Source organism: Thermopirellula anaerolimosa, assembly GCF_054657335.1.
On the sequence record NZ_BAAHYX010000007.1, the window covers coordinates 1 to 218,043 of the forward strand.

Below are 218,043 nucleotides of genomic sequence, written 5' to 3' on the forward strand. Positions count from 1 at the left end.
CGTTCCGAGCCCGTTATGGATCAAAGGTCCGCGTGGTGGATTCCCGCAAGCATTGGGCCTTGCCTATGGGGCCGCGCGGCGAAGAAACCCTGCCGGCTGACTGCGTGGGGCCCGGATACTCGGTGTATGACTGGCACGTCTATACCTGCTGCAACTCGCCGGCCATTCCGATGGCCCTGGGGACGCCGATCCACGAGACGCCGCGATGCCGGCTCCAGCCGGGGTTCATCGAAGCGCTGCTGCCCCTGCGACAAAAGATGGACCGGTACTGCCGGGCCTGCATCGGCAACCGGAAGGTGCAACCGTGGCTTGGTTAGTATCCGCCCCCAGGCCCCAAGTCCCATGCCCCAAGCCCCGATGAAGATCGCCTGCTTGTGCGCGACGTTCAACCGGCCGGCCCAGCTGGCCGAGGCGGTCGAGTCGTTCTTGCGTCAGACCTACCCGGCCGAGCTGCGAGAGCTCGTCATCCTCGACGACGCCGGGCAGTACGACCCGGCGGCCTGCGACCATTTGCCCGGGGTGAAGCTCGTCACCACCCGGCACCGCTTCCGCACACTGGGTGAGAAGCGGAACGCCTCAGCGGCTCTGGTGTCACCCGATGTGGACGCCTACGCCGTGTGGGACGATGACGACATTTATCTGCCCTGGCACCTGGAGACGATGGCGCAGGTCTTCGCGGCCGGTATCTCCTGGTCGCGGCCCGCGGAGGTCTGGATCGACCGCCGCACGCACTTGCAGCGTAAGACGACCGGCGGGCTGTTCCACGGTTCGTGGGGCTTCACCCGCGAAGCATTTCTGGCCGTAGGGGGCTATCCCGCCATGCAATCCGGTCAGGACCAGGCCCTTGCCGGGCGACTGAAGAAGGCCGGCTTCAAACCAGTATCACCGAGTGAGCTGGTTACCCCATCCGGACTGACCGAGCTTGCCACCACTCCCAGTGCAAAGCCAGTACAACCACGCTCCCAAGCTTCCTCTTCCCATCAAGCCCCAGTTTCCCCCGTGGCCAGCGATACAGCGCCTTCCCCTGACGGCGGTGACGTTTCTTGCCTTTCCCTTCCTTCCTACATCTACCGCTGGCACACCTACCCCGGCGCCCGGCACATCTCGGCCCTCGGCAAGGACGGCTACGAGCGGCGAGGCGAGGAGACCATCGCCCCCATCTCCTGCGTCACGCCGCGGTGGTCGGCCTGCTGGGACGGACTGGCGCTGAGGGCAACGCCGCCCCAGGCAACGGCGTCGTAAGTACAGCCCTCGAGGCGGCCGCTCGCAGGATTCCCCAGGCGTTCTGCTCGCGTCGGCCGAAGCATCTGGGCCACTGTCGTCCGTCCATCTCCCGCTACCCCGCCGACTCGATCGACTCCAAAGCGTAGGGGGCAATCCGCACAACCCCGTGACAGATGCCCGTCAAAATGTCAGCTCTGGTTGGGTATCATCCCCCACTGCCGACCGGCCGGCACGAGGGATGTGAGCCGGTAGGCGAAAAAATCTTGGAGGGGGTACTTGACAACACACACACACACAGACTTAGACTAGACGGCGCAATCCCGGAATACGGGAATATTCGCTGGCGGTGTTGGCGCCCGCGCTGAACCGTACTGCGGCCACTCGGGTGCCCAGGGCGGAGGAATTTCCGCGCCAGCCATATGGCCAAAAAGTGTGGGGAAGGGGACGATGGGCAGCAGCGTACCCGACCTGACGGCACAACGCAGCCGCCACGGCCCGCACCGGGCCGGGGAAGCGGCCCAGGAGGGAGCGTCTCGCGGTGGAGGGGCACATCAGGAGGGCATATCGAGGGTCCCGACATTGCGGGCAGGGGTAGAGGCCTTCCAGCGGCGCTGGCCCGGGGCGAGAAGTCCGAGCCACCAGTCGCCCATTTTTCTGATGGCTGCGGGGTGGCGTACCGGATCAACTCTTCTGCAGAGGATGCTCTCCGGCGATTGTCTGATCTGGGGTGAGCCCTTCGGTCAAGGAGGTCTTCTGGATTCGGTGCCCGACCTGTTTCGAAGGATCACCGGTTTCTGGCCGGAGGAATCCTTTTTCTTTCGCGGACAAGGGCGAGTCGAGCGGACGTGCGGGCCGATCGAGAACCTATATCCGTCGCCGGAAGACCTGGTGCGGGCTTATGTGGGTTTCTTCGAGAGGCTGTTTGCCCAACCGGCCGCGGAGGCGGGATTTGCCCGCTGGGGGATGAAGACGGTGCGGCTGTCGGCCGATCACGCCTTTTTCTTCCGCTGGCTCTTTCCCCCGGCGAAGTTGGTCTTCCTCACGCGCAACCCCTATCACGCCTTTCGCTCGTATTGGACGATCAGCCAGAGGCGCGGCGTGCGTTGGTTTCACCGCTGGCCGGATCGTCCTGTGACGCCCGAACATTTTGCCCGGAACTGGGCGGAACTCACCGCGGGTTTCCTGGAGCACGCGGAGGAACTTGGGGCGCACTTTGTGCGTTACGAGGATTTGATTGGCGGCGCAGTTGCGCTCGGGGAATTAGAGGAGTACCTGGGGGTCCAACTGTCACGGGATGCCCTGGCCAGCAACCCCGGCGGGTGGCCGATTCCCGATGAAGAACTGGCCGCCCCGTATTACGAGGCGATCGCCCAATGGGTGGAACCATTGGCGGAAAGGTTGGGATACGCCAAGCCAACGGCGGGCAGTCCTCAAGGCTTTCGCCAAGAGGTGCCGAAGGAGGCATCAGCCGACCAAACTGAGCGAGCTTTCCAAGAGGCGCTTGGCGCCCATCAGCGGGGCGATCTGGAGACTGCTGAACGGACCTATCGGCGGATATTGGATCATGAGCCGAATCACGCCGGGGCCTGGCATTTTCTGGGGGTCATCAGTCTTGTGCGGCGAGACTATCCGGCTGCGCGGCAGCAACTGGAACGGTCGCTGACCCTTTGCGACAGCAAGGCGGTTTACTGGAACAACTACGGGGCCTTGCTCAAGGAAGTGGGAGAGTATCGGCAGGCGGAAGCGGCGTTTCATCGGGCCCTGCAAAGGAATCAAGACTATGCCGACGCCTGGGCCAATCTGGGCCATGTGCAGTACCTTCTGCATCTCGCGCCCCAGCTTGTCGAACGCTCCTTGCGAAGCGCCCTGGCTTTGAACCCGCACCATGCGGACGCGACTTTCTGGCTCGGCGACTTCTATCAGGCCTGTGGGCGTGCCGCCGAGGCGGTGGCGCAGTATCGTCGCGGATTGGAGCTTGCCCCGGAGTACCCCGGCGGCCACAAGCGGCTGGCGGAGACGCTGGCGGCAGCCAACCAGTTCGAGGCGGCAAAGGATGCGTTCCAGGAGGCGATTGCCCGCCGGCCCGAGGATGTACAGCTTCATCTGGCCCTAGGCGCGGTCCATGCCAAGCTGGAAGAGGTCGAGGCAGCCAAGGAGACCTACCGCAGGGCCGCCTTGCTGTGTCCGGAGCGGGCGATCTGGAGGTGGAAGTACCTGGGGGTGTGCCCGACGGTCTTTGATTGCGAAGAGGATATCGAGCAGTACTGGCAGGGGCTTCAGGAAGGCTTGCTCGAAGCCCTCGAAGAGAAGGTTTCTTTGGATTGGCGGGTGCTCCCTTTCGATGGTTACACCCCTTCGTTCAACCTGCCGCATCTGGGGCGCTGTTGCCGGGAGATCAAGGAGCTGTTCTCGGCGCGGTTCGAGCCGGCATTCCCTCAGCGGGCTTTGCAGCCGGGCGGGGGGCGTAAGATCCGCGTCGGTTTCCTGGTCACCGCCGGGCACGAAGGGGGTTTCTTGCGCGGCATGTCGAAGATCGTCGCCGGGCTGGACCACCGCTTTGAAGTGGCGATCTTCTGCGCGGAGGGGGCAGTGGGCCGGTTTCGAGCCGCAATCGCCCGCGACGATGTCCGCTACGTGAGTTTTCCCCGGCGGTTCGATCAGGCGGTGGAGGCCGTCCGGGAGACACGGTGTCACATCATTTACCACTGGAAGGTCGGCCCCGATCCCTGGAGCTATTTCCTGCCCATGGCCCGGCTGGCCCCGGTTCAATGCGTCTCCTGCGGTTCTCACGGCACCAGCGGCGTGCGGGCCGTGGATTACTACATCTCTTCCCCTTGGATGGAATGCCCGGAAGAAGCGGTGGATTCGGCCCAGCATTATACCGAGAGGCTGATTCTGCTGGAGACGTTCCCCATGTTCCAGTCGCGGCAACCGATGCCGCAAGACGTCGGCCGGGGCCACTTCGGGTTGCCGGGAGAGGGGGCCTTTTACTTCTGCCCCCACCGGCTGCCGAAATATTGCCCGCAGTTCGATTTCTTTCTCCGCGACATCCTGGAGGCAGACCCGCGGGGGTTTGTCGTGCTGCTGGCAGGCCCCGACGGGCGGCTGGCGGAGAAGCTCCGCCGCCGCATGGAGGGGAACTTGGGGGTCGTGTTTCGGCGGGTTTATTTCCGGTCGGCGATGCCCGTGGCGGAATACTATCGTTTGCTGCGGTTGGCCACTGTGGTGCTCGATACGCCTGTATACGCCAGCTGCCTGACGGCCTACGACGCCTTTTCGATGGGTGTCCCGGTGCTCACGCAGCCGGGGCCGTTGGCCGTGCAGTGCTATGCCGCGGGCCTGTACCGGCGGATGGGAATGGAGGATGAATTGGTGGTATGGGACGGAGACGAGTACGTGGCCAAGGCGGTCAGGATCGGCACCGAGCCGGAGTACCGCGAGCACCTGGTACGGTGGATCGGCCAGCGGGCCGAGGCGGTGTTCGACGACCAGCGGGTGATCGGCCAGTACGAGCGTTTCTTCGAAAGTGCGATGGAGAGAACTCCGGCGGCAGGTGCCGCGATGGCCGCCGCAACGTGACGGCCCGGCGGTGGCCCGTCGGAACGTTAGCTGGGAGCGGATGATCGAGTTGCTTTTTAGGAAGGGCAGAGACTATGCGGACACTTGGAAGCATCCGCACGGTAGCCGGAAGGCGCCGCTGCGTCTCGGGGAGTGCGAAGGGTCGCACGAAGCGGCTCAGTCTGGAGTTGCTGGAAAAGCGAATTCCCGTCAGCTCGTCGGTGTTGGGCGTGGTCGGGCTGGCTCTCTTGGGAGATTTGTTCGACGACACGGGCCGGGCGGCCCTTTACAGCGAAGACACGGATGGGGCGACGAGCGGCCCTCGCAAACGAGCCTCACCGGCTGAGGCGTTCTCCTGGGATTCGCACGAGCGGCGAAGCTTGCTCTCCGTCTTTCGTTCCAAATCGCTGGACACGAGTGCCGACGGGCGGTCCTATTTCGAGGGCCGGCAAGGGAGCGGTCCGGCCAGGGCGGTTGACGATGCGCAAAGTCTCTTTGTCTCGGCTGGCTCTGCCGAAGTGGGCCGTCCCTTGCAATTCGGATTGGGTGAAGGGTTTTCGGTCCAGATGGCGGGCCTGGGCCTTGGTGGCTCTGCGGGGCTAGGCGGGGGTTTTCGTGTCCCGGCGGCCGCCGCCTGGGGCAGCTCTTGGTTTGTGCCATCTCTTCGGGCAGATGGGGTGGGTGGTGGAGAAACCGGGAGCGCATCCAGCACTTCGAGCGGCAGTCCGCTTGCCCGGCATGCCGCGAAGCCGATAGCGCCCTCCGCACGCCCGCTTGTGACCTTGTCCGACGACGGGCCTACCCCGGCAGCTTCCCTGTCGTCGGCAGCGACTCCCGAGCGAGCTTCTTCCCCTGCGGCCGGAGCGTCACCGGCAACCGGCGGCGTACCCGCTGGTCCCCCAGCGATTGCCGCCCCGGGTGCAATAGGGCCGACGATTGGTGATCGAACCGGCGCCGACGTTGCACTACACCGCAGTATCGGTCGACCTCTTGAGGGTATGTCCTCGATTACGCTCTCGGACGAACCCTCCGTTGGCGACGGCCTACTCCTCCAGCCAGGAGGCTTCGTTTTGTCTCCTGACGCTTCGGCCGATTTCCTTCAAACGTCACCTGACCCGGTTCGCACCATTGGCAGTGAGACGGCCGGCGGTATTTCGCCTGCGGGCGGCTGGTTCCCCATGTACCCACACCGGCAATCGGAGCTTCTCGGAAACGCACTCAACGGTGCCCATCACACCGAAGGGAAGCGGCTGGTCGTCTCCTTGGATACCGGCCCGCGGCACGGTTCGTTGACCCTCGAGGAGGACGGGAGTTTCGCTTATCGTCCCGAGAAGGGGTTCCTGGGGTTCGACGAGTTCACGTGCGCGGTGAGCACTCTGGACGGGCGGGCGTCGCAGATCGCCACGGTTGTCATTCCCGTCTTGCCCGAGTTCGATCCCGGGGCAAGTCCGGCAGTAGGCGCACTTGCCCCCACGGGCTCGCGGGCGGCTGTTTTCGATGCGTATTCGGCCGCAAAGACGGTGGACGGGGGAGAAATCCTGCGGGCGTGTCAATGGGAGGTTGATCCAACGTCGATGTTTGTGCCTTCGCTGCAAGGGGACTTCGTGGGATCGTTTTCCTGGGATTTCCCCATCGGCTGCTTGCCTGCGGTGACAGGGGATGCCGGCGAGGGAACCGGTGTGATCACCGTCAGTTGCGAGGTGGCCTCGGCGGAGGACGCGCAAGGCAACTGCTACTACAGCGAATTGGTCTACTGCTCTTATTCGTTCCACTCGCTCGGCAGCCGGTATTTCGGAGAACGAATCACGCGGATCGACGCCTTTGCGGTGGACGGTGTCGTGTCGTACTGTTACACGTCACGCGCACTGGACACAAGCAGCGTGCCGTCCGCGGTTGCCGGCACTGTGGACATCGCCGAAGCCCGCTTCAGTGGTCGCGTGGATACGGTGAGCATCGACTCCACGATCGTCGCTTATCAGGCCGCCGGCTCGGCCGATGCGGCCCGCGCGCTCGAGATTCACAACCAGGTCTTGGAGACGGATTCGGTAGGCAGTAGCCCTCGCAGCGAGACTCAGGACGGTCAGATGCTCCAGGGGGGCGAGGAGACATCCGAACGCTTGGCCACGTTCGTGATCACGCGCTTCGATTATTCCTTCCTGCCGGAGCAGGACGAGTGGATCTGCGAAGGCACGCGGCAGGAGAGCGGCAGTGAGATCCTTACGGCGGACTACCAATTGACGAGTACGCCCTCGCTGCCAGTCGAAGGACCGGTTGTCGAGGCGTCGTCACCCGCCACCGGCCTGACGACGGCGGAGGATGCGACATGGGCTTCATGGCCTGAGGCTGACAAAGTCGTCCGTGAAACCGGTCAGACCACGCAGGTCCACCAGTACACGGCATTTTCGGTACTCCGCGGCGGCGTATGGGATTCCGTCAGGACTGGGACGCGGAGCACGCAGGCCACCACCGAGGAGGCCATCCGTACCGCAGCCGACGGGACCGACTCTTGGGGGACCGACACGGTCTCCCAAACGCAAACCACCGAAACGGAAGCGTATCAAATGGTTTTCTTGTCGGGGGTGTTGGCCGGCGGCGCGATGACGCTGTCGGGCGAAACGACCAGTACCAAGAACAGTAGCCACAGCGGTACCTATACGATCAGCACATTCGAGAGTTCCGGCGGCATTCAGCTGGAGCGGAGCGGCCAGGGAGCATGGAGTGAATCGTCTCAGTACAGCTACCAGGACTCGTACGAATATACGAAGACCTTTGACATCGGCGACCCCGAGGACCCCGAGGACGACGTGTGGGTGCTCAGCAGCGGCTATTCCCAGACGCAGGTCTTGGAGTCCACTGAGTTCGGGGACATTGCCTCCGGCACTTACGTCAAGACGATTCTCAACGGCCCCGGGCCTGAGGACGACGAGGTCATCGAGGGTTGCTGGGATGAGGGGGTGGTGGAGCTGTATTGGTCCCACCGGACCGTGGAGTCCACGGTGGATGCTTCCGGCCAGTGGGTCAATGGCGGCACGGAAGAATTTAGCGAGTCGGGCTACCGCTACGTCAATACGACGACGGATGACATGGAATACTCACGCTCGATCACCGGAGGGACGGTGAGCGGCATCATCGGAATGTACGAGGGCAAGTTCAAACTGTACGACTTTGCCGGTACTCGCACGCTGACCGAAATCGAGGGCCAATCGGTTTGGGTTTTGAGCGCAGGCACGGGCAGGGAAATCGAAGCCGAATCGAGCGGGCGGTCCTATGACGGCGCGGGGACCTACACGATCAGCGGCAGTAGCGGCAGCGGGGCCGACTATCAGAGCTGGAGCATCGACGGCTCGATCGTGGAATTCGGGCGGATCGGGGGCGGCCATGCGGTGATCACCGACTACGAACCCGCAGACCGCATGTGGCAGGTAACCGATGTAACTCCGGTGCTATACAATACGGAATGGATTTACTACAGCGACACGTCTAGCGGCCAGTACACGCAGGGGCCCATGTCGGGCCAGATTACCCAGCGCGACGGCCTCTACTGGTACCGGTGGGACGCTTTTGTCTGGGAGGATCCCAACCAGCCGGGCATCCTGGCAGGCACGGCCATCGAGCGGGCTCTTCTGAGGCTGGATAACGCCAGCAGCGCTTCCGGCCAGATCGAGGATTTCTATGCCGGATTCGGAGATAGTGGCTGCGGTTATGGTCAAGTGACCTTCCAGCGGGAAGACAGCGATCAAAGCAGCTTCCGCCAAGAGACCGGAATATCGTTCACCTTGGTACAGGAGACCACGGGCTGCGGATGTGGCTGCGGGTGCGGCTCCGGTGCCGCCCATTTCTGGCGACACGAATCGGGATGGCTGGACGAGTCCGCCTCAAGGGAGATGACCACGCGCCGCTGGACCGACACTCCCCAACAGGCGTCCTCGGGCTGCGAGCCGGGCGTCACCGAGCGGACCATTGAATTCGACGAGACCGACGGGTGGTCCACTTCGCGCAGGGAGCGATGGGCCATCGTACCAGAGGAGTCGACCCTGGACCATGAGGATTATTACCTGGATCGGGTGGAGGTCTGGCAACTCGCCGACGGCAGCGGCATCGAGCGGTTCTGGAATGACTACTCTGCCCGCGAAACGACCTCCGGAACCGAAAACATCACTTACGACGGTCAGCAGATGGAAGGATCCTCCAATCGGACGCTGGATCGCTCCTTCGCGCGAACACTCACGATCGAGGAAGAATTCGATCGGGTCAACAGCCGCTGGGACTACACCTACAGCGGGACGGGCTGTGAATCGATCGATGACAGCTCCACGGGATGTGGCACCTACACCCCTGAAGCGTCCTGCGGCTGTGGTTGTGGCTGCGGTTGTGGAGGAGGCTCTCCGGCGTACGATGGAACGATCAACTATTCTCGTGCCGAGGAATTTGAAACGAGTCGCAATCTCGTTTACTCCAAACCTGCAAGCCACGAGAGTGTTGCCCCGAGAACGATCTACGACGGTCCCACCAGTTTGTCGAGCGGCTGCGGGTGCGACGGCGGCATTCCCTCTCCGGGCATTTGGGACAGCGCCGGGTGGGCCGTCTCGGGCAGCGGTGCAGGGACGATCCAGGAAACATGGCACGTGGACCATGGAACGTTCGATTGCGTCGGCATCGGCGCAGGTGTGCAGGGACGATCCAGGAAACATGGCACGTGGACCACCAGCGCCAGCGCGATTGGACCGGCGCGCCTATAGGAGGCACCACGCTTTCCGGAACAGAGACCGAAAGCAGTGATGACACGTGGCTCTACAGCTTGACCTTCAGCGAAGCCAAACCGCAGGGTACGTCTTCGACCGCCTGGCAATTCACTAGCGTCTCCGGGGAAGGTGGTGGTCTGTTCTATGCCGATCACACCATCGAAGGATCGGGTAACTACCAGTTCGATGTCAGGCAAGGGCTCGCCACGCTCCAGGGCGTCAAGAATTATGGCGAGTCTCTGATCGAGACCAACCGTTATACGATCGGCTTCCACATCACGCCCAACGGCCGGATCGCCTTCGACCTTTCCGGGCATGCCGCCCAGTGGCTGGTCAAGGATTTCGACTACAATGGCGAGACCGGCGCCACGTCGTACGCCGGCGGCAACGGCACGATGAGCCTCGAAGAGTCGGGTTGTGTCCATGCCGATCAGGTGCGCGCGGTGGATTGGCAGTACGACGGCAGCGACTACGACGCCGATGCGGAAACGACGAAGGCCACCCGCGGCTCGCACGTACACGATTACCAGGATGATTACAGCTACAGCGGGTGTGGCTACTCCTATAGCTCTCATGCCTCGTGGCCTGAGAACAGTTCCTGGCAGAACGTGTTGACCAAGCGGCACTCCTTCTCCGACTCTGCTTGGCCGACCCTTTGGACGGGCCGTTTCACCTCTTACGAACAGTCGGGCTCGGGCTGTGGCGCTGGCTCGAAGGCCACCAGTTACTGGAGTTCCGGCTGCGGTTGCGGCGGTGGCAGCTCGCAAAGCGACCAGTACGACTGGACCGGGTGCTGGTCGGAGTCCTACGACTCGGTCCCCGACGAGTATTCCCTCAGCGGTGGAATCGACAACCATGTAACCGGCACTGCCAGTGGTTGCGGGTGCGGAAGCTCCTACGACCAGTGGGTTGACTATATCGGCTTCCGCTGGCCGACCTACACCTCGCCCTATGCCTTCGATTACGTCTACCCCACGCAGACGGGCAAACTCAACGGTGGCCTGGGAGAAGGTTGCGGGTGCGGCTGCGGCGGCCTGTACGGTTTCGAGACCTACGTTCCCATCGGTCGCACCAGTGATACTTCGGCAAACAGCACCATCGGTCGGCTACCCAGCGGGGGACTCATCTCACCCTCACCGCTGGCTGCCGCCCACGATCTCGGCCCGCAGTTGGCCCCGTTCGCCACGCTCCCGGAGGCTCCCGCCGCGGCGCAAGTGGTGGGGCTGACCAGCTACCGGGAGCCCAACGCCATCCACGGCAACGGGTCCCCCGAGTTGCCCCAGAACGTGGTGTTCGCCGAGTGGGGAGCCTGGCGCGACCGCGATCGGCTAAACCAAGCTCTGGAGGACGCCATCGAGGAACTGGCCAACTTGACGACGCCGCCACCCGGCGGCCCGCGGCCCGACAAGACGGAGATGCCCGGGGTGGTGGTCCTGGATCTGTACGACACGGATCAAAGCGGCGATCAGTCGGTGACGGTGAGTGTGCCAAGCGGGGCCGGCTCGGGCCATACGCTGCGAGCACCGGCGGGGTCCGACGCCCTGGTGGAGGCCTCGCTGGAGGGCGGCAGCCTGACGATCTCCGTCCCGCAGGGCTCCACCTCTGCCGGCCTGACCGCCGTCACGGTCGTGGGCAAGGATGCCGATGGCCTGCCGGTCGCCTGGACGGTGTTGGTCCATGTCGTGGCCGTGGAGGGCTACACGGTCGAGGAGCAGGCCTGGGGCGAAACGACCTGGGACGCCCCGGAAGATTCCGGCGACGATTGGGCCTTGCTGTGGCAGTGTAACGACTACCGCTGGCTGCCGCAAACGACGTTCGACGGGCTCGTGACCGCCGCCGATTGGTCCTTCGCCTCGGTAACAGTTGATTCGAGCCGCGAGCGTTGGGCCTACGGCACGCCCAGCAGCACCGGCGTTGTGCCGATCAGTCCCGTCGTTACCTTCGGCGGCCAGAACATCTACTTCGAAACGCTCAACACGGCCGCTGTCGGCCTCCACCGCCAGACAACGCTCGACGAGGCGGGCAATCCCCAGGTGGTGTACAACGCCGACCAACCTCGAGTGGCGGTCACGTATGTAAGCCTCGTGGAGTGGGATCCGGTTTCCTGGTCGCGGGAAATCGAGGTGACCGACTACGGGACCTCCACGGGCGTGGCCAAGCTCACCACCGGCGAGGACGGTTATCTGGTCTATCCCGACTACGCCCAGCATCCGGTCGTTCCGCAGCCGATCGACCACAACACGGTGCGAGTGAAAGTCGAGCTGGGCGCTCCGGTGCCTGAAGGTATGGTCGGCACGGTCCACCTGGTCTGGTTCGATCCGGATAACACCGTAGCGAACGTTCCGTCTGCTCCACCGGCCAATACCGGTCACGGGATCCGCGACAACGCCGCCTCGCTCGTAGCGGCCGGCGGCGGGCTTCCGGGTTTCAGCCTCGATTTCACCACCGAAGGCCCCTCACCCAACAGCCACTGGATGAAGAAGGCGTACCTGGCCATTGAAGATGCCCGGTATGGCGACAACTTCATCGTGGCCGTGCATCCCCACTCGGGGATTGCCGAGACGTTCGAGTTCCGCGACGACCGGTCGGGCAACCTGGTGCTCATGCACCCGAACAACACGGGCCTGTGGACGCCGCTACCGGACGACAATGATCCCAACGACGACCCGGCCGATGGCGTCCAGGATCACCGCACCTCGGTGCTGACCATCATCCCCTCAGTGGACATCGACACCGACAGCGACAACACCGGCGTCATCGACCGCAGCGACGGGGAAGAGGAGATCGAAAATCAAGCCGATCGTCCTGGTAAATTGCTCGTTGTCAACAGTGACGATGACAACGAAAACGGCATTCAGGACTATGTGGAGAACGCCGACTACAATTATCCGGATGGAAGTGCGTGGGTTCCGTTCACAGATGACGAATTGTTTAAGGTTGTGCTTGATTATGGCTTTGAAGATCTATGTGGGATGGATGGGTTGGTGTTCGAACTAAAAGTGACCGTCGGACGCGGCCTAAACTACTGGGCTGATGCGGAAAAGACGCCTATCACGGCTGATCCCGTCTTTGCTCCGGACGAGGTGATGACAATTGTTGAAGCAGGCCATGAAAAGGTGATTTACCGGTGGTTTGTGACTAACGGTCTGCTGTTTTGTCCAGATACAATATATGTTGAGGGAATCCCGGAAATCCCCTTGGTCGATTCAATGATCTGGACTGTAGCAAAGCCAAATGTTCCACAAGATCCAAACAGCGACCCGGCATACACCGCAATCGACACAGACACTGTGCGGTGCTCCACGTTCGGTATGGTGTTAACACCATATACGCCGAGCACGCGTCACATTGCGCCTATGCCCATCCCGATGCAGAAGTGGAAGGAGAATGGCGTTGGCATCAGGCGCAATGGAGATTATGATAATGGTGGAGGGGCGCGGGACTGGTTCATTAGCGATACGGTCCCTGGAGAAAACGACCTCATCCGCATCGATGTCGACATTTATCCTGCTTCCGGAGTCACCTACTTTGTGAAATGCAATTCCCCTGATGTTAGGTTTTGGAGTTCGCCCACAAAAGGCGGCTCGCCTTTGGACACGACAGGCGACGGCTTGGTGCTTACGAGTGACCAAAGCCTTTGGGTCGAATGGACCAGCTACAGTGACACCGCTGCTACCCTGATCGCTGAGGTTTGGCTCGACGATGCGACCACCGAGGAGTATCGTGCTTTGACCGAGTATCTGACGCTCAGGCCGTTCGAGAGTGTGACTGCCGCTTTCGTCGGAGAGCATGAGACGGCTGGCGACCCGGCAGAGTCACCAGGCCTAAACGACCTGGTAATCAAACTGCTACTGGATGGCTATGACGTTCATGTGTGGGATGACGGCCATGACTGGTGGCAAGCGGACGAGGCCGACGAATGGGGGCGTGGCCCAGCGCATGACGAGATCGTACACGCTGTTAATCACCGTGGGGTAACTCAGGTTGCGTTGTTGGGATACAGTCATGGCGGTGGGACCGTTTACCATGTTGCGTGGCGGCTTGATAACAACTACGGGGCAAGCGACGGAAGTACGATTGTGGAACCTTATGAACTCGTATTCGCGTCGTACCTCGATGCTGTTCGAAACAACCGTTACTCTGATGTGACTCCCGAAACCCGCCGCCCTCCAGGAGCGTCATTCTTTCTGAATCAATATCAGACCAATTCGTGGTTGCGGGGTGGCCCTGTAGAGAACCTGCAGCCGGGCGATTTGGAATACGATCGCAGCGCTCTGGGGGTTGAGCATAGCGGTGACCTTTCAATCGATTTGCATCCCTTGGTAATCCAAACGATCTCGAATGGGTTCGAAGCACGGGTAGCTCGCTAGCGCGGCCGTGTTACGCGGTTACATCTTCCGCAGTCCACAAGCGGAGTATACTATGGGACCTAGCGCGAAGCGCAAAATGCCTACTTGGTTGGCAGTGTGGACAGCTAGTCTGTCCCCTTTCTTTCTGTTAATTGCTACGCAGTGGATGGGACTGGAACTCTGGGGAGTTCACGGGGATGCGACTGATCCATCAGGCCGGAGGTTCGTGGCTGCATTCTGTGCAACCACCGTGATCGGGCTTGTGGGGACCTTGGCAGCCGTCGTTGCAGCAATTCGCATTCGATTCCCATATCGGCTGCTGTTTTGGCTTATCGCCTTGGTAGACCTTTTCGTGAGCGTCTTCCTGCTCGTCACTGTTGGCGTGGAGATTGTACACAGGATGCTTGGTTGACCGTTGCAGCAAGGGCACGGGGCAGACTGTGGCTGGGATTCGGCGCGGTAGTAACGGACAGTTCCGGCATCCGCAAAGTTTTGAGCCGCCGTCAATCGCAGCCTTTGGAATCGCGGCGACCAGCAGCGGAACTTTCCGGCTGGGGCAACCGTCCAAGGTACTGGATACAACCAGTACCAGTGGGCGATTCCGGCCGGGGCAACCAGCGACCCGTTCCCGGGCAGTGTCTACGTTGAGGGGATTGCCACCGGTCGCCAATCGGTCACCTGGGAGTTGCTTAGTCCGGAGGGCCAGGTTCTCGCCAGCGATACTGTGGTCGTTACGGTCATTGATTTTGGTCTGGCCAGTGTGGACCTGGAAGCAACCGATGCAGCCCGCAAGCACGACATTACTCGTGACACCGGCGGCGTATACGATGACGTGGAATGGGTCGATCCGAGTCCGGATGGCACTTTGCAAGGAGCCCCGGACGACCATCGCCTGCCGGTCTGCTACACGCGGAGCGGCCCGCACGGCGATGTGCACGTGCGGGTAGAACAGGTCGACATAAGACTGCTGGGCAACCTGGGAGCAACCAGCGTGATGGTTCGGGCCAACGGTACGATAGGCGCTCAGACAATCACGCTGCCGGAAACTGCGGCCACCATCAGTGGGGATCAGATCGTGGCGATGAACCTCAACTCGCCTGAGGCGATTCCCGACGTGATCCGCAACACGGAGATTGTGCTCAACTGGCAGGTATCGCTGGACGGCGGCCCGTGGCTCGACGTCGGCAGCTCGGTCAACACGGCCTACGTCACCTGGGACGATCCGTTGACTGCCGCCCCGTTTGAGACCTGCCTGTACGTAGGATGCCAAGCAGCAGATGGTGCAGGAGGAACAGTTGGTGTAGATGAGTCCATGGTTCTTGCCGAGATTTGGTCGGACTCGTTTAGTACGCTAGATGTCAAACGTGCTGACGGGCAGTTGTTGACCTACTACGGTTTTCGAGATAACAACGGCAACAGCATGTATGATCCTGGGATTGATGACGACTTCAATGATCCCAGCCGGTGCCCATGGACCGGAACCGCCGATCTACTTGCAAACCGAAATGGCCAATGCCATGCGTGGGCTGAATTCATGCGCGACGTGCTGGACGCTCAGGGGATAGGGGCGATTAACGGGCACTCTACGCAGATCATAGCTGTCAGGATAAAGCAGCAGTTCCATGGCTTCGCCATCAAGAATTGGGCGACGAGTGGCACTAGCTATCCGAAACTTATCATCGATCTGGACGCAGGGGTTGATGGTTCGTCAGCCACAACTCCTGATCCTAATTCCAACCAAGCGGCTGATGCGCCCGGCGTACCTGGTCAAGGCACATCACCTAATCCACCGGCGGGCTTCTCCAACCATTACATTGTCTGGGCAAACGCTAGGTACTACGATCCGAGCTACGGCCTGGGGCCATTCATAGATCTGAAAGACTACGAGGATGCAGCGCTTGCTGGCACTATCATTGTTGTGGGGAATGAGATGCGGCTTACACCACTACCGGTGAGTGACGGCGATCCCAGCACCACGTCCGACTTGGTCTGCACCTACCAATAACCGAGGACACATATTGGCAATATCGGATTCCACACAGACAGGAGCAAGCCCTGCAATGAGCATGCAAGTAGTTGTACTGACTGTGATCTTCACATGTGCTGCCGACGAACACATGCCTCTTGTGAGATTCGCGCAAACAAGAGGAGGATCTCCTACACAAGCAATAACCCCAGAAATGCGAGAGGCTTTGGCGCGTTTCCGGAAGGTACATCCTGGCATGGAAAAGGACACGCTTGATAAGGCCGTTGATGACCTCTTTGCCGAGTTTGCCAAACATGACCCAACAGTATTCGTGCCCCTGGTCGTAAATGACATGATCCGCCTGGCGCCGCGTGACCGGCGTACGGTTTTCGTGCTCCGGCGAAGCCTGCAAGCAGGTTGGATCCCCCCTGCTCTTGGCCATGGGTTGCTGGTACAGGTTGGCGACTCTCCTGAGGAACATGTCAAATGGCTGATTCGCGAGTTGCAGAGTCCCAATACCGCGCGGCGGATCGAAGCCATCAGGGCACTCAGTACTTGCGGTGCTGCGGCAAGAGATGCAGTCCCGTATCTAGAGAAGATCATGCGCGCCAGCCGGGCGCCGCCTGAAGACTATAAGCGTGCGTACAACTGGAGCTTCCCGATGCCAGAACACGTGCACGCCTATTATGCCATTAAGGCAATCACCAACGCGTTAGAATCACAAAAACGGGAGCGCTAGAAGACGACACGCGTTGTAGTCTGTCAGACATAAGAACGCATTTCGGAAATCGGATCTGCGACCCATCGTATGGCACGGAGTTTACAAGTCTCGCTCGTGGGGAAGATCACAGTGTCGACATCCGAACGGACAACTTCAAGCCGGATGGGTACAGCGACAAGCTTCTTGCCGTGCGGAGCCAACTCGATCTTACGTCGCTGGTCACCCAACCGACTTCAAGCAACGGCGCTCCGGACTGGGCCGATGAACCGATGAACAGCCCGGACGACGACCTCCATCCCATCGTGCTGGAGGTCTGTTTGCCCGATGCGAGCAGTATGGCTGGCTTTGAACTGCATCTCGAATGCACAAGCAATCTCAGCCTGTGGCAGGACCAATCGAAGAACCAGCTTCCGCTCAGCGCGAGCGAACTGCGTCTGCGGCACTACAAATGGACGTTCGGGTCCGGCATGCCCAACTACCCATCGCCCGTGTATGTGGAAGGGCTTAACATGGGGCGCGGCCAGGTTTCCTGGGCGCTCAGGGACGCAAGCGGCAACACGGTCTACAGCGACAGCGTCGTGCTCACGGTCACCGGCGCGGATTTGGATGCGGATTCCGACAACAACAATTCTCTCGAGCGTAGCCTGCACGAGGATCAAGTGGAAGACGCACCGGGCGAGCCGGGGAAGATCATTCGAGCTGCCCTCCGTGACGATGCAGACCACGATCGCATTCCGGACTTCGCCGACGGATATGACCGCGACGGCGTGTTGGGCAGCAACGACGACTTCAACTGCGGGGCGCTCGCCAGCCTCGTGCTCGATGTGTTTCCCCAGATCGACCCAGGGTTGGCTAGGTTCAAGTTTGCCTATGGAGCCTCTGATCCGGCTAGTGTTACCCAAAGCGGCGACCTCTACATAGCAGCACCGGGCAATCTTCGTATCTGGAAGAAAGACGCAAGTGTGCAACGCAACAAGCTCGACGCGGCCACCGGAGGAGACTATGTTGCGCCCAATGTCGAGTACACGGCCAGCGACCTGGGCCTCAGCAGTGGCAACCGCGTGGTTCAGTTCTATCTGGAAGGGATCAACCCAGGCGTCACCACGGTGACCCTCCTGACGGATATGGACGGGCCTAGCGGTCCGATGGGCTTTATCCCCATGGATACGGTCAAGGTTATGGTCGTGTACGTCGATCTGGATGTGAACAACAACGGCGCCCTGTTCGACGCGGTGGACGGCGTAGATTACTACTTGCCGGGTTACGAGGGCACGACGGACAAGCTCACCTTCAACAGGACCTTCAACACGATCAGCTATATGGGGCAGCACATGAAGCTCATCGCCGATGGAGTCGGCAGCGGTCAAGGGATCGATGCCGTCTCTTTCCGGATAACGAACACCACGAGTCTCCCAGGCTACGCCGAGAACAAGACCGCGTACATGGTCACGGGGCCGGTCCGGAATGACGATTACTCCTTTGCCCTCACCGCAAACAGCCGCGCGGCCTTCGGCACCATGGCCGCCACCAACACCTTCGCCGATTTCTACTGCAAGGATTACGGCGGCTCGGCAACGGTGGTGGCGAGCCTGATCAAGAATGGCGTAGCGGTCTTCACCTGGACGCTTGATGTGCCTACGGACACGGACCAGGACGGCCTCGCCGACCGCTGGGAGCGCCAGCAGATCGCCGAATGGAACACTCAATATGGTTACAGCCACGACGTATACGATCTGACCTTTGTCCGTCGCGATTACGACTGGGAAATGGCCGATCCAGATGCCAGCAACACGGACGGGGGCACGGATCTTCCGGCCCACAAGACCACGGGGGACAGCTTGACCGAGTTCCAGGAGTATCGGGGCTTCATACTCGATGGCGGCAACAGCCATGCCGGGGGGCACAGGCGGTTGAGCACTTCCCGGAAGGAACTTCTGGTGGAGGTGGACATAATGGAAGGGGTGGAGCACATGCCGACGGAGGCAGGTATTCGAAGCACCATGAACACCGTCTCAGCGGGCTTTGGCGACCTGACGGAAGGCGCCGGGATAGACCTCTACTATGTTATCGACGAGCCCACGGCAAGCCACCGGGACTTCAGCTCCTACGCACAGGCTGAATCCTGGGCCAACGCACACCGCCATCGCACGAATGGCCAGCCGAATATGCTGACAAAGTTTGTCTATCTCGCGTTCGCTGATTCGATGGCGGGAAGTACGGGAGGCTTTGCCGGCAGTTACGGTGCCTTTGTTGTGGTGGACTCGGCGCACGATTTTGCCACGAATCAAGGGTTCAACGTCACGAGCCACCGTGCCTATGTGGCTGCCCACGAACTCACGCACATGATCATCGACACACACAATGCCAACGGATTCAACGGGGGCGAACACCTGCCTGATCCAAACGAGAACGGAGTGCAGGACGACGCAGACGATGGGAGATACCTGATGTATCACCATCAAACGGCCCAGAATACGTCGGGTATCCACTTCAGCAACCCGACGCTGAGGCAAATAGACCTAACCAGTAAGGAATCGGTCGAACGATAGTGTCTAATCCGGACGCCTATAGCATGAACCGCTCGATTACTCGACATACACTGGCCTTATCGGGAATCATCACAGTCGCACTTTGCGCGGCGTCTCCCATTATTGCTGCCGAAACGAGCGAAGCCTCCACGGCGATGGCTTGGGACCGTGTTGATTTGGACATGGTCCCCGTTATTCCAGTAGTGAAAGCGGATCGTATGATCATCGAGGCTGTGCTGAGAAACATGTCGGACAGTCCGTTTCGGTATTTTGACGGCAACCAGGCGGGCCACCCTGTAGGAAATCTGCACATTGTTCTGACCAAGGACGGGAAGGAGGTTCCCTTCACGGTCGAACTCACTCCGCCCGCTGCGGCCCGAGCGAGCGTACGCACATTGGCGCCCGGGCAAGAGCTGAGCTATCGTATCGAGCTTCAATACTACGGCATTGCTGGCAAGGAAGGGGACCTTCCCCCAGGCCGGTATGAGCTTTGGGCACGTTATTCGGTGGGAAAGCACGCATGGTTTGTCGAAGAAATGGGGGTTACGCCCGCGCAAATTGACCAATTGGTGGCCATCATTGACTTGGTTGATGGGCCGAATAGCGCGTCCCTGGGCCTGATCGGTGGCGCGGTGGGGCTGACCATCGGCTTCCTCGTGGCGGCGTTCATCTTCCTGGGCCACCGCCCTTCGGCCCACGGGTTCCTCGGAACTGTACGGCACGCATTACATTTACGGCGCCGGGATCGAGGGGCGGCTTGACTTCACGATAGCAGGAGCCGGTACTCATGCGCCTGGCCAACACCGGCCTGTGGACGCCGCTGCCCGACGATGATGATCCCGGCGACGACCCGGCCGATGGCGTCCACGATCACCGCACCTCGGTGCTGACCATCATCCCCTCAGTGGACATCGACACCGACAGCGACAACACCGGCGTCATCGACCGCAGCGACGGGGAGGAGGAGATTGAAAATAAAGCCGGCTACTCCGGGACCTGGGTTGTTTGGAATAGCGATGATGACAACGAGAATGGGATTGCGGACTATCTGGAAAACGCGGAGTACGCTTATCCTCCCGGCATGAACTGGCAGCCGTTCACCGATGATGATCTGGTTCCAATAGTCCTCGATCGCGGCTTTGAGGACCTGTCGGGGATGGACGGATTCGTGTTTGAACTGAAAGTCACACTCGGTGACGGCCTCAGCTACTGGCTTGATGCGGAGAAAACGCCCATTACGGCCGACGAGTACGAGACGATCACCGAGGCTGGCAAGCAGAAGGGCGTTTATCGATGGTTTGTTTCCGGCGAAGCAGTGAGTTACCCACCGATGATCTACGTCGAAGGCATCGAGCCCGACGTGCAGACCGACACCCTCATGTGGCGTCTGTTTAAGCCGATCCCATCAGATCCGCCGGGTGGTGATCCTACGTATGAAGTAGCTGAGGTAGACGTGGTGAAGATGACAAACCCTGCGGTGGACATCGACATCGATAGTGACAATACCGCCGATTTCGCGGGTCCGGATCGGTCCGCCCAAGAGGAGTATCTTGAGGCGCACCCATACGGACTTGGGAAAGTCATTGTCCCCAACTGGGGCGATGCGGACGGCGACGGGGTGCTCGACTGCTGGGATGGTTACTGGGTCGGGACCAGCTATTTTCAAGACGACGCCAACGCGAGTGCAAATTTCGTTCCCCTCGTAGTCGAAATCCCGGAGTGGATTGACCCGACCACTGCGAAGCTGTCCTTGGATTACAATATGGCAATGACGATCCCATCGGGCGACCCATCACAGCGGCCTGACGGGGATGCCAAGCTCCGCGTGTGGACAAAGGACGGAAATGTTCGCCGTAATGGAAGCACCGTCACTGACGATCCAGTGACCAGTGGCGATTTCGTCATGGCGGGAATGGTGTATAGTGCCCTAGCGCTGGGCTTCAGCGAGAATGTCCACTCGATCACGCTGTATGTGGAGGGAGTGACAGAAAACGTCGATACGAAGACCCTCGAGCATGTTCGGGAAAATGGCAAGCCCATCACCTCGATCGTATTGAACGTGTACCCGACCGGAAACGTGGCAGAAGGTCCGGTCATGTCCGACAGGGCCAATTACCTTGTTGCTAACACCGATTCGTTCTTCCACTACTTGCTTAAGAACGAAGACCTGCGGTTAGCCTTGGCCTCCGAGGGGATTTACGACCGAGATGATTTGCCACAGTATTGTTTGGAGCCCCTGAATCGGGAAGAATTGATTGGCACAGGAATCGGCCAATCGGAGATCGCTTTCAAGGAAGTAAAGATGAAAGTTGATGTGAATGATCTGGTCCGCGACAATCCAGCCACAGGCTTCGCAGCGGGAGTCTACCATGATTACATCTCCGGGAAGAATATCGTTGCGTTCCAAGGTACCGACGCTACGAGCTTTACGGACTGGTATAATAACTTCCGTCAAGCGCTAGGGCACTCGTCGGAACAATATGACACGGCAATGCAAATCGGCCTCGATGTAGGACAACATGCTCGGGTTCGCTCAGGAGAGGAGCTAATCACTCCCACACTTCCCTCTGGGTGGGCGTTCACGGGCCACTCTCTCGGCGGAGGGCTGGCCAGTGCGAGTTGCCTGGTGGCCGACGAGTTTGATAATAACCGACAAGGAACCCCGTTCCTTGCCGCCACATTCAACGCCGCGGGGCTGCACGTCAATACGCTGGGTCGCGTTCCGCTGGACATCCCAGAGTCAGAAATGCACCAGAGGTCGCAGGGCCTGATCACAGCCTACGTTGTGGACTGGGACATTCTCAACAACCTCCAGGATGCCGGGAATATCACGATTGATATTCTGGTTAATGTACCCACTGCGGTAGGCGCTCGGGTGACATTGGACAGCCCGCTGGACCTCGAGATGGCCTTGGGCACGTTCCAGGTTATCTTTGGCGTCGTGACCCTTATTGCGGGAGGCGCGGGAGGCACGACAACCATCGCGGGTGTGTACCAGATTTTGGACACGATGGTCGAGGCCCACGGCATCTACGTCGAGTGCCTGTACGCCCATATCGCCAACCAGTAGAGGAGGATTGAAACGATGAGACGTCATACGGTGGTTGTTCTCTGCGTGGCCTTCGTGGTTTTGTCGCTGGCCTCGTGCCGCAAGGAAGGCGGCGATGGAAAGAAACGGCCTGAACCCCGCGGCCCCATTGGCCAACTGCTCGAGATCCGTCGTATGCTGGCCGACCCGAGTTACCAATTCCGGGGAGTTCCCCCGCATGAGCGGTTGGGCTGGAAGGCCGAAGATTTCTTCACCGATCCGAAGGTGATCGCTCTGTGCAAGGCGATCGAGGCGAAGGATCTGGCCAAGATCGATGAGCTGGTCGCCCAAGGTGCCGACGTGAACGCCAGGGGACGCGCCAATATGACGCCCCTGTTCTGGGCCTTTCCCATGGGTGAAGAGGTCTTCCGACGGCTACTTGAGCAGGGGGCCGATCCGAATGTGCAGCTAAGCGGCGAACTGCCCGGGACACGAGAGACGAAGGATCTGGCTGGCCGATATCCGATCTGCCTTGCGACGCATCCATACGGTGTGAGTACGGTGTTCCCTGAAGTCACTACGGACGATCCGGACGTCCCGCTACGCTACCTCAAGCTACTGCTGGAACATGGTGCGGACCCGAACATTGAGCGAACCGATGGCTGGAAGCAAATTCTCTGTCGCGGGGGGGAGAGTCTCAGGCTACTCATTGCGGCCGGGGCGGATGTCAATTACGTCGATCCTACTTTTGGTCAGACCGCCTTATTGTACCAGATTGGCCTTAGGTATTCCGGGCCTTTGAAGAATACACTAGCGCTTCTTGAAGCCGGCGCCGACTTTCGGATTGTCGATGCTGAGGGGGAAGATTTCGTTCTTAAAAATGTCTTTCATCTCGTGGATCGTGAAAAGTCAGACCATCATGACCAACAGACGGAGGCGTTACGAAAGGCCGTCCGCGAGTTTCTTACGGACCACGGATGCGATCTGGAAGCAGCCTGGAAGGCGAGAACCGTTGAGCAGAGAGTGCTGGAAGAGGCCTTTCCCAAGGCCAAGCCGCTTGATGACTACGAGAAACGGAGCAAGCTGTGGAGTCGGATCAACAGGGCCACGGCGGCTCGGCTGAGGGCGAAGATAAGAGCCGAGCAGGAAAAGTCAGGCGACGAACGGACTCCCGTCCACCTGCGTCCCTGGCTGAGGCCGAAAGGCCGTCCCCATGAGCGCGTCCGCTGGAAAGCCGAGGATTTCTTTACCGATCCCAAGGTGATCGAACTGTGCAAGGCGATCGAGGCCGAGGACCTGGTCGAGATCGATGAACTGGTCCAATCCGGCGTGGATGTGAACGCGCGGGGACGGGCGAATATGACGCCCCTGCTCTGGGCCTTTCCCATGGGTGAAAAGGCCTTCCGACGGCTACTTGAGCATGGGGCCGATCCCAATGTGAAGTTGACGGAAAGGATTTACCCATTTTATGCCGGTGATTCGGTGACGTTTCTCGCAGCCGGTCCCAGCCCGTCTCATGCCTGTATTTTTCACGACGTCTCGATGGACAACTACTTGAAGCTCGTCTTGGAACACGGAGGCGATGCGAACTTGCAGAATGGCCACGGGCGGACGCCGCTTTTCGCGGCGGTGACGGCCTTCGAAGACTCCGAAAGGCGCATTCGATTGTTATTGGAAGCAGGGGCCGATATCGATCATCAGGACCTGTACGGCGACACGCCGGCGATGTTCGCCGAACGCCATCGCCGCTATGATTCGTTGCTGGTGCTTCTCGAGGCCAATGCGAATCTGCGGTTGGTCAACAAGAGCGGCATCGACGTGGTGTTCATGGTCGGCCGACGGCTCAATTGGAGCACGGGCCGAGCGGAAAACGAGACTCCTGTGGTCAACTGGTTGAAGCAACGGGGCTACGATCTGGAAGCGGCCCGGCAAGCATGCGAGAGCTACTTGCCTTTGCGAGGCGTACCCATCGACCAGCGACCCTGGATGAATCGCGACCTGGCTGGTGATTCCCCAGCCGGAAAGGAGTAACCCATGGACACCGACGAATCGCAACCGAGAAAACGGGGCGGCTGCCTGACCGCCTGGTTGGTGTTCCTGATACTTGCCAACCTCTGGGTCGCACTTCAGAATCTGGTTGCTGGCGCGATCGCGAGACAAGCGATTCCAGACCTTCCCGCGTGGGTGATGCCGCTAACGGGGTTGTGGGCCCTGGCAGATTGCGTATTCGCCATTGGCATCTGGAAGTGGAAAAGATGGGGCTTGTACGGTTTCATTGGGTCGTCTCTCGCTGCTTTCGTGGTCAACCTGATGACCACTGGATTTGTGTTGGCACTGCTGGGCCTTGTGGGTGTCGGGATTCTTGCTTTTCTGCTGCGCCCGGTCTGGCGGCACTTGGAATGAACCTCTCGTCGACGTTACCTGAGACAATCGAATCCACATGGCACGCCGACGGGAGCGGGTCACGCCAGACGGACTTCGTGTCCGACTCCGGTGCCGTCTATGTACTACGTGACTGGTGGGTCGGAACGTGTCAACCGGTTTGAGACAACCGCGGTACGGAACTAGGCCCTGTCTGAAAACCGCTCTTGCCAGGTTGGGAACAGGGCTTATCATGATGGACAGTCGAAGAGGTTGTCAATGGGGCCGAGTATGTGCAGGGAGGGGGATAGACGATGTTGCGCCGAGTATTGACGGATGAACGCTGGGATTTGATCAAGGACATGTTCGATCAGCCGGCTGCGACGAGGCGGCCGTGGACTGGGTGATCCGCCAATCGTACGACCACGAGAACCGCCTGGTGCGGCGGCGGATGGACGGCGACGGGGACTACGAACAGAAACGGGTCTTCGCCTACGACGGCAATCAGATCGTGCTGGATTTCCAGCATACGGGCGCCGGCGACGCGGCCGCCTCGGACCTTCGGTGGCGCTACCTGTGGGGCCCGGCGGTGGATCAGATCCTGGCCGAGGAGGCCGTTGACGGCGGCACACCCGACCTTGTACAGTGGACGCTGACGGACCACCTGAACACGGTCCGGGACATTGCCAAGTACAATCCGGGCAGCGACATGACCACCGTGGTCAATCACCTCATCTACGACGCTTTTGGTCGGGTCACGTCGGAAAGTAATCCGACTATCGATAGTCTCTTTGTATTCACGGGTAAACCATTCGATAGTGACACGCAACTTCAAAACAACCTCAACCGCTGGTATGACGGCCGTGTTGGCCGCTGGCTGAGCGAGGACCCGGTAGGCTTTGCTGGCGGCGATGGGAATTTGTATCGGTATGTGGGGAATGGGCCGAGCGGAAGATTCGATCCCGTTGGCCTGCGAGAGCCGGAGGATCCGTTTGACGCCGTGATGTTGGGTATAATAACCCCACAAGAAGCTCAGTACTTCTATAATCGCTCCCGAGAGGAGTTAAGAGAGTACATTAAGTGGCGTTTACGCGAGGGCCGAGACGCGATACAGGTCACCGATCCTCCAGCGTCCACCAAATTCCCGATTGGTCGAAAACCTTTGGGCTGGGTGCTTGCACAGCTTTGGCCGCTACCGGGCGAGCGATGCGCTCGGTGTGGTCCCGAGCAATTGCGCGAGCTTGGAGAGGCGATCGAGCGGGTGGCCAAGAATACGTGGATCTTCGATTTTTGGCCGAACGGATGTGAGCGTTGGGCAATGGCCTTTGAGAGGAACTGGGCCGATGCAAAGGTGTGTAGTCCCTGCCTCGCTGAACACAATATCGGTTTTCGGACCGCATCAGCAATTGGAGGTGGTCACGCATATTATTATTTTCTGTTATGTGACCGGGTAACTACGGTGAGAGTGGATCACTGGATTTATCAGTTCTTTGCCTACGGTGGAACAACTTGCTTCGAGATTGTGCGATAGGAGTAACAAATAATGGAGCATACTTCATTATTTCGGGCCAGGATAAACATAGCCCTATACGCAGTCTTGCTTTGCTACGGCCTTCTAGGCAACTATGCGATTTATTTGCAGCTGGGATGGCCAGGGATCATAACTATCGGCACTGTGGCTGCCGTTGTGGGTGCAGCGACCTGCGTTTATGGCAGTAAGTGGCGTTTTCAGGCGCAGTTCTGGATTCATGTATTAATCGGAATTGTGGCGTTCTTCTCCAGTGGCTTTATAATGTTGACACTCGACCTTTGGGAAGCTGTCCCCCGGCCAAACGGACCGTTCTTTCCCTTCGCATTATTGGGCAGCATAATGGTTTTGCTAGCCGTATGGGGTATGCGCGCGAATTATGCCTTGTCCATGACGTACTTTCAGAATCAAGTTCTGGAGAGGATTCTTGCCCGTAACGTCCTCCTCATCACCGCTATTCCCTTGTTGGGAACTCTCGTGTTAGGCCTTATTGTAGCTGTCACTGATGAGAGCGCGATTGTTTTCGGCGAGAAGATAGCAGACGTTGTCTACGTGGTGTTCTTAGGGAGCGTGGTAGCGGTGCTACTATCTGTTCCCTGGATTGCTTTATATGTCGCTACACGGATTGGGCTGGGGCGTCACGAATCACGCCTGGACTACCGGTAATAACCCTATGTACGAATGGCCCAGAAGTATCATAGCCGCATTCTTTCGGAACTCCCGCACCACTCGGCGTCCATCAGTACGATACGCTCGTGCGTGGGAGCAAGGGGTATAGATAGAATTACGGAACAACCCTCAGGGCGGACGGCGAGCACGACAAAAGCAAATCGTAAGACCAACCGGACGTTGACACCGCCAGGGCGGAATTCGTACAGTGGACCCTGACGGACCACCTGAACACCGTGCGGGACGTTGTCCAATATACACTGCAAACAGGGCCGAGTATAATCAGTGTTGGAAACCGTGACCGGACTCAACGAGGGCAGCGACCGTGGTCAGTAACCTAATCTGTGCAGTTTCCAGCAGGGTGACGGGGGCGACCAATTCGCCCGAAGCTCTCTTTGCAACCACCCCGGCGGTGGATTCTTTGTTCCTGTTTACTGGCAGACCATTTGATCAAGACACCCAACTCCAAAACAACCTCAACCGCTGGTACGACCCCGCCGTGGGAAGGTGGCTGAGCGAGGACCCGGTAGTGCTCTAGGGGGGAGGTTTCTCACGGATAGTTCAAGGGCGGACAACGCGGAGCGAGCGATTTCGATTCCGCTGCACTCTGCGGAGCAAACCCGGTTGAACCGCCAAAGAGGCGGGAGCCAGTCGCCGCTTGTCGGTCGCTCCGGCTCGGGGAATTCCGAAGACCGTTCGGCCCGCTGTGCTGATTCCCTCTCGTTGCGAACCCTGCTCCGCGCGGGTTAGACCTGTCCGAGCCGCGACCGCAAGGAAGCGGCCTCTCACAAATCGCAACGTAACGCCATTTGTGCCAATAGGTTGTAGCGCGGCGGCCCGTCTCGGTTCGTCTCGGTCACCCAGCAGTTCAACACGGCCACGTCGATGGGCCGGCTGGTGCTCAACGTTCTCTTGTCCTTCGCCTCCCCGTTCAAAACGCTCTTTATAACCACTCTCTTCTTGACCGATTTCGGAAGTGCTTATCTGAGAAGAATTTACCGAGTTCGAGACCCGTTCGGTGGGGCAAATCATTCCAAACGGTCTCGAACTATTGGTCGCGGCTGGTGCCTCCAAAGAGGGGATAGAATTGTTAACACGAGATCGCGTTTTTCGAGGGATTGAAAGGTTGAAACGGCGGTTTACAAGCGGCCCGGGGGAAGGTGGCCGGCTCCCAGATGGTCAGGCCTGTGGGGCAACAGTTCACACAAAGTGGCACATTTGGCAGGTGATGTGGCGGTTTGTGCCAGCAAGGCGGCAAGATCGGTGTAGCTATGAAAGGGTAGGGGAACCGAGGAGTGCACGAAATGCAGGCCAGGATGCCCCACAGCTTGCTGTGGGGAGAAATGGCCACTTAGGGCTGTGGGAGAAACCCGCATGCAAGGCCCTTCCATTGAGAAGTCCCGCAGCTTCCTGCGGGGAGTTTCACTTCATCTCGCGCCACACCGGGCGCAATAGAACAAGCAGAATCGCCAACCCAACGAGCCCGGACAGGGAGATGGCAATCTGAAGAGCCCTCACGAGGAAAACCGACGTTGGATGCATGCCGGCTGGAAGAGGCTCGAACACTCCAAAGGCCGCCGTGTTGATCAGGGACATAACAGCAACCGAGGCGGCAAAACCATACACGCCCCACTTCTTCCACTTCCAGATGGCAATGGTGAATACGCAGTTTGCCAGGGCCAACAATCCCGCCACTGAAACGACCCAAGCGGGCAGAGACGAAAACACTTCCCTCACGCGCGCACCGGCAAACAGCTCGTAGCATCCTCCCCATAGATTAGCCAACAGCGCGACTACCAGGAACGCCGTCAGACAGCCACCGCGTTTTCTCGGTTGCGATTCCGGCACGCTCACGCGAAGTCCCCTTTCTCAATGAAGGACATGACCGGCCATTGTTTTGATGCCCATGCTGGTACCAATCGCTCGGCGAAGATACAAAGCCGGTCTTTCCTTTCTTCTGCGCTGGGTCTAATGAGAGTGTGTTACTCGGTGACGTTTCTCGATTCACGCTTGACAGGATTCAACCACGGGCGCCGCTCGACAGGCAGGTCTCGGAGCGGAGGGTATGTGCCTACGATTTGCCGCGCGGCCTCCACGTCGTATCCTTTCCCTTTCAACCAGTCGAACACTGGCTTGTCATGCTGGGCCCGGGCGGTCGGAAACTCCAAGCGCCGGGCGACCATGAACACCACATCAAGGCCGCTTCTGTTGACCAGTCGTAGATCGGCTCCGGCCTCCAAAAGCACAAGCAGGGAATCGTACCGGCGATGGCGTTCGGCGAACATGGCCGGCGTGTCACCGAATCGGTCCTGATGGTTGATATCGGCCCCTGCCTCCAGCAACAGTCGAATCCGCTTTTCGGAGTTCTCGAAGGCCGTCACCGCGGAAAAAAGTGGTGTGCGGCCATACCCGTTTTCAATCTCAGGATCGCCTCCGTGCTCTAACACCAGCTCGAGGTAGTTGTCCATCGCGATGTCGTGAAAAATGCAGGCATGCGAGGGGCTGGGGCCGGCCGCCAGAAAGGTAACCGAATCCCCGGCGTAAAAGGGGTAAATCCTTTCGGTCAGTTTGATATTCGGATCGGCTCCATGTTCGAGTATCCGGCGGAAGACTTCCTCGCCCACAGGAAACGCCCACCAAAGGGGCGTCATGTTACCGCGCCCCGGTGCATTCACATCGGCACCTTGCTCGATCAGTTCGTCGATCTTCACCAGATCCTTCGCCTCAATCGCCTTGCATAGGGCGATCACCTTCGGATCGGAAAAGAACTCTTCGGCTTTCCAGCGTCCACGCTCATGCGGAGAGCCCTTAGGACGGAGCCACGGGCGCAAGTGCGCTGGAGTGCGCAAGTTGCCCAGCTCCTTTTCTTCGGCCTCGATCCTGGCCCGCACTCTCGCCTTGGTGCGCTTGTGCATACTGATCCACAACTTCACCCGCTTCTCGTGGTCGTCGAGCGGCCCGGCCTCGGGAAACAACTCTTCCAGAACTCTTTGGTTGACGGTTTTCGCTCGCCATGCTGCTTCCAAGTCACATCCGTGGTCCAGAAGAAACTGGCAAATCGCCTTTCGTAACGCTTCATTCTCTTCGTGCGCATAAGCGAGTTTCTGATGTCCCAGAAGATATCCAACGTTTTGCCAGACAAAGTCCTCCCCTTTGGGGCCCACAAAGCGAAAATCGGCGCCGGCCCTTAAAAGTGCCAGCGACCGCTTCATAGCACCCCAGGACGAACAGTCTGCCAGCAGCAGCGCGGACTTGCCGGATACTGTAATGGAACCTCTGCACAACAACCGTCCGGCAGCAGTATAATACGACCATAATTGGGAACCAAGATAGAGGCGCATAGACATTAGGGCAAGTGATTATGGCGAGGAAGGACGGTTTATCGCAGCGGACGTTGGCGACGGGCGGCTTCGACGTGATGCGCAAACCCACCCGACGGCATGAGTTCCTCCGAATGATGAACCGAGTCATGCCGTGGCAAGGACTCGTGAAACTCGTCGAGCCGTTCTATCCCAAGAGCGACCAACCCGGCCGACCGGTCAAGCCGCTGATCTGGATGCTGAAGCTCTACTTCCTCCAAATCTGGTACGGCCTCTCCGACCCGCGAACGGAGGAACTGATGCACGATAGTCACGCCGTACAGGAGTTTTTGGGTCTCGACCAGTCCCAACTCACCTCGCTCCGCGAAGAATCGCGAGCGCCAGTGGCGGCCGTGATCGATGAAACGGCCTGCGCGAGGGAGACCGCAGTCAGTGGAGCAGCCTCCGCCGGGGTGGAACGTTGGCGGAAGTCGAACGCTCCTGCAAAGCGACGCAGCGCTATGGGCCAATGGTGGCTGGCAGGTTGCCTGATGCTGGCTGCCTTCTGCCTGTTCCGTGCCGCGCCTAGGGACAATGGTTCTGCCTCCCCACAACCGGCGTCGGTTTCCGTCGCTGCATCGACACGCTTGCTGGAAGAAATCGAGCAAGTTCGCTTGGGGCAAAGGGTGGTCACCGATCTCCCACCTGAACTGGTGATTCAGGCAGTCGGCCCAGTAGAGCATCGCCCTTGGTGGGACGCCGAGGAGGTTGACGCGGTCACCTGGCGCGAGATACGGCTGCGCGCCGCGGTAGACGACGGCATCCTCGACATCGAACTCCTCCGTCCCCGGCGGTGGATCGAGCAGGTGCAGGCCCGAGTGGGCCACCAGATCCACCTCTCGCTTCCAGAGCAGGGCTTTGACGGGCTGGCGGAGGTAGCGTCGATCGGCCCCTGCCCACCGCTGGGCGAAGGTGATGGGCAGGTGGTCACTGGCACGTTCACCCGCGTTCGCAACGGCATCATCGACTTGTACGTCGAAGGCCTGTCGGAGCCCCTCGGCGTCACCCGCAACCACTTGGTCTGGTCGGAAGACCGCCACGATTTCGTGCCAGCCGGCGATCTTCAGCCGGGCGAACAGATGCGCCAGTTGGGCGGACTCAGACGGGTCGTGCGTGTGAGTTCTCGGTCTGCTCCGGAGCGAGTCTTCAACCTAGAAGTTCATGCAGACCACGTTTATCGCGTGACCCAGGCGGGATTACTCGTTCACAACGCCAGCACCAAACAGGTGGATCCGAGCAAGCTGCGTCTCGTGGATTCAACTGAAGAGAACATGCTTCGGGTCACAGAGAAGCTCCGTCGCGACATTGCGAAGTGGGGAACGGAAATGAGCTGCCACATCCCATACTTGGCGAAGTCGACCGCTACGGGATAATTCGGCTGATCGACGGCCAAACACGATGCGCACGAGTGAACCATTTCAATCGGAAGTTCGCCGCAGAGATGGCTCGCGCAGGTATTCCCATGCGGACAGTTTCTGTCGAGCTTAAGTATGTTCCGGATGCTGACTTCCGCTTTCTTCCTTCGATCGGGGACTTGCCGAGTCCCTGACGTTCCAGCACGTCCTAGCCAGTGTTGCGTATGACTCCAGAAACTCACAGCGGCCCTCTGTGAACTCCAGACTCTATGACAAACTCACGACGACAATTGCTGCAAGCCTTCCAGCGGTTGGGATACCACCTTGGAGGAATGCGGTTCTGTCAGCTTTTTTGGTACGTTGCCTCGCAGTCACGTAGCGGGCAGCATTGGTACGAATTGAACGACGCTGACCTACTGGAACTGGCTTCAAGGCCCGAGACTTACTCCCAATCAGCTCCAGACAAAGGCGAGGCACGTGTTCGGGCCGAAGTGTTGGATGTACTTGCCAGTTTCAGCGAGTCATATCCTAGTTGGACGCTCGGGTGGCTGCTGGTGAATCTCAGTTCCTGGGGAGGGGAGACACGGCCGTGGGCAGTTCTTTATCACATTGAAGACAAGGTACTCCTGGCCGGCGCGCGCCGACCACCGCAAGAACGGATCGAAATCGTTCCACCTGGCGAATAATGAGCGCACAGGGTGACATCGTCCCAACATGAATACAAGTCGATGCGCCGGGACATCGCCTTCGCTAACCGGATGGGCGAGTGGGTGTTCAACCGCACGAATGCGCAGAACTTCCACACGGAGTTCCAGCGGGCTTGCTCCGGGGAAGGGGTGTGCTTCGTGGCGGGAACGCCCATCCTGATCGGCGAGGAGACGCTGCTTCCGATGATGTCGCAATCGGACGTCGTCCCTGTTCCGCACGGCGCCTCGTTCTGGAACACTCTCGGACTTACGTGCCTGGTCGCGGGCCTGGCCCCGCTGGTCGTCACTGGCCGACGCAATTCGGACGACGAGCGCCGGCGGACGCGGGACTTCTTGTTCGCGGGGCCGGACGAGTTCGACCCGTTCAGTCCCGACCAGGAACCACGCGATGACGCACTCCCGCGGTTGCCGGACCCGGAGTTCAACGCGCTGTGCGATCGCCTGTTCGGGGGAGAGGAACTCGCTTGGGACGCATCGGGCGGCGAGCGGGCTGGCGCGGGGTGGGACCGGACAGCCGCACGAGAACCGGGGTGCCACGGGCAGCTTGCTGCCCGTGTGGACGCAGCGGCCCCGCATGCCCGCGAAAGGCAAGTCGCGATGTTGAAGAAACCCCGCGCTTGGCCAGTTCGTGCGGGCAGCGCGGCAGCATCGGAGCAACCGGGTGCCCGCGGCGCGATCCGAACTACGCGATCCGCGTCTTCACCCCGGCATGCCACGACGGCTTGGGTACTTTTGTGCGCCCTGTTGGCCGGGTGTTGCTTCTGGCTGGGACTGGGCAAACAGTCGCCGCCGCAGGGAGTGCGCCACGCAAGCGCCGGTGCGCTAGCGCTGCCCGCACCCCAGACTCGGCCCATCGAGGCGGTCCGCGTCGGTCAGCGGGTCCTCGCCCGCAATCCGGAGCTTGGCGAAACGGAGCGTTTTGCCTCCACGGCGGTCGATTCGGCCACGTGGCGGAAGCTGCGGCTGCTGGCCGACAACCGGTGGGAAGACGGCACGGTCGATCCCGTCGAAGTAGAAACCCTCCAGCCGCCGGAGTGGATCACCCGGCACGGGGCCCGCGTCGGCGCCTTGGTGCCCATTCCGCTGGACCTGGTGGAGATGGGCCTACCGGATGGGATGCACGCCCGGGTGGTGGCCAACGACCCCTGCCCTCCTATCGAACCCGGTCCGGGCAAGGTCGTCCTCACCACCGTCACCCACCTCAACCGGGACGTGTGGGAGCTGACGCTCACGGACGACCGAGGCCAAAGGGAGCGAGTCCGCCCCACCGGGCTGCACAAGTTCTACAGCCAGTCGCGTCAGGCGTGGGTCTCGGTCCGCGACCTCCAGCCGGGCGAGCAGCTCGGCGGTATCCACCGCCCGCTGACCGTTGCCGCGGTGCGCCCTATTCCCGGCGTGCACCGGGTGTACAATATGACCGTCGAGGGCGAACACGTGTACCACGTGTCGCCCCTGGCGGTCGTGGCGCACAATAACGAGTGCGCCGCAAACGCAACAAGTGAGAGATGGCCCAGTACGCCACAGGAGATGGACCAGCTACTTGGTGTGCCGGGAACCCGAATACCAGACACAGCGACCACGCCGGGGCGGGGCAAGGTGGTGTGGCAGCCGAACGAGCAAACCAAGATCGTCTTCGAGCAGCATCCCTATCACCCCAATGCACCCGGCTGGCATCGTGGCCCACATTGGCATTTGGACACGCCCGCAGGCAGACATTGGCGATTCGTGCCGGGAGATCCTATTCCAGGAATGTAACGATGACGCCAAGAGAGATCGCCACCATAGTCTTCACCGAAGCCGATAGCGGAAACGACGCCGTCGCAATCGTTCGCCAATGTGGGAAGAGGTTGGCTGTCGCTCTCTCCGTTCAGGATAATGGCGACCTCGAAGTCTTGCTTGATGTAGAAACCGCAACGCGCCTTTTAGAGGCAATCAAGGTTGGGATCGACGTTATCAGCTGTGAAGCAGAGTAACCGGGTGCAATCGTACTGGTGCTCTGGGTGAAGCACTTCGGACGGGTCACGGCAAGTTAACAACCGCGGACAATCACTTGGGAGGTGAGCCAGATGATCGACAGGGAGAAGGGTTACCATTCGGACCGCGATCAGGCAGCGACGAAGAAGCGGTCACGTTTGCTGGGGTTCGTCGGCACAATGTTGGTGCTGGCCGTCGCTCTGCAATTCGTCACGAAACCGCCCAGACCGGAGCATCGGGGGCTGCTGGTCTTCGACCTGGGCCTCATTTTTATCGGTTGCGGGCTGGTCGGCGCCCGTCGTGTTCAAAAACTCTGTCCAACGCAGAACCGACCGGCGACGGCAGTTGCGATGGCTCGAATCGACTCATCCTTGTCCGACTGCGGCTGGCCAAAAGTTGTGAAGAGACCGCATCGTTGGCAGGAAGGCAGAGGACAGGAGGGATTTGCGGCTCACCAGCACCGAGCTTCCAAGATCTGCGCAGCAGCGACCGCTTCCGATCAGCGTGGAAGCACCGGTTGCTCATGCGGCTTTGCGTTCGTAGTGCCGCAGCAGTCCGCCGAGCCGTTCGTGCACAATGATATCCCCCGGTCCAAGACAGCCGACAGGTTCGGGTGGTTGGCTCAAGACCGGCGGCAGATTCCCGAGGCCCAGATGAGGGCGTTGACTGTGATAGTAGGCAAGGAACTCGGTCAGGAGATGCCGTAAGTGCTTCTCGCCCAGCACGATGAACAGGTCGAAGCACTCCGTCTTGATCGTCTGCACGAACCGCTCGGCGTAGGCGTTTTGGTTCGGCGCCCGGACGGCAGTCTGCACAACCTCCACGCCCTCGGATTCGAGGATCGCCCGGAACTGTTCGGTGAACTTCGTGTCCCGGTCACAGACCAGATACTTGGCCCGCTCTGGCTGGTCGTCGAAGAACATGCCAAGGTTGCGGGCCTGCTGCGCCATCCAGGCGCCATCGGGATTTGCCGAGATCCCGGCAATGTGGACCCTTCGCGTTCCGGGCTGGATGAAGAACAGCACGAAGTACTCGACCAGCCCTCCAAGCGTCCAGACCTTCTTCGAGAAATAGTCGCATGCCCACAGGGTCTTGGCGTGCATCTTGATGAACTCGTCCCAGGACCCTTCGCCGCGTGTCGGTCCAAGGTCCAAGGCATTCTCCAGCAGGATGTTCCGGACCGTCCCTTTGCAGATATTCAGGCCCAGCTTCTTCAACTCGCCCATGATCCGTCCCAGCCCCCAGGCATTCTCCTTGGCCATCTTGACGACCAGTTCCCGGACCTCATCGGGCTTGCGTGGCCGCCCGCCTTTCGTCTCGTTTTTTTTGCCGACCGACTTGATCTCCCCACTCGCCCAGCGGGCGAATGTTCGCGGCGAGACGATCGTGATCAGATCCTTGATCTTCGACCCCAGCGACTTGCCCCGTTTCACCAACTGCTCTCGCTCGGCCGCCGTCACCTCCACCCGTTTGGGGAGCTTTGCCCGAAGGATGCGGTTTTCGGTCTTCAGGTAGTCGACCATCTGGGCCATCTCGGCCTGGGTCGCCCGAGCCAGCAGCATGATGAGGGGGTGGAAAATACGGGCCATTCGGGATATGCCTTAAGTGCGTGCGAACGTGGAAGATGACAGGGTTTTTGAACACCGCTGGCAGATGCCAGAATCCCTTGCTATCAGCCACGGGCCTGGATGTCCAGGGCCCATCGTGCTGAACGGGCCAAGAATCGGCATCGACGTTGGCGATGCAGCTCTACAGCCCGCACGGGCGGCGTCGTCGGGCCACCACGTCGGCGTCTTGCGGTCCCAGGTGGTCGAGCCAAATTCGCACGCTCGCGCCCGCTGTTAACCTGCCAGTCGAAGTTTCAAACGCCTGTACAAATCGCGCTTTGGGTTAACAGCCAGAGACCCTTGACTGTTAACTCGTCTCTTGCAGTTGCGCTACGGGTTGCCTTCGTTTTGGGGCCAACCGAAAGGGACTCGAAGTCGGTAAGTCCCTTCGCTGCAAACACTTCCGCCTCTCGCCTCGGCGCGCATTGTTACGAAGAGGGTTGCGAACGGGGAGCCCCGTACCCCAAAACCCCGCCCGAAACTCTCGGACTCTCGGTTTGACGGGCCTGCCTGGGTTAACAGCCACCCGACTCGGTGTCGATTCTTGGCGAGAATTCGACTGTACGTCCGGTAGGTTCAGGTACGGTGTGGTTGGCCATACTTGTCCTCCCAACCCGAGGAGGCCGCCTTGCGACCGCGAGTTGATGCCTGCGGTATCTGGGCGTCGATGACTCTTGCATCGCAACCAGAAATCGCTCGGACAGCGGGGCGTTGGAGACATGATTGCTACTGGCGGCACCGCAGCTTGCGCACACCTCCCAGTCTGTACCAGTCGGCAGCGAAGTTGCCGAGCCGTTTGCGTTGTAAACTTTTTGGCGGGGGAGTGAGTTAAGAGCGCGAGACTGGATAGGTCGGGAAGAGTCGCGGAAGAGGGATCAGGTGAATACGTGGGGCGGGGAGTCTTGAAAAGAGGGGACTCTGGAGCCGGGAAGGCGGCACTCGAAGGAAGAAAAGGCGGCGTTCCAGGGAAGAAAACGCCTCAAAGCGGTCTTTGATCGGCCTTCCGCGCGCACTCCGCGCAGACCGTCATCCTGCGAGACGAGCTCAGCACCGACAAGATTCCCGATTCGTCCGCCGCTCTGGGGTAAAAAACCTAGGTGACCGCTACGGCGGGTTTTCCTGAAGGCTCTTGCTCAGCGGCGGAGCCGGACTCGGGATGTCCCGGGGCGGCAGGCTTGCCGTAGACTCTTTCCCGCAAGGCCTTGGAAATCGGACTGAGCCGCATCTTTCCCAACGTCCCCTCTCGACGCGGGGCCATCGCCAACAGCGTCGCAAACGCGGCGTGCACCACCATCACCGCCCCCACCTCCGCCGTAAACCGCCGGGCCCCGACGATGTTCCCGTCATCCACCCCCCAAAACACCTTCAGCCGGGCATTCACCCGTTCCACCGCCGTCCGCCCGCGGTACAACCGCTCAAACTTCCGCGTCGCCCGGGGTATCGCCGGAAACCGCCGCAAGTCGATCTCCCGCGGCACACGCACCGTCTTCCCGTAGGACTTCCCCGCATTGCAAATCTTGCTCATCAGACACTCCCACCCCTCGTGCTTGGCCGGACACCGATACTTGATCGTCTCCCGCGACGGCTCATACCCGATGTAGGCCATCCGATACCGCACCATCGGTTGGCTCACCCGATCGTAACAGTACACCGTCCCCGCCTCGTCGTAGACGATGTTCGAGGTCCCATCGTGGCCGGGCAACATCCGCTCCGCCTCCTCCTTCCACAAACTCCGATTCTCGATCACCGCCTTGATCCCCTCCCGCGACAACAGCTCATGCACCGGATTCGTGTCGGCCGCCTTGTCATAGGCCAGACTCTTGATCCGACCTTGCGGCAGATTCCGTTTCACCTGCTCCAAAACCGCCGGCAACGTCTCGGCATCCCCGGCCGTACTCTCCGTGACCTTGTACCCCAACACCACTTCGTGCTTCACATCCACCGCCAGGTGCAGCTTGAACCCGAACCACTCCACCACCCGCGTCACGTTCCCGTCCTTGTCCGTGTACTCCTTGCGACCGCCCTTGGGTTGCGGAAGACCTTCCGCCTTCTCCTCCTCCGCCGCCTGTCCCTCCTTCCGCCGCGCCTTCAGCCCCGTGGCGTCCCCGGCCAGGTTCTCTCCCAAGTCCGGCACCACCTCGGCCAACCGTTGCACCATGGTGTTGAACATCTTTTGCAGGAGGCTGCGAAACGGTTCCCGGCCCAGCAGCTCCATAAACCGCGACATGTTCCAGGCGTTGGGAACCTGATCCTCCGATTCGATCCCAATCAGCTTCCGCAGCTCCGCGTTCCGCCTCAGTTCGGCCAGGCACGACTCCACGGTCGGATGCCGCAAGGCGATCTTCAAAAGCCACGTCCCCCAGAGCACACGGACCGGGTAGTCGTTCCGCCCCTTGCCCCGGGATCTCTCCAGAGATGTGAGAAACTCCTCGTCGGGAATGGACGTTAGAAATTCCCGCAGGGTGCGAATGGTGGGACTATCTTCCAGGGTATCCCAGGCGAAGAGAGGTCGGAGGTTGGGGATTTGCATAAAGGTCTTCCTGAGCCGGAGAACAAGGGATTCAGCCAACGCTTTGCGTGCTTTGCAGGGAAAGTTCTTGTTCCGCACCACCCAAGGGGCTTTGGATCAAGCCGATCCTTGTGAACGCATACCTTTACTACGCACCAAATCCCCGCTTGTTCGCAGGCTTGGTCGAAAAATCGTGAAAAATCGCTCCATCGCGGGAAAAACCGCCCGTTTTCCGCACATCCTGCGGGAAGGCCCTTTCCAGGCCCTTCCTAACTTCAATCCATCACGCGAGATGGGAACAACGCAAAGGGCTCCGACGTTCATCAGCGTGGTAGATATCGCCGCAGCGATTCACTATCATAAGCAACGAATCATCCGCCGTTCTGCGTGGCGTCCGTCGCGGCCCGGGGACTTTGTTGAGCGGCATCCCGCCGGGATTCGTTCCGCACGGCATGGCGTGAAGTATTGAGCAATCGTATCGGAGCTAAGCAACATGGTTCGCGTATCATCCTCCACATCCGTTGTTGGCACGGTCGCACTTGCCGCGGGGATCTTGTTTTCCTCGGCCCTTACCGTTGCGGCAGGCGAGTCCGTAAATCAATCGGCACGCCGCATTCCCGTGGCGCAAGAGGTCGACGTTGCGGTAGTCGGAGGCAGCACAGGTGCCGTGGCGGCGGCAGTCCAGGCCGCCCAGGCGGGAGCCAAGGTCTTCTTGGTCGCGCCGCAACCCTACCTTGGGGACGACATGACCGCGACTTTGCGGCTCTGGTTGGAACCGGGCGAGGAGCCTTTGACACCGCTGGCGAAGCGCGTATTCGATGATCCGCTACGTCGCGACTCCCTGATCCACGCGGACCGCTACGATTTTCAGTATTCGGCCGATCAGCCCGCAGACCCTAAGCACGCCGACACCGACCCGCCTCAGCGGCTTTGCGACGGCCTGTGCAGCGACGCGCCGAGCCAAAGTGTGCAGTACAACGGGGACGTGACGATCCTGGCGGAACTGGATGCCGCCCGGGAAATCCACGGCATCCGCGTGATCGCGTTCGGTCGCGTCAGCAGCGATCCGGCTTCCGCTTTCAAGGTGGCCGGCTTTACGTACAGCTTGGAAAAAGAAGACGGCACATGGACTCCGCCGGTATGGGCCGAACCGACCCCGACGACCGTCATCGGCAACGACATGCCGTATGTCATCGATGCCAAGCTGGACGGTAGCAAGGCCCGTCGTATCAAGCTGCACATTAAGAAGGCGGATGACTGCGAGCGGATCCTCCTGGGCGAGATCGAGATCATCGGACCCCCGCGACAGGAAGACGTCGATCGTCTGCATGCGGCCTTTCCCGCTCCCCGGCCGATGCATGTGAAGGAGGTGCTGGACGACGCCTTGCTCGAAGCGGGCGTTTCATTCTTGTACGGGTCGTACCCCACGGACGTCATTCGAGATGCCGACGGTAAGATCGCGGGCGTGGTGATCGCCAACCGCGCCGGACGGCAGGCGGTGATCGCCAAGACGGTGATTGACGCCACGGACCGAGCGGTCGTAGCACGACTGGCGGGGGCCTCGTTTACGCCCTACCCCGGCGGCATCCATCGGTTCCAAAAAGTCGTCATCGGAGGCGCTGTCGTCGAGGCTCCCAACGTCTCGTCACGCGTCATCGATCCGCCGTTTGTGGGCCCCTTCCCCAACCGCGCCAAGACTTCCAGCGGCGTATTTCCCGTCATCGAGTACACCTTCGAGTTGCCGATGGAAGACGACGGTTGGGCGTCTTGGGCGAAGGCCGATCAAACGGCTCGCAGCCTCGTTTATCACCCCGAACAACAATTCGTCTCGGATGTCTTGTTCGAAGTCCCACCCGACTCGGTTCAGGGCGAAGCAACCGGCAGCGGTTCGTGGGATGGCGCGGACACGATTCCCTTGGGCTGTTTCCGCGCCAAAGGCGAAAGCGGCCTCTGGATACTGGGCGGATGCGCCTCCGTTTCCCGTAAACAGGCCGCGGCTATGCTTCGGCCGTGCAATTTGATGGCGATCGGAGAGCGACTGGGCCGGGAAGCGGCGAGAGAAGCCGCCGAGCGTGAAGCCATTCGATCTCCACAGGTAGCTGCCGCCGAAACGGGAAACGAAACCCGGTACGATATCGGCGAATTCCTGTCGGGGGTCCGCCCGTTTCTCAAGTGGCCGACCGTCCCGCAGGAAGAGTCCGGCGTGTCGATCCTTGGGCGATACGATGTCGTCGTGGTGGGAGGCGGAACCGGCGGAGCGGCGGCGGGAATCGGTGCGGCACGGCAGGGCGCTAAAACCCTCGTCATCGAATACTTGGCCACTTTGGGCGGCGTCGGCACGGCAGGTGCCATCTCGTCCTATTATTGGGGCAACCGCGTCGGGTTCACCGCGGAGGTCAATCAGGGCGCCGCGGCTTGGGTGATCGAACAGAAATCGGAGTGGTGGCGCAGCGAGTTGCTGAAGGCCGGCGCCGATATCTGGATGAATTGCTTGGGCAGCGGTGCCGTCGTCGATTCCGGGAGGGTCCGCGGAGTTGTCGTCGTCACGCCCTTCGGACGCGGGGTCGTCCTGGCCGACGTCGTCATCGATTCCACCGGGAATGCCGACATCGCGGCGGCGGCAGGGGCGGAGACGATGTACACCGACGACACCGAACCGGCGGTCCAAGGAACGGGCCTTCCGCCTCGCAATTTGGGCGCCAGTTACACGAACACCGATTTCACCATTACCGATGACACCGATGTTTTGGACATCTGGCATGTCTTCGTCTATGCCAAGAAGAAATACCGCGACGCCTTCGATCAAGGACGCTTGATCGATAGCCGAGAACGCCGCCGTATCGTCGGCGAATATACGATGACGATTCTGGACCAGATGCTGGAACGGACGTATTCCGACACGATCTGCATCGCGTACAGCAATTTCGACACGCACGGCTTCACCGTGGATCCCTACTTGGAATTGGAGCATCCGGAGAAGCGCGGTTTCTACGTCCGCATACCCTATCGGTGCCTCATCCCCAAGGGCTTAGAGGGAATCCTCGTCACCGGTTTGGGAATCAGCGCTCACCGCGACGCCATTCCGTTGATCCGTATGCAGGCGGACATTCAAAACCAGGGGTTTGCGGCGGGAACCGCCGCGGCGTGGTTAGCGCAGAGAGACCTCGATGTGCGTCGCCTGGACGTACGCGAGTTGCAACGGTTTCTCGTCAAGGTTGGAAACTTGCCGGAATCGGTCCTTTCGGAGGACGAAATGCCTCCGGTGCCCGAGAACCGGGTTCGAGAGGCCGTGGAGAATTTGAAGACTGACTACCGTGACGCGGCGGTGATCTTGGCGTGCCCCGAGATTGCGAGACCGTTGCTCCGTAAAGCCTATCAGGAGGCTGATCAACCCGAACACCGTCTCATCTACGCCCATGCACTTGCGGTGTTGGGAGATAACACCGGATTGGAGACGCTGATCGCCGCCGTCAAGGGCTACGACTCGTGGGACCAAGGCTGGAATTATGTCGGAATGGGACAATTCGGCAGCGCGCTCAGCCGATTGGACCAGTTGATCGTGGCCTTGGGCAGAACTCGCGACCGGCGGGCCGTGCCCGTGATCGTCGATAAGTTGCGACTTCTCACGCCGGATTCGGAATTCAGCCACCATCGCGCTATCGCTCTGGCGCTGGAAATGATCGGCGACCCCCAAGCCGCACAGCCTTTGGCGGAATTGCTGACGACGCCGGGCATGACCGGTTACGTCCACCGGACGGTGCAGGATGCGATTCGTTTCGATCAGAGTAGCCCGGGCGGCACCAATCAAGTCAAGGCACGCCGCGATTCGATTGTGGAGTTGTCGCTGGCCAGAGCCTTGTTCCGCTGTGGAGATTACGGCGGCATTGGGGAGCAAATTCTGCGAGCTTACACGCACGACCTCCGCGGGCATTTGGCTAGGCACGCGGCTGCCGTCCTCGCCGCGGCGGGAAAGGCCGTGGAACAAGGCGAACCGTAAGGACCGCCAGGGCTGATCGGGAAAGCAAATTTCCTGATGTTCCATGGCATGTCTGCTCTTGACGCGAATCAAAATGAAGATTAATATTATGATATTAGTAAGGTATCGGATGCGGTAGCCTGAATGGAAAGACGGCACGTTGGAGCGGTCGCCGGACGGACTGTTCATGGACCGGTTTGCTGGGAGAAGATAGGATGACGCCTGTAGCGAATGGTCGCGTTTTCGACGAAATCACCCATTGCATTGGGAACACGCCCCTAATTCGGCTCCGCCGAATCACCGAGGGGGCCGTTGCCAACGTTTTCGGCAAGCTCGAAAACTTCAACCCCTTGTGGAGCGTGAAGGACCGTATTGCCCGGGCGATGATCGATGCGGCTGAGCGGCAGGGCTTGATCAAGGAGGATACCGTCATTATCGAGCCAACCAGCGGCAATACCGGCATCGGCCTTGCTTTCGTCTGCGCGGCCCGCGGTTACAGCTTGATGGTCACGATGCCGGAGAGCATGAGCCTCGAGCGGCGACGCTTGCTCAAGGCATTCGGCGCGGAGTTGGTTCTAACTCCCGCCGCGGAGGGAATGCCGGGCGCCGTGCGGCGGGCCGAAGAATTGGTGAAGGAGAACCCCAATTTCTACATGCCGCAACAGTTCAAGAACCCCGCCAATCCCGAGATTCATCGGCGAACGACGGCGGAGGAGATTTGGCGGGACACGGGCGGAAATGTCGATATCTTCGTGGCCGGCGTCGGCACCGGTGGAACGATCACCGGCGTGGGCGAAGTGCTGAAGTCTCGCAAACCGGACGTCAAGGTCGTTGCCGTCGAACCGGCCAATAGTCCGGTGATTTCACAGAAACTGGCGGGCCAGGAGCTTAAGCCCGGCAAACACCTGATCCAGGGAATCGGCGCGGGATTCATTCCCGACGTCCTCAACCTTTCGATCATCGATCAGGTCATTCAAGTTGAAGACGAAGACGCCCTCGAAACGTCGAGACGGCTTGCCCGGTCCGAGGGATTCATGTGCGGCATCAGTTGCGGAGCCGCAGCGTGGGCGGCCTTGCAATTGGCCAAGCAACCGGAGAACGCGGGCAAGAACATCGTCGTGGTCTTACCCGATCTGGGAGAGCGCTATCTCTCCACGCGACTGTTTCCAGAGTGAGCGGATTACTCCCGCCCGAGGTGTCCCGACTCGTGGGAAGAAGCTCCTCGTTCGGTCGGTTCCTATGCGGAGGCGGCCGATTCGGCGCTGCTTCAAGGCGTGTAGGGACGCCTCACGGCGGGGAATAAGCTCAATCGGAGCCGAACATCTGCGCCCGGTAATTTCGAAGGCACAAAAAGATTCGCCAACGTCGCCAACTTGTCAGCCCCGGGCTTGGAGATGTTGCTTGACGGGAGTCGGGCTGCTACAAACAAAGGCAGTCTCGGCAGAGGATTAGGCGGCGCAAAGGCACAACTCAAGCCCTGCCCCATAGCTCAAATCCGGATTCGCAGACGAGCACCCCCAATCCAGCCTCAGATTAGGGGTTTTAGGGACTTGGGGGCAAAGCGAAGGATCGGATTGCCCGCTGCCGTTCGCCATTGCCACGACGCTGCTGCGTCGGTGGTGCATGAGTTCGCACCGCTGCCGTCATTTGGATATTCGGTTCGTTTCATCTCTCGACCTCGAGCTGCTAGTGGAGTGCACTTCCGTGTCGGACCTGAAATCAATGTACCGTGTGACCGGGTTCTTCCTGGCCATGAACTTCTGTCTACTTTCGGCACGCATCGTAGCCCTGGCCGAGGATCGACGCGACGGAGATGGTCGCGTCACGGTTTCAGGAGAATTGAAGCAGTGGCATAAAGTGACCCTGACGCTGGCCGGTCCTTTCGCCGCCGAGCGCGACGAAGACCCCAACCCCTTTACCGACTACGGTTTTTGGGTGGAGTTTCGGCATGAATCGGGGGAGCCGACGTATCGCGTGCCCGGTTATTTCGCGGCCGACGGCCGGGCGGGAGAGACCTCGGCCGAGGCCGGCAACTGCTGGCGCGCCCATCTGGCCCCGGACAAGACGGGCGAGTGGACGTACCGCATCGTGTTCCTGAAAGGAAAGCATGCGGCGATCGGCGGCGAGGGGACGGAATTGCCTCCTTACCACGGCGTTAGCGGCACATTCACGATCGGCGAATCCGACAAGGCGGGCCGCGACTTCCGCGCGCAAGGCCGTCTTGCCTACGTCGGCAAACACCATCTGCAATTCCTGGGGAGCGGGGCCTATTTCTTGAAGGCCGGTGCCGACGCGCCCGAAACCTTCCTGGCCTATGAGGACTTCGACGGCACCACCGCCGCCAAGAAGAATGTCCCGTTGCACAAGTGGGCGCCGCACGTCCGCGATTGGCGACCGGGCGACCCCACTTGGAAAGGCGGCAAAGGCAAGGGCATGATCGGCGCACTGAACTACCTGGCCTCTCAGGGAGTCAATGCCTTTTCCTTCATCCCGTACAACGCCGGCGGCGACGGCGACAACGTCTGGCCGTTTGTGGAAAGAGACGCCAAGCTGCATTTCGACTGCTCGAAGCTCGATCAATGGGCCGTCGTGTTCGATCACGCGACATCCTTGGGGTTGTACTTGCACTTCAAGCTCCAGGAACAGGAAAACGACGACAACCGACTGGGAAAGCGCACTTCCGTTCCCGAGTCACTCGACGGCGGCGCTCTAGGGCCCGAGCGCAAGCTCTACTGTCGAGAATTGATCGCCCGTTTTTCCCACAACTTGGCACTGAACTGGAACATCGGCGAAGAGAATACGCAGTCGCCCGAAGAACAAAGGGCGATGATCCAATACATTAATGACACCGATCCTTACAAACACCCAATCGTGATCCATACCTTCCCGAACTGGCAAGATCGGGTTTACCCGGAGCTACTGGGGGACAAATCTCGTTTGACGGGCGCCTCGCTGCAAAACGGTTGGAGTGAGGTGCATCAGCGGACGCTGCAATGGGTGCGGGCGTCATCGGAAGCGGGTCGGCCCTGGGTTGTGGCCAACGACGAACAGGGACCGGCGGAGCTAGGTGTTCCTCCCGACCCCGGCTACGAAGGTTTTGAAGGGACGGCGAGATCACAACCCGATGGCAAGGGATATACCCTGCACGACATCCGCAAGCATACGCTTTGGGGCAATTTGATGGCGGGCGGCGCCGGCGTGGAGTATTACTTCGGTTACAAACTGCCTCAAAACGATCTCTTGTGCGAGGATTATCGAAGCCGCGAACAATCTTGGGGCTACTGCCGTGTCGCGCTCGAATTCTTTGCCTTGCATGAGATTCCCTTCTGGCGGATGTCCAACGCCGACGGCCTGGTAGGGAATGCCAAGAGCGATAATTCTCGCTATTGTTTGGCCCTGCCCGGTCAAGTGTACGTCATCTACCTTCCCAGCGGCGGCACGTGCAGTCTCGACCTCTCGGGTGCTCCGGGAGATTTCTCCGTCAAGTGGTACGATCCGCGAAGAGGCGGAGAACTGCAAACCGGTTCGGTGCGACGAGTGGTGGGTGGAGGGTTCGCCTCCCTCGGGCAACCTCCCGCGGACGAACGTGAAGACTGGGTCGTTCTGGTTCGTAAAGATCGCCCATAGAAACCAACCGGCGCGTCCTGCCGCAAGTACCGGAGCGTCGAGCAAAGGTACGGTAATAAGCCGCGCATTCACGAATTGTCGCACGGGCCCGTGACAGTTGTTTTCTCCCATGCGGGCCCCAAGCTCGCCTCTGCGCCCGGCGAACATTCGTCACTTCCCGCAACAGGCGGGAATGCGTCCACCCTCCCCTTCTTCGCACAATCGCATTAGCTTCCTTGGCTATGGCTAGGCGAACCGTTCGCCTCCATCTCCCAACCTAGAGAAAGGGTTGACTTATTATGAGCATATGCTCATAATATTCTTGAGGAAGGTATCTAGGAGTTCTTTGCATGCCGCGTCCCAAACGTTGTCGGCGAGTCGGTGTCGCGCTTGGTAGAACGTTGTTCAAGCCTGCGAGCGTGCCGTCCCGCCATTGCGCGGAGGTCATTTTGACGCTCGATGGATTGGAAGCGTTGCGATTGGCGGATTTCGAGGGACTTTATCACGAGGAAGCCGCCCAACGAATGGGTGTCTCGCGGCAAACGTTCGGTCGCATCCTCGAATCAGCACGAAAGACCGTCGCCCAAGCATTGGTTATGGGGCTCGTTTTACGAATTGAGGGAGGTCCAGTGCAAATGACTGACACAAGAACGTTTACCTGTGCCGACTGCGGGCACTCTTGGCAGGTACCCTTTGGCGGGGGGCGGCCACAGGCCTGTCCCGCGTGTCAAAGCAACAATCTCTACCGGGCCGACGATATGCAAGCAGCATCCGCCGGGGCAGACGGTCGCTGTCGTCGTAAACAACTCGGTGGCCGCCGGAGACGTTGCCAAGGCGGCGGTCGCGGTCGCTCGGAGATCCAATGCAAGGAGACGAATCAATGAAATTGGCGGTCGCGTCCCTGGACGGCGTGCATATCTCCCCGCATTTCGGCCGAAGTCGCTGCTTCCTCGTCTTCGAGTTGGAGGCTGGAAGCATCGTGAGCCGGTCTGTGATGGAAAACATCTTTACCGCGCACACGCGAGGCGAGTGCCAGGGCGACAACGATCATCATCAACACAGACATGGGGACCATGCGGACATCATTTCGGCCTTGCAAGGCTGTCAGGCGGTGATTTGCGGAGGCATGGGGCGGCGTGCAGCAGAGGAACTGAGGCGGAATGGAATCGACGCGATCGTCGTTGCCGCCGAAATGTCGCCGGAAAAAGCCGTCCAAGATTATGTGTCGGGCACGCTGCGTGGCGACAACGGCTTTTGCGCCTGCCACGAAGCTTAGCGGCATCGGTTTCGACGGTCGCCGTCTGCTTGACGGCGACTCCGACGGCCCTCTCTCAATAGGCCGCTTGCCGATCCTCGGTTGGTAGGGAAAGACCGAGGGTTCCGTGAAAAACGCGTCGTCCGGCTTTTCGCGACAGATCGACTGCCCGGGCGATGACGACTTTATCGCCCAAAATGGTCAGGGAAATCGCGATCACAGCGTTGCGGCACTCATCGTCGTATAGTTCAGCCTCACCAAAACTCCCGCGCATGCTACCTTATCTTAGGGACAAAGTGCTCGCGTTATCGGGGCAGGCGACCGTTTTCTTCACGTCCACGACCGCGACGTGAAAGAAATGCCGCAGGAGGCAAACCCATGCGCCGGGAATCATGTCCAAACGAAACTCCGGAGGCCTCAAGCGAAGTCGGCGAATTCTCCCATTTCGCTCTTTTGAGCCGAGTTTCTCACTTGTTGAACCGCAGCGACCAAGATGCCTTGGATGGGATTCTTCAGTTACTGTTAAGCCGATTTCGCAGCGAGTTCGGCATTCTGGGTTACATCGATGGACAAGGGCGTCTGGTGTGCCCCACCCTGACTCGTGACGTCTGGAATCGGTGCGCGATGTCGAACAAGCGCATCGTCTTTGAGATATCGGAACTGGGCGGCGTCTTGGAGGAAGTCTTGCGTGATCGCCGGACCGTGGTCGCCAACTCGCCCCGCCCCGTCCCTAGCGGGCACGTACCCATCCGCAATTTCCTCGGCGTCCCCGTTGTCTCGGAAGACTCCCTGATAGGCTGCATCCTGCTCGCCAATTCTGCGCAAGGCTACAGCGATCAAGACGCCCGGTTTCTGGGCCGAATCGGCGATTATTTAGCTCCGATCATGGAGGCGTGGCGGAAACGATTGGACGAAGAACGGCGGCGAGAGCAGGCTGAACGAGAACTTCGCGAATCCCTCGCCCGACTCCGCCGCTCAATGAGTCGATTTCGAGTGCTGGCGGCGATCAGCGATCTTGTGGACGGCGACACGGACGAAGAATCGGTTGCGCAAGCGGTCGTGGAAATGCTGGCCGACGCAACCGCCGAGTTGCCGAACTCAGCGATACGCCTGATTCTGCACGGGCGAGTCCATCAACCGCGTCATTTCGAGGAAACGCCGAACAAAATATCCGCCGGAATCTTCGTTGATGGCAAATATGTCGGGGCCGTCGAACTCTGCTTCGGTCGGTCCGGATTGGACGACGAGGACATTCGGCAGGAGCAACTCTTCCTCACGCAAGCGGCCGAGAAGTTGGGAACCATGCTTTCCCGACGACGAGCCCAGGAGGAAATAGCCACTGCCAGACGCCATTTGCAGGTACTTCTCGAAACCACCAAGATCGGCTTAAGCGTCATCGACGAAAACGAAATCGTGCGATACATGGATCCGTGGCAGAAGAAAATCTACGGTGATTTCGAGGGAACGTCCGTCCAAAACTATTTTCGTGTCCGGAATGTGCGAGACGACCAATGGGTTCATTCCGTTCTTGAGGCCTTGCGGGAACGCAGGAAAGTCACGTTCCAGCATCCAATTCAGGCCCAAGAAGACGCGATCGCGCAAACCACGGCGATTCCCTTCCAAGACCCTGCAACGGGTTCGTGGCAAATCGCTACCATCACCATCGACTTGACCGAGCAAAAGCGATTGGAATCGGCGTTGGCGCATGCGAGAAGGATGGAAGCGGTTGGGCAACTTGCCGCCGGCATCGCTCACGAAATCAATACACCGATCCAATACATCGGAGACAACCTATCCTTCCTCGGCGAGGCATTCGACCAAGTTTTCCGCTTGATCGAGGCGATGCATCGGGCAGTCGATACTCTGGGAACGACCGCGGTCGAGAGCTACTCGCAACTGCTTCGCTCTTTCGACTGGGATTATCATCGCGAAGAAGTCCCGAAAGCCTTGGAGGAATCGAAGAAGGGCGTGGAACAAGTGTCGCATATCGTCCGCGCCATGAAGGTGTTTTCTCACCCCGGCGGTCGAGATAAGCAAGAAGTCGATCTTCACCGAATGCTGCAAGCCGCAATCGATATTTCCCGCAACGAATGGAAGAACGTCGCGACCCTTAGAACGGAATTTGACCCCGGCGTTGGACCGGTGCCGCTCTTCAGCGCGGAATTCAATATGGCCGTCGTGAATCTGATCGTCAACGCGGCCCAGGCGATTGCCGAGCGTCCCGACCTGTCATCGCGTCCCGGCATGATCATCGTTCGTACGAAAGCCCTCGACGAAAATTGGGTTGAGATTCAAGTGGAAGACAACGGACCGGGAATCCCGAAAGAGATTCAGGATCGAGTTTTCGATGCCTTTTTCACCACCAAAGAGGTCGGAAAAGGGACGGGACAGGGATTGACCACCGCTCATCATGCAATTGTGACGCAACATGGCGGAACACTCGAATTTCGCAGTCGCCCGGGAGAGGGAACACTCTTTCTCATACGCATCCCGAGGAAACGGCCGACCGCAATAGTTCCGCCCAAAAACTCCACGATCACTACCGCGGTACCTGAAGCGGAGAAGGCGGCGCTCTGCGCGGTGAACGTGCCCGGATGACGGACGAGCGGCATTGGGACCTGGTCGCCGCAAATGCAAACCCGCACTTTCAACGTATCCCGACGGACGAAAAAACGATGCATCCTCCCACGGTTCTCCTGATCGACGACGACGTAAACATCCTTCACGGTTTGACCCGCGCATTGCGAAGGCAACCCTATCGCTTCCTTACGGCGCGATCCGCCGAGGAAGCGATGCTGGTCCTGAAGCAATGGCCGATCGATGTCATCGTTTGCGACGAACAACTGCCGGGAATGCGGGGGAGCGACCTGCTGATTTGGGCGGCGGAGCACCTCCCCGACGTGATTCGGATCGTTTTGACCGGGCGACCCGACGTAGAAACGGCCCTGAAAGCCATCAATGAAGGTCGCGTCTTCCGTTTCTTCACCAAACCGTGCAACGAAATCGATCTCGCCATCGCCATCGGGGAAGCCATCGAATTGCGTCGCCGAAACAAAGGTTTTCCAGCGACGAGCACAACGGAAATCCCCGTCCCTTGATTTCGCTCCGCGGGTTTCCCTCTAATCGACCGTCGAGACCACCTCGCACGATTATGCCGGCCTCAACCCACCGCTCGAGGACACAGCTTCAGTGCGCGGTGATTCCGGCCGACCTGGCGGTAAGGTGATTGTCACAGGGCGATTGTCTCACGCTATCGCCGGCTCGATTTGATTCCCCGCTATTGGGGTGTAAGACGCCTTGCCAGCCTGCCAAGCGTCAGCTCTCCCTGCATCCTCGTTCCCTCGCCAGCTTGTAGGAGCCGTTTGCGTTGTAAACTTTTTTGCGGGTGAGCGAGTTAATAGGGCGAAACTGGATGGGCCGGGAAAAGTCGCGGGAGAGGGATCAGGTGAATACGTGGGGCGCGGAATCTTGATCAGGGGCAACTCTGGAGGCGGGAAGGTGGCACTCGAAGGAAGAAAAGGCGGCGTTCGAGGGAAGAAAACCCCTCGGAGCGGTGCTTTGACGGCCTTCCGCGCGCACTCCGCGCAGACCGTCGTCCTGCTAGACGGGCTCAACACCGACAAGATTTCCGAGTAGTCCGCCGCTCTGGGGTAAAAAACCTAGGTGACCGCTACGGCGGGTTTTCCTGAAGGCTCTTGCTCAGCGGCGGAGCCGGACTCGGGATGTCCCGGGGCGGCAGGCTTGCCGTAGACTCTTTCCCGCAAGGCCTTGGAAATCGGACTGAGCCGCATCGGGCTCCGCCGCCTCTCCCTGCTTCCGCCGCGCCTTCAGCCCCGTGGCGTCCCCGGCCAGGTTCTCTCCCAAGTCCGGCACCACCTCGCCTAATCGCCGCACCATCGTGTTGAACATCTCCTGCAGGAGGCTGCGAAACGGTTCCCGGCCCAGCAGCTCGATGAACCGCGACATGTTCCAGGCGTTGGGGACCCGGTCCTCCGATTCGATCCCAATCAGCTTCCGCAGCTCCGCGTTCCGCCGCAGTTCGGCCAGGCACGACTCCACGGTCGGATGCCGCAAGGCGATCGTCAAAAGCCACGTCCCCCAGAGCACACGGACCGGATAGTCGTTCCGCCCCTTGCCCCGGGCTCTCTCCAGAGATGTGAGAAACTCCTCGTCGGGAATGGACGTTAGAAATTCCCGCAGGGTGCGAATGGTGGGACTATCTTCCAGGGTATCCCAGGCGAAGAGAGGTCGGAGGTTGGGGATTTGCATGGAGGTCTTCCTGAGCCGGAGAACAAGGGATTCCGCCAACGGCGTGCTTTGCAGATAAAGTTCTTGTTCCGCACCAACCCAGGGGCTTTGGATCAAGCCGATCCTTGTGAACGCATACATTTACTACGCACGACATCCCCGCTTGCTCGCAGGCTTGGTCGAAAAATCGGGAAAAATCGCTCCATCGCGGGAAAAACCGCCCGTTTTCCGCACATCCTGCGGGGAAGGCCCTTTCCAGGCCCTTCCTAACTTCAATCCATCACGCGAGATGGGAACAACGCAAAGGGCTCCGCAGGTTGCGCAAAGATTTGAAAAGCACGTTTGCCGCAATTACACTTCAAGCCGAAGGCTCGAAATCTCAGCGGTTTTATTCGGGCGAGGCGAATCGCCATGTACCGTCGAGTGGAAGGCCCCATGCTTTCCGTCGCAATCAGTCGTCGTGTCCGCAGGCACACCCACGATGGATGGCATGGTGGAATCAGACTATGACCTCAGGTATATCGGCCGAGAAAGGAGGAACTCGGATTGTAGTCCGTATGGTGTAGAGAAACGCCGGACGGGGTCGGCCGCACGTTTCTCGGGGGCTTCGACACAGGGGGCATCCCATGGGTATTCGCTTCTTTGGGGGACATTGCCGACATTATGGGTTCTTTGGGGGTTTGTTGGTGCTCGGTGCGGGAATGGCCGTGACATTTGCGTCCCGGGTTTCCGCGGAAACGCCGGCATCCAGCGTGGCGGAGGATTTGAATCCGCCGGGTTCCTTGACGATCGAGGCGTTGCCCGATGACCGGCGTACCATCCTGCGGGACGCAGTGGCCCATCAGATATCCATGGGCCGCTCGCCGGAAGTGGCGCTGCGAGAAATCCGTGCACTGGGAAGGTTGCCGGAGGAATGGTCCGATGCTCAATCGGCCGACCTCGTGCGGGCGATGTACGAGAAGTTGACCACTCCGCCGGAGACGCCTTCGCGTCGTCCGCGGGCGCTGGCCCTGATCGGTGACCGTTATCACGATCCGGCCTACATCCGCCCGCCGCTGGAGGCAGCCATGGAGAAGGCGGGGGTGGCCGTGGCATTCTTGTACGACGTGCGGCACCTCACCCCTCAGGTCGTGTTTCAGTACGACGTGCTGATCATCCTCCGCGACGGGATGCTGTGGCCGAACCCTCAACCGGACGGTTCCTTCGGTAAGGCGGTCTTCTGGTTGACCGAGGAACAGGAGATGACCGTGGCGTCATTCGTGTGGGGCGGCGGCGGATTCCTCGCGCTCCACAATGCTACCGCGTTGAAGGCCTTGGACGAAACGGAATCGTTGTACCGCCGCGTGCTGGGGGCGAGTTATGCGGGCCACGGTCCGGAGCAAGAGGGCTATTATGTTCGCATCTTGAACGGTTCCCATCCGGTCACGCAGGGGGTTCAAGATTATTTCGTGGAGGATGAACGTCACTGGCCTCGCCTGCACGTCTCGGACGCGTTGATTTTGCTGGAGTCCGCGTCGGGCGAGCAAACATCCTTGCATGGTTTCGTGCGTGCCTTCGGCCTAGGCAGAGTCTGCTACCTGGCCAACGGACACAACCGACGCGTCTTGGAGAGCGATCCCATGCAACGAATGCTTCACAACGCCGCTCGATGGTGTCTGGAACCGCGTCTCAAAGGCATTCCGCAAGAGGTCGCGAACTCGCGGAACCTCGAACCATAGTCGCAGCATGGAAGCCGCCGAATAATTGCCGTCGCCCGTCTTTGCCTGGGGGTTTGGTGCGCCGTATAATCGTGCCGAAACTCGTGTGCGGGCTTTCCGCCGCTCCGCCGGAAATGCGGCATGTTGGGGTTGACGGCAACAGGGAGAGGCCGCGGGACGCCGTTTTTCGCCGTGCCGTGTTGCGCTTGCTGACGCCCGGCGGATCACCTGAAATGCTTGGGAGAGAATGCGATGCCGTGGCGCCCTGGTTCGTTCGGGAAAAAATGTTTCTCGCTGGTGACGCTAATGGGGGTGGCGATTAGCGTTCTTGGCATTTCGGGCATATCCGCCTCGGCCGAGAACGCGACTGGCAACTCGGGACCTCGCCAAGCCCAACCGGGGGTCTCTCCGAACTACCCGCGAGTCAATCTTTCGACGTGGTATGAGGTGGATCCCGCTTGGCCGAAACGGCATGCCGATCTCGCATGGGGCCAAATGCCGGCGGTCGCCGTGGATGCTCAAGACCGAGTCTGGGTCTATACGCGAGCGATTCCTCCGGTGCAAGTGTACGATGCCGCGACGGGAGACTTGCTTTTCACTTGGGGGAAAGAGGTTTTCGGTGATTATCTCGAAACCATGGTTGCCCACGGTTTGCGTATCGATCGGCAAGGGCATGTGTGGTTGGTCGACCTTGGCAACCACATCGTGCTCGAATTGTCGCCGGATGGCCGGATTCTCAAGATTTTGGGCACTCCCGGTGAACCGGGTTGCGATGAAAAGCACTTCGATAAACCGACCGATCTTGTCGTGACGCCCGAAGGCGAGGTCTTCGTCACCGACGGTTACGGCAACTCCCGGGTCGTGCACTTCGATGCCTCCGGACGCTTTGTCAAAGCCTGGGGAAGCTTGGGCGTTGGACCCGGTGAGTTCAGTGTGGTTCACGCGATTGCCCAGGATTCCAAGGGACGCCTGTACGTGGCCGATCGCAACAACGCTCGAGTTCAAGTGTTCAATACCGAAGGGAAATTGCTGGACGTTTGGCAAGATCTTGTCGTCCCCTGGGGCATGTGCATGCTTCCCGGCGATCAACTCTGGATATGCGGGTGCTCGCCCATGCCCTGGCGAGATACCGATGAAGTGCTGAGTTGTCCGCCGAAGGACCAGCTTTTTGCGCGTTTCGATACCACGGGCAAGATGCGGCAATTGTGGACGGTGCCCAAAGGTGAAGACGGCGCCGAACAACCCGGCCAGTTGAATTGGGTTCACGGGATCGCCGTCGATTCGAAGGGTAACATTTTCGCGAGCGACATTATCGGATCGCGAGTTCAGAAATTCGTGCGACACGCGCCGGCGACGGAAACCATATCCCAGTGAAAAAGTCATCTTCGAGCGGATGGCAGTAAACGCGCCGCGCACGACTGCCGCGCGCGGCGCATTTCTTTTGGAAAACGGCCGTCCTACCGCCCCGCCCTTCGCAAAAACCAAGGAATCCGAACCGACATCGAGCGGAAAGGTTTCATTCCGGCGCGTTGTGCCGTAAATTGAATTCTGCGTCCGGTGCGCTAAAGTGCGGTTTTGGTCGCCGCGGTGAGTTGATGGCTTCAAGATTGGGCGGGCTTTACAGCGCAATCCATGCGCACAACGCAAACTGCGCACACAAACAAAGCGTCTTCGGGACGGCGCGAGCGTATCGCCGAGAGTCCTCGATTACTTTTCGCTAAGCATGGGGGGTTCGTGAAATGGGTATGTTCGCCGGAATTGCGGTCGTAGTGGTTTTGCTGGTGTTGGTCCTGCTGGCCGTCGGGATTTACAACAAACTGGTGACTCTGCGGAATCGTTACCGCAATGCCTTCGCTCAGATCGATGTGCAACTGAAACGCCGCTACGACCTGATTCCGAATTTGGTAGAGACGGCCAAGGGGTACTTGAAGCACGAGCGTGAGACTTTAGAGGCCGTCATTCAAGCCCGAAACCAGGCCGCCGCCGCGGGGCAGAAAGCCGCCTCGCAACCGGGCGACCCCGATGCCATGCGATCACTGGCGGGCGCGGAGGGGCAGCTCTCCGCCGCGTTGGGACGCCTTTTCGTCGTAGTCGAGGCCTATCCCGATCTCAAAGCCAACCAGAATATGCTGGCATTGCAGGAGGAATTGACCGCCACCGAAAACAAAATCGCCTTCGCACGGCAGGCTTTCAATGATTCGGTGACCGCCTACAACATTGCCCGGGAGACGTTCCCCAATGTCGTCTTCGCGGGAATGTTTGGTTTTCAGCCTGCGGACTTGTTCGAGATCGAGGAACCCGGCCAGCGGGAAGCCCCCAAGGTTGCTTTCTGAGGACGAAAAGGGACCGCGACGACGTCGGAGTACGCCCGGTCCGTTTCCGAAATCGATCGGGCGAAATGGACCGCTTCGGCCTCGCCGTCGGCGTGACGCCGGAACCGTGATTCGAGACGGCGTGCAGGATGGTCATTGCGTTCCTTCATCAATGGGGTTCGGGCGCTCATGGCAACCGATTTCTTTCAGCAGCAGGATGCCGCGAGGCGGAGGAGCGTGTGGCTGGTAGCGCTTTTTGGCCTGGCGGTGTGCGCCATTGTAGTGGCAATCTATCTGATCGTCGTCGTGGCGTTGGCGGACTTGCCGAAGGAACGGGGGGCGCCACTTTCAGGCGGCGGCCTGAACCGTCTTTGGAACGCGGAACTATTCGTCCTCGTATCTTTGGGGACCTTGGCGATCATCTCCTTGGGCAGCCTTTACAAAATCGCCGAGCTTTCGTCCGGCGGCGAAAAAGTCGCCTTGATGTTGGGCGGTCGGCGGATCGATCCGAACACACGAGATCTAGCGGAAAGACGCTTGCTCAATGTGGTGGAGGAGATGGCTCTCGCCTCGGGGATGCCCGTCCCGCCGGTCTTCGTCCTTGACGAGGAGCGGAGCATCAACGCCTTCGCGGCGGGGCATACTCCCGGTGATGCAGTGGTCGCCGTTTCGCGGGGGGCTTTGGACTATCTGACGCGAGACGAGTTGCAGGGCGTGATGGGCCACGAATTCAGCCACATCGTTAACGGCGACATGCGGCTGAATCTGCGACTCATCGGACTCTTGCACGGCATCCTACTCTTGGCGATCTTGGGCTACTACCTGATCCGTTTCGCCGCTTACGGCCATTCCTCTCGGCGATCCAAGAACGAGGGCGGCCTCCGCGCGGCTCTCTTGCTTTCCGGGCTGGCTCTCGTGGTGATCGGGTACATCGGGGTCTTCTTCGGCAAGCTGATCAAGGCAGGCGTGTCTCGTCAAAGAGAGTATCTGGCCGACGCGTCCGCCGTTCAATTTACCCGTTATCCCGACGGCATCGCCGGAGCTTTGAAAAAAATCGGTGCCTTAAGCGAGGGTTCTCGAATTCGCGATCCGCACGCCGAGGAATGCAGTCATCTGTTTTTCTGCGATGCCCTTAGCGGGACATTGATGAACCTATTTTCCACGCACCCGCCGCTGGTCCAGCGCATCCGGCGACTCGATCCGCAATTCGACGGGACGTTTCCGCCGATCGTGCCGCCCGCGGCCTCCGAGGGCGAGGCACGCCGCCCGGAACTTGCTCGGCAATCGGCACTCAAACGCACTCCGCGGCTTGTCTCGCGAGCAGCGTCAAAAGAGGGCATCGGATCCTCGCGAACCGGCGCCGGCAGCCAACTGGATGCGGCGAACCTGCCGAGCCTCATCGGAATGGGTTTGGCGCAACTCGACCTAGCTACGGTGATCCTCGATCACGTTCCTCAACCGATCCGCGACGCGGTGCGCGATCCTTTCTCGGCGAGAGCGGTCATTTATGCCCTCCTGCTGAGTTCGGACGAGACGGAGCGGGGCATTCAATGGAACGAGTTGAAATCGCGCACGGAACCGCTCTGTTATCAGCAGACGGCGGATTTGGCACGATCGATCGTTCATTTGCCGATCGAAGTTCGCCTTCCCTTGGCGGATATGGCGCTGCCGGCGTTGAAGCAACTTTCGCCGCGGCAATATGAGCCGTTTCGCGATGCGGTTCAAGCGCTGGCGCGGGCGGATCGCAAGATCGACCTCTTCGAATACATGCTTCAGGCGACCGTGCTGCGGTATCTCGACCTGCATTTCGGTCGATCCAAGCCGCCGGTCATCCGCTACGCATCGCTAAGTGCGCTTGCCAAGCAGTTAAGCGTGGTGTTTTCACTGTTGGCTCGGGTCGGAAGCCGAGATCCGTCCGCGGCGAAAAAGGCGTTCGATCAGGCACGCGACGCGTTGGGGCGTCCGCTCGAAATGCTCGAACCTTCCGCTTGTTCCCTTGCGAGCTTGGACGCCGCTTTGAAGGATTTGGCGCAGGCAACCCCGCCCATCAAAAAACGTATTTTGATCGCTGCCGCCGCATGTGTGATTTTCGACGGGCAAGTGACTCCGGAGGAGTGGGAGTTGCTGCGGAGCATTGCGGCCATGATGGATTGCCCCATGCCGCCCGGTCTCTCCGCGCAGCAGACGGCCATCGCGGCGAACCCAGCCCAAGGCTTGCCAAGCACGTCATGAACCGGTCGCGCCGTTGCGGCGAGTGCCAAGACCCGCGAAACGGCGTCGCATAATCCGCCCGGAAAGGTCACTGCGTGCAATCCTCGGTGGAAGTAGCGGCGCCACAGGGCCTCGCGACCGACGCTGATCCTTGAAGGCGGATGTCCGTTTCCGCTACACTAAGTTGCTTGTGAATTGAGTCGATCGAGCGCCGGCGGTCTCAACTCGACTGCGCCGGACGGGCGGCGGAGAGGCGGGATGGTCGCCCTGACGTTTTACTGGATAGCTTTACCGGATAGCGAAGTTTTTGGGGAAAGAATCTTGGGAAGGAATCGATGGAACGTACGTTAGTGTTGCTCAAGCCGGATTGTGTTCAGCGTCGTCTCATGGGACGCATCATTTCGAGGTTCGAGGATAAGGGCCTCAGCATCATCGGTTTGAAGATGATGCGGGTAACGCCGGAATTGGCTAAGCGGCACTACGCCGAGCATGTCCAAAAAAGCTGGTATCCCGGCCTGGAGGCATTCATCACGTCGGCGCCGATCGTCGCCATGGTGGTCGAAGGCCCGGAGGCCATTCGCGTGGTTCGCGACATGGTGGGAGCTACCAACGGGCTCAAGGCAACCGCTGGAACGATTCGCGGCGACTTCAGTTCCTCGCGGCAAATGAATCTGGTCCACGCGTCCGACGGACCGGAGTCGGCACAGCGTGAATTGGCGATTTTCTTCGCCGCAAACGAACTCTGCGAGTATGACCCTATGATGACGCCCGCCCTCCGCGCGGACGACGAATGAAAAGTCTCCCACGCCACCCCGCCATCTTGAAGGCCATCGCATGATTTTCCTCGGTACACTTTCGTTAGAATTACGCGCGGAACAACTGTCGTGCCTAGTTGTGAGATCTTTGGTTTGCGCTGCGATCTGCTTTGGGACCGAGACTTTTGCCGACGATTGGCCGATGTGGCGAGGCCCGGCGGGAACGGGGGTATGTCGTGAAACGGGGGTTCCTTGGAAGTGGTCGCAGCAGGAAAACATCCTTTGGACGGCGGACATACCCGCATGGGGAAACAGCACGCCGGTCGTGTGGCGGGATCGAATCTTTCTGACTACGCAAGACGAAGCGAATGACTTGCTGCTGATCTGCTTGAGCAAGGCGGACGGTCGATTGCTTTGGTCGAGGAAGGTCGGGAACGACGAAGCGCCCCGGGAGGCGCCGCGAGGACGGCAAAAATTCCATGCGCTCAACAATCTCGCCAGTCCCTCGCCCGTCACGGACGGTCGTTTCGTGGCGGCCCACTTCGGCAACGGTGATTTGGCCGTCTTCGACATGGTGGGGAATCTTCAATGGAAACGCAATCTGCAAGAGGATCACGGTCCGTATAGCATCTGGTGGGGGCACGCCAATACGCCGGTGATCGTCGGCGATCTCCTCATTTCCATCTGCATTCAGGATTCGCTGGCCGACATCCAGGAAACCCCGAGTATCAGCTACGTGACTGCTCACGATCTGAAGACCGGTCGCCCCGTTTGGTTTACACAACGGATGACGGGCGCCGACAAGGAGCACGGCGATGCCTACACCACGCCGCTGGTCCGCGAGGCCGACGGACGCGTGGAGGTGATCGTCATGGGCGCCGAACAACTCGATGCGTACGACGCGGCAACGGGACGACAAATTTGGGCGCTATCGGGCCTGGTCGGAAATCGCGTTATCACCGGGCCGACCCTGCAAGATGACGTCGTCTATGCCACGATCGGCATGCGCGGACCGGTCTTTGCGGCCAAAATCGGCGGCAGCGGCGATCTGCCGCGGGAGCGAATTCTGTGGGAGTACGCAAGCAATACGCCCGACTCGCCTTCCCCGGTCGTGTGCAACGGGTTGCTGTTTATCGCCGCCGATAACGGGATCGCTCAATGTCTGGACTTGGCGAACGGTGAAATGTGCTGGCGGGAGCGAATGGGCCGAGAATTCAAGGCGTCGCCCATCTCCGCGGAAGGCCGAGTCTACTTTCTCGACACGTCGGGACGCTGCACCGTGGTGGAGGCTGCAAGGGAATACCGCCCCTTGGCCGTCAATGAGATCCCGGATCGGATGCTCGCTTCACCTGCCGTTTCGGACGGTAAGCTCTTCCTGCGCGGCCGAGATCGGCTGTACTGTATCGGGAACGATTCCGCTCCGTGACTCTTTTCGGCGAAGATGTCTCTCTGCTTCGGGTACCGGGTTATCTCCGGCGCTCGCATCTTAAACGCCTCCCCTGCGCGGATCTTTCTTCGAATACCCTTGCACGATTGAATCGATTGTAGGGATGATTCGGCCTGGACACGGCGGCGCGGGCGGCCATCAATGGCGAATTGCATGGCCCTGATCGTACTGCGGCGTATCTTTTTCGCGGAGCCGCAGAACCGAGCGAGTCGGACGCTCCCACCCGAAACACGTGTCTGAAGAGAACGCAGACTTTTAGATCGTCCAAGTAGACCCCGCCCTGCTCCGCGATCTGCAATCGCCATGCGGCAGTACGCTCTGACGAGGGAGAAAGCTGCGGCAGGCTCCCGGAGAATCAAACATGCTGGAGCTTATCGACCTAAATCAGCGGATTTCTCGGAAAGATTACGACCTTTGGTACCCTCAACTCGAGATCGATTTGGGAAACTGTCAGCGTGCCGCCCGCGAGGCCGGCCTGCCCATGATTTGGGTCTTTGAAGGATGGCACGCCGCGGGCAAGGGCCTGCTGATCAATCGGATGACACAAGCCTTGGATCCGCGTGGGTTTCGCGTGCACCTGGTGACGGCACCGACCGTCGAAGAGTCGCGACGTCCCTGGTTGTGGCGCTACTGGATGAACCTGCCTTCCTCGGGCGAAATCGCCATTTTCGATCACTCGTGGTATTATCGCGTTTTCGAGGAACGACTTCGCGGCGACATTTCGGAGGAGGAAGCCGCGCGTGCGTGCGGCCAAATCCTGGAGTTCGAGCGTCAATTGACGGCGGGCGGCACGCTCATCCACAAGTTTTGGCTGCATGTGGATGCTAAAGAACAGCAGAAGCGATTTCGCGTCCTCGAAAAGGATCCGGCAACGGCCTGGAAAGTCACCAAAGGCTATTGGCGGCAAAACCGCGACTATGACCGTTGGGTGCTAGTCGTTGAAGAGACCTTGGCCCGCACCAATACGGCGGAAGCTCCCTGGACGATCGTCGAAGCCACCCAGGCCAAATACGCTCGCGTCAAGGTATTTCGGACGCTGACGCAGCGTGTGCGAGACGCGCTCGCCGCCCGAAAGGACACGCCCCCTGAAAAGGGGACGCCCATGCCGGTTCCCGATGCCAACGCCCTGGCTCGTCCCACGGTGTTGGATCGCGTCGATCTGACCCTCTCACTGTCTCGAGAGGAGTACGAAAAAAAGTTGAAGCGTCTGCGTTCCCGTTTGTACGACTTGGAACATCTGGCCTATCTCGCCAAGATTCCCATCGTCATTGCGTATGAGGGCTGGGATGCGGCGGGAAAGGGCGGCAACATCAAGCGTTTGACGCGAGGCCTGGATCCCCGGGGATACCAAGTCGTTCCGATTGGACCACCGACCGACGAGGAGAGACGCCACCATTATTTATGGCGATTTTGGCGACACATTCCCAAAACGGGTCACATCACCATTTTCGATCGCTCTTGGTACGGACGCGTCCTGGTTGAACGTGTGGAGGGCTTTTGTACTGAGAAAGAATGGAAACGCGCGTTCTCGGAGATCAACGAGTTCGAGCATCAGCTTGTCGATTTCGGCACCGTCATCGTGAAGTTCTGGCTCCACATCGACCGGGACGAGCAATTGCGGCGATTCCAAGATCGCGCCAACACGCCTTCGAAGAATTGGAAAATCACGGACGAAGATTGGCGCAACCGAGAGAAATGGGCGCAATACGAGCTCGCCGTCGTCGAGATGCTGGAGCGAACCAGCACGATCTACGCCCCGTGGACGATTCTGGAGGCGAACTGCAAACTCTACGCTCGAATCAAGGCACTCCAAACGGTGGCGGACGCCATTGAGGCCGCAATCCAGTTGCGGCAAGTGCGGGGCAAGGTCCGCACTCACTCGCCTACGAAAGGCAACAGCGCCATGTAGCGTGCGCGCTTGACGGCTTTTGTGACGGCGTGCTGACTAGCGGCCGCGCATCCGGTCTTGCGACGTCCCACGATCTTGCCCTGACGATTCGTCAGCTTCTTCAGCAACTCGATGTCTTTATAATCGACATACAGGGGACGGGGATACTGTCCGTCCACCATCAGAGGATCGCGCTTTCGTCGTTTCGTTCGCACCCGCTTCTTGGCCATACGGCGACACCTATCCCGATTTGGGTTCCAGAAGACACCAACAACTGCGGCCATTGAAGCCGCTAAACTGCTTTGCCACAATGCTTTTAGTTTATCGCCCGTCCCTTTCTACGCAAGGACGGGCGATCGTTTTTCTTTTCTTTCCCCAACGATCGAGAGCGTGCACCGACTGGGCTGTTCGTGAACGACGGTCCCTTCAGCGGGCTTTCCAATCGCCCGGGCACGCATTACGCGGCCTATCGCTGACGTCCCGTCAGTACTCAGCCGCCTCCGCTTCGCGGGGCACACCTTGTCAATGCTTTTTTACCGAAACCGAGACGCCGCTGCCGTCCATGTGCAGGAATACCGTTTCCAATTCCGGATTAGTGGTTATTGCCTCAACGAATCGAGGATCCGCCATATTGGGGGTCATGTTATGGGCGATAACGATTCCGCCGGGGCGCACTAACGGCAGCAGTTTTTGAAGGTAGTCGAGGTAGCCCGACTTATCCGCGTCGAGGAAAAGGACGTCAATCGGATCCTTCAGTTCCTTAACGGTTTCATGGGCATCCCCGAGCACCATGGTCACGATGTCGGCCACTCCCGCCGCTTCGAAATTGGCCTTAGCCATCGCCGATCGCCGCTCGTCGATATCGAACGTCGTCAGCGTGCCGCCCGTTCCTTTTAGCGCCAAGCAGAACCAAAGTCCGGAGTAGCCCACGGATGTGCCGATTTCGACGACTCTCTTGGCCCCAACGGCCTCGGTCCACGCGCGGAGCAATCGCCCGTCCTCCTCCGGCACGATCATGTTTCCGGCACGCTGGTCGCGACCGACCCGTGCAATCACTTCGAGGATTCGCTTTTCCACGTCGTTCTTGGGCAAGGTCTTCACATCGAACACCGCCCGAGGAGAACGGGGACGCTGGGCCCAGGCCATGGTCGAAACCGCTACGACAGTCAACCCGATCACAACGGCAAGTCCGACTCTCATGCTCAACTCCTCAAAAAGGGTGACAAAACTCTCGGCGAAAAACGGCGGACCGTGCAAACAATCACCGCGACCGATGTTCGGGCGCGGATGTCCCACCGGTTGCAATCGCCCTACAAGCCCCGACAATAACGTGAGGGTGTCTCCAAACTCGCTTTGCTATTTTAACCCACCTTTAGCCGAAAAGTACCCCTGAAGTTTGCAACGGAAAATGAGGGTTTTGGGGGACATGGATCGAACCGTTTTCGAGAGTGTTCAGCGATTTGAGAACGAGAGCCTCAGTTACGACCCTATTCATGGGTATATCGAATTTGGTCCGCAGAGGGGAATTCCCGATCATGAGGTCGCGGAGCAAACGGTTATCGACCACCCGTGGGTCCAGCGATTGCGGCAGATTCACCAACTTCAAACGGCTTGGCTGGTTTTTCCGACGGCGGTTCATACTCGCTTCCAGCATGTTCTTGGGGCTATGCATTTGGCGGGTCGATGCGCGCGACAGATGTACGACTCGCTCAAGCGGACCGACCAAGGGACTCCGAGTGCGGCCTATGTGGAAACGTTGATGCGTTTGGCGGGACTCTTGCACGATACGGGCCACGGTCCTTTCGGTCATTTTTTCGACCAGTTTTATCTATCAGGATTCGGCCTCAATCACGAGACGCTGGGGGCTGAGATCATCCGGCGTGAATTGGGACCGCTGCTAAGAAAAGTTCGCCGAAACCCGAACGGAGTCATACCGTCGGACGAGATGATCGATCCCGAACACATCACGTTTCTGATTACCCGACCCCGGGGTAACGACGCCGCGCAAATGCCGACTTGGTTGCGTCTTTTGCGAGGGTTGTTCAGCGGCATTTATACCGTCGATAACATGGACTTCGTCCTGCGGGACGCGTACATGTCCGGGTTCAGTTGGCGGGTATTCGATTTGGACAGGTTGCTGCATTATAGCTTCGTCACGCCGCACGGTCTTACCATTCATGAGCGCGGGCTTCCTTCCCTGGTACGATTCATTTCAGCCCGAGCGGAACTGTTTCGTTCCATCTACTTCCACCGCACGGTCCGCTCCATCGACCTGACGCTGCAAGACTTGTTTGCCGCCAGTCATTCCCGACTGTTTCCCGGCAACCCTTTGGAGCATTTGCACGAGTACCGAAGACTGACGGACTGGTCGTTGCTGGTGGACGTCGGACGTTGGGCCCGGGCGGATGACGCGGAAACCGCCGAATTGGGCGTGAAATGGCAAGACTTTTTGAGTCGCCGAATTCAGTGGAAAATGGTCTGCGAGCGGACGATCTTTTTCCGGCGAGGACAGTCTGAGGAATCGAGCGTTTTCAGCAATGAAAGGCTTTTCGAGGAGGCGGTGCGAAAGCGACTGCCGAAGAATCTGCAAGATATACCGCTTCGATTCGACCCGCCGCGGCATGTCCACCGTCCCGGATCCCGCGCCCCGGCGTCGGGTCAAAACTTCCTCTTCGATCCCGCGACGCGCGAAATCCGCCCGCTCGATGCTCGGGAATTGTACCGAGAGATTCCCCTCAGCTATCGCATCTGCCGCATCTATGCCCTGGACTTGAGCCACGCCAAGGAGATCGCGGCGGCCATGGACGATCTGATCGGCGGTGATCAGGCGGATGACCCGACCAACATGTAACGCGGTGCCGACAATTCCGCGACGGCGATCGCACTTTGTGAGCGGTGTTTTTCTCGGCGTGAACCCCTTGCAGCAGGAATCGATACCGTGAACGCACCCCTTGCCGACAACGCTTACGACAACCCCTTGTTGACCCGGTACGCATCGCAGGCGATGAGCGATATTTTCAGCCCTCGCCGCCGCATCCGCACCTGGCGGCAACTTTGGGTGATTTTGGCGGAATCCCAGCGCGAATTAGGACTGCCCATCACGGAAGACCAAATCGAAGAGATGAAGCGGGGTCTGGACGACATCGATTGGGCGAGGGCGGCGGAGTACGAACGCCGCTTGCGGCATGACGTAATGGCCCACGTGCACGCTTTCGGTGACGTCTGCCCCAGCGCTAAGGGAATCATTCACCTGGGCGCCACAAGCTGTTATGTCACGGACAACGCCGATTTGATGCTGATGCGAGAAGCCCTGCGACTGCTAGGCACGCGGTTGGCGGCAGTCATCGACGGACTGGCGCGCTTCGCCGCCGAGTATCGCGACCTGCCGTGCCTTGGATTCACGCACTTTCAACCCGCCCAACCCACAACCGTCGGAAAACGGGCCTGCCTTTGGGCATACGATTTCGTATTGGATCTACGCGAATTGGAGCACCGCCTGGTTGAACTCAAGGCGCGCGGCGCTCAAGGGACGACCGGGACGCAGGCCGGTTTCCTGGCCCTGTTTCAAGGAGATCACGAGAAGGTTCGCCGCTTGAATGCTCTCGTGTGCCAAAAGATGGGCTTTGACCAATCCTATGCCCTCACCGGCCAGACCTACTCGCGGAAGGTCGATGCGCAAATCTTGGCCGTCTTGGCCCAAATGGCCGCAAGCGCGCACAAGATGGCGACCGACATCCGCCTGTTGGCCCACCGCAAGGAAATCGAAGAGCCGTTCGAAAAGGAGCAGGTCGGTTCGTCGGCCATGGCTTACAAACGCAACCCGATGCGATGCGAACGGATTTGTGCCTTGGCGAGATTCCTGGCGTCCTTGGAGTCGAACGCGGTGACGACGCACGCCGTGCAATGGCTGGAGCGAACTCTGGACGACAGCGCAAATCGCCGGTTGGTATTACCCCAGGCGTTTTTGGCCGCCGACGCGGTATTGATCCTCTGCCAAAACGTCATTTCGGGCCTGGTCGTCTATCCGCGAGTGATCGCGCGGCACTTGAGCGAGGAACTTCCGTTCATGGCGACGGAAAACGTTCTGATGGCGGCGGTCGCGGCGGGCGGAGATCGCCAGGAATTGCACGAGCGTATCCGTCGTCACAGTCACGCGGCGGCGGCGGTGGTGAAACAAGAGGGCAAGCCTAACGACCTCATCGAGCGATTGAAAGCGGACCCGGCCTTTTCCGCCGTGGATTTCTCAGCGGAGCTCGATCCGCGTCGGTTCGTCGGCCGCGCCCCAGAGCAGGTCGATGAATTCATCGCGGAGCACGTGGAACCGATTCGCCGCCAATATCTCCGGGAAGGGCGTCCGGAAGCCGAGGTGAACGTGTGACCGAACGTGTGTTCGATTCGCGGGCTTAGACGCGAGGAACCGCTCGGGCGTTCGCGTCGGGGACGCCTTACGAGTTCAGCCGCTTCCGCAAGAACCGAGCGCGTTCGATATTTCGGTCTGCGCTATCGAGTTCCGCCCCGACGAGTTTTTGAACGTGGGCCGGTTGAGTCAACAAGAAAAGCTCGTTCAGCGTCGGCGTGTCCAGTCCCGCAATCAATCCTAGATGCACTCCCATCCGCACGCTGGAGAGAAGGTGCATCGTCTCTTCGGAGGAAATGGTTTGGGCGGTTTTCAGAATGCCGTATGCGCGGCTGACCCGGTCATGCAGATTCTCCTGACTTTCGTTCATGAGGAATTCCCGCGCCTTACGTTCGTATTCGATAATCCGCGGGATCACGTCGCCGACCTTGGAAATCAGTTCCTGCTCGCTTCTGCCTAGAGATACCTGGTTGCTAACTTGATAGAAATCCCCCATGGCTTGCGATCCTTCGCCGAACAAGCCTCGCACCACCAGTTCCAGCTTTTCCAAACCGCGGAAGATTTGGTCCATTTGCCGCGTAATGACCACCGCGGGCAAGTGCAGCATGACGCTGACGCGCATGCCCGTCCCCACGTTCGTCGGGCACGCCGTGAGATAGCCGAACTGCTCATCGAAGGCGTAGGTCAAGTGCCGTTCCAGGTAGTCGTCCAATTCGTTGATCAGCTTCCAGGCCGGCTCCAAGTCCAAGCCGCTCCGCATCACCTGGATGCGGAGATGATCCTCCTCGTTGACCATGATGCTGAATCGTTCTTGGCGGTCGATGAAGACCACTCGCGCCCCTCGGCCTTCGCCGAATTCGCGGCTGATCAGTTGCCGTTCCACCAAGAAGTGCCGATCCAGTTCGGAGAGGGCATCGACACGCACGGGTAGCAACTCGCCGGAAAATGGGCTGTCCGCCAAGGCCGCCTCTACCCGCTCCGTGATTTGGCGGCGCTCGGTTTCACCGGCCAGCCTCACGAACGGAAAGTCCGCGAGGTTTCGCGCCAGGCGAATTCGGGAAGACATGACGATATCGCATTCCGGCCCCTCGCCGCGCAACCATTCGCCGCGTCGTGCCAGCAAGTCGTCGAGTTTCACAACGCTTCCACCTTCCTGCAACATGGATATTCCGCACCGCTCTTGCAACGACCGATCCGACGGATTGTCGTCCGAACGCCGCTCACCCGGCTTCTTCAATTTCCCGGATCTGGTCCCGAAGTTGCGAGGCCCGCTCGTATTCTTCACACTCCACGGCGTCTTTGATTTCTCGACGCAACCGAATAAGCTCGGTTCTCCGGGAAGCGGCCTCGACTCCCTTGGACGGTCGCTTGCCCTTGTGTTGGGTCTCGCCGTGAATGTTCAAGATCAACGATTCCAGTTGTTCGCGAAATGCTTGGTAATCGTAAGGGCAGCCCAGTCTGCCTTGATGGCGGAAATCGTGAAAGCTGATTCCGCAATAGGGGCAGGTCTGCTGGTCGAGTCGCTTCAACTCCTCCGCGGCCTTGCCGACCACCATGTGCTTGACCAGATGCTCCGCCATCTGTTCCGCGATCTGCGTCATCTGATCCGAGGGCGGCGTTTGGCCGCTCGAAAGGTACTCTCGGGCGTGTTCCTCGCAAAAATGAAGCTCCATCGGAGTTCCGCTTGCCAACTCCGTTATATGATACGTCGCCGGACGCTCGCATTTCTGGCACTTCATGGTTTTCCCACCCACGCGGTGATCTGTAGGACAAGGTCATCTAAACATAATTTAGCGAGGCGATCCTCGGAATGATACGCCTACCTTTTCCCGACCGACAATCTTCCCTGTGTCCGCGATGGTGAACCTGTTTCCCCTGGCTGCTTCAGGTTGTTTCCGCGCCTTCATCCGACTCATCGATCAGGCTCGGTGGACGCTTCCGCAACACCCTGATAAGCTGAGAGCAACATCGCATTGCCCGGACGACGGAGTCGCGTTATTGCGAGAGAATACCGCGGATTCCCGTCCCGATGACGCGGCCCGAAAGATCATCGTTTGACCGACGTAACTTTTGAGTTGGCTATTGATGAGCGAATCCTGTCACCTTCCCGACTTCGAACGTTTCCGCGAACTGGCAAAACAGGCCGACATGGTGCCCGTTTACCGCCGTCTCGTCAGCGATTCCCTGACTCCCGTCTCGGCCTTCCACAAACTCGACGACGGGCGGTGTGCGTTCCTGGGAGAGAGCGTCACCGGCGGCGAGCGGGTCGGGCGCTATAGCTTTCTGGCGACTCATCCTTTTTTGGAGATCGAGGCCTACGAGCACCGCGTGACGATCAATTCCTACTCGGGCGTATCCGCATCAGGGACTCCGCTCCTGGAAACCCGGCAGTACAACGCCGATAACCCTGTAGACGAGTTGCGGAAATTGATCGAAGGCGTGCGTACCGCGTCCCTCCCGGAACTGCCGCCGTTTTGTGCGGGCGCGGTGGGTTACGTGGGTTACGACGTGGTTCGCTATTGCGAGCACCTACCCAATCCCCCGCCGGACGATCGCCACATCCCGGATATGGCCTTCGCCTTTTATGACCGGATGGTGATCTTCGACAACGTGACCAAGGCCATGGTCGTCGTGGCGATGGCCCACCTCAAAGAGAGCCGCTCGCCGGAAGATGCCTACCGCGAGGCGTCGGCACGGGTGGACGAAGTCGTTCAGCGGCTCAGCACCGGCCCGGCCGATTTGAGGCCGTTCGATCTCCCGCCCGACCGCGAACCCCAAATCGCCTACCGATCCAGCTTCACCAAAGAGGGCTTCGAGGAAGCCGTCCGTCGCTGCATTGGGTATATCGAGGCCGGCGACATCTTTCAGGTCGTGATCAGCCAACGCCTGGAATTAGACCTCCAGGCCCATCCCTTCGAGGTCTACCGAGCGCTGCGGGTCATCAATCCCAGCCCCTTCATGTTCTATGTCCGCAGCCCGAGCGTTACCCTCGTGGGCAGTTCGCCGGAAATCCTGGTCCGGGTGGTCAACGGAGAGGTGATTACCCGGCCCTTGGCGGGAACCCGACCGCGCGGAAAGACCGAAGACGAGGATCGCCGCCTCGCCGAGGAATTGTTGGCCGATCCCAAGGAGCGTGCCGAGCACGTCATGCTCGTAGACCTGGGGCGCAACGATTTAGGGCGTGTCTGTCGCTTCGGTTCCATTCAGCTCAGCGACGTCATGACCGTGGAACGCTACAGCCATGTCATGCACATTACTTCCAATGTTTGCGGAATGCTGGCGCCGGACAAAACTCCCTTCGATGCCTTACAATCGTGTTTACCGGCGGGCACGGTGTCCGGGGCGCCCAAGGTCCGAGCCATGCAGATCATCGATGAATTGGAACCCGTCCGGCGCGGGCCGTATGCCGGGGCCGTCGGCTACTTCGACTTCTGCGGCAACATGGACACCTGCATCGCCCTCCGCACGCTCGTTGTGAAAGGCCGAAAGGCCTACATTCAGGCGGGAGCGGGAATCGTGGCGGACAGTATTCCCGAGAACGAATGGCGGGAAACCTTGAACAAGGCTCGGGGGTTGCTCCGCGCCGTCGAGGTGGCTCAACTGGGCCGCCCCGTCGGTTGACAGGCCAACGCAGACGTGTCAACATAGCACGCGTTCTTTGCCCCTCCTTGACGAAATGCGAGGACAAGCGATTTTCTTGCGATCCGAGTGCTCTATTGGGAGAATTCATCCATGAAAAACCCCAGTCGCGTTTCCCGACGAACCGTGCTTCGCTACGGATGCGGCGCTTCGGCCTTGTTGGCGCTGCCGGCATGGATACCCGGGCGTGCTTTGGGATTGCAGGGCGCGGCACCCAGCGAACGAATTCGGTTGGGAGCCATCGGCATCGGCAATCGTGGCACGTACGATTTGACCTGCTTTCTTCAAGAACCGGACGTCCATTGCCTTGCCGTGTGCGACATCAAGGAGGCGCGACGCGCGGCCGCAAAAAACATGGTGGATCAAAGAAACGGCGACACGGCTTGCTACGTCTATCGGGATTTTCGTGAACTGCTGGATCGCAACGACATCGATGCCGTGCTGATCGCGACCGGACCGAATTGGCATGCGACGGCAGCCATCACCGCCGCCAAGGCAGGGAAGGACGTCTATTGCGAAAAGCCGTGCACCAAGAATATCGCGCAAAGCTTGGCCCTCGCGGAGACCTTTCGGCGAACGGGTCGGGTGTTTCAAGCCGGTACGCAACGCCGCAATCTGCCCCATTTCGCGTTTGCGGTAGAACTGGCAAGGCGAGGAAAGCTGGGCAAACTTCAGGCGGTGCATGCCCACCCGGCCGGCTTGGCGACGGGTATGAGCGGTTGGTTGCCGCCGGAGCCTGAACCGCCCAAGGAGCAAATTGATTGGGATATGTACCTCGGCCCCGCCGCTTGGCGACCGTTCAACTCTCGATTGCTCGACGGTTTCAACTTCGAGAAAGGCGGCGGCATGGTGGGCGGCGGCGTCCTGGAATGGGGGTCCCACTGCGTGGATCTCTGCCAATGGGCGAACGACGCCGATCACACCGCGCCCGTCGAGTATCACCCGCCCGAGGGCGAACGCGTGACCGCTCGATACGCCAACGGGGTTCAGCTAATCATTCGGAATGACGGTTGGTTGCCGTTAGGCTCCTGCCCGGTCCGGTTCGAAGGCGACGCCGGTTGGGTCGAGACGGGCGACAGCGGCAAGCTGGCGCTTAGCTCGCCGGCATTGCTCGCCGGTCGACGTGTGGCCGAAATCGGCGGCTACCCGGCGACGTTCCACGTCCGGGACTTTTTGGACTGTGTAAAGACCCGCGGCAAACCCAAGGCCTCGGCCGATGTGGCCTGCTATTCGCACATTACCTGCCACGCCGCGAACATCGCGATTTTCTTGGGTCGAACCGTCAAGTTCGATCCCGTACGGTGTGAATTCATCGACGATGAACAGGCCAACCGACTCCGCTCCGAAGCCCTGCGAGAACCGTGGCGTCTATGATTTCCGTGTGTGCTTGCGATTTCCTGTTCGCCCTATTGCATATCATCAGGAGTAGCTTCCCATGAATTTCTCGGCGAAAACTCTCGCGCGTGGATATTTCTTCGCGACGCTGGGACTTGCGTGCGTCCTTGCCTCGCATTTCGGACAAGCGCGGGCCGAATCGGCCGGCGCTAATCAAGAGGCGGAATTGATCGCGCTTGTGAAATCGGACGCGCCTAAGGCCGATAAAGCGTTGGCCTGCAAGAAGCTGGCGATTTACGGCGGACCTCAGGCCGCAGCGGCCTTGGCACCGCTGCTCGATGATCCTGAATTGAACTCCTGGGCCAGAATCGCCTTGGAAGCCATTCCCGATCCGGCGGCCGATCGGGTGTTACGCGAAGCAGCGGGCCGTTTGCAAGGGCGTATTCTGATCGGCGTTCTGAATTCCATCGGCGTTCGGCGCGATGCCGGAGCGGTGGATGTCTTGGCGAAGCATTTGAACGGAAACGATCCCGTGGCGGCTGCGGCGGCGGCAGCGGCTTTGGGAAGGATCGGCACGCCTTCGGCCGTGACCGCGCTGGAGCCTGCCTTGACGCACTCCGATCCAACCGTTCGCAATGCGGCGGCGGAGGGCATAATCCTGATCGCAGAGCAACGCCGGTTGAGCGGCGCGAAGGACGAAGCCAAAGATCTCTACGCACGCGTTCGCAACGCCGACGTTCCGAGTCCGCGCAGCCTGGAGGCTGTTCGGGGATTGATCCTGATTGGGGACGACGAAGGGTTTCAGTTGTTTCTTTCCTGCTTGAAGTCGGAGGATCGCGAGCTTTTCGGGATGGCGCTCACGACGGCGCGAGAGATCAAAACCCCGCAAGTCGCCGAAGCGATCGCCGCGGAGTTGGCGCAACGCGATTCGATCGCGGCCACGGAAGCCCCGCGATTGACGGTTGTCAAAGCGGTCTATGGAGCAGGCGACCAAATGGTGGACGTAACGGACGCCCTGACCGGGATGATTCGCGGCGGTTCTCTGTTCGTTCAAGCCTCGAACGGATTGGCTGGAGACCCGGCCCCCGGCGTCGTCAAGGAATTACGTTTGACCTACGAGTTGGGCGGAGAGAGGAAAGAGCTTACGCTGCGAGAGGGTGAGGGACTCCAAATCGGCGCCCCGCTGCCGCCGCAGGATATCCGCGCAGCGGCGTTGGTGGAAGCCCTGGGCGATATCGGCGGCTCGGTCGCCGTCAAGGCGATTCGTGAAGCCGCCGCGACGGGGAGTTGGGATGTTCGAGCGGCCGCGGTTCGTATCCTGGGCCAAATCGGTGATGCCTCGGCGGTCCCGACTTTGCTGCGAGCTGCTCAGAGCGGCGGCCTGGGCGAAACGGCACTGGAAAGCATTTCCGCCATCCAAGATAAGAACACCGACTCCGCTCTGATCGAGGCACTCGAAGCCGCGACAGGCTCGGATCGCGTGATCGTTTTGGATGCGATCGGACGACGGACGGTAACGGCGGCGCTGCCCCAAGTGCTGAATGAACTGAAGCAATCCGATGCCAAAGTCCGACTGGCGGCCATCCGCGCTTTGGGGATGATCGTGGATTACGCGAACCTCGATACGCTGTTGGATATTGGGGTGCGGGGCACTTCCCCGGAGGAGGTCGATGCGGCCCTCCAGGCATTGGTCACGGCGTGCAGTCGGATGGAGGCGAGAGACGGCACGGCGGAAAAGCTGATGGCAGCGATTCGACGCGCACCGCCTGCGCTGCGACCCCGTTTGGCCGAACTGCTAAGCACGGTGCCCGGCGCGAAGTCACTCCAAGCCCTTCGGGATCTGGGTTTGACGGGCGACGATTCGGTGCAAGACGCCGTAAGCCGGGTTTTGGGTGAATGGATGTCCGCGGACGCGGCGCCCGTTTTGCTCGATCTTGCAAAAAACGGCGGCGCCCGTTACCGCGTTCGGGCCTTAAGAGGCTACATCCGGATTGCCCGGCAATTGGAGGTTCCGCTTGAACAGAGAATCGCGATGTGCCGTGATGCGCTGAGCGTTGCGACCCGGGCGGACGAAAAGAAGCTCGTTCTCGAAGTGCTCGTCCGATACCCGACCGTGGCAGGGCTGGAACTTGCGACAAGCTTGGTTCGCGACCCGGAGGTGAAGAAGGACGCAGGCACGGCCGCCGTGGCGATTGCGGATAAACTGCCTGCCGATGCTCGAGCCGCGATCACCGCAGCCCTCAATCGAGTCATCGAGAGCAATCTCGGCGAAGACGTGGTGGAACGCGCCAGGCAAGTGCTGGCGAAGTAAGCGTCTCGCCGCCGGATCATTCCGGCCGTCAAGCCTCAGCTTTTCGGAGCCCGCAGAAATCGCCGGGCTCCGAAAGGCAGGAAGGCGCCTAATCCGATGAGACCCACGAGAGCCGGGGGGGCCGGAACAACGTCAACCGTACCATCGGCATCGTGCGAAAAGGGGGCGAATTTGTACTTCACATGATTGGCGCCCTCAACGTGGTTGTACACGTCGAAATGCACTTGCACTCCGTGCGCCGAGTCGCCGTTTGAGAATTGAACAGCGATGTCATAAACATTCACTTGGGCGGCATTTGCCTTCCAGCTTGTCGGAAAAGTCTCCACGAAGTCGCCGAGCGGCGAGTCTCGTAATTGAAAGTCACCCAGCAACCATTCCTGCCATACCGTGTTGGCGCCGAAGATACCGTGGGCCGGCAGTGGCGAACCATCCCCCAACAAGGGGACCGTCCCCGCCGCTCCAAATTGAACGAATGTCGGCGCCGTCGGCAGGGACGGATCCGAAATGAGATTTGCCGTCATGGGCGACAAGGTCACAGTCAGATCCCGATCGGCGGTACGGTGCTCTGCGGCATAGGCCATCGAAAGGCGGACATCATGGATAATCCCCGCCTGATAGGTATTGCCTATCACCCACAAACGGAAAGGCTCACCTGCCGAAGACCCTGGCGGGGCGATGTACCAGCTCTCCGTGGAGCTATCGTACACGCCGCCCTCCAAATATAGTTGGAGCAGCGGTTCGGCTTGAGCGCCGCGCCCTGCCCAGCAAAGCGAGATCACGAGTGACGCGAAAACGACCTGTGACGCGCGGCCAGCGAGAGACATGGCTGATAACTCCGGAAGATGGGTAGATTACACTGCAACCTTGCGAATTGTAGTCTGGCTGTTAACGCATACAATAGCCCGCTTGAGGGGTTTTAGCTAATTTGATCGCACTAAATCGGAAAAACTTTGTCCGCGGCTCAATCCTTCGTTGATTTCGCAAATCCCCTCGAACTGGTGATAGCGTTAGGCAAGAGGCCTGACTATATTCGAAACCGTAATGGGCTTACGGGGCGAGGATCCAGGTGTTTCCTTCAGTCGCCAGACGCAGGGAGGTATAGATCGCAGAGGCAAGGGGCGGAATCCATGAACAATCTTCGCGACGGACGAACCCTCTTAGACAATCGTGATGTCTTCGATCAAACAAAATTCTCGCCATCAATCGCTTGGTTCGACCGGAAAACCAATGCGTTAAGTCTCTCAGGGAAGACATCAGCGGAATCGAATTTGCTACTAGCTCTCGCTCATAAGCACTGGTGGCTCCCTGTAGCGGAAGGTCGGGGCGGCGACCTCGCTCACCGTCATTGGATGGCGATAAGGCACGGGCCCGGCCTGCTGGTTGGACACTTGGCGTCCAGGCCCGTTGCTAGAATGCTTGGAATGCTCGGTCGGTGGCGGAGCAATCCGGTGCCGTACCCCACGGGGACGGAGTGCAGAATTGGGCCGACTTCAGCCGACGGGTAGCCATCACGCCTGGAATTGCACGGTCTGCCCTGCGGAAAGCCGAGTTGGAAATAGTTCAACGGTGGACTAGGAGCGTAATACTGTGAACGAGGTTGCGACGGACTCTCCCGGTATCCCGCGGTTTAATACTCATCGATGGGTTATCCTCGCGGCACTCGTGGTCGTGATCGGCGTCTTCATCGCGCTTTTTTGGGACGCCTGGGGCGTTTTGCTCCAGCGTTGGGCGGGGGATCCCGATTATACGCACGGGTTCCTCGTGCCCGTGGTATCCGGTTACCTGCTTTGGCAGCGCCGAGGGATGTTGCGAGAGGTTCGTTTTTCGCCCACCTGGTCCGCCGTCGCGATGGGAATCGCCTGCCTCATCCTCGCCGGAGTCATACGTGCAGCCTCGTTGATTCTGTTTGCCAGAATCTTAGATCCCGCCGCCATCGTGCCCTGCGTTTTCGGTTTGATTTTGCTCCTGGGAGGCTGGGGGGCCTTTCGCTGGGCCTGGCCAAGCGCCTTGTTCCTGATCTTCATGCTGCCCTTACCGGGGTTTGTATCCACCTTGCTGAGTCATCCGCTCCAACGCGCGGCTACGATCGCTTCGACCTTCCTGCTCCAAACGCTGGGGGTTTCGGCTATGGCGGAAGGTAACGTAATTGCCCTACGTGACGGGCAATTGGAAGTGGTCCAGGCATGCAGCGGCCTGAAAATGATGAGCCTTTTCGTAGCGGTATGCGTTGCGGCAGCCTTCATCATGCGGCGTCCCCTCTTGGATCGCATTTTGGTCGTGGTGAGCGCTCCGCTGAACGCCCTCGCCGCGAACATCATCCGGATCACGGTGACCGGGGTGCTGCACGAACTGAACTTAGTGGGCACAAACATGCAGCACGATTTGGCCGGTTGGCTGATGATGCCCGCCGCCGTGGTCTTGGTATGGATTGAGCTATATCTGCTGGATCGGATTCTGGTGCAGCAGTCGGAGACGGCGCCGGTTGTTGTCCCAATGGAACGTCCCAAGCAACAAGGTGAAAAAAGGAAACCAACGCTGGCCGGCGGATCGGCCTAGGACCGCCTTTCGACTCCGTTTCGAGATCGCGAGTATGTGGAATGCCATTTGCGTAGGTTACATCTCTCGCGATCAATCACTCGCGAATTCTTGGAAAATGCTTGACGGAGTGAGCTTCACGGGCTGAAAATGGACGTTGGCACGACTTCGACGCGGCAACTGGGTTTTTCGAACAGAGAAAAGGCATGAGCGAAAGTAACGTGTCAGCGGGCAGCACGGCGGCCGTACCTGCCGGAACAGGGTCGGTTGCGGTGCTGAACTCGCGTCCCCCGTTCTATATCGACGCCGAATGGCAATCGCCGGAGCAGCAACATGCTCAAGGCGGCGGAATCGGCGCCTATCTGCACGCCTTTCGGCGGAGGTGGCCGGCGGTCATCTTCCTCGGCTTGGTAACCGCGGCAGTCTGCGCTGGCGCGGCCTGGTTTCTCGTGGTTCCCCGGTACAGTGCGACGGCCTTGATCCGAGTGTCCGCGGCGAATCAAGCCGTGCTCTTTCAGTCCTCGGGGGACTCGCGCAACTTCGACATCTACAAGAGCACGCAGCTTGAGTATCTTCGCAGTCGTTTTGTTCTCGTCTCGGCCCTCCGTCGCCCGGAAGTCGCAAGGCTGGCAAGCATCCAGAACGAACCTGACCCCGTGCAGTGGGTCAGTGAACGCCTGTCGGTTCGTTACCCCGGCAACGCCGAACTGATGCAGGTCAGCATAGCCACCGAAAAAGGTGATGAAGCGGCGGCACTGGTGAACGCCATCGTTGACGCCTATATGGAGGAAGTCGTCGAGGTCGAACAAAACGAGCGCCGCAATCGCTTAGGAGAACTCGACCAACTGTACGTCGAAAAAGAGAGCGAGGTTCGCAAACTGCAAAACGACCTCAAGCAACTCAGTGCGCAACTGGAGACCGGCGATTCCCAGGCGTTGACCCTCAAGCAACAGATCACCTTGCAGCAGTTTTCGACTTATCGCAGCGAATTGGTCGGCGTGAGTCTGAAAATCATGCGGACGCAAGGGGAAATCGCGCTGAAGAACGCCATCCGGGACAAGGCCGCGCAAATTCAAATCTCCGAATCGGAAATCGATGCCGCCGGTCGTGTGGATCCCGTCATGGTTCAGTTGCAGATGCGCCAAGCGGAATTGAAGGCCTTGACGGCCCAGATGCGGGAGACCGTTCGGCCGGAATTCGCGAATCGATACGAAGGTCGCTACTCCCGGGAGTTGGCCGAGATCGACGCCAAGATTCAGGCTCGACGGGAAGAACTGAAGCAAGAGTTGGAGAAAAAACGGTTGGCGACGCTGGATGAGGATCTAGAAAGCTTGAAATTCGAGCTAGCGATCCTCGAACAGCAGCAATCGCAGTTGCAGCAAGAGGTCGAGGAGGTGCGAAAGACGGCCGAGACCTTCGGCAAGGGCTCGATCGAAGTGGAGTTTCTGCGTGCCGAGGTCGACCTGGCGCGAAAAACCTTGGCGACCATCGCCGAAGAGCGGAACAAGCTCCGCATCGAACTGCGATCGAAGCCCCGGATCACGCTCGTTCAGCGGGCCGAGGCTCCCCGAATCAGCGATCAAGATCGTCGCCTGCAATTGTCGGTCCTGGGCGGTCTCGGCGGTTTTTGCCTGCCGGGTTTCGCCATCCTCTGGTGGGATACCCGTCGGAAGACCGTGAACACTTCCGCCGAGGTGGCGCAGGACGCCGGCGTGGATGTCCTGGGAACGGTGCCGTTGTTACCCAGACGGGCGACCCGAGCCTTGTCGTCCGATAGCAAGCGACACCGACACTGGCGGGCGGTTTTTTCTGAAGCGGTGCGACAAATTGCCGCGCGGTTGATCCGCAGTCCCGGCGGCGATAAGTCGAGGGTGATCCTGGTAACCAGCGCCGTGGGAGGCGAGGGCAAGACGACGCTTTCTTCCCAGCTTGCGGCAACGCTCGCGGAGATGGGCCAAAACGTCGTACTGGTCGATTTCGATCTGCGACGTCCGTCCCTGGACGCGGTCTTCGGCGTGGACCGAAGTCCGGGCGTCAGCGAGGTGTTGCGTGCCGAGGTCACCCTGGAAGAGACGATCCAGGCGACCCACCTCGAGAACCTTTCACTCATCGCGGCGGGAACATGGTCGCGCTTCGGCATGGCCGTCCTCGCCAACGGCGCCGTCGGCAGCCTGTTCCGTAAGTTGCGGGACAAGTTCGATTTCGTCATCGTGGACGGCAGCCCCCTCCTCCCCGTGGCGGACACGCGATTCATCAGTACCGCCGTGGACGGCGTCATCCTCTCCGTGCTCCGCGACACCAGTCGCCTGCCGAAGGTCACTGCCGCGCGGAAGGTCCTGGACGCCTTTAACGTCCGCCTGCTCGGCGCCGTGGTCACGGGCGCGGCGGAAGACGTTTACTACGACGATCCGCGATACGCCGCGACGGCGGCCGAGGCGGATTCTCAAAACTGATATGCGTTCGTTCGCATCCGTAGCACTTCGGCATCCGAGGACGGTGCACCCATGATACTCTTCTCCGCGGTTAGCGCTGCGCTCGCCTGCCTAATTAGTTGTGCGTTGACGGGCGCCATGGTCCGTTGGGGCGATCGCTGGGGCTTGGTGGACCGCCCCGATCAAACGCGGAAACTCCATGCACGGCCTACGCCCGTCGGCGGCGGGCTGGCGATTTGGGCGGCCTGTGGGCTGGTACTGGGCGGCACGTTCCTTGTCGCCAATCCGTGGGGCTTCCATGTCCGCAAGGACTGGTTCGACTTGCTCGTCGTCTTCGTCGGGAGCACCGGCATCACCGCCCTGGGACTGTACGACGATCGCTTCGGCATGCGGGGGCGATGGAAATTGCTAGGACAAATCGCCGTCGCCGCCCTGATGTACTTCGGCGGCTTTCAGATCTCGCGGATCAGCGTTTTCGGTGATACCTGGGACCTCGCTTATGCCGCATTTCCCATCACTTTGCTTTGGTTTGTCGGTACGATCAACGCAATCAATCTACTAGACGGTCTGGACGGAATGGCCGCCACGATCGGCATCGTGTGCAGTGCTGCCGTGGCAGTTTTGGCCTGTCTGACGGGCCACCTCGGCGTGGCGTTCGTGGCTCTAGTCTTCACCGCGGCTTTGTTGGGCTTTTTGCCCTACAATTTCCCGCCCGCCAAAATCTTCTTGGGGGATGCCGGCAGCATGCTGATCGGCCTGATGCTGGGCGCTATGGTGATGCGAGCCTCGCTGAAGGGGCCTGCGACGCTGCTCATCTCGGCCCCGCTCGCTTTGTGGACGTTGCCCCTTTTCGATACCGCGTTGGCGATTCTCCGTCGCAAGTTGACGGGTCGCAGCATCTATTCCCCGGACCGCAGCCACCTCCACCACCGGTTAATGCAGCGGTTCTCGAACAATGTTTACGTCTTGATTTGCGTGGCTTTGCTCTCCGCCGTGACGTGCCTGGCCGCGTTGGCGAGCGTCGCATTGGGCAACGACGTCATCGCGCTGGTCACTATCGCCGCCGTGCTCGTCGGCCTGGTCGCCGGTGGTTGGTTCGGACGCAGCGAGTTGGGTTTGCTCTGGCGTAAGTGTAAGCGGCTTGCCAAGCGTCTATTACGACCGACTCCCGCCGCTGACCCGAACAACGAGATCGTGGTGTTCCTGCAAGAGGGCGCCAAACCCTGGGGCGACATTTTCCGGCAAATGTGCGGCATGGCGGAACCGGCGGTCATTCGTTCCATCGTGGTCGAGTTTCACCATGTTCGATGCGGTGAGCGATTCCACGCCATGTGGGACGCATCTTCCGAAAACCTGGAGCTTCCGATCGTCGAGCTGACCATCCCCGTGATGGCGGAGCAACGACCCATCGGCCAAACCAAATTCCGTGTCTGGCGGAATGGCAAGCCCATGCAGGATCTGATGCAAGTCGTTTGCGATCAGGTCGGCCACCTCGAACGCCACATAGCGGAGCTAGGGTATTCGGCGACCTCCGACGGCGATGCCCGGCAAGAATCGGCAGGAAGTACCGCTCCGCGCCCGCACTTGCCGGAACGAAAATCGGTGCGACCGCCGAAAAGAGTCCCCGTCCCAAGGTGAAGCCTGCCGCCGTAGTTCGCACTGTCCCTCCAATTGATACCCGTGTGAAGTCCGCCCCGAGTTCGCGTCTCCCGGAGCAACGGACGACTCAAAGTTAGACTTTGACACAGGCCGCCATCGTGAATCGGAAAAACGACGTGACGAAAAAACGAACGCCCGTGAATGCCCCGCAATCCTCGCCGGTTCCCTCAACGAAGGGCGGCGCGCCGACCGCGGGACAGTTTTCAACCCGCGGCTTCGTATTCCGCTGCGTGCTCGCCGTGGTCTTGATGTCGTGCGTGGCCCTCGGAGCACGTTGGGCCGCATCACGCTCCATACCTTCCACCGTCCGCATCCCTGAAAAATCGAAACTTGCCGCATTGCCGGAAGAAATTGGCGCGTGGCGGGGTGTCGATCAGGAGTTGGATCCCGCCATCTTTCAAACGTTGGGGACCACCATTACGCTCGATCGCCTCTACCTCACTTCGGGGGGCGGAAACATCGCCCTCCATATCGCCGTTTTCACCCAGCCCGAGTTCAAGCTGCCACACCCGCCCGAGTTGTGTTATGGGGGAACGGGCTGGCGGGTCCGAAGCACCGTCGATCGGCCGTTGACCCTGAATTCCGGCGAAAAAGGCAGCATTCGCATTCTCAATTTGGAGCGCGAGGACGGCTCGAACCGCGCCACCGTGCTATATTGTTATCAATTGGGCGGTTCTTTCGCCGCCGATCGTGACGTGGTTCGGACCTTCTTCTGGAAGTACCGCGGAGAGTCGTCCCGACCGGCCCTGTTGAAAGTGATGCTGCACTGCCCGGCTTCGGGGACCATGGTCGAAGATCAGGCGCTCGATTTCGCCAAGGAAGTACTGAGCCGCTTGGCGGTGATGGCCCAAGATTGGTGAAATCGGCGTCTGCAAGGAAACACGCGAGCGAATTGTCACCGATGAAACACGTGCCCGATACCGAAACCGAAACGGCCTCGCCGGCGGAAGTGTCCGCCCCAACCGCGGCGGACGCAACCGAGGCCGTTGGCGTCCCGGCGGAGGGCGTCGCCGAAGATATCCTCGACGCGGAGCCTGAGCGCGAGGCGGAGGACGCTCGCCCGACCCCCCCGCCGCCCTTGCCCGACGACGTGCCCATCACTCGCATTATCCCCACCGGTGGGTGGCGATCCCTCGACCTCCGAGAGGTGTGGCGCTACCGCGAGCTGATGTTCACATTCGCCTGGCGCGAGATCAGCATCCGCTATAAGCAAACCATCTTGGGCGCGGCTTGGGCCGTTTTGCAGCCCCTCATGACCACGGGAATTTTCAGCGTGCTTTTTGCCTTGTTGATGGGCAAAGGCAACGAGCCGACGCCCGAAGGCATCCCTTATCCCGTTTCCACCTTCTGCGCCATGCTGCCGTGGACGCTGTTCGCCCAATCGCTCAATCAGTCGGGCAACATCTTGGTGCAGTATCGCGCCATGATCACCAAGATTTATTTTCCGCGATTGATTCTTCCCGCCTCGGCCGTCCTCTCCACGCTCGTCGATTTCAGCGTGTCGCTGGTCGCGCTGCTGGGGCTGATGGCCTATTACGGCATCTATCCCGGTTGGGCCGTCCTCACGCTGCCGCTATTCATGCTCCTGGCCGTGATGGCTTCGCTTGCGGTGGGCTTGTGGCTCTCCGCCTTGAACGCCCTTTACCGCGATTTCAAGTACGTCATTCCCTTCGTGGTCCAGGTCGGGATGTTCGTCAGTCCCGTCGTGTATAGCGTCGAGTCCATCCAGGGGAAGCTTCCCCCCTGGGCGTTTACCTTATATTCGCTGAACCCCATGGCCGGGGTCATCGAGGGCTTTCGCTGGGCCTTGCTCGGCACCTCGCACGGTCCCGGTCCCATGCTTGCGCTTTCCGCGGCCGCCACGGCACTGATCTTGCTGGGAGGCATGTTCTACTTCCGGCGGATGGAACGCCTCGTTGCCGACTTGATTTGATCGCCTTGCTTGGTCGTCCGGCTTACGGCAACGACTCCGAAGGATCGGGCTTCCCGCGGTACCATCGGTGCCCACGGCGCATCCGGAAGCAAGCCGGGGCCGAACCGGCGAAAACGGTCGGGCCGGGCTTTCCCTGTGAACCCCCGGCAAGCTAGGGTAATGGAAATGCCATTCGCTTGATAGCCCGAAAGGGTCGGCCGATCGGGGCCGGACCCCACGGGCCCGAAGGGTGCCTCGGCCGACCGATTGTATTGAATACTCCAGTGGTAAGCCGTCGTCCTCCATCGCCGACAACGCCGGTCTGAACCGCGCCCCACCCGATAAGAACCCATGTCCGACATTGCCATTCGTGCCGAAAACCTCAGCAAGAAGTTCTTTCTCGGCGAACGCATCGGCTTCAAAACCTTTCGCGAAACCCTCCAGGACGCCGTCGTCTCCCCGATTCGGCGTATCATCAGCGGGAAGGCGAACGGTGCCACCGTCGAGGAAAAGGTCGATACCGACCGCCAGATTTGGGCGCTCAAGGATGTCACCTTCGAGGTCAAGCACGGCGAGGTCTTGGGCATTATCGGCCCCAACGGCGCCGGCAAGAGCACGCTCCTCAAAATCCTCAGCCGCATCACCGAACCGACGGGCGGATACGCCGAAATCCGCGGGCGGGTGGGCAGCTTGCTGGAAGTGGGCACCGGCTTTCACCCCGAACTGACCGGTCGCGAAAACGTCTACCTCAACGGGGCGATTTTAGGCATGTCCCGGGCCGAGATCCGCCGCAAATTCGACGACATCGTCTCATTCGCGGGCGTGGAAAAGTTCATCGATACGCCCGTCAAGCGATATTCGAGCGGCATGCAGGTGCGGTTGGCCTTTGCCGTGGCCGCCCACCTCGATCCGGAAATCCTCATCATCGACGAAGTGCTGGCCGTCGGCGACGCCGAGTTTCAGAAGCGGTGCCTGGGCAAGATGAACGAAGTCTCCCGCTCCGGCCGCACCGTCCTCTTTGTCAGCCACAACATGGCGGCCGTGGAAGCGCTGTGTCAAAGGGGAATACTTCTGCGAGGCGGATGTGTGGCGTTTGACGGTTCTACGGATCTAGCGGTTCAGAATCACCTTGATAGCAGCTATCCTTCTCAAGGCGAGTTCGATCTTTCCCACGCGCATCGCCCTAGTCACCTGAAGCCGGTAATCAAGAAGCTGCGTTTCGTGGACGCAAATGATCGCTCTACGGCTGTGCACCGGTTCGGAAACGACTTGCACATTGAGCTAGAACTAGAACCAACAGAAACGATCAATCACGCGCACTTCAGCCTCCGCATTTTGACACTGCTTGGGCAAAGGGTGGTGACCTGGACTACCCTCTACAGTTCGCCCCGAGGTCTGGAAATTAAACCCGGATCAGTCTTACGCCTAACCCTTGAACAACTCCGCCTCGCTCCCGGACATTACAGGTTGTCTGTATACCTCTCCAGCCAAGGAAGGTCACTTGATCAAGTAACGAACGTTCCGCTCGAAGTTGCAGATTCGCCAGAAATGGGACACCTTCATCGTGTAAATTACGAAAAGGCCCTGTACATTCCAAAATCTCGGTGGGAGCTTGCTCAATTCTCCCTGAAGGGCTAAGTGACCTTGTGTCCTCGCCGCCAGCACCAGCACTGCCGATATACATTTGCTGCCAGTTCACAGCTATGTATGATATGAATTCCCGGCCGCTAAAAAATGCTCTGCTCCGTTGTATTTCGCCCTTTGTTTTCAGAAAGACAGAAGCTGTGTTCGTACTTTCCACGGGTCGATGTGGAACTTTAACACTCACAAAACTGCTAGCGGTCGACAGTCGCATAGCGGCGTACCATGAACCGCGGCCCCACCTATACGCTGAGGCACTAGACGCATACACGCATGAATGCGCTCCAATTGCGCGCTTTGCTAGAATACTTTATCGAGCGCGATGGAAACTGGTAAGCAGCGCATGTTTGAAGCGCCGCATTTATGCCGAGACGTCGAACTGGTTAACGTTTTTCGCCCCCGCTATTCGCAGTGCCATTCCGCGCACTAAGTTTATCCACTTAGTTCGCCACCCTGCTGACGTAGTTGCGTCAGGTCTAGCCCGTGGATGGTATCAGGGAGCTAGCCTAGACCGATATCGCATCCGGCCCCGAACATTACTCGTGGACTCACAACGTACCAAATCCGATTCACATTCCAGGCTGGAGATAACCATCGAGCAGTGGTCGCAAATGAGTGCATTCGAAAAAGCATGCTGGCTATGGTCGGAGATAAACTCGTTTGTGCTCCGATTTGCACAGACTATCCCCGAATCCCAATACACTTTGGTTCGTCTCGAGGACCTTATTTCAAATTCCGATGACCAAATCCAGTCACTATGGGCTTTCTTAGGACTAAATTTAGAACCGCACATGCTCGACCGATGTTCAGCCGTCCTTTCCATTAAGCATAACGCGTCCAAATATCCTGGCTCGGCGTTGGATGAGTTAGCTCGCCACCAGCGGTCGCTCCTATGGGACTTGTGTGGCGATACTGCGAAGCGCCTTGGCTATGCGCCTTGATGGATCGATGCAAGAGTATGGTCATCAGGATAAATAGCACGTCGACCTGATGAATGCACTAACGGTTGAACGAATTAGCAGACACTTACACCGCGCTGTCTGTACGCTCATGCGGAGGGGGGTTAGTGTCAGCGTTAGCTTGACCACGCTGAGTTTGGCCACCAGACTGTTAGGCGAATCTGTCATTAATCGCTTTTTTGAGAGGGTGCGCGCGTCGCTGCCGCGCAAAGACGTTTTTTTTGATTCACAAATAAACGCCCTCCTCAACATGGAAAGCCCTTATAGCCTAGCCCGTGAGACATTAGCCCTACTTTGGGAGTTGTGTCGGAAATACAAGCCAAAAACCCTTGTCGAATTCGGATCCGGCCTGAGCACAGTCCTGTTTGCAAATTATGCTCGATCAGCCCAGGCCCCCGTTACCGTTGTAGCCTTCGAACACAGCGAGCAATATGCCGAAGAAACGCGGTCTTTGTTAGAGACGTTTCGATTGCAAAACTACGCAATCATCCTCAAATACCCCACCGATATACCCATATTTTTAGAGTCAATAGGCAAAAGCCGGATAGATATGGTACTGATCGACGGCCCTCCCCGTACGTTTGGGGAAGGCCGCATGCTAACACTTCCCTCGCTGAGCCATGCCCTTCGACGTGGCGGCATCTTTGTTTTGGATGATGCGTTTCGACGCCACGAGAGGCAGTGTGTCTATGACTGGCGCAGGCGAGGATTGATTCGCAGCGCTAGACTGTATTTTGTACCGCATGGTGTGATAATAGGGCGATTAACTGGGCGCTAGAATACGACCGGACTCGTAAAATGCCCTCGTCCCTTGTAACTATCTTGACTGCAGGGTTCAACGCACGCAGGTATCTTGAACGCTATTTACAGGGGCTTGTGCTCCAAGATTACACACGCCTGCAAATTATCTTTGTCGACGATGGGTCCACAGATGCTAGTTTGCAGTTTATTCAGTCCTGGTTGACACGCCTCAACCTCGCGGCGTCTCTCCTTGTAACGCTTCGTCAAGAAAATCAGGGACCTCACGTCGCGATGAACCACGGCTTGCAATTTGCCACGGGTGATCTTATCCTTCCCCTGGATGCCGATGATATGCTGTTGCCAGGGGCAGTGCACGCTTTTGTGAAGGTTTTTGAGGACAATCCCACCGTTGATTTGGTCTACTCTGAGCACAGAAGGTGTGATGAGAACTTCCAACCATTGCCTAGTCCGAAACTCAGTCCCCGGTTAAAGGACCCAAGTAAGCTGCTCCACAACTTGCTCATATGTGGTATGTTCATTCCTGCGGGCGCTTATTGCTATCGACGGCACTGCCTGGATTATCTTCCGAATAAACAATTTACCCCAGAATATCACGCGCAAAACCTTGAATTGCTGCTCCATACCGCTGCACGAGGCAAATGTTTATACTTAGATGCAGAGACAGTTGAGCTAACCGTGCGCCCTAATAGCCGCTCACGTGCAAAAAGTCTTGAGCGACTTAAAAGAAAAGTCTACGGATCTCATCGTCTTCAACGGGAAGTGGGACGACAATACGCTGTCCCGCGCGATGTCCGAACAAGGCTTGAAGCACGCCTGTTACCGCTCGAACTTGACTATTATTTCCTCTCAGGCATGAGGCAAGCTTTTCTTAGGGCGTGGGTGAAGGCGCTCTGTGTGGGTGTGGCTTCGCGAAAGCATGTGGTTCAAGCATTTTCACTTTTGTCTCCGCGCTGGCGTACCAAAGTAATTGAGCGATATTTCTCCGGATATGATCTTGCGACAGTGTCATGAGGATTCTCGGCATATTACGTCGCGCTTTGCCTGGGATCAAGCAAATTTTACTAAAAAGGGCAGAACACCTCCGTCTTTTGGCCAGAGAAAAGCGTGCAACGGCGCATGGCATCACCGCTTATAAAGCGACGATAGGTACTCCCCAGTTTGTTCTCCTCCGTCGCAACACCCACCGGTTGGAAAAAGGCCTCATTATGCGGCCGAGGCGGGATGTGTTTGCTCTGGATTATATTGAGGAAACGGTCGAAGCCTACGAAGCGGCCCTAAAAGCAGCCCAAAACGGTAAAGGCGGCCTTCCCGCGGAGCAATTGCAGTGGACTTACGATGTGCTTGCAGAGTATTTCGCGGTCACTGGCAATCACCCAAAGATCGATTCCCTGCGCGAGCGGTTTCGCCGTCTGCCGCCGCCGCGCCGCGTTTGCGACCGGCCTCTTATTCCGTACCGGCGAGACCTATCCGATCCGCCGCCTGTGTCTTACGAGGCGTTGGCGGCACTCGCCGAGAGACGGCGATCCGTGCGATGGTTTTTGCCCAAGCCGGTGCCGCGGGGACTCATCGACAAGGCCATGGAAATTGCCGCACAATCCCCCAGTGCTTGCAACCGACAACCCTTTGTGTTCCACATTCTTGACGATCCCGAACTGGTTCAGCGAGCGGCATCGATCCCGTACGGCGTCATCGGTTATGAACATCAGATCCCGGTAATTGTGGTCATTGTCGGCCAGTTGAGGAATTTCTTCGACGCTCGCGACCGTCACCTGATCTACATCGACTCCGCCCTGGCGGCCATGAGTTTTATTCTGGCCCTGGAAACGCTCGGTTTAAGTTCGTGTTGTATTAACTGGCCGGATATTCCCGAACGCGAAAAAAAGATGGCTGAGCTTTTAAAACTGGAACCCGACGAGCGTCCCGTGATGCTCATTGCCCTGGGCTGGCCCGACCCTGAAGGTATGGTCCCCAGGTCCGTCAAAAAACCGCTCAAACTCCTCCGGACGTACAACTTCGAGCAGGAATGATCCTCCTCCACGGTACGGGAACGCATAACAAAGGGGCCGAACTGATGGCCGTAGCCGTGCTTCAGCACTTTCGAGCAAAGCCCAACCCACCCGAGTTCGTCGTCCTAGGCCAGTTTGGGCCGTTTCGTGATCGGGCAAAGTACGGCCTGTGGACGCTCCTATCGGAAAAACGCTTCGGTCGATCCAAGCTGGTTGCCTCGCTGGCCCATCGCTCGTTCCGCAAAAAATACGGCCTGGCTGCCGAAGAAGACATCACCGCCGTCATCGATGCCTCCGGTTTTGCCTTCGGCGACCAGCACGGTCCTCGTCCTACCCAGCAGATGGCCCGAAATTGCCGACGATGGAAAAGACAAGGGAAGAAGATCATCCTTCTCCCGCAGGCCTTTGGACCCTTCACAACGCCCGCTATTCGAACGGCCTGCCGGGAGTTGATCGAGAACTGCGATCTGGTTTTTGCCCGGGAAGAAGAGTCGTACCGCCATCTGGTGGATGTCGTGGGGGAGCGGGCCAATATCAAGATGGCCCCCGATTTCACGCCGCTTGTGCAGGGCATTTTGCCAGAAGGATTTCAGCCAAGGAACGGCACGGTGTTTGTCGTGCCCAATATGCGGATGCTCGATAAAACCGATCGCAGCCTGGCCGAACGGTATATTCCATTTCTCGCGGAAGCAATCAAAGGCGTCATCAACCACGACCTCAACGCCAGTCTCCTCATCCATACACCCGAAGACCGGGCGTTGGTCGAACCAATTCGAAACGCCTGCGCCTTCGAAATCGATGTGGTGGAGGAAAGTTGTCCACTGCGACTCAAAGGGATTCTGGGAACGGCCTACGCGGTGATCAGCTCCCGGTTCCACGCCCTGGTGGGGGCTCTGTCTCAAAATGTACCGGCTTTGGCCGTCGGTTGGAGCCACAAGTACGGGCAATTGATGCGTGACTACGGGTGCCCGGACGCCACCGCGGAAGTGGATGACTTGGACGGCGTCCGTTCGTGGATGGAATCCCTGGGTAACGCCGAATCTCGGTGCGCTTTGCAGAACACCTTGAACGAACACAATCAAAAGCTGCGACGGGAAATTCAACGGATGTGGCGAGAGGTGGATGAAGTCCTCGGCGAATCAAGGTGAGACGTTCCACTCCGACGCATAGCGTGTAATATCTCAATGCCGCGTGTTCTCGTCCTGACTCCCGCGCCGACGCCCTACCGCGACCCCTTTTGGGGCCGCGTGGCCCAGCAACCGGGAATCGACCTCTTGGTCTGTTACTTGGCCAAGGACAGTCGCGACCGCCCATGGCGTGTGAATTGGCCCCGGGATTTCTCCTATCGGGAGTTGCCGGGCTACAACTTTTTCGCCTGGCGCGGTCCGACCGAAGTGTGCTACTGGAACCCGGAGGTCGCACGCCTGGTCCGCCCCGCTCAATGCGACGCCGTGATCCTCGGCGGTTACAACCACCCCACGCTGTTGGCGGCGATGTGGCAGGCCCGACGACACGACATCCCCTTCTTCGTGATGAGCGAGTCGCACCTGAAGAACCGACGGTCGGCCTGGAAGGCGGCCCTGAAGCGACCGCTGTTGCGGTGGATGACGCGGCACGCGACCGGGCTGTTCCCCACCGGCGAACTGGCACAGCGCTATTTCGAACACTACGGGGCGAGGCCCGATCAGTGCGTGCCCATCCCCAACGTTCCCGACGTGGTCGCCCTGCGCCGCCGTACGCTGGAACACCTCAGCCGCCGCCAAGAGGTGCGGGAGCGACTGGGCATCAAGGAAGGCAAGGTCATCCTGTTCGTCGGTCGGCTGATACCCAAGAAAGGCGTTCGCACCCTGATCGAGGCCTGCGCCCGCTTGACGCCCGACTTCGATTGGCGGTTGATCCTCCTGGGCGACGGCACGGCCCGACCGCAACTGGAGGACACGGCCCGGCGAACGGGTGCCGCGGAGCGTGTGCGGTTCGCCGGTTTCGTCCAACCGCAGGAATTGCCCGACTGGTACCTGGCCGCCGACGCCTTCGTGCTGCCGTCGTCCGAGACTTGGGGCGTGGTGGCGTTGGAGGCATTGGCGTGCGGTCTGCCCGTCATCGTGAGCGACCAAACCGGTTGCGGACCGGACATCCTTCCGCACGGCGAGCACGCGGACCGCGTGTTCCCCTTCGGTGACGCCGCCGCCCTGGCGGAGCGTTTGGCGGCGGTTTTGAGAACGCCGCTCGACCGGCGAGATCGGATGACGACCTTGCGAGAGCACCTGGAGCGTTTCGAATACGACGTCCTTGCCCGCCGCATGGCCGCCGCCGTGACCCGGTCTGGCAAGCCGGTCCCCGCCCGTGAAACGGAAACCCCGTGTCCGGTTTAGCCCTGTTCGTCCAATTCACGCTCCAACCGTCCGGTTCGCCGATTAGCGGCCTGATGGTGCTGGACGCCCTCCGCGACGCCGGATGGAAGGTGCATACGGTGTATCATCAATCGGGCGACCTGCTTGCCCCGTACGAGGAAAAAAGCGTCGCGGTAACGCAGATCAAACACGGGCAATGGCTGGGCGGAGGTCCCTGGCACCGACGTGCCCGGCGCCTGATTCACGACCTGCGTGCGGCGCGACGATTCGACTCGTTGATCCAAAGGGCGCGGCCGAACTTGGTTTATGTCAATAATCTCACGGGCCTGTCTGCCGCGGTCGCGGCACGGCGGGCACGTATCCCCTGCATCTGGCACATTCGCGAACTGTTCGACGACGTCGGCGGCGAGATGCACCCTCCCTGGCCCGGCGGAAAACGGTTGGTCCGTTACTTCATCCGCCGTTGTGCCGACCGCGTGGTGGTGATTTCTCGCGCGGTTCAGAAAAACGTCCTGGGATCATGCTGCGCGGATCGCACGGAACTGATTCCAAACGCCGCCGACGACCGCTTCTTTGAAGAGTCTCGCTCGCGCGAGGAAGCCCGGCAAGCGTTGGGCTTGCCCCTCGATCGACCGATAGTCGGCGTCCCCGGGACGCTCCGCCCGGTCAAGGGCCACGAGTTTTTCCTCGAGGCGTTATCGGGTGTGGTCCCGCGAATCCCCCAAGTCTTGGCCGCCATTACCGGGGACGGAGAACCGCGATTTCGCGAAAACCTTCGGCGCCGGGTAAACACGCTGGGGCTGGATCACAACGTCGTCTTCATGGGAACGGTCCCCGACATGCCGGCGTTCTACCGAGCCTGTGACTTGATCTGTATTCCGAGTCGCTCCGAGTCGTTCGGCAGAACGGCGATTGAAGCCATGGCGGTGGGCACGCCCATCGTCGCCACCCGCGTGGGCGGCCTGGCGGAAACGATTGACGACGGCAAAACGGGATTGCTGGTGGAGTATGGGGACGTACCGGCCCTGATCGCCGCCATTTGCTCCAGGAGTGGAGTTCTCAGGAGTGAGCACCGCCAATCCAAGACTGTAGACTCTTCCCCTCGTGTCTTCCGTCGCGAGATAGTCAATTTATTACACCTCATCTGAATAACCCTTTAACTACACGCGTTCCCACAACGTAGCCATGACCCTTCGTCGTCGCGCGAAATCCTGGTTAAAGTATCTGCACACGCAAGTGACTGCGCTTTGCCGACGCTCGCCGCAAGTGCCTTTTTTGATAATTGGCGAAGCGCGTACAGGGACGAATCTCTTGGCGGATCTTTTAAGGCACCACCCCGCCATCTCTGTTGCCGGTGAGATATTAAACCCATATGACCCCTCAGGAATACGGCTTACTCTAAGATCACAAGGCACTGTTCTTAGCCATATATGGACTAGTATTAAGGCCTTGCCAGGTCCGTGCCGTGGTGCCCAGACACACATCTACCACTTCGAATTACACCGATTGACTTTCGATGTACTTGTAAACCGATTTCCTTCATTTCGCTATATTATTATTTACCGTACCAACCTAGCAGAGCAATTCGTGTCATGGAAACTAGCTAAGACATCAGGAAAGTGGGTCGGTCGATCTGATTCCACGATTCACAGACACAAGGTCGCGATAAACGTCGCTGAATTCCAAGAGTGGTGCGACAAGACACGGAACCGCTACGAGACCTTGACACAGTGCGTCAAGCTCCGGGAACGAGCAATTGTGATCACGTACGAGGATTTAGCGACCAGTTCACAGAGCATTATGTCCGGCACAGTTTTTCCTTTCCTAGACGTCGATCCACTCGAAGTAACTACGCAGATGCGAAAACAAAACCCTCGCTCTCTGCAAGAGTGTGTTGAAAACTATGACGAGGTCCAATCTCACCTTGCGTCTAACCGATTGGAGCTTAGCCTCGGTCACACCTCATAACGTGGCATTCGCGAAAATTATTATCGTCGCCTATCACTCCGACCGCTGGCTCAACGCTTGCGTACAATCTCTTTGCGCAAGGACGCCGCCCGATTTGGTGGACATATTGATTGCGGACAATGGCGGTAATCATCAGTTAACCGAGGCCATCAACGTTGCCGAGCCAACCATTTCCGTTGTCACCACTCCCGGGCTACTATCGTTCGCCGACGCCAACAACTACGCTCTCGCTAACGGCGGTTTGGACGCGGAATACGTTTGCTTCCTCAATCAAGATACGATTACCCGGGAGGACTGGCTCGGCGCATGCACGCGGCTTTTGGGAATCGATTCGGGGATCGGGGCGGTGATCCCGCTGATCGAGAACTACGACGGCACCGCATGGGACGAGGCCTTTGTGACCTGCGCCAGGCCGGCCCCGGCGTTGTACGAACGGGTTCAAACGGGAGCGACCGCGAGGTTCGACGATCTGCCGGAATTCATCGAAGTGCCTGAAGTTACCGCGGCGGCTATGGTGGTGAGAACCGAGGCGTTACGGAAGGCCGGGCCATTCGATCCGATCTTTGGGAGTTATTACGAAGACTACGATCTTTGTCGGCGGATTGCTCAGGCGGGGTATAAGGTCGGCGTTTGTACACGCGGACGGGTGGGACACTTCGGCGGATCGGTCACCACCGACCGCAAAGCCTATCTCCGTCGTGCCAAATGGATCGCCCGCAACCGCGTCATCTATTCGGCCCGATGGAAATGGAATAATCGCCCGCTGGGCCTTCTGCGCTACATGCTGGTAGAATTCCCGTGGAATCTGGCGCGATCGCTTTTCGGGCGGTCCCGCGTTCCTTTTTCAGCGTTTCTCGCCGCGCATAAGGACCTGATACCCCTACTCCCTCGCCTTGTTTCGGCAACGCGAGATCGCGGCGCATGGCGGCGATATCTAAAAGAACTGGGGTGGCCGGCATTCGCTTCCCGTGAGCGGACCTACGACTTGAACGCCGTCGCGAGCGAAAGCTGAATCGTGCGAATCCTGCACTGGAACGAGCATCTAAGCTGGGCGGGTGGCGTAGAAACCTATCTGCTCCATTTGATTCCGGCTCTTGAGGCTGAGGGGTTGCAGCAATACTTCGTGTATGCGCAGGGAGATGCGAGTCTGCTGCCGCGGGCGATTCCGATGCGAGAGCTTTCGCAATTCGGACGCAAGGCTGAATGCGCAGGTTATACTCGAGCACAAGCGATCTTGCGTGATATTCGGCCGGACGTCATACACGTCCACCGGGTTTACAACGTCGGGGTGTTGCGGGCATGCTTGGAATACGGGCCGGTATTAGTCACCTGCCACGATTATCTCTATCTGTGCCCGGCGGCGAGCTTTTTCCACCGTAGAACGCAATCCATTTGCAACCGACAGGCCGGTCTCGCATGCTTCGCCGTCACCTTGGTCAAGCATTGCCTTACGCCCAGGCCGCGGTTTGCGCTGGGCTACTATCGTCGCGTAAAAGCCTTTTTCCGATGGAAAGAGCGATTTGCCGCCGTACTCTGCCCAAGCGAATCCGTCCGCGAACGCCTTCTAGGGCAAGGGTTCGACGCCGAAAAGGTGATAACGCTTCCCTATTTTTGCCCGGTGAGCCCGCGAGTGGAGCCGCGCCCCCTGCCGGACGTACCCACGATTCTCTTCCTCGGGCGAATTCGACCCATCAAGGGATACGACGTGTTCGTTCGGGCGCTAAGCCTCCTCCCGAATGCCCAAGGTTTAATGGTCGGGGACCTGACGCCGATAACCGAACGCCGCGTCTGCGATTTGGCCCGCACCGTCGGCTGCCAAGACCGCTTGACCTTGCGCGGATGGGCGGAACGAGGGGAGATAGCCGCGTTATTTGAGTCCGCCGGTGTTTTCACATTTCCATCCATCTGCCCCGAAACATTAGGGATCGTGGGTCTCGAAGCGATGGCTTCCGGCGTACCGGTCGTTGCCTCCGACGTAGGCGGCGTGCGTCAGTGGTTGCGACACGGCGAGAACGGCTTCTTGGTTCCGCCGAAGGACCCGGTCGCGTTGGCGGAAGCCGCACGGCGATTACTGGAATCGCCCGACGTCATGCGTCAAATGGGAGAAGCCGCGATCGAGACCGTGAAAAGCGGATTCCTGCCTGAGCAGCACCTTGCGAGAATCATTGCGATCTATCACGAAAAGGCGCGACTTGCGCACGCCGTAGTAACGCGACAATGACAACGGATAAGGCGACTACGATCAGAGTTCTGCACTACTTCGCCTTTCCGGGCGGAGGGATCGGTCGATATGTCCATGAGCTTCTGACTCGAATGGCGGTGGAACCGGGACTCGACATCGAGTTGGCCTGCATCCCCAGCTATCACTATCGTGAAGCGGCGACCTATCCGTTATGGATGGGCCTCAAGGAAATCACGCACCCGGTGCCGATTCGACGCCGAATGCGTTTCGCGGTGAACTTGTTTGTCAATCCGCTTCGAGCGATACGTCGGGCGAAGACGACAGGCGCCGACATTCTCCATCTTTCGACCATCCCGCATGTGACCTTTGCGTGGTGGTCCCGCGCCATCCGAAGATCGGGTATTCGCCTGGTGGCGACCGCCCACGACGTCCGTCGGTCTCAGGGCCTCTTTTGGCATGCATACGAGGTTCAGCAACTCAAGAGGCTGTATCGCGTCTGTGACGCCTTATTCGTTCACAGCGAATATCAGAAGCAAGATCTGATCGATTTTGCGGGCGTTACCTCGGAAAAAATCCATATCGTTCCTCATGGACCGTACGACCACGGCCCGCCGCAAGCGGACAAAATGACTCTCCGTAAGCGATATGGAATCCCTTTGGATAAGCAGGTCGCCCTGTTCTTCGGCGACATTCGCCCCGACAAAAACCTGGACCTGTTCCTTAAGGCCGCGGCCCCGTTTAAGGACCGATTGTTTGTGGTGGTAGCGGGGCGGGGAAGGTCTCGCGATGGCTCGGGTATCGCTAGGTATGTCGCCTATGCAGAACGCCTCGGTTTGTCTAAGAATGTTTTGTGGAGATCGGAGTACATTCCGGATGCTGAGGTGCCCAACTACTTCGAGCTTTGCGACTGGGTGGCAATACCTTATAGCAGTCGGTTCACGTCGCAAAGTGGAGTGCTCAACGTTGCTATGGCGCACAAGCGTCCCGTGTTGGTGACCGCCACTCCTACAATCGCCGAAACTCTGAAAAGCTTCATGGTGGGAGTCATGGTTTTACCGGATGATTGTAACGACCTCTGTCGAGGTATTCAGCAGTATTTGCATACAGATGTGAGTGGTTTTAGAGAGCCCATTGAAGCCTATCTGCGCGTCCACTCCTGGGAAAACAATGCGTCCACCACTACCTGGGTGTACAGATTATGCTTGAAATAAATACGCTCGAACAAGGCGACGATGCCGCCGTCGGTTCGGAAGGTTGCGTCCCTCGAGTTGCGGTCGTCCAAATCGGCTCGCGCCTTAATTATGCAGTACCGATTGCTCTAGCTCGGGCTCATGCACTCGAAACGCTATTTACCGATTGGTACGCCAGTAACCATCGCTTTACCCGCACCCTAAGCTGGATATCTCACAAAGTCGCTTGGAAGGTTCTCGCCAGAGCCGGCACGCGGAGAGTTTCGGAAATCCCTTTGGACAAAGTAGTGTATTTCCCTGACTTCGCACTAACCTACAAATGGAAGAAATATTGCGCGGCACGCCGAGGCGAAACGCCAAGGGCGTATGTGTGGGGGGGGCAGCGGTTTTGCCGCCGAGTCTTGCGATTCGGAATTCCACCCTGTAACGCGATTTATTGCTTCTCCTCAGTAGCTAAAGAAATCTTCGAACACCTAACGGGAAGACCCATCTTGCGTATCCTGGATCAGGGGATCCCACCCCTGGCTTACGACGATCGTCTCGTTCGTGAACAGGAAGCCGCATATCCTGAATGGGGCAGGCCGAGGCCGGCCAACGTAGGTGTGGAAGAATACACGGAGCGTCAGCGACAGGAGTGGCTGAACGCGGATATCATCCTTTGCCCTTCCCGCTTCTGTTGGCAAGCTCTTGCCGCAGAACATGCCCCCTTGGAGAAGGTTAGAATACTACCATTCGGAATAACCGCCGATTTTTTTTCGGCGCACCTACCCCGAGAAAACAGTGATACTTTTACAATTCTTTTTGCAGCCAATTCACCTGTCCGAAAAGGATTACCAGACCTGATCCGTGCGATCGAATTCTTGAACTCTCGTCGGATTCGCGTCATCGTTGCGGGAGATATCTCCAGCCTCAGGCCGGAAGCAGTGTCGCGAACCAGACGGGTGGCAGAACTAGTGGGCTGTGTACCTCGCCAGCAAATGGTGACCCTTTATCACCAGGCGGATTTATTTGTGTTCCCGACTGTTTCTGACACGTTCGGAGCGGTCGTATTGGAGGCGATGGCAGCGGGCATACCCGTGGTCACCACACCCAATTGCGGAGCAAGTGAGCTTGTCAGGGAAGCAGTTGACGGATTCATTGTTCCGATCCGTTCCCCGGAAAAGCTTGCGGAAAAGATAGATTACCTGGCGACGCATCGCAAGATGTGCCTCGATATGGGATGGAACGCCTACAAGCGTGCCACAGAATACGCTATCGATCACTATCGAGCACGATTACTCGCGTTACTGCGTGAGGCAAGTCATCGACATGGGTATTGCGAAGGTTGACGAACCGGCACGATTTTACAGTTCTCTTTTTTCACAATGGATGACTTTCGCTACCGAACACTGACGTACAGGCAAGCCCTCACTTCCGGAGGCAACTCCTTTACATACCGCCGCATTTTCAAAGATCCCCTCGCGATCTGCGTTGCGATTTGCGTCCTAGGGTTGTTCCTCAGTGGAATTAGCGACATCCAATGGTTGTTTGCCCCCCACCGATGGTGGTTCATAGCAGGATTGGCAATGTCGCTGCTGGCTATGATTTTTCGTGTCGCGTGGATCCCCTACCACAGGGAGCACCGCTGGCTTCTTGTTTTTATGTGCGCCAGTGTTCTAAGTTGCTTCGTTTCGCCGATGCCCGAATACAGCCTCGCACGACTGCTGACGTTTATCTTGATGTTCATCACTGTGTTTATCGGACTATGGGTATGGCTTCAGAGGCCCGTAAATGTACACAGTTTTGTCTTTGTGCTCGTTGCGACTGCCACAATTGGGGCTCTCTGGTGCGGCATCTATATCCTACAGCTTTCATCCCTTGTTCCTGAAACCCGATTTACCGGAGCTTTCGGTAAAGCGACCGGCACAGGGAGCTTCTGCGCAGCATCCCTTCCCATTATCCTGTGGAAGGCGAGATATGCAGGCGGAAAGCAAAAGATGTTATTCGGACTTGTATTAGCTATACTGTTTTATACGTTGATCTTCTCGGGATCTAGATCCGCTATTATTGGGGGATTATTTGCCACTATGGTGTGGCTGTGGAAGCACTGGCCAAAGTTTCGCCCCGGCTTGCTTTTCTTCCCTGCCATTGTCGCTGCATTGTTTGCGGCTGAGATTCTCTCGCTGGAGATGCTCCCCGGCTACGTCGTTCGCACTGAATCTCTGTCCACTTTCACAGGTCGCATTCCGCGTTGGAAGGCAGGGCTTTCTTTGTTCGAGCAAAGCCCAGCCATTGGCCATGGATACGGGATGACTCGCTATATTCGACTGTTTGAGGACGGAGACCGATTGAGAGGGACCATCGCCCCGGGCCAGGTCACTTTTTTGGATTTGATCCCGGGAGTCGGCAAGGCTCGTCTCGGCAGGACGACCTTGCACAGCGACCATGTTGAGCGGCTCGTCGAAGGGGGCATTGTAGGATACATTCCCTTTGCCTCTTTTTGGTTTGTGATCATAAGCCGTTTTACTCAGGTCCTTTGGCGCCCTGTCAACGTGAACAACTCGCTGGCGTTGGCGCTGGGGCTGAATGTGTGCTATATCTTTTTGGATTCGTTCATGCATGGAGCCTTATTTGCAATCAATTCTCCCGGCACGATTCTGTCGTGGGTGGCGATTGTCGTCTTTATGGCAGCGAGTGAGCGAACTTTACAAGGTCCCGTGAATACGGGTCATGCGGCGCATCCTCCACGTCATCCATAGTATTGATCCGCGATCCGGCGGGCCGAGCCACGCCCTAAGGGGCTTAGTGCAAGAGCAGGTGCGTCGCGGACATCACGTAACCATCCTTACCACGGACGCGCAGTCCGCCGAACCGTGGGCACCGGAGGGAGAATATCGTGCCCGCATGCAAGCCGATCCCGCGTTTTCCGGCTCAGAAATTTTCATAGCTCACGGTTTCGGCCGAAGTCGCATCTTTGCCCGATACACCTGGACGCCCGAAGGGCGGCGTTGGCTGGCACGACGCTTGAGAGACCAAGCAGTTCAACCGGATGTGCTCCACATTCACGGGGTCTTCAGTCACTTGACCACCCTCACTCCGCGGTTGGCGAGGCGGTTCGGCGTTCCCTACGTAATGAGGCCCGCCGGCACGTTTTCGCCACGCTGCTTGGCCCTCGGCCGGACCTCGCTTAAGCGGTGGTTTACCCGCCTGTTCGTGCACCAAGACCTGAAATCGTCCTCGGCCGTACAGGCCACAACACCGGCGGAGGCGGACGAATTGCGGCGGCAATTTTCGCTCGATAACGTCCGAGTTATTCCGCACGGGGTTGCTCTGCCGTCTTCGGCGTCCGGAGATGTTCGCTCGGCCAGGCATGAATTGGGCGTACCCGGTGATGCGAAGTTAGTCTTATATCTTTCACGGATTACCCCCAAAAAACGAGTCTCGTGGGTCATCGAGGCGGTCGGCCGATTGTCCGAGCAATGGCCCGATCTCGTTGGCATCGTCGCCGGACCCGATGCGGGCGCGGAGAGGGAGTTGCGCGACGCCACTGCGGCAGCACGGCTCAACGGTCGCATCCGACGGTATGGTTTTGCCACCGGAGAATTGAAGGCGCGACTTTTTCAAGCCGCCGACGTCTTGGTCCTTCCTTCGCAATCCGAGAATTTCGGGGTGGTCGTGGTCGAGGCAATGGCCCACGGCGTGCCTGTCGTCGTAACGCCCGGGGTCGCCAGCCACATCTATGTTGACGCATCCGGTTGCGGGATGACCGTTGAAGACAGTATCGACGGCGTAACCGAGGGCATCCGCCGACTCCTCCAAGCCGATAAAAGCGAACTCGGCCGCCGCGGCAGAGAGTATGTCGAAAAGCATCTCACTTGGCCCGCGGTGGCAAAGCAGGTTGACGATTTGTATGAGAGCGTCCTAAGGCCATGTCGCAAGGAAAAGGCGAGAGCAAACAAGCCACTCGGAGCATGCCCGACGTGAAGGACGAGTCGCGAACCCTCCCCATTTCCGTGGTGGTTCCGGTCCTCAACGAGGAGCAAAACATCGCTGACTGCCTTGACGGTCTTGGGTTCGCCGACGAGGTTTTCGTGGTGGATTCGGGCAGCACGGATCGCACGTGCGAGATCGCCGCCGCGTTGGGATCGAAGATCGTTCAATTCACTTTTCGCAAGGGCGGACCGCGTAAGAAAAACTGGGCGCTCGAACATCTACCGTTTCAGAACGATTGGGTCCTATTGCTGGACGCCGATGAGCGAATCACGCCTGAATTGGCGTGGGAAATTCGCGATGAGTTCAGTCGAGGTCCCCGCTACGACGGATACTATTTGAACCGAAAGCTCATCTTCTTGGGCCGATGGCTGCGTCACGGAGGAAACTACCCCAGTTGGAATCTGCGGCTATTCAAACACAAGTTGGGTCGCTACGAAAGATTAGACACCGAAGAGCTTGAGTCCGCCGGCGACGTCGAAGTCCACGAGCATGTGGTCTTGGACGGGCAAGCCGGATTCTTGTACCAGCCGATGCTGCATCTGGATTACAAGGATTTATCTCGCTGGATCGCGCGTCACAACAACTATTCCACGTGGGACGCCAAGGTGCGGTTGCGACTCCGGGAAGGCCGCGGCTTTTCGCAGTCGATCCGTCCGCGACTCCTCGGTTCGCCCGTGGAACGCAAACGTTGGCTGAAAGCGCTTTGGGTACACCTCCCCTGCCGGCCCTTTTTGAGATTTGCCTACATCTACCTCTTGCGACTGGGTTTTCTGGATGGAAGACCGGGCTTTATTTACGCCGTATTGAAGGCGATCCAAGAGTTTCACATCAACGCCAAAATGTGGGAAATGCGAACAACGCGTGACGGATGAACATTCACGTTATGCACATTCTTCGAACCGCTCGCTGGATACCCTTCTTTCTGACGCTTTATCGCTCGTCACGTGAATTCGTGTTCATATCTGGCCCCCCCAGATCGGGCACTACTTTGCTAAAGACATTGCTCGTGTCCCACTCACAATTAGGTGGCACCGATTACGAGTCGACCGGGCTATTTGAATTGCGCACTTTTGACGCATACCGCATATCAGAAATAGACTCGGAGACGTTGCGACGTATGCTCGCAGATTCACGTAGTATCCTTCATTTTTATGAATCGCTAACCGATACCGTTCTCCGGCAGCAAAATAAACAAGTCTTCGTTGACAAGATATGGCCACACTACTGGAGGTTCTGTTATACAACTTCTAAATTCCCGAACGCAAAATGGATTTGGCTATGTCGTGACCCTCGAGATTGTTACTGTTCTGCCCGCAAGCACCCGCATATCCCCCAAGCGCACAGTGGTGCGGCCGTGTACTACGCTTATTGGCGCAAGTGTATTGAGTTGTGTGAGAAGATGCTGCCGCATGGGGCGGCGCTATTGATTCGATACGAGGATCTCGTAACCTCGCCGCACTCTTCGCTCGGCATGGCCATGAGATTCCTTGGCAAGCAGTTTGAACTATCGCAATTAGATGCATCCCTTCGTAAGACTGTCACATCGATGGGAAGTCGCGCGGTTCACTCGCGATTGAGAGAAGCGATCACGCCGCAGACTGTTGGACGATTTCGTCAAGAGTTAACGGAGGATGAGGTCGCCCTTTGCGAATCAATGTTGGGCGATCTACTGATCAGGCTAGGCTACAAATCGGATACATAGCAATCTTCAAGCACGCAATACGTTTAGCGGCGTTTTGCTCAACGAGCAACTTGTAATTACAGGCGCGCGTCGAATGTGCGCAGGAAGCGTTTTGCTGTGCGTTTATGGGGTTCATGCTCAGTTGCGAGAAAATGTGGGCAAACAAGGCTTAATAACTGGTTGCAGGCGGTATGGAAGCCCCGACCGGCGTCATAAGGAACCTCTGCACAACCGCCGTCTGGCAACGGTATAATACGGCCATAAATGGAGACTAAGATAGAGACGCATCGACTTTGGGATGGAGATCATGGCGAGGAAGCACGGTTCATCGCAGCGGACGTTGCGACGGCGGTTTCGTCCGATTCAAAAACGCCCCGAGGTCGCAGGCATGTGCAGACGATGCGCCGCCTTTGCCGCGGTGTGCCGGGAACAATCTGAGTTCGGTTGGGTGAGGACCGCGAAAATTGGGGCTAGCGGCTCTTGACTTTCCGATTCGGCGGAATCAAGCTGGCGGCATCGTGTTGCGGCGAAGTGTATGCGACTTTTGGGTAGGAGGGTCTTATGCAACGGTTCGCGCGAGTGTTGCGGGTGCGGGGGCTGATCGCTGCGGCGACCGGCGGGGTGATTCTGGCGGCATGTTTCCACGCAACGGCGCTGACGCAGGCCCCGGCGGCGGAAAATTCGGGATCCACGGGACAGCCAAACGCAACGACGCAAGCGGCGGGAACGCCCGCCCCGCAAGCCGCTCCCTCGCAAAGCGCGAGTACCGCGCCGTCATCAGGACAAAGCGCGACATCCGCGGCCAAGGCCGATGCCACCGCGGCGTTTCGCCCGCGGCTTCCCATGTATTACGCCAAGGTCGTGGACGACAAGCAGCGGCAAAGCATCTATGATATTCAGCGAAAGTACCATCCCCAAATCGCCGATTTGCAGCGGCAATTGGAAAAATTGATTGCCCAGCGCGACGCGGAGATCGAGGCCGTCTTGACGCCGCAACAAAAGGCTGAGGTGGAAAAGCTCCGTAAAGAGGCCGCCGCCCGTCGCGGAGGCAAAGCTACGGCGGAGGACTCCTCGGACCGGACGCCGTCGCAATAGCAAGGCCTGGGGGCACCCGGCGTCCGAAGCCGAAACGCGGCTTCGTTCCAATTCGGCGGCGGAATCACGCAGCTTATCCCATGAAGCAATTACTGCAAAACGTCCGTGATGGGCGGTTGGTCCTCACGGACGTTCCTCTTCCAGGCACGGGTCCGAATCAGATTTTGGTCCGGACGGAGGCCTCGCTGATTTCGGCGGGGACGGAGCGCATGGTAGCCCAACTGGCCAGAAAAGGCCTCCTCGGCAAGGCCAGAGCGCGGCCCGACTTGGTGAAGAAGGTGCTTGCCAAGTTGCGCCGCGAGGGCTTTTGGGCGACGTTTCGAAGCGTGCAGACGCAATTGGACCGCTGGATGCCGCTGGGTTACAGCGCGGCCGGTCGCATCATCGCGGCGGGCGAGGCCGTACGGCGATTCGGCGTGGGAGGCCGGGTTGCGTGTGCCGGCGCGGGTGCCGCCAATCACGCCGAGTACAACGCGGTTCCCGAGCTTTTGGCCGCCCCTATCCCGCAAGGCGTATCGGCGGAGGCCGCGGCATATGCCACGGTGGGCGCGATTGCCCTTCAAGGCATACGCAATGCCGACGTCCGAATGGGGGAGTGCGCCGCCGTCATCGGGTTGGGGCTTTTGGGTCAATTGGCCGTCCAACTGCTTCGCGCCGCCGGTTGCCGGGTGGTGGGTTTGGATCCGGTCGAGGATCGGCGACGTCTAGCGACGGAACACGGCGCCGAATTGGTGCTGCCACCGAGCGGGGGATCCGCTCAGGCCGTGCTCGATTTCACTCGGGGACTGGGGGTTGACGCCGTGCTAATCACCGCCGCCACGGCAAGCAACGCCCCCGTGGAATTAGCGGCTGAAATGGCTCGCGATCGTGCCCGGGTGGTCATGGTGGGCGTGACGGGAATGAATATCCCGCGAAAACCCTACTATGAAAAAGAGCTGACGTTTATCGTTTCTCGTTCGTACGGCCCCGGGCGATACGATCTCCAATACGAGCAGCACGGTCGCGACTATCCGCCGGGTTATGTTCGTTGGACCGAGGGACGCAACCTCGAGGCTTTTCTCGATTTGGCGGCGTCGGGATCGGTTCGGCCCGAAACATTAACTACGCACCGCTTTCCCATCGATCGCGCCGCGGATGCCTTCGAACTGATTTTGAAGGGGGACGAACCGTATCTCGGCGTATTGCTGACGTATCCGGCGGAAACGCCCGCCGAGCCTGCGGGCCGCATCCACATTCGCACCGCGACCAAAAGCACAACGGGTCGCAAGGAGGGCCTCGGCGTCTCGTTCGTGGGGTCGGGAAGTTTCGCACAAAGCGTCCTTTTGCCCGAGTTGGCGAAATTGTCGGGCGTGCGATTTCGGGGAATCGTCACGGCCTCAGGTGTGACCGCAAAGACCGTGGGAGAAAAGTACGGCTTTGCCTGGTGCGCCGGTCGATTGGATGAGATTCTGGACGACCCGGAAACCGATTTGGTATTCATCGTGACGCGGCACTCGCAACACGCGGGAATGATCTGCGAAGCATTGAAGGCCGGCAAAGCGGTATTCTGCGAAAAGCCGTTGGCCATTGATTACGGAGAACTCGAACGGATTTGCCGCGTTTTGGAAGAGCACGCCGGGCCGTTGATGGTGGGTTTCAATCGGCGGTTTGCCCCCTTGGCGGTCGAGGTGAAGCGGTTTCTGGCGAATCGCGGTCCGCTGCGGATTACCTATCGGGTGAATGCGGGCACGATCCCGGCCGATCACTGGCTCGCCGATCCAGCGGAGGGCGGGCGCGTCATCGGCGAGGCCTGCCACTTCGTAGATCTCATATGCTACTGGACGGGGGCAAAGCCGGTCGCGGTGAGTGCGGAGCCAACCGAGGGCGGTGATCCCCGCAATGAAACTCAGGCGGTCTTTCGATTCAGCGACGGTTCGGTGGGACACTTGATGTATACGGCGCTCGGTCCGGCGGGTTGGAGCAAGGAGCGGATCGAAGCGGTCGCCGGCGGTCGGGCCGCAGTGCTGGAGGACTTTCGCTCTCTGGAATTGATCGACACCGACGGCAGTCGCCGGCGCCGCCGCCCATGGAACGCCGACAAGGGGCACCACGCCATGCTGGAAGCTTGGCTGTCGGCTGTCCGCGAGGGGAGGGCCTTAGTCGCACCCGAGGAATTGGCGTCCGTCACCGCTGCGACGTTCGCCGCGGCAGGGTTGCCGTCGGCGGCGTGCTCATCTCCTTGATAGAGCGCCACCGCCGCAGCAGGCCATGGATGCCCTTCCGCCGAACACGTGCCTTGTTTCTCGCAAGAAACCCTAACGACGGCAACGTGTTTCTATTCACCGGTCTTTGAAATAGAAGAGTGGTATTCCGGAGCTCTGATAAGGAAGTATCCATGCGTTACTTGATCACCGGCGGTGCCGGATTTATCGGCTCGCACTTGGCCGACGCTCTCATTGCCCAAGGGCACAGCGTCCTTGCGATGGACGATTTCTCGACGGGGAGGCACGAAAACATCGCGCACCTGGAGGGCCATCCGCTCTTCAGCATCGTGTGCGCCGACATCGCCGACGAGGCCATCGTACGGGATTGCGTTGCCGGTGCGGACCGCGTGTTTCACCTGGCTTCCGCGGTGGGCGTGCGATTGGTCGTGGAACAACCCGTCCGCACGATCGAGACCATCGTTCACGGCACCTCCGTGGTCCTCAAGGCCTGTTCGCGTTATCGCAAGCCCGTGCTGGTGACGTCGACTTCCGAAGTCTACGGGAAGTCGAGCAAGGTGCCGTTCTCTGAGGATGACGATCTAGTGATCGGCCCGTCGTACCGACGGCGCTGGGGGTACGCCTGCTCCAAGGCCCTGGACGAGTTCCTGGCCATGGCCTACTGGCATCATTCTCACGTGCCGGTGGTAATCGCGCGTCTGTTCAACACGGTCGGCCCCCGCCAGACCGGACAGTACGGCATGGTCCTTCCCCGATTCGTCCAGCAAGCGCTCAAGAATGAGCCTCTGACGGTCTACGGCGACGGCAGCCAAACGCGATGTTTTTGTCACGTAAAAGACGTGGTCGACGGCCTGACGAAGTTGTTGGAACTGCCCGCCGCGAGAGGACAGGTCTTCAATATCGGCAACAGCGAAGAAGTCTCCATCCGCGAGCTGGCCGAACTGGTTATTCGTGTGACCGGCAGTCGGTCTACGATCAAGGCGATCCCCTTCGAAGAGGCTTACGGCCCCGATTTCGAGGATATGCAACGCCGCGTGCCGGACCTCTCCAAGATCGCGAAGGCGGTCGGTTATCGCCCGAAATACTCCTTGGAAAACATCATTGCCGATATCGTCGAATATTTCCTCAGCAAGCAGGACCGCAAGGCTTCGATTCGCTGATTGAGGCGATCGCTCGGCTTGCCCCCATGCGCATTCTATTCCTTACTCACTATTTTCCGCCGGAAGTCAACGCACCGGCAGGCCGCACGTATGAACACGCAGTCCGTTGGGTCAAGGCGGGGCATGATGTCACGGTCGTCACGTGCGTTCCGAATTGTCCGGACGGTGTAGTCTATCCCGGTTATCGCAACCGCATACGTCGGCAAGAGGAACTCATCGACGGCATCCGTGTCGTTCGCGTCTGGACTTTTCTTGCGCCGAATGCGGGCACGGTCCGTCGAATCCTGAACTATCTGTCATACATGATCTCGGCGGTCTGGACGGCGGTACGCTTGCCCAGGCCCGACGTCGTCGTGGCGACCTCGCCTCAATTCTTCTGCGGTTGGGCCGGAGTTTGGGTCCACCGATTGCGCCGCGTGCCGTTCGTCTTGGAAATCCGCGACATCTGGCCGGAATCCATTGAGACGGTCGGCGCCATTCGCGTGCGCCCTCTGCTTCGGTTTTTAGAATGGTTGGAGCGCCGCATGTACCGAGCGGCCGATCATATCGTCGCCGTCGGCGAAGGGTATAAGCGGAAGATACTGGAGAAGGTCGATATTCCCGACCGCATTTCGGTCATAACCAACGGCGTGGACTTAGAGAGGTTTCCCCTTCAGGCACCGGACGACGAACTACGAACGCGCTGGCGCGGCCAAGACAGGTTCGTGTGCGCGTACGTGGGCACAATCGGCATGGCCCACGCTCTGGAAGTCGTGCTGGATGCCGCCGAACTGCTGCGCCGGCGCGGTCGCGACGACGTAGTTTTTTGGCTGGTTGGAGACGGCGCTTGTCGCGAACGCCTCCAAGCGGAGGCCGAACGACGCTGCTTGAAGGATCGCGTCATCTTCACGGGCCGACAGAAAAAGGAAGATATTCCGCGGGTGCTGGCGTCCGCCGACGCATGTCTGGTGCACCTTCGCAAGACGTCGCTTTTCGAGACGGTCATTCCCTCGAAGATTTTCGAGATGATGGCCATGGCCAAGCCGATCATCATGGGCGTGAGCGGCGACGCCCGGGAAATCACGCTGCAAGCAAAGGCCGCTATTGAGATCGAACCGGAGTCGCCGGACTCGCTGGCCGATGCGGTGGTTCGCTTGGCCGATGATCCCGAACTTCGCCGCCGACTGGCATCCTCCGCGAGACGGTTCGTGGCCGAGCATTATGATCGGAATCGCTTGGCCGATCGGTTTCTTGGGGTGCTGCAGACCGTGGCGGGCGAACTTCGAGATGAGGGCGTCCAAGACGCCGCGGCATGCTCCCTCACCGGCGACGAGTCACCGGCAACAGCCGATGCTAAAGCCGAGGTTTCATAGTCGTGGCACACGAGACGCCCCGTTTGATCCCATTTAACAAGCCGTTCGTTGCCGGAAAGGAGCTGTTTTATATTGCCCAGGCCGTAACTATGGGCAATATTGCCGCCGACGGGTACTTCACGAAGGCATGTAGCCGTATTCTCGAGGAGCGATTCGGCATCAAGAAGGTCCTCATGGTGCCATCCGGAACGGCAGCCCTGGAATTGGCGGCGATGCTCTGCGACCTTCAGCCCGGCGACGAAGTCATCATGCCTTCTTACACCTTCGTCTCTACCGCGAGCGCCTTCGTCCGAGTTGGAGCCCGACCGATCTTCGTCGATATTCGCCGCGACACTCTCAACATTGACGAAAGCAAGATCGAAGCCGCCATCACATCGCGCACTCGCGTCATTGTGCCGGTGCACTATGCCGGGGTCGCCTGCGAGATGGACGCCATCATGGACATCGCCCGACGGCACAACCTGCTGGTGGTGGAGGACGCCGCACAAGGAGTCCATGCCTATTACAGAGGTCGGGCGCTCGGCTCGATTGGGCACCTCGGCTGCTACAGTTTTCACGAAACCAAGAACTACATTTGCGGCGAGGGCGGGGCGCTGTGCATCAATGACGAGCGATTCATCGAGCGTGCGGAGATTCTTCGAGACAAAGGAACGAACCGCCAACAATTCTTCCGCGGCGAGGTAGACAAATATACCTGGGTGGACGTCGGATCCTCGTATGTGATGGCCGAGATACTGGCGGCATTTTTACTCGGTCAACTCGAACACATGGATGCAATCACGGCCCGCCGCCACGAGATTTACGATTTCTATCGGGACGGCTTGAAACCTCGCGAACTCGCCGGACATCTGCGCCTACCGCGCATCCCGCCCGAATGCCGCGCGAATTATCACTTGTTTTTTGTTCTTACAAAGAATGGCGAAACCCGTGACGCGCTGCGGCGGCACCTCAATCGAGAGGGAATCCTCGCCGTGTTCCACTATGTTCCCCTGCACACTTCTCCCATCGGGCGGAGGGTTGGACGCTCTGCCGCTGAGTTGCCCGTTACCGAGGACGTCGCCCAGCGTCTCCTAAGGCTCCCGATGTACCACGACATCACGTCTGATGAGCAACGCAGCGTGATTCAAGCGATCGAAGCCTATTTCCGCGGAGCCTCCCAATAGCTATCCCGGGCGCTATGCAGACGGAGAAGCCGGAATCGCCGTGTACGCTCGTCTTTTTGCCCTGGGATTCCCAACACTTCGGATTTGCAATCGGTCGCGTACTTTGGAACGGCGTTGACGGGGAACTGCGCCCGATTCTGGCGCGGGCCTGCAATGAAGGATATCGCCTTCTGTACGTGCAGTCGCCCATAGGCTCGGCCATTGCCAAGGAATCGGCAGGAATCGCGAGTCGTATCTTTGAGACGGCGCGTGTGGAATTTGCGAAACCGCCTTCTTTTTCAATCGAGCAAGCTCACAAGGGACATGGCTCTTGGCCCGACATCCGGCACCTAAACGCGAGTTCTGCGGACGTATCAGTGATCCGCCGCTTCGGGGTCTTGGCCGGGCGGCATTCCCGGTTTTTCCGTGATCACGGAATCACTCGCGATGCCGCACAATCGCTCTTTGAGCAATGGGCTGAAAGGAGCCTTAGCGGCGAACTTGCCGATGCGACTTACGGCGGCTTTTCGAGTAGCGGCGACCTTGTCGCATTTATCGCTTTGCGAACCGAGGCGGACGGCGTCCGAATCACTCTATTAAGCGTGATGCCGCAGTATCAAGGTCGGGGGTTCGGTACGGCGATGGTACGACAGGCCGAATCCTTCGCGACCGACCGCGGAGCCCAAGCCCTGCTCGTGGCGACCTCGGCGGAAAACACGGGGGCTGTCAGCTTCTATCAGCGTATGGGTTTCCGTCGCATAGTCGAGCAGTCGATCACTCACGTGTGGCTGGAATAGCCCATGCAAGTTCCGGCACCGGATTTGTCCGTCATTATCCCGGTTTATGGGGGCAAGCATTCGATCCGTGCGATCGTGAATCGGGTTATGCAATTGTACGCCCGAGACCATCGCCTCGAGATCATTCTCGTCGATGATGCCTCGCCGGACGATGCGTGGCAAGAGTTGGTCCAACTGCATACCGAATTCCCACAATACATCCATATCATTCAACTAATGCGGAATTTCGGCCAGCATAACGCTTTGATGTGCGGTCTACGGCACGCTAGAGGTCGCTACGTCATCACGATAGACGATGACGGACAGCACCCGCCGGAGGAGATTTCCAAGCTACTGGAAGCAATCGAACAAAAGAATGCCGACGTGGTATATGGCGTCCCTGATGCGCGCCGTCATGCACCGTGGCGCAATCTTGGTTCCTGGGTCGTCGTGAGCTTCTACAAACTAGTCTTTCGCACCCGAGTGACTCCCAGTGCCTTTCGGGTTTTGCGACGCGAGGCGGTCGACTCCATTCTGCCTTACGATCTTAACTACACCTATTTGGACGGATTGTTAGCTTGGAATACGGATCGCATAGTGTCGGTGGCGGTAGAGCATCGACCGCGAGCGGAAGGTCGCAGCGGTTACTCGCTCGGCAAGTTGGTTCAACTGGCGCTCAATCTATTTACGAACTTTTCATATCTACCGCTTCAGGTGGTTTCCGTTTTGGGACTGCTTGTGGCTGTATTCGGGCTGGGAATGGGCGGCTATTACGTGTATCGATACATGGCCGGCACCATCACCGTGCCGGGCTACGCGTCGATCATCGTGGCCGTGCTCGTGTTGGGCGGACTGCAAATGTTAGCGCTGGGAATTATCGGCGAATATATCGGACGGGTACATATCAATATCAATCGTAAGCCGCAGTATGTGGTGCGGACGATCATCGAAGCCAAGAAAGATTCGAAGCAGCAGCGCGAAGAAGCGAGCTCGTGACTGGCATTTCTGAGTCGACGCCTCCCCGTTGAACCATCCCGTCCCATTCTCGTTGTGCCCTCCCTCGAAGCCGTAGCCCGCCGCGTTCAGACGCTTCGCTATTACCGAGCGGGGCAGGTGTTGGCCCGCTTGGCCAACATCGCGATGCGACCATTTGCTAGTGCGCGGCTGGCACGGGTTCTTCGCCTGCCGGCCTTGGAACCGCGTGGTGAACGACTCAGTCTCGTCCCACTGCGGTCTCCTTCAGCCCGCTTGGTCTCATCTGCGGACCGTATTGTGCTCCGGGCGCTCGGTCGCAGCGTGGAGCTTTCCCGACCGGTCGATTGGCGAACCCTGGACGCCTTAGCGCCGACGCGGCTTTGGCGGTTTCACCTGCACTATCACGAGTTTTTCGAGGACGCAGCGTTCACGGATTCGGGAATTGATCCTGGAAGCGTCTGGGAGTTCATCGACGCCTGGATTTGCCAATTCACTGGAACGCCTGGCAAGGCTGTCGACGACGCTTGGCACCCCTACGTGGTTTCCCGTCGCATTCCCGTATGGGTCAAGCTTTTTGAGTCCGCCCCTCCGCCTGAACCCATTCGGCGGCGAGTCGTCACTTCGTTGACGGCCCAGTTTCGGTGGTTGGCTGATAACCTGGAGTGGGATGTTCGGGGTAATCACCTGGTACAAAACCTTCGCGGATTGGCCGTAGCGGCGGCATTCTTCCGTGGACCCGAGGCGGATCACCGATTGCAGCAGGGTGGGCGGTATCTGCGCGATCAATTGCCGGAACAGATCCTGCCGCACGGCGAGCACTTCGAGCGCTCACCGGCCTATCACATCGATATGCTGGCGGCGCTGGCGGACATCCGGGCTGCGGGATTGGCCGCGCAAGGAACCTGGGCAAATCAACTCGACGGGCCGATCGAGCGTATGGCTCACTTCCTGCGGCGGATTCTACATCCGGACGGTCAGATTCCACTGTTCGGGGATAGTACGCTGGATCAATATCCGGCACCAAAGGAAGTCTTGGCCGCCCTTGGATTGGAGATTCCGACGGAGGCCAATCGAGCGGCGCGATCGGAATGCGTCGGGGATTATTGGATCTTTCGCTGTGGCGCGGACTCTATGATCTTCGATGCGGGCCCGGCAGGCCCGGACCACCTCCCCGCGCACGCGCATGCGGACTTGCTGACCTTCGAGGCGTCTTGGCAAGGAAAACGACTGTTTGTCGACGGCGGTGTTTCCGATTACGGAGACACACCGGCGCGGGCATTTTGTCGCGGCACTTCCGCCCACAATGTCCTGGAGATCGACGGACTGAATCAGTGCGACGTCTGGTCGCGCTTTCGAATGGGGCGACGAGGTTGGCCGGAGAGGCTTCGATGCGGCCAAGATGGGCCGTTTCATTGGGCGCGATGTGCCCACAACGCGTATCGGTTTGTCGGGGTGCCTCGGGTGGGTCGCCTTATGGTGTGCGTTGGGGATGGGCCTTGGATCATTCTGGATTGGGCCGACGGGCATGGAAAGCACCGTTTCGTCAACCGTCTGCGTTTGGGACCTGATTGGAGCGTGGCGAGGGAAGACGGTGCCCTCCTGACGGTGACGGATGGCCGCGAGTCGCTGGCCGTGCGTACCTTGTCGGGTGCCGAAGTCCGGCGCCAACCAACACAATACTACCCGTTTTTTGGGTGCTCAACGCCGGTGATCGCCCTCGAGCAGGAAGCCGAGACTGCGCCGCCGTATGTTTCGGGCTGGATTATTTCCCGAACGAGCGACGAGGCGCCGATGGCGGAAGTCCGCGGCACGTCCGTCCTCCTACACTGGCGGGATTACCGTGCCGAAATCGGTTTGACCTAGATCGTTTCCGGGTCGCAGTTCAACTTGGCGGCTTGCTTTCACTGCGCAATACTTGGCGTTTCGAGAACGGCTTGTCGGCGTGCGTTTGTGCTCTTAACTCACCTTGACCCAAGGCGGACCGCGGGTTACATTTATTTGATCCGAGGTGAGATTGCCATGAAAATGACGAATCGACTTTTGGGACTGTTGTTATTGCCTCATCCATGAGGCCGGTCTCTCGGTTCGTCGATCTTCAGTGCGACAAAACAGGAACCCAGGGCCGGCAAGCCCTGGGTTTTTTCGTGTCGTTCCGCCCGAAAAGTGTAAACGAAAACGGAAGTCGTAACAGTGCGAAGAAGACGTTTGCGTCCCACGCGTGCTTGGTTGGTATTGCGAAGCCGACCGACCGGTCGGCGTGTCGCACTCGGTTGAGGTCAGGCGAGGCGCGCCACCTTTGCCGAGGTTTCCGTGCTTCGTATGTCGAGGGATAGCCCTCGACCGGATCCAGACGTCAAGTTGCCGTTTTCCCTGCCAGCCAAGCGGACCGAAGCCCATGAATCCTTCCAAACGATCAACTTCAGAAGCCAAACGCAGGATCATCATCTTCGACACGACCTTGCGCGACGGCGAGCAGTCGCCCGGTTGTAGCATGAATCTTCAGGAAAAGCTCGAGGTCGCCCATGCCTTGGCGCAACTCGGCGTGGACGTCATCGAGGCCGGGTTTCCCATCGCCTCGCCGGGTGACTTCGAGTCAGTGAAGACCGTCGCGCAAGAGGTCCGCGGCCCGGTAATCTGCGGCCTTGCGCGCTGTCGGGATGAAGATATCGATTGTGCGTGGGAAGCCTTACGCAACGCCGAATCTCCGAGAATCCACGTCTTCCTGGCGACCAGTGCGATTCATCGGGAACGCAAATTGCGGATGACCAAGGAACAGATTATCGAGCGAGCGGTGGCCGGGGTCCGTCGCGCGGCGGGCTATTGCTCCAACGTAGAGTTCTCTCCGGAGGATGCGGCACGCACGGAGATCGATTTTCTCTGCCGCGTTGTCGAGGCCGCCATCGACGCCGGCGCCACGACCGTCAACATCCCGGACACGGTCGGCTACGCCACGCCGGAGCAGATGCATCGCGTCATAGCCACCCTGCGCGAACGGGTGCCCAATATCGAAAAGGCCGTCATCAGCGTGCATTGCCACGATGATCTGGGGATGGCGGTCGCCAATAGTCTGGCCGCCGTGCAGGCAGGTGCCGGCCAGATTGAATGCACGATCAATGGGATCGGCGAACGTGCCGGCAATTGCGCGCTGGAGGAGGTCGTGATGGCCCTCCGCGTGCGTCATGACGTATTCCATGCTGAAACCGGCGTCGTCACCCGACGACTGGTGCCGACCAGCAGATTGGTATCCGGAATCACCGGCATGGTTGTTCAACGCAACAAGGCGATCGTCGGCCAGAACGCGTTCGCCCACGAAGCAGGCATCCACCAAGACGGCATCTTGAAAGAGCGAGCCACGTACGAGATCATGCAACCGGAGGACGTGGGCTTCTCCCGGAGCGATCTGGTGCTGGGCAAGCACAGCGGACGTGCGGCCTTGGCGGCCCGCGCGCGAGACTTAGGATACGACCTGACTCCGGAGCAACTCACCCGGGTATTCCAAGATTTCAAGGCCCTGGCCGACAAGAAGAAGCAAATCTACGACGCTGACCTCGCGGCGTTGATCGAACAACAGATTCGCGTGGTCGAGGACATGTTCGCCTTGGAGTCGTATGAGGTCCAGGTGGGAACCGGAAAACGTCCCAGCGTATCCCTGGCGCTGCGTCGCTCCGACGGAGAAATCTGCCGCACGCAATTGCAAGCCGGCGACGGTCCCGTCGATGCGGTGTTCTTGGCCATCGAGCAGATCACCGGCTTGTCGGCGGTTTGCCGGGATTTTCGCGTCCACAGTTTGACCGTGGGAAAGGACGCTCAGGGCGAAGTGCAAGTGCAGTTGGAACACGAAGGCAAACTGTACCGCGGACGAGGCGTTTCCACGGACAGCTTGGAGGCCAGCGCCAAGGCGTTCCTAAACGCCATCAACCGAATTCTTGCCGTCAACCACACAGCGTCGGGCGCAGGGCGCGATGGAACTGATTGATCGGATCTTGACTCTAAGCGTTTTGCCGCGGGAACTTGAGAACCGTCGGCAAACAGGATGCCGAAAAGGCATGACATGATAAAAGGCCCGTGCGAAGCTGCATTCCCAGCGAGCTTTGCCGCGGGCGAGGCCGAGTGGCGGAATAGGCAGACGCACAGGACTTAAAATCCTGTGGGGAGTAATCCCCGTGCGGGTTCGAACCCCGCCTCGGCTACTCGAGGTTCCTTGGTCTCGGCGAAGAAAGTGAAGAGATCCCCCATCGAAAGTCTTTCTTGCCTCGCTAGTTTGCGTGCGCCTTACCGCGAGGGGCGGACCGATTTCAGCCGAGGGACGCGTTGCCAAAGTCCTGTTCAATCCGGGGTTGTCCCGTATTGTTGTGATGGTGCGAGGCGGAAGGCCTGTTCGCCAGCATCGCCGTGGCCGCAAGGCCGTAGAAGGTGTATTCCACATCCCTTTGATCATCGAGTTGGATCCCTCGAAATCCGCCCTGGGGATGTTCCAGGCCGTCGACATACCGTTTTGCGGCGTCCGCCGTCGGGCCGTCGAGGGAATCCAAAAGGTCCAAGCTCACGATTGCGGTGAACGTGCTGAGCAGATCCGAACAGGGTGCCCGAGCACTGGCGGCGAAACCGCCGTCGCTTCGCTGCATTCGGCGCAAGAAACCGCAGGCATCTCGAGACGTCAGCTCGTCCAAGGCATCCAGATCGTGCAAGACGGCCAAGGCTGCCGCTGTAGGATTCGTGCCGCTTTCTCTCAGGAACGGCAAATCGACGAATCCACCGTCCGCAGCCCATCGTTGTCGCACCATCGCGGTTACCCGGTGCGGGTCGGGGATGGTGATGTCCGCCAATTCACAACATCCCAGGGCAAGGAAAGTGTGGTAGGTGCTGCTAAGGGCGGAATTCGGCGACTTGGCCCAGCCGCCGTCCGCGCGTTGATAAGGCATCAACAGCCCGGCCACCCACGCTTTCCGCTCTTCCGGTGATCGATCATCGATGCAAACGCCTGCAAACAATTCCGCCGTAAATGCGATCGTGAGATAGGAGGCCAAATCCGCCGCGGCGAGGGGATTGTGCGACTGTCGCCGCAAGAAAGGGACCATTTCAGAGAGGAGGGCCGCGTCCAGGCAATCCAATAGCAGTGCGCAGCGGACGCCGAAGGCCGTGTAGTAAAGATCGGGCAAGTCGCTCCGTCCTCGAAAACCGCCGCCGGGCGCGCGCTGTGCGAGCAGCCATTCCGCGTGTACCGTTTTTCGATCCTGAGGTATCCGCGGGGCGGACGCCATCAAACGTACGGCGAATTCCACGGCAAACGACATTGATGGCGGCTTCCTTTCTTGCATCACTAACGACGACCGGCGAGGGTTTTTCCGTCCCCAGTTTCGCCGCATTGGATATCGCTCAACACTCCTCGCCGTAAACTTTGTTCGTTACGATCGACGTTGATCCCTGCGGGAACCGCGTTACCTCGAACCCGAAACGCTTTAGGCCGCAAAAGGGATCACGGCGAGTCGGACGGCAGCGTTTCCGCTAAGGTGATGGGGTGCGCAAAAAGCGAATCCGTGAGATAGATCAAGAGATGTCTCAGTTCGGCCGGGGAGATCGTTTCCGCTTCCTCCCGGGCACGCGCGATGTTTCGCGTCATTAATCGACGTACCGCCGCGAAGACTCCGGCGTCTTCAAGACGCGATCGCACGCGCTGCACCCACAGAGCCTCCTTGCCCACGCAATCCTCGCCGATCTCCGCGGTGATCCCGGACCAAGAGCGATCCATGACGTGACACGCCACGGCTTGGACAACCGTGGGACGCCCCGCCAGAAAGTCTCCGCCGATGCGTTGCTTGTTTTCCGTTTGCCAAGACCAATCATCCAAATCGTTTTGAATCTGGAATGCGATTCCCAAGTATCGAGCGAAGCGGTGAAGAGGTTCATCTAGGGAATCGTCTCCGCCCGCCAATTTGACGCCGGCCGAAATCGCCACCTCGAAGGCCGGCGCCGTCTTCAGTGCATATACTCGCAAAACGTCGGGGACGGCTATTCGCTCACCGGCGTGCCTCTGAAGCCACAACTCCGCACCCTGCCCCGCACAGAGTCGAAGATGGGCGGCGGAAAACCGCTGCGTCAATTCCGCGGCGATTCGGTCGTCGGTCCCGGATCGCACCTCGGCCAGAAGCCTATATCCCAGCCCTACCAAAAAATCACCTACGTTGAGCGCCAGAGGCACGCCCCATTGGGCTTGGAGTGTGGGCCGTCCGTAGCGATAAGGATCGCCGTCCTCGATGTCGTCATGGATCAGCGAAGCCTTGTGGAAAACTTCCACGGCCAGCGCGGCTTGTTTGACCGGGCGCGGCAGCTTAGCCGCTGCCCGTTGACCGGACCGCGCGGCGGAACCGCCCAGGACCGCGTCGTAACCCGCAAGCGTGAGGAAAGGCCGATAGTATTTTCCACCACCGGCAAGATACTCGTAAGCGATGGCCTCCGTCACTTCGACGGCATTGCTCAACACGAAATCACCATCGTATTCCGGCGAGGGAGAGCCTCCGGGAAAGAGACGCGGAGCCAAGGCATCCAATTCCTCCGCCTCGAACAGAGACGTAGCCGCACGCATCAGGGGAAGATAACTCCGCCCTTCCACGACTCCCGGGAGGTAGGGTGTTTGAATCATTTCCAAGATGCAATCCTCCTCTCCGGTCGTGTCGTGGCAGGAATCCACCAACAGCGGCACGGCCAAGGAAGGAACGCCCGCCATCAGAATCTTTTCCAAAGATCGCTCCAGGGCGTTCAAGCAGGCCACGCCCAAGACGGCCTCGGCGCGACCCGAGAGTATCCACTTCATGACGACGGGCGAGCCTTCGGCGATCATGATCTGATAACCCAGCGACTCCGCCTGCGAACGCAGATAGCCCAAGCGGCACCCGCCGCAATTGACGCAGGTCAGGCCGTCGGGCGTGTACTCGGCGGGACAGGTGTCGGCGGCCCTCATGCAATGCGGCAACAATAAGAGACGCCGTTCGTACGGTATCCGTACCACTTGAGGTCGCCACAAGGCCGACCCGACGGTCACCATCGTCCAGCCCAGGTATTCGTGCCCCAAACCCAAATCCCGCAGCAATTCTCTCGCCAATCGCTCAATCAGAGGCCTGCCGATATGCTTTTCTTTGTCCACATCGACTGCCAGCACTTCGGCTTGCCGCCGAATGCGATCCCTCACGGAACGGTCCCGGGGAATCTGCTTGTAACTTGCATGCACGACGAAACCGGGCAATGGACGGGGCCTGCTGCGCGAGGGAGTTGCATCATCTGAAGTGGAGTTGTTCACGACCAAATTCCTACGGGCAGGGCCGTCTCTTTGAGGACACTTGGGGAGTCGTTTTGTTTGGTTCCGAGGCCGGATCAAGTCATCGAGTCGCCGCAGTAATAGTTTTCCAAACTCGGCGGCGGAAGCCCAACATGCCGAAGTGCTCGCCCCACCGCTTCCAAGGCGAAGACGATTGGATACATACGTTCATAATACCACAGGCGGGCAAAATACAAACCGATCGGAGAAGCCGTCCGATGCCTCCCTTCTCGCAGGGCCGTCGCCAAGGCCGCCAGTCCCCGGGCATATGCACTCGAATCGCACGGCGCGTCTCCAAACTCCGACAGAGCCGATAGCGCCAAAGCCGTCTCCTCGACCCCGGCGCATGGAGGCACATCTCGAGACTCCGCCCGTGTTGGTCGATCGGGGAAGGCATGCCATGCCCCATCCGGACGTTGGCATCGCTTCAACCAATCCACGGCACGCCGTACGCACGGGTCCGTTTTGCGGCCCGCGGCGCAAAAGGCCAAGACCGTCCGCGCCGTACCGTAGATCGGGTTTTCCTCGTTTTCAGCCCATTCGTTTCCGAACCACAACGGCAACCACGAACCGTCGCTCCGCTGGCTTGTCCTCAAGAAAGCCAGTCCTCGCGAAACGGCCCGGTCCACTCTGCCCAGAATTCCCTCTATTCCCACTCCACGGTTTCGATCGACGGAATGAACAGAGGCATCGGCCTGAGCGGCGAGTTTTTTCCACGCAACCAAAGCGCGAACGGCGTGGGCCGTCAGATCGATGCCGCTGCGATCGAACGGGAGGCGTCCCCAACCGCGGCAGAAGGTTGGCCAACCGCCGTCGCTGTTTTGCAGATCCAGAAGCCATTGAAGCCCTTGCTGCGCTGCCTGAGCTATCGCCGCTCGTTGGCCGAGCGAAGCATCGTGCCACATGCCGGCCAGAGCCAACAAGGCACCGGAAGTGTCGTCGGCGTCCGGCACTCCGCCCGGCAGATCGGTCCACGCCCACCCGCCCGGCGCCGCCCCTGTGAAGGGATGCCGCTGCTGATGGCGGCACGCCAACAACCATTCCAAAGATAATAGTCGAGATACTTGGGAGACCCCGGAAACATGCAAGGCGTTGGCGGTCAGGGTGGTTGTCCACACCGCAAGATCTGCGTCCACGGGCCAAGCCCCGTCGGGTCGTTGCCGTCGCCGAAGAAACTCCACGCCGCGAGTCACGACATCGTGTTGCGCCTTGCCCATCCCGCATAGCGACATGACGACAAAGGCGGTGAGCGGCACTGCTTCCAAGAACCCGCCGCTCTCCGGTTGCATCTTGCGCACCACTGCAAGCGTGGCATCTCGCACGGAACGGCGGACCAATCGCCACGGGGCGATACCCGTCGGGACGAAGTGAAAGCGGACCTGCCCGACCGCCACGAGAGCGGGAATTGCGTAACTTACCACCGGTAGACGCAAGAATCGATAAAGCCCCTGGGGAAAGGCCGCCAATTCGAACGGCAACGGGGGAACCTCACGCCAGTCGATCAAACCGGCCAGTGCCAAGTTGGTCGCGATCGGGGCGACAAACGTCCTGTCGGTACCATAGCGGACACGAAGCCCCTCGATGGCGCCATTGTGCCGGATGTAGGCGTCGACTGCCGACAGCGCGCGGTCGATGTCATTCGATTCCGAGATATGCCGCCCGGCCAATACGAGGGCCGCCTGCGCTAAGTAAGCCGTGGCAATGTTGGAACGTGAGCGATCGGTATCCCCCCAACCGCCGTCCGGGTTTTGGCAGGACAAGAGATAGGCCGCCCCGCGAATGATGGATGCGCGGAGTATCTCACAGTCAGGCACGTTGACGGCCTCACCGGTCCCCCGTAGACGGACACACAGCGCGCTGATCGCCGTTGCCGTGGCCAAAGGCGAAGGCGCCAATTCACCGCGCCAATGGCCGCGGGGTCCTCGCAATTCAAATAGCTCGCAAGCCAAACCGGCCCAGAGTTCTTGAAGTTCCTGCGGAGCCAACATATGTGCCGATCCGTCGCTGATGAAGGACATGACATCCGAGTATAATCCAAGAGATCATTCTCGGCGCCTGACCGTGGATGCATCCGGAGGACGGTTCAAAGGCCATCCCGCAAGTGCAGGCTTTCCACCTGATCGAGAAACTGTATGTTGCTGTATTATCCGGCCAGACTGTTGCGGCACGTGTCGCCGCGATTGCTGTGGAAGGCGGCCCAACTTTGGCTGCGCCCGTCGCTGCGTACCATGCGTGCCTATCGCGAGCGTCTGAAAAACGGTGAACTGTTTCCGCCGTTCTTGTTCCTGTCGTTGACGGATGCCTGCAATCTGCGTTGTCGGGGTTGCTGGGTCGATTATCCCGGTTCGCCTCGGACGATGTCCTTCGACACGGTCATGCACATCATCGACGCCGCCAAGCAGCGACGCTGTCGTTTTTTTACGCTCCTGGGCGGCGAACCCCTGCTGTATCCCAACTTGTGGCGCATTCCCGAGGAGCACGCCGACTGTTATTTCCAGGTGATTACGAACGGCGTGTTTCTCGACGACGAAACGGTGCAAAAAATTCGCCGACTAGGCAATGTAACGATTCTCGTGAGCCTTGACGGCGGAGAAACCAACAACGACGCCCGCCGGGGCGAGGGCGTCTATGCCCAAGTGGTGGAAGGAATCCGCCGTCTCAACCGAGCGGGGATACTGTTCGGCGTCGCCACCACCGTCACGGCTCAAAATTACGACGAAGTCCTCGACGACTCTTATGTTCGTTTTCTTTGCCGATTGGGCGCCGCCTATCTGTGGTATTACGGTTATCGGCCGGTCGGCTCCGATTCGGCTCCGGAATTGGCGTTGACCGCCGCCATGTTCGGCCGTTTTCGCAAACGCCTTTTGGAGCTACGTCGTCGCCACCCAATTGTGATCATCGATACGTATTGGGACGCCGACGGTAAGGCCGTCTGCCCCGCCGCGTTGGGACTGGGTTTTCACATCGGTCCGTCTGGCGGCGTCGAACCGTGCCCTCCTTTGTCGTACGCCGCCGATTTCGTCGATTCACGAAGCGACGTCTTCGCAACGATCAACCATAGCCGATTTCTTCGCGGCTTCCAGGATTTCGCAGTGAAGAAGACCCGGGGATGCGTGATCTTGGAGCATCCGGGCGAGTTGGCCGACTTTCTGGAGTCCTCGGAAGGACGTGACACCAGCGGTCGGGATTTCCTTAACGAAATACGGGCATCGCGTCCTTGCCCCAGCCACTCCACTCCGGAAAGCGAGATTCCGGAGGACAGTCGTCTCTATCGATACCTCAAGCGCCGCCTCTTCTTCGGTCTGGCGGCTTACGGTTGACGCATTACCGACACGAGGACGCCACGTTACCAAGTTCCACCGATACGCGCGGCGTGCCGGCGATTCATCGATGATGCACCTTCCGGTTCGAGCCGTTTGTGTTGTAAACTTTTTTGCGGGTGAGCGAGTTAATAGGGCGAAACTGGATGGGCCGGGAAAAGTCGCGGGAGAGGGATCAGGTGAATACGTGGGGCGCGGAATCTTGATCAGGGGCAACTCTGGAGGCGGGAAGGTGGCACTCGAAGGAAGAAAAGCCGGCGTTCGAGGGAAGAAAACGCCTTGGAGCGGTGCTTTGGCGGCCTTCCGCGCGCACTCCGCGCGGACCCTCGTCCTGCCAGACGGGCTCAACACTGGCAAGATTTCAGATGAGTTCACCCAATTAGGGTATAAAACCTAGGTGACCGCTACGGAGGGTTTTCCTGAAGGCTCTTTCCCGGCGGTAGAACTCGTCTCGGGATGTTTGATCCCCGCGGATTAGCCGAAAACCTTTTCCCGCAAGGCCTGGGCGAGCGGGCTGAGCCGTATCTGCCTCCGCCGCCTCTCCCTCCTTCCGCCGCGCCTTCAGCCCCGTGGCGTCTCCGGCCAGGTTCTCTCCCAAGTCCGGCACCACCTCGCCTAATCGCCGCACCATCGTGTTGAACATCTCCTGCAGGAGGCTGCGGAACGGTTCCCGGCCCAGCAGCTCCATGAACCGCGACATGTTCCAGGCGTTGGGGACCCGGTCCTCCGATTCGATCCCAATCAGCTTCCGCAGCTCCGCGTTCCGCCTCAGTTCGGCCAGGCACGACTCCACGGTCGGATGCCGCAAGGCGATCTTCAAAAGCCACGTCCCCCAGAGCACACGGACCGGGTAGTCGTTCCGCCCCTTGCCCCGGGATCTCTCCAGAGATGCGAGAAACTCCTCGTCGGGAATGGACGTTAGAAATTCCCGCAGGGTGCGAATGGTGGGACTATCTTCCAGGGTATCCCAGGCGAAGAGAGGTCGGAGGTTGGGGATTTGCATAAAGGTCTTCCTGAGCCGGAGAACAAGGGATTCCGCCAACGCTTTGCGTGCTTTCGCAGGGAAAGCTCTTGTTTAGCACCACCCAAGGGGCTTTGGATCAAGCCGATCCTTGTGAAAGCACACCCTTACTACGCATGCAATCCCCGCTTGTTCGCAGGCTTGGTCGAAAAATCGTGAAAAATCGCTCCATCGCGGGAAAAACCGCCCGTTTTCCGCACATCCTGCGGGAAGGCCCTTTCCAGGCCCTTCCTAACTTCAATCCATCACGCGAGATGGGAACAACGCAAAGGGCTCCTCTGGTCGCCAGGTATATTGACGCTCCCATCCTGCGGGATACACTGACTGGTGACGGCAGCGGGATCGTCGCGGCCGATCGGGTATTCTACCTTGCGGATGCCAACTACAACGTAACGGGCCTTGTCAAATACGACTCGCAATCGGGGCAGTGGCAAGTGGTCGAGCGATACACGTACACTCCATACGGCGTGGTCACGTACCGTGATGCCGACTGGACCGAAACGGCCGGCTCAGCCAACGGCAACACGGTCCTCTACACCGGCCGCACGTTAAACCCGGCCACATCGCTCTACTACTACCGCGCCCGGTACTACGACCCCGTGCTGGAACGCTTCATCGCCCGGGATCCGATCGAAAGCGAGCCGAACGCGTACCGGTACGTGCTGAACAACCCGGCGCTGCTTGTCGACCCGCACGGGTATTTCGGTTTCGGGCCACCTTGTAGTCCGACGAATGTTGATCCGTTTGCTGGAAGGCCCGACCCAACTGAAGGGATGTCCTCCTATGAGGCAAGCTGCTATCGCAACTGCATCGAGACTTGCAACGAGGAGTTTGGCTGGTGGAACCCGCAGCGGTACATTTGCCGCGGCTACTGCGACAACACATGTACGAACACGCCGGACATTTGGGACCTACTTTATCAAGGAACCGCTGAACAACCTCCGCGACTTCGGCGGTTCGAGTATCTCAGCCTTGTATTCGGCTCTAAAGGCCGGATGAGCGGGGTTTATAAGGTCTATATGTTGTCTATGTCGCCCGGTTTATCGGGCCGTCGCCGCGTGAGCGCGCACTATCAGCGCTCTATCCCGCACCGGGCAAGGTCATACTCCGCAAGATCGCCCAGCGGTGAAGGTAGATATTCACGGCGCTCGCCACTCCCAACGCATACTGAAGATTCTTGAATAGCCCCCGAAACCGCGTCTTCCTCCAGCCGAAGACGTGCTTCATCACCCCGAACACATGCTCCACCCGCGAGCGAATCCGCGACTTCCGCCGATTCTTCTCCTTCTCCCGATCACTTAACGGTCGTCCCCGACTCGCCTTCCGCTCAATATAATCCCTCGCCCGGGGCGACCTCTCCCGAATCACCTCCTTTTGTCCCACATAGGCCTTGTCGCCGTAGACCCGCGTCTCCTTGCCGTGCAGCAGCCCGGGCAACGCCTGACTATCGTGCACGTTCGCCGGCGTCACGGCCACCGAATGAATGACCTTCGTCTCGGCGTCCACGCCCACGTGTACCTTCGCCCCGAAGTGCCACTGGTTCCCCTTCTTCGTGCTCCCCATCTCCGGGTCGCGACCCTTCGCCTCGTTCTTCGTCGAGGTCGGGGCGTGGATCACCGTGGCGTCCACGATCGTCCCCTCCCGCACCTTGATCCCGTGCTCCGCCAGATGCCGATTCACCGTCTCCAGCAGACTCTGCCCCAGGTCGTGCCTCTCGATCAGGTGCCGGAACCGACAGATCGTCGTCTCATCCGGCGGAGCCGTTTGCGTTGTAAACTTTTTGGCGGGGGAGTGAGTTAAGAGCGCGAGGCTGGATAGGTCAGGAAGAGTCGTGGAAGAGCGATCAAGTGAATACGTGGGGGGGGGAATCTTGAAAAGAGGGGACTCCAGAGCCGGGAAGGTGGCACTCGAAGGAAGAAAAGGCGGCGTTCGAGGGAAGAAAACGCCTCGGAGCGGTCTTTGATCGGCCTTCCGCGCGCACTCCGCGCAGACCGTCATCCTGCGAGACGAGCTCAGCACCGACAAGATTCCCGATTCGTCCGCCGCTCTGGGGTAAAAAACCTAGGTGACCGCTACGGCGGGTTTTCCTGAAGGCTCTTGCTCAGCGGCGGAGCCGGACTCGGGATGTCCCGGGGCGCCAGGCTTGCCGTAGACTCTTTCCCGCAAGGCCTTGGAAATCGGACTGAGCCGCATCTTTCCCAACGTCCCCTCCCGCCGCGGGGCCATCGCCAACAGCGTCGCAAACGCGGCGTGCACCACCATCACCGCCCCCACCTCCGCCGTAAACCGCCGGGCCCCGACAATGTTCCCGTCATCCACCCCCCAAAACACCTTCAGCCGGGCATTCACCCGTTCCACCGCCGTCCGCCCGCGGTACAACCGCTCAAACTTCCGCGTCGCCCGCGGAATCGCCGGAAACCGCCGCAAGTCGATCTCCCGCGGCACACGCACCGTCTTCCCATAGGACTTCCCCGCATTGCAAATCTTGCTCATCAGACACTCCCACCCCTCGTGCTTGGCCGGACACCGATACTTGATCGTCTCCCGCGACGGCTCATACCCGATGTAGGCCATCCGATACCGCACCATCGGTTGGCTGACCCGATCGTAACAGTACACCGTCCCCGCCTCGTCGTAGACGATGTTCGAGTTCCCATCGTGGCCGGGCAACATCCGCTCCGCCTCCTCCTTCCACAAACTCCGATTCTCGATCACCGCCTTGATCCCCTCCCGCGACAACAACTCATGCACCGGATTCGTGTCGGCCGCCTTGTCATAGGCCAGACTCTTGATCCGACCTTGCGGCAGATTCCGTTTCACCTGCTCCAAAACCGCCGGCAACGTCTCGGCATCCCCGGCCGTACTCTCCGTGACCTTGTACCCCAACACCACTTCGTGCTTCACATCCACCGCCAGGTGCAGCTTGAACCCGAACCACTCCACCACCCGCGTCACGTTCCCGTCCTTGTCCGTGTACTCCTTGCGACCGCCCTTGGGTTGCGGAAGACCTTCCGCCTTCTCCTCCTCCGCCGCCTCTCCCTCCTTCCGCCGCGCCTTCAGCCCCGTGGCGTCTCCGGCCAGGTTCTCTCCCAAGTCCGGCACCACCTCGGCCAACCGTTGCACCATGGTGTTGAACATCTTTTGCAGGAGGCTGCGAAACGGTTCCCGGCCCAGCAGCTCGATGAACCGCGACATGTTCCAGGCGTTGGGGACCCGGTCCTCCGATTCGATCCCAATCAGCTTCCGCAGCTCCGCGTTCCGCCTCAGTTCGGCCAGGCACGACTCCACGGTCGGATGCCGCAAGGCGATCGTCAAAAGCCACGTCCCCCAGAGCACACGGACCGGGTAGTCGTTCCGCCCCTTGCCCCGGGATCTCTCCAGAGATGCGAGAAACTCCTCGTCGGGAATGGACGTTAGAAATTCCCGTAGGGTGCGAATGGTGGGACTATCTTCCAGGGTATCCCAGGCGAAGAGAGGTCGGAGGTTGGGGATTTGCATGGAGGTCTTCCTGAGCCGGAGAACAAGGGATTGAGCCAACGCTTTGCGTGCTTTGCAGGGAAAGTTCTTGTTCCGCACCACCCAAGGGGCTTTGGATCAAGCCGATCCTTGTGAACGCATACCTTTACTACGCACCCATTCCCCGCTTGTTCGCAGGCTTGGTCGAAAAATCGTGAAAAATCGCTCCAACGCGGGAAAAACCGCCTCTTTTCCGCACATCCTGCGGGGAAGGCCCTTTCCAGGCCCTTCCTAACTTCAATCCATCACGCGAGATGGGAACAACGCAAAGGGCTCCATCCGGCGGGGCGTCCTTGCCCAGGTCGAGACCCAAAAACTCCTGTACGGCGTGACTATCGTGCATCAGCTCCTCCGTCCGCGGGTCGGAGAGGCCGTACCAGATTTGGAGGAAGTAGAGCTTCAGCATCCAGATCAGCGGCTTGACCGGTCGGCCGGGTTGGTCGCTCTTGGGATAGAACGGCTCGACGAGTTTCACGAGTCCTTGCCACGGCATGACTCGGTTCATCATTCGGAGGAACTCATGCCGTCGGGTCGTTTTGCGCATCACGTCGAAGCCGCCCGTCGCCAACGTCCGCTGCGATAAACCGTCCTTCCTCGCCATGATCTCCGTCCTAATGTCGATGCGCCTCTATCTTAGTCCCCGAATATGGCTGTATTATACTGTTGTAAGACGGCGGTTGTGCAGAGGTTCCAATACATTATTCTCCACGTACCGATAGAGGTTAGTGTCTCCCGGATCAAAGCCAATCAGGTCCTCGCTTAGCCAGCGGCCGACGCGGGCATCGTACCATCGGTTGAGGGTGTTGTGCAGTTGAGTATAACTATCACATGGTCTACCCGTGAATAAGAAGAGACTATCGATCGTCGGATTACTCTCCGACGTGACCTTGCCGAAGGCGTCGTAGATGAGGTGGTTGACCACCATCGTCGCCCGCGATCAAAGCTCCTATCCCATCTTAACATTCCGTAGCAGAATCATCAAACGGATTTGGTATCTCGCCGAGAAGGAGCTTGCCAGCAGTAGTCAGGTGTGGGATCACATGTATAAGACACTCGATCAAGAAATCACAGGTTTGCTCGGCGTCCCACGCTTCGGGGTTTCTCACCACGTTACACAGCGTTTCCAAATCCGAAAGCCAGTCAGTCATGTGGAAAACGAAATCAGCTTGTTTTTGCCGAAAGTCTGCATCTTCTCGACCATCTTTGTATATTTCAAACGCGCGAGCCAGGAGAGCTTCTAATTTCTGTTTTCTGCTCATACTTTTGTCTCCGTGCCGATTTTTTCTAGTTGTTCTTTCCAGAGCTTGATTTGAGGCTCCATCTCCTTCGCCGTTTTGTTTCCCACACACGGCAACAGCTTCTCACTTCGTTTTATCCATCCGACGATCTCGCCTTTCCAATGGTTGATAACAGGAGCTCCGGCGCGTTCCTCTGCAATTTTCGCAAAGTGTTCTTCGATCCGTCTCGAAAGCCCCGAAATAGCCTTTAAGGCCTCTTTGCGAGTAACCCCCGCGATGGGGCACACTAAGTCAGAAGGATCGAAAGATTCGAAGCACTTTCGCTGTCCTTCCTCGTCGTATGGCCAGAATAACCAATCCGGCCACCACCCTGGTTTAGGCCGCGGGGGCGGCAATTCAATAGCGATTTGTAACCCATGCCGATCGACTCTGCTCTGTGTCACATTCCCCACATACCGATACAAATTCCCATCGCCGCCGGCGAAGCCGATCGGGTCTTCGCTCAGCCAGCGGCCGACCGAAGCATCGTACCAGCGGTTGAGGTTATTGTGAAGTTGCGTGTCACTATCGAATGGTCTACCCGTGAAAAAAAACGAGACTATCAATCGCCGGATTACTCTCCGACGTCGCCCGGCCAAAAGCATCGTAGATGAGGTGATTGACCACGGTGGTCGCCCCCTTGCCTCCACCAAATCCGGGTTGTCCAGTCTTGCGACCACGCTGAAAACGTCTGCTAATCACACCTGGCAATATCCCGCGCGGTGTTTATATATCGGCCGCGATCCCTGTTATCGAATCTGCGATAATCCGATCTATGTTTATCTGCTTTGCCAAATCGGAGTTTTCATTATTGGTGCCCGGGCAGCCGTCGTTCGCTGTGTTAGCTCTTCCAAATGCGTGGAGAGCGGTAGGTGAGATGGATCGTTAATGATGCACAGGGTTATACAGGGTTAGTAAATGCAGAGCCATTTACCGTAGTCTGTAGCCGAGAAACAACACCTCGTATAATGTGACGGCAATGTAGATACCCATGCACAATAGCGCCTGTATGATAGGGTACGCAAATAGTGCTAAATGCGCTGCTGTGTCTGGATTTGGAGGTCCCCTAAAAATCGGAGCCAGATATCCAAGGGCAAAGATAACTCCCACAACGGATGCGGGTCGAGAGAATCGCATGGAGGACTTGACGCCGTCTTTTTGTCTCAACAATGCCGCTAATCCTGCGCAAGCCAACGGAACGGCCACGGCTTCGCCAGTTAGGAAAAGGCATACCTCCATACACTCCCCCCGCCGAAGACCAGCAGCCCAGGCCAGCAATCCAGCGAGTATGGCGCAGCATACAAGCACCCGTTCGGGCCATGGGATGGATGTCTTTTGGTATTGGACATGACGCTCATCCATTTTGGCCACTCCCAATGATGCCAAGGATGTCGAAGTAAATCACCTTCGAGCCGATATCAACGGGTGAAGCGTAGTCGCTGTAATAGCGGATCCCTCCTCGCAAGTATTCCCTCGCACGTACAAGCCGTAGTCACGACGGGACACAATTGGATAAACATGCCCAAATTCGAATGTGATGCCGAACCACTCCTCTAGATCAAGGGGATCAGCGAACTCATCTTTGATCTCAAACGTTAACTTACACTTGGCGGAATACTCTATCGCCGGCCTATTTTTGTTGGCACAGCATTCGTGTCCGGTTTTCACATTCACTTCGCACAGCACTCGGCGGAAAAAAGTGCTACGCCCGAGTGGATATATCACGAACGGAACCTCTGCACAACCGCCGTCTGACAACAGTATAATACGACCATAATTGGGAACCAAGATAGAGGCGCATCGACATTAGGACGGGTGATCATGGCGAGGAAGGACGGTTCATCGCAGCGGACGTTGGCGACGGGCGGCTTCGACGTGATGCGCAAACCCACCCGACGGCATGAGTTCCTCCGAATGATGAACCGAGTCATGCCGTGGCAAGGACTCGTGAAACTCGTCGAGCCGTTCTATCCCAAGAGCGACCAACCCGGCCGACCGGTCAAGCCGCTGATCTGGATGCTGAAGCTCTACTTCCTCCAAATCTGGTACGGCCTCTCCGACCCGCGGACGGAGGAGCTGATGCACGATAGTCACGCCGTACAGGAGTTTTTGGGTCTCGACCTGGGCAAGGACGCCCCGCCGGATGAGACGACGATCTGTCGGTTCCGGCACCTGATCGAGAGGCACGACCTGGGGCAGAGTCTGCTGGAGACGGTGAATCGGCATCTGGCGGAGCACGGGATCAAGGTGCGGGAGGGGACGATCGTGGACGCCACGGTGATCCACGCCCCGACCTCGACGAAGAACGAGGCGAAGGGTCGCGACCCGGAGATGGGGAGCACGAAGAAGGGGAACCAGTGGCACTTCGGGGCGAAGGTACACGTGGGCGTGGACGCCGAGACGAAGGTCATTCATTCGGTGGCCGTGACGCCGGCGAACGTGCACGATAGTCAGGCGTTGCCCGGGCTGCTGCACGGCAAGGAGACGCGGGTCTACGGCGACAAGGCCTATGTGGGACAAAAGGAGGTGATTCGGGAGAGGTCGCCCCGGGCGAGGGATTATATTGAGCGGAAGGCGAGTCGGGGACGACCGTTAAGTGATCGGGAGAAGGAGAAGAATCGGCGGAAGTCGCGGATTCGCTCGCGGGTGGAGCATGTGTTCGGGGTGATGAAGCACGTCTTCGGCTGGAGGAAGACGCGGTTTCGGGGGCTATTCAAGAATCTTCAGTATGCGTTGGGAGTGGCGAGCGCCGTGAATATCTACCTTCACCGCTGGGCGATCTTGCGGAGTATGACCTTGCCCGGTGCGGGATAGAGCGCTGATAGTGCGCGCTCACGCGGCGACGGCCCGATAAACCGGGCGACATAGACAACATATAGACCTTATAAACCCCGCTCATCCGGCCTTTAGAGCCGAATACAAGGCTGAGATACTCGAACCGCCGAAGTCGCGGAGGTTGTTCAGCGGTTCCGAACGTAGAATCCACTACGTCCGTATCGTGATACCACCACGGAAAGGACGTAACGTCACAGTCCGCGCCCTGCATGACACCGTGTAGCATCGAAACAATTTTCCGAACAAAGTCTTGCTGCGATCGTTGAACATCAGGTGAATTCCAAAACGTGTCATGAAGACCGATCTGTGCCAAACTGACTTCACCGCCACCTAACATATAATGCAACAGGAAGTCATCCCACGTCCAGTGTCCACCATACACATACTGGGACCCACCCGGCAGGAGAATATGGTTAGTTCCAGGTGTGATCAATCCGAGCCAGTCGGCACGGAGTATTACAGCATTCCCCACATACCGATACAAATTCCCATCGCCGGCGGCGAAGCCGATGGGGTCCTCGCTCAGCCAGCGGCCGACGCGAAAGTCATACCAGCGGTTGAGGTTGTTCTGCAATCCGGTGTCGGGGTCGAACGGCCGGGCGGTGAAGAGAAACAGAGAGTCCACCGCCGGGTTGCTCTCGGCCGTCACCCTGCCGAAGGCGTCATAGACCAGGTGGTTGACCACGGTGGTGGTCCCCATCTGCGGGTCGAACTTGGCAATGTCCGCCACCGTGTTCAGGTGGTCCGTCAAGGTCCATTGGACCAAATCCGCCGTGCCGCCGTCAACCGGCCTCCTCGGCCAATATCTGATCCACCGCCGGGCCCCAGAGGTAACGCTCGCGCAAATGCCCGATCTGCATGCCCTGCGAATTGCTCCGCCAGAAATCCATCACCACCTGGTTGCCGTCGTACACGAAAATCCGCCGGCCGTCCAGGTGGCCATCGCCGTCGGCGTCGATCGCCCGCCGCACCCAGCGGTTCTGGTAGTCGTAGAAGTATTCGACCACCTTGTCCACCGCCGCCGCGTAGCTTGCGCGGTGCTCCACTTTGGTGAGCCGGTTGCGGTGGTCCCAGGTGTACTGGGTGATGTCGGTGTCGCCCGCGTCGAGCTGGCCATTGGCGTTGGCGTCGATGAAGCGGTGCGTGCGTTTGCCTACGGCGAAAACACAATACCAGCACCATTCCGAACTAAAGGCGGCTCGCTGCGCACACGTCCGGTGGTCGAGTAACTCAACAATTGTCACTTCCTCGGCTACCGGCTTCTTATTCTACTGACTTGGAGCAACCATACCAAGAAATAGGGAGCGCCCACAGTCAGTCCAGCAATGCCACCCACGGCAAGATGATACAGTAATGCATATGAACGGTCGAGCGGGTGAATGCCTATGAGGCTGAGCCAAAGCACGTACGACAGAGCACCAACAACGGGTCCAGCCAGGGAGGCCCCAAGTGCGATCCTAAGATACGCTCCAGTGTACGCTTTTGTCATAGTGCCATGTGAGGCTGCTTCATTGTCAGCAATGCTTTTACCGTTCAACATACCACTTGGCCGGGCACACAGGACAATAACCCACACACCGCCCCCGCAAACTGCGCCGGAAAACGCTGCGAGAGGACCGGCTTTGACATTCAGTTTGGCTAAGTAACACCCAATAATCGCACTAATGACGCCACATCCAATGCATACTGCCCCAAGTAGTGCTCCTCTGGCACGCAGAACCGACGCCCAGATTGAAGTCACCAGCAGAGAGCAGATCACTGCCAAGCCGATGGCGATTAGTGCCGATGTTCCATACGATTGAACAAGGATGGCCACAACGGCGATCAAGGCCCCAGCCGCCAAAATTGTTGAAAGCGCGCGGGAACTTCCTGGGCTCATCCTGTTGACTCCTATTCGGGTTGTACACCGTCGGGAATGTCTTCGGGGAAGAATATGTGGTCATCACCTCCCCATGCACCGTTATCGGCGTAGATCACAGTCCCATCAGCAAGTTCGATCATGTAGGTGCAGTGCCTCGAAGACAATATGCCGCCTTCTAGCCTAAAGGTTTGCAGCCTCGCGTTCTGGATGCACGGATTCGCCAGCCCAAAGTTATCGAGCCGGCGTTCCAAATCGAAGACCCACCGCTGACAAGTATCGGGCCCCAAAGGATACCCAAAGATATTCAGGAGCCAAACATCGTGAACAGCATTCAGAAATTTAGCCATTGTCTGTTCACAGCATCGAGCAGAACATTCTTTCGCCTTGGCCTGAATAGATGAGCAGATACTGCGGATCTTGGCCTGGTCAGACGAAACGCTGAGCACACGGTATAAACGACCCAATTTAATAGCACACGGATCGCCGCCCCTCCATGTGTCGGGAACGTGTATCCACTTGTCGAGACCAAGTGCTTTGTTGCCACAATGAACGAGCTTGAGTGCGTTTGGATCAGTGGCCTCAGTCGGTGCATTCCCCACGTAGCGGTAGAGGCTTGCGTCGCCGCCGCTAAAGCCAATCGGGTCTTCGCTCAGCCAGCGGCCGACACGAAAATCGTACCAGCGGTTGAGGTTGTTTTGAAGTTGGGTGTCACTATCGAACGGCCTACCGGTGAATAAGAAGAGGCTATCAATAGTCGGATTACTCTCCGACGTCACCCGACCAAAAGCGTCATAGATGAGATGATTGACCACGGTGGTCATGTCGCTGCCCGGATCATACTTCGCGATGTCCCGGACCGTGTTCAGGTGGTCCGTCAGCGTCCACTGTACAAGGTCGGGTGTGCCGCCGTCAACGGCCTCCTCGGCCAGGATCTGATCCACCGCCGGGCCCCAGAGGTAACGCCACTCCAGATCACCTGTTTGAACTAGCCCGGAGCCCGTCCGCCGAAAGTCCATCACCACCTGGTTGCCGTCATAGGCCAAGTTCTGTTTCTGTTCGTAGTCACCGTCTCCGTTGAGGTCGCCCAGCTTGCGGACCAACCGGTTCTGATAGTCGTACCAGTACCGGATCACCCAATCCACGGCCGCCCCATAGCTGGGCCGATGCGAACCTTCGTCAGCCGGTTCCGGTGGTCCCAGGTGTATTGGGTGATGTCCGTGTCGCCTGAGTCGAGCTGGCCGTTCTGATTGGCGTCGATGAAGCGGTGCGTGCGGTTCCCCTCGGCATCGTAGAGGTAGCGGTAGGTGCCGTCGGAGAGAAGCTGGTTGTTCATGCCGGTGGCGTAGCTGCTGCCGTTGGCGGTAACGCGGTTGCCATTGGCGTCGTACTGGTAGCTTTCGTCGCTCTGGTAGTCGTAGTCGGCGGCGGTGAGCTGCCCGGTGGCGTCGCTGGTGTAGTCAGCCGTGCCGTCCACCGAGTTGATGTACTGCGTCATGCGATTGGCGGCGTCGAAGTTCCAGGTGTATTCCACGAAGGTGGTCTGGCCGCGGAAGTGGCTGAGGCCCCGCAGTCGCCCGGCCTGGTCGTAGGTGTACTGGGACTGGGCGACAAGCTGGGTACCGGCCAGGTCGGCGTAACGGGTGAGGTCCGTAAGTTGACTGGCTGTATCGTAGGAGAAGTGGACCCACTTCGTGGCGACCCTCGCCGGGCGGCACTGGCGGCTTGCCTGCCAGTGGGCCGAGGTGACTGTAAGCTCGGCATCACGAGCTATTGGCTGGGCATGGAAAGACCATTCGGCGCACCAACCCGAGCATGTCCACGAATTGACGCTTTGCTGCTGCCCTCGTCGGCCTTCGCTGACCGAGCGTCTCCGGCGAGGCATGGCGACCGTGCGGAGCCTGATGTTCGAATTCGTTGCCGCAAACAGTTCACCGGACCGCGACACCGCCGGACAAGTTGGCAGCGGCACCGATCCGCGGCGATCTGGCGGTAGGTCACCTGGGCGTCCCCCTCTCGTCTGCAGAACAGGCGTCGAGTTTCGAGTCGTCCTCGATCTCTTTTCGGCGTGCCTCATTCGGGTACCACACAGATCCGTCAGAATTGCAAACACCAACAAACCCCGGCGCCGACGGGTTTATGTCAGTGCCCTCCACGAGAGCCATCTTTAACGCCGGCATCGACGCGAGGCTACACAGGCATGCGTTTGTGGCGCGGGTGAACCTGATATCCAGCGCGGCGAGCCTCGGCAATTGCGACAAGTGCCGCAACCCCGCATCCCCCACGTTAGTACCGGCAAGCGACAATCGCCACAGATTCGGAAGTTGTGCGAGCGATTCCACGCCCACGTCACTAATCGCAGCACTGTCTAAGTACAAAATCTGTAACTTTCTCGGACCTGCTAGATACCTCATTCCTCCATCGTCGAATGGGGTCTTCACGATCACGAGATTTTCAAGTTCCCCCAGCTCAGCAAGAGCAGACCACAATTCAGAGTTGATTTTCACAGCAGATAGCTGGAGTGTTGTTAACCGTTTCATGTGGGCGAGAGAAGCGGTTGTCACTTCTGTGAGGTCAGCGTTGCGCAGTTCGAGGTCTTTCAGCTTCGGTAAGGCTGAGAGTGGCTGTAGCCAATCACCCTTCAACCCCGTTGCGTTTAGGGTCAGGCTCTCGAGGTGTCTAAGTCGCGATATCGTCCGCACGTTATCGATAGTTAGCGTGGTGCGCGAGAATGTAAGATATCGCAACCGAGATAGGGTGTCTATAGGAAAACCAGCACATGGCTCAATCCGGCAGTCCGTAAACGTAAGCGATTGCAAATAGCGAAAACGGCGTAATTGCTCCCACATTCCATCGTCGAGGGCGGCCCCATCTATGGCAACCCTGACTACGGGATGGTAGAGACGGCCTCGCCAAAGCTCACGCGGGTCAATCGCGGGTCCTGAGACGAATACATCGGTCTGCGCCGACGCTCCATAATTTTGCTTCAGAATAGCTGCAGCATGCTGTTCCCGCTGTAACCAGCACCACTCCGCGACTACCCAGGATAGAAGATGACAAACGCTCAGCAAGGTGAGCTCGACCGTGCCGAACCGACAGTGAGATCTCCCCTTGCGTGGAATCGGTTTAAGATCGGACGAAACGGAGACTATTTCCATTTGCGATCCTTTTTATTAATGTAGACAGTTAATTGTCTTCGGCCACCGCATAAGCTTGTTAAGCCTTCTAAGCAGCTCCCGAGATTCTGAATTCGGCAAACCGAAAACGCGACTCCCATCGGGCGCGATCCCTTCATTCAGCAATCGCGACACGTAACGGTCGTAGGTCACTGTGATGGTAACGCTATCGCAGCGCTGGTTTTTCGCGCCGCATTCATACCGCTCGGGGGTGCCATCGTCGCAAAACTTTCTGCGGTTTTCGCACAATTGGCTGGCAAGCTTTTCGGCGGCACGCAATACAGCATTCGCGACTTCCATGAACTTCGACGCATGGAGGAGCTCTGGTGGGCCACCGTAGCCCGGAATCTGTTGATCCGCTGAGATATCCGGAACGAACCGGCCGCATCCCACAACTCCGAGGTACTTGGACGGACAAAGAGGATGGTTACCCGGGTCTCGGTTGTTGTTGAGGAAGTTCTGGAGACTGGCTTTACTAAACAATGTGTCTCCCATCCATATCTTGATCTCGCAAGGTCCGGTTATCCCAGAATACAGTCCGAGCGGATCCGTCACCAGCAATACATTATTCTCCACATACCGATACAAATTCCCATCCCCGCCGTTAAAGCCGATCGGATCTTCGCTCAGCCAGCGGCCGACGCGGGCATCATACCAGCGGTTGAGGTTGTTCTGAAGTTGAGTGTCTTGGTCGAATGGCCGGGCCGTGAAGAGGAACAATGAGTCCACCGCCGGATTACTTTCCGACGTCATCCGACCAAAAGCATCATAGATGAGATGGTTGACCACGGTGGTCATCTCGCTGCCCGGATCGTACTTCGCGATGTCCCGGACCGTGTTCAGGTGGTCCGTCAGCGTCCACTGTACAAGGTCGGGTGTGCCGCCGTCAACGGCCTCCTCGGCCAAAATCTGGTCCACGGCCGGGCCCCAGAGGTAGCGCGTAATCCTGATCTTTCCTGCGTTTGCAACGTCGAGGGCACCATACTCGCCCGCTCGCGAGGAACAGACGGCAGCAGCCGACGTTGGAGGCACACATACCTCCAATGGCTAATCCGAACGTGCGTTCTATTTGCCCTTGTGCCTCCACACTCGTACCCCTTGTCGGACACAAATGATCGCCAAAACTGCGGCAATCCCCACCGCCGCCCCGCCAGCGATACTCAAGACCCCGTAAGGCGCATATTTCGGCGCCCCGGCGAAATAGTAGGAAACCTCACCCGCAGCGATCGCCCCTCCCAACGCACTCAGCGCCACGCCGATCGCCGCAGAGCGATGATAACACAATCGCAGGAGCCCAGCACCCACGAAAAAGCTCACTAATATCCCTAAGGCGGCAGCACCCCACGATCCTGTGTGACGTAACAACAAGTAACCGCCCCATACCATGAGCCCGACGAAACCCAACAGCGAACTCGCCAGCAGCCCTACCTCTCGACCCAGTTGAGGAGGAACAATGGCAACCACTGCCCTGTCTCCTATTTACCAAGTAGGAACGATGTGGTCCTCCCCCCCAAGCGCTCCGTTGTCCGCCTCCATTCGGAATTGTCGACACAGCCCCACGACAAAGGTGGCATGAATGTTCGTTGCACCCCAATATGCGGATGCGCTCTGCAGGCAGACTTCGCTGCGACTAACGCATGGGTTGGTCTTTTCCAAGTCGCCGAAGTTTCGGTCACATGTGTTGGCCCAGCGTTTGCAGGTGTTTGGACCTAATGGCCAGCCGAAAATGTTGAGAATCCACGTTTGCCGTACCGCCCGAATGAACGTTTCAACAGCTTCCTTGCATAGGCGCTTCGTGCACCCCGGTTTGCAATTCGAGTAGTCAAGTTTTTCGCAGAATCCGAACAGCGCTTCCTCGTCGGCCGTAAGGGGACCGAGGGGCTCTGACAGGTGTGAAGCTTCACCTGCGCCTGTCTCATTCGGCACCCGTGGCACTACCGGGATATCGTACATCCAGCGCCCATCTCCTACCGCAACGTTTTGCTCAAGCCCCCAGGGGTCGGAAATCCTCAAGCCCGCATTAACTACATAGCGATAAAGATTCCCGTCCCCGCCGTTAAAGCCGATGGGGTCCTCGCTCAGCCAGCGGCCGACGCGAGAATCGTACCAGCGGTTGAGGTTGTTCTGCAATGCGGTGTCGGAGTCGAAGGGCCGGGCGGTGAAGAGAAAGAGCGAGTCCACCGCCGGATTGCTCTCGGACGTCACCCTGCCGAAGGCGTCATAGACCAGACGGTTCACCACGGTGGTGGTCCCCGTCTGCGGGTCGAACCTGGCAATGTTCCGGACCGTGTTCAGGTGGTCCGTCAAGGTCCATTGGACCAGATCGGCCGTGCCGCCGTCAACCGCCTCCTCGGCCAGAATCTGATCCGGGGCCGGGCCCCACAGGTAGCGCTGGCGCAGGTGCCCGATCTGCATGTCCTGCGAATTGGCCCGCCAGAAATCCATCACGATGTGGTCCCGGTCATAGCTCACCACCGATCAATGGCACAGCGTAACGCGTGCACGGCGTAGCATATATGATGCCCACGTCCAAACGCCCATGCCATGCAATGCGGTTGTATGTTCATCCGTCCGGCATTGCGCAAAACCTCCGCTCATCGCGGCTGCATCATCGTCGCAGGAATTGGTACCCTTGCTGATGGGAACCCGAGCCATGGCAGGTATATGGAATCCATACTGAAGAAAAAGGTGATGTCAACTGGCAGATTCTTCAAATTTTCGATCGGCCGTTCTTGCAGTTCCTCCCGCGGTACGTTTATGCGTGTTCGGCTTTCGAAACATCCATTAGCGATGCGCCGCCATGCCGGAAGATGACGGACGTATTCGCCCTCAAAGGGAATTCCCCAATAATCGCATTGCATACGCAAAATACGTAGCCCTCCCTGTTCTGAGTGAGATAGATATCTCAATGCCAGATAGGGCTTCGGATCCGTCCCCCCAAAGAACACCAAGCCTACTGCCTCCGGGTCCCATTTCAACATGGATGAGGCACTGCTCCCTTTCACCGCAAATCGATAGTGCCGTACGGCCCAGGCGGGCCAGTCCGGATCGACGTATTCCCATTCAGGAAGCGAAGCCGGTAAAGCGCGAGTTAACCCCCGTTGTTGCATACGGGCAATAATCAGTTTCATCAAGTCCAGGCTTGTGGTGCAGACGTACACATCCGGCCGTGGGGCAGCTATCCATCGGCGGTCGGCTTCTTGCGGTGCGAGGGCATCCTGGCTCCTTTTGCCAAAAACCATGGAGGCGTTATGGTTCAGACTGACCTCGACTATTTTCATCCCGCCCTCGATCCACCATTTACTTGGCCCGCGCGTTAGGGCCTCCACGAGTGGCACTGCCCTGTGATCGCAAAACTGCACGATATCGCATGTGTCCGGGCTACCCGCCCTGAGCCAGCACACGGCCTTCGTGAATAAAATCGCACTTTTTGCAGCATAGAACGTGCTTATCAACTTGTGTCGAATATCAGGTGGATAAATGCCCTGGTTGTACACCAAAGGCTCGATGCAGTGCATTGCCACTAGGTCTTCATAAGGATATTCGCACTTCGAATAGGCAAACCCTTGAGCCGACGGTAAAAATGGCACGCCGCGCGCCTCTGCGGCGGGCGAGGCATGGCACAATTCTGGAATGGGAACCGCACCTCTTGATACAAGGATGGTTTCGGTCTCCTCCGGCAACCACCAAAGCATTTGGTCTATATCATCTGGCAAGGGAACCGCTGCGAGCCCACGCGCGGAATCGGCGGCGCGCCCAGGGCCATGCGCCTGAGCGAATGCACAAGCACCGAGCCCTGCAGCACACAAGAGGCCAAGGCCGAGACGCAGAGGCAACCATCTGTTTCGTATCGTCATTCGTTCCATACCATCAACCTCGATCCAAGCGCAGCGCGCGGGGTCCTCCGTGCAGTAGGCACGCGATCCGGTCGCCCGGGCATTTTGTCAACGTGGCAAGAAAGGGTGCCCCCATCCGGGTTCGTGCGCGCCCCATCCACTACCTATTTGGATTCCTGCGCCGGTCAAAATCTGCCATGTAACGGAGTTACATGTATTGGCAGCATCGCCCAGCCATTCGCCACCTGGCCCGAAAACGTAATATGGCCTCCCGTTTGCTTGTTGCGCAACGAGTATCGCCTGGACAATGAGCGACTGGACGAGAGCACAGGGGTCCACGTTTCCGGGGCTGATTTCGTGGCGCGTCCCAACGCACGCTCCCTCTCTCATTACTATGGCCCAACCGGCGCCAGGCAGATTGCCGACGGTGGTCGAGATAGGTCCGGTCGCCAGGATTGATCCATTGGGCCCAAGGGCGCCACTGAATGGTCCACGCGTCAGCTCAATTGCATACGTCACGTGAAGAAGAGTTTGGCGATAAACCGGAATAAGCACGGGGAAGAGCCCCCTCTGTCCCGGCTTTTCCCAGAGGCGTCCGAACTCATCGTAGTATCGGGTTGGAGGCACTACTTCCCGCCATTCCAGCACGCATTCATAGTGATCTAGGATATTACGCACTTCGTCCCTTTCCACCTGGATACACGTGTGATTGAACCCCGTTCCAAGCACCGGGGAGGTGTAGACGGCGGCGCTGCAAGCAAGCCCGTTCGGGTCTACGTAAAAGACCGGATTGTTGCGGACGTAGCTGTACAGGTTCAGGTCATCCTCTAACGGGTCTTCACTCATCCAGCGGCCGATGCGAGAGTCGTACCAGCGGTTGAGGTTGTTTTGGAGGCCGGTGTCGGGGTCGAAGGGCCGGGCGGTGAAGAGGAACAGCGAATCCACCGCCGGATTGGTCTCCGACGTGACATTGCCGAAGGCGTCATAAACCAAGTGGTTGACCACGGTCGTCACACCCGTTTGAGAGTTGTACTTCGCAATATCGCGGACGGTGTTCAAGTGGTCCGTCAGCGTCCACTGTACCGTTTCATTAGCCCCGTTGTCAACATTTTCTTCGGCGAGAATCTGATCCACCACCGGACCCCAGAGGTAACGCCAGCGGAGGTCGCCCGCTTGCACATTCCCCGCCCCCGTCCGCTCCAGGTCCAGGACGATCTGATTTCCATCGTACAAAAACACCCGTTTGCCTTCATAATCTCCATCCCCGTTGCTGTCCTCCAGCCGCCGCACCAGACGGTTCTCGGAGTCATAAAAATATCGCACCACCCAGTCCACCGCCGCCGCGTAGCTCGCCTGATGCTGCACCTTATACAGCCGATTGCGATGGTCCCAGTTGTACTTCGTAATGTCAGTATCACCCTGGTCTAATTGACCATTAGCATTATTATCAATAAACCGATACGTGCGGTTCCCCTCGGCATCGTACTGGTACCGGTAGGTGCCGTCAGAAAGAAGCTGGTTGTTCGTGCCGGTGGTGTATGTGCTGCCGTTGGCGGTAACGCGGTTGCCGTTAGAGTCGTACTGGTAGCTTTCGTCGCTCTGGTAGTCGTAGTCGGCGGCGGTGAGCTGGCCGGTGGCGTCGCTGGTATAGTCGGTCGTGCCGTCCACCGAGTTGATGTACTGGGTCATCCGATTGGCAGCATCAAAGTTCCAGGTGTATGCCACGAAGGTGGTTTGGCCCTGGGAGTGGCTGACGTTCCGCAGTCGCCCGGCTTGGTCGTAGGTGTAGTCGGACTGGGCCACAAGCTGGGTACCGGCCAGGTCGGCGTAGCGGGTTAACTCTGTTACTTGCCCGGCCGCGTCATACGAAAAGCTCACCCACTTGGTGGCCACAGGATTCCCACCCGATTGCGACGTCTGGGTAATGTAAGTGACCCGCCCAAGATTGTCGTAAAAGTAACGGTTCTTGAAGTCGCGAGTCCCGTTGAGAGTCGCCGCCAACCGGGTTCGACGCCCCGCTGCGTCATAGACCTGGCTGAAGGTCACAGTGGGGGTCAGCCCAGTGATCGTGTGGGCAATCTGGGTGATTCGCCCCAGATTGTCGTAGGTGTAACTGTACTGAGCCGCCCAATCACTGACCGATACCATCTGTCCGGCCCCATCATAGGTGAAGGAGATTGTGCCCACCCGATTCTGATCGGCGTCGGCGTCAGCAACGTTATTGTACCAGATTTCGGCGGTGTTGCGGCCAAGGTTATCGTACTGGAACTGGCGGACGCGGCCCAGGCGGTCGAGCTGGCGGAGGAGGTATCCAGCCGCGTTGTAGACGAAGTAGCGGGTGTCGCCCAATTCGTTGGTCTCGGCGACCGCCCGGCCGAGGGGGTCGTAGGTCCAGGTGGTGGTGTTGCCGACGGGGTCGGTGAGGGAAAGCCGTCGCCCAGCGGGGTCATAGGTGTAGGTGGTCTCGGCACCGTTGGCGTCAATCTGGCTGATGAGGCGGCCCAGGGCGTCGTACTGGAAGGTGGTGGTGTGGCCAAGGCGGTCGGCCTGGGTGAGAAGCCGCCCCGCCGCATCGTAGGTGAAGACGGTCCACGGGGCCAGTTCTTCGCCCTCGCCGTCGGGGTCGGGTTGCGTAATTTTAGTCTGGCGACCGAGGCCGTCGTACTCATAGGTGGTGACACGACCGAGGGGATCAGTGACCTGGAGGAGTTGTCCGGCTGCATCGTAGGTGTACTGGGTGACGGGGGCCTCCAAGGGGCCGCTACCGTCGGGATCGGGCTGGGTGACGCGGATTTGTCGGCCCCGGGCGTCGTATTCGTATTCGGTGACGTTGCCCAGGGGATCGGTCACCTTCACCACTCGTCCGAGCTTGTCGTACTCATAACGAGTCTCCGGGGAAGTGAGTGGGCCGGAGCCATCGGGATCGGGGAGAATCACCTTGCTGCGGCGGCCGAGGGCGTCGTACTCGTAGGCGGTGACGCGGCCCAGGGGGTCGATGGTCTGGATGAGCTGCCCGCCGATGTTGTACACGTACTGGGTGACGGGGGCCTCCAGGGGGCCTTCACCATCGGGGTCGGGCTGGATGATATGGGTCTGGCGTCCGGCGGCGTCGTACTGGTAGCTGGTGACGTTGCCTAGGGCGTCGATGGTGCTGGTCACGCGGCTGGCGTCATCGTAGACGGTCTGGGAGAGTGGGGAAGCCAGGCGGAGCAAGACGGCATCGGCCACGACGCTGCGGCCGGCGGTGGCCGAGTGGTTGGCCAGTTGGACGATCAGTGTGGGGGTGCTGAGCGTGAAGCTGCCCAGTTTGAAGAAGCTGTGATCGGCGAACCGGCGTCCTGGACCGGCCTCTTGGGGATCGTGGGTCTGGTCCACGGTCAGGGTGGCCAGGGGCTGGCCGGAGGTATCGCCCGCATAGACGGCCAAGGGGGCATCCGCAGCGTTGGCGGGGTCGGCCTGCCAGGTAACGTAGACCTCGTATTCCATGCCCACCAAGAGATGGGAAAAGGTCCAGGTGGCCGTGGCGGTGGGATCGCCGGTGACGGTGCCGTGGATGCGCGCGTGGCCGTCGAAGCCGGCGGGCCAGTCGGCCCAGGTGCCGGAGGGCTCGGCGTAGCCGGCGGTGGCGTCATCGATCACCGAGCCGAGATAGGTGGCGGTTTGGCGATCGGCGTTGTCGTAGGCGTATTCGGTGATCGTGCCGACGGGGTCGATGACGTGGCTAACTCGTCCCGCAGCATCGTAGAACTGCTGGGTGACGGGGCTGGTCAGGGGCCCGGCCGGCCCATCGGGATCGGGTTGGATGGTGCGGACAAGCCGGCCCCGGGCGTCGTATGCATATTCTGTGACGTGGCCCAGGGGATCGGTTTCGGCGACAAGGTTGCCGGCCGCATCGTAGCCATACTCGTACACCGGGCTGGTCAGGGGGCCTTCGCCGTCGGGGTCGGGGAGAATTTTGCGGACCACGCGGCCGAGGGCGTCGTATTGGTACTCGGTGCGGCGCCCGAGTTCGTCGATTTCCGCGGTCCGCCTACCGCCGGAATCGTACTCGTACTGGACGGAGGCTTCCAGGTCGGTTCCTTCCGCGTAGGTGATCCGGGTGACCTGGCCGCGGGCGTTGTACTGGTAGCGGGTCACGGTGCCCAGGGCATCGGTCTCGGTTTCCACCAGGCCGATGAGGGTATTGTCGCTCGCATCGGTGTAGGTGTAGGTGGTCACCACGTCGTCGGTCTGGCCGTTGCTGGGCGAATCGACTTGCCCCACCACCACCCGGGTTTGCAGCACGTAGCCGGTCTGGGGATCGATGGTGTACAGGGTGGTGATCCCGCGTTCGTCGACATGCTTCGTGACCGCGTTCCAGGTGTAGTCGTACTCCCAGCGGCGCACGCCGCCGTCGGGGAGCACCATCTTGATACGGTTGCCCTTGTGGTCATATTCGTAGGAGGTCACGGCAGAGGTGAGGGGGCCTGGGCCGTCGGGGTCGGGCTCGATCACCTGGACGACCTGCCCGGCGGCGTTGCGGACGTAGCGCGTGGCGTGGCCTTCGCCGTCGAGCGCCTGTTGGGGGAATCCCCAGCGGTCGACCTCGGCCGTGGTGGTCACGCCGGCTGTGGTTTGTGTGGCTTCAAGCTGGCCGAACTCCCGCAGGGGAGCGGGGTTCTCTTGGCTCCCCTGGCCGGTGGAAGTATCCACCAGAGCCGCGGCGGGAATCGAGACGTACTCCTCCTGCGTCCCATCGGCGCGCACCACCCGCTTCAGGCGCAGGGCATGGTCATAGAAGAACTCCTCGCGACTGCCATCGGGATAGACCACGGCGGACAAGAGATTATTCGGCCCGCCGTACTCAAAGGTCGTGACCGGGGCCGGCAGGGGGCCTTCGCCGTCGGGGTCGGGCTTGGTGATCTGGGTGATGCGGCCCTGGGCGTCATGCGTGTAGGTGGAGACGACGCCGTCGGGACGGGTGAGCTGGCTGAGCCACCCGGTCACGGGATCGTAAGCGAAGATCGTGTCTCCTTCCGGAGCGTCTACGGCCACCAGACGATTCAGGGCGTCATAGAGGTATGTGGTGGTATTGCCTGCCGGATCGGTCGAACTCGTCAGCAGGCCGCTGGGGGCGAACTGATCGAGGGTCCGATCCTTGGCCCGTAGTTGGAAACCGCTGCCCCAATTGCCGGTCAGGGTGTAGGCACTGGTATCGTCGGAGGTCTGATGGATCCAGCCGCCGGCGCCATCGGGGACGAACCGCTGCATCCCGCCGCGCAAAAGCAGCACATCGGGCCCATCGGGGATGAGCCGCGCGACGCCGAAGGCGAACCACCCGGGGGCCATGTAGCTGGGCAGGGTGTTGATGACGTTCTTGCGGCCGGAGAGAGTGATGGTTTGCGTGCTCTGGTCGGAATAGTGCTGGATGAGCTGGACGGTCCAGGGGTAGGCGCCGGTGGAAAGTTCGGTGACATCGACGGGAAAAGCGAAGGCATAGGATCGATGGGCCGCGGCCTCGGTGCCATCAAACCAGATGGTGGTGTTGGGGGTGGTGTTGCCGAACTGCGTGAGCTTGGCTTCGACCCGTTCCAACGTGGCAAAGCCGTTGGTGGGTTCCAGAGGGCTGGTGGCGATGACCGTCTCGCGGCCCGAGGCCAAGTGGGCGTAATAGGTCAGGGGCGTCCCGGAGTTGGTCAGGCCCAATCCGCCGACGGGAACGGTGACGCCGGAGGAGATGCTGATACAGCTCGCATCGCTGCCGCAGCAACCGACGCAGGGCTTGAGGGTCTCTTCGGGTTCTTCGATCTGGAGGGTGGCCGTGTCGTACTCCTGGTCCACGTTCCAGCCGGTGATCGTACCCACGACGGTCTCATAGGGGTTGTACTCGTTGCGGTAGCCGTCGTACCAGGGGACCAGGGTGACGAAGTAGCTGTTCTGCCCGGCGGGGATGGAAAGCATGGTGGGCTGGGAAATGACGTTGGCGGCTTCGCCTTTGAGAAAGCCGTCGGCATCGGCGATATAGTCTCGCTGGACAGGCTCGTCGTCCCAATGGGCGTCGTCGTCCAGCGCGGCCGTGCCGGCGGCCGAGAAGGCGACGGTGGCCTGCTGAAAGTTCTCGTTGCCGTCCAAAAGCCGGATGCGGAACTTCCCTGGGGAGCCTTGCATATCCGATTCCAGGCCCGAGGTCGGCTCGGGGAGCGGCTTGTCCGGTTCCACCGCGTTGCCCGCCGCCTCGATAACCCAGTCGTTGTCGTGCAGGTCCACGACGTCCGAGCGGTTGCCGAAGGGGTAGCCGGCGGGCATTTCGCCGAGGGCCTGGGCACTAGTGAGCGTCAAGGCGACCTTTTCTTTCACTTCCGCCTGGTGATCATCGATTACGGCCACATCGAAAAGGATCTCCGTCGTATCGCCTTCAAACGTCACATACCCTGTGGAGGAGTACTGGCATCCCTGCCATTCCACGCCCGGCAAGGGCTGATAGTCGTCGCCCTGCCTGGCCGTGCCGCCGATATCGAACCACGCCCGGATAGGATAGGTAGTATCCATGCTCTCGCCCGGGGGGCCGGAGCGGGTGATGCGGAATGCCCCCGGATTGTCGGGCTCGGCCGCGAGATTATCCGTGGCGGCGAGGGAGATCGTCCACTCGTCGTCGTCCTCGATGGTCACGGTGGCCTCGCTCGGGGTACCGAGGGTCACCGGATACGTCCCGCAGCACTGGCTGGTGGTATACCACCCGCCCGTGAGCCGCACCGTCACGTCTTCATTACCCTCGAACCAGGCGTCGTTTCGGATCGTGATCCTGGCCGACTGGCTCCCGTTACCGTAAAACTGGATGTAACCCGAAGTGAGAAATCCCGAGGCCGTGTAGTCGCAGGAATCCGCCGTCCCGGCAACCTGGAAGTTCACCACGCCATAAGCGATGTTGGGTGGGCAGTCGGTGATGGTGATCGTGAAGGTGGAGACCCCCTCCTCGCGATCCACCTGGAGGGCCTGGTCCACGCTGATGCTGGCCACCACCGACAACAGTTCCCGCTTTTCGAGGGGCTCCAGCCGCAGCGTACGGTGACGCAAGCCGTGGCCAAGCCGTTTGCCTCGCACGTGCTCCACCAGGTGATCCCACAGCCTCCGCACGGGCAACTGCAACGATGCCATGGTCCTGCTCCCTTTTGGCGTTGTCGCCGGCATGTCCGAAAACCGGAAAAACCCTCGGCGGACGGATCGACGGCCTCAGGGCATGTTTTCGATCGCCCGCCGGAAAAACTCCTCATACTCGCGCACCACGTGCGGGTCCTCGAAGAGGACGCCGCAACGTTCCAGAATCGCTCGTCTCATCGCCTGGCGGAAATCGCCGTCCCGGCCCAAGCGGACCGCCAGGGCCACGTACTGGTCTTCGTCGCTGGCGACGAGTTGCTCGAAGCCCATCCGACGACACAGCCCCAGGGCGTAGCGCTGCACCATGTGCCGGCCGGGCAGAGTCACCAGCGGCACGCCCAGGGCGAAGGCGTCATACGCGGTCAACGAGGCGCTATAGCAGGGGGTGTCGAGCACCGCGTCGGCCAGACTCAAGAGCCGGTAGTAATCCGCGGGTTGCTGGGCGGGAAGGAGAACGATCCGCCGCATAAGCGATGGGCCCAGCGTACGCAGCCAACGGGCACGGAGCCGGGCCGCTGTGGCGGGCCGCACGCCTTCCATCGCCACCACGTGGCCGGTAGGGTCTGCTTCCAGAATCCGGCACAGCAGCCGGTCGAAATCGGGATGGAACTTGGCCAGCCGCTGGGGGCAGAAGTAGATCGCCCCCTGGCCGGGCAGGCCGAATGCATCCCGCGATGCTGCCGGCGGCCGGTGCGGTCGCGGCTGCCAGGCAGTCGCGCCGGCCAATTGCACCAGCCTTTCGGTATAGTCCTCCTGGGCGTCTTCGCCCCGCTCGAACAACCGCGAAGAGATAAAGTAGTCGATGTTCCCGATCCCCGTGGTCCCATGCTGCCCGAAGCCGATGCACTGCACCGGGGCCAAGGGCAAAAATGGCAGGAAGTAATTCACCACGTCCGTCCCCCCCTGCCAGTGGAGGATGATATCGCAGTCGGCATTGCGGATCGCCTGCAAGGCCAAAGGGACCTCGTGCGGGAAGCCGATCCAGCCGATATCGTTCGCGCGGACCGACCGACGACAGACGTCCAGGGCGGTGGACGAGACCAAACCCACCACTTCGAACGGTGCGCGGTCCAACCGCTCCATGATTCCGCCGAACCCGCGCAAGAAGCCACCCTGGTGTCCCCAGGTGGCCAGGAAGCCCACGCGGATCCTCTTGCGTCGGCGCGGCGCGGGCAGCTCCCTGGGAAAGGCGGGCGCGAACAAGCGCCAGAACTTCTCCCGCAGGCGGCGGTTGCACACGCCGTGATGGTAAAGCTGGAACGACGGCACAAAGCCGTCGCGGAAGGCCTGGCGCCAGTCCAACCCCGGCAAGGCTTCATCGAGCCGACGCTCCAGCTCCGCCCGGTACTCGGCCACCGCGTCCGCCGAGTCGAAGACCACCGGGCAGAGGCTCAACTCGCGGAGCCGCCACATCGGTTTATCCGGCCGCAGTCCGGCGGGCGATCTTGAATTCCTCCCCTGCCGCTTCGAACTCCTCCAAATCGGTATAGACCAGGCCGAGATTCAGATGCGCCTCGGCCCACTGGGGCCTGAGAGCCGCCGCCTGCCGGAATACCTCGCCCGACTCCTCGAACCTCTTGGCGGCACAATAGATCTCGCCCAACTGCATGAGCGTTTCCGCCCGCGTTGGCGCCACCGCCAGAGAGTCGCGGCAGAGCCGGATCGCTTCGGCGACATCCCCTTTGGCCTGGGCTGCCCGGGCCAGGTGTCGGCGGGCATCGGCGTGACGCGGCTGGAGCCGCAAGGCGTATCGCAGGCAGCGTTCCGCCTCGTCCACTTGGCCCTGTTCCAAGTGCACCAACCCCAGTTTGGACCAGGCATCCGCATATTCCGGGCGCAGGGCAACGGCCTTGGCGAAGGCCGACCGCGCCTCGGCCAGCCGTCCCATCTTCTGGAGCGCGGCCCCGTAGTTGTTCCAGTACACCGCCTTGTCGCCGCATCGTCGAAGGGCCCGCTCGATCCACCCCAGGGCTTCCTCATGCTGGCCGCGAGCCAGACAGACCAGGCCCAGGAAATGCCCCGCCCCGGCGTGGTTCGGGTTCGAAGCAAGGATCTCGCGGTAGATCGCTTCGGCCGTCTTTAGATCGTCGGCCCGATGCGCCGCCAAAGCCCGCTGATAAGCCTCGCGCGTGGCTGGAACCGCCCCGGCCGCCGGAGGCGACCCGTCCCGGCTCTGGGGTGCCGTCAGCTCGGGTACGCTGATGCCCATGGCCCAGTCCTCCCGGCAGGCGAGAGTGCCTCGCCTTCATCGCACGCGTCGGAGCCGACGCATCCCAGGCGTCGGGGTTGCCTTCCTCACCAGGCTCGGAGGAAGATCGCGACGCGGCTTGCGGACATTCCTCATCGCGCAGGTTAGTTTAAGTGTGTGTGTGTGTTGTCAAGTACCCCCTCTAGAGAATTTTTTCCTGCGGCCTTGAGAATCCATCTGTCCGCAGGACCCGAATCCTGTTGGGAAAGCGCCGCGAATACTACCAGAGGGGTACGAATCCAGGCAATGAAACCTCGCCGCAATCGCCATCTACCACGATAAGGGGGTGCCGATCCAGGGGCACGAACCGCCCGGAGTCCTGCCGCAGCCGGGACGCACTGGCGGCCGGGCGGGAGAAAAACGGCTCACTGTGGCGGACAGGCTGTGGGTGCCTCCCGAGAAGCGGCGGCGAGCATTACGTGCCAGGTTTCGGAAAGCAGCGTTTGATTGGCTCCGGTAATGGGGACCAGCCCGGCCCCGGGGTAGTACCCACACAAAGGGCAGAAGACTTGGTAGAGCTCGCGCACGGCCGCTTCGGTCAGCTGCTCCAAGCGGGCGAGACAAGCACGGCCGCCGCGGATGCGATCGATCGCCCCGGCCACGGCGCAGCAGTAGAAGCCCGCGAAGTTCATGCTCACCCCACAAGCCCACGAGATGTTGCACCCGCCATAGCGGTGGCCTGCCAGGGCCTTGGGCGCGCGGTCGATCGGGGCAAGGCAGGGGGCGACGAACTCAGGATGCACTGGCCCGGTCTTGCGTGAATTGAGCACGTGCAGAAACGGGAATTCCCGCTGCAACTCCCGTAGCCGCCGCTGCGTGGCGCTGCCGTGGCCATGCGTGGCCAGGCCCACTTGAAATGCCCCCGGCCCTCGCCGATCGCGGTACTGGCCGACGCGACGAACGATGGCCTCCAAATCCGGGTGCGTGGTCGGCTCGCCGCCGACGAGAAACCATTGTCGCCAGGGATAGTTCAATCGCTCCGAATCGGCGATGAGTTGATCCACATGCTCTATGCAAGTATTCTCCCTTGGGCGCCCTGGCACTAGTTGCGTCATGCGGTTGCAGTTAGCGCAGCCCAGGCCGCAGACATAGGTGATGTCGAGTTCCAGCCACGTCAGATTGGGCCGCGTCATGGAAGCGTCTGCCAGTTGGTATCGGCCATGTGGGGCCAGTTTTTGGAGCCGCAGAAGTGCCAGATGAAGGCGTCCATCACAGGCGTCCACCGATCCCAGAGCCGTGCGCCACAGCGGTTGAACTCGCTAGGCAACAGGCACAGGGGCGTTTCGGTCCACCGGCGGGCCAGGCTCAAGGGGCCCTGGTCGCCAATCTCCCACGAGCTGTGATCGCCGGTGAGCGCCCATATCAGCCGGGCGGCTTCGAACACCGCTCGATGCCGGTGCGGGCTGAAAACGAGCACGCCGGAGTTGATATACTCGTGGCTAAAGTCCAGCGGCACACCCAAAAGGTCGCACAGCGGTTGCATCTTGGGCACCACGTGGTGAAGCAAGTTGTGCCCCTCTTGCTCGGAGCTTACCGCGCCGATAGCTTCCGCAGGCACGCATTCAAACAGGTTGGGGCAGTCCGCCCGCACCACGACATCGCGGTCGAAGTACACGACCCGCTCGTAGGCGACGGCGTGTTTGTCGAGGTTCAATTTTTCCCAGTACGGCTCACGCCAACCGAATAGGGGGCGTGTGATTTCGACATACTCCGCGCCCCAGCGCTCAGCGGCTGCCCGCTGGGACTCGCGCAAGTTGTGGGGCATGCCATCGCCATAGAGGTTGAGCGTCACGACAGCCCGGCCGGCCGGCAGCGACGGCGGGTGCAGCCGCCCGACGGATGCCCGGAACACATGCGATAAGAGCCGGTCGGAACTCAGCAGCTCGTGCCGCGTCAAACGCGGTACGTCGTCCTCCGCGGCGGGGTCGCTGAGGCGTTGATTCGATAACATGCACGTCCAGATGTTGGGACGAGCGGCCAGCCACGCGGCGTGCTCATGCTCGGGAGCCCTGGCAGACAACAGGTGCTGATCCCGCCACGAAATCGGGCTCACGTGGTCAAAGGGCAGAATCACGCACCTCTGGCGGCCGATCTCGTGGACGATGCGGGTCATCGGCTGGGAACTCACTTCCAACCAGCCCGGCTTGCGACCAGACCGTGCGATTTGGACTACGTGGTCCCGCAGGCGCACAATCGGCTCTGCGCCCGGGCGCGCGGCAAACAATGCAACGCCGATCGTGCGATCGGTGGACTGATACGCCAGCAGCCCGCAAGGGCTGGTTTCGGCCGCCCGCGCCAAGAGATCGAAGGGCTTCAGCGGGATGCAGTCCGCGTCGCACCAGACGCCGCCATGCTCCGCCAGGAGCCATGCCCGAATGGCGTCCGACCGCTGGCAGACATGCCACGTGCCGATCGCATCGAGCAATTCGGGCGAAAATCCAAGCCCGGGCAAATCATCGGGACCAAGCACCCTGGCGTTCGGGTTGTACGCCTTGAGAAGGTCCAGGCACAGCCGGATGTACGGCGGCATGGGGCCTTCCCAGTAGAGCCAGACGGGGGAATTCATGTCGCACCTACTACAGCCCGTTTCAACTCTTCGATACTCTCCGCCCTGATCTCCACGACCGGCCGCGTGGTGGCGGCCGTCAGCATGGCGGCGTTGAGCTGGGAGTGCCGCGCCACGACTATCAGCCCATCGCGGTCGCCTTCGCGGCACAAAAAGTCGCACCACTTGCGCAATTCCTCGATCCGTCGCTCCTGGGGCACTTCGGCGAAGATGCGCTCCAGCCCCTTATCAATCCCTGTCTGGCGATCCCGCCAATAGCCGGGATGAAAACCGTGCGCGTGGAGTTGCTCGACCATCGCTCGGGGGCATGACAAGAGGATGATCGGGCTCGTGCGGAGCGACGCCCGCCGGCGCATGCGCTCCTGCACCTCGGCCGGCAGGCAACCAAACGCCTCCTCGGCCGATTCTCCGCGCACTTCATACACCGGGCCGGCCCATGCCTGCCGCACTAGTTCGGTCGTCGCCTGCGGATGCCACACGGTGGGCAGCAGGCCGCCCACGGATTCGGCCTGAATCCACCCCAGCCATCGTCTCAGGCCCTCGATGCGGTGTTGTGGGGCCGTCCCGTCGGCCAGACAGCGTTTGAGCGTCACATCGATCCCGTCTGCGTCCCGCTCCATCCCGGGGTGGAACCCAAGCGGCAGCATCGCGTCCAGTACGTCCCGCGTCACCAAGGCGACGGCCACTGGACCCGGCGGCTGGGCTTGAGAGTTCCACCACTCCATGGGCTTTTCGGCGCCCCGAATATCCGACCTGCCGCCCGCTTGGCCAATCAGCCAGGATTCCGGGGCGTAGACGATATGCTGGTGTTGCCAATCGCGCATGAGCCAGTCGATGTGCACCGTGGCATTGGCCCAGCGGCGCTGAAGGGCCTGCATGTAATCGCGCCGGGCCGCGTAGGCATGCGTCCGCTGGCAGTAGCGGACGCGGACCACTCCGGGGATGCCGGTCGGGATGGGCGGGGCGTGATGCTGGCCGCCCAGCATGATGCCTTGCCAGTCGCTGGGCACTTTTTCCAGGAACGCTCGCACCCGCTCCGAAAAACCCTCGGTAATGTCGGCCTCGTCCTCCAGAATGAGCACCGAAGATACGTCATCCATCAGGCAATCTTGAAGGATGCGGAGGTGGCTCATACGGCAGCCGTAGGCCCCGCCGCCCTGCGTGAACTCGGGGGGCACACCCACCTTGTCGCCGTCGATTGCGGCGTAGACTTGTGGGGGCTTAAACGGCCAGCCGTGCCGCTGGAGGCGAGCCAGGCACGTGCGTAGCCTATCGGGCCGGCGTTTCAGATTGATCACGTACACCCGTTCGAAGAAATCATGCAACGCGTCCATCGACAATCTCTCCCCTGGGGAAGCGCGAAATTTTCCCAGCGGGCACGCTTCGGTGGCCATCGCGAGTTTGTTGGCAATGGGTGTTAGCCCGCGTGCAATGCGGCAGCCGCACGCGGCACAGAGTTGCTGCTTGGGATCGTAAGCCTGACAGTGCAGACAATGGGCCGCGAGCAGGTGGGCGATTTCTTGGGCAGACCGGGTGGGTCTGCCAGCGGCAACCCACCGGGCGACCGCGTGGGTGTAACTCCAGATTCGTCGAGCAACGCCAGGCCGCCGCCAGGGGCCGCGTTGCGAACCGGCCTGCGACGATAGGCCTGTTTGCGGTGAAAGAACCATGTCTTACCATGTTGCCACTACGAGCTGGATGTCGGCCACGAGTTCCCGGCGCTGCTGCCGCTGCCGGGCGGCGCGCTGGATGTGGGCCAAGAGGGACTGGCGCTACTACTGCTGCCGGGCCAAGAGCTGGATGTTGGCCAGGAGGCACTGGAGCCGGATTCGGATTGATAACCGGCGGAATAAGAACTACCCGAGTCGGACGGACTCGGTGCTGATCCCGACGGGGCCGACGCTGGCGGGCTTGATCCTGACGCTGCCGACCCTGAAGCGCCTGACCCGGGTGGTGCCGACCCTGAAGAGCCCGACCCAGGTGGCGCGGACCCCGAAGAACCTGACCCGGATGCTGCCGACCCTGAAGCGCCTGACCCGGATGCGCTACTACTGGCGATCCCGCTGTCCGAGATGGAAGCGCTTGCGGCAGAGCTGAGGGAAGCGCTCGCCGCCGAGGCCTCGGACAGGCTTTGCGAAAGGCTTTGGCTAAGGCTCTCCGAAATGCTCTCGCTCGCGGAAGAGCTTCTGGATAGTGAGGAGCTGAAGGCCACTGATTCAGAGAGGCTGAGGGACGCACTTCCAGACAGGCTCTCGCTGCTGGACCCAGACTGGCTGCTGCCACTTGACGAACTGCTGCTACTTGACGAAGACTCGCTGCTGAAGTCAGAACTGCTCTGACTTTCGCTCACCGACGAAGACGACTTGGCCGAGCCCCAATAACTGTCGCTCATCACTCGGGCGGGTATGCGCTATTGATGAAGGCCTCGTTCGCCTCGAACTGCCGCCGCGACCGGTTCGGGAACCGCAGGCCCGCAAAGCTGCGGCGGACACCGGTCACTCGGAGAACGAGTCGGACCTCCTGCCTGTCGTTCTCGACGGCAAACCGCACGCGGACCCAGTTCCCCTCCACGCTTGCTCCGACCACGACTGGCACGTCCGCCACGCACGCGGAAACCACGAGGCTGCCCGGTTCGCACACCTCCACAAAACGCGGGTCGATCTGGAGGGTTGCCGCTTTCTGCGGAATGCGGGCCAAAAGAATGTCCTCAAAGAGGACTTCGGGCGATTCCAGCGTAAACAGCGCGGTATAACCCCCGGGGGCCCAACTGGCCGGGACGATCGCCGTCGACTTGTCCGACCCCCACGATGGTGGCGGGGCACTCTCGGAAGGCCCGCTGGGTGGTGGCGGTGCGCTTTCGGAAGGGGCACTGGAGGGTGGCGGTGCACTCTCCGACGGCGCACTCGGCGGTGCACTCTCCGACGGCGCACTCGACGGGGGACCACTTTCTGAAGGCGCGCTTCCCGATGGGGCACTCTCCGAAGCGGGGCTCTCGGAAGGCATGCTTGACGGCGGTCCGCTTTCAGAGGGAGCGCTTTCCGACGGGGTGCTAGACTGGCTGGACTGCAAACTCCCGGAGGCGCTGGATTTACTGGCGCTGGAGACGCTGGACTGGCTGACGCTGGACTTGCTCAGGCTGGACTCGGAAGAGAACAAGCTTTCCGAGTTGCTGGACCCGCTGGGCGGCGAACTTTCGGAGGCGCTGGATTCGACGGACGAGCTGGACGAACTGCTCGGCGACGATGAGCTGCTGGAGCCACAGCACCCCTCGCCGTAGTAGAGCACCTCCCAGGATCGGCTATCGGCCATCCACTTGGCCCACCCAAAGGCCCCGGCGGGCAAACCTTCCGGGGGGACGAGCCCCAGGGAATCCACGACCTCGATGTCTCGGTCGCTTTGGCACCAGTCGGGGGCACTGCTGCCGCTGCCCTGCGCGCCGCCGCTGATAATCCGTTCCGCCCAGGCGGAGCCGCAGCGGTCGAGGCGCGCGGTCAGACGAAAGCGGCAGATGTCTTCGGGGACGGGGCCCAAATGCACCAGCGCCCAAGTAACGCCCTCGTCCTGGTGCTTCCAGAGAATCAGAGCCCCGCCGGATTCGCAGCTTTCCAGATACTCGCAGGCGTCCGGGGCGATGTCGGCGTACTGATGCCCCGGGTCCAAGATGCGGACCAGGGCCACAGTCACCCCGGCAACACAGGCCCTGTGGGCGATGGCATCGGCCGCGACCGGTTCCAGGAGGATAGCGAACTTGCCCCGATGGGCCCCCGCCTGCGGTACTACGCCGTTGAACGCGAGCTCATTTTGAAAGCTCTCTTGATTCTCGTCGGGACCGATGATCGGCCCATCAAGGCCCAGCACCTCGAATCGCAACCGGTCGCTGCCGCTTCGATTGCGAACCTTGATGATCGTGCTATGGGCAAAGCGAGGGTGGGCGTCCTGTCTCTGGTTGCGCTGCCGGTCCTTGAAATCCAAAGCGGCGTCGATGAACGTATTGAAAGCCTCGGCGGGGATTTGCAGCGGCTGCCCGGGCTGGACTTTTTTGAACGGGTTTCCCATCGCAATCCTTCAGCTTACGGCCCAATGCCCAACTCCCCAAAATCGCCATATGGATAGACCTGCTCCACGTAGGCGGCGACCGGCCTTTTGACCAGGGTGCTCGCTGCCCGGTCTTCGGCGTCCGCGTAGCGGACCCAGAGGTATTCCCAGCCCTTCTTGCTAATGCCTGTGATATCGCCGATCACCAGGCCGGCGACGTTGGGACTTGCTGCAAAGCGGAAAGTAATCTCCCAGTCGTCTTGGCCACGCTTAGAGCCGGACGCACCCAGAAACAGCACCTCGCCGGCGGCGAAACCGCGAAACAGGGCAGCGTTCACCTTCCCAGTCAGAAAAAACAGCGTCGCCTTATAGGCAGGCGTCACCGCACTGTCGGGAAGGTAGTGCGTCTCGGAGAAGTTGTAGACCGGCACGGTGATGTCCACGCCCTCGACGTTGTCGTGGGTAACACCGATGGCCCCTTGGAAATCCGGGGCGGTCTTGCCCGGCGGGGCGTAGCGGCCGACCGTCTGGAGGCTCTGGGTGATGTGCTGGGTGCCGCCGCCGGTGTCGAACTGGTAGGTGGAATCGCCGGTCTCGGGCGGCTGAAGCTCGCCGTAGCGGACCGAACCTTCCCAGATGTCTTCGGCCACACGCTCGATGTGAAGCGACTGGCGTACCAGGCCGTCGTAGAGCACCGGCGAGGCCGCCGCCAACGCCGCCTTGGCCGCCAGGTCGCTATCGGTGCCGCGGACAATATAGACAAGGTCGACCGACGGGCTTTCACCCTCGGTCGACTGGCGGCTCTCCCATTTCTCGTGGACGGCGATCGGCATCCGCGACGCATACTCCGATCATGCGAATGCCAGGTTGCCGTGCTGGGCCTGCTGGACGAGCTTGCGGGTGTTCTTGGCCGTCTCCTCGCCCGCCCGGGCGGCACGCTCCAGGGGTCCACCCGTGCCCAGGCCGCCTGCGGCCAAGGGGTTGAAGGTCCCGGTCACGCTGATCGACCGCTGGGCAAGACCCTCGAAGTCGAAGCCCTCCAGGTCACCGATGCCCTTCACCCGCTCCGGGGCAGCGGTCTCCTTGATTTCCCCCCGTTTACGGGCCGCCTCGTCGAGGGCCTCTTGCCACTGGCGCCTGGCCTCGGCAACCGCATCCTCGGCCGCCTGGAGGTCCGCGTCGTATTGCCGCTTGCGCTCGACGTGCCGTCGCTGGCGATCCTCTTCAAGGGCCTCGAGCGTGCCGCGCTCTTCCTGGTCGATCGCCTGGCGTTTGGCCTGCCGGGCGGTTTCGATGTCGCGGAGTTGCTGCTGGGTAGCTTGATCCCGCTGGCGCTGTTCCCGTGTGAAATCCTCATCGAGAATCCGCATGGCGGCTTCGGCGTCGACCGACGAGTCGAACATCGCCATGAGCTGCACGAACTTCTTGGCGATCCAGTTCTGGGCCGTGCGCCACCCGGTCACCAGGCTACTGGTGAAAACCGTCCATGCCTTCGACAGGAAGGCGACGGTCTCCACCCAAGCCGCCTGGAGGCCGGCCCAAGCCGAGGTGAGAATCTTGGCCGTGCCGTAGACCGCCTCGGTGGCTACGGCCATGAAGGCCTCTTTGAAGTTGATCCACTTCTCGGTGAGCCAGGCGACCCCCTTCTGCCACTCCATCTTCAAGGTGAGCCAGAGGATCTTGGCCGCCAGGCCGATGTCGCCGGCCGCCAGCGCATCGGAGATACCCTGCCAGGCCGCCAGCGCCGTATCGCGCAGGGCGGCGAACTGCTGGCCCAGCCACGACAGGGCCTGCTGGCCCGCGCCGGAGACGTACAGGAGATACCCGCCCAGCGACGCCAGGGCCGCGATCACCAGACCCGCGGGCGAGAGGATCGCACCCAGGACGGTGCCGATCACGCTCAAAGCCGTCCCCACGCCGGTGACGATGCTCGCCAGCGTGCCGAAGGCGAACCCCAGTCCGGAGAGGATGCCACCCAGGATGATCAGCGCTGCCCCGCCGGCAACGAGGGCCGCGGCCATCTTGAAGACCGTGACGACGAGGGTTTTGTTGGCCTTGATCCAATCCGCAACGCTCCTGATCACCCCAAGCGCCCGCTCGACGAGGTCCGCAAGCACCGGCGCCAAGGCCGACCCGATGACGAAAACCCCCATCTTGACAGTCTTCCAGAGGTCGGCCAGCAGATCGCCGAAGACTACAGCCGCTTCTGCGTCCTCGGTGGCCATGACCAGACCAAGCTCTCGGGCCCGGCGGGCCAGCGCCTCTAGACCTGCGGCCCCGTTGGCGATCAACGGCAACAGTTGGGTGCCCGAGCGGCCGAAGAGTTCCATCGCGGCGGCGGCACGCTCGGTGGGATTGGGGATTTTCGCGAGCCGGTCGGCGATGAGCATGAATTGCTGATCGGGAGAGAGACCTGCCAGTTGCTGGATCGACAGGCCGAGAGTGGCCAGGGCCTCTTGGGCCGACTCGGAACCGCCCGCCGCCTCTGCGATCGTCTTCTGCATCCTCCGAACGCCGGCCTCGAGCGCCTCCAGGTCGGCCCCGGACTGCTCGGCCGCGTAGGCCAGTTCCGACAGCCGCTCTACCGCGATGCCGGTCCGCTGGCTGGCCTTGGCCATTGTGTCGCCCATCGAGGCGAAGACGCGGGATGCCCCGAGCATGCCCCCCACGGCAACCATTCCGGCAGAGAGCATCCGCCTGCCGGCCGCCGTGACGCTCTGGCCCCACGCCTTCAGTCGCTTCGAGGCGGCCTTCAAGCCGCGAACCAGCCGGCTATCGTCGGCAAACAGCTCGACGAACGCTTGTCCGGCGCGGATAGCAGAAGGGCTTGCCATAGATCACTCTCTGGGCGGTTTGAGGATTCCCAGTTCGCCAAGGTGCTTGAGCGTGGTGGTTGCGGCGGGCTTCTTCAGAAGCGGATGGAAATCCGCCGGGCCGAGCGGCCTTGCCTTAGAACCGCGGAAGGCGTTGTAGAGCATCGCAAGTACCTGGGCCGTGTGGTTCCACTGGTCCCGCTGCCGGCCGTCGACCATCCAACACAGTTCCCGCAGCGTCAGCGGCCCTGGGTCGACGCCGACGATTCCGGCAAGCTCGTAAACGAGCCGTAAGCGTCCGTCAGGGCCGCCTCGATCTCCTGCGGCAGGTCCGTGCGATCGAGCTTCGCCTTGATTAGTGCCGCGGCCCGCTGGTTCCACTGGCCGTACTTCTCGATCGCCAGCCGGAGCGTCTGGCGCTGGCTCGGCTCGGGGAAAAAATCCACAAGCTCCTCGACCAGGGCCGCCTTCGCCCGGGCGATTGTGTCTCCGGCCATTGCCCGGGCGAAGTCCACGTCCGAGATCTTCTCGGCGTCCGCCTGCGGCTTGCAGACGCAGTAGACCACGTCGCAAAGCAGGATCGGATCGAGCAAGAGCCGCGGCAAAGTGCGCTCGATGTCGAGCAGGTCTTCCTTCAACAGGTCGCGGACCCGCTTGACCGTGTCCACGTTAACGGCGATCGTCCACGTCCGTCCGGCGCTATCCTGGAAGGTTCTCATGCGCTAGTTGCCTCCAAGGTCGGCTTGAGCGTGAAGTCCAGGGTGGCCACGTCTTCCAGCGGCTGGCCCTGCGAAAGGCTGGTGACGGCCCACTTGCCCGTGTAGCTCAAGGTCGGGTCGGATAGCGTTACGGCAAGCGGCGTCCCACCCGTGTACGCCGAAATCAGGGCCTGGACGGCCGCATCATCCGGCGAGTAGACGGCCGTGGCCGAGATGGTGAACTCCTTGAGCGCCACCACGGTGCGCTTCACGCCCTGGCTGTCCCGGGTGGTGACGTCGGCCTCGCTGCCCGCCAGCTCGACGGTCACCTCCTTGGCCAATTTCAACTCATTCGTCCCGACGGTCAGGGTGCACTCGCGGCCCAGTTTCCAATGGGTGGCCATTGCGCTTTTTCTCCTATCGTACCGAGTCCTTCCACATCGCTGGCAACTTGGGTTTTTCCCTCTCCATGGCGGGATGCATATAGGGGCGGGCGGCGATGCTCACCGTGCGGTATCGCGTCGCTCGTTCGGCCAATCTTCGCCGGCTGCGAAGGTCCGCGCGATACCACTGGCCGCCAATCTCGCACTCGAGGATCGTCACCTCGCCCCCATATTCCAGCACCGACGGTACGGTGCCTTTGACCGGCTGCCGATGCCTGTCGAAAAAGACCTGATTCGTTTTTGCGGGGCCGACAATCACGGTATGCCGCTCGGGCTCGAGGGCGAAGAAAATGAACTGCCGCAGGACGCCCGTCTGCGAACTGGGCGGCATGCCCGGCGGTGCCGCACGCCGCCGCTTGCGAATACTGCTCTTTGCCGCCCGACGCACGTAGGCCCCGAACTTCGATAGCACCCGGCGTTCCGCCTTATCCTTCGCGCGCAGCACCCGATCGGCGTCGAAGAAGGACCCTTTCGCCTGGCTTACGGTCATCCCCAACATCGCTCATCCCACCACGCGGAACGAGAGCGTGAGCACGCTGGTGAAGCACCGCAGCTCGTCGAGGTGCTCGACCGCGTAGACCGGCTCGTTCTCCACTTTCACGCACAAAGCGGACGGCATCGCCGCCGGCCGCCGCAACCGGAAATGCCGGGCGATCTCTTCTACAAGCCCTAAAAGTGGGTCGATCTCTTCGGCGGTCCCGCTATCGAGCTTCTGCTGGATGGCCAGGTCGATCTGGTACTGGCGGCTGTCGTCCGCGCGGCTTGCGGCCTCGATGACCAGGCTCCGAGGCACGACGCTCACCTGGAGCGTCTTGAGGTCCGCCGGCTCGAACCTGGGCCGATAGAGCCGCCGGGCGGCGAAAGGGAGGCTCCATCCTTCGCCATTCAGTTCCGAGACGACCGCATCGGCCAGCGCGACGATCGTGGACACGCGGATCACCTCCTTGCACGCGATTTAACGGCCGATGGCCGCGTCCGGCGGCTCTCGACGGCTTGGCTTTGCCCTGTGCCGGCCGTCTTGGCTTGCGTAGGTGGCCCGGGCACGAGGCTTGCCAACAGGCCCAAGAGGTAGACGAGCCAGCCTTTCATCACCAGGACGATCAGGATGAACACCACGCCCGCGGCCAGAAGCCACGAGAGGATCACGCGGAATGGGCGTGCCAAAACATTGATCAGCCGGGACAGCAGGCCATCTGCCGGCCGCCTCTGGTCGCGGTCCTTGTCGGGACGGTAGTTTGGGTCGGGCTTGCGCAATCGCTCGAAGGCTTGTCGAAAGCCTTCCGCTCCGTCGGCATAGTCGTCTTGCCGATGCAGGACATTGCCGTCCGGGGCCTGGACGTAGATCGTCGGCTTGCCGGCCGTGTAGAAACCGACATTGGCCACGGCCCAGTGATCGGGCGGATAGTCCTGGACCAGGCATTGGTTGGCGATATCGCTTAGAGAACCTCTCAAGTCATCGAGCACCCGGCCGCGGTCGGCCTCCGTGCCGATCACGGTCAGTCGCAACTTGCCGCTGTCGTCGGCCAGGCTCCCGGCCTGGAGGATTTGCGTAGCCTCCGCTCGGGTGATCTGGCGGCCGTCCAGGGTGATCCGCTCGGCCGAACCGCCGAGGCCAGCTCGATCGATGCCGAAGTTCTGGACCCCGTCTTGCTCCACCACCGGCAACGGCCCTTCCGGCTTGGACGCTGGCGCAGCGCCCGGGCCACTGGGAGGTGCGGCGCGGCCGGCCGTGGCGGTCGAAGACGTCTGGGGCGACGAGGGAGGCGGTGGCGAAGGCGGTGATGGCTGAACCGGCTTGGTCGAAGCCGGCGGCGACGTTGAAGCAGTCGAGGAGCCGCCTGTTCCCGCGTTGCTCCCCGACGTCGAGGGCGAAGGCTCATCGCGCCGCAGCACCACGCGGACCGTCTGGCCAGGCGAAAAGCTCAGAGTCCACTGGCGATGGGCATCGCCCCAGCGGGCCGTCACGCGATACCGGTAGCGCCGGCCCGGCTCCAAGGGCGGCGTCTGGACGCGGCCTTTTCCGCCCAGAAGCCGTACCGCGTGGCTGTCGAACCAGACTTGGCCGCCTTGCGGAACGACTTCGACATCGAATACGGCCGGCTGCCGATCCGTGCGCTGGCCAACCATCGGTTGCCATTGCGGCCAACCCGACGGGATCGCGCAACCGCCGGGACCGCACTGGCCCAACAGAAGCGGAAACAACAGTGCGTACATGACAAGTCCTTGAGTTCTGAGCCTTCAGATTCCGTTGGTCGGCACCGGTGGGGGCGGTGGCGCCAGGAGGATCACCGCCCACCCGCCCCCCAGGCCCGTCCACGAACGCCGGAACTCCTCGGGCGTCATCCATTCGATCTGGTTTTCCCCGATGTAGTTGTTGTCCAAGACGGCGAAGTAGCGATCGTCGGCATGGACCAGGTTGACCATGTGGGCGATCCGGCCTCCGCCATAGCGGCCGCTGGGGCTGTAGCTGTACGTCACGGCAGGCATCCGGCCTGTGCGGCAGGCGAGTTTTAATAGTTCCAGGTCGCTGCCCTCGTAGTTCAGAAAGCCTGGTGCCTGGCTTGCGCCGCGCTGGCGGGCCATCTCGGGCAGGTATTTTTCCACGGCCCCCGGATACGCCCCGCCGGGGATGCCGTGCTCCTGAATCCACTTCGGGGCCTCTTGATAGGCCGGCACGTTCTGCCACAGGGCCGCATGGTGGATCGAAGTCCACACGCAGCAGCCCTGACCCCGCGAGGTCGTGTTGCGGCGATGCAGCTCGACAGGCAGGTCGCACTGGACTTCGGTCCCATCGGGTGCCCGATTGCCGCCGACCACGGCCCCGAGACCCACCGCCGCCAGCCCCACCAGCACAGCCATTAGAATCGCCGCACACAGTCGCATCATCGTCAGTCACTCCTCGCCGATCTGCTTGGTGTGAATCCGCAGCAGCCTGCGATGCGGGTCGCTCCAGCGCCACTCGGGTTCACTGCCTGGCGCCAGCACCTCGTAGACCAGCGTCTTGCCGCCGGTGGTCTCTCGAATCTGATCTCCCCGCCGGGGCAACGCCTTCTGGCCGGCGAGAATGAGGTCATCGGCCGCAATCAAAAAGTCTCGGTCGGTCCACTCCATGCGCACGCCACCATAGCCGTCGTCGAGCTTCAGGAGCGTCCGCCCGACGATCGCTTGAACAGTCGTCTCGTCGGTCCCGCGTCGGTAGATAACCGGCCGCGAGGCATGGACCTTGAGCCGCTCGGCCAGCCAGGCCAAGCCGTCATCGAGCAGGTCGCCCATGAGCGGATCACTGGCTCAGCCGGACGCGGACCACGGTCGCCCCGGCGCCCGCCGCGCGCACGGCCTTGCCCAGGAGCTTGTTCGCCCCGGCGCCGTCGGTGGTCACCGCCACCTTGTTCGTGGCGTCCCAATAGACCTTGGCCCCGGCCGCGAACTCCGTCGCACTGGCCTTGACCACGTCGAACACCCCGGCCACGGCCAGCGAGCCCGGCGTGCCGGCGGGGATTGCGCTGCGGGCGATCCCGACCAGGTCCTCCTGGACCACCACATCGCCGGCCGCCACATCCGCCGACGGCGTGTAGTCGATCTGCTCCCCCTGCTGTACGAAAACCGCAAGTGCCATCTGGGTTGCTCCTTCCGTGTTCAGCCTTCAGTTGTCGGCAGCGTGCTCACGCCTCACCCTTCATCTTCACGCCGCCACGCGGGTCTTGCAGGGCTACGCCAAAATCATGGTAGCCGCGCATCTGGATGCCGAGCACCGAGAAATCGGCATCCGCCGTCTCGATCGTCGGGCTCTCCTGGCCGTTGAGGAACGCGACCTCGATGACCGGCAGGTCATCCGGCGTGGCCAGCAAGTACCAGGCCTTGCTGGAACTGCCCGCGTACTGGCTGTTGGACAGGTAGCGGCTCACCTCCACCCGAAATTTGCCCTGGTGCGGGTTGGCCACCGGGTAGCTCTTGTTGCTCGTCGTGTCGCGCAGCTCCATCGACTTGTAGAGCTGTGAGCCGATGGCCGAAAGGGCCGTGGGCACCAGGAGAATCGCCGGCATGATCCCGATCGGCTTGCCGTCGCTGTCCACCTGGTCCATGAACGCCACCTCGGCCTTGGTCAGCCCGTCGATCGAAAGCGCCGTATCAGCCCCTTCCAGGTAGTTGCGGTTGCCCGCCGAGAAGAAGCTGGCATTGTCCAGAAAGGTCTTCCAGAAGACGTCGTTGATCTTCAAGCCCGAACCACGGCCCAACTTCCGCGGCACGGTCGTGATCGCTCCCAGATCGTCGTTGATGATGTCCCGGCGGTCGATCGAGAGCACCAACCCGTAGGTGTCGGCCTTGTTGGTGTAGGTCTCGTTGCCCAACGTGCCGTGCTTGAGTTCGCCGCCCGGAGAAACCTGCTCGTACTGGTCGGTGCCGATGAGGCGATAGCTGGTGACGGTCTTGAAGTCCGAGACGTTCCGCACCGCGCAGATGTTTCGCCACGTCCGCTCGACGCTGAAGAACCCATCGAGCAGGAACTTGTTGGCCACGTTCGACAGGATGCCGCCGATGTCGATCGTCGAGAACCCGGCCTCCAGCTCCGGCCGGAAGGCGAAGCGCAATACGGCCCGGCTGTCGCGGAAGTTCCGGCCGGTGTAGCCGTTGGCCCAGGCGGCTTCCAACAGCAGTTCCTGGAGTCCGATCCCGCCGCGGAACCGGCGCGTGGCCGCCTCCAGGGTCGGCTCGTCGAACAGGTCTTCCACGCCCGCAGCCTTGGCCGTGAGCATGCAGGCGGCCTCGAGCAGTCGGCTGCTGACGACCTCCGGGCTGCGGACATGGACGGCCGGGGCCTTGGGACGCTCCGCCCGCAGGACGGCCAGTGCCGTGCGATTGACGTCCCACTTCTCCTGGATCGCCTGGGCTTCGATGTCCGGGTGCTTGCCGCCGCAGACCATGCGCACGGCCAAGACGCGAGCCGCCTCGGCGGCCTGCTCGGCCGCGGTGTCATCGCCCGGCTGCCGGGCGGCAGGCAGCACAGCCTGCTCCGCAGCGGGCTTCGAGGCAGCCGCTACCTGGGTCTCTACCGGCTCACCAGGCTGCACTTGAGGATTGGTGTCGGAAAGGCTCTCCATCGCTTGGTTCTCCTGTTGGCTTGCTGGCAGGCCGGCCGCGGCCAGGCTGGCGCTGGTCGCCCCGTCGGCCCCCAGGTCCACGAAACTGATCTCGCCCAAGGTGGCCTTGCGGACCACGTTGACCGGCCCGGCGAACTGGCGGCCGTTGACCAACACCTTCTGGTTCTCACGGACGAACTCGAACTCCTCGACGGCCGCCGCGATCGAGGCCTGCCAGGGGAAGCCGTTGCGGGCACTGGCCACGATCTCCCGGGCAGCCGCCGTATCACGCGAAACCACACCCGTGGCCACCAGGCGGCCGTCGTCGATGCGAATGGCATCCGTGTGCCCCACGCCGCTTTGCATGTCGTGGCCGAAGCGGATCGGCCGGCTTTGCGAGGGAATTGCCAAACCCGCCAAGTCCACGATGACCGGATAGCGCCAGCCGGCGATCCGCATGGGCCCGCCGGTGTAGGCCACCATCGAGAACCGCGGCAGCTTGGGCATGCCGTCGCCCTGGCCCTCATCGGCGGCCTCGATGGTGATCGAGCCCGGGTCGCAGACCAGGTTCAGGTGCGCCTGCGTGCGCACCTGGCGCTCGCAGATGGCCCGGCGCTGCGCCGCGTCGGGGAACTCCTGGACCATCGTTGGATCGCCCATGCACCGCTCGATGAACTCATCATGGGATTCGCTCGCCTTACGCTGCGGTAGCGGCATGCGTCACTTCCTCCTCCGTGTCCTCCTCGTCCGTGCGTTCGTCCTCTGATGTTGGCGCCGGCACGGCCTGCGTGGGCGAAAGCCCCAGCTCACGCATCAACGCCAGTTCCTTGGCCCGCTGGCGGAGCGCCTCTTCCCAATCGCGCCCCTGCCGGGCGTATTCGTAGGCCAAGGTCGTGGTGTGGCTGGCCAGACGCGTGGCCTGGGCCGTGGCCTCCTTGGCCGGGTCCACGTGCTCTTGCCCGTCCCAGAACCACTGGTGCGGCCATTCAGGCATCGGCCCCAGGTCTTCAGGCCAAAGATCCGGAATCAGGACCGCCTCGTCGAGCCAACCGGCCAGCACGCGATCCAGCACCACGGCCTCAAGATGGGCCTGCTCCACTCGCAGGCTCTTGTAGTAGGTCTGGTGGTCCAGCCGGCCGGAGGCGTAGTTGTAGCCCGAGCTGTTGCCCGCTGCGATGTTAAACGGCATGTTCAGGCAGCGGGCGATCTCATTGAGGATTTCGTGTTTGAACTCGGCGTAGGTCGTGGCGGGCTGCTCGGCCTGCAATTGGCTCATCTTCCAGCCGCCGGGCATGGTCACCAATGCCCGTTGCTCCAGCTCGATGGGCTCGAACGGCTCGGCCGCGTCCGCCTCGCCGCCCGGCGGGGCGTCGGTGTAGAGGATGCCGGCGAAGTCGGCCGCCGTCTCGGCAGCGGCGATCACCGCCAGCGTGAACCGCCGAAGCTGGGCAAAGAGCGGCAGGGCCGGCATGATGTCGGGGATGCCGCGATCCTGGCCTGGGCGGTCCATGCGGAACCAGTGAATCACCGACTCGGCCGGCAGGCGGTCGTACTGGAGGCCCAAAGATAGGGCCGCATCGCCCGGGTGCTCCCGCAGCACGTGGTACTCGACCGGGTTGCCGCTGGAATCGAAGACGATTCCATCGGTGAGATTGTAGGCTGAAGGCTGGAGGTTGGAGGAGCCATTGGCACCCTTCCTACGGCCTTCAGTCTTCAGCCTCCAGTCTAGGTCCGGCGTGGTCACCTGGTCGGCCTCGACCAGCCGCAGGTCGAGCTTGACCTGGGTGGGTAGTCGCGGGTTGCTGGTCAGGATGGCGAAGGCCTCGCCATCCTGGGCGCGGGCCATGCGCATGGTGCGGAGCTTTTCGGCCAGGCCCACCGCCTTGGCCCACCTGGAGAACTCCTGTTCGATCCGCCGGTTGGCCTCGGCATTGGCGGTGAGCATCTGGAGCCGCGGGCCGGTCCCGATCGTGTCGGCTGCCAGCGTGAGGACGATCCCCCGGGCGTAGCTGTTGTTGGCCACCTCGTACCGGGCGCGGTTGCGCAGGATGCGCCGCACCTCGGGGCTGTTGGCCGCCCGGGCCGAAAGCCCATCAGCGTTGGCCCAGTGCCGGCGGTTGTCTTCAGTGGTCGCCGCCGCGTCGTAGCGGCCTCGCAGGGCAATCGCAGGCCGCCACGAACGCGGCTGACGAGTCACCGGGGCGGCCTTCCTTGGCCACCAAGATCGCATCCATGCAAACATTCAACTTATCCCCGGCAGGACGCGATTTCTAAGCAAACCACGCCTTGCCTTGCCGTACCAAGCCCGGGCATGCCCAACCGCGCCAAACCACACCCAACCTTGCCACGCCATCAACGAGACTTAGCCCGTCCCCGGCGGAACGAACTTGCCGAAACGCAGGCCGCGGTGCTTCCGCTGTACCGCCTCCGCGGACTGCAAGTAACGGGCGGCCGCTACCTGGTCGGGTAGCGGATGCTGCTCGACACTGCCCGCGTCGCCGGCGACCTTGGCCGGCCCCTGGGCGTTCTGGCGGATGGTGTCGTCGAGGTTGTCGGCCACCTGCTTCGTCTCCGGCAAACGCGAGCCTGTTTCACGGGAATGCCCAGCCAAGGCTTGAACATCCCCCTATTACTTGACCTACCCGGCGCAAGGCCGAACTGTCGGAGTTTTTCGCCAGGAATTCCAAGATCGTGCTACATATAGCGATCCGGGCCCACCATCCGAGGGACCGCCCGGAATCGCCGCTCCGTCCACTTCGGAAATTCCGAAGTCAGACGCCGGCACGCTGCGGCGACTTATAACCGTTATAAGTCAGCCGTTCGCGGCGCTCACCGCACGCTGCCTGCCTATCTCTTATGTATGCCAATTCCTGGCGATCTGTCCGCCAAATCGCCCGGAAAACCGAAATCGTGCTACATCTAGCGATCCGGGCCTACCAGGCGAGGGGGCAGCTCGTAGGTCACCATCCGTCTGCCGCAGTGGCGGCAGACCTTGCGGCGGCGGATGCGGCCGCTCGGCAAGGGCTCGGTGTGGGTGGTGCGCAAGTGGCAACACCCGCACCGGGGGCAGGCGATGCCACGCTCCGGCTTTGGGGCTTGGGGCGTGCCGCTTGGGACTTGGAATGCATCATCCATGATGGCTTCGCCTCCTCCGCTGAAGCTCCGCAAAGCTGACTCGCCGGCGATCCTTGCCCGGTTCGGCGGCCATTCCCGGCAGCGAAACCCCCTGGATCGACGCGGCCACCGCACAGCCCACCAGGCAGTCCAGCCAGTGGTTGTCGCCGGCCGACACACGCAGCTTCCACTCGTCCACGGTCCGGCCGCGGCCCTCGGTCTTCACGCGATACTCGGCCGTCACGTGCTCGGCGAAAAGCCGGTGCTCCTCCGGCCGATCCCCGAAAAGCGACAGGCAGCCCGCGTCGCCCATCGCCACGGCCAGCCGGGCGTACACGAACGACTTCCAGAAGTTCGTGTCGTAGACACAATAGCGCACGGCCCGGCGGCCTTGGACGTTCGGGATGCGCCAGTTGAGCCCACAGCGATCGCCCGGCTTGCGCTGGTAGTCGTTCAACGGGCGGCTGGACGCCCCGATGAACCGCCCGTGGCTGGGCATCACCACGGCGGCATGGGCCGATTGGCGGCAGAACTGGTAGACCACATCCGTCGATTGGCCCCAGTTGGCGTCGATCAAACACCTCTCGATCCGCAGGCAGGCCCCATCATCCCGTCGGAACTCGCGGCCCAGGTAGTCGCCGGTGAGCTTCTCCAGGCCTGCGTAAATCGCCCCTTCCACGCCGCCGGCCTTGGTCACGGCGGCAAGTGTAGGCTGGGCATCGCGGAGCGTGAAGTACGGCCGATGTTGTTTCGGGTAGGTCCCGTAGTCGATCACGTAGCCCGTAAAATCGTCCTCCCAGGCCGCCACCACGAAGAACAGCGAGTTCTGCTGCACGTCGATGAACATCACCAGGTGATTGCACCCGATGGGCACCTCGCCCCGACGAAGGCGGTTGAGCTTGGCCGCAATCTGTTCGGCCGTCAGGTCTTCGCTCTGGGCCGACTCCTCCGGCAAGGGCTCGTTCTGGTACTCGGCCCAGAAGGCCCGCTCGTCCTGGAGCTTCAGGTTCATGGCGTGCTGCACAGCCGAAAGCTCGTCGTGGTTGTAGCGCTCGGGCCAAGCGACCAACGCCCCTTCGTCCATCTCAGCTCGATGCTCCCTATAAAACTCGGTCGCCTCTTCGCCGTGGCCGCCCCGGCGAAAACTCTCGGCCCGCAGTTCGGCGTAGCGTTGCCAGAGCTTTTCATTGGTGGGGAAGCTGTAGACAAGCTTCGTGCGCTCGCCGTTCCATTCTGGGTGTTTGTCGCGCGAGAGGATGTTGTCGGCCATGTCGCCCGGGCGGATGACCGTACAGGGCATGATGCCGCTGATCTTCTTGCCGGGCCCAGCCAGGCCCAACACCGCCCCGGCCAGGATGCTCTCACGCGTGGCGCACTGCGAAAGACTCCGGGCCGACTCGTCGGTTTGCGGATCATCGAGCACCACCAAGCTGGGCCTTACCGTGTGCCCATCAGCCCGCTTGAACTTCATGCCCCGGATGCGGCCCGTCAGTCCCGCCACCTTGATGATCGCGCCCGCGGCCTTGCTTCCGGGGATCGTCGGCAGGACGATCTCGCGGGCGGTCCAGCCGATGTGAGTGCGCTCGCCCCGGTAGAGCTGCCCCGCACAGCGATTGGCGATGCCATCCAGGCAATGGATAGGGTAGACCACCTCGGGGAAGTCTGCCAACAGCAGCTCGTTGCCGTCCAGTTCCATCTTGATCGACTCGAGCATGTCCATGGCGTGGCCTTCGTCCGAGCCGATCAGACAGACGAACTCCCGATGGCCGTACAAGGCCGCCCAGATGCAAGCTGCCTCACACAGGCTGCTTTTACCAAATCCGCGCGGGGTGGCCATCGCAAATAGTCCGCCAAACAGGACTGCCTGTTCGATTTTCGCCATGACCTTCAGGTGATCCGGCGACCACGGCAGGTGGAACGTCATCGGGAAGTACTGCTCGCAGAAGAAGCGAAAGTCTTGCGCGGCCCGCGCCTTCCGCTCGGGATTCACCACCCCGGGCAGCTCGCCGATGTCCCGGCCGGCAAGCGACAGGGCTTTGTTCCGTGCCGCCGCCCGCTCTTTCAAGAGGCTGTAGGCTGTAGACTGTAGGCTGGAGGATTCGCATTTCCCTTCAGCCTGCCGCCTACAGTCTCTAGTCTCTCGCAGCCACGCCGCGTAGCGGAAGAGGTCCACCGTGCGCCCGTCGCCGATGCGAAAACCCGCCCGGGTGCGGTGGCGGTGCAACTGCCGCTCGTCCAAGACCGTGCCCAGCGGCGTGGAGTTGACCAGCCGGCACAGCTCGCTGGGACGCAATCGCCTGGGGTCAATCGCCACGGCCCATCTCCTTCACCAGCCAGGCCACGTAGTGGACCAGGTTCATCGTGCCCTCGGCGTTCGTCGGGGCCCCGGCGCCGATGTCCGCTTGGAGCATTTCCACGGTGACCGCCTTCGGGCCGGCGGCGGACAAGAGCCGGGCCATGTCCTCCAGCCGTAAGGCCTGTGGGTCAAGCGGGCTACCGTGCCGTCCTTGGGCGTTATTGTGCATCATCGGGTGCTACGCCTCCACCCAGAAGTATTCCGCAGATTCCATCCGATGCGGCGGACAATCCGCTTGATGGGTTGGCAGAAACATGGCTTGTGTGTCCTGACGTGAACCAAGTCCCCGTTTTCCCCTTGTTCCAAGGAGCGATGCGATGAAACGCGACGAAGTGCAGATCGGCAAGGTCTACCTGGCCAAGGTCACCAACCGGCTGGTGTCCGTGCGGATCGACGGCGAGAATCGCCACGGCGGCTGGGACGCCACGAACCTGGCCACGGGCAAGAAGGTCCGCATCAAGTCGGCCCAGCGGCTGCGGGGCGAGGCCCACAGGCCCCAGCGTGGCGGCCGGACGGGCGAGCAAGTCCGCACGCAACCAGCCGCCGAAGGCGTTGTTCCCGACAGCGCCACGCCGGGCGACGCGGCCAAGCCGCGCAGGCGTCCGACCAAGGGCGAGCCCAAGCCGAAGCGCCCAAGCGCCCTGGACGCCGCCGCCCGAGTGCTGGAAGAAACGGGCCAGCCGATGACGGCCAAGGAAATCGTCGCCCAGGCCGAGGCCAAGGGCTACTGGAAGTCGCCCGGCGGCAAGACGCCCGACCGGACGCTCTACGCGGCCATCGCGCGGGAAATCGCCACCAAGGGGGCGGCGGCCCGCTTCCGCAAGGCGGAGCGGGGCAAGTTCGCCCGGGCGTAGCCCGTACCGCGGCCAACCCCCGTCTGGCCCCTGCGTCCCGGCTCCCGCCCGCGACGCCACACCGGCCCGCTGTGGGCCACGGGTGGCCCGCCTGGGGCCGGGACGCGCTGGGGTTGGCCCCCACGTCCAAGCCCCCGCCAGCGACGCAACACGCGGCCACTGTGGGCCCCACGTGGCCAGCACAGCGCCACACCCTCGCCCTGGCCCGGCAACGCCGCCTTCCGTCGCCGGCCCCCATCTTCTTGCAGGCCGGCCGAAAGCGCTAGTCCCAAGCCGGCCACAAGCGTTAGGCGGTGCTACGAAGTCGCCCGAAAGTATTCCGAAAAATCCGGCCCGCAAGGCGGGAGATCCGCTTGATGTTCTCGGCCGTTCATGGCTCCTGTGTGATGAACAAACGAATAGCATCCGCCACCCACCAGGAACCACGCCATGACCGCCAACGAACTGACCTTCGGGATCGAGATCGAAACGATCGCCCCGGATAGCGCCGTGCAGAACGACGGCCTGCGGATCGGCCCCTACCGCCGCGGAATCCAGGTCCCGTACCTCCCGGCCGGCTGGAAGGCCGAAGCGGACGGCTCGATCGACAACGCAGGCGGCGGCCACAAGTGCGAGATCGTAAGCCCCGTGCTCCGCGGCGAAGAAGGCATCCGCCAGGTGGTCGAGGTCCTGCGGACGCTCGAAGCCAAGGGCCACCGGGTCAACGCTTCCTGCGGCGTCCACGTCCACGTCGGATGGAAGCGCGATTGGCCGAGCGAAGCCCTGGCCCGGCTGGTCACCATCGTCGCCTACCTCGAGAAGGGCCTCTATGCCATCACCGGAACCAAATCGCGCGAGCGGGGGCGGTATTGCGGCGGGGTGCGGAAGTACGGAAACGACAAGACGGCCAAGCCCGCCCTGGACAGCGATCGCTACCACGCCTTGAACCTTACGAACCTGGCCCGGGGCACCAAGGACACCGTCGAGTTCCGCGTGTTCAGCGGCTCGCTCAACCCCACCAAGGTCGTCGGGTGGATTCAAGTCTCGTTGGGCCTGGTCGAGCGGGCCTTGGCGGCCAAGCGGATGCCCACCTGGGCGCCGAAGGCCCCCACGGGCGGCTGGAAGAAGTCGGGCCCGGGCCAGAGCGAGACGGAACGCCTTTTGGGCTACCTGGCCTGGGGCGCAGGCTACGCCCGCATCCACGGCGGCAAGCAGTACGGATGGATTTCGGACGCCATCCCGCAAGACGAGGTCAAGACCGAGTTCCGCCGGCTGGCTCGCAAGTACGACGCCATGCCCTGAAGCCGAAACGTCTGCATGGATGCGGGCGTCGCGGCGGGATGGGGGCCCGCCGCCTGACGAGGCAACCCGAACCCAAGCGACGAAGGGACCAGAATCATGACTAAGCATGCAAACTTCCACGAAACCAAACCAGCCGCCACCGTGCAGATTCTCTACAGCCCGGGGCCAGCCCGAAATGCGGCCAAGGACGAGCCGTGGGTGGTGGCGCTGCTTACGGACGAAGGGAAATGGGTCGATTGGCCGGAGAAGTTTTGCCGGCTGAGCGAAGCAGGGGCTCGCGCGGCTGAGCTGGCCGCCCAGCATGGCGTCCCCATCTACATGGTGGCAAAAGACTATTGCGGCGAATTCCGCGCTCGTGTCGAACTCGAAAAGGTTGAACCGACCGCCTGACGAAGCAACGCAAGGAGCCCAGCCATGAACGCATTCGTACTGCGATGGACGGAAGCCGCCCCGCGGGGCGAGCGGCTGATTACACGTGAGAAACGCTTCCGCACCCGCACCGCCCGCGACCACTGGGCCGCGTTGGTGGCGGAGCGTCCGAGTTTCATCCGCTTCGAGGCGTGGCTCGACGCCCCCGAAGAAGCCCCAGACGACGGCGACGCCCAGTAGAGAACGACCATGTGCGGCATCTTCGGATTCCTGAGTACCGACGGACGCGGGCCCGACCTGGACCGCCTGCGGCGGATGGCCGCCGAAACCGAGACCCGCGGCCGCCATGCCTTCGGCCTGGCGTGGATCGACGCCCAAGGGGCTATGCACACCTTCAAGCGCCCGGGCGCGGCCACGGCCGCCCTGGGCGACTTGAACCTCTGCCGCCACGCGGTGGCCGTGGTGGGCCATTGCCGCTGGGCCACCCACGGCGATCCCCAGGACAACCGCAACAACCATCCCCACCCGGCCGGCCGCGGATGGCTCGTCCACAACGGCGTGGTCCGCAACTACCGCGAACTCCTGCGCCGCTACGGCCTGCGGCCCAGGACCGATTGCGATAGCGAAGTGCTGGGACTGTTGATGATGCGCCGGGCCGGGCCGCTTGTGGAGCGGGCCGCCTGGGCCGTGGCTCAAGCGGAAGGCCCCTTGGCCTTGCTCGGCCTGTGGCGAAAGCCCGTGCGGCTGTTGGTCGCCCGTCGCGGCAACCCGCTGTGCTTCTGCGAAAAGCCCGGCGGGTTCTACTTCGCCAGCCTGCCCGCGGGGCTGCCGGGCAAGGTCTTCTCGGTGACCGACGAGTACGCCGGCGTGCTGCGGCTGGAAGGCGGCTCGGTCAGGCATCATCGGCTCTCGATTCTCGCGTAGACGCATCAGAAATCCTTTCCATGGGCCGCTGCGGCCTTCGCTTCGGCCAGTTCCGGCTCGCTCAGGAAGCGGACCGGCTTGCCAGCGGCGCGGGCAATGCCTATCTCCGCTTGCACGCCCCGGCTCTGCTCCCAGCCGTCGAGCTTAAGCACCCACAGTTCGTCGCAGGCGGCCAAGAGCCGCCGGTCCTGTTGCTCCCAGAAATCCCAGTCCCCAGGCAGGCCATGCTGGGCAATCGAGTGGCTATGGGCGATGGGCGACAGCACCACATGGCCCTGCCGGATGAGTTCCGCCGCCGCACGGCAAGCGGCCTCGAAACGCTCTTGGCGCACGGCCGCGTCGGGGTGCGAGTACGGACTGGCGAGATAGATCATCGAGCGGCCTCCGCTTCAGCGGGCTTCCGCTGGGCCTTCTTGCCCGTGAAGTTCTCGAACCTTTGGACGATCACGTCGCAGTACAACGGATCGAGTTCCATCAGGAAGGCACGCCGCCCTGTCTGCTCGGCGGCGATGAGCGTACTGCCTGAGCCGCCGAAGAGATCGAGCACGTTCTCGCCCGCCAGCGACGAGTACTGCATCGCGCGGACGGCGAGTTCCACGGGCTTCTCAGTTAAGTGCCGCATCTTCTGCGGGCTGACCTTCTTGACGTGCCACAGGTCGGGCACGTTGTTGGGGCCGAAGAAGCGGTGGCCGGCCCCCTCCTTCCAGCCGTAGAACGCGAGCTCGAAGCACCCAAGAAAATCTTTTCGGGTCAAAACGGGATGCTCTTTGTCCCAGACGATGCCCTGGGAGAAGTAGAGCTTGTGCTCCCGGAGCACAGGGGGATAGTTGCCAAGGTTCGCGTAGCCGCCCCAGATGTAGAAGGCATGGCCGGGCAAGAGCACCCGGGCCATCTGGCCGAACCAGGCGTGCAGGAGCCGGTTGAACTCCTCGTCCGAGACGAAGTCGTTTTGCAGCGGCCGGTCCTTGGCCCGCAGCTTGCGGTGCGTGGCCTGCGCCTTCTCGGGATGCCGGGCCACGTCCATCGCCTGATGATGAAGCACCCGCTGCCGCCTCCGCCCGCCTTGGAGTTCTTCCGCGCTGGGATAGGAACTCAACCCCGCGGCGATGGCGTTGTTGCTGCGGGGCTCTACGCGCACGTTGTACGGCGGGTCGGTGTTGACAAGGTGCACCGGGTTGCCATCCAGGAGCCGGTCCACGTCCTCCGCCTTGCCCGCGTCGCCGCAGAGCAGCCGGTGCTCGCCCAACAGCCACAGGTCGCCGGGCCGGGTGATCGGCTCGTCGGGCGGCTCGGGCACCTCGTCCGGGTCGGTGAGGCCTTCCTTCACGCCGGGATCGAGCAGCTTGGCCAGCTCCTCGTCCGAGAACCCCAAGAGGCCCAGGTCGTAGTCCATCCCCTGGAGTTCCCCCAGTTCGATGGGCAAGAGTTCGTAGTTCCACTCGGCCAGTTCGGCGGTCTTGTTGTCCGCGATGCGGTATGCCTTGACCTGCTCGGGCGAAAGGTCCTTGGCCACGTGGACGGGCACCTTCTCCAGGCCCAGCTTCTGGGCTGCCTTCCAGCGGGTGTGGCCGCAGATGATCACGCCGTCGGCATCCACGACGATTGGTTGCCGAAACCCCCACTCCCGGATGGACCGGGCCACGGCCTCGACGGCCTGGTCGTTCTGCCGGGGGTTCTTGTCGTAGGGCCGCACACGGCCCAGTTCCCATAGCTCGATCTTCATGGTTGGCCTCCTTGCTCCTTGTGCCGCCCGACGTGCTCGACGACCTCGCGGCAAAGCTGAATGAATTCCTCGTTGGTCAGCGTGCCCTTGGCGCGGTTAACCTGCTTGTGCAGCACCTGAACGTTCTCGATGCGGTGCTGCCCCCCGCAACGAACCGGTACGATGTGGTCTAGGGATGCCGTTTGCGGCTCCAGAGGCCGACCCGTCAGCGCACATCGGTATCGCTGCCATTCCAACAGCCGAAGCACATTGGTGGCGCTCACCGCCCCTTGGGGGCGTTCCGCATGCGTTTCGGGACATACCGCAGGCGTACATTGGGCAGGTGGTCCGCCCAGAACCTCCACGTCAAGGGATCGAGAAGGCGTTCCCGCTTGCGGGCGTATAGAGATGCCTTCATTGCCTGTGCTGCTTCGTGCCATGTCCTTGGTTTCCGTCGGTCTGAGGGAACGTAGTCCAGCCGGCCTTGGCTGGCGATGATTCGCCAGCTCTGAACCATGCTGTGGGCAGCCCGCCCCCAGGGGGCTGCCTGCATCTGGTGGTTGCGATAGTCGACATCCAGGCAGGCTTTCAGCTTGCCCGCCGCTTTGGCCCACGTACTTGCACGCGTGGTTGGCATCTATGTCTCCCGAAATCCGGACCGCTTGGCCCAAACTCTGCTCAACCCCGGCCCCGTTCCCGCACGCCTCTTCCGAGGGGGATCGGCCGGGAAGTACCTAACCGACCGCCGAGCGCCCCCTCGCGCGCGTACGCGCGCAATTACGCGTGCGCGTGGGCGGGTGGGCGGAATAGGCGGTAATTAACAAGAAGAAGACGTAAGTTTATTATTTCTACCATCTTACGACTTTCCTAATTCCCGCCTCGGTCTAGGCGGTAATTAGTCGGTTTCGGCGGTAATTACCCGCAACCGTTGCTAATTCCCGCCTTTCAAGGCGGTAATTAGCGGTCACTCTAGTATCCTGTACCTTTGGCCGATCCGGCCTCTGTCCGGCGTCGAGCCGATCTCGTAGGCGATCCGCCGCTGGCTTACCAGCGCGTTGCGGACCTCCTCGATGTCCTTGTCGCTCCACTTCAGTCGGCGGGACAGCTCCCAGTGCGGCATCCACGCATCCCCGCGCCGCTGCCGCCACAAGGTGAGCACCTCGAGCATTCGCTTGCAGCGGGCGTCGAACTCGCCCTCGGCCACGTGCTGGCCGGCCATGAAGAGCATCCGCCGGGTTTGGTAGTCCACGAATCGCCACGCCCACTGCACGGCCGGCTCGTCGATCCGCATCTGGAGATGGTTCTCGCTTGCGGCGTAGACCAGCGCGAGCTTGCGGGCCTTCTCGTAGGCCCGGGCCCAGATGGCCATGCCCGCCGGGTCGTCCCGGTCCTCGGCCTCGGCGTAGCGGTCGTCGGCCAGCGCGCGGAACTCCTCAAGCGCCGCTTCGGCATCCGGGGTCGCCTCTACGCACACTGGGATGGGATGCCAGTTCTGGAGGTTGCCTTCCCCGGGCCGAAAGTCGGCCCACCAGCGCGCCGTTTGGAGGATGGCCTCTGGGATAGGCCGCGATACCGGCGTCTGGCCCCGGCCCCGCTTGCCTGCCTCCAGGACGATCAGCCGCGCGAAGAAGCCGTTGTTGAGCATGCGGACGCTCAGGGCCTCGTAGTAGTACTTGGGCACGGCCGTGCCGAGCATGCACAGCGACGGCTGGTCGATCACCCCGGGCGATCGTCCGCCGGCCTTGACCCGCATTGGATGGATGGTGCTGCTGGAGGTGTACATCTTCAGCAGCACGTTCATGATGCCCTCGTGCCGTGCGTCGGCAGTTCGGTTGATGGCGTTCATCAGGCCGTCGATCTCGTCGGTCTGGAACAGCACCGATGGCGTGAGGAACAGGCGATCCTCGATGCCTTCCCCGGAGGCGAACGCATCGCCAAGGCAATCCTGAAGGCCTGCCTCGATGCAGATGCGCTGGTTGACTTTGCGGGGCTCGTTCTTGCCCGCGCCGCTGTTGGCCAGAGCGAGGACGTAGAGATTGGTGCGGTTGTCGGCCGCGTCGCGGACCTTGCGTCCGGCCAGGAAGGCTTGGAGGACCATCGCTGCGGCGAAGGCCAGGGCCGGCTGGGGATAGGGCGAGACGGCGAGCGTGTAGTCGGTCACCTGGCGGATGAAGCCGGGCACGTCCAGAAGGTCGTCGGGCATGGGCCCGGGGTCGGGCGTAGTGGGCTCCGCAGGGGGCGGTGGATCGGTTGGACCGGCAATGCCCGACAGGTCCACGGCCTGTAGGCCGCAACCGAACCCTTGTGCCCGCAAGGCGGACGCGGCGGCTGCGTAGTCGCCGCCGTGCTCCAGCAGAGCGTACACGGCAAAGGGCGAGTAGGCCCGCTCGGGCTCGAACGGCGCTGCGCTTGTGGTGAAGCAGTAGAACACTCCGTCCTTGAACGTGGCCGAGGTGCCCGAGGTCTTGCCTGGCCGTCGCCAGTGTTCGTTCCCATCGCCGTTAGCCTTAACGAACGTCCAGCCGTGTCGCTGAAGGACCGCTCGGACATCGCCGCGCTGGTTGAAGTCGTCGCCGGGGCGATTGTCGGTGCCGCCGGCGCGAGTGGGCGTGCCATCTATCGCTGGCGGCCAGTACTCGTTGAGCGACCAGGCCGCCTCCAAGAGCGTCTCCCGCTCGGCCGCCGACAAGACCGGCAGATCGGCCAAGTCGCCTTGCAATAGCTCGTAGCCCGGCGTGGGCGTACACAGGAACAACCCGCCTTCGCCGCGGGTCTCGATCAGCGTCAGCACGACGTGCCAGCGGCCTTGGGCGTCCTGCCGGGGCTTGTAGGTCTTACCGGCGATGGTCACTTCGTCCGGTCTGCCGACATGCTCGATACGCTGGGCAAGCTTCAGGTTGCCGCACACCGCCTCTTGGCAACGATAGACAACGTGCCAACCGCCCGAGGGCGATTGCTCGATGACCAAACGCTCGGGCAGCGTCGCGTCCACTTCGCGCACCTTGGCGTACCAGGCGTCGAACGCTTCGCCGCCCAGGTCGAAGTCGAGCATTTCGAGGTTGCCCGAAACGGCCCCGCAAACCAGACACAAAGCATCGGCGCGGCGGCACCCGGCCGCAAGCTGCGCTTCGCCCGGCAGCGCGTGCTGGAACTGCTTCCAGCGCGGCACGGCCGGGCGCTTCTCAGCCCGGACGGCCGGCAGGACGCACAAGCCCGCTTTCAGGTATCGCAGGGCCGCCTCGATCATCCGCGCTCTTGCTTCCGTGCTGGAATGTCGATCATTTCCGGCAGCGCCTCCTCGAAGTGGCACACGCCCAGGATGTTCCAGGCGGCGTGGGCCAGGTGGTCTTCCGAATCGTCGCCCGCCAGGTACAGGTAGAGGTGCCGGATGGCGTGGTTGAGCATCACGCTGGCGGGGATGCCCTTCTGCCAGTTGTGCTCGCCGTACTTGGCTGCCCCTTCGGCGCAGGTTTCGGCCAAGCGGCGCAGGCCGATGGGCGTGATCAAGTCCCAGCGCTGGCCGTCGGCGTCCGTGCCGCGCACGGCGCCGGTGGCGAAGCGTGCCAGGCCTTCCTGCCGCAACATGACCGGTTCGCCAGGCGCGTCGGTGGTCTCGTTCATCGTTGGGGTTTCCTCTGCAAAGCGGGGTTGGCCATGGCCCATTGGGCCCAGGCTTGGATGTCGTGTCGCAAACGCTGGAGACTCGCCGGTTCCGGCGGCGAGATAACGCCCTGCCAAACCGTGCGGATGCTGATGACGGTCATCTGCTCGGCGTCCCCTTCGACCACGAGCACCACGGCCGGGCACACCCGTGTCAGACGCTCGTACAAAAGGCGCTGGCCCCGCTTGATTTCCGCGTGGTCTTTCCATTCCAACAGCAGCAGGTTGCCGCCGATCTCCGTGATCGCGTCGATGTCCGTGAAGGCGATCCGGCCCGGCAGGCAATCCGCAAACAGCTCGATCTTGGGCCGCTTCTTCTGGTTGAAGCAGCCCTGCGTGGTGCAATCCCAACGCATGGGATTGGCCCCGTTATCGTGCGACATGGCACACTCTCCCCATCTGCGCAAAAGCCTGCCGAAACCCATCCGCCTGAGGGCCGAAGTAGATCACCGCCTGGCCTTGCAGTGGGGCGGCGGTCTTCTCCGGATGCCAGAACTTCACCCGGCCGGCGGGGAAGCAGACGGCGCAGGCGGCGGCCAGAAGCGTTTGGAACCACCTGGTTTCGGTGGCGTTATTTACCAGCACCACCGCTTCCGTAACGTCCCCCTGCTCGACGTGCTGCACCAGCTTGTCGCAGAACTGTTGGACTAGGGGTTGGGCGTATGGGGGGTTCAAGAACACGCGGCCGCGCCACGGCTGCTTCAGGCCATCCTGTTCGGCCGTGAAGTACCGCGCCGCCTGGATGACCTGGTTGGCCACGGGGGTGGAGGCGGGGTCCAGGTCGATGGCGCCCATGACGGCCACAGTGCGCTGGATGAACTCGGGGGGCGTGTACCACTCGCTATCGCCGCTGTTGTAGGTCACGTGGGGCAAGGGGCGCTGGGGTTCGTCCGGCTCGCCAAGGCTGGGCTCCCAGACGGTGTTTCGCTGTGGCGACGCATCCTCTGCGGCTGGCTCTTCCGAATCAGGATCTTCGACAGGTACCGCGCTTGTGGCGAGACGTAGCGCCTTGGCCACGCGCTGGTCCACTTCCGCCACGGTGGGATTGGCCTGCGCGATCCACTGCACGAACTCGGGCCACTGCGAGCGGGGGAGCCTGTGGACGGCAGCCAGGTGTTGGGCTTTATTGTCGAAACTGCGGAGTTGACTCCGCAGTTTATCGACGGACGCTATCACCTCGGCGGCGTTTCGGAGTTGCCTGATGTAGGATTCGTCCTTACCAATCCTCCGTGCGTACTCCCTCAAGCCGCCTGCGTTACCCCGGCCACCCTTCTCCAACGGCACGGCCTTCAGGGCATGCAGGCCGATTTCCAGCGGCGACAGCTCCCCCTGGTTATTCGAGAGCACCAGCTCCATCAGCGCCGCCTCGTCATCCAGCGGCTCCACCCAGGCCCAGATTTCCTCCAGTCCCGCCTTGCGAGCCGCTCGCACCCGCTGATGCCCAGAAAGCACCTGGAACCGCTCGCCTGCGGGCCGCACGTGGATGGCGTGCTTCCGCGGGTATCTGTCGCCGTTCAGATTCGCGGCGATGGCGTCAATCACATCCTGGCGGAACACCAACCGCGGGTTGTCCGGGTGGTCGTCCACGAGTTCCAGGCGCAGGCTTTCCAGGCTTGCACTCATTGCGTTGTCTCACCATCAGAACGGAATTTCGTCCAAGTCGTATTCCGTGTTGCCGACAGGCACGGGCTCCGGCTTCGGCCCCAGCGTGTAGCCGACGATGCGGTCGTACTTCTCGCCGGCTACCGAACGCACGACGATCTTCTCGGTCCACGCCACGCCGCCGGCCTCGGCGATCTCGACGGCCCGCTCGGCAGTGTCGGGCACCGGATCGGGCGAACGGCGCTGCCACCACTTTTCGGCCTTCCACCGGGCGTAGCCGTCGTGCTCGAAACAGACCCATTCCGACACCGAGGTGAACTTGCCTATGTAGTAATCCACGCGCATGGTCTTCGGGGCATCCGGCGGGGCGTCGCGCTTGGTGTGGACGCTGTAGCGGATGTCCAAGACCTCGTACTCGGTGTCCGTCACCTGGCCGGAGAGCACGCCGGCGGTGCCGGCCCGGGCGTCGTGCTTCTGACGCTCAGGCGGCGGGAACTCGTAGCCGCACTCGGGACAGCGGGCGTAGCCGGCGGCGATGACCAATAGGCACTCGGGGCACTCCTTGGCCGGGGCTTCGCCTGTGCCGCGCCCGGGCGCGTCTGGCATTTTCAGTTGGTCTACTGGCCCATGGCGTAGCGCGTTGCCGCCGAAGTCGAGTACGAGGCAGTTCTGCTTGCCGGGATGTAGCCGGAAGCCTCTCCCGACCATCTGGTAGTAGAGCCCTGGCGACATCGTGGGCCGCAGGATCGCCACGCAGTCGATATTCGGGGCGTCGAAGCCCGTGGTCAGTACGTTCACATTTACCAGGTATTTCAGCGGCCGAAGTGGTAAGAGACGGCCAGAACTCTCGCCGCGAAACCGGGCGATCAATTCCGCCCGCTCGGCGGCCGGCGTCTCGCCCGTGACCAGCCCGCACTCGACGCCGTGCCGATCCTGCAAGACGCGCCGGACGTGCTCGGCGTGTCGGACGCCAGCGGCGAAGATGAGCACCGTCTGGCGCTCGGCCGTATAGGCGACGATTTCGCCGCAGGCCGCCTCCACCAGCCGGTCGTCGTCCATCAGGTCCTCCACCTCGTCGGCCACGAACTCGCCGCCTCGGACGTGGAGCCGCTCGAAGTCGGCCTTGTTGATCCCGGCCTTGGTGACCAGCGGGCAGAGATAGCCGTCCCGGATCAACTCCCGCACGCCCACCTCGTAGCAGATGTGGCTCAAGATGCCGTCCGGCGTGCAGATCGGCCCGCTTGCCAGGCGGAACGGCGTGGCCGTCAGCCCGATCACGCGCAGGTGCGGGTTGACGATCTTCGCCTCGGCCAGGAAGGTGCGGTACATCCCAAATCCGTCATCCGAAATCAAATGGCATTCATCGGCAATCACCAAATCGAAGGCATCCAGCTCGCAGGCCCGCTTGTAGACCGATTGGATGCCAGCGACCACGACAGGTTTGTCGGCTTCGCGGCGATTCAGCCCCGCCGAGTAGATGCCGATTGCGACCTCCGGGCACAGCCGGCGAATCTTGTCCGCATTCTGATCCAAGAGTTCCTTGACGTGGGCCAGCACCAGCACCCGGCCGTTCCACCTGAGCACGGCGTCTTGGACTAACTGGGCGATGACGAGGGACTTGCCGGCCGCTGTGGGAAGCACCACCGCGGGATTGTCATCCCGCGTGCGGAGGTGCTCGTAGACGGCCTCGACCGCAGCCTGCTGGTAGGGACGGAGCTGTATCACGTCGGCACCTCCAGCCCGTCGCACAGCACGCACCGCCGCCGGATCGTCACGACGGCTTTGCCCCCTTTCACAACGTCTCGCTTCTCGACCGAGAGCTGTTCAATCAAGCTGTCGTCCGGGTACACGCCTGCATGCTGAAGCGCATCGAGCAGCGCCTTCAGGGCGTTGTCCAAGTCGCGTCGCCGGCGATCGGGCGGATACAGCGAGACTTCCACACGGAGCGGACCGGTCAAGGGCAGTCGGTCTGCCGCATGGTCGATCAGCCGCACGGCGGTCGCCACGTCGCGGCGATACGCCCGTCCTTGGCGGCTGATCAGGGTCCGCGGCCCAACTCGTCGCCAGTAATGATTGACAGACGGCGGGTAGGACAACTCGACCGTGAGCATGACATTCCTCGCTGGTTGTGGAGGCACAAGCATGCGACTCTCTTCAGGGCGGATTAACCGTTGGGCGGCTAAGACTCGTCGACACGGTCGCCGTGATACTGCCACTCTTGGTCCCCGATGGCAGATGCCGCAGAACGCCATATCCGTTCCCGATGGGTGTCATCACGCCAATGCCGCTAACGGACCCAGTGATGGCGATCCCCACAGAGAATGCGGCCGCGATAGAGATACATATCCCCTTCGCGCTCCACGCCACAGCGCGCGCAAGGTCGGCCGGGCTCCGGGCCTATCGGTTTGCGTGCCATGTCAGTCACGGCCTCCGCCACGGCGGTGTGCTCGATTGGGCCTGCTGCGGCCGGCCGGTCGCGGCGTCCCGCTTCTCGTAGCCACGGATGACGTTGGCGATCTCGCCAGTGTCCTTCCGCTTCTTGCAGCCGACCTTGACCACCAGCGGCAGGTTGTGCAGCTCCGCGCTGTCGCGCGGCGTGAGCACGCCCACGGCCCGGCAGATGGCCGACAGTTCGGCCCGGGCGATTTTCACCGCCAGTTCGTTGGGGTTGTCCAGGTTGAGCCGCCCCCAGAGCTGCCGGCCTTTGTACTCGCCTTCCAGAATCGTGAAGACCAGCTCGAGGTAGCTGCCCGTGCCCGCCTTGTTCGGCTTCATCTCCGAGGCCGTGATCATCGCCAGGTATTTTCCGGCGGGGATGGGGTCGAACGTGGTGGTGGGCTCCACTTGGGAAGCGTCGAAATTGCCGAGGTGCGCCATGGGTTTCAGGCTCCTTGGGGCTTGAGGTTCTGGTTGCTGATCGCCGCGACGAAGGCCGGCCAGTCGAGCGGCAGGCTCTCCGACAGCCCGTAGCGGTTCTTGGCCACCAGTTGCGGCGTCTCGTAGAGGATGAGTTCCCGCTCCTGCCCCGTCAGACGGATCGCGCCGACAAAGTCGGACCACTCAATCATCGTGTTGGCCAGGTCGGGGTGAATTTCCGGGGCGGATTTTTCCAGTTCGATCCCGTCGATCGTGGTGATCGAGCGGCGCGCGGCGTGGGCCAAAAGCAGCACCGCCACGCCCGCGTTGACCAGCCGATCGAGCACCGGAAGCAGGTACTGGTAGACGTAGTTCTTCAAGACCTGCCGGCCGTTGCCGTAGCCGCCATGCGAGCGGTTCAAGGTCTGCTTCATGCCGGTGGGCGTGCCGTCCACCCCGGCCACGTGCTCCTCGATCCGCCGCAGGAGCCAGTCGATCGAGTCGATCACGACCGTCTGGTACTCGTGGCCGCCGGCGGCCAGGCCGTCGAGCCAGGGCTCGATCTCAGGCCAACTGGCCAGGTATGGCGTGCGGTGGCACTGCACATGGGCCGCGCCGTTTTCGCAATCGATGATGAGGGGCCGATCGGCGGAGGCGCCATACTACGTCTTACCGGCGCCCGGGGGTCCGTAAACGATGCCCTTCGGGGCGCGGAGATGGGATTGGGTCAGGACGGTATCGGGTAGGGGCATGGCGTCGTTCTCCCAAGCAGTTAGAGGCGGATGGTTCAAGAAGGCCGGTCGCCTTCGGGTGCACGCAGCGATCCTCATCCATGACATGCCTACCCGGCTTCGAAGCCGAGGAAGCTCGGCAGACCCGAGAGGCGACCGGCTCTAGACGTAATCGAACACGCGGCACTCCTCGTAGCCGCTCGGCCACGTGTCGGTGGCCATACACCGGCGCAGTCGCTCGATGGCCGCCTCGTTCTCGCGCCGGGCCTGTGCCAGGGCATCCTCGTGGACCTTCCAGACGCCCGAGCGGTACGGTTCCTTCTTTTCCACAGCGATGAAGTGGACTGGCATGGGCAAAGCGATCACCTTGGAAAGCACGGCCTGGTAGAAGGCGACCTGGTGGACGTATCCGTAGCGCCGGGCGTCGGCCTCGAACCAGTCGAGATCGTCGCAGGTCTTCAGGTCCACGAGCCCGCGGTGGGGGTCGAACCAGTCCATACGGATCTGGCACGGCATTTGGCAGTACTCGGCCCGCACCACGCCCTCGGGCACGCCTTCGCTCAAAAGGTCCCTGGCCAAGCCGTGTCCGCGCACCCCTTCGGCCATTCGCTGGACCAAATCGTGCTGCTGCACCGTGAGCACAGGCTTGCCCTGCTCGGCGGCCCACTCGGCAAACGTCTTGGTATTGGAGCCGTAGAGTTCGCCGGTCTTCGGATTGACTGGCCCGCCGACGGCGTACTGCTCCTCAAAGGCGTCCCTGCCTTCCAACACCAACGTGTGCAGCGCCCGGCCCACCAGAAACGCCGGGCGGTCTTCCTCTCCGATCAAGCCCAGCTTCTTCTTGCGGTACAGCAACGGGCAGCGGCGGAAGTCGGCAAGCTGGTGGCTGGTGAGGTACTCTCGTGCCTTCTCTTGATAGGTCGCGTGCGACTCGCGGAGGATCGGATCGATGATCGGGGTCATGCGATAACTTTCGTTTTGGTCCAAGGGGATGTCGTCGAGCGGAACCACACGGCCTCGCGCGCTGGCCGTTGAGGGCCGCCCGTCAGGCCTGGCACGGGGATGAGCCGGCCAGCCAAAGGTTTCAAGCGGCGCGGCCTCTACTAGTAGACCTACCGGCCGGCCGGCCGAACTGTCGCAAATCACGCCAAATAATCCCGCAAGTCCGCCCGCTCGAAGCGCTCGCGGATGTCCCCAAGCAGCCCGTACAGGGCGGCCCGCGACATGCCCAGCTCCCGGGCGATCGACGCCTTCGACTGGCCGGCCATCAGGCGCCGGCAGATATCCCGCAGGTGGTCGGGCAGCGGCCGGAGCACGGTGGCAACGTCCTGGACCAGCTCGGAGGTCTCTTGGGCGGATCGCGGCCAGTGGCCGGTCCGCTTGCCCTGCTGGGTGTCGGGAAGGGTTTCGCCGAACTCCGTGCGGCTGCCCTCCCCGTCCTGGATGGGACGGTCGAGCGACCCCTCCTCGCGCTCGGGCGAGCGCATCTCGGCCTGCCGACGCTTGAGGATCGTGGCCAGACAGTTCTCGCACACCACGACCACGAAGGCCTCCCAGGTTCCGGAGCGGGGGTCGAAGTGCTTGCGGCGCTCGAGCAGGTCGAGGACGAACTCCTGAATCAGGTCCTGACGGTCCGCCTCGGTGAACCCGGCCCGGCCGATGAGCTGGCGGACCTTGCTGCGAATGAAACGGATGGTGAACTGGTCGAAGCAATCGAGGCTGTGCTTGGTAGCCATTGGCAACTCCTTCTCGGACCGCCGAGAAGGGCGTCGAGGCCGTCGCCAAGCCTTAGGCAGGAAAGCAGCACGAGCGGAAACGTGCGTGGGCGCCATCGGTTGGCGACTCCCACAACGCCTCCGCTCGTGCGGTCGGTCGGTTGTCCGGAATCGAATGTGGTTACGAAGAGAGAACCGTTACACCTGTTCGTGGATTTCCAAGGCCACCGGCAGGCCGTCGTGGACCTTGATCGTCTCGATCACGCCCGTGCCGATGGCCGCCAGCGTCTCGACCAGCGCGATCTGCTCGCGCTTCAAAGGGTATTGGGTGCTGGCGGGTTCGGAGCTCATGGGCCCAATCTGGGCAAGCCGGACCGCGCGGACGACCCGCGGCGGCGGATCGAGGACCGGCTCGCCACCGCGAACCGCCAGGGCCTCGATGCGTCCGAAGTTCACCCGGCGGATGAGTTCCAGCAGGCTGCGGCAGGTCGGGGACAGGTCGTATGTACGGGGCGGGCCGACGCTCTTGCGCGCCCCATCCGGTACAGTGACGGAGGTGGACATAGGGCTTCTCCTTCTGCTCGACAGACGGATCGCCACAGCGGCGATCCTCAACGAGCGAAGTATCCGCCCACGTCGGCCGGAAATCGGTGCGCAAACGGTGTCGAAACGGTTACCGAGTTTCCGCAAGCCGCTCGGCGCGTCTCTGACCCTTGTCCGTCAGCCAGAATCCTCCGCCACGGCCGGTCTTGGACCGGGTCATCCCTTTGGCCCGAAGTTCGGCCAGCACCAGCTTCAGGGCATTCGCGTCCGCCTGCGGCCCCAGGGCCCGTGGGGCGATCTCTTCGACCGAGCGTCGGCGGTCCGAGTCCACGGCATCCAGTTCCAGCATGGCGGCCAGCACGAGCTGGGCCCTTTCCGAAAGCGGCTCGTCCGGACAGTTGGCCGCTGTCTCAAGATGACGCTTGACGGCCACCTGCGCCTCGGCGGCTGCCGTCCACCGCTTGCCCCCATCCGAAACGATCGCCTCGGCCAGCACGACCAGATGGCCCGAAGACTGCCGAATGAGCCGCTCGGCCTCGGGCGTCACACGACGGCGCGTCGGCAGCAAGAGCACGTAAGGCGAGCGCCCCGCCGCGTGCCACGCAATGGCCTGCTCAAGGTCGCCCTCCTCCGTTGGAACCAACAGGCTGAAGTCGATGGGTGTGCCGCCGGTCGCCTTGCCCATGCCGATGCGCCATGCGCATCTTGGCGGCGCAAGTGGCGCGAGTCGAAACTCCAGGGCGAAGGCTTCGGCGAGCCGCCGGCCCAACTTGCGATGGTCGATGCGATGGACCAGAACGTCTTCGCGGCGAAGCGTAAGCGCTGGCCCTCCATCTTCCGGCACGCCCACGAAGTCCCCCGGGCCGTGCTGCACGACGCGATACCAGCGGCAGGGGGCGGCCCAGTCGGACAGCGACTCGACGAACCGATCCGCCGGTGAAAGCATGGGCAGCGCGCTGGGGAGGTCGTCGCCGAGCCGGTATTTCCATTCGGCCCAGGCAGCCGCCCCGGCCGTGTCCTCAAGCGCTCGCCAGAACCTCGGAAAAGGTCTCATGCTCGGCAGCCTCCTCCGCGACGATGTATCCCCGCGACTGGAGCCATCGTTCGACCATCGCCGCGTCCGCGTCGCGCGTGTACTGGGCGACATTCGATGGGCGGATCGTCACCGAGCGCGGAGTCCGCCCGTCGGCGAACTTGACCCGGAAGACCGCCTTCAGCAGGCGACCGCTCTGGGGGAGCGTTCGACCGCGCTGGGCCAGGTCGGCCAGCACGTCGTCGGCCTTGCGGCATTCCCGGGCGTGGTAGGCCCCGCCGAAGAGCACCTCGACTTCCACGAGCCTGATCCACTGGAGTCCCTCGATGTCGAAGCAGGTCAGGCCCTCCGCCCCCACGTGCCGCAGCGGCTCCAGCGTGTACTTCAATCCTCCGGGAAAACACCCCTCGTCCGCGAACAGGTGCTTGCCGAAAAGCCGCGCGTAGAGTCGCTTCTCGCTGGCCAACCGGGCGTTGATCCTCAGCTCGCCCAGCCGCCGGTCGAAGATCACCACATCGTATCGCACCGGGCGATAGCAGATGCCGCGAACGCCCTTCTCCGAGAGGCTCTCCTCGCGCCGGAAGGGCTCGCCGCGGCGAACCAGGAACCGTACCTCGTGCTCGTCCGGAAAGACGAACACTCGCGCGCCCCTCCCGCGCCGTCTCCGCTCCAGCCAATCGTCCAGGTCGTGTTCGAGACGCTCCTTGGCCGACGTGGATAGGCCGCTGAACACCGGCGGCGTCTCCCAGGCGGTCTGGTAGTACTCGAATGTCCGCGGCCGAAGGGTCATCCGTTCGGCATGTTTCCGCTCCAGCAGCTCGGGGCGCCGCAGCCATACCTGCACTGCCACGTCCGCCGGCGTCTGCTCCTGGTCGGCATCCAGGAGCAGATTCTCCTCGAATGCCGCTTCCAGCAGCGCGTCGGCCCCTTCCGGCGTGGCCATCTCGTCGACCAGATACAGGACATCAAGCAGTTCCGCCGGAATCGCCTCGCTTGTAGCCGCCAGCAGTTCGCCAAGACGCTGATAGGGCACAAGCTCTTCCCGCGCGACTGCCGGCAAGGCACATCCGGCAGCGGCCAGGGCCTCGCGATACGGGTCCAGCAGCTCGAGCAGTCGGGACGGGGCGATGCTGCGGAGAGTGTCGGGACGCGAAAAGTACCTCAGACGAAACGTAGCCATCGTCGACCTCCTACCCAAAGAGGGTCAATAATGGGCACCAGTCAGCCGGAGGGCCGCCGACACGCAAGTCGCCCTTCGGCCGACTGCTTGATAGTGAGCAAATGTACACTAACAAGACAGTGGCCGAAATGCAAGAGGCCGGAGGTCAAAATCGCATCTCTCTGCCAGGCAATATGTTAGCGCGTTGCCTGCAAACGCCACCTCCGCCGCTGGCGCTGCCAATCCGGCTCGGCGGCGATCACGAGCAGGTCGCGCAGCACCAGCGGGTCGCGGCCGCGCTCCACGGGGGGCAGAAACAGCAGCTCCTCCTGGATATCCGGGGCCAGGCCCAAGAGGTTCATGATCTGGGTGACCCGGGCCCGAGTGACATGCCCCAGCCGGGCCAACTCGGCCTGGTCCGCCACCTCGCCGCGGCGCACGAGCCCGTCGAAGCGGATCGCCAAGGCCATAAGCCGCGCAACGCGGGGCACGCGGCCGGAAGGTGCCGCCGCGGCCGGGTTCTCGCCCGGGCAGAGTTGCTTGCGACCCCTGGCCCCGCGGCGGAAGTGGACTCTGGCGCGGAACGTGATGCCCTCGCTCATGCGGCGTCTCCCTCTGCTTGCCGGTCCAACAGCGTCTTGATGCCGGTGGGGTGGAACGTGATCGAGATCACTCCTTCGCGCCCGTCGTAGTCGATCCGCTCGATGAGCAGATGCAGCAGCCGGCCTTGCTCGTGCGAAGTGAGCGACTCCCAGAGCGGATCGAACTCGGCCAGCGCCCGGGCGACCTCGGCGGGGTCGATCGTGCCGCGCCGCAGCCGTTCGATCTGGTCGCGGACCTCGACAAGCCGCCGCTGGGCCGCCGCGATCCGCTCCTGAAGGTCGGCCAGCCGCGCCGTGGTCTTCTCGCCGTCCACGTCCGTGCCCGGTTGCATGACGATCCGGTGCAACTGGAGATCGTACTCGCCAATCTCGCGCTGGAGCCGTGCTGCCTCGGCGGGCAACTCCTCCGTCTTTCGCGCCGCCTGGGCTTGGAGCTGCCGGACCGTCGCCGCCACCAGTCCGGGGTCGCCTCCGATGCACTTGATCTGCTCGACGACGAACTGCTCGATCTGGCCCGCGGGGATCGACCCGGTCGGGCAGGTAGCCCGCCCGCGCTTCTGGGCGGCGCCGCAGACGTAATAGCGATACCGCTTGATGCGGTTCCGCGAGGTATGCGTGTGGACCATCGCGCAGCCGCAGGCCGCGCAGTGCAGCAGGCCCTTCAGCAGAGCCCCGAACTTGTTCCGGACCACGGGCCCGCCCATCCGGCCGTTTCGCGCCAAGAGGGATTGGACACGCTGCCACACGTCGGCGTCCACGATGGCCTCGTGCTGGCCGTCGTGGATTTCGTCCTTGTACCGGACCTTGCCGAGGTATGTCACGTTGGTGAGCAGGTGCCACAGGCTGTTTTTCTCGAACTCCCTGCCCCCGCGCTCGACGCCCTTGCGCGTGGTCCAACGCTTGTTGCGCCAGCCGCGGCGACGCAGTTCCTCGATAACGGGCATCAGCCGCTCGTAGTCGAGATACAGTTGGAAGATGGCCCGGACCTGGGCTGCCTCGTGCGGGTTGACCAGCAGCTTCGCCCCCTGGGGGTCCAGGTCGTAGCCGAGGATCGGTCGGCCGCCGCACCACCGGCCCTTGCGGCGCGTGGCGGCGATCTTGTCCCGAGTGCGCTCGGAGATGATCTCCCGCTCGAACTGGGCGAAGGACAAGAGCACGTTGAGCACCAGCCGGCCCATCGACGTGGCCGTGTTGAACTGCTGGGTGACGGAGACGAACGACACGCCCTTGCGCTCGAAGGTTTCCATCATCCGGGCGAAGTCCAAGAGGCTGCGGCTGAGCCGGTCCACCTTGTAGACCACCACGCAATCGACCCGGCCCGCCTCGATGTCGTAAAGCAGGCGCTTGAGGGCCGGCCGGTCCATGTTGCCGCCGGTGAATCCGCCGTCGTCGTAGCGATCCGGAAGCACAATCCAGCCTTCGCCCGCTTGGCTGCGGATGAAGGCCTCGGCCGCCTCGCGCTGGGCATCGAGCGAGTTGAACTCCTGGTCCAGGCCCTCATCAGTGGACTTGCGGGTGTAGATAGCGCAGCGGATGGCCGGCGGGGTGCAGGAGGAGCTATGGTTGCGGTTGCGTGTCATCGGTCACGCCTCTTTCCGCCCAGTCGGAAGAAGAGGTAGCCGTTACAGTGGCTGCCGGTGATCGCCTTGGCCACGGCCGAAAGCGACTTGTGGACCTGGCCTTCGTACTCGAATCCCTGGGGCAGCACCTTGACCTGGAGCGTCTCGCCCTTGTAGGGACGGGTGAGGATAGTGCCCGGCGGCGGGAGCCGCGAGTCGCGGCCCGCCGCGGCTGGGACGGCCTGCGTTTGGGACGCGGCAGGCGTCCGAGGCGGCCGCAGGCGCAAGTTCGCGTCGTTGGCCAGTTCCTCGGCCCGGCGCCGGGCCCGCTCCGACAGGTCGCCCTCGGCCAAGGCCTGCATGCGCCAGAGGATGCGCTTGATGAGCCACTGCTTGTGCCGGCTGCGGGTCGGCTCGCCGAACACCTCGACGTAGCGCACGCGCAGCTCGCCGACTGACATACGCCGCAGTGCGGCCAGCTCTTTCTCGACGTTTAGATTCATGCTTTCGGCTCCTGGTACGGGTCTCGGATACCGTCAACCGACACGCCCACTGAGCCTCGTTCGGCCCGAAAGCTCAAGGCCCTCGGGCGATGTTTTCGGAGGGTTCTCGGAAGATTCCCCGGCGGGCAGGGCGGCCCGTCGGTCGAGCCGCAGTAGCCCAGCGGCGAGAATGGCGGCTATATCGCCCGAACGTTCGTCGGGCGACAGGCGCGCACTCCGGGCGCAGTCGAACATTGGGATGCTCCAGAAGAAGATGAGGCCTGCCCGGCTCCCTGGGGGCGACGCTTGTGGACCGGTGAAGGCGACGGCAAGGGCCGGTCGCGCGGCCCTATGCTGTTAACCTACCGGACGCCGGTTCGAGGTGTCGGTAAAATGTCCCTAGAGGATTGTTTTCGTCCCGCGCGCCTCGTGGACTTGGTTGCCTTTGAGTCAGCGCGCTTGGGGCGGATGGGTCACTACCGTTCATGGCAACTAGGGGTATCCCATGCGTGCAGGCGTGGCCGACCAGCTCCTTCGCCGAATTGAGCAAGAGGTGCTCGACCAGCACCATCGGCAATGTGGGCTCCTTGCTCGACATGAGAATGTTGCAGTCGGCGCTCTCCTCCGGTGCTATGCGCAGATTCTCCGCGATCTTCGGAAGGGCAAGATTCCGAAGCCGAGCGACGACGCCAAGTCTCAGACGGCGAACGAAGGACTCCGCGGGTTGGGGCATTGCCTGCGGTGGATCAGGAAATGCTGCCCTTCGAGAGTTGTCGTTCCTTCGGCTGCGCCAGATGTGCTTGCCTGCGAAGCCCTCGAACTCCTGCGGTGGGGCGTGGCCTACGACCCGATCTGGAACGAGCACTCTGCCTACTCGCGTGGTCTCGCGGTTGCCGAGGCTGACGAACGAAGCAGGGTGATCACGTTCCTGCCCCAGCGGGATGTAAATCCTCGTTTCTTTGTCACGCAGATTGAGGCCAAGAAGGCAGACGACCAACGGCGTGCCTCCGCTCGTCCGGACTCGAAGCTTGCTGAGCTTGGGAGAACTTGGTGTGAGTCTGTCAGGTTGTCCAGTCAAGGACTACGGTTCGATGACGCAACGATCGGTCGGAGCGGAGCGATTGATGTTGCGATGTCATGGATGGAGAAGACGTGCCTGCCGGAACTCAATGCTGCAACCAACCTCAAGGGATGCACGGTAGGCGAGCTGCGCCGGGTACTGGCCACCTTGTACGTCCACTCGCTTTTTGTGACCAAGCTCGAGGATGTCAGCGACGATCAGCCGGTACATGGCGTCGTGCTGCGCCCATGCGTTGTGGCACGGCAGCGAGATCAAGTGATCAACTGGCTCGTTGAGCTTTCGGGAGTGGCGCGGCAAAGCGTCGACGCGATCCTGTCGGTGCTCACGTTCGATCCCACGCATCCTCATGTCACGCTGGCCCAGCAGCCGTTCGTGAATTCCGTCGATGGACAGGTCTTTTTTCTGCCCAGGATGCTTCTGCTGCTCGATTTGCCGCGCATGTACATTGGGGCGCTCAACAAGGACAGGCAAGGCAGGGCAGTCTATGCTGGGACGATCAACCACGTCGAGGCTGCCGGAGTGGAATCGATGGCCAGGGAAATCCGTGCGGCGGTTCCCAACACGTTTCAGATCGCAACGAAGTCCTCTTTTCGTCTGTCGGACGGTCGGGAGTTTACCCCGGATATAGTCCTGGTCTCCGAAGCCCACCAAACGGTCCTCGTCGTCGATGTCAAGTACGCGACACCCCCGTTCGGTCCCGCCGATGTTCATAACGACATGAAGGAGATGGAGAAATGGAAGAGCCGCGTCCTTGATTACGTGAACAGCTTTCAAACGAATCCGAGCGTCCTGGCCCAGAAGTTTCAGTGGGAGCGCCAGGGAATGCCCGCGGTGTTTGGCCTAATTCTCCTGCGATGGCCCCTGCCGATACCCGTCGACTTTGCCGATTCGATGTGCGCCGTAGATTGGCCTTCGCTGGGGGAGTACTTCCGCCAAGGCGGTTTTGCCTCGATCCGCGACTTGATGACTTGGGCGTGCAATCGTCCGGACATCACCGCCCCAAAAGCCCTCACGTGGAAAGCGAAGGAGGTTCGGGTTGCCGAGTGGACGTATCGGTACTTTGTCCTAACGCCGCTTCCCAACGACAAGCTGTTCGACCGAACGCAGAAGTTGGCGTATCGGCTTTGGGAGCAGCGTGGCAAGCCGCTCTGGGACGATTTGCGGGACTGGTATCTCGCCGAGGAGCAGATGACCGCCCGAAGGTGGGTGGCGCTCGATGCAGACGACTGACGGCCGGCCCCCGCCAGCAAGCCGGGCTGTTAACTCGACGAGCCTGTTCACCAGAGAGTCAGAGAGTTCGAGGCCGAAGGTTCGGGCCGCGATGGCAAACCTATGGGGTTGCCTTCGACCCCGGATAGAACTCTCCCGAAATCGAGAGCGCCCAGCCGCCGGGCTAATCGACGCAAATCCTTGCAGAAAAGCGGGTTAAAGCGAAACGCCCGCGACCCCTCAATCCGGGGCACGGGCGTCAACTGGCCGGTCGGCGGTTTGGTAGAAAATGAAGAAGCTCCCCGAGTAGAACGCTCTTCGTAACCACTCGCGCGATAGTCGATGGCGCAACTGCCGTTATGACAAAGGGTTATGGATTTCGCGTCCGGTTCGGCAGGTGCAACACGAATCGGACGGCTGCGAACCAGGCGCTAGCGGGTTACCAACCAGAGAACGCCGAGGCTGTAAACCCGCAAGCGCTTATTTCGGGCCGCCGTGACCCCGACCGGTTGGTTTACTCAAAGCGCGAGCGCAGAGGGTGCCCCCGGCAGCCTGTCACCTTCGCATGGCGATGCGGCAGGTTGCCACCTCACCCTTGGAGCAGCGACTCAATCAAACCGGCGACCCGATCCATCGCCGCAGCCGGCTCACGGGACCGTCCTTTCATGGTTGCACAGCACGGACGCCGCGCCCCGCACCGACGGAATTGCTTCGATCCGAGTGCGCTCACGGCGAAACCGCTCGTCCAGTTGCTGCCACTTGCTTTCGTGCTTCGCTGCGACACGCTTCACCAGATCGGGCGACGCACCCCGGCAGTAGTCTTCCCAGAGCTGTCTAGCGTCGGCTCGCAACTTCGTCAGCTCAGAAATCCGCTCGCCGGCTCGCTGGGCGGTCGCAGGATCGCGAACGCTCGCGAGCTGCTCCAAGTGCATTTCGTCCAGGCGGAGGATGCCTTCGACGATTGCCTCTCCTTCCATCTCCGACGCGGTCGGCCTGCTTCCCTCTTTCCGGTCGGTCGCCTCGCGACCGGCCTTCAACAGGGCCGCTCCGCCGATAGCCAGGCCCACGGCCAGGCCGCAGGCCGCTCCGATCCAGCGGCGCCGCGTCCACGAGGCGCCGATCAGCCCGCAACCGATGAAAATGAGGCCCAGGTCGAAGACCAGCAGCTCCCTATGCTCCGGCTTGGGCGGTTTCGCGACGAATTGCAGACCGACGGCCAGCACCAGCATTGCGCCGACGAACCCCAGCAAACGTGACCGCCTCTTCGTCGCTGCCAGATCCTGGTCCGAATGGGAACTCTTCGCGCTGCCGTTCATCTGGTTTACCTTCAAACTAACCGTCTGCGGGACTGTTGGCTTGCCGTGACCTGACCAAACCTATTCATCCAGACCGCACCAGCGAGCTTGCACCCCCCGCGTCTATCAATGTCTACCGCAAGCCTTCAGCCCCACGTGTCGGTTCCGCGTCGAGCACATCCATGATCTCCCACGCGCGCTCGGCGGTTACCGTTCCAGGCTTGTCTGGTCGGACACGAAATCGGTCGAGGGCCGCCTTGGCATCGCTCCAACTGAGCGGTTTCCGGGACATGCGTTCAACATTGTTGTGAAGGTCGGTTACGACGAGGTAATACTCGTACTCATGATCTATGCGGCCGGTTCTCTGATCGACGACACGGGCAGCCGGACGAATGGCAACCTGCACCATGTCCAGCAAGCGTTGTTTCTGAAGTGTAACAGCTTCGTGACCCTGTGGGCAAATGGCGTCACTTGGGGCTTCAGCGGCGTCCTCCTCGCGAAACAACGTCCATCTATGCCCAAGCTCACATGTATAGAACCAGTACGCCTTCATTGTCTACCTCAGTACCACAGGTGGAAGTCGATCCCGTCGACGTGGACGTTAATATGAGGGCCGGCACCAAACCGTGGATGCCCTAGGAAATCGTCGCGCCACCAAACGCTGCCGTCCTTGGAAGATCGTCCGATCACGCGCATGGAATTCTTCATTTGGGGTGGCACACCCCGGAAGTCCTTTAGATGGATGGGCTCGACGTTTCTTCCCATGTTTCCCGCGATTTCGGACGCGGCTTGCCGTGCGGCTCTCCTACTCGGGAATCGGTAGTGCCCCTTTTCCTCCAATCTTATCCCACCGTGTCGCCGCGCCGCTGCGTCCGCGCGTTCGGCGCAATTCAAATTATGCGCCACGACCGCCAAGGTGGAGACGTGGTAGACATGCTCCCCCTCGACGGTCATATTGTACACGCGGTGGACGCCGGGGATACGCTGAACCCGGGTGACCGTGAGCGGGCGGCGCAGGCCGCTCAGTTGCTCGCATGGCCGGAGGTCGCGGGTCGAAACCCACTCCCCGCGCGATTGGCTGTAGAACTTGTGCAGCCCAGTGGGGCGCACTCGCTCGCTGCGGCCCTGATCGTCGGTGAGCGTCACCTCCCACACGTCCCGGTTGAGGTGGTTGACGGTGGTGAGCACGACCTTGCCCGGACCGGGTTCGATAGAAGGGCAGGGGTCGTTGGCCATCACCCGAGCGTGCAGGCCTTCGGGCAGGCCCATTTCGACCAGGTCCAGCGGGATAGGCACCAGGGCGCCGACGTGGGCCCCGTGCTTTGCGACCCACTCCGGCGGCTGAAGAGTTTCCACCTCGATGGGATCGACCGTACCGTCTTCCCAGCGGTTGTCGGCCACCAGGCGCAGCTTGCGCCACGTGGCCGGATCGACCGCCGTCGCGGTGGACCGCTCCGCTTCGCCAAGCTCCGGATTGCGGGCGATGACCCGCTGGCCGACGCGGACCGCCTCAATGGGGCGCGTCTGGGGTGCGGGCAGCGAGATCGCGCTTGCAGCAGCGCGGTTTACTCGATACGATGGCGGCTCTTTGCCGAGTCCCAGCCAGAAGCAGCACCCGGCCAACAGGGCGCACAAAAGTACCCGTCCCACGTTGCAACGCGGGAACGTCGACGTCGACCTCTTAGCCGCCATACCGTGTGACATAGGAGTACCGCACGGGAGACAGTCAAATCGATGCTACGTCCATGACTTCGATGTCGGCACAAAAGAAGTGTATACGGCTGTTCTCGTAGTCTTGAACCTCGTACTTGACTCGGTCCCAACCGCGATCGGACAGATCGGCAATGTCGAAGCCCGTGATCTGAGTATCCCCGTCGCCGAATTGTTTGATGCTGAGATCGGATACGTCCGCAAAACGCAGGTCAACCTTGAATCGCGGGTTGGTCTCCGAAGGCCAGCCGTGGCGAGCGATGTCCCGGCGCTCCAGGATGCACTCAAGCCGCAATTCGGCACCCTTTCCTAGTCCTTTACCTTCGTACTTAAGCGAACGAATGAACGCCACGTCAGCTGGATCCCAACGTCCGACTATCTTGGCTACTGATTCCACATTCCGCATGTGTATACTCAGCTGGTCAGCATAACACTACTGTGGGAAATTGAACACGCTCTCGCGACCATCGAGATGTCCCTGCGCGGCCAAGGAGTTGCCCAGGTTGTAGAGGGCGTCGGCGTGATCGGGTTGGATTGCCAACGCCTGCCGGCAGCTTGTGACCGCCTCGACGTAAAGGCCCTGCTCGAACTGGGCGTTTCCCAGGTTCGAGTACGCGTCCGCATAGTCCGGCTTCAGCTTCGAGGCCCGGCGGAAATACCTGGCTGCCTCGTCGGTACGACCGGCCCCCAATAGCGCCACGCCCAGGCTATTGGCGTAGGCCGGGTTGGCCGGCTGAAGCTGGAGTGCCTTGCGAAGATGCTCCAACGACTGCGGTAGTTGGCCAGTCTGATAGAGAGCCACGCCGAGTAGGTGCAAGGCATCCGGCTGTTCCGGCCGCACGGCGAGCACCTCCCGATAAAGGGCCATGGCCTCCCGGAGATTGCCGGCTTGATGGAGCCGAAGACCGCTGTGGAGCAGTTCGCCAAGACTGGGCATGGGACCACGTAACCACTGAAACGCCGCGTGGGGAAGACTTCACGCAAGCTGCCGACGCCTTGACCGGTTTGCTGTTCTACTGTACCCGGCTCGCTCTGGCTTTCCCAGGGAGCGGGTCGACCAGTTCCCCGGACCGATAGGCAGCTTGGGTTGGACGGGGAACCCGCGTCTATACCCCCCTTCGTCTTACTGGATACTGGAAGGCGGAATAACGCGCGATTGTCTCCCCAAGTCCTTGGCCCGTAATCAGTTGACCTGGAGATTCGTGGGCCGTGGTTTCTCAAGACTTCCAAGGTGAGGCTGGGCAGCCTCAAGACTGGCCCCCGGTGGGCATCGGCTCCGCTCCGTCCGGGCCGCCGGTCCGGGGCTCCGGTAAGAAACGCAGCTCGCAGCGAAATCCCATCAGGGGGATACTTGACGAAATGCATGCGGTGTGCTAACCATGCGGGCGTCGCGGTGGAAATGCCTGTCCGTGGGCCAACTGCCCTCGGGCGGCGGGCCTGAGCGTGCGTGGACGGTGCGGACGGTTTGGGCCTGGTGTGTTCCTCCTGGCTCTTCGTTGCGCATTTCGCGCTTGCTTCGGCTCCTATCGCACAGCGGTAGCCAGTCTGGGCGATCGGTTGGGTGCCGACCTCCAGGTTGGCGTGCGAAAGGGTTTTGCGCCGAGGCTCAACGGCTGTCGGGAGGTTCGGCCGATGCATCTGCCCATCAGCATGTGGCGCCAGACGCTGGCGAGATTGGGATTCAAGGCCAGGAAGAATTCCAGGCGACCGGGCTATGGCCGAACGCGGCGGCTCGTGTTGGAGCAGCTGGAGACCCGGCAGTTGCTCACCACGGTGACCGTGGCCTTGGGACAGAACGCCGCCGAAGGGAGCCAGGCGGGCTATTTCGTCTTCACGCGGGACAACACCGTCGGCAGCCTGATGGTCAGCTTCTCGATCGACCAGTCGGCGAGCACGGCTGCTTACGGGTCGGACTACAGCTCTCCAGCCACCTTTGGAAGCGTGACCTTCGCCCCCGGTTCATCGACGGTGAATCTCAGCCTCACCCCGATCGACGATAGCTTGGTGGAGGCCACCGAATCCGTGCTGCTCCGGATTCAGTCGGGTTCGGGCTCGGGCGGGTCGTATTCTATAGGCAGCCCGAGTTCCGCAACGTGCCTGATTTACGACAATGACGTGGCTGCGACGATCAACGTTTCGGCCACCCAGGACGCCGCAGAAGGGGGGCCCAGAACGGTGTGTTCACGTTCACCCGGGACATCACCTCAGGCAGCCTGACGGTCTATTACACCATCGACAGCTCCAGCACGGCGAGCCTGAATGCCGACTACACCGGGCCGTCGATGAGCGGCAGCGTGACGTTTTCGGCCGGGGCTTCTTCGGTCACGCTGAACGTTGTGCCCGTGGACGACAGCCTGGTGGAGGGCAACGAAACGGTGGTGCTGCGGATTCAGTCGGGTTCGGGCTCCGGCTCATCGTACCTTCTGGGGTCGGCCAGCAGCGCCAGTGTGCTGATTACAGACAACGACGCCCTGGCCACGGTCAACGTGGCTGCCACGCAGAATGCGGCGGAGCCGAGCCAGTCGGGGTATTTCACGTTCACCCGCGACGTCACCTCCGGCAGCCTGACGGTCTATTACACGATCGACAGCTCCAGCACGGCGAGCCTGAACGCCGACTACACCGGGCCGTCGATGAGCGGCAGCGTCAGTTTTGCCGCCGGCGAAGCCTCGGTGACTTTGGCGGTTACGCCGGTGGACGACACGCTGGTTGAGGGGACCGAAAGCGTGGTGTTGCGGCTCCAGGCAAACTCGCAATCCAGTTCCTCCTACGCCCTGGGAAGTTCCAGTAGCGCCAGCCTCTTGGTAGCGGACGACGATGTGCCGGCCACGGTCAACGTGGCTGCCACGCAGAATGCGGCGGAGCCGAGCCAGTCGGGGTATTTCACGTTCACCCGCGACGTCACCTCCGGCAGCCTGACGGTCTATTACACGATCGACAGCTCCAGCACGGCGAGCCTGAACGCCGACTACACCGGGCCGTCGATGAGCGGCAGCGTCAGTTTTGCCGCCGGCGAAGCCTCGGTGACTTTGGCGGTTACGCCGGTGGACGACACGCTGGTTGAGACGGATGAGACGGTCGTGCTGCGGCTCCAGTCGAGTTCGATGTCCGGCTCGTCGTACACCTTGGGGAGCATGACCAGCGCGACGCTTCTGGTCGTGGACGACGAGCCGCCCGCAGTGACGCTGTTGAAGCTGCTCAACGACACGGGCACGTCGCCCTACGATTTGATTACCACTGACCCGACCCTCACCGGGCAGATTTCCAGCAGGGGCAACAGCACGGACGTAAGCGTCGAGTTCGACTACGATGGGGACGGGACGGTCGATGCCTCGACCGTGGTCGAGGATCGCGAGTTCACCCACACGCCCGCAAGCCTGCCGCTCGGCCCGCTGACGATTCACGCCAGGGCCAAGAGGTGGGACGCGGGGCAGTCAACCTACGTCTACGGCGGCTGGACCTCGCTGGGCTTCACATTGGCGGATGGCGTGAACCATGCCCCGGGGGTGACGGCGCTCGGCTTGGCCAACGGGACGCAGGATGCCGGCGGGGCCTGGAGCACCACGGACCCGACCCTGGTGGGCGACGTGGCCAACGACGGCCCGCTGGCGTTCCTCAAGGTCGAGTTCGACTGGACCGCCGACGGCGAGGCGGACGGCGAGGCGCGGACCGACCAGGCGGGGCATTTCCGGTACAAGCCGCCGGGGCTCCAGCCGGGCGAGATCACGGTGCAGGCACGGGCCGTGGAGTGGGATGCCGACACGTCGATGGAGCTTGTCGGGGTCTGGACTTCATTCACGTTTACCCTGGAGGAGGCGGCTGGCCCGACAGTGGCCAACCTCCAGTTGGTCAACGACACCGGCGAGTCGGCCACCGACCTGGTGACCACCGACCCGCGGATCGCGGGCGACGTGACGGGGGTGGCCAGTTTCTTGGGCCTTACCATCGAGGTCGACACCAATGGCGACGGGACCGCGGAAGGGACCACGCTGACGGACAACCAGGGGCACTTCACCTATACACCGCGGGGTTTGCAGCCGGGTGAGATCACGCTCCAGGTGCGGGCGGTCGTGGCCGGCACCGGCACTGAGCAGGGCACGCAGGGCCCGTGGGCCTCGCTCACCTTCACGCTCGTGGCCGTCACCCCGGCCTTGGTCACCAACCTCCATCTGGAAAACGACACCGGCGAGTCAAGCTCGGACAACATTACCGCGGACCCGGACATCCTGGGCCAGGCGAGCCGGCAGGGCGAGCAGGCCCGTCTGACGGTCCAGTTCGATCACAACGGCGACGACCAGATCGACGGCACGACGCTCACCGACCTGGACGGCAATTTCCGCTACACGCCGATCGGGCTGGCCAACGGCGAGGTGACGTTGCGGGCCCGGGTGGCGGAGTGGGACAGGATCAACGCCACGTACCTGTACGGCCAATGGGCGAGCTTTACGTTCACGCTGGAGGATGCGCCGGAGGCGGGTTCCGGCGGAGGAGGATACTCGTATCCAGGCGGGCCAGGGTCGGACTTCACGTCGGCCGCGGAGGCGTACGAGCGGGCCGTCGCGTCGAGCTTTGCCTCGCTGGACACGATCATCGTGGGCTCAGACCCGACCCCGGGGGTCTTTGACGCGCTGGAGATCGGCACCTTCCTGCCGGTGGCCACGCTGAGCGGGGCCTTTCTGCCCTACCTGACGGACACCACGGCCCCAACCAGCCACAGCTATAGCTCGACCGACACGTTCGACCAGACGGTGACCACCGCCAACGGGCAGTACACGATCCACAACACGGCCACCACCACCTACGACATGGACGTGACCGGCGATGCCACCAGCGGGACGTTTACCATCGACGTGTCGATCAACCAGACGACGCTCTACGATGAGGTGGCGGACGTGACCGGCCTAGTGCTGAGCTACCACTACACGATCAACCAGCCGGGCACGTACATCTACACTTACCATGCCAGCGGGAGTTATTCGCTGACCGGGGGCGTGATCGTTTACAGCGGCACGTTCACGAGCCACGAGGAAGGGACCTCGGACTCGGTGGCGGACTACGACGGGACCTCGGACGGCCTGTGGCTGACGACCACCTGGGACTGGCACAATGAGAGCCACTGGGGCTTCACGCGGGACGAGTCGGGCAGTTTCGGGGCCTCGGGGGTCACGTCCACCTACACGCTCACCGAATGGGGCAACGGCAGCTACACGTCCGACGAGTCGGGGGACTACCTGGATACCTCGACGACCACTTACAGCAGCGTGACGAACGAGTGGGACTACCTGCTTTCCAGCGCCGGCCTCTGGAACTGGAGCTACGTTGAACACGGGAGCGTCACGCCGAACGGCACCACCGGGGATTACTCGTACGACGAGTCGGCCAGCGACACCTACGATTATTTTGAAGAGGGGAGCTACTCGTACGGGTACCTGGACGCCTACACGTCCCAGTCCTCCACCTACGACTACACGAAGTCGGTGGACGAGACCTCGGCAAGCAGCTACTCGGAAGACGGGACGTTCGACGCCTCGGGCTCAACCGGTACCTTCACGTACCACGAACAGTGGGACTATAGCGAAGATTGGATCGCCAACGGCACCGACAGCTACAGTTTTGCTTGGGGCGGGCGTACCTCGGGATGGAGCTACGGCTACACCGAGACCTCGACCTGGGATGGCAGCGACGCGTACGATGAGTGGGGGAACTTCACGCCCACCGTAACCACCGCCGATTGGTCCTGGGACGAGGAGGCCATCGAGACCTACAGCTATAACGGCTCGGGCACCGACGGCTGGACCTGCACCGACGCCAACACCACGCAAACCTACACAGCTACTTTCACCGACACCGAAGGGTGGACCTACGGCTATACCTATGGCGAGGACGGCCACTACGTCGACACCTACGATACGGCCGGGCTTTTGGTCAGTTCGACCGAAAACGGCAGCTACAGCTTCGACGAAAGCGAGAACGGCACCTGGAGTTACGGCAACTCGGCCACCTACACTTTTTCGGTCGACGACGGACACTGGCTCGGCTCGTACACCGGCAATTCCTCCTACACCGAGTCGGGCAATTGGGACTACACCTTCAGCGACGCAGGCACGTTCCTGGACGACGACCAGACCGGCGCGTACCTGTGGGCCGAAAACGAGTCGTGGACCTGGACCTCCGGCGGCACCGGCTCAGCGTACTACACCTACACGGCCGACTATACCACCGGCTGGCACTCGTACAGCGGTACGCAGTCGGGCTCCGGCGGCGGCCAGTACCACTACTTCGAATCGACCGCCTACACGCCCGATAGCACCTTGGGCCTCTACTCGTCGAGCGAATCCTCCAACTCGATCTATCACTACGCCGAGACAGGTTCAAACCACTTCAGCTACGCCAACGCAGGAACCTCCACCGACTGGGGCGGCGGCTGGAGCATCTCGGATGACTACACCTACGATTACGGGTACGACGAGGCCGGATTGGTGACCGAGGACGGGCCGATCGGCGCCTACACGCTTTCGGAGGGCGACCTGGAACTGTACCGCTGGTCGGCCTGGGGCGATTACGACTACGATTACGCGGATGCCACCACCACCGCCTCCAACGATTGGGCATGGAGCGAGTCGTTCGGCTACGACTGGGGCTCCGACTACTTCGAGTGGGGCGTGTTCGGGCCCGGGGGCGAGGTCGGGCTCTACGACTACAGCGAAGAGTATGCCGAGTCGTGGGACTACAATGGCTCGGGCGATTGGTTCTCCGACTACGCGACGACCAACGTCACCAGCCACTCCAGCGGCCACTGGAGCTACGTCGGCTGGGACGACTACGGCTTTGTGGTCAGCGACGTGGGCTCGTTCAGCGAGGACGGGGAGGTGGGCTTCTATAGCTTGCAGGAGGCCTGGGCCGGCTCGTATACCTATGACGCCAACGGCAGCGCAAGCCGCACCGAGACGTATCCCGGCGGGACCTACACGTACCCCGGGGGCTACACCTACGTGGTGCCCGGGACCACCACGAGCGGCTCTTCGAGCTACACGTACCACGGCAACTGGACCTACAGCGGCTCGGCTGAGTATGACAAGGCTTACGACGAGCCGGGCGAGACGTGTGTCTCGTTTTACGACTATGAGCACGTGGCCGATGGCACGACCACGGGCCATGCGGAGGGCAACTCGTCCTACAGCGGGCCGGGGGGCTCCAGTTCCACCAGCTACGTGAGCGACTCGACCGGCAGCACGCACGACGAGTGGCACACGACGACCCTCAGCGCGTGGAGTGTCACGGTTGGGTCCGGCGGTTGGCCGATCTGGACGCTTCTGGGCTCGGTCTCCGACCACTCCGAGGTGCATACCACCAGCAGCAATAGCACGTGGACGCAGACCTCGACGGTCAACGGCACCAGTTCGACCACGAGCGGCAGCTACTCCAGCAGCAGCTCGACGCCGAGTTCGAGCCACACGGAGACGGGCACGCCCCCCAGCGGCCCGCCTACCGCTCCCACCTACAGCGGCCCCGACGATACTGACTTCGACACCCTCCTGACCGCCCTGGCCACCACCGCCGCGGGCGCCTACACCACGCCCAGCACCCTGGGATCGGCCATCCGCTCTGGTGTTACCGCCTTTCTTGTCCTGGACGCCGATGAAAACGCAAGCAACCGCGGCGCCACATTGCGATCCGTGGCCCCGAGCGATCTCGGGCCGCAGACGGTTTACGACTTGAGCGGGCGGCTCACCGCTCTGGTGGACGGCAACTGGGGCGTGACCACGCTCACGTATGACGAGGACGGCAACCTGGCCAGCCTCACGGACCCGGAGGGGAACACGACCGAGTGGGTCTACGACGAAGAGGACCGGCTGATCCAAGAGATCGACCCGCTGGACGAGAGCAGGTACTATACCTACGACACGGCGGGCGACCTGGTGCGGTACGTGGACCGCGACGGCGAGGTCCGGCAGTACGAGTATGACTCCCAGCATCGGGTGGTCACGGAGACCTGGTACGCCAACACCACCGACGCCGACGCCCAGCAAAACGCCCTCAACACGATCGAGTTCGCCTACGACTCGGCGGGCCGGATTGTCTGGGAATCCGATGATTTCTCCTCCGCGAGCTACACCTATGACAGTCAAGGCCGGTTGGTCGGCGTGACCCAGACGAGCGTTTCGGGCCCGACCGTCGTGCTGACCTATACCTACGAGGGCCAGAGTACCCAGCCGGCCAGTATGGCTACTTCGATTGACGGCACAGCCGACTTCCTCAATACTTACGAGTACGATACCGAGGGCCGCCTGGTCCAGATTACCCAGACCGGCCAGACGGCCGGCAATGCCGTGGCCGAGAAGCAAATCGTGCTGACCTACAACTCTAGCGGCCAGGTGGCCACCATCACCCGGTATCTCGACGAGGATTTGGTCGTGCAGGCCGATTACGAGTACGATTCCTCCGGCCGCCTGACCGGCCTGGTGTATCATCAGGGCCAAAGTACGCTGGCCTCGTACAGTTGGACCTACAGCAGTGAAGGCTCCTCTCTCGTCTCCAATCCTGAATCCTTAATCCCTTCTTCCTGGCTGCCCAACGGTGGCTTGCCGGTGATCGGGCCGGTGGGTGTGGGCGAGGGTATGTTGCCCGTGCACGACACCAAGGGCATCCCGGAGGCTCTCGTGGCCGGTACTTACTATTCTGATGTAACCCCCGTGGCCTCCGCCACATCCTCGGACGGTACCGTCACGTACAGCTACGACGCCACAGGGCAGTTGATCGGGGCTGACTATTCGGGGAGCCCGGCTGACGAATCCTACGCGTATGATGCCAATGGAAACCGCACCAATCCCGGCTACGTGATCGGTGCGGGCAACCGCCTGTTGTCCGACGGCACGTATCGGTATCTTTATGACGCCGAAGGCAACCGCATCGCTCGGTTCATCGACGTGGACGAAGACGGCGTTTTGGACGGCGGCGACACGGACATCACGCAATACACGTGGGACAACAGGAATCGATTGGTTCAAGTGACCGACCGGGCCGTATTCGGCGGTGATGCGGTGCAGATCGTCACGTACTTGTACGACGCGGAGAACCGCTGGATTGGCGAGACGGTGGATAGCGACGGCGACGGCACGGTGGACCATCAGACCTGGTTCGCCTACGACGGCAACCAGATCGTCCTGGAGTTCGACAAGGAGGGTACGGGCGACGTAACGGGCGAGGACTTGAGTCATCGGTACCTGTGGGGGCCGGCGGTGGACCAGGTGCTAAGCGACGAGCAGGTGACGGACCCGCAAACGCCGGGCAGCGTTCTCTGGCCGCTCACTGACCGCCTCGGCACCGTCGGCGATTTGGCCGTGTATGATGCCCAAACCGGCGTCACGAGCGTTGCCAATCATCGCGTGTACGACAGCTTCGGCAACCTCAAGTCCGAGACCAACGCCGCCGTCGATTTCCTCTTCGGCTTCACCGGCCGGGCGTTCGATGAGACCACCGGATTTCAGAACAATCTCAACCGCTGGTACGATCCGGCCGTTGGCCGCTGGCTGAGCCAAGACCCGCTCGGCTTCCATGCTGGCGACTTCAACGTCTACCGCTACGTGGGGAACAACCCGGCGTTGGCCGTCGATCCCACAGGCCTGTGGTGGGGGTGGGATGAGTGGCGGGAGGCAATCAAGGCTTTCTCGAACGAGTTATTCGTCAACGAGATTTACGGTGGGGCGAAGGCCTTGGTTACGGGCGAAGCGGGCCGGCAGTTGGGCAACCGCTGCGTGGGCATCGTGGAGACGCAGACCGGGAAGCCGTTTAGGGGCACAACTTCGGAATGGGCCCGGTTTGGCCGAGCCGTCGCCGGTGACGTCGTGGGCGTCAACCAGATCGTCGAGGGTGCTAGTGGGTACGACATTTCGAATCAGCAAGAGCTTGACGCGTGGGAACGTGCGCGTCGCGCCGCGGGGGGCACCGGGGCGCTTGCCGGCACTGCTGCCGGCGGAATCTACGCTGCCGGCAAGTACGCGCCCGCGACCTTCCCGACCGCCGCCAAGGCAGCAGGACTTACTCCAGCGAGTACAGTTGCCCAAGGCGCAAAACCCGCGTGGCCGGGAAACGACCCTGCTCAAGCGCCTCTCGGTACGAAGTGGAGAGGGAAACCAGGGAGCACACCGGGCAGCGACCAAGGGAACTATTACAATCCGGCGACTGGTGAGAGTTTCCACCCGGACCTGAATCATCCGCCACCGGTTGGACCACACTGGGATTACCGAGCGTCCGATGGAACCTGGTATCGCATCATGCCAGATGGGAGCATGGTTCCCAAGCGGCGATAGGTGTATTATGGCAGACATGACAGACTGGCGGCTCCAAGGACAGGAAAGATTCCTCAAAGGCGTGTCGCTGTTGAGGCGAACCTATAGGAAATACCGCGAGGGCTGGGAGCACGACCACTGCGAGTTTTGTGGAGCCAAGTTTTCCGAACAGGGTGAAGGCGTGAATGTCGGCTACACGACTATCGATCGCTACCACTGGATATGCGAAGAGTGCTACAAGGATTTCAAAGACATGTTTCAATGGACCCTGGTTGACGAGCCATGTGATCCCAAGCGGCGAGCATAGACGACGGGTGGCAAACGGCAATGTATAGGAGCCGTGAAGAGAACGATGTTGTGCCTGAGCGCGCTGCTCACGCTGGCGGGAACGCGCTGGCATCGGCGGGCTGGGGCGCGGTGTTTGAAGAGCGGCGAAGGGCGTGGGGTTCGCGCTGGGCCACGTTCGCGTGGCTGCGTCAGGCTTCGGAGTCGTGCCGAAAATTAGAGTGATCTGACCGAGGGCCGTGAACAAAGGGGAAGTCTGATGAAGGCCGTAATCTTCTTGGTGTGCGTGTTGTTGCTGGTTGCCTCGGCGGCGGCTGAGGTGAGGACATGGAAGGACAAGACTGGGAAGTTCTCGATCCGGGCCGAACTGGTCGAGTCCGACGGGACCACGGTGAAGCTCAAAAGGGCGGACGGGAAGGTCATCAGCGTTCCCGTGGATCGACTGAGCGACCAGGACCGGCAGTTCCTTGAAGCCCAGGAGAAAAGCGCGTTCGGCGGCGCGGCGCCGGGCGAGGCCGGCAAGATGGCCGGTGCGGCCGGGGCCGGGTTGTGCTGACCACGGTCAACCACCTGAACGCGAACGTGTTTGAGTTGACCGTGGCGGACGAGCAGGGACGGCAAGAGCGAGTGCGGCCCACAGGGTCGCATAAGTTCTACAGTCTGGATCGAGGGGACTTCATCCCGACGGAGGCGTTGCGAGAGGGGGAGCATCTCCAGGGAATCGCGGGCCGGCTGACGCTCTTACGCCGCGAGCGTGTGCCAGGCGTCCACCGCGTATACAACATGACGGTGGAGGGGGAGCACCTTTATCGCGTCTCCCTGCTGGGCGCGCTGGTGTATAACATGTGCCCAGTTGAACCGCCTGGAGGAGGCGCCCCAAGCGCAACACCAGGGGGCGCACCCAAGGTGCCGCAAGGCTGGGGGAACCTCGGCAGCCACGGACCAGTCAGCCCAGATGTGGCGCTAAGCTCTGCTGAGAAATGGCTCGGTGCTGGCTACAAAGAAATTGCGCCGGGCGTATATCGATCAGCCGATGGACGGCAATTCCGAATGACCACAAGCGATTTGTTGCCCACGCACGGCAATGTCGGCCCGCATGTGCATTTCGAGGTGCCCAATCCCGCTGGCGGACCTCCACTGGAAAACTTGCACCTGCCAGTCACACCGTGAAGAGGACCATGAAAATGAGGCTTCGCGCAAAAGTAAGGAAGACAACTGGACCATCCACGAACTACATCGGTGCAATCGTAGATCAAAAGCCAGTGCCGACGGAGCAGCTACCGAACCCAGTGTCGCTGGAGATTTCGGAAGAGGAAGGTGCATTCTTCCTGCTCTACATCAATGCGGCTGGCGAATCGTTCGCCGACACCTGGCACCAGACGCTCGAAAGCGCAAAACGGGAAGCCATGCTCGGGTTTGGGATAACACCAGAGGAATGGACGGAGGTTTGACCGATTCGTGTATAATGCGAGCCGTGAAGAGAATCATCCTGACCCTGATTGTCGTCCTAGCGGGAATTGCGTCGCCGTCGGCGGGCTGGGGCGCGGTCTTTGAAGAGCGGCAGAGGTCGTGGGCTACGCTTTAGGGCAAGTTCGGGTGACCGCGTCAGGCTTCGGCGTTGTGCGGAAAGTTACGATCCGGCGGAGGGTACTGAACAAAGGGCAAATGCAATGAAGACCGTAATCTCTTTCGTGTGTGTGGTGTTGCTGGTGGCCCCGGCGGCGGGTGAGGTGAGGACATGGAAGGACAAGAGCGGGAAGTTCTCGATCCGGGCCGAACTGGTCGAGTCCGACGGGACCACGGTCAAACTCAAGAAGGAGGACGGCAAGGTCATCAGCGTGCCGGTGGATCGACTGAGCGACCAGGACCGGCAGTTCCTCGAGTCGCAGGAGCAAAGCGCGTTCGGCGGCGCGGCGTCGGGCGAGGCCGGCAAGATGGCCGGTGCGGCCGGGGCCAAGAGCGCGCCAGGTGCTACCGCCGTGGGGCTTCGCTACGGCTGGAAACCGGGGAAGACCTATGCCTACCAGGTGAAGATCGAGGTGGACTTGGGCGACGAACTGCTGGAGATGACCGGCAGCCCGATCTACACGGTCCTTTCGGCCGACAAGGACAAGGCCGTGCTGAGCTTCCGGGGGACGTTGATGGAGCATTCGCGGTCCAAGGGAGGTGGGCCGGGGATGCCGCCCGGGCCCGGGATGCCGCGCGGTCCGCGTGGGCCTGGGCGCGTGGGGCCGCCGCACGGGATGGGGCCTAGGATGCATCCGTTCTCGCCGATGACGGGCGTGGGACCGCACGGGCTGGCTCGCACCACCGAATTGACCGTCGACCCGCTCGGCAACATCGCGCGCCAGGAGGGGACCTCGCATTTGCCGTTCCTGTTGGGAGAGCTTTCCGAGTTGATGATCGAGCCGCTTTCGGGCGCGGGCCAGCCGAGTTGGACCGTGGACCGGGGCTCTGGGGTGGTCATGAAGGACAGCGGCCCACCGCGCTTCGGCCCCTTTGCCCGTGAGGAAGGTTTTGTGCCCGCCCGGGAACGCACCACCTACACGATCGAAAGCACCAGCGACAAGCTGGCGGTCCTCCGCAAGCACTACGAGTTCCGGGCGGCAGCCACCGGGAGCGACCAACCGCCGTTCGAGATCACCGGTGATGGGAAGTGGACCTTCGACAAGCAGGAGGGGGTTTCCGCCGAGTTGGACTTCTCGATGAAGGTGACGATTCGCAAAGGGGGCCTGGGCGTGGAGATTCCGGTCAAGGCGACGTATCGCCTGTTGAGCGAGGCGGAGCGGGCCAAACAGGCCGAGCAGTCCAAGGAGCAGGCCGAAAAGCTCAAGGAGACGCTCGAAAAGGCCAAGGAGGCGGCGGAAAAGGCCAGGCAGATGCAGGCCGACCGGGCCAAGCCGCCTACGGCCGAGGAGGCAAAAACGCTGGTGGCGGACCTCGAATCGGGCGAGATGACGCGGGTGATTCCGGCCATGCATCAACTCATGCGAAAGAAACCGAAGGAGCCCAACCGCGAGGTGGCCAAGGCCCTCGAGAAGATCCTCGCCGAGGATCAGAACGTCTCGCTGCGGATCAACGCGGCCCAGGCCCTTCAGAACTGGGGCACCAAGGAGAGCCTTCCGGTGCTGAAAAAGGCCGCCAGCGACCCGAACCGCCTGGTCCAGATGCACGCCAAGAAGGCGATCGCAGAGATCGAGTCGCGGGACTGATAAACCCGCCGCTGGCGGCGTCGCGGGCCGTCAACGGGCCAGGGCGGACCGCGGGGCGGCCGAAAGTTCGGCCTAGTTCAGGGCGGCGAGGTAGGTGGCCAGCGCCTTCTCGTCGGCCTCGCTGGCCACGCACTGGCGGCCGGGCCAGAGCATGGGCTCACCGCGGCGGACAAGCTTTGGGAGAAGCCCGAGAAGCGGCGGCAAGCATGGCGTGCCAGGTTTCGGATATCAGCGTTTGACGGGCTCCTGTAATGGGGACCAGTCCGGCCCCAGCATAGTACCCGCACAAAGGACAGAAGACCTGGTAAAGTTCGCGCACAGCCGCTTCGGTCACCTGTTCCAAGCGTGTGAGACGAGCGTGGCCGCCGCGGATGCGGTCGATCGCCCCGGCCACGGCACAACAATAGAAACCTGCGAAGTTGAACCCGAGGCCGCAGTGCCATGAAACGTTACAGCCACCAAAGCGGTGGCCTGCCAGGGCCTCGGGCGCACGGTCGATGGGGGCAACGCAGGGCGCGACGAACTCGGGGTGCACGGGACCGGTCTTCTGCGAATTGCGCACGTGCAGGAACGAAAACTCCCGGACCAGTTCCCGGAGCCGCTGCCGCGCGGACACGCCATGACCATGCGTCGCGATGGCGACCTGAAATGCCCCTGGCCCTCGTCGATCGCGGTACTGGCTGATGCGGCGGACGATGGCCCCCAAATCCGGGTGCGTGGTCGGCTCGCCGCCGACGAGAAACCATTGTCGCCAGGGATAGTTCAATCGCTCCGAATCGGCGATGAGTTGATCCACATGCTCTATGCAAGTATTCTCCCTTGGGCGCCCTGGCACTAGTTGCGTCATGCGGTTGCAGTTAGCGCAGCCCAGGCCGCAGACATAGGTGATGTCGAGTTCCAGCCACGTCAGATTGGGCCGCGTCATGGAAGCGTCTGCCAGTTGGTATCGGCCATGTGGGGCCAGTTTTTGGAGCCGCAGAAGTGCCAGATGAAGGCGTCCATCACAGGCGTCCACCGATCCCAGAGCCGTGCGCCACAGCGGTTGAACTCGCTAGGCAACAGGCACAGGGGCGTTTCGGTCCACCGGCGGGCCAGGCTCAAGGGGCCCTGGTCGCCAATCTCCCACGAGCTGTGATCGCCGGTGAGCGCCCATATCAGCCGGGCGGCTTCGAACACCGCTCGATGCCGGTGCGGGCTGAAAACGAGCACGCCGGAGTTGATATACTCGTGGCTAAAGTCCAGCGGCACACCCAAAAGGTCGCACAGCGGTTGCATCTTGGGCACCACGTGGTGAAGCAAGTTGTGCCCCTCTTGCTCGGAGCTTACCGCGCCGATAGCTTCCGCAGGCACGCATTCAAACAGGTTGGGGCAGTCCGCCCGCACCACGACATCGCGGTCGAAGTACACGACCCGCTCGTAGGCGACGGCGTGTTTGTCGAGGTTCAATTTTTCCCAGTACGGCTCACGCCAACCGAATAGGGGGCGTGTGATTTCGACATACTCCGCGCCCCAGCGCTCAGCGGCTGCCCGCTGGGACTCGCGCAAGTTGTGGGGCATGCCATCGCCATAGAGGTTGAGCGTCACGACAGCCCGGCCGGCCGGCAGCGACGGCGGGTGCAGCCGCCCGACGGATGCCCGGAACACATGCGATAAGAGCCGGTCGGAACTCAGCAGCTCGTGCCGCGTCAAACGCGGTACGTCGTCCTCCGCGGCGGGGTCGCTGAGGCGTTGATTCGATAACATGCACGTCCAGATGTTGGGACGAGCGGCCAGCCACGCGGCGTGCTCATGCTCGGGAGCCCTGGCAGACAACAGGTGCTGATCCCGCCACGAAATCGGGCTCACGTGGTCAAAGGGCAGAATCACGCACCTCTGGCGGCCGATCTCGTGGACGATGCGGGTCATCGGCTGGGAACTCACTTCCAACCAGCCCGGCTTGCGACCAGACCGTGCGATTTGGACTACGTGGTCCCGCAGGCGCACAATCGGCTCTGCGCCCGGGCGCGCGGCAAACAATGCAACGCCGATCGTGCGATCGGTGGACTGATACGCCAGCAGCCCGCAAGGGCTGGTTTCGGCCGCCCGCGCCAAGAGATCGAAGGGCTTCAGCGGGATGCAGTCCGCGTCGCACCAGACGCCGCCATGCTCCGCCAGGAGCCATGCCCGAATGGCGTCCGACCGCTGGCAGACATGCCACGTGCCGATCGCATCGAGCAATTCGGGCGAAAATCCAAGCCCGGGCAAATCATCGGGACCAAGCACCCTGGCGTTCGGGTTGTACGCCTTGAGAAGGTCCAGGCACAGCCGGATGTACGGCGGCATGGGGCCTTCCCAGTAGAGCCAGACGGGGGAATTCATGTCGCACCTACTACAGCCCGTTTCAACTCTTCGATACTCTCCGCCCTGATCTCCACGACCGGCCGCGTGGTGGCGGCCGTCAGCATGGCGGCGTTGAGCTGGGAGTGCCGCGCCACGACTATCAGCCCATCGCGGTCGCCTTCGCGGCACAAAAAGTCGCACCACTTGCGCAATTCCTCGATCCGTCGCTCCTGGGGCACTTCGGCGAAGATGCGCTCCAGCCCCTTATCAATCCCTGTCTGGCGATCCCGCCAATAGCCGGGATGAAAACCGTGCGCGTGGAGTTGCTCGACCATCGCTCGGGGGCATGACAAGAGGATGATCGGGCTCGTGCGGAGCGACGCCCGCCGGCGCATGCGCTCCTGCACCTCGGCCGGCAGGCAACCAAACGCCTCCTCGGCCGATTCTCCGCGCACTTCATACACCGGGCCGGCCCATGCCTGCCGCACTAGTTCGGTCGTCGCCTGCGGATGCCACACGGTGGGCAGCAGGCCGCCCACGGATTCGGCCTGAATCCACCCCAGCCATCGTCTCAGGCCCTCGATGCGGTGTTGTGGGGCCGTCCCGTCGGCCAGACAGCGTTTGAGCGTCACATCGATCCCGTCTGCGTCCCGCTCCATCCCGGGGTGGAACCCAAGCGGCAGCATCGCGTCCAGTACGTCCCGCGTCACCAAGGCGACGGCCACTGGACCCGGCGGCTGGGCTTGAGAGTTCCACCACTCCATGGGCTTTTCGGCGCCCCGAATATCCGACCTGCCGCCCGCTTGGCCAATCAGCCAGGATTCCGGGGCGTAGACGATATGCTGGTGTTGCCAATCGCGCATGAGCCAGTCGATGTGCACCGTGGCATTGGCCCAGCGGCGCTGAAGGGCCTGCATGTAATCGCGCCGGGCCGCGTAGGCATGCGTCCGCTGGCAGTAGCGGACGCGGACCACTCCGGGGATGCCGGTCGGGATGGGCGGGGCGTGATGCTGGCCGCCCAGCATGATGCCTTGCCAGTCGCTGGGCACTTTTTCCAGGAACGCTCGCACCCGCTCCGAAAAACCCTCGGTAATGTCGGCCTCGTCCTCCAGAATGAGCACCGAAGATACGTCATCCATCAGGCAATCTTGAAGGATGCGGAGGTGGCTCATACGGCAGCCGTAGGCCCCGCCGCCCTGCGTGAACTCGGGGGGCACACCCACCTTGTCGCCGTCGATTGCGGCGTAGACTTGTGGGGGCTTAAACGGCCAGCCGTGCCGCTGGAGGCGAGCCAGGCACGTGCGTAGCCTATCGGGCCGGCGTTTCAGATTGATCACGTACACCCGTTCGAAGAAATCATGCAACGCGTCCATCGACAATCTCTCCCCTGGGGAAGCGCGAAATTTTCCCAGCGGGCACGCTTCGGTGGCCATCGCGAGTTTGTTGGCAATGGGTGTTAGCCCGCGTGCAATGCGGCAGCCGCACGCGGCACAGAGTTGCTGCTTGGGATCGTAAGCCTGACAGTGCAGACAATGGGCCGCGAGCAGGTGGGCGATTTCTTGGGCAGACCGGGTGGGTCTGCCAGCGGCAACCCACCGGGCGACCGCGTGGGTGTAACTCCAGATTCGTCGAGCAACGCCAGGCCGCCGCCAGGGGCCGCGTTGCGAACCGGCCTGCGACGATAGGCCTGTTTGCGGTGAAAGAACCATGTCTTACCATGTTGCCACTACGAGCTGGATGTCGGCCACGAGTTCCCGGCGCTGCTGCCGCTGCCGGGCGGCGCGCTGGATGTGGGCCAAGAGGGACTGGCGCTACTACTGCTGCCGGGCCAAGAGCTGGATGTTGGCCAGGAGGCACTGGAGCCGGATTCGGATTGATAACCGGCGGAATAAGAACTACCCGAGTCGGACGGACTCGGTGCTGATCCCGACGGGGCCGACGCTGGCGGGCTTGATCCTGACGCTGCCGACCCTGAAGCGCCTGACCCGGGTGGTGCCGACCCTGAAGAGCCCGACCCAGGTGGCGCGGACCCCGAAGAACCTGACCCGGATGCTGCCGACCCTGAAGCGCCTGACCCGGATGCGCTACTACTGGCGATCCCGCTGTCCGAGATGGAAGCGCTTGCGGCAGAGCTGAGGGAAGCGCTCGCCGCCGAGGCCTCGGACAGGCTTTGCGAAAGGCTTTGGCTAAGGCTCTCCGAAATGCTCTCGCTCGCGGAAGAGCTTCTGGATAGTGAGGAGCTGAAGGCCACTGATTCAGAGAGGCTGAGGGACGCACTTCCAGACAGGCTCTCGCTGCTGGACCCAGACTGGCTGCTGCCACTTGACGAACTGCTGCTACTTGACGAAGACTCGCTGCTGAAGTCAGAACTGCTCTGACTTTCGCTCACCGACGAAGACGACTTGGCCGAGCCCCAATAACTGTCGCTCATCACTCGGGCGGGTATGCGCTATTGATGAAGGCCTCGTTCGCCTCGAACTGCCGCCGCGACCGGTTCGGGAACCGCAGGCCCGCAAAGCTGCGGCGGACACCGGTCACTCGGAGAACGAGTCGGACCTCCTGCCTGTCGTTCTCGACGGCAAACCGCACGCGGACCCAGTTCCCCTCCACGCTTGCTCCGACCACGACTGGCACGTCCGCCACGCACGCGGAAACCACGAGGCTGCCCGGTTCGCACACCTCCACAAAACGCGGGTCGATCTGGAGGGTTGCCGCTTTCTGCGGAATGCGGGCCAAAAGAATGTCCTCAAAGAGGACTTCGGGCGATTCCAGCGTAAACAGCGCGGTATAACCCCCGGGGGCCCAACTGGCCGGGACGATCGCCGTCGACTTGTCCGACCCCCACGATGGTGGCGGGGCACTCTCGGAAGGCCCGCTGGGTGGTGGCGGTGCGCTTTCGGAAGGGGCACTGGAGGGTGGCGGTGCACTCTCCGACGGCGCACTCGGCGGTGCACTCTCCGACGGCGCACTCGACGGGGGACCACTTTCTGAAGGCGCGCTTCCCGATGGGGCACTCTCCGAAGCGGGGCTCTCGGAAGGCATGCTTGACGGCGGTCCGCTTTCAGAGGGAGCGCTTTCCGACGGGGTGCTAGACTGGCTGGACTGCAAACTCCCGGAGGCGCTGGATTTACTGGCGCTGGAGACGCTGGACTGGCTGACGCTGGACTTGCTCAGGCTGGACTCGGAAGAGAACAAGCTTTCCGAGTTGCTGGACCCGCTGGGCGGCGAACTTTCGGAGGCGCTGGATTCGACGGACGAGCTGGACGAACTGCTCGGCGACGATGAGCTGCTGGAGCCACAGCACCCCTCGCCGTAGTAGAGCACCTCCCAGGATCGGCTATCGGCCATCCACTTGGCCCACCCAAAGGCCCCGGCGGGCAAACCTTCCGGGGGGACGAGCCCCAGGGAATCCACGACCTCGATGTCTCGGTCGCTTTGGCACCAGTCGGGGGCACTGCTGCCGCTGCCCTGCGCGCCGCCGCTGATAATCCGTTCCGCCCAGGCGGAGCCGCAGCGGTCGAGGCGCGCGGTCAGACGAAAGCGGCAGATGTCTTCGGGGACGGGGCCCAAATGCACCAGCGCCCAAGTAACGCCCTCGTCCTGGTGCTTCCAGAGAATCAGAGCCCCGCCGGATTCGCAGCTTTCCAGATACTCGCAGGCGTCCGGGGCGATGTCGGCGTACTGATGCCCCGGGTCCAAGATGCGGACCAGGGCCACAGTCACCCCGGCAACACAGGCCCTGTGGGCGATGGCATCGGCCGCGACCGGTTCCAGGAGGATAGCGAACTTGCCCCGATGGGCCCCCGCCTGCGGTACTACGCCGTTGAACGCGAGCTCATTTTGAAAGCTCTCTTGATTCTCGTCGGGACCGATGATCGGCCCATCAAGGCCCAGCACCTCGAATCGCAACCGGTCGCTGCCGCTTCGATTGCGAACCTTGATGATCGTGCTATGGGCAAAGCGAGGGTGGGCGTCCTGTCTCTGGTTGCGCTGCCGGTCCTTGAAATCCAAAGCGGCGTCGATGAACGTATTGAAAGCCTCGGCGGGGATTTGCAGCGGCTGCCCGGGCTGGACTTTTTTGAACGGGTTTCCCATCGCAATCCTTCAGCTTACGGCCCAATGCCCAACTCCCCAAAATCGCCATATGGATAGACCTGCTCCACGTAGGCGGCGACCGGCCTTTTGACCAGGGTGCTCGCTGCCCGGTCTTCGGCGTCCGCGTAGCGGACCCAGAGGTATTCCCAGCCCTTCTTGCTAATGCCTGTGATATCGCCGATCACCAGGCCGGCGACGTTGGGACTTGCTGCAAAGCGGAAAGTAATCTCCCAGTCGTCTTGGCCACGCTTAGAGCCGGACGCACCCAGAAACAGCACCTCGCCGGCGGCGAAACCGCGAAACAGGGCAGCGTTCACCTTCCCAGTCAGAAAAAACAGCGTCGCCTTATAGGCAGGCGTCACCGCACTGTCGGGAAGGTAGTGCGTCTCGGAGAAGTTGTAGACCGGCACGGTGATGTCCACGCCCTCGACGTTGTCGTGGGTAACACCGATGGCCCCTTGGAAATCCGGGGCGGTCTTGCCCGGCGGGGCGTAGCGGCCGACCGTCTGGAGGCTCTGGGTGATGTGCTGGGTGCCGCCGCCGGTGTCGAACTGGTAGGTGGAATCGCCGGTCTCGGGCGGCTGAAGCTCGCCGTAGCGGACCGAACCTTCCCAGATGTCTTCGGCCACACGCTCGATGTGAAGCGACTGGCGTACCAGGCCGTCGTAGAGCACCGGCGAGGCCGCCGCCAACGCCGCCTTGGCCGCCAGGTCGCTATCGGTGCCGCGGACAATATAGACAAGGTCGACCGACGGGCTTTCACCCTCGGTCGACTGGCGGCTCTCCCATTTCTCGTGGACGGCGATCGGCATCCGCGACGCATACTCCGATCATGCGAATGCCAGGTTGCCGTGCTGGGCCTGCTGGACGAGCTTGCGGGTGTTCTTGGCCGTCTCCTCGCCCGCCCGGGCGGCACGCTCCAGGGGTCCACCCGTGCCCAGGCCGCCTGCGGCCAAGGGGTTGAAGGTCCCGGTCACGCTGATCGACCGCTGGGCAAGACCCTCGAAGTCGAAGCCCTCCAGGTCACCGATGCCCTTCACCCGCTCCGGGGCAGCGGTCTCCTTGATTTCCCCCCGTTTACGGGCCGCCTCGTCGAGGGCCTCTTGCCACTGGCGCCTGGCCTCGGCAACCGCATCCTCGGCCGCCTGGAGGTCCGCGTCGTATTGCCGCTTGCGCTCGACGTGCCGTCGCTGGCGATCCTCTTCAAGGGCCTCGAGCGTGCCGCGCTCTTCCTGGTCGATCGCCTGGCGTTTGGCCTGCCGGGCGGTTTCGATGTCGCGGAGTTGCTGCTGGGTAGCTTGATCCCGCTGGCGCTGTTCCCGTGTGAAATCCTCATCGAGAATCCGCATGGCGGCTTCGGCGTCGACCGACGAGTCGAACATCGCCATGAGCTGCACGAACTTCTTGGCGATCCAGTTCTGGGCCGTGCGCCACCCGGTCACCAGGCTACTGGTGAAAACCGTCCATGCCTTCGACAGGAAGGCGACGGTCTCCACCCAAGCCGCCTGGAGGCCGGCCCAAGCCGAGGTGAGAATCTTGGCCGTGCCGTAGACCGCCTCGGTGGCTACGGCCATGAAGGCCTCTTTGAAGTTGATCCACTTCTCGGTGAGCCAGGCGACCCCCTTCTGCCACTCCATCTTCAAGGTGAGCCAGAGGATCTTGGCCGCCAGGCCGATGTCGCCGGCCGCCAGCGCATCGGAGATACCCTGCCAGGCCGCCAGCGCCGTATCGCGCAGGGCGGCGAACTGCTGGCCCAGCCACGACAGGGCCTGCTGGCCCGCGCCGGAGACGTACAGGAGATACCCGCCCAGCGACGCCAGGGCCGCGATCACCAGACCCGCGGGCGAGAGGATCGCACCCAGGACGGTGCCGATCACGCTCAAAGCCGTCCCCACGCCGGTGACGATGCTCGCCAGCGTGCCGAAGGCGAACCCCAGTCCGGAGAGGATGCCACCCAGGATGATCAGCGCTGCCCCGCCGGCAACGAGGGCCGCGGCCATCTTGAAGACCGTGACGACGAGGGTTTTGTTGGCCTTGATCCAATCCGCAACGCTCCTGATCACCCCAAGCGCCCGCTCGACGAGGTCCGCAAGCACCGGCGCCAAGGCCGACCCGATGACGAAAACCCCCATCTTGACAGTCTTCCAGAGGTCGGCCAGCAGATCGCCGAAGACTACAGCCGCTTCTGCGTCCTCGGTGGCCATGACCAGACCAAGCTCTCGGGCCCGGCGGGCCAGCGCCTCTAGACCTGCGGCCCCGTTGGCGATCAACGGCAACAGTTGGGTGCCCGAGCGGCCGAAGAGTTCCATCGCGGCGGCGGCACGCTCGGTGGGATTGGGGATTTTCGCGAGCCGGTCGGCGATGAGCATGAATTGCTGATCGGGAGAGAGACCTGCCAGTTGCTGGATCGACAGGCCGAGAGTGGCCAGGGCCTCTTGGGCCGACTCGGAACCGCCCGCCGCCTCTGCGATCGTCTTCTGCATCCTCCGAACGCCGGCCTCGAGCGCCTCCAGGTCGGCCCCGGACTGCTCGGCCGCGTAGGCCAGTTCCGACAGCCGCTCTACCGCGATGCCGGTCCGCTGGCTGGCCTTGGCCATTGTGTCGCCCATCGAGGCGAAGACGCGGGATGCCCCGAGCATGCCCCCCACGGCAACCATTCCGGCAGAGAGCATCCGCCTGCCGGCCGCCGTGACGCTCTGGCCCCACGCCTTCAGTCGCTTCGAGGCGGCCTTCAAGCCGCGAACCAGCCGGCTATCGTCGGCAAACAGCTCGACGAACGCTTGTCCGGCGCGGATAGCAGAAGGGCTTGCCATAGATCACTCTCTGGGCGGTTTGAGGATTCCCAGTTCGCCAAGGTGCTTGAGCGTGGTGGTTGCGGCGGGCTTCTTCAGAAGCGGATGGAAATCCGCCGGGCCGAGCGGCCTTGCCTTAGAACCGCGGAAGGCGTTGTAGAGCATCGCAAGTACCTGGGCCGTGTGGTTCCACTGGTCCCGCTGCCGGCCGTCGACCATCCAACACAGTTCCCGCAGCGTCAGCGGCCCTGGGTCGACGCCGACGATTCCGGCAAGCTCGTAAACGAGCCGTAAGCGTCCGTCAGGGCCGCCTCGATCTCCTGCGGCAGGTCCGTGCGATCGAGCTTCGCCTTGATTAGTGCCGCGGCCCGCTGGTTCCACTGGCCGTACTTCTCGATCGCCAGCCGGAGCGTCTGGCGCTGGCTCGGCTCGGGGAAAAAATCCACAAGCTCCTCGACCAGGGCCGCCTTCGCCCGGGCGATTGTGTCTCCGGCCATTGCCCGGGCGAAGTCCACGTCCGAGATCTTCTCGGCGTCCGCCTGCGGCTTGCAGACGCAGTAGACCACGTCGCAAAGCAGGATCGGATCGAGCAAGAGCCGCGGCAAAGTGCGCTCGATGTCGAGCAGGTCTTCCTTCAACAGGTCGCGGACCCGCTTGACCGTGTCCACGCTGACCGCAATGGTCCACGTCCGTCCGGCGCTATCCTGGAAGGTTCTCATGGGCTGGTTGCCTCCAAGGTCGGCTTGAGCGTGAAGTCCAGCGTGGCCACGTCTTCCAGCGGCTGGCCCTGCGAGAGGCTGGTGACGGCCCACTTGCCCGTGTAGCTCAAGGTCGGGTCGGATAGCGTTACGGCAAGCGGCGTCCCACCCGTGTAC

General features: G+C 61.2%; 172 protein-coding genes, 1 tRNA gene, 1 other RNA gene and 1 pseudogene. 89 read left to right on the plus strand and 86 right to left on the minus strand.

The features are described from left to right. From ACYQ6J_RS17715 to ACYQ6J_RS17785, 15 genes are all read left to right on the plus strand, one after another. The coding region (locus ACYQ6J_RS17715) for a hypothetical protein (RefSeq protein WP_460185564.1) at positions 1-317 on the plus strand (317 nt) is incomplete at its 5' end. Continuing rightward, the gene (locus ACYQ6J_RS17720; protein ID WP_460182146.1) at positions 310-1,242 is read left to right on the plus strand and encodes a glycosyltransferase family 2 protein; all 933 of its coding nucleotides are present in this window, start codon (positions 310-312) and stop codon (positions 1,240-1,242) included. The genes ACYQ6J_RS17715 and ACYQ6J_RS17720, both read left to right, overlap by 8 nt. A gap of 639 nt (positions 1,243-1,881) precedes the next feature. Then, complete coding sequence (locus ACYQ6J_RS17725) at positions 1,882-4,803, plus strand: tetratricopeptide repeat protein (protein ID WP_460185716.1); 2,922 nt, start codon at positions 1,882-1,884, stop codon at positions 4,801-4,803. A gap of 1,157 nt (positions 4,804-5,960) precedes the next feature. Further along, positions 5,961-9,521, plus strand: coding sequence for an Ig-like domain-containing protein (locus ACYQ6J_RS17730; protein ID WP_460185565.1), 3,561 nt, complete (start codon positions 5,961-5,963; stop codon positions 9,519-9,521). After that, the gene (locus ACYQ6J_RS17735) at positions 9,479-13,894 is read left to right on the plus strand and encodes a hypothetical protein (RefSeq protein ID WP_460185566.1); all 4,416 of its coding nucleotides are present in this window, start codon (positions 9,479-9,481) and stop codon (positions 13,892-13,894) included. The genes ACYQ6J_RS17730 and ACYQ6J_RS17735 overlap by 43 nt, the downstream gene beginning before the upstream one ends. Positions 13,895-14,558: 664 nt before the next feature. Next, positions 14,559-15,878, plus strand: a complete 1,320-nt coding sequence (locus tag ACYQ6J_RS17740; protein WP_460185567.1) for a hypothetical protein — start codon at positions 14,559-14,561, stop codon at positions 15,876-15,878. A 55-nt stretch (positions 15,879-15,933) separates the two neighbouring features. After that, complete coding sequence (locus ACYQ6J_RS17745) at positions 15,934-16,578, plus strand: hypothetical protein (RefSeq protein ID WP_460185568.1); 645 nt, start codon at positions 15,934-15,936, stop codon at positions 16,576-16,578. A 170-nt stretch (positions 16,579-16,748) separates the two neighbouring features. Further along, positions 16,749-19,109: a hypothetical protein gene (locus ACYQ6J_RS17750; protein WP_460185569.1), complete on the plus strand. Its 2,361-nt coding sequence runs from the start codon at positions 16,749-16,751 to the stop codon at positions 19,107-19,109. Between the two features lie 23 nt (positions 19,110-19,132). Beyond that, positions 19,133-19,849 carry a hypothetical protein gene (locus ACYQ6J_RS17755; RefSeq protein WP_460185570.1) on the plus strand — a complete coding sequence of 239 codons (717 nt, stop codon included), beginning with the start codon at positions 19,133-19,135 and terminating at the stop codon, positions 19,847-19,849. 26 nt (positions 19,850-19,875) lie between these two features. Then, the gene (locus tag ACYQ6J_RS17760; protein WP_460185571.1) at positions 19,876-22,158 is read left to right on the plus strand and encodes a Tle-like phospholipase domain-containing protein; all 2,283 of its coding nucleotides are present in this window, start codon (positions 19,876-19,878) and stop codon (positions 22,156-22,158) included. Positions 22,159-22,173: 15 nt separating this feature from the next. After that, positions 22,174-24,147, plus strand: a complete 1,974-nt coding sequence (locus ACYQ6J_RS17765) for an ankyrin repeat domain-containing protein (protein WP_460185572.1) — start codon at positions 22,174-22,176, stop codon at positions 24,145-24,147. 3 nt (positions 24,148-24,150) lie between these two features. Then, a complete protein-coding gene (locus tag ACYQ6J_RS17770) occupies positions 24,151-24,519 on the plus strand; it encodes a hypothetical protein (protein ID WP_460185573.1) in 369 nt (122 codons plus the stop codon). A gap of 352 nt (positions 24,520-24,871) precedes the next feature. Continuing rightward, positions 24,872-26,008, plus strand: coding sequence for an RHS repeat domain-containing protein (locus tag ACYQ6J_RS17775; RefSeq protein ID WP_460185574.1), 1,137 nt, complete (start codon positions 24,872-24,874; stop codon positions 26,006-26,008). A 12-nt stretch (positions 26,009-26,020) separates the two neighbouring features. Next, positions 26,021-26,671 carry a hypothetical protein gene (locus ACYQ6J_RS17780; protein WP_460185575.1) on the plus strand — a complete coding sequence of 217 codons (651 nt, stop codon included), beginning with the start codon at positions 26,021-26,023 and terminating at the stop codon, positions 26,669-26,671. Between the two features lie 328 nt (positions 26,672-26,999). Then, positions 27,000-27,212, plus strand: coding sequence for an RHS repeat-associated core domain-containing protein (locus tag ACYQ6J_RS17785; RefSeq protein ID WP_460185576.1), 213 nt, complete (start codon positions 27,000-27,002; stop codon positions 27,210-27,212). An 884-nt stretch (positions 27,213-28,096) separates the two neighbouring features. On the opposite strand, the gene ACYQ6J_RS17790 is transcribed toward ACYQ6J_RS17785, so the two are convergent. Together ACYQ6J_RS17790 and ACYQ6J_RS17795 are read right to left on the minus strand one after the other, a co-directional pair. Then, positions 28,097-28,528, minus strand: a complete 432-nt coding sequence (locus tag ACYQ6J_RS17790) for a hypothetical protein (protein WP_460185577.1) — start codon at positions 28,526-28,528, stop codon at positions 28,097-28,099. Between the two features lie 128 nt (positions 28,529-28,656). Next, the gene (locus ACYQ6J_RS17795; protein ID WP_460185578.1) at positions 28,657-29,886 is read right to left on the minus strand and encodes an ankyrin repeat domain-containing protein; all 1,230 of its coding nucleotides are present in this window, start codon (positions 29,884-29,886) and stop codon (positions 28,657-28,659) included. A 149-nt stretch (positions 29,887-30,035) separates the two neighbouring features. Here ACYQ6J_RS17795 and ACYQ6J_RS17800 point away from each other — a divergent pair, with 149 nt between their 5' ends. The 3 genes from ACYQ6J_RS17800 to ACYQ6J_RS17810 all read left to right on the plus strand — a co-directional run bounded on the left by ACYQ6J_RS17800 (position 30,036) and on the right by ACYQ6J_RS17810 (position 34,068). Next, complete coding sequence (locus ACYQ6J_RS17800; protein ID WP_460185579.1) at positions 30,036-31,406, plus strand: transposase; 1,371 nt, start codon at positions 30,036-30,038, stop codon at positions 31,404-31,406. A 680-nt stretch (positions 31,407-32,086) separates the two neighbouring features. Further along, positions 32,087-33,850: a hypothetical protein gene (locus tag ACYQ6J_RS17805; RefSeq protein WP_460185580.1), complete on the plus strand. Its 1,764-nt coding sequence runs from the start codon at positions 32,087-32,089 to the stop codon at positions 33,848-33,850. Positions 33,851-33,852: 2 nt separating this feature from the next. After that, positions 33,853-34,068: a hypothetical protein gene (locus ACYQ6J_RS17810; protein ID WP_460185581.1), complete on the plus strand. Its 216-nt coding sequence runs from the start codon at positions 33,853-33,855 to the stop codon at positions 34,066-34,068. A gap of 522 nt (positions 34,069-34,590) precedes the next feature. On the opposite strand, the gene ACYQ6J_RS17815 is transcribed toward ACYQ6J_RS17810, so the two are convergent. Together ACYQ6J_RS17815 and ACYQ6J_RS17820 are read right to left on the minus strand one after the other, a co-directional pair. Continuing rightward, positions 34,591-35,658 carry an integrase core domain-containing protein gene (locus ACYQ6J_RS17815; protein WP_460185582.1) on the minus strand — a complete coding sequence of 356 codons (1,068 nt, stop codon included), beginning with the start codon at positions 35,656-35,658 and terminating at the stop codon, positions 34,591-34,593. 1,111 nt (positions 35,659-36,769) lie between these two features. After that, complete coding sequence (locus ACYQ6J_RS17820; RefSeq protein WP_460185583.1) at positions 36,770-38,206, minus strand: transposase; 1,437 nt, start codon at positions 38,204-38,206, stop codon at positions 36,770-36,772. 67 nt (positions 38,207-38,273) lie between these two features. Between ACYQ6J_RS17820 and ACYQ6J_RS17825 the strand changes: the two genes are divergently transcribed. The 6 genes from ACYQ6J_RS17825 (at position 38,274) to ACYQ6J_RS17850 (ending at position 47,043) form a co-directional block, all read left to right on the plus strand. After that, on the plus strand, positions 38,274-38,654 hold the full coding sequence (locus ACYQ6J_RS17825; RefSeq protein ID WP_460185584.1) for a hypothetical protein: 381 nt from the start codon (positions 38,274-38,276) through the stop codon (positions 38,652-38,654). 24 nt (positions 38,655-38,678) lie between these two features. Continuing rightward, complete coding sequence (locus ACYQ6J_RS17830; protein WP_460185585.1) at positions 38,679-42,182, plus strand: HEAT repeat domain-containing protein; 3,504 nt, start codon at positions 38,679-38,681, stop codon at positions 42,180-42,182. Positions 42,183-42,376: 194 nt separating this feature from the next. Beyond that, on the plus strand, positions 42,377-43,336 hold the full coding sequence (gene cysK, locus ACYQ6J_RS17835) for a cysteine synthase A (RefSeq protein ID WP_460185586.1): 960 nt from the start codon (positions 42,377-42,379) through the stop codon (positions 43,334-43,336). 529 nt (positions 43,337-43,865) lie between these two features. Further along, positions 43,866-45,788, plus strand: coding sequence for a glycoside hydrolase family 140 protein (locus tag ACYQ6J_RS17840; RefSeq protein ID WP_460185587.1), 1,923 nt, complete (start codon positions 43,866-43,868; stop codon positions 45,786-45,788). A 329-nt stretch (positions 45,789-46,117) separates the two neighbouring features. After that, positions 46,118-46,651 (plus strand): DUF134 domain-containing protein, encoded by a 534-nt coding sequence (locus ACYQ6J_RS17845; RefSeq protein ID WP_460185588.1) that lies wholly within the window; start codon positions 46,118-46,120, stop codon positions 46,649-46,651. After that, complete coding sequence (locus ACYQ6J_RS17850; RefSeq protein WP_460185589.1) at positions 46,648-47,043, plus strand: NifB/NifX family molybdenum-iron cluster-binding protein; 396 nt, start codon at positions 46,648-46,650, stop codon at positions 47,041-47,043. The genes ACYQ6J_RS17845 and ACYQ6J_RS17850 overlap by 4 nt, the downstream gene beginning before the upstream one ends. A 55-nt stretch (positions 47,044-47,098) precedes the next feature. On the opposite strand, the gene ACYQ6J_RS17855 is transcribed toward ACYQ6J_RS17850, so the two are convergent. Next, positions 47,099-47,296 (minus strand): hypothetical protein, encoded by a 198-nt coding sequence (locus ACYQ6J_RS17855; protein ID WP_460185590.1) that lies wholly within the window; start codon positions 47,294-47,296, stop codon positions 47,099-47,101. 104 nt (positions 47,297-47,400) lie between these two features. Between ACYQ6J_RS17855 and ACYQ6J_RS17860 the strand changes: the two genes are divergently transcribed. Together ACYQ6J_RS17860 and ACYQ6J_RS17865 are read left to right on the plus strand one after the other, a co-directional pair. Continuing rightward, on the plus strand, positions 47,401-49,620 hold the full coding sequence (locus ACYQ6J_RS17860; RefSeq protein WP_460185591.1) for an ATP-binding protein: 2,220 nt from the start codon (positions 47,401-47,403) through the stop codon (positions 49,618-49,620). A 77-nt stretch (positions 49,621-49,697) separates the two neighbouring features. Then, positions 49,698-50,120: a response regulator gene (locus tag ACYQ6J_RS17865; protein WP_460185592.1), complete on the plus strand. Its 423-nt coding sequence runs from the start codon at positions 49,698-49,700 to the stop codon at positions 50,118-50,120. Between the two features lie 601 nt (positions 50,121-50,721). Here ACYQ6J_RS17865 and ACYQ6J_RS17870 read toward each other — a convergent pair. After that, a complete protein-coding gene (locus tag ACYQ6J_RS17870) occupies positions 50,722-51,291 on the minus strand; it encodes a transposase (RefSeq protein WP_460185593.1) in 570 nt (189 codons plus the stop codon). A 686-nt stretch (positions 51,292-51,977) separates the two neighbouring features. Between ACYQ6J_RS17870 and ACYQ6J_RS17875 the strand changes: the two genes are divergently transcribed. The 7 genes from ACYQ6J_RS17875 (at position 51,978) to ACYQ6J_RS17905 (ending at position 61,601) form a co-directional block, all read left to right on the plus strand. Beyond that, positions 51,978-52,988, plus strand: a complete 1,011-nt coding sequence (locus tag ACYQ6J_RS17875) for a ThuA domain-containing protein (protein ID WP_460185594.1) — start codon at positions 51,978-51,980, stop codon at positions 52,986-52,988. 231 nt (positions 52,989-53,219) lie between these two features. Next, on the plus strand, positions 53,220-54,341 hold the full coding sequence (locus ACYQ6J_RS17880) for a peptidyl-alpha-hydroxyglycine alpha-amidating lyase family protein (protein ID WP_460185595.1): 1,122 nt from the start codon (positions 53,220-53,222) through the stop codon (positions 54,339-54,341). A 371-nt stretch (positions 54,342-54,712) separates the two neighbouring features. Beyond that, positions 54,713-55,300: a LemA family protein gene (locus ACYQ6J_RS17885; RefSeq protein ID WP_460185596.1), complete on the plus strand. Its 588-nt coding sequence runs from the start codon at positions 54,713-54,715 to the stop codon at positions 55,298-55,300. Between the two features lie 168 nt (positions 55,301-55,468). Next, on the plus strand, positions 55,469-57,511 hold the full coding sequence (locus ACYQ6J_RS17890) for a M48 family metallopeptidase (RefSeq protein ID WP_460185597.1): 2,043 nt from the start codon (positions 55,469-55,471) through the stop codon (positions 57,509-57,511). Between the two features lie 314 nt (positions 57,512-57,825). Further along, positions 57,826-58,284 carry a nucleoside-diphosphate kinase gene (gene ndk / locus ACYQ6J_RS17895; RefSeq protein WP_460185598.1) on the plus strand — a complete coding sequence of 153 codons (459 nt, stop codon included), beginning with the start codon at positions 57,826-57,828 and terminating at the stop codon, positions 58,282-58,284. 163 nt (positions 58,285-58,447) lie between these two features. Then, the gene (locus tag ACYQ6J_RS17900) at positions 58,448-59,671 is read left to right on the plus strand and encodes an outer membrane protein assembly factor BamB family protein (RefSeq protein ID WP_460185599.1); all 1,224 of its coding nucleotides are present in this window, start codon (positions 58,448-58,450) and stop codon (positions 59,669-59,671) included. Positions 59,672-60,053: 382 nt separating this feature from the next. Then, the gene (locus ACYQ6J_RS17905; protein WP_460185600.1) at positions 60,054-61,601 is read left to right on the plus strand and encodes a hypothetical protein; all 1,548 of its coding nucleotides are present in this window, start codon (positions 60,054-60,056) and stop codon (positions 61,599-61,601) included. Here ACYQ6J_RS17905 and rpsR read toward each other — a convergent pair. After that, positions 61,568-61,810: a 30S ribosomal protein S18 gene (rpsR, locus tag ACYQ6J_RS17910; RefSeq protein ID WP_460185601.1), complete on the minus strand. Its 243-nt coding sequence runs from the start codon at positions 61,808-61,810 to the stop codon at positions 61,568-61,570. The genes ACYQ6J_RS17905 and rpsR overlap by 34 nt on opposite strands. Positions 61,811-62,102: 292 nt before the next feature. Then, entirely contained in the window at positions 62,103-62,780 is a 678-nt protein-coding gene (locus ACYQ6J_RS17915; protein WP_460185602.1) for an O-methyltransferase, read from the minus strand. 226 nt (positions 62,781-63,006) lie between these two features. On the opposite strand from ACYQ6J_RS17915, the gene ACYQ6J_RS17920 reads away from it, so the two are divergent. Continuing rightward, complete coding sequence (locus tag ACYQ6J_RS17920) at positions 63,007-64,431, plus strand: HD domain-containing protein (protein ID WP_460185603.1); 1,425 nt, start codon at positions 63,007-63,009, stop codon at positions 64,429-64,431. A gap of 87 nt (positions 64,432-64,518) precedes the next feature. Further along, positions 64,519-65,958 (plus strand): adenylosuccinate lyase, encoded by a 1,440-nt coding sequence (purB, locus tag ACYQ6J_RS17925; RefSeq protein ID WP_460185604.1) that lies wholly within the window; start codon positions 64,519-64,521, stop codon positions 65,956-65,958. 67 nt (positions 65,959-66,025) lie between these two features. Here the strand turns inward: purB and ACYQ6J_RS17930 are convergent, their stop codons facing one another. Together ACYQ6J_RS17930 and ACYQ6J_RS17935 are read right to left on the minus strand one after the other, a co-directional pair. Beyond that, entirely contained in the window at positions 66,026-67,099 is a 1,074-nt protein-coding gene (locus ACYQ6J_RS17930; RefSeq protein WP_460185605.1) for a protein arginine kinase, read from the minus strand. Positions 67,100-67,157: 58 nt separating this feature from the next. Further along, positions 67,158-67,610 carry a UvrB/UvrC motif-containing protein gene (locus ACYQ6J_RS17935; RefSeq protein WP_460185606.1) on the minus strand — a complete coding sequence of 151 codons (453 nt, stop codon included), beginning with the start codon at positions 67,608-67,610 and terminating at the stop codon, positions 67,158-67,160. Between the two features lie 412 nt (positions 67,611-68,022). Here ACYQ6J_RS17935 and trpE point away from each other — a divergent pair, with 412 nt between their 5' ends. The 3 genes from trpE (at position 68,023) to ACYQ6J_RS17950 (ending at position 73,222) form a co-directional block, all read left to right on the plus strand. Then, entirely contained in the window at positions 68,023-69,558 is a 1,536-nt protein-coding gene (gene trpE / locus ACYQ6J_RS17940) for an anthranilate synthase component I (protein WP_460185607.1), read from the plus strand. Positions 69,559-69,669: 111 nt separating this feature from the next. After that, positions 69,670-70,950, plus strand: coding sequence for a Gfo/Idh/MocA family protein (locus ACYQ6J_RS17945; protein WP_460185608.1), 1,281 nt, complete (start codon positions 69,670-69,672; stop codon positions 70,948-70,950). A gap of 61 nt (positions 70,951-71,011) precedes the next feature. Beyond that, positions 71,012-73,222 carry a HEAT repeat domain-containing protein gene (locus tag ACYQ6J_RS17950; RefSeq protein ID WP_460185609.1) on the plus strand — a complete coding sequence of 737 codons (2,211 nt, stop codon included), beginning with the start codon at positions 71,012-71,014 and terminating at the stop codon, positions 73,220-73,222. 35 nt (positions 73,223-73,257) lie between these two features. Here ACYQ6J_RS17950 and ACYQ6J_RS17955 read toward each other — a convergent pair whose 3' ends face one another. Next, a complete protein-coding gene (locus tag ACYQ6J_RS17955; protein ID WP_460185610.1) occupies positions 73,258-74,046 on the minus strand; it encodes a choice-of-anchor N protein in 789 nt (262 codons plus the stop codon). A 763-nt stretch (positions 74,047-74,809) separates the two neighbouring features. Here ACYQ6J_RS17955 and ACYQ6J_RS17960 point away from each other — a divergent pair. The 31 genes from ACYQ6J_RS17960 to ACYQ6J_RS18110 all read left to right on the plus strand — a co-directional run bounded on the left by ACYQ6J_RS17960 (position 74,810) and on the right by ACYQ6J_RS18110 (position 113,363). Beyond that, complete coding sequence (locus ACYQ6J_RS17960; protein WP_460185611.1) at positions 74,810-75,778, plus strand: exosortase/archaeosortase family protein; 969 nt, start codon at positions 74,810-74,812, stop codon at positions 75,776-75,778. A gap of 185 nt (positions 75,779-75,963) precedes the next feature. Beyond that, positions 75,964-78,210 carry a polysaccharide biosynthesis tyrosine autokinase gene (locus ACYQ6J_RS17965; protein WP_460185612.1) on the plus strand — a complete coding sequence of 749 codons (2,247 nt, stop codon included), beginning with the start codon at positions 75,964-75,966 and terminating at the stop codon, positions 78,208-78,210. Between the two features lie 51 nt (positions 78,211-78,261). Further along, positions 78,262-79,827 (plus strand): glycosyltransferase family 4 protein, encoded by a 1,566-nt coding sequence (locus tag ACYQ6J_RS17970; protein WP_460185613.1) that lies wholly within the window; start codon positions 78,262-78,264, stop codon positions 79,825-79,827. 137 nt (positions 79,828-79,964) lie between these two features. After that, positions 79,965-80,708: an exosortase C-terminal domain/associated protein EpsI gene (locus ACYQ6J_RS17975; protein WP_460185614.1), complete on the plus strand. Its 744-nt coding sequence runs from the start codon at positions 79,965-79,967 to the stop codon at positions 80,706-80,708. A gap of 41 nt (positions 80,709-80,749) precedes the next feature. Next, positions 80,750-81,781: an ABC transporter permease gene (locus ACYQ6J_RS17980; RefSeq protein ID WP_460185615.1), complete on the plus strand. Its 1,032-nt coding sequence runs from the start codon at positions 80,750-80,752 to the stop codon at positions 81,779-81,781. Between the two features lie 330 nt (positions 81,782-82,111). After that, positions 82,112-83,398 (plus strand): ABC transporter ATP-binding protein, encoded by a 1,287-nt coding sequence (locus ACYQ6J_RS17985; protein ID WP_460185616.1) that lies wholly within the window; start codon positions 82,112-82,114, stop codon positions 83,396-83,398. Between the two features lie 74 nt (positions 83,399-83,472). Further along, positions 83,473-84,342 carry a sulfotransferase family protein gene (locus ACYQ6J_RS17990; protein WP_460185717.1) on the plus strand — a complete coding sequence of 290 codons (870 nt, stop codon included), beginning with the start codon at positions 83,473-83,475 and terminating at the stop codon, positions 84,340-84,342. Between the two features lie 268 nt (positions 84,343-84,610). Continuing rightward, entirely contained in the window at positions 84,611-85,138 is a 528-nt protein-coding gene (locus ACYQ6J_RS17995) for a class I SAM-dependent methyltransferase (protein WP_460185718.1), read from the plus strand. Positions 85,139-85,158: 20 nt separating this feature from the next. Then, complete coding sequence (locus ACYQ6J_RS18000; protein ID WP_460185617.1) at positions 85,159-86,133, plus strand: glycosyltransferase family A protein; 975 nt, start codon at positions 85,159-85,161, stop codon at positions 86,131-86,133. Continuing rightward, positions 86,130-87,149: a nitroreductase family protein gene (locus ACYQ6J_RS18005; RefSeq protein ID WP_460185618.1), complete on the plus strand. Its 1,020-nt coding sequence runs from the start codon at positions 86,130-86,132 to the stop codon at positions 87,147-87,149. Before ACYQ6J_RS18000 ends, ACYQ6J_RS18005 begins: the two co-directional genes overlap by 4 nt. Continuing rightward, the gene (locus ACYQ6J_RS18010; RefSeq protein ID WP_460185619.1) at positions 87,146-88,276 is read left to right on the plus strand and encodes a polysaccharide pyruvyl transferase family protein; all 1,131 of its coding nucleotides are present in this window, start codon (positions 87,146-87,148) and stop codon (positions 88,274-88,276) included. Before ACYQ6J_RS18005 ends, ACYQ6J_RS18010 begins: the two co-directional genes overlap by 4 nt. Positions 88,277-88,312: 36 nt before the next feature. Further along, positions 88,313-89,500 carry a glycosyltransferase gene (locus ACYQ6J_RS18015; protein ID WP_460185620.1) on the plus strand — a complete coding sequence of 396 codons (1,188 nt, stop codon included), beginning with the start codon at positions 88,313-88,315 and terminating at the stop codon, positions 89,498-89,500. Next, the gene (locus ACYQ6J_RS18020; protein WP_460185621.1) at positions 89,488-90,627 is read left to right on the plus strand and encodes a glycosyltransferase family 4 protein; all 1,140 of its coding nucleotides are present in this window, start codon (positions 89,488-89,490) and stop codon (positions 90,625-90,627) included. The genes ACYQ6J_RS18015 and ACYQ6J_RS18020 overlap by 13 nt, the downstream gene beginning before the upstream one ends. Before the next feature lie 755 nt (positions 90,628-91,382). Further along, complete coding sequence (locus ACYQ6J_RS18025; RefSeq protein WP_460185622.1) at positions 91,383-92,459, plus strand: glycosyltransferase family 2 protein; 1,077 nt, start codon at positions 91,383-91,385, stop codon at positions 92,457-92,459. A gap of 3 nt (positions 92,460-92,462) precedes the next feature. Then, the gene (locus ACYQ6J_RS18030; protein ID WP_460185623.1) at positions 92,463-93,668 is read left to right on the plus strand and encodes a glycosyltransferase family 4 protein; all 1,206 of its coding nucleotides are present in this window, start codon (positions 92,463-92,465) and stop codon (positions 93,666-93,668) included. After that, positions 93,665-94,840, plus strand: a complete 1,176-nt coding sequence (locus tag ACYQ6J_RS18035; RefSeq protein WP_460185624.1) for a glycosyltransferase family 4 protein — start codon at positions 93,665-93,667, stop codon at positions 94,838-94,840. Before ACYQ6J_RS18030 ends, ACYQ6J_RS18035 begins: the two co-directional genes overlap by 4 nt. Before the next feature lie 470 nt (positions 94,841-95,310). Further along, complete coding sequence (locus ACYQ6J_RS18040; protein WP_460185625.1) at positions 95,311-96,147, plus strand: glycosyltransferase family 4 protein; 837 nt, start codon at positions 95,311-95,313, stop codon at positions 96,145-96,147. Positions 96,148-96,384: 237 nt separating this feature from the next. Further along, a complete protein-coding gene (locus tag ACYQ6J_RS18045; RefSeq protein WP_460185626.1) occupies positions 96,385-97,557 on the plus strand; it encodes an O-antigen ligase family protein in 1,173 nt (390 codons plus the stop codon). After that, the gene (locus tag ACYQ6J_RS18050; protein WP_460185627.1) at positions 97,529-98,782 is read left to right on the plus strand and encodes a glycosyltransferase; all 1,254 of its coding nucleotides are present in this window, start codon (positions 97,529-97,531) and stop codon (positions 98,780-98,782) included. The genes ACYQ6J_RS18045 and ACYQ6J_RS18050 overlap by 29 nt, the downstream gene beginning before the upstream one ends. Then, positions 98,770-99,663, plus strand: coding sequence for a glycosyltransferase family 2 protein (locus tag ACYQ6J_RS18055; protein WP_460185628.1), 894 nt, complete (start codon positions 98,770-98,772; stop codon positions 99,661-99,663). Before ACYQ6J_RS18050 ends, ACYQ6J_RS18055 begins: the two co-directional genes overlap by 13 nt. Positions 99,664-99,674: 11 nt before the next feature. Beyond that, positions 99,675-100,493, plus strand: coding sequence for a sulfotransferase family protein (locus tag ACYQ6J_RS18060; protein WP_460185719.1), 819 nt, complete (start codon positions 99,675-99,677; stop codon positions 100,491-100,493). 540 nt (positions 100,494-101,033) lie between these two features. Beyond that, positions 101,034-101,567 carry a hypothetical protein gene (locus tag ACYQ6J_RS18065; RefSeq protein ID WP_460185629.1) on the plus strand — a complete coding sequence of 178 codons (534 nt, stop codon included), beginning with the start codon at positions 101,034-101,036 and terminating at the stop codon, positions 101,565-101,567. Positions 101,568-101,647: 80 nt separating this feature from the next. Further along, positions 101,648-103,789 carry a bi-domain-containing oxidoreductase gene (locus tag ACYQ6J_RS18070; RefSeq protein WP_460185630.1) on the plus strand — a complete coding sequence of 714 codons (2,142 nt, stop codon included), beginning with the start codon at positions 101,648-101,650 and terminating at the stop codon, positions 103,787-103,789. A 152-nt stretch (positions 103,790-103,941) separates the two neighbouring features. After that, positions 103,942-104,928, plus strand: a complete 987-nt coding sequence (locus tag ACYQ6J_RS18075) for a GDP-mannose 4,6-dehydratase (RefSeq protein WP_460185631.1) — start codon at positions 103,942-103,944, stop codon at positions 104,926-104,928. Between the two features lie 26 nt (positions 104,929-104,954). Then, positions 104,955-106,280, plus strand: a complete 1,326-nt coding sequence (locus tag ACYQ6J_RS18080) for a glycosyltransferase family 4 protein (RefSeq protein WP_460185632.1) — start codon at positions 104,955-104,957, stop codon at positions 106,278-106,280. A gap of 23 nt (positions 106,281-106,303) precedes the next feature. Beyond that, on the plus strand, positions 106,304-107,443 hold the full coding sequence (gene rffA / locus ACYQ6J_RS18085; protein ID WP_460185633.1) for a dTDP-4-amino-4,6-dideoxygalactose transaminase: 1,140 nt from the start codon (positions 106,304-106,306) through the stop codon (positions 107,441-107,443). A 356-nt stretch (positions 107,444-107,799) separates the two neighbouring features. After that, on the plus strand, positions 107,800-108,219 hold the full coding sequence (locus ACYQ6J_RS18090) for a GNAT family N-acetyltransferase (RefSeq protein ID WP_460185634.1): 420 nt from the start codon (positions 107,800-107,802) through the stop codon (positions 108,217-108,219). A 3-nt stretch (positions 108,220-108,222) separates the two neighbouring features. Next, complete coding sequence (locus ACYQ6J_RS18095) at positions 108,223-109,194, plus strand: glycosyltransferase family 2 protein (protein WP_460185635.1); 972 nt, start codon at positions 108,223-108,225, stop codon at positions 109,192-109,194. 276 nt (positions 109,195-109,470) lie between these two features. Continuing rightward, entirely contained in the window at positions 109,471-111,036 is a 1,566-nt protein-coding gene (locus ACYQ6J_RS18100) for a heparinase II/III domain-containing protein (RefSeq protein ID WP_460185636.1), read from the plus strand. Positions 111,037-111,568: 532 nt separating this feature from the next. Continuing rightward, a complete protein-coding gene (locus ACYQ6J_RS18105; RefSeq protein WP_460185637.1) occupies positions 111,569-113,149 on the plus strand; it encodes a 2-isopropylmalate synthase in 1,581 nt (526 codons plus the stop codon). 128 nt (positions 113,150-113,277) lie between these two features. Further along, positions 113,278-113,363, plus strand: a tRNA-Leu gene (locus ACYQ6J_RS18110). A gap of 105 nt (positions 113,364-113,468) precedes the next feature. On the opposite strand, the gene ACYQ6J_RS18115 is transcribed toward ACYQ6J_RS18110, so the two are convergent. The 3 genes from ACYQ6J_RS18115 to ACYQ6J_RS18125 form a co-directional block, all read right to left on the minus strand. Then, complete coding sequence (locus ACYQ6J_RS18115; RefSeq protein ID WP_460185638.1) at positions 113,469-114,467, minus strand: prenyltransferase/squalene oxidase repeat-containing protein; 999 nt, start codon at positions 114,465-114,467, stop codon at positions 113,469-113,471. A 182-nt stretch (positions 114,468-114,649) separates the two neighbouring features. After that, positions 114,650-116,359: a polyprenyl synthetase family protein gene (locus tag ACYQ6J_RS18120; RefSeq protein ID WP_460185639.1), complete on the minus strand. Its 1,710-nt coding sequence runs from the start codon at positions 116,357-116,359 to the stop codon at positions 114,650-114,652. A gap of 182 nt (positions 116,360-116,541) precedes the next feature. After that, positions 116,542-118,503: a prenyltransferase/squalene oxidase repeat-containing protein gene (locus ACYQ6J_RS18125; protein ID WP_460185640.1), complete on the minus strand. Its 1,962-nt coding sequence runs from the start codon at positions 118,501-118,503 to the stop codon at positions 116,542-116,544. Between the two features lie 114 nt (positions 118,504-118,617). Between ACYQ6J_RS18125 and ACYQ6J_RS18130 the strand changes: the two genes are divergently transcribed. Next, the gene (locus ACYQ6J_RS18130) at positions 118,618-119,805 is read left to right on the plus strand and encodes a radical SAM/SPASM domain-containing protein (RefSeq protein WP_460185641.1); all 1,188 of its coding nucleotides are present in this window, start codon (positions 118,618-118,620) and stop codon (positions 119,803-119,805) included. A gap of 379 nt (positions 119,806-120,184) precedes the next feature. On the opposite strand, the gene ACYQ6J_RS18135 is transcribed toward ACYQ6J_RS18130, so the two are convergent. Further along, positions 120,185-120,808, minus strand: coding sequence for a transposase (locus ACYQ6J_RS18135; protein ID WP_460185642.1), 624 nt, complete (start codon positions 120,806-120,808; stop codon positions 120,185-120,187). A 173-nt stretch (positions 120,809-120,981) separates the two neighbouring features. Here ACYQ6J_RS18135 and ACYQ6J_RS18140 point away from each other — a divergent pair, with 173 nt between their 5' ends. Continuing rightward, a complete protein-coding gene (locus ACYQ6J_RS18140) occupies positions 120,982-122,007 on the plus strand; it encodes an RHS repeat-associated core domain-containing protein (protein ID WP_460185643.1) in 1,026 nt (341 codons plus the stop codon). Here ACYQ6J_RS18140 and ACYQ6J_RS18145 read toward each other — a convergent pair. From ACYQ6J_RS18145 to ACYQ6J_RS18170, 6 genes are all read right to left on the minus strand, one after another. Next, positions 121,907-122,824, minus strand: a complete 918-nt coding sequence (locus ACYQ6J_RS18145) for an IS5 family transposase (protein WP_460185720.1) — start codon at positions 122,822-122,824, stop codon at positions 121,907-121,909. The two genes, ACYQ6J_RS18140 and ACYQ6J_RS18145, sit on opposite strands and share 101 nt — an antisense overlap. A 63-nt stretch (positions 122,825-122,887) precedes the next feature. Beyond that, positions 122,888-124,324, minus strand: a complete 1,437-nt coding sequence (locus tag ACYQ6J_RS18150) for a transposase (RefSeq protein ID WP_460185644.1) — start codon at positions 124,322-124,324, stop codon at positions 122,888-122,890. Positions 124,325-124,451: 127 nt separating this feature from the next. Next, entirely contained in the window at positions 124,452-124,943 is a 492-nt protein-coding gene (locus tag ACYQ6J_RS18155; RefSeq protein WP_460185645.1) for a transposase, read from the minus strand. Positions 124,944-124,997: 54 nt separating this feature from the next. Continuing rightward, a complete protein-coding gene (locus ACYQ6J_RS18160) occupies positions 124,998-125,267 on the minus strand; it encodes an RHS repeat-associated core domain-containing protein (protein WP_460185646.1) in 270 nt (89 codons plus the stop codon). A 31-nt stretch (positions 125,268-125,298) separates the two neighbouring features. Then, a complete protein-coding gene (locus ACYQ6J_RS18165) occupies positions 125,299-125,601 on the minus strand; it encodes a hypothetical protein (protein ID WP_460185647.1) in 303 nt (100 codons plus the stop codon). Continuing rightward, entirely contained in the window at positions 125,598-126,185 is a 588-nt protein-coding gene (locus tag ACYQ6J_RS18170; RefSeq protein WP_460185648.1) for an RHS repeat domain-containing protein, read from the minus strand. Before ACYQ6J_RS18170 ends, ACYQ6J_RS18165 begins: the two co-directional genes overlap by 4 nt. A 1,255-nt stretch (positions 126,186-127,440) precedes the next feature. Here ACYQ6J_RS18170 and ACYQ6J_RS18175 point away from each other — a divergent pair. Then, positions 127,441-128,433, plus strand: coding sequence for an IS5 family transposase (locus ACYQ6J_RS18175; RefSeq protein ID WP_460182388.1), 993 nt, complete (start codon positions 127,441-127,443; stop codon positions 128,431-128,433). On the opposite strand, the gene ACYQ6J_RS18180 is transcribed toward ACYQ6J_RS18175, so the two are convergent. The 14 genes from ACYQ6J_RS18180 to ACYQ6J_RS18245 form a co-directional block, all read right to left on the minus strand. Further along, positions 128,333-129,205, minus strand: coding sequence for an RHS repeat-associated core domain-containing protein (locus ACYQ6J_RS18180; RefSeq protein WP_460185649.1), 873 nt, complete (start codon positions 129,203-129,205; stop codon positions 128,333-128,335). The two genes, ACYQ6J_RS18175 and ACYQ6J_RS18180, sit on opposite strands and share 101 nt — an antisense overlap. A gap of 31 nt (positions 129,206-129,236) precedes the next feature. Next, the gene (locus ACYQ6J_RS18185; protein ID WP_460185650.1) at positions 129,237-129,698 is read right to left on the minus strand and encodes a hypothetical protein; all 462 of its coding nucleotides are present in this window, start codon (positions 129,696-129,698) and stop codon (positions 129,237-129,239) included. A 646-nt stretch (positions 129,699-130,344) separates the two neighbouring features. After that, positions 130,345-131,457: an RHS repeat domain-containing protein gene (locus ACYQ6J_RS18190; protein WP_460185651.1), complete on the minus strand. Its 1,113-nt coding sequence runs from the start codon at positions 131,455-131,457 to the stop codon at positions 130,345-130,347. Then, a complete protein-coding gene (locus ACYQ6J_RS18195; protein WP_460185652.1) occupies positions 131,445-132,197 on the minus strand; it encodes a hypothetical protein in 753 nt (250 codons plus the stop codon). The genes ACYQ6J_RS18190 and ACYQ6J_RS18195 overlap by 13 nt, the downstream gene beginning before the upstream one ends. 112 nt (positions 132,198-132,309) lie before the next feature. Then, on the minus strand, positions 132,310-133,470 hold the full coding sequence (locus ACYQ6J_RS18200) for a leucine-rich repeat domain-containing protein (RefSeq protein ID WP_460185653.1): 1,161 nt from the start codon (positions 133,468-133,470) through the stop codon (positions 132,310-132,312). A gap of 15 nt (positions 133,471-133,485) precedes the next feature. Beyond that, positions 133,486-134,406, minus strand: coding sequence for an RHS repeat domain-containing protein (locus ACYQ6J_RS18205; protein ID WP_460185654.1), 921 nt, complete (start codon positions 134,404-134,406; stop codon positions 133,486-133,488). Between the two features lie 561 nt (positions 134,407-134,967). Then, on the minus strand, positions 134,968-135,933 hold the full coding sequence (locus ACYQ6J_RS18210; RefSeq protein ID WP_460185721.1) for an RHS repeat domain-containing protein: 966 nt from the start codon (positions 135,931-135,933) through the stop codon (positions 134,968-134,970). Between the two features lie 149 nt (positions 135,934-136,082). Next, complete coding sequence (locus tag ACYQ6J_RS18215) at positions 136,083-137,183, minus strand: hypothetical protein (protein WP_460185655.1); 1,101 nt, start codon at positions 137,181-137,183, stop codon at positions 136,083-136,085. Between the two features lie 249 nt (positions 137,184-137,432). Then, positions 137,433-144,458: an RHS repeat-associated core domain-containing protein gene (locus ACYQ6J_RS18220; protein ID WP_460185656.1), complete on the minus strand. Its 7,026-nt coding sequence runs from the start codon at positions 144,456-144,458 to the stop codon at positions 137,433-137,435. Between the two features lie 75 nt (positions 144,459-144,533). Next, the gene (locus ACYQ6J_RS18225) at positions 144,534-145,871 is read right to left on the minus strand and encodes an O-linked N-acetylglucosamine transferase family protein (RefSeq protein ID WP_460185657.1); all 1,338 of its coding nucleotides are present in this window, start codon (positions 145,869-145,871) and stop codon (positions 144,534-144,536) included. A gap of 4 nt (positions 145,872-145,875) precedes the next feature. Further along, entirely contained in the window at positions 145,876-146,667 is a 792-nt protein-coding gene (locus ACYQ6J_RS18230) for a tetratricopeptide repeat protein (protein ID WP_460185658.1), read from the minus strand. A gap of 404 nt (positions 146,668-147,071) precedes the next feature. Beyond that, positions 147,072-147,839 carry a hypothetical protein gene (locus tag ACYQ6J_RS18235; RefSeq protein WP_460185659.1) on the minus strand — a complete coding sequence of 256 codons (768 nt, stop codon included), beginning with the start codon at positions 147,837-147,839 and terminating at the stop codon, positions 147,072-147,074. Beyond that, positions 147,836-149,272 (minus strand): glycosyltransferase, encoded by a 1,437-nt coding sequence (locus ACYQ6J_RS18240; protein WP_460185660.1) that lies wholly within the window; start codon positions 149,270-149,272, stop codon positions 147,836-147,838. Before ACYQ6J_RS18240 ends, ACYQ6J_RS18235 begins: the two co-directional genes overlap by 4 nt. Beyond that, positions 149,269-150,606 carry a glycosyltransferase family 25 protein gene (locus ACYQ6J_RS18245; protein WP_460185661.1) on the minus strand — a complete coding sequence of 446 codons (1,338 nt, stop codon included), beginning with the start codon at positions 150,604-150,606 and terminating at the stop codon, positions 149,269-149,271. Before ACYQ6J_RS18245 ends, ACYQ6J_RS18240 begins: the two co-directional genes overlap by 4 nt. 334 nt (positions 150,607-150,940) lie before the next feature. On the opposite strand from ACYQ6J_RS18245, the gene ACYQ6J_RS18250 reads away from it, so the two are divergent. Together ACYQ6J_RS18250 and ACYQ6J_RS18255 are read left to right on the plus strand one after the other, a co-directional pair. Next, positions 150,941-151,369: a hypothetical protein gene (locus ACYQ6J_RS18250; RefSeq protein WP_460185662.1), complete on the plus strand. Its 429-nt coding sequence runs from the start codon at positions 150,941-150,943 to the stop codon at positions 151,367-151,369. Next, positions 151,345-151,611 carry a hypothetical protein gene (locus tag ACYQ6J_RS18255; protein WP_460185663.1) on the plus strand — a complete coding sequence of 89 codons (267 nt, stop codon included), beginning with the start codon at positions 151,345-151,347 and terminating at the stop codon, positions 151,609-151,611. The genes ACYQ6J_RS18250 and ACYQ6J_RS18255 overlap by 25 nt, the downstream gene beginning before the upstream one ends. Positions 151,612-151,663: 52 nt before the next feature. Here ACYQ6J_RS18255 and ACYQ6J_RS18260 read toward each other — a convergent pair whose 3' ends face one another. The 18 genes from ACYQ6J_RS18260 to ACYQ6J_RS18345 all read right to left on the minus strand — a co-directional run bounded on the left by ACYQ6J_RS18260 (position 151,664) and on the right by ACYQ6J_RS18345 (position 167,981). Next, positions 151,664-153,328, minus strand: a complete 1,665-nt coding sequence (locus ACYQ6J_RS18260) for a hypothetical protein (RefSeq protein ID WP_460185664.1) — start codon at positions 153,326-153,328, stop codon at positions 151,664-151,666. A 14-nt stretch (positions 153,329-153,342) separates the two neighbouring features. Then, on the minus strand, positions 153,343-154,140 hold the full coding sequence (locus ACYQ6J_RS18265; RefSeq protein ID WP_460185665.1) for a hypothetical protein: 798 nt from the start codon (positions 154,138-154,140) through the stop codon (positions 153,343-153,345). A gap of 18 nt (positions 154,141-154,158) precedes the next feature. Further along, entirely contained in the window at positions 154,159-156,141 is a 1,983-nt protein-coding gene (locus tag ACYQ6J_RS18270) for a phage tail tape measure protein (protein ID WP_460185666.1), read from the minus strand. Between the two features lie 3 nt (positions 156,142-156,144). Further along, positions 156,145-156,339: a hypothetical protein gene (locus ACYQ6J_RS18275; protein ID WP_460185667.1), complete on the minus strand. Its 195-nt coding sequence runs from the start codon at positions 156,337-156,339 to the stop codon at positions 156,145-156,147. A 20-nt stretch (positions 156,340-156,359) separates the two neighbouring features. Then, complete coding sequence (locus ACYQ6J_RS18280) at positions 156,360-156,788, minus strand: hypothetical protein (protein WP_460185668.1); 429 nt, start codon at positions 156,786-156,788, stop codon at positions 156,360-156,362. Between the two features lie 47 nt (positions 156,789-156,835). Next, positions 156,836-157,222: a phage tail tube protein gene (locus ACYQ6J_RS18285; RefSeq protein WP_460185669.1), complete on the minus strand. Its 387-nt coding sequence runs from the start codon at positions 157,220-157,222 to the stop codon at positions 156,836-156,838. A 13-nt stretch (positions 157,223-157,235) separates the two neighbouring features. Next, the gene (locus ACYQ6J_RS18290) at positions 157,236-157,751 is read right to left on the minus strand and encodes a hypothetical protein (RefSeq protein ID WP_460185670.1); all 516 of its coding nucleotides are present in this window, start codon (positions 157,749-157,751) and stop codon (positions 157,236-157,238) included. 12 nt (positions 157,752-157,763) lie between these two features. Further along, complete coding sequence (locus ACYQ6J_RS18295; RefSeq protein ID WP_460185671.1) at positions 157,764-158,192, minus strand: hypothetical protein; 429 nt, start codon at positions 158,190-158,192, stop codon at positions 157,764-157,766. Positions 158,193-158,197: 5 nt separating this feature from the next. Beyond that, positions 158,198-159,475, minus strand: a complete 1,278-nt coding sequence (locus ACYQ6J_RS18300) for a hypothetical protein (protein WP_460185672.1) — start codon at positions 159,473-159,475, stop codon at positions 158,198-158,200. 24 nt (positions 159,476-159,499) lie between these two features. Then, entirely contained in the window at positions 159,500-160,147 is a 648-nt protein-coding gene (locus ACYQ6J_RS18305) for a hypothetical protein (RefSeq protein WP_460185673.1), read from the minus strand. Between the two features lie 6 nt (positions 160,148-160,153). Then, positions 160,154-160,534 (minus strand): hypothetical protein, encoded by a 381-nt coding sequence (locus ACYQ6J_RS18310; RefSeq protein WP_460182162.1) that lies wholly within the window; start codon positions 160,532-160,534, stop codon positions 160,154-160,156. Between the two features lie 7 nt (positions 160,535-160,541). Next, complete coding sequence (locus ACYQ6J_RS18315; protein ID WP_460182163.1) at positions 160,542-160,877, minus strand: DUF2190 family protein; 336 nt, start codon at positions 160,875-160,877, stop codon at positions 160,542-160,544. 46 nt (positions 160,878-160,923) lie between these two features. Next, complete coding sequence (locus ACYQ6J_RS18320) at positions 160,924-163,056, minus strand: phage major capsid protein (RefSeq protein ID WP_460185674.1); 2,133 nt, start codon at positions 163,054-163,056, stop codon at positions 160,924-160,926. After that, positions 163,037-164,536: a phage portal protein gene (locus ACYQ6J_RS18325; protein WP_460185675.1), complete on the minus strand. Its 1,500-nt coding sequence runs from the start codon at positions 164,534-164,536 to the stop codon at positions 163,037-163,039. Before ACYQ6J_RS18325 ends, ACYQ6J_RS18320 begins: the two co-directional genes overlap by 20 nt. 165 nt (positions 164,537-164,701) lie before the next feature. Next, positions 164,702-164,950 carry a hypothetical protein gene (locus ACYQ6J_RS18330; RefSeq protein WP_460185676.1) on the minus strand — a complete coding sequence of 83 codons (249 nt, stop codon included), beginning with the start codon at positions 164,948-164,950 and terminating at the stop codon, positions 164,702-164,704. Between the two features lie 308 nt (positions 164,951-165,258). Further along, entirely contained in the window at positions 165,259-165,474 is a 216-nt protein-coding gene (locus ACYQ6J_RS18335) for an NrdR family transcriptional regulator (protein WP_460183280.1), read from the minus strand. After that, complete coding sequence (locus ACYQ6J_RS18340; protein ID WP_460185677.1) at positions 165,467-167,767, minus strand: terminase gpA endonuclease subunit; 2,301 nt, start codon at positions 167,765-167,767, stop codon at positions 165,467-165,469. Before ACYQ6J_RS18340 ends, ACYQ6J_RS18335 begins: the two co-directional genes overlap by 8 nt. After that, positions 167,757-167,981: a hypothetical protein gene (locus ACYQ6J_RS18345; RefSeq protein WP_460185678.1), complete on the minus strand. Its 225-nt coding sequence runs from the start codon at positions 167,979-167,981 to the stop codon at positions 167,757-167,759. Before ACYQ6J_RS18345 ends, ACYQ6J_RS18340 begins: the two co-directional genes overlap by 11 nt. Before the next feature lie 145 nt (positions 167,982-168,126). On the opposite strand from ACYQ6J_RS18345, the gene ACYQ6J_RS18350 reads away from it, so the two are divergent. From ACYQ6J_RS18350 to ACYQ6J_RS18375, 6 genes are all read left to right on the plus strand, one after another. Then, complete coding sequence (locus tag ACYQ6J_RS18350) at positions 168,127-168,663, plus strand: winged helix-turn-helix domain-containing protein (RefSeq protein ID WP_460185679.1); 537 nt, start codon at positions 168,127-168,129, stop codon at positions 168,661-168,663. Positions 168,664-169,092: 429 nt separating this feature from the next. Next, positions 169,093-169,944 (plus strand): amidoligase family protein, encoded by an 852-nt coding sequence (locus ACYQ6J_RS18355; RefSeq protein WP_460185680.1) that lies wholly within the window; start codon positions 169,093-169,095, stop codon positions 169,942-169,944. Beyond that, positions 169,945-170,015: hammerhead ribozyme type II (locus tag ACYQ6J_RS18360), an RNA gene on the plus strand. It begins immediately after the preceding gene. Positions 170,016-170,040: 25 nt separating this feature from the next. Beyond that, positions 170,041-170,334 (plus strand): hypothetical protein, encoded by a 294-nt coding sequence (locus tag ACYQ6J_RS18365; RefSeq protein ID WP_460185681.1) that lies wholly within the window; start codon positions 170,041-170,043, stop codon positions 170,332-170,334. Between the two features lie 24 nt (positions 170,335-170,358). Further along, positions 170,359-170,553 (plus strand): hypothetical protein, encoded by a 195-nt coding sequence (locus ACYQ6J_RS18370; protein ID WP_460185682.1) that lies wholly within the window; start codon positions 170,359-170,361, stop codon positions 170,551-170,553. Positions 170,554-170,562: 9 nt separating this feature from the next. Then, on the plus strand, positions 170,563-171,237 hold the full coding sequence (locus tag ACYQ6J_RS18375) for a class II glutamine amidotransferase (RefSeq protein WP_460185683.1): 675 nt from the start codon (positions 170,563-170,565) through the stop codon (positions 171,235-171,237). A gap of 5 nt (positions 171,238-171,242) precedes the next feature. Here the strand turns inward: ACYQ6J_RS18375 and ACYQ6J_RS18380 are convergent, their stop codons facing one another. From ACYQ6J_RS18380 to ACYQ6J_RS18475, 20 genes and pseudogenes are all read right to left on the minus strand, one after another. Next, positions 171,243-171,611 carry a DUF1937 family protein gene (locus tag ACYQ6J_RS18380; RefSeq protein WP_460185684.1) on the minus strand — a complete coding sequence of 123 codons (369 nt, stop codon included), beginning with the start codon at positions 171,609-171,611 and terminating at the stop codon, positions 171,243-171,245. Next, complete coding sequence (locus ACYQ6J_RS18385; RefSeq protein ID WP_460185685.1) at positions 171,608-172,960, minus strand: DNA modification methylase; 1,353 nt, start codon at positions 172,958-172,960, stop codon at positions 171,608-171,610. Before ACYQ6J_RS18385 ends, ACYQ6J_RS18380 begins: the two co-directional genes overlap by 4 nt. Beyond that, positions 172,957-173,223, minus strand: coding sequence for an HNH endonuclease (locus ACYQ6J_RS18390; protein WP_460185686.1), 267 nt, complete (start codon positions 173,221-173,223; stop codon positions 172,957-172,959). The genes ACYQ6J_RS18385 and ACYQ6J_RS18390 overlap by 4 nt, the downstream gene beginning before the upstream one ends. Further along, the gene (locus ACYQ6J_RS18395) at positions 173,220-173,576 is read right to left on the minus strand and encodes a hypothetical protein (RefSeq protein ID WP_460185687.1); all 357 of its coding nucleotides are present in this window, start codon (positions 173,574-173,576) and stop codon (positions 173,220-173,222) included. Before ACYQ6J_RS18395 ends, ACYQ6J_RS18390 begins: the two co-directional genes overlap by 4 nt. A 327-nt stretch (positions 173,577-173,903) precedes the next feature. After that, positions 173,904-176,186 (minus strand): DUF3987 domain-containing protein, encoded by a 2,283-nt coding sequence (locus tag ACYQ6J_RS18400; RefSeq protein ID WP_460185688.1) that lies wholly within the window; start codon positions 176,184-176,186, stop codon positions 173,904-173,906. Further along, positions 176,183-176,560 (minus strand): dATP/dGTP diphosphohydrolase domain-containing protein, encoded by a 378-nt coding sequence (locus ACYQ6J_RS18405; protein WP_460185689.1) that lies wholly within the window; start codon positions 176,558-176,560, stop codon positions 176,183-176,185. Before ACYQ6J_RS18405 ends, ACYQ6J_RS18400 begins: the two co-directional genes overlap by 4 nt. Continuing rightward, a complete protein-coding gene (locus tag ACYQ6J_RS18410; RefSeq protein ID WP_460185690.1) occupies positions 176,557-176,982 on the minus strand; it encodes a hypothetical protein in 426 nt (141 codons plus the stop codon). The genes ACYQ6J_RS18405 and ACYQ6J_RS18410 overlap by 4 nt, the downstream gene beginning before the upstream one ends. Continuing rightward, positions 176,969-178,222, minus strand: a complete 1,254-nt coding sequence (locus tag ACYQ6J_RS18415; RefSeq protein ID WP_460185691.1) for a DNA N-6-adenine-methyltransferase — start codon at positions 178,220-178,222, stop codon at positions 176,969-176,971. The genes ACYQ6J_RS18410 and ACYQ6J_RS18415 overlap by 14 nt, the downstream gene beginning before the upstream one ends. A 15-nt stretch (positions 178,223-178,237) precedes the next feature. Continuing rightward, positions 178,238-179,926, minus strand: a complete 1,689-nt coding sequence (locus ACYQ6J_RS18420) for a DEAD/DEAH box helicase (protein WP_460185692.1) — start codon at positions 179,924-179,926, stop codon at positions 178,238-178,240. Continuing rightward, positions 179,923-180,312, minus strand: a complete 390-nt coding sequence (locus tag ACYQ6J_RS18425) for a RusA family crossover junction endodeoxyribonuclease (RefSeq protein ID WP_460182184.1) — start codon at positions 180,310-180,312, stop codon at positions 179,923-179,925. Before ACYQ6J_RS18425 ends, ACYQ6J_RS18420 begins: the two co-directional genes overlap by 4 nt. A gap of 310 nt (positions 180,313-180,622) precedes the next feature. Further along, positions 180,623-181,078 (minus strand): DUF669 domain-containing protein, encoded by a 456-nt coding sequence (locus ACYQ6J_RS18430; protein ID WP_460185693.1) that lies wholly within the window; start codon positions 181,076-181,078, stop codon positions 180,623-180,625. A gap of 5 nt (positions 181,079-181,083) precedes the next feature. Further along, positions 181,084-181,701, minus strand: a pseudogene (locus ACYQ6J_RS18435) (AAA family ATPase); the annotation flags it as partial. Between the two features lie 249 nt (positions 181,702-181,950). Continuing rightward, on the minus strand, positions 181,951-182,751 hold the full coding sequence (locus tag ACYQ6J_RS18440; protein WP_460185694.1) for a PD-(D/E)XK nuclease-like domain-containing protein: 801 nt from the start codon (positions 182,749-182,751) through the stop codon (positions 181,951-181,953). A gap of 179 nt (positions 182,752-182,930) precedes the next feature. Then, positions 182,931-183,524, minus strand: coding sequence for a sigma-70 family RNA polymerase sigma factor (locus ACYQ6J_RS18445; RefSeq protein ID WP_460185695.1), 594 nt, complete (start codon positions 183,522-183,524; stop codon positions 182,931-182,933). A gap of 177 nt (positions 183,525-183,701) precedes the next feature. Beyond that, on the minus strand, positions 183,702-184,067 hold the full coding sequence (locus tag ACYQ6J_RS18450) for a hypothetical protein (protein ID WP_460185696.1): 366 nt from the start codon (positions 184,065-184,067) through the stop codon (positions 183,702-183,704). 109 nt (positions 184,068-184,176) lie between these two features. Next, positions 184,177-185,100, minus strand: a complete 924-nt coding sequence (locus ACYQ6J_RS18455; RefSeq protein WP_460185697.1) for a hypothetical protein — start codon at positions 185,098-185,100, stop codon at positions 184,177-184,179. Next, complete coding sequence (locus ACYQ6J_RS18460; protein ID WP_460185698.1) at positions 185,066-186,259, minus strand: hypothetical protein; 1,194 nt, start codon at positions 186,257-186,259, stop codon at positions 185,066-185,068. Before ACYQ6J_RS18460 ends, ACYQ6J_RS18455 begins: the two co-directional genes overlap by 35 nt. Before the next feature lie 176 nt (positions 186,260-186,435). Further along, positions 186,436-186,840 carry a hypothetical protein gene (locus ACYQ6J_RS18465; RefSeq protein WP_460185699.1) on the minus strand — a complete coding sequence of 135 codons (405 nt, stop codon included), beginning with the start codon at positions 186,838-186,840 and terminating at the stop codon, positions 186,436-186,438. After that, positions 186,837-188,420: a recombinase family protein gene (locus ACYQ6J_RS18470; RefSeq protein WP_460185700.1), complete on the minus strand. Its 1,584-nt coding sequence runs from the start codon at positions 188,418-188,420 to the stop codon at positions 186,837-186,839. The genes ACYQ6J_RS18465 and ACYQ6J_RS18470 overlap by 4 nt, the downstream gene beginning before the upstream one ends. After that, positions 188,417-188,902 (minus strand): DUF2924 domain-containing protein, encoded by a 486-nt coding sequence (locus ACYQ6J_RS18475; protein WP_460185701.1) that lies wholly within the window; start codon positions 188,900-188,902, stop codon positions 188,417-188,419. The genes ACYQ6J_RS18470 and ACYQ6J_RS18475 overlap by 4 nt, the downstream gene beginning before the upstream one ends. A 1,120-nt stretch (positions 188,903-190,022) precedes the next feature. Between ACYQ6J_RS18475 and ACYQ6J_RS18480 the strand changes: the two genes are divergently transcribed. Beyond that, entirely contained in the window at positions 190,023-191,192 is a 1,170-nt protein-coding gene (locus tag ACYQ6J_RS18480; protein ID WP_460185702.1) for a DUF2934 domain-containing protein, read from the plus strand. 626 nt (positions 191,193-191,818) lie between these two features. Here the strand turns inward: ACYQ6J_RS18480 and ACYQ6J_RS18485 are convergent. The 5 genes from ACYQ6J_RS18485 to ACYQ6J_RS18505 all read right to left on the minus strand — a co-directional run bounded on the left by ACYQ6J_RS18485 (position 191,819) and on the right by ACYQ6J_RS18505 (position 195,113). After that, positions 191,819-192,487, minus strand: coding sequence for a hypothetical protein (locus ACYQ6J_RS18485; RefSeq protein WP_460185703.1), 669 nt, complete (start codon positions 192,485-192,487; stop codon positions 191,819-191,821). Between the two features lie 112 nt (positions 192,488-192,599). Next, entirely contained in the window at positions 192,600-193,019 is a 420-nt protein-coding gene (locus tag ACYQ6J_RS18490; RefSeq protein ID WP_460185704.1) for a hypothetical protein, read from the minus strand. An 8-nt stretch (positions 193,020-193,027) separates the two neighbouring features. Next, positions 193,028-194,116, minus strand: a complete 1,089-nt coding sequence (locus ACYQ6J_RS18495) for a polymorphic toxin-type HINT domain-containing protein (RefSeq protein ID WP_460185705.1) — start codon at positions 194,114-194,116, stop codon at positions 193,028-193,030. A 76-nt stretch (positions 194,117-194,192) separates the two neighbouring features. Continuing rightward, entirely contained in the window at positions 194,193-194,528 is a 336-nt protein-coding gene (locus ACYQ6J_RS18500; protein ID WP_460185706.1) for a hypothetical protein, read from the minus strand. Positions 194,529-194,609: 81 nt separating this feature from the next. Then, entirely contained in the window at positions 194,610-195,113 is a 504-nt protein-coding gene (locus tag ACYQ6J_RS18505; RefSeq protein WP_460185707.1) for a tetratricopeptide repeat protein, read from the minus strand. 695 nt (positions 195,114-195,808) lie between these two features. On the opposite strand from ACYQ6J_RS18505, the gene ACYQ6J_RS18510 reads away from it, so the two are divergent. The 6 genes from ACYQ6J_RS18510 to ACYQ6J_RS18535 all read left to right on the plus strand — a co-directional run bounded on the left by ACYQ6J_RS18510 (position 195,809) and on the right by ACYQ6J_RS18535 (position 207,962). Then, on the plus strand, positions 195,809-196,393 hold the full coding sequence (locus ACYQ6J_RS18510) for a Calx-beta domain-containing protein (protein WP_460185708.1): 585 nt from the start codon (positions 195,809-195,811) through the stop codon (positions 196,391-196,393). Beyond that, positions 196,354-204,486: a Calx-beta domain-containing protein gene (locus ACYQ6J_RS18515; RefSeq protein ID WP_460185709.1), complete on the plus strand. Its 8,133-nt coding sequence runs from the start codon at positions 196,354-196,356 to the stop codon at positions 204,484-204,486. The genes ACYQ6J_RS18510 and ACYQ6J_RS18515 overlap by 40 nt, the downstream gene beginning before the upstream one ends. A gap of 7 nt (positions 204,487-204,493) precedes the next feature. Beyond that, on the plus strand, positions 204,494-204,772 hold the full coding sequence (locus ACYQ6J_RS18520) for a hypothetical protein (RefSeq protein WP_460185710.1): 279 nt from the start codon (positions 204,494-204,496) through the stop codon (positions 204,770-204,772). Between the two features lie 237 nt (positions 204,773-205,009). Continuing rightward, positions 205,010-205,306 carry an SHD1 domain-containing protein gene (locus ACYQ6J_RS18525; RefSeq protein ID WP_460185711.1) on the plus strand — a complete coding sequence of 99 codons (297 nt, stop codon included), beginning with the start codon at positions 205,010-205,012 and terminating at the stop codon, positions 205,304-205,306. 622 nt (positions 205,307-205,928) lie between these two features. Then, complete coding sequence (locus tag ACYQ6J_RS18530) at positions 205,929-206,201, plus strand: hypothetical protein (RefSeq protein WP_460185712.1); 273 nt, start codon at positions 205,929-205,931, stop codon at positions 206,199-206,201. A gap of 219 nt (positions 206,202-206,420) precedes the next feature. After that, a complete protein-coding gene (locus ACYQ6J_RS18535; RefSeq protein ID WP_460185713.1) occupies positions 206,421-207,962 on the plus strand; it encodes an SHD1 domain-containing protein in 1,542 nt (513 codons plus the stop codon). Between the two features lie 157 nt (positions 207,963-208,119). On the opposite strand, the gene ACYQ6J_RS18540 is transcribed toward ACYQ6J_RS18535, so the two are convergent. The 3 genes from ACYQ6J_RS18540 to ACYQ6J_RS18550 are packed head-to-tail and all read right to left on the minus strand — an operon-like array spanning position 208,120 to position 211,654. After that, positions 208,120-208,887 carry a hypothetical protein gene (locus ACYQ6J_RS18540; protein WP_460185714.1) on the minus strand — a complete coding sequence of 256 codons (768 nt, stop codon included), beginning with the start codon at positions 208,885-208,887 and terminating at the stop codon, positions 208,120-208,122. Continuing rightward, positions 208,884-210,320, minus strand: coding sequence for a glycosyltransferase (locus ACYQ6J_RS18545; RefSeq protein ID WP_460185660.1), 1,437 nt, complete (start codon positions 210,318-210,320; stop codon positions 208,884-208,886). The genes ACYQ6J_RS18540 and ACYQ6J_RS18545 overlap by 4 nt, the downstream gene beginning before the upstream one ends. Beyond that, positions 210,317-211,654: a glycosyltransferase family 25 protein gene (locus ACYQ6J_RS18550; protein WP_460185661.1), complete on the minus strand. Its 1,338-nt coding sequence runs from the start codon at positions 211,652-211,654 to the stop codon at positions 210,317-210,319. Before ACYQ6J_RS18550 ends, ACYQ6J_RS18545 begins: the two co-directional genes overlap by 4 nt. 334 nt (positions 211,655-211,988) lie before the next feature. Here ACYQ6J_RS18550 and ACYQ6J_RS18555 point away from each other — a divergent pair, with 334 nt between their 5' ends. Next, entirely contained in the window at positions 211,989-212,417 is a 429-nt protein-coding gene (locus tag ACYQ6J_RS18555; RefSeq protein WP_460185662.1) for a hypothetical protein, read from the plus strand. Continuing rightward, complete coding sequence (locus tag ACYQ6J_RS18560; protein WP_460185663.1) at positions 212,393-212,659, plus strand: hypothetical protein; 267 nt, start codon at positions 212,393-212,395, stop codon at positions 212,657-212,659. Before ACYQ6J_RS18555 ends, ACYQ6J_RS18560 begins: the two co-directional genes overlap by 25 nt. A gap of 52 nt (positions 212,660-212,711) precedes the next feature. Here ACYQ6J_RS18560 and ACYQ6J_RS18565 read toward each other — a convergent pair whose 3' ends face one another. The 5 genes from ACYQ6J_RS18565 to ACYQ6J_RS18585 are packed head-to-tail and all read right to left on the minus strand — an operon-like array spanning position 212,712 to position 217,887. After that, on the minus strand, positions 212,712-214,376 hold the full coding sequence (locus tag ACYQ6J_RS18565) for a hypothetical protein (RefSeq protein ID WP_460185664.1): 1,665 nt from the start codon (positions 214,374-214,376) through the stop codon (positions 212,712-212,714). A 14-nt stretch (positions 214,377-214,390) separates the two neighbouring features. Continuing rightward, positions 214,391-215,188, minus strand: a complete 798-nt coding sequence (locus tag ACYQ6J_RS18570) for a hypothetical protein (RefSeq protein WP_460185665.1) — start codon at positions 215,186-215,188, stop codon at positions 214,391-214,393. An 18-nt stretch (positions 215,189-215,206) separates the two neighbouring features. Next, complete coding sequence (locus ACYQ6J_RS18575; RefSeq protein WP_460185666.1) at positions 215,207-217,189, minus strand: phage tail tape measure protein; 1,983 nt, start codon at positions 217,187-217,189, stop codon at positions 215,207-215,209. Between the two features lie 3 nt (positions 217,190-217,192). Continuing rightward, a complete protein-coding gene (locus tag ACYQ6J_RS18580) occupies positions 217,193-217,387 on the minus strand; it encodes a hypothetical protein (protein WP_460185667.1) in 195 nt (64 codons plus the stop codon). A 20-nt stretch (positions 217,388-217,407) separates the two neighbouring features. Further along, the gene (locus ACYQ6J_RS18585) at positions 217,408-217,887 is read right to left on the minus strand and encodes a hypothetical protein (RefSeq protein WP_460185715.1); all 480 of its coding nucleotides are present in this window, start codon (positions 217,885-217,887) and stop codon (positions 217,408-217,410) included. Between the last annotated feature and the right edge of the window lie 156 nt (positions 217,888-218,043).

Excerpts from the sequence above, each read along its gene's own strand:
- ACYQ6J_RS18380 (WP_460185684.1), bottom strand. The coding sequence starts at position 171,611 with ATGATCTATCTCGCCAGTCCGTACTCGCACCCCGACGCGGCCGTGCGC.
- ACYQ6J_RS18505 (WP_460185707.1), bottom strand. The coding sequence starts at position 195,113 with ATGCCCAGTCTTGGCGAACTGCTCCACAGCGGTCTTCGGCTCCATCAA.
- ACYQ6J_RS17795 (WP_460185578.1), bottom strand. The coding sequence starts at position 29,886 with ATGAAGCGGTCGCTGGCACTTTTAAGGGCCGGCGCCGATTTTCGCTTT.
- ACYQ6J_RS18235 (WP_460185659.1), bottom strand. The coding sequence starts at position 147,839 with ATGACGCGGCCCAATCTGACGTGGCTGGAACTCGACATCACCTATGTC.
- ACYQ6J_RS17765 (WP_460185572.1), top strand. The coding sequence starts at position 22,174 with ATGAGACGTCATACGGTGGTTGTTCTCTGCGTGGCCTTCGTGGTTTTG.
- ACYQ6J_RS17920 (WP_460185603.1), top strand. The coding sequence starts at position 63,007 with ATGGATCGAACCGTTTTCGAGAGTGTTCAGCGATTTGAGAACGAGAGC.
- ACYQ6J_RS18225 (WP_460185657.1), bottom strand. The coding sequence starts at position 145,871 with ATGTGGCGGCTCCGCGAGTTGAGCCTCTGCCCGGTGGTCTTCGACTCG.
- ACYQ6J_RS18240 (WP_460185660.1), bottom strand. The coding sequence starts at position 149,272 with ATGAATTCCCCCGTCTGGCTCTACTGGGAAGGCCCCATGCCGCCGTAC.
- rpsR (WP_460185601.1), bottom strand. The coding sequence starts at position 61,810 with ATGGCCAAGAAGCGGGTGCGAACGAAACGACGAAAGCGCGATCCTCTG.
- ACYQ6J_RS18345 (WP_460185678.1), bottom strand. The coding sequence starts at position 167,981 with ATGATGCACAATAACGCCCAAGGACGGCACGGTAGCCCGCTTGACCCA.
- ACYQ6J_RS17830 (WP_460185585.1), top strand. The coding sequence starts at position 38,679 with ATGGTTCGCGTATCATCCTCCACATCCGTTGTTGGCACGGTCGCACTT.
- ACYQ6J_RS17730 (WP_460185565.1), top strand. The coding sequence starts at position 5,961 with ATGTACCCACACCGGCAATCGGAGCTTCTCGGAAACGCACTCAACGGT.
- ACYQ6J_RS17905 (WP_460185600.1), top strand. The coding sequence starts at position 60,054 with ATGCTGGAGCTTATCGACCTAAATCAGCGGATTTCTCGGAAAGATTAC.
- ACYQ6J_RS18015 (WP_460185620.1), top strand. The coding sequence starts at position 88,313 with ATGCCGCGTGTTCTCGTCCTGACTCCCGCGCCGACGCCCTACCGCGAC.
- ACYQ6J_RS18250 (WP_460185662.1), top strand. The coding sequence starts at position 150,941 with ATGTCTTACCATGTTGCCACTACGAGCTGGATGTCGGCCACGAGTTCC.
- ACYQ6J_RS18080 (WP_460185632.1), top strand. The coding sequence starts at position 104,955 with ATGCGCATTCTATTCCTTACTCACTATTTTCCGCCGGAAGTCAACGCA.
- ACYQ6J_RS17860 (WP_460185591.1), top strand. The coding sequence starts at position 47,401 with ATGCGCCGGGAATCATGTCCAAACGAAACTCCGGAGGCCTCAAGCGAA.
- ACYQ6J_RS17870 (WP_460185593.1), bottom strand. The coding sequence starts at position 51,291 with ATGCAAATCCCCAACCTCCGACCTCTCTTCGCCTGGGATACCCTGGAA.
- ACYQ6J_RS18025 (WP_460185622.1), top strand. The coding sequence starts at position 91,383 with ATGACGAGGTCCAATCTCACCTTGCGTCTAACCGATTGGAGCTTAGCC.
- ACYQ6J_RS18480 (WP_460185702.1), top strand. The coding sequence starts at position 190,023 with ATGGAGAAGACGTGCCTGCCGGAACTCAATGCTGCAACCAACCTCAAG.
- ACYQ6J_RS18555 (WP_460185662.1), top strand. The coding sequence starts at position 211,989 with ATGTCTTACCATGTTGCCACTACGAGCTGGATGTCGGCCACGAGTTCC.
- ACYQ6J_RS18575 (WP_460185666.1), bottom strand. The coding sequence starts at position 217,189 with ATGGCAAGCCCTTCTGCTATCCGCGCCGGACAAGCGTTCGTCGAGCTG.
- ACYQ6J_RS18195 (WP_460185652.1), bottom strand. The coding sequence starts at position 132,197 with ATGCCTCGCCGGAGACGCTCGGTCAGCGAAGGCCGACGAGGGCAGCAG.
- ACYQ6J_RS18580 (WP_460185667.1), bottom strand. The coding sequence starts at position 217,387 with ATGGTCGACGGCCGGCAGCGGGACCAGTGGAACCACACGGCCCAGGTA.
- ACYQ6J_RS18265 (WP_460185665.1), bottom strand. The coding sequence starts at position 154,140 with ATGCCGATCGCCGTCCACGAGAAATGGGAGAGCCGCCAGTCGACCGAG.
- ACYQ6J_RS18230 (WP_460185658.1), bottom strand. The coding sequence starts at position 146,667 with ATGGGCATCAGCGTACCCGAGCTGACGGCACCCCAGAGCCGGGACGGG.
- ACYQ6J_RS18415 (WP_460185691.1), bottom strand. The coding sequence starts at position 178,222 with ATGAGTGCAAGCCTGGAAAGCCTGCGCCTGGAACTCGTGGACGACCAC.
- ACYQ6J_RS18460 (WP_460185698.1), bottom strand. The coding sequence starts at position 186,259 with ATGGCTACGTTTCGTCTGAGGTACTTTTCGCGTCCCGACACTCTCCGC.
- ACYQ6J_RS18215 (WP_460185655.1), bottom strand. The coding sequence starts at position 137,183 with ATGCTTTGGTGGTTGCCGGAGGAGACCGAAACCATCCTTGTATCAAGA.
- ACYQ6J_RS18560 (WP_460185663.1), top strand. The coding sequence starts at position 212,393 with ATGGAAGCGCTTGCGGCAGAGCTGAGGGAAGCGCTCGCCGCCGAGGCC.
- ACYQ6J_RS17950 (WP_460185609.1), top strand. The coding sequence starts at position 71,012 with ATGAATTTCTCGGCGAAAACTCTCGCGCGTGGATATTTCTTCGCGACG.
- ACYQ6J_RS18245 (WP_460185661.1), bottom strand. The coding sequence starts at position 150,606 with ATGGACGCGTTGCATGATTTCTTCGAACGGGTGTACGTGATCAATCTG.
- ACYQ6J_RS18375 (WP_460185683.1), top strand. The coding sequence starts at position 170,563 with ATGTGCGGCATCTTCGGATTCCTGAGTACCGACGGACGCGGGCCCGAC.
- ACYQ6J_RS18565 (WP_460185664.1), bottom strand. The coding sequence starts at position 214,376 with ATGGGAAACCCGTTCAAAAAAGTCCAGCCCGGGCAGCCGCTGCAAATC.
- ACYQ6J_RS18315 (WP_460182163.1), bottom strand. The coding sequence starts at position 160,877 with ATGGCACTTGCGGTTTTCGTACAGCAGGGGGAGCAGATCGACTACACG.
- ACYQ6J_RS18290 (WP_460185670.1), bottom strand. The coding sequence starts at position 157,751 with ATGACCGTAAGCCAGGCGAAAGGGTCCTTCTTCGACGCCGATCGGGTG.
- ACYQ6J_RS18385 (WP_460185685.1), bottom strand. The coding sequence starts at position 172,960 with ATGAAGATCGAGCTATGGGAACTGGGCCGTGTGCGGCCCTACGACAAG.
- ACYQ6J_RS18335 (WP_460183280.1), bottom strand. The coding sequence starts at position 165,474 with ATGGATGATGCATTCCAAGTCCCAAGCGGCACGCCCCAAGCCCCAAAG.
- ACYQ6J_RS17880 (WP_460185595.1), top strand. The coding sequence starts at position 53,220 with ATGCCGTGGCGCCCTGGTTCGTTCGGGAAAAAATGTTTCTCGCTGGTG.
- ACYQ6J_RS18355 (WP_460185680.1), top strand. The coding sequence starts at position 169,093 with ATGACCGCCAACGAACTGACCTTCGGGATCGAGATCGAAACGATCGCC.
- ACYQ6J_RS17800 (WP_460185579.1), top strand. The coding sequence starts at position 30,036 with ATGGCGAGGAAGGACGGTTTATCGCAGCGGACGTTGGCGACGGGCGGC.
- ACYQ6J_RS17990 (WP_460185717.1), top strand. The coding sequence starts at position 83,473 with ATGAATTCCCGGCCGCTAAAAAATGCTCTGCTCCGTTGTATTTCGCCC.
- ACYQ6J_RS18210 (WP_460185721.1), bottom strand. The coding sequence starts at position 135,933 with ATGGATTTCTGGCGGGCCAATTCGCAGGACATGCAGATCGGGCACCTG.
- ACYQ6J_RS18425 (WP_460182184.1), bottom strand. The coding sequence starts at position 180,312 with ATGCTCACGGTCGAGTTGTCCTACCCGCCGTCTGTCAATCATTACTGG.
- ACYQ6J_RS18145 (WP_460185720.1), bottom strand. The coding sequence starts at position 122,824 with ATGACGGTCTGCGCGGAGTGCGCGCGGAAGGCCGATCAAAGACCGCTC.
- ACYQ6J_RS17745 (WP_460185568.1), top strand. The coding sequence starts at position 15,934 with ATGAGCATGCAAGTAGTTGTACTGACTGTGATCTTCACATGTGCTGCC.
- ACYQ6J_RS18155 (WP_460185645.1), bottom strand. The coding sequence starts at position 124,943 with ATGGCGAGGAAGGACGGTTTATCGCAGCGGACGTTGGCGACGGGCGGC.
- ACYQ6J_RS18270 (WP_460185666.1), bottom strand. The coding sequence starts at position 156,141 with ATGGCAAGCCCTTCTGCTATCCGCGCCGGACAAGCGTTCGTCGAGCTG.
- ndk (WP_460185598.1), top strand. The coding sequence starts at position 57,826 with ATGGAACGTACGTTAGTGTTGCTCAAGCCGGATTGTGTTCAGCGTCGT.
- ACYQ6J_RS18370 (WP_460185682.1), top strand. The coding sequence starts at position 170,359 with ATGAACGCATTCGTACTGCGATGGACGGAAGCCGCCCCGCGGGGCGAG.
- ACYQ6J_RS18430 (WP_460185693.1), bottom strand. The coding sequence starts at position 181,078 with ATGGCGCACCTCGGCAATTTCGACGCTTCCCAAGTGGAGCCCACCACC.
- ACYQ6J_RS18365 (WP_460185681.1), top strand. The coding sequence starts at position 170,041 with ATGACTAAGCATGCAAACTTCCACGAAACCAAACCAGCCGCCACCGTG.
- ACYQ6J_RS17900 (WP_460185599.1), top strand. The coding sequence starts at position 58,448 with ATGTGGCGAGGCCCGGCGGGAACGGGGGTATGTCGTGAAACGGGGGTT.
- ACYQ6J_RS18585 (WP_460185715.1), bottom strand. The coding sequence starts at position 217,887 with ATGAGAACCTTCCAGGATAGCGCCGGACGGACGTGGACCATTGCGGTC.
- ACYQ6J_RS18465 (WP_460185699.1), bottom strand. The coding sequence starts at position 186,840 with ATGAGCGAGGGCATCACGTTCCGCGCCAGAGTCCACTTCCGCCGCGGG.
- ACYQ6J_RS18010 (WP_460185619.1), top strand. The coding sequence starts at position 87,146 with ATGATCCTCCTCCACGGTACGGGAACGCATAACAAAGGGGCCGAACTG.
- ACYQ6J_RS18450 (WP_460185696.1), bottom strand. The coding sequence starts at position 184,067 with ATGTCCACCTCCGTCACTGTACCGGATGGGGCGCGCAAGAGCGTCGGC.
- ACYQ6J_RS18220 (WP_460185656.1), bottom strand. The coding sequence starts at position 144,458 with ATGGCATCGTTGCAGTTGCCCGTGCGGAGGCTGTGGGATCACCTGGTG.
- ACYQ6J_RS18455 (WP_460185697.1), bottom strand. The coding sequence starts at position 185,100 with ATGAGACCTTTTCCGAGGTTCTGGCGAGCGCTTGAGGACACGGCCGGG.
- ACYQ6J_RS18075 (WP_460185631.1), top strand. The coding sequence starts at position 103,942 with ATGCGTTACTTGATCACCGGCGGTGCCGGATTTATCGGCTCGCACTTG.
- ACYQ6J_RS18410 (WP_460185690.1), bottom strand. The coding sequence starts at position 176,982 with ATGTCGCACGATAACGGGGCCAATCCCATGCGTTGGGATTGCACCACG.
- ACYQ6J_RS18305 (WP_460185673.1), bottom strand. The coding sequence starts at position 160,147 with ATGATGCGACTGTGTGCGGCGATTCTAATGGCTGTGCTGGTGGGGCTG.
- ACYQ6J_RS18055 (WP_460185628.1), top strand. The coding sequence starts at position 98,770 with ATGCCCGACGTGAAGGACGAGTCGCGAACCCTCCCCATTTCCGTGGTG.
- ACYQ6J_RS17755 (WP_460185570.1), top strand. The coding sequence starts at position 19,133 with ATGAACCGCTCGATTACTCGACATACACTGGCCTTATCGGGAATCATC.
- ACYQ6J_RS18200 (WP_460185653.1), bottom strand. The coding sequence starts at position 133,470 with ATGGAAATAGTCTCCGTTTCGTCCGATCTTAAACCGATTCCACGCAAG.
- ACYQ6J_RS17980 (WP_460185615.1), top strand. The coding sequence starts at position 80,750 with ATGAAACACGTGCCCGATACCGAAACCGAAACGGCCTCGCCGGCGGAA.
- ACYQ6J_RS17810 (WP_460185581.1), top strand. The coding sequence starts at position 33,853 with ATGACGCCAAGAGAGATCGCCACCATAGTCTTCACCGAAGCCGATAGC.
- ACYQ6J_RS17760 (WP_460185571.1), top strand. The coding sequence starts at position 19,876 with ATGCGCCTGGCCAACACCGGCCTGTGGACGCCGCTGCCCGACGATGAT.
- ACYQ6J_RS17945 (WP_460185608.1), top strand. The coding sequence starts at position 69,670 with ATGAAAAACCCCAGTCGCGTTTCCCGACGAACCGTGCTTCGCTACGGA.
- ACYQ6J_RS18520 (WP_460185710.1), top strand. The coding sequence starts at position 204,494 with ATGGCAGACATGACAGACTGGCGGCTCCAAGGACAGGAAAGATTCCTC.
- ACYQ6J_RS17780 (WP_460185575.1), top strand. The coding sequence starts at position 26,021 with ATGGAGCATACTTCATTATTTCGGGCCAGGATAAACATAGCCCTATAC.
- ACYQ6J_RS18285 (WP_460185669.1), bottom strand. The coding sequence starts at position 157,222 with ATGGCCACCCATTGGAAACTGGGCCGCGAGTGCACCCTGACCGTCGGG.
- ACYQ6J_RS18525 (WP_460185711.1), top strand. The coding sequence starts at position 205,010 with ATGAAGGCCGTAATCTTCTTGGTGTGCGTGTTGTTGCTGGTTGCCTCG.
- ACYQ6J_RS18530 (WP_460185712.1), top strand. The coding sequence starts at position 205,929 with ATGAAAATGAGGCTTCGCGCAAAAGTAAGGAAGACAACTGGACCATCC.
- ACYQ6J_RS18260 (WP_460185664.1), bottom strand. The coding sequence starts at position 153,328 with ATGGGAAACCCGTTCAAAAAAGTCCAGCCCGGGCAGCCGCTGCAAATC.
- ACYQ6J_RS18125 (WP_460185640.1), bottom strand. The coding sequence starts at position 118,503 with ATGTCCTTCATCAGCGACGGATCGGCACATATGTTGGCTCCGCAGGAA.
- ACYQ6J_RS18300 (WP_460185672.1), bottom strand. The coding sequence starts at position 159,475 with ATGTACGCACTGTTGTTTCCGCTTCTGTTGGGCCAGTGCGGTCCCGGC.
- ACYQ6J_RS18440 (WP_460185694.1), bottom strand. The coding sequence starts at position 182,751 with ATGACCCCGATCATCGATCCGATCCTCCGCGAGTCGCACGCGACCTAT.
- cysK (WP_460185586.1), top strand. The coding sequence starts at position 42,377 with ATGACGCCTGTAGCGAATGGTCGCGTTTTCGACGAAATCACCCATTGC.
- ACYQ6J_RS18045 (WP_460185626.1), top strand. The coding sequence starts at position 96,385 with ATGTCGCTGCTGGCTATGATTTTTCGTGTCGCGTGGATCCCCTACCAC.
- ACYQ6J_RS18255 (WP_460185663.1), top strand. The coding sequence starts at position 151,345 with ATGGAAGCGCTTGCGGCAGAGCTGAGGGAAGCGCTCGCCGCCGAGGCC.
- ACYQ6J_RS18150 (WP_460185644.1), bottom strand. The coding sequence starts at position 124,324 with ATGCAAATCCCCAACCTCCGACCTCTCTTCGCCTGGGATACCCTGGAA.
- ACYQ6J_RS17865 (WP_460185592.1), top strand. The coding sequence starts at position 49,698 with ATGCATCCTCCCACGGTTCTCCTGATCGACGACGACGTAAACATCCTT.
- ACYQ6J_RS17815 (WP_460185582.1), bottom strand. The coding sequence starts at position 35,658 with ATGGCCCGTATTTTCCACCCCCTCATCATGCTGCTGGCTCGGGCGACC.
- ACYQ6J_RS18475 (WP_460185701.1), bottom strand. The coding sequence starts at position 188,902 with ATGAATCTAAACGTCGAGAAAGAGCTGGCCGCACTGCGGCGTATGTCA.
- ACYQ6J_RS18165 (WP_460185647.1), bottom strand. The coding sequence starts at position 125,601 with ATGAGCAGAAAACAGAAATTAGAAGCTCTCCTGGCTCGCGCGTTTGAA.
- ACYQ6J_RS18105 (WP_460185637.1), top strand. The coding sequence starts at position 111,569 with ATGAATCCTTCCAAACGATCAACTTCAGAAGCCAAACGCAGGATCATC.
- trpE (WP_460185607.1), top strand. The coding sequence starts at position 68,023 with ATGAGCGAATCCTGTCACCTTCCCGACTTCGAACGTTTCCGCGAACTG.
- ACYQ6J_RS18050 (WP_460185627.1), top strand. The coding sequence starts at position 97,529 with ATGCGGCGCATCCTCCACGTCATCCATAGTATTGATCCGCGATCCGGC.
- ACYQ6J_RS17845 (WP_460185588.1), top strand. The coding sequence starts at position 46,118 with ATGCCGCGTCCCAAACGTTGTCGGCGAGTCGGTGTCGCGCTTGGTAGA.
- ACYQ6J_RS18405 (WP_460185689.1), bottom strand. The coding sequence starts at position 176,560 with ATGAACGAGACCACCGACGCGCCTGGCGAACCGGTCATGTTGCGGCAG.
- ACYQ6J_RS17970 (WP_460185613.1), top strand. The coding sequence starts at position 78,262 with ATGATACTCTTCTCCGCGGTTAGCGCTGCGCTCGCCTGCCTAATTAGT.
- ACYQ6J_RS17770 (WP_460185573.1), top strand. The coding sequence starts at position 24,151 with ATGGACACCGACGAATCGCAACCGAGAAAACGGGGCGGCTGCCTGACC.
- ACYQ6J_RS18175 (WP_460182388.1), top strand. The coding sequence starts at position 127,441 with ATGGCGAGGAAGGACGGTTCATCGCAGCGGACGTTGGCGACGGGCGGC.
- ACYQ6J_RS18445 (WP_460185695.1), bottom strand. The coding sequence starts at position 183,524 with ATGGCTACCAAGCACAGCCTCGATTGCTTCGACCAGTTCACCATCCGT.
- ACYQ6J_RS18545 (WP_460185660.1), bottom strand. The coding sequence starts at position 210,320 with ATGAATTCCCCCGTCTGGCTCTACTGGGAAGGCCCCATGCCGCCGTAC.
- ACYQ6J_RS18535 (WP_460185713.1), top strand. The coding sequence starts at position 206,421 with ATGAAGACCGTAATCTCTTTCGTGTGTGTGGTGTTGCTGGTGGCCCCG.
- ACYQ6J_RS18160 (WP_460185646.1), bottom strand. The coding sequence starts at position 125,267 with ATGGTGGTCAACCACCTCATCTACGACGCCTTCGGCAAGGTCACGTCG.
- ACYQ6J_RS18095 (WP_460185635.1), top strand. The coding sequence starts at position 108,223 with ATGCAAGTTCCGGCACCGGATTTGTCCGTCATTATCCCGGTTTATGGG.
- ACYQ6J_RS17965 (WP_460185612.1), top strand. The coding sequence starts at position 75,964 with ATGAGCGAAAGTAACGTGTCAGCGGGCAGCACGGCGGCCGTACCTGCC.
- ACYQ6J_RS17725 (WP_460185716.1), top strand. The coding sequence starts at position 1,882 with ATGGCTGCGGGGTGGCGTACCGGATCAACTCTTCTGCAGAGGATGCTC.
- ACYQ6J_RS18070 (WP_460185630.1), top strand. The coding sequence starts at position 101,648 with ATGAAGCAATTACTGCAAAACGTCCGTGATGGGCGGTTGGTCCTCACG.
- ACYQ6J_RS18550 (WP_460185661.1), bottom strand. The coding sequence starts at position 211,654 with ATGGACGCGTTGCATGATTTCTTCGAACGGGTGTACGTGATCAATCTG.
- ACYQ6J_RS17915 (WP_460185602.1), bottom strand. The coding sequence starts at position 62,780 with ATGAGAGTCGGACTTGCCGTTGTGATCGGGTTGACTGTCGTAGCGGTT.
- ACYQ6J_RS17995 (WP_460185718.1), top strand. The coding sequence starts at position 84,611 with ATGGAAAGCCCTTATAGCCTAGCCCGTGAGACATTAGCCCTACTTTGG.
- ACYQ6J_RS18005 (WP_460185618.1), top strand. The coding sequence starts at position 86,130 with ATGAGGATTCTCGGCATATTACGTCGCGCTTTGCCTGGGATCAAGCAA.
- ACYQ6J_RS18065 (WP_460185629.1), top strand. The coding sequence starts at position 101,034 with ATGCAACGGTTCGCGCGAGTGTTGCGGGTGCGGGGGCTGATCGCTGCG.
- ACYQ6J_RS18060 (WP_460185719.1), top strand. The coding sequence starts at position 99,675 with ATGCACATTCTTCGAACCGCTCGCTGGATACCCTTCTTTCTGACGCTT.
- ACYQ6J_RS17820 (WP_460185583.1), bottom strand. The coding sequence starts at position 38,206 with ATGCAAATCCCCAACCTCCGACCTCTCTTCGCCTGGGATACCCTGGAA.
- ACYQ6J_RS17930 (WP_460185605.1), bottom strand. The coding sequence starts at position 67,099 with ATGTTGCAGGAAGGTGGAAGCGTTGTGAAACTCGACGACTTGCTGGCA.
- ACYQ6J_RS17935 (WP_460185606.1), bottom strand. The coding sequence starts at position 67,610 with ATGGAGCTTCATTTTTGCGAGGAACACGCCCGAGAGTACCTTTCGAGC.
- ACYQ6J_RS18000 (WP_460185617.1), top strand. The coding sequence starts at position 85,159 with ATGCCCTCGTCCCTTGTAACTATCTTGACTGCAGGGTTCAACGCACGC.
- ACYQ6J_RS18400 (WP_460185688.1), bottom strand. The coding sequence starts at position 176,186 with ATGATCGAGGCGGCCCTGCGATACCTGAAAGCGGGCTTGTGCGTCCTG.
- ACYQ6J_RS18470 (WP_460185700.1), bottom strand. The coding sequence starts at position 188,420 with ATGACACGCAACCGCAACCATAGCTCCTCCTGCACCCCGCCGGCCATC.
- ACYQ6J_RS18320 (WP_460185674.1), bottom strand. The coding sequence starts at position 163,056 with ATGCCGCTACCGCAGCGTAAGGCGAGCGAATCCCATGATGAGTTCATC.
- ACYQ6J_RS17850 (WP_460185589.1), top strand. The coding sequence starts at position 46,648 with ATGAAATTGGCGGTCGCGTCCCTGGACGGCGTGCATATCTCCCCGCAT.
- ACYQ6J_RS18310 (WP_460182162.1), bottom strand. The coding sequence starts at position 160,534 with ATGGGCGACCTGCTCGATGACGGCTTGGCCTGGCTGGCCGAGCGGCTC.
- ACYQ6J_RS18350 (WP_460185679.1), top strand. The coding sequence starts at position 168,127 with ATGAAACGCGACGAAGTGCAGATCGGCAAGGTCTACCTGGCCAAGGTC.
- ACYQ6J_RS17955 (WP_460185610.1), bottom strand. The coding sequence starts at position 74,046 with ATGTCTCTCGCTGGCCGCGCGTCACAGGTCGTTTTCGCGTCACTCGTG.
- ACYQ6J_RS18570 (WP_460185665.1), bottom strand. The coding sequence starts at position 215,188 with ATGCCGATCGCCGTCCACGAGAAATGGGAGAGCCGCCAGTCGACCGAG.
- ACYQ6J_RS18510 (WP_460185708.1), top strand. The coding sequence starts at position 195,809 with ATGCATCTGCCCATCAGCATGTGGCGCCAGACGCTGGCGAGATTGGGA.
- ACYQ6J_RS18115 (WP_460185638.1), bottom strand. The coding sequence starts at position 114,467 with ATGTCGTTTGCCGTGGAATTCGCCGTACGTTTGATGGCGTCCGCCCCG.
- ACYQ6J_RS17890 (WP_460185597.1), top strand. The coding sequence starts at position 55,469 with ATGGCAACCGATTTCTTTCAGCAGCAGGATGCCGCGAGGCGGAGGAGC.
- ACYQ6J_RS18130 (WP_460185641.1), top strand. The coding sequence starts at position 118,618 with ATGTTGCTGTATTATCCGGCCAGACTGTTGCGGCACGTGTCGCCGCGA.
- ACYQ6J_RS18035 (WP_460185624.1), top strand. The coding sequence starts at position 93,665 with ATGACAACGGATAAGGCGACTACGATCAGAGTTCTGCACTACTTCGCC.
- ACYQ6J_RS18485 (WP_460185703.1), bottom strand. The coding sequence starts at position 192,487 with ATGAACGGCAGCGCGAAGAGTTCCCATTCGGACCAGGATCTGGCAGCG.
- ACYQ6J_RS17885 (WP_460185596.1), top strand. The coding sequence starts at position 54,713 with ATGTTCGCCGGAATTGCGGTCGTAGTGGTTTTGCTGGTGTTGGTCCTG.
- ACYQ6J_RS18490 (WP_460185704.1), bottom strand. The coding sequence starts at position 193,019 with ATGAAGGCGTACTGGTTCTATACATGTGAGCTTGGGCATAGATGGACG.
- ACYQ6J_RS18395 (WP_460185687.1), bottom strand. The coding sequence starts at position 173,576 with ATGCCAACCACGCGTGCAAGTACGTGGGCCAAAGCGGCGGGCAAGCTG.
- ACYQ6J_RS17985 (WP_460185616.1), top strand. The coding sequence starts at position 82,112 with ATGTCCGACATTGCCATTCGTGCCGAAAACCTCAGCAAGAAGTTCTTT.
- ACYQ6J_RS18135 (WP_460185642.1), bottom strand. The coding sequence starts at position 120,808 with ATGCAAATCCCCAACCTCCGACCTCTCTTCGCCTGGGATACCCTGGAA.
- ACYQ6J_RS18275 (WP_460185667.1), bottom strand. The coding sequence starts at position 156,339 with ATGGTCGACGGCCGGCAGCGGGACCAGTGGAACCACACGGCCCAGGTA.
- ACYQ6J_RS17855 (WP_460185590.1), bottom strand. The coding sequence starts at position 47,296 with ATGCGCGGGAGTTTTGGTGAGGCTGAACTATACGACGATGAGTGCCGC.
- ACYQ6J_RS18540 (WP_460185714.1), bottom strand. The coding sequence starts at position 208,887 with ATGACGCGGCCCAATCTGACGTGGCTGGAACTCGACATCACCTATGTC.